Raw genomic sequence first — 219,606 nt, 5'->3', positions numbered from 1 at the left:
GTCGCTCGGTCGCGGGGGTCTTCGGTAGTCACGTGTGGGCTGACCGTAGGTGCGCTGAGAAAGGAGAGGGGGCACAGAATGTGCCCCCTCGTGTTCAGGCCGCCAACAGACCGATCTTTACGGCTAGTTCACTGGCTCTGCGTCGCTGCGCGGGACTCTTCGAGTCGGCCTCCTCTAGGACGATGCGACGGGCGTAGCCGTTGTAGCGGATGGTCTCCGGCGCTGCTTCATAGGCCTTGTCGAGGGCCGCGAGAGCAGCCTCAGCTTGGCCATCAAGCTGATAGCCGCGAGCTTCCTCGATACGGTGCCGAGCACGTCGAGGCCGTGACGGAATCGTCGATGCATCTGCTGCAGCGGCCTGCCGGACGCTCTCGCCACCGGCGTGTAGTTCGACCGCGACCGTCACGGCGTGCGCACCCATGACGGCCCGAGAGAATGAGGTGACGTGGTGGAAGTAGTCGGCGGGGAGCCGCTCGGCCATGGCCCGTGCTGTGTCCCAGTAACGCCATGCCGTGCCCGTGTCCCCGCGGCGTGCGGCCGTGTAGCCAGCTTCGAATTGAAGCGCTCCCGCCATCGCGAGGACGTCATGGTTCGCATCGGGGAGAAGCGGTTCCAGGTAGCGCAGAGTCTCCAGGTTCACTGCATTCGCAGCGTCGAAATGGGCGTGTCCACTGTCGCGGTGAGCCTGCGTGGCCAACCAGGAGGCGACACCTAGGGCATGCGGATCTTCTGACTCCTGCGCCGCGATCAGGCTGCGCTCGACCACGCGCCACAGCAGAGATGAGTCGGGCTGGTAGGCGAGGAAGAACTGACTCAGGCTGTAGACCTCGGCCAAGACGGCCTGGGCAGCTCGGCGTTCACCCATGGAATCGGCTTGCCAGGCGGCCTGCTGCGCATCGCGGATCAGATCTGGCAGCAGAGCGCCGATGACATCTCTGTGGTCAGGAGAGGAATGCCGAGCGCTCCACGCGCGGGACAGCCGCTCCCGGAGGTGCGCCGTAGGCGTGGCCTCACGTTGCGTGGTCATGGGATACGCGTTGATGGCGTCGCGGACTTGGGGCAGGCGGGCGTGTCCGGGGCCGATGAACAAGTCGACCGACATGGACTGGTCGCCGGTTAGGTCGGAGAGATCACGTACACGGAGGACCTCCGCGATCCGCAGAACCATGGGCAGCTTCGGCATGTGAAGGCGTCCACCTTCAACTTGCTTGACCCAGCTCGGGGATTTACCTACCAGCCCGGCCAGCACCGACCGGCTCATGCCGCGTCGGGTCCGCAGGATCTGCATGCGCTGGCCGAATGCGACCGGCTCCGTGAACGGGTCGGGGGTAGCGTCTGAAGACACGGGCTTGCCCCTCTCTATGCAGCTCGTCATCGACAGCGTACGGGGATCGGGCCGTGTCAGGTGATCGCTTGGGGGAGTGCGGAGCCTCGCGAAGATCAGTGCTGTGCCTGCTGAACTTCGCGATGTGCTCGGTGAGTTCGGCCTGTGCATCGATGCGCAAGGGTTCGTGCCCTGTGCCGCTCCACCGGGCGCTCGCCGACGTCGACGCACTGCGTGAATTAGCGAGCTCCCGGTGGTACGGGCGAGGAGACGCCTCCCTCACCCCCCATGACATTCCCCGTAAGAGACCCCCGACCCACACCAACACTCCCCCCTCGGCGGCCACTCAACAGCCCGTCCCCGCGCCGCCAGCGTCGTCGCGTACTGCGGTAGCAGCGAGGCGTCCTCCGGAGATGACGCCTCGGAGGCTGCGAAAGCCTCGTACGAAGGGACCGTTGCCGTGACGATGCCGAGGTTGGGGGTGCCGGAGTTCGCGAGCTCCCTCAGGGATGCCTCTATGGTCGCGAGGTGTTCCTCGTGGGAGGGGTACTCCGAGGCCAACGACGGGTACGCCGCGAGGAGTTCGGCGAGTTCCGTGCTCGGCCAGTGCAGGACCGCCACCGGGTACGGGCGGGAGAGGGCCGCGCGGTACGTGCCGAGTTCGGCGCGGAGGCGGGCGATCTCGGCGCGGAGTTCCGTGGGGTCCTCGGAGCCGAGGGACCAGATGCGCTTCGGGTCGTGCAGCTCGTCGAGGGGGACCGTGGCCGTGCTGGACTCGTCGGCCCTGATGTCCCACGTGTCGTGGTCCAGGCCGAGGAGGCGGCGGACGCGGTGGCGGCCGAGGAGGAGGGGGAGGGTGTCCGGAGGGGTCGGGCCCGTCTCCGGAATCAGGAGGGTCGCTGCCTCCGTGAACACCTCGTGCGCCTGGTGGAGTTCGTCGTGGGACTCGAGGGACTCCGCCGCGATGACCCACGGCTCCGGGTCGCGCGGGGCGGCGTTGCGGATGCCGTCGATGATCGCGCGGGCCTCGGCCTCGTGGCCGTACTCCCAGAGGTTGGACGCCTTCAGTGCGCGGACCAGGGACGGATGCTTGGGCGTGCGGGCGATCAGGTCGTCGTAGAGGGTCGTGGCCCGCTCGCGTTCGCCGGCGAGTTCCAGGTGGGCGGCGGCGTGCAGGAGCAGTTGTTCGGCGTCCTCGGGGTACTGCGCCGCAGTACGCAGCAGGCGTTCGGCTTCGGCGGTGTGATCCGTTTCGGGGCGCATGGTGGACACCGTACTGCCGTGGTCGGGGATCGGTGCAGGGCCGTTTCGGTTCCGTCCGGAGCGGGCCGTGTGCCGGTGTGGCTCTGGTGAGTTGCGGTCGTACGGCTTATCCTCCGGCCCTCCGAGGAGGGAGGCGCCGTGCGGGAGCGGGTTCCGGTGGTCGTGCAGGGGGCCCGGCGGTCCCGGTTCGCGCGGGCCGCCTGGTGCGGGGGCGAGATCGCCGTGACCGTCGGGGTCGTCCTGCTGCTGCTCGTCGTGCACCAGCTGTGGTGGACCAACCGGCAGGCCCGGGACGCGGCCGAGGCCAAGGTGGCGGCGTTGGAGGAGGAGTGGGGGGAGCGGGGGGAGCCCATGGACCCCGAGCCCACGGACCCCGCCCCCGCCGACGGCCTCGCTGAAGACGACCCCGACCCGAGCCCCGGCCCCACCGCGACCGAACAGCGCCGGACCCCACCCCGCTGGGACCAGGCCTACGCCGTCCTCTCCATCCCCGAGCTCGGCGTCCGCGTGCCCGTGGCCGAGGGGGTCGGCAAGGCGGGGGTGCTCGACAAGGGGTACGTGGGGCACTACCCGCGCACCGCGCAGCCCGGTCGGGCCGGGAACTTCGCCGTGGCCGGGCACCGCAACACCCACGGCGAGCCGTTCCGGTACGTGAACCGGCTGCGGTCCGGGGACCGGATCGAGGTGCTGACCGAGGACGCGGCCTATACGTACGTCGTGGACCGCACCCTCGCCCGGACCCTGCCGAGCGACGGCGGCGTCATCGACCCGGTGCCGCGCAGCTCGGTGCGGCCGGGGGCCGGGTACGGGGAGCGCGGGTACTACATCACCCTGACCACGTGCACGCCCGAGTTCACCTCCACGTACCGGCTCGTGGTGTGGGGAAAGCTGAAGTCCGTACAAGCCAGATGAACCCCACGGGCCCAACCAGATGAACCCCACGGGCTAGGCTCGCTGACCGTGATCAGACGCCGCCCCCACCTGCTCTGGCTCCTCGTGCCGTTCGTGCTCTACATCGGCGCGCTGCCGTTCGTGAACCGGGTCGAACCGGTCGTGCTCGGACTGCCGTTCTTCTTCGCCTGGCTGCTCGCCGCGACCGTGCTCACCCCGGTCGCCGCCTGGCTGACCTGGCGCGGCGACCGGAAGGCGAGGGGCGAGCTGTGAGCGCGGGGGCCGTCGCCACCTCGATCTTCGGCGTCTTCATGGTGGCCACCGTCGCGCTCGGACTGCTCGCCGTGCGCGGCCGCGGCGGGCAGGGCGGGCTCGCGGAGTGGTCCGTGGGCGGGCGCAGCCTCGGGGCCGTCTTCATCTGGGTCCTGATGGCCGGCGAGAGCTACACCAGCTTCAGCTATCTGGGCGCGGCGGGCTGGGGCTACAACTTCGGGGCGCCGGTGCTCTATGTCGTCGCGTACATGTCCTGCGGGTACGCGGTCGGCTATCTCGTCGGCCCGATGCTGTGGGCGTACGCGCGCGAGCACGGGCTCGTCGGGATCACCGACATGATCGCCCACCGGTACGGCAGGCCCTGGCTGGGCGCGGTCGTCGCGGTGCTCGCGACGGTGTTCCTGCTGCCGTACATCCAGCTGCAGATCACCGGCATGGGCGTCGTCGTCTCCACCATCTCGTACGGCTCGATCAGCCTGAACTGGGCCTATTTCCTGGCCTTCCTCGTGACCACCGGCTTCGTCGTGGTCAGCGGGCTGCGCGGCAGCGCCTGGGTGTCCGTGCTCAAGGACGTCCTCGTCATCGCGACGCTCGCCTTCCTCGCGATCTACGTCCCGCTGCACTACTTCGACGGGTACGGGGACTTCCTCGACCGGATCGTCGCCGAGAAGCGGGACTGGCTGACGCTGCCCGGCGCGGGCGACAGCGGCTACGGCACCGCCTGGTTCGCGACGACCTCGCTGCTCAACGCCCTCACCGTGGTGATCTTCCCGACCACCGTGGCGGGCTACCTCGGCGCCCGGAACGCCGACGCCCTGCGCCGCAACGCCATCTGGCTACCCGCGTACAACGTGCTGCTCTTCGTGCCGATGCTGCTCGGCATGGCGGCGCTCTTCGTGGTGCCGGGGCTGACCGGGGCGGACTCCAACCTGGCGCTGTTCAAGCTGGTCACGGACTCCCTTCCGGCCTGGGCCGTGGGCGTCATCGGGGTCGCGGCGGCGCTCTCCTCGATCGTGCCGATGGCGGTGTTCATGCTGGTCATCGGCACGATGTGGGGGCGCAGCGTGCTCTCTCTCGTGCCCCGGCTGCAGAGCCAGCAGCGGCAGAAGGCGGCCTCGCAAACGGTCGTCGTGATCGCCGGCACGCTCGCGCTGATCATGACGTACGCCGCCCCCAACACCCTCGTACGGCTCTCGCTCATCTCCTACGAGGGGATGGCGCAGCTCCTGCCGATGCTGCTGCTCGGCCTGGTGTGGCGGCGGCTCAGCATGGCCGGCGCGGTCAGCGGGCTCGTCGTCGGCGTGGGCGCCGTCTGCGCCCTGGTGTTCACCGGGAACGATCCGGTGTTCGGCGTGAACGCGGGGATCCTCGCCCTCGTCGTGAACCTCGCCGTGGCCCTGGCGGTGACCTGGGCGCGGCCGGCGGACGCCGACGCCCGGCCGGACGCGGAGGTCCTTGCCTCCTCGGACCCGGACACGGACAAGCGGCTTGAGGCTTCGGGAACTTCCGCGGCCGGTTCTGCGTGAGTACTGGTAGCCGATGAGCGCCAGTAGCATCGACTGACGCGTACGAGCTCGCGTACGCGGACGAGAGAGGAGGACGCCCGATGACCGACGGCTTCAAGGCCCTGCGGCCCGCCGGCGCGCTCCTCGTCCTCCTCGTGTCGGTGCTGCTCGTCGACAACGGCAGCCTCTCCGCCGCGCTCGCCCTCGCCGCCACCGCCGCGGCCGGTTCCGCGCTCGCCGTGTGCACGGTGCTCTCGGCGCGGGTCGCCCCCGCCGTGGCGCCGGCCCGGGTTCGTACGGCGATCAGGGACCGGGAGCAGAGAACCGCGTTCCTGCCGCAGCGCGACCCCGACGCCTCCGGGCGCACCCGTCCCCGAGCCCCGGGACTGCTCGTCCCGACGGCCGCGTAGGGGATCAGCTCCTTCTTCTCCGACCCCTCGCGGGCCGTCATGCCGACCTTTCCTGATACGGCACGACGAGACCCCCGGAGGGCTCCTCACCCATGTCCGACTTCTTCAGCGCCTTCGCCGACCTGGTCGCGCACCTCGCCGACGTCCTGCAGCCGCTCTTCCACGCCTCCGCGACGGCGGCGGCGATCGTCCTGTTCACCATGGCCGTACGGCTCGCCGTGCATCCGCTGTCGCGGGCGGCCGCGCGCGGGCAGAAGGCGCGCGCCAAGCTCCAACCGCAGCTGGCCGAGCTGCGGAAGAAGCACGCCAAGAACCCGGAGCGGATGCAGAAGGCGATCATGGAACTGCACCGGAAGGAGCAGGTGTCGCCGCTCTCCGGCTGCCTGCCGAGCCTGCTGCAGCTGCCCGCGTTCTTCCTGATGTACCACCTGTTCTCCACCGCCGAACTCGGCGGCGAGCCCAACGCGCTGCTCGGCCACAGCCTGCTCTCCGCACCGCTCGACGGCCGCTGGCACGACGCGCTCGCGGACGGCGGGGCGTTCGGCCCGGCGGGTCTTGTGTACGTGGCGCTGTTCGCCCTCGTCGCGGCCGTGGCGACGTTCAACTACCGGCGTACGAAGCGGCAGATGGCGGCCGATCCGCTGCCCGTGCCGGGCGGTGAGGAGGGGCAGAGCGTGCCCGGTATGGGGGCGGTGGTGAAGTTCATGCCGCTGATGTCGTTCATGACCCTGGTCACCGTCGCGGTCGTGCCGCTCGCCGCCGCGCTGTACGTGGTCACGTCCACGACGTGGAGCGCGGTCGAGCGGGCCTGGCTGTACCGGGACGTGCCGGGCGGTGCGGGGGCGGCCGTGCCCGCGATGTAGCCGCCGTCGCCCCGCCCGGCGTCCTGTGAGCGTGGTTACCAGTCCGTCATGTGAACGCGGTATTGCGGACTGGACGCATACCTTGGAGGATCGGCCAAGCTTCCGATGGCCGCACCCCATCGGCGCCCGCCAAGTGGACCACCCAGTGGACCAGGGGAGTGTGAAGATGAAGCTGCTGCGAGTCGGAACCGTCGGCGCGGAGCGTCCTGCGCTGCTCGACGAGGGCGGCGTCCTGCGTGACCTGTCCGGCCTCGTCACCGACGTGGACGGCGCCCTGCTCGCCGACGAGTCGGCCCTCGCCCGGGTCCGGGAGGCCGCCGAAGCCGGCACGCTGCCCGCGCTCGACGCCGAGGGGCTGCGCATCGGGGCACCGCTCGGCCGGATCGGCAAGGTCGTGTGCATCGGGCTGAACTACCACGACCACGCACGCGAGACCGGCGCCGCGATCCCCGAGGAGCCGATCGTCTTCTTCAAGGCGGCGGACACGGTGGTCGGCCCGAACGACACCGTGCTCGTACCGCGCAAGTCGGAGAAGACCGACTGGGAGGTCGAGCTCGCCGTCGTCATCGGGAAGACCGCGCGCTACGTCGACACCGCCGAGGAGGCCCTGACGCACGTCGCGGGGTACGCGGTGGCGAACGACGTGTCCGAGCGCGAGTTCCAGATCGAGCGCGGCGGCACCTGGGACAAGGGCAAGAACTGCGAGACGTTCAACCCGCTCGGCCCCTGGCTCGTCACCGCCGACGAGGTCGCCGACCCGCAGGCGCTGTCCCTGAAGCTCTGGGTCAACGGCGAGCTGAAGCAGGACGGCACGACGGCCGAGCAGATCTTCCCGGTCGGCGAAGTGGTCCGGTACGTCAGCCAGTTCATGACCCTGTACCCGGGCGACGTGATCAACACGGGCACCCCGGCGGGCGTCGCGATGGGCGCGGCCGAGCCGAAGCCGTACCTGCGCTCCGGCGACGTGGTCGAGCTGGAGATCGAGGGGCTCGGGCGGCAGCGGCAGGAGTTCACCGACGCGTAGGCTCGGTGCCCTGAAGAGGGGGCGCCGTGATGGTTCCGCAGGCCGAGGTGACGCTCGACGAGTTCGAGGTGATGGACGCGGCCGCGCCGGAGAGCCTGTACGTCGAGCTGATCGACGGGCGGCTGCTCATCACTCCGACGCCGGACGGTGATCACGGCGAGTGCCTCAGGTCCGTTGCGGACCAAGTGCGGGCGCGCCACTTCGCACTGCACCTGTACCAGGCGCGAGGTCTGGCCGTGCCCGCCCGCCGGGCCGGCCGGGCCCGCGTCGACGGCGCGGTCGCCCCTGTCGGCTACTTCCGGGGGCAACCGTCCTGGTCCGACCCCTCGGGCGTACTCCTCGTCGCCGAGGTGACGTCCGGACGCGAGCAGGACGCCGAGGTCGACCGAGTCGACAAGCGCGACGCCTACGCCCAGGCCGGGCTGCCCATCTACCTGCTCGTCGACCGCCACCGCGGTGAGGTCGTCGTGCACTGGGACCCCGAGGGCGGCCGGTACCGGCACAAGTCGGAGGCCGTCTTCGGGGCGAAGCTCGCCCTGCCCGAGCCTTTCGACTTCGACCTCGACACCACCGAGCTGGCCTGACGCTCAGGCGCCGGTGAACCGCTCCAGCGCCTCCACCACCAGCGCGTGGTCGTCGCGTTGCGGCAGGCCCGAGACTGTCACCGAGCCGACGACGCCCGCGCCCGTGACGGCGATCGGGAAGGAGCCGCCGTGCGCCGCGAAGCGGTCCGGGTCGAGCCGGGACGCGGCCTCGAAGGTCGTGCCCTTGGCCCGGAAACGGCTGCCGACCAGCAACGACGAGCAGCCGTACCGCTCCACGACGCGGCGCTTGCGGTCGATCCAGGCGTCGTTGTCGGCGCTGGAGCCGGGCAGCGCGGCGTGGAACAGCTGCTGAGCGCCGCGCCGGATGTCGATCGCGACCGGCGCCCCGCGCTCCCGGGCCAGCTCGACGAGGAGCGAACCGAGGGCCCAGGCGTCCTCGTACGTGAACTGTCCGAGGACGAGGCGGCGTTCCTGCTCCTCCAGGGCGGGGATGTCGTCGGCGCTCACAGCGTCACCGTCACACCGTCGCGCGCCGACGTCCGCGCCGCTTCGAGGACGTCCAGGGCGGCCGCCGCCTCGTGCGCGGTGACCGGGTTCGGGGCGTTCTCGCGGAGCGCGGCGGCGATCGCGGCGTAGTACGCGGGGTAGTCGCCCGGCAGGGTCGGCTCGGGGCGGCCGCCGCCGGTCAGCGGGGACTCCCCGGACCCGACGCGGCCCCACAGCGACTCGTCCTCCACGCCCCACGGCGCGTCCCCGCCGGGGCGCAGGCCCGCGCGGAGCGCCGCCTCCTGCGGGTCGAGGCCGTACTTCACATACCCGGCGCGGGCGCCCAACACCCGGAAGCGCGGGCCGAGTTGAGCGGTCGTCGCGGAGACGTAGAGGTGTGAGCGGACGCCGTCGGCGTGGGTGATCGCGATGAACGTGTCGTCGTCGGCCTCCGCGCCGGGGCGGCGCACGTCGGACTCCGCGTACACCGACGCCGCCGGGCCGAAGAGGACCAGGGCCTGGTCGACGACGTGGCTGCCCAGGTCGTAGAGGAGGCCGCCGATCTCCTCGGGGGCGCCGGACTCGCGCCAGCCGCCCTTGGGCCGTGGCCGCCAGCGCTCGAAGCGGGACTCGAAGCGCTGCACCTCGCCGAGCGCGTCCTCGGCGAGCAGCTTCCGCAGGGTGCGGAAGTCGTTGTCCCAGCGGCGGTTCTGGAAGACCGAGAGCAACAGGCCGCGCTCGTCCGCGAGTTCCGCGAGCGTACGGGCCTCGGCGGCCGTACCGGCCAGCGGCTTGTCCACGACGACCGGCAGGCCGGCCTTCAGGGCGGCGGTCGCGAGCGGCACATGGGTCTTGTTCGGCGACGCGATCACGATCAGGTCGAGCTCGCCGGCCCGCTCCCACAGCTCGTCCGCCGAGGCCGCGCAGCGCAGTCCGGGGCCGAACTCGGCGCGGGCCTGCGCCTGCCGCTCGGGGTTCGACGTGACGACGGTGTCGAGCGCGAGGCCCTCGGTCGCGGCGATCAGCGGGGCGTGGAAGACGGAGCCCGCGAGCCCGTACCCGACGAGGCCGACGCGGAGCGGGGCGTCTTGGCGGGAGCCCTGGTGGGAGTCCTGGGAGGTCATGGCGACCACTTTGGCAACGGTGTTGCCAAAGTGCAAGCGGAGGGGAGAATGGGCGGGTGAGCAGCACTGACAGTCCTCCCCCCGGCCCCTCTCCCGATCTCCCTCCCGATCTCTCCTCCGGTCTCTCGTCCGGTCTCTCCTCCGGGCTCTCCTCCCTCCGTACGCAGAACGCCGCCCGCGTCCTCGACCTGCTGCGCACCGCGGGCGCCGAGGGCATCAGCCGGCTCGAACTCGCCGAGCGCGCCGGGCTCACCCCGCAGGCCGTCAGCAAGATCACCGCACGCCTTCGGGCCGAGGGCCTCGTGGCCGAGGCGGGTCGGCGGGCCTCGACGGGCGGCAAGCCGCGCACCGTCCTGCGGCTCGTGCCCGGCGCGGGCAGCGCGGTCGGCCTGCACCTGGACCGGGACGCGCTGACCGCCGTGGCCGTCGACCTCGCGGGCGCCCCGCTCGCCGAGCGCCGCGCCCCGCTGGCCTTCGCGGCCGGCGCGGAGGCGGTGGTGGACACGGCGGTACGGGAGGTCTCGGCGCTGCTCGACGCGACCGGGGTCATGCCGTTCGGGGTAGGGGTCGCGCTGCCCGGCCCCCTCGACCACGCGACCGGCGTGCTGCACCGGGTCACCGGCTTCCCCGAGTGGGACGGCTTCCCGCTGCGCGACGTGCTCGCCCGCCGGCTCGGTCTGCCCGTCGTCGTCGACAAGGACACCAACGCGGCCGCCCTCGGCCTCGCCCTCGCCGGGGCGACCTGGTCGTTCGCCTATCTGCACGTGGGTACGGGGCTCGGCGCGGGACTCGTGCTCGGCGGTGAGGTGCATCGCGGGGCGCGTACGGGGGCGGGCGAATTCGGCCACCAGGTCGTGCAGTTGGACGGGCCGCTGTGCGGGTGCGGCAACCGGGGCTGCGTGGAGGCGCTCTGCCTCGCGGCGGTCGCTGCGGGGGCTCCGGTTGAGGCCGCGCGGGTGCTCGGGGAGGGGGCGGCGAACCTGGTGGGGCTGCTCGACGTCGACCTCGTGCTGGTGGGTGGGCGGACGGTGTCGGCCGATCCTGAGCTGTACGTACGGGGGGTGGATGCGGTCCTCGCGGCCCGCGCCCGGCGCGTGGGGGGACCTCCGGTCGAGGTGCGGGCGGTCGACGGGGACCGGGCCGTGCGGGAGGGGGCGGTGTGGTTGGTGCTTGCGCCGCTGTTCGGGCGGGGCTGATCTTTCCCCTCCCCGCCCCTTCCCGAAAGCCTCCGGCGGTGTTCGTTCCGCCTTCCCGCCGTCGTGGCTGGTCGCGCAGTTCCCCGCGCCCCTGACGGGGCCCGTATCGTCGCCCAAATTCAGCCCCTCCGGCGTTTGAGGAGCGGGGGGCCGGGGGCGGAGCCCCCGGGGCTGTCCGCAGGACTTTCGGGAAGGGGCGGGGAGGGGAAAGGAAAAAGCGCAAGCCGGAGTGCGCCGGGGGAGGGGGATCGGGGCCGCCGGTCGGGCGTACCGCGTCGTGGCTCAACGCCGGGCGGATGCCCGCATGGCAGGGTCTGGGCCGCCCCCGCCCAGCAACACCCCCCCCTCAGCAAAGGCCCCCATGCGACTGCGCAGCGCTCCCGCCCTCGGTGGCCTCGCCGCCGCCCTCGCCTTCGGCCCCGTGGCCGTGCCCGCCGCCGCGTACGAGAACCGTCCCGGCCCGGTCGCCGCCGCCCAGGGTGTGACCTGCGACGACGGGGAGGACAAGGACTTCCCGGTGACGAGCCGCCTGCACGGCGGGCCGGAGGCCTATGACCCCGGCGGCCCGCCGCAACGGCTCGGCCTGGACCTGGAGAACACCTCCGAGCGGACCTGCGGCAAGATCCACCCCGTCGTCGTGCTGCTCGACCGCGACCGGGATCTCCAACCCGCCCAGCTGCGCCTGCAGTTCCGCGACCCGGACGGGCGCTGGCGCGACGTCCCCTTCGAGCGGACCGAGGAGGACGAGAACGTGGGCGTCCTCGACGGCGGCGACGGCGGCTTCACCGGCTTCTCGCTCGCCCCCGGCACCTCCGTCACCGTCCCGCTGCGCCTCGCCTTCACCGCCGACGCCGGGTCCAACGAGGTCACCGTGCAGGTCGCCGTGGTCCAGCGCCGAGGTGAGGACGGGGACTGGGTCGGGGAGTCCGGCACGTACACGTTCACGGTCGGCGCGGAGCGGGCGTCGGACGGTACGACTGGCGGGGTGCGGTGGCCGGACCGGCTCGCCGAGACCGGTGCGCTGCGGGGGTGGGCGGCGGTGGGGTACGGGGCCGCCGCCGGGCTGCTGGTGGTCGCGGGCGCGGCCCTGGTCCTGGGTGCGCGGCGACTGCGGGGGCGCGGGGCGGGCGACTGACGTTCCCCCGCACGTACCCGTACGTACCGGATCTAGAGTTCCTCCGTGGACTACCCCAGCGAGCAGCAGCCCGGCGCCCCCGTCAAGGCCGGGGTTCCGGAGCACGGACGGATCCCCAAGTACTACGCGGTGAAGACGCAGATAGCGTCCCTGCTCGACGAGTTGGGGGAGGGCGGGCTGCTGCCCACCGAGCGGGAGCTGTCCGTGCGGTACGGCGTCGCGCGCGAGACCGTGCGGCAGGCGCTGCGGGAGCTACTGCTCGAAGGGCGGCTGCGCCGGGCCGGGCGCGGCACCGTCGTCGCCGGGCCGAAGCTGGAGCAGCCGCTCGCCCTGGCCAGTTACACCGAGGGCGTACGGCGCCAGGGCCGCACCCCCGGGCGGACGTTGATCTCCCTGGACCGCTTCCCGTGCCCGGACGCGCTCGCCGAGGAGATCGAGGCCGAGCGCGGCGAGCCCGTCTGGCACCTGGAGCGGGTGCTGCTCGCGGACGACGAGCGGGTGGGTCTGGAGAGCACGTACGTCAGCGTGGCCCGAGTGCCGCGGCTCGACGCCGACTTCGACCCCGACTCGTCCTTCTACGCCTATCTGCACGACGAGTTGGGCATCGGCTTCGGCGCCGCCGACGAGCGGATCGAGACCGTGCTCGCCACCCCGCGCGAGGCGCTGCTCATCGGCACGCCGCCCGCACTGCCGATGCTGCTCATCCACCGGGTCTCGCGGGACACCGGGGGGCGGCCCCTGGAGCGGGTGCGGACGCTGTTCCGGGGCGACCGCTTCAGCTTCACCGCTCATCTGCCCAGCAGGCACTGAGAGTTGGGGCTGTTCGGCCCGAAACGCCCGCTCCGTACCCACCCCTTATGATCACGGAAAGGTAACGGGTCTAGGCCAAGTTTGGGGGCTCGTTCACCTTCCCGTCGCCGGGTCGTACGGAGCGGGACACCGGTCGCCACGACCGTTTCCGGCATGAGAGTCGTAGTCGTAGGAGCCGGCGTGGTGGGCACCATGCACGCCTGGCAGGCAGTGGAACGCGGCCATGAGGTCGTGCACATCGAGCGCGAGACCGAGGCCCGCGGGGCGTCGCTGCGCAACTTCGGGCAGATCTGGGTCAGCGGACGCGCGGGCGGCGAGGAGCTCGACACCGCACTGCGCGCCCGCGAGCTGTGGGAGGGCATCGGCGCCCGCGTGCCGAGGCTCGGCTTCCGGGCCAACGGCTCGCTCACCCCCGTACGCACGGACGCCGAGATCGCCGTGGCGGAGGCCGCGCTCGCCCGGGACGACGCCCCGGCGCGCGGCTACAAGCTGCTCACGCCGACCGAGGCCCGCGCGCACAACCCGGCCCTGCGGGGCGGGTTCGAGGCCGCCCTGTACTGCGAGCGGGACGCCGCCGTCGAGCCGCGCACCGCCCAACTCGCCCTCAAGGAAGCCCTCCTGGCCTCCGGGCGCTACACCTTCCTCGGCGGCCGCGAGGTCCGCGAGATCATCGGCGAGCACGCCGTCCGCGACGACCACGGCGACGTGCACAGCGGCGACACCGTGGTCCTCTGCACCGGCGCCTGGCTCGGCGGCCTCGTCCGCGAGCTGGCCCCCGACCTGCCGGTGCGCCGCGTACGCCTGCAGATGATGCAGACCGACCCGCTCGGCGAGACCCTGCCCACCTCCGTGGCCGACGCGGACAGCTTCCGCTACTACCCGGCGTACCGGTCCGAGGCCCTCGACGCCCTCAACGCCGGCCAGGCCCAGACGCCGACCGCCGCCGCGCACAAGATGCAGCTGCTCATGGTGCAGCGCGCGGACGGCGGGCTGACCATCGGCGACACCCACGAGTACGAGCACCCCTTCGCCTTCGACCTCGTCGAGGAGCCGTACGAACACCTCAAGCAGGTCGTCGAGGGCTTCCTCGGCCGCCCGCTGCCCCGCATCCGGCGCCGCTGGGCCGGGGTGTACGCGCAGTGCACCGACACCTCCCGCGTCGTCCACCGCGAGCAGGTGCGGGGCGGGGTGTGGCTGGTCACCGGGCCCGGCGGGCGCGGCATGACCTGTTCCCCGGCGATCGCCGAAACCACCGCCAACGAACTGGGATGGTGAGCGAGTTGACCACGAAGAACCCCGAACCCCGCCTCGTCGTCCTCGACATGGCCGGCACCACCGTCGCCGACGGCGGCCTCGTCGAGCAGGCCTTCTCCCGCGCCGCCGAACGCCTCGGCGTCGAGCCCGGCTCCGCGGACCACGAGCAGAAGCTGCAGTACGTCCGAGACACGATGGGCGAGTCCAAGATCACCGTCTTCCGGGCGCTGTTCGGCGACGAGGACCTCGCGCAGCGCGCCAACACCGCCTTCGAGGCCGCGTACGGCGAACTCGTCGACGGCGGCCGCATCGCCCCGATCCCCGGCGCCCGCGAGGCGATCGAGGAGCTGCGCGCCGCGGGCCGCACCGTCGTCCTCACCACCGGCTTCGCCCGCGTCACCCAGGACGCCATCCTCGACGCCCTCGGCTGGCGCGACCTGGTCGAGCTCACCCTCTGCCCGGCCGACGCAGGGGGCCGCGGCCGCCCCTACCCGGACATGGTGCTCGCCGCGCTGCTGCGCACCGGCGCCGCCGACGACGTCCGCGAGATCGCCGTCGCCGGAGACACCGCGTACGACATGCGCTCCGGCGTCCGCTCCGGGGCCTCCGTCGTCGCGGGCGTCCTCACCGGCGCGCACGACAAGGACGCGCTGCGCGCCGCCGGGGCCACGCACGTCCTCGGCTCGGTCGCCGAACTGCCGTTGCTGCTCGGGGAGTTCGGGCGATGAGCGGCGTTGGTGGCGACGGTGTCGGCGGCGACATCGGCATTCGCTTCGACGGTGTGAGCGTCGCGTACGGCTCGAACACCGTGCTCGACTCCCTCGACCTGACCGTCGAGCGCGGCGAGGTCATGGCGCTGCTCGGGCCGTCCGGCTCCGGCAAGACCACCGCGCTGCGGGCGGTCGCCGGATTCGTGACGCCCGCGCGCGGCCGCGTCCACATCGGCGACCGGGACGTCACGCACCTGCCGCCGCACCGCCGCGGCGTCGGCATGGTCGTGCAGAGCTACGCGCTCTTCCCGCACCTGCGCGTCGAGGACAACGTCGCCTTCGGCCTCAAGGCGCAGAAGGCCGACAAGGCCGCGATACCCGGGCGGGTCGCCGAGGCCCTGGAGATGACCGGCATGGCCGCGTACGCCAAGCGCTACCCACGCGAGCTGTCCGGCGGGCAGCAGCAGCGCGTCGCCATCGCCCGCGCGCTCGCCATCCGGCCCGGCGTGCTGCTCCTCGACGAGCCGCTGTCCGCGCTCGACGCGCAGCTCAGGTCCGGCATGCTCGCCGAACTCGCCCGCCTGCACCGGGAGTTGCCGGACGTCTCGATCCTGTACGTCACCCACGACCAGGTCGAGGCGCTCACCCTGGCCGACCGGATCGCCGTCATGGACAAGGCCCGCCTGCAGGACTGCGGCACGCCGCAGGAGCTGTACCGGTCGCCTCGTACGGAGTTCACGGCCTCGTTCGTGGGCAACGCGAACCTGCTGCCGGTGCGGGTGGGTTCCGGTTCCGGGCAAGTGCGCCTGGGCGACGCCGAGTTGAAGGTCGACACGGCGGGTGTCGCGGCCGGGGCGACGGCCACCCTGTGCGTACGGCCGCACCTTGTCGGGCTCGGGGAGGGGGCGAACACCCTGCGGGGTGCGGTTGCCGAGGTTCAGTGGCGGGGGGCGACGCATCGGTTGTACGTGGATGTCGCTGGGCAGCGGGTCAAGGCGGATGTGCGGGAGTTGCGGACTCCGCCCGCGCTCGGTTCGCAGGTTGCCCTGCACTTTGCGCCGGAGGACGCGGTGTTGCTGTCTGCCGGGGTGGCTGCCGATGCGTAGTCCAGCTGGGCCCCTGACCGAATCGCACCCGGCACGTGGGGCTGTGCCCACCCGTTCCGCCCTGCGGAACATCTGCCCACAGCGGGCGGCGGCGGAGCAGTGGGGGCGGAAGCCGCAGCCGCAGCCGCAGCCGCTGAGGCAGCGGGCGACGTGGGTGTGGGCGTTGCCGCCCGTGCTCGCGCTCGGCGTTGTGTTTCTCTATCCGCTCGTCCTCCTCGTGCAGCAGTCGTTCACGCCGCTCGAAGGCGGGATGTCGGTCCAGCCGTACGCGGACGTGTTCGCCGACCCCGCGTTCCGCGAGGCGCTCGGGACGACCGTGTGGCTGGCGGTCGGGGCGACCGTCGGGTGTCTCGTGCTCGGGTTCGTGCTGGCGCTCGTCATCGCGTTCGTGCCGTTCCCCGGGGCGAAGGCCGTCGCCCGGTTCGTGGACGTCTTCCTCTCCTTCCCGTCGTTCCTGATCACGCTCGCGCTGCTCTTCGTGTACGGCACGGTCGGCATGGCCAACGGGATGTGGACGGACGTCACGGGCGCCGCGAGCGGTCCCTTCCAATTCCTGACGACGCCCTGGGGCGTGCTCCTCGCCGAGATCACGTACTTCACGCCGTTCGTGATGCGGCCGCTGCTCGCCGCGTTCTCGCAGATCGACACCGCGCAGATCGAGGCCGCCTCCTCGCTCGGCGCGAAGGCCCCGCGGATCGTGCGGCAGGTGATCCTGCCCGAGGCGCTGCCCGCGCTCGCCGCCGGCGGCAGCCTCGTACTCATCATGTGTCTCAACGAGTTCGGGATCGTCCTGTTCACCGGGGCGAAGGGCGTCACGACCCTGCCGACGCTCGTCTACAGCAAGGCGATCCTGGAGTCGGACTGGACCGCCGCCTGTGTCGTCGCCGTCGTCAACGTGGTGATCTCCGTGAGTCTCTACGGCCTGTACCGGGTGGTGAGCCGTCGTGTTGGTGCATAGCCGCAGCGGCAGGTGGGCGCTCTGGGCGCTGTTCCTGCTGCTCTTCGTGCCGCTGTTCGCGGTGCCGCTGCTCGTGATCGTCGCCGCGTCGTTCTCGACCAACTGGTCCGGCGCGTTCCCCTCCGGGCCGACCGTCGAGCACTACGCCGCCGCCACCCGCGGCGAGTCCCTGCAGGCGCTCACCACCAGCCTCGTCACCGCCCTGGTCGCCGGCCTGCTCGCGCTCCTCGTCGGCAGCTGGGCCGCGCTCGCCGCGCACGCCCTGCGCAAGAGGGGTAAACGGCTCATGGACACGCTGTTCATGCTGCCCGTCGCCGTGCCCTCGGTGGTCGTCGGCCTCGCCGTCCTCGTCGCGTTCTCGCAGCCGCCGTTCCTGCTCAACGGCACCCGCTGGATCGTGATCCTCGCCCACACCGTCCTCGTCACCGCGTTCGCCTACCAGTCGGTGTCCGCGGCGATCGTCCGCCTCGACCCGGCCTACGAGCAGGCCGCGGCGTCCCTCGGTGCCACGCCCTCGTACGTGCTGTGGCGGGTGAAGCTGCCGCTGCTCCTGCCGTCCCTGAACGCGGCCGCCGGGCTCTGCTTCGCCCTGTCCATGGGCGAGTTGAGCGCCACGATGATGCTCTACCCGCCGGACTGGCTGCCGCTGCCCGTCCGCATCTTCACGGCCACCGACCGCGGCTCCCTCTTCACCGGCTCCGCCGTCGCCGTGGTCCTCATGGGCGCGACGCTGCTCGTGCTGCTCGCGGTGTCCCGTATCCGCACCCGCGCCTCGTACCGCTGAATCCCGTGCTGAAACCCGTGCTGAATCTCGTGCTGAATCTCGTGCTGAATCCCCGTAGAGAGAGTCGAAACGTCATGCGCACCCAAGCCACAGCCAAGGCCATAGCGGCCGTCGTCGGCAGCCTCGTCCTCGCCGGTTCCCTCACCGCCTGCGGCGGCGCCGCGTCCGCCGACGAGAAGGTCGTCACCGTCTACAGCGCCGACGGCCTCAAGGGCGAGAACGGCGACGGCTGGTACGACCAGGTCTTCAAGGACTTCGAGAAGAAGACCGGCATCAAGGTCGAGTACGTCGAGGGCGGCTCGGGCGAGATGGTGCAGCGCGCCCTGCGCGAGAAGTCCAACACCCAGGCCGACGTCATGGTCACCCTGCCGCCGTTCATCCAACAGGCCCAGAGCAAGGGCCTGTTGGCCCCGTACAAGGCGGAGGGATCCGAGCAGGTCGCCGGCGCCGACAAGGCCGCCGACGGCAGCTGGACCGCCGTCGTCAACAACTACTTCTCCTTCATCCACAACAAGAAGGAGCTGAAGCAGCCCCCGGCCACCTGGGAGGAGCTGCTCGACGCCAAGTACAAGAACAAGCTGCAGTACTCCACGCCCGGCGTCGCCGGCGACGGCACCGCCGTCCTCATCAAGGCCATGCACGACTTCGGCTCGAAGGACAAGGCCATGGCCTACCTGAAGAAGCTGCAGGCCAACAACGTCGGCCCGTCCTCGTCCACGTCGAAGCTCGCGCCCAAGACAGACAAGGGCGAGCTGCTCGTGGCCAACGGCGACGTGCAGATGAACTTCGCCCAGTCCAAGTCCATGCCGAACCTGGGCATCTGGTTCCCGAAGACCTCCTCGAAGCCGGGCGCCAAGCCGACCACCTTCGCCCTGCCGTACGCCGCGGGCCTGGTCAAGGGCGCCCCGCACACCGAGAACGGCAAGAAGCTCCTCGACTTCATGCTCAGCGAGAAGGCGCAGCAGCAGGTCAGCTCCGTCGGCGGCGGCTTCGCGGCCCGCGGCGACATCAAGGCGACCGACGCCAACGCGACCGCCCTGACCGAGCTGATGGACGGCGTCGAGGTCTTCCAGCCGGACTGGTCGGACATCGAGAAGAACCTTCCGACGTACGTGGAGGACTGGAAGTCGGCGACGGGCAGCTGAGCGTGCGCACGGGGAAGCGTGCGCGGGAGTGTCCGCAGGGCGAACGGGGCGGGTCAGGGGCCGGGCCCGCCCCGTACGCTGACGGACGTACGGTCCACCCGGTGCAGAGCGGAGATCAGTCCCGTGGCAGAGCGCAAGCCGATCGAATCCTGGCTCACCGACATGGACGGAGTCCTCATCCATGAGGGCGTGCCCATCCCCGGCGCCGACGCCTTCATCAAGCGCCTGCAGGAGTCCGGCAAGCCCTTCCTCGTGCTCACCAACAACTCCATCTACACCGCCCGTGACCTGCACGCACGGCTGAAGCGGATGGGCCTCGAAGTGCCCGTCGAGAACATCTGGACGTCCGCGCTCGCCACCGCGAAGTTCCTCGACGACCAGCGGCCCGGCGGCACCGCGTACGTCATCGGCGAGGCCGGGCTCACCACGGCCCTGCACGACATCGGGTACGTACTGACGGATCACGCCCCGGATTACGTGGTGCTCGGCGAGACCCGTACGTACAGCTTCGAGGCCATGACGAAGGCCGTCCGGCTCATCAACAACGGTGCGCGGTTCATCTGCACCAACCCGGACGAGACCGGGCCCAGCCTGGAGGGGCCGCTGCCCGCGACCGGGGCGGTGGCGGCGCTGATCACCAAGGCGACCGGCAAGGACCCGTACTTCGCGGGCAAGCCGAATCCGTTGATGATGCGGACGGGGTTGAACGCGATCGGGGCGCACTCCGAGACCAGCGCGATGATCGGGGACCGGATGGACACGGATGTCCTGGCCGGACTGGAGGCGGGGATGGAGACCTTCCTGGTCCTGACGGGCCTCACGAAGGAGTCCGAGGTCGACCGCTATCCGTTCCGGCCGTCGAAGATCGTCAACTCGATCGCGGACCTGGTCGAACGCGTCTGACCCAACCCCGGGGCTCCGCCCCCGGCCCCCGGTCCCCGGTCGTCTTGCGCCCACCGCGCCGCGGCAGCCGCCCGCACGCGGTGGGAGTCGCCCATGTCACAGCCCCCACCCCGCCCCTTCCCGAAAGCCTGCGGCGCTGTGTTCTCCGGCTGCCGCGCCGTCGTGGCCGCTCGCGCCCACGCGGCGGAGCCCCCGCACTCCTGAAAACCGGGGCTTCGCCCCAGGTCCCGGCTGTCTTTCGGCTGCCTGCTTTGTTGTGGTTGCTCGCGCAGTTCCCCGCGCCCCTGTCGGGGCACTCACCCCAGCCCCAGTCCGCACAATCCAGCCCCTCCGGCGCAAATCCCGCCCCACCCCACCCGATCCCGCCTTCCCCACCCCGCCCAAATCCAGCCCTCCTCACCCCACCCGATCCCGCTCTCCCCACCCCGCCCAAATCCAGCCCCTCCGGCGCTTGAGGAGCGGGGGTCCGGGGGGGCGGGGGGGAGCCCCCGAAAGGGGGCGCGGGGAACTGCGCGGCCGGCCACGACGAAGCGGCAGCCAACGGACGACCGGGGCCCGGGGCGGCAGCCCCGAGGCGGGGTCCAGGGGCGGCAGCCCCGGGCAGGGTCCGGGGGCGGAGCCCCCTGCAGCCGACGGCAGTCTTTCGGGAAGGGGCGGGGAGGGGATCAGGAACGGGGTCCGGGGCGGAGCCCCGTGGCGGGGGTGCAGGGTCCGCAGCCCCAGGCGGGGGGTGCGGGGCGGAGCCCCGTGGCGGGGTGCAGGGGGGCAGCCCTGGGCGAGGCCGGGGCGGCGCCCTTCGGCGGTCCAGGGGCGGCAGCCCCGGGCGGGGTGCGGGTACGGAGCCCCGGTGCTGGGGGGGCCGGGGGCGGAGTCCTCGGGGCTGTCCGTAGGGCTTGGAGGGGGCACCCGAGTGGACCACCCCCGGAGGCCGAGCCGCGGACCCCGGCGGAGCCTCGAAGCATGCGCCGAATCGTGCCCACCCTCTGCGCCACCACCCTCCTCACCCTCGCCCCCGCGAGCCCCGCGTCGGCCGGCGATACCGGGGTGACCGTCGATCCGGCGAGTGCCGTGCCCGGTATGGAGGTGCGGCTGACCGTCACCGGCTGTGCGGGCCAGACCGGCGCCGCCAAGTCCGAGGCGTTCGTCGCCGACGGCTCCCTCGCCCTCCGGGACGGCAGACGCTCCCCGCTGGTCGGCGAGGCCATGATCCGGTCGACGGTCACGCCCGGCACGTACGACATCTCCGTGACCTGCGACGGCCAGGAGGGCAAGGCCAAGGGCAGCTTCAAGGTCGTACGCGAGAAGCCCGCGGAGAAGCCCGGCGAGAAGCCCGCCGAGAAAGGCAAGACGGCGTCCGCGTCGCCGACCGCACCGAGCCGGGCCGGAGGCGGCGGCACCGCCTCGATGGCCGCCGAAGCCGACGACGAGGGGCCGGGGCTGCGGCACGCGGTGATCGGCGGGGTCCTCGTGACCGCGGCCGCGCTCGCCGTGACCGGGCGGATACTGCGCCGACGCCGCCGCCCCGAGTAGCGGGGCGGACGAGGACGCCGTGTCCGAGGCGCGCACCCCCCGATCCGCCCGGCTGCTCACCGCGGCGGCCTGGCTGCTGCTCCTCGTCGCCCTGTGGCTCGGCGCGCGCGAGCTGGGCCTGCCGGGCCTGCCCGGCGCCGGTGACGTGTCGGCCGCGGGCGTTCAACTCCCGCCCGCGCACGACCCGTTGCCCGCCGCCCGCCCGCATCGCGTCGACATACCGGCGATAGGCGTGCGCGCCCCCGTCGTCCGGCGCGGCCTCGACCGGGACCGCGCCGTCGCCCCGCCGCCGTACGAGCAGCCGGGTGTCGTCGGCTGGTACGCGGGCGGCACCCAGCCGGGGGCCGAGGGCACCGCCCTGTTCGTCGGCCATGTCGACACCGAGTCCGACCCGGCCGTCTTCTACGACCTGAGCACTCTTGAGGAGGGGCAGAAGGTGCGGGTGGCCCGCGTCGACGGCTCGCTCGCCGAGTTCACCGTCGAGGACGTCCGGGTGATCCAGCGGGACGAGTTCGACGCGGCCGAGGCGTACGGCGAACGGCACGAGGGGCGGGCCGAGTTGCGGCTGATCACCTGCGGCGGGACCTTCGACGCCGCGAGCGGCAGCTATTCCTCGAATGTGGTGGTCTCCGCCTACTTGACGGGTACCGGGCCGTGACCCGCCTCGTATGCCAGGATTGGGAGCCCGAACAGCCCGAGGGGGAGTGGATGTACGGCAGCGAGGACCAGCACTACGACAGGTCTGCCGGGCGGGGGTGGAAGGCGTCGGCGGCGGCCGTGGGGGCGGTGCTGCTGATCGCGGGATGTTCGTCGGGCGAGAGCGGCAAGGACCCGGATCCGGGCGGTTCGCCGGTGCGGCAGCAGCCCAAGGCCAGTGACCCGTACTGGGTCGACCCGCAGGGGAACGCGGCCAAGCAGGTCGCCGAGTACCGGCACGACGGAAACGACAGGGACGCCGAGCAGATCGAGAAGATCGCGAGCCAGCCCGTCGCCGAGTGGATCACCGACCCCGACGCGGCCGCCGCCGAGACCCAGGTCCGCGAGCACACCGAGGCCGCGACGAAGGCCGACCGGGACGCGCTGCTCGCCCTCTACAACATCCCGCACCGCGACTGCGGCCAGTACTCCAAGGGCGGCGCCGCCGACGGCAACGCGTACCGGACGTGGATCGACGCGGTCGCCAAGGGCATCGGGGACCGGCGGGCCACGGTCGTCCTGGAGCCGGACGCGCTCCTGCACGTCGTCGACGGCTGCACGCCCGGCGAGTTCCACGGGGAGCGCTTCGACCTGCTCAAGGGCGCCATCGAGAAGCTCAAGTCGCTGCAGAACACCAAGGTCTATCTGGACGGCGGCAACCCCGGCGGCCCGAAGCCCAACGACCTCTACCAGCCGCTCAAGTCGGCGGGCATCGACCAGGCCGACGGCTTCGCGGTCAACGTGTCCAACTACTACGGCACGCAGGAGTCCACGGCTTTCGGCAAGGAGCTCTCGATGAAGTTCGGCAACAAGCCGTTCGTCATCGACACCAGCCGCAACGGCAACGGCCCCTACACCGAGGGCAATCCGGACGAGCGCTGGTGCAACCCGCCGGGGCGTGCCCTCGGTGAGGCCCCGACCACGAAGACCGCCGACGACGCCGTGGACGCGTACCTCTGGATCAAGCGCCCCGGCGAGTCCGACGGCGAGTGCAAGGGCGGCCCGCCGGCGGGCCAGTGGTGGCCGGAGTACGCCCTCGGCCTCGCGAAGGGCGCGAAGTGACCCCCTGAGAGCGACTACTCGGGAACCTCCACCCACACCGCCTCGCTCGGGCGGCCCTCGTCGTCGGTGACGAACAGCATGTACCAGCCGGGCTGCACCAGGTTCTTGTTCCTCGGCACGGTGACCGTCACCTTGTTCCCCGAGGTCTTCAGGCCCAGTTCGATCGAGCGCTGGTCGATGTCGGTGACGTGCGTGGACGCGCTCGGCTTGATCAGGCGGGCCGTCTTCAGGTCCTTCGCCTGCCGGGACTCGAACGTCGCGGAGCCGCCGCGCTCGATGCTCTCCTCGCCGCCGGTCAGGACCGGCTTCGCGCCGTTGTAGAGGTACGGCGGGGTGTAGATCTCGATGCGCTGCTCGAACTTGCCGGGCTTGGTGTCGGCGTCGTCGGAGAACAGCGAGTCCGAGCCGAAGACGACCACCCGCCCGTCGGGCAGGAGCAGCGAGCCCGAGTGGTAGTTGCGGCCCACCAGCGGGTCGGCCACGCGCCGCAGTCGCTCACCGCCCGGCGCGAGCATCCGCGCCTGCAGGATGTTCGAGCCGCCGCGGCCGCGGTAGTCCTCGGAGCCGCCGGTGATCAGGACGCTGTCGTCCGGGAGGATCGAGGACTGCGGGTAGCGGGTGCCCTTGTCGAGCGAAGGCCCGTCCCGGAAGGCGGGCTTGTCGTCCTTGAGGTCGATGATCCGGGTCTTCTCGCTGGACTTCTCGGACTCGCCGACACCGCCGCCGCCGATCACCATGAACCGCTCGTCCTGCGCGGGCGGCAGCATCACGGTGCCGGCGGTCTCCATCAGCTTCGGGTCGCTGAGGCCCTTGACCTTCGTGAACCTGTTGGTGTCGAAGTCCCAGATCCCGGGGTCGCGGCCCACGTCGTCGGGCCCGTACCCGGCGTTCGCCCCGGAGTAGAACAGCTTGCCGTTCGGCAGGATGAACACCGCCGGGTACGTCGGGAACTGCCGCTTCTGCGGGACGTACTCCCACTCCTTGGTGTCCGGGTCGTACACCTCGTTGCGGTCGCCCGGCACGATCTGGCCGATGTCGTCCAGGCCGGACAGGGCGAGGATCTTCCCGTCGGAGAGCGTGGTCAGCGTCGGGTACCAGCGGGCCTCGTTCATCGGGTCGACCTTGAGGTACTTCTCGGCGACCGGGTCGAACTCGTAGGCGTCCTTGATGCCTTGGAAGTCCTTCTTGTCCAGGGCGAGCTTCTGGGCGATGCCGTACGTGTTGCGCGCGTCGGCGCCCTTGAGGCCCTGCACCCGGTAGTTGTCCTCGGTGCCGGTCTCGTACTTCCTGCCGCTCCGCTGCGCCTCGACGTAGACGCGGCCGAGTCCCGGGTCGTTGCGTACGAACGCGCCCGTGGCCTTGTCGAAGACCTTCTTCGCGCGCTCCACGACCACCGGGTCCTTGGAGACGAAGGTCTTGCCGTTCTCCTTGCCGGTGAAGCGGGTGCCCGCGGGCAGTGTGATCGGCTCGTCCGGGTTCTCGTTGTGCACGATCATCAGGCCGCCGGCCTTGGTGACGTCGCCCTGGAGTTTCTCGTACCGCTTGGTGCCGCCCGCCACCAGGAGCTTGCCGTCCGGGAGTTGGGTGTGGCCGGTGCAGAACAGGTCGTTGGGCGTGGGGATCTTCTTGAAGGTCTCCTTGACCGGGTCCCACAGGACCGTGTCGAACTTCTTCGCGTCGAAGTTCTTCTCGTCGTTGCCCGAGCCCGCGACGAGCAGCACCTTGCCGGTGTGCAGGACGGCCGCGTGGATGGTGTTGAGCCGGTACTTCTCGGGGACGTCGACGAGGTCCCAGTGCCCGTTCTCGGCCTTGTACTCCGGTCTGTTGATCTTGTACTCGTGGTACTGCGCGGAGCCGAACCGCCAGAGCCACGGGCCGTTCATGCCGGCGAGGGCCACGACCACCGCTGTGCCTATCGCGAAGCGGCGGGCGCGGCGGCGGCTTGAGCGGTCTGTCATTTCTCAGGTCCCCCATGAGCTGTGTGCGGCGCCGGGTACGGCATCTGCACGGTCTGGTCGGCGGCGGCAGGGCCGGGCTGCCTCGGGTCGGCCGCCGCGGGCCGCGGCGCCGGTTCGGTCTCGGCCCAACTGGGCGTGCGCGCCGCGGGCGTGGCGGGCAGCCGCGGGTCAGGCGGCTGGGGCTGCGGCTCCGGTTGGGGCTGTTGCGTACGTGCCGGCACGGGCGGGGCGGCACCGGGCTGCACCAGCGGCAACACCTGCGTCCGCGCCCCCTCGGGCTCGGGCTGCGCCTGTCGTGCGGGCTGCGCCTGCGGTACGGGCTGTGCCTGCGGTACGGAGAGGGGCTGCCGGAGCGTGTCCCCGGGGCGCGGCTCGGGCGCGGTCGCAGAGGCCGTACGGGCCGCAGGGGCAGCAGGGGCCGAACTCCCGCCCTCCGCCGCCGACTTGCGGCGCTTCTTCTCCTGCCGCCACATGTACCGCCACGCGAAGATCGGCGCCGCCGTGATCAGCAGCGCGAACGAGGCCCAGGTGATCATCGCCGGGTGGGCGTGGCCGTACACGAACGCGGCGGCGATCGAACCGGCGAAGACCAGGATGAAGAAGAGGTGGATCCGGAACGTCCCGAACAGCGTGTCCGGGCTGGCCGACTCGCCCTTCGGGGTCACCACGAACTTGGACTTGCGGCGCAGGACCGCGTCCATCAGGGAGCGGGCGTAGATCGGCGCGGACAGCGCGGACATCACCATGCCGGCCACGCCGCCCGACCCCTCGGGCTCGTGCGGCGACACGTTGTGCCGCCGGTTCCACACGTACAGGCCGATCTGCAGCGCCGAGGCGTTGCCGTACAGCATCAGCCAGATCGTCGGGTCGATGTTCACACCCGAAGCGCCCAGGCCCAGGAACAGCGCACAACTCAGGGCCGCGAGGATCCAGTTGAGGGCGGACATCGGGTAGAAGATGATCATCATCGTGTAGTTGAAGAGCTTGCCCGGAGGCAGGGAGTACCAGCCCTTCCAGTACTGCTTGAGGATCGTCTCGTACGTCCCGCGCGACCAGCGCAGCTGCTGCGTGAAGAAGTCGGTCCAGGCGTTCGGGCCCTCGCCGACCGCGAGCACGTCGGGGGTGTAGACCGACCGCCACTTCTTGCCGGTCGCCGGGTTCTTGTGCCGGTGGATCTCGAACCCGGTCGCCATGTCCTCGGTGATCGAGTCGTAGAGCCCGCCGATCTGCTTGAGCGCCCTGATGCGTACGGCGTTGGAGGTGCCGACGAACATCGGCGCCCCGTAGGCGTTCCCGGCCCGCTGGATCAGCGCGTGGAACAGGAACTGCTGGGACTCGGCGGCCTTGGTGACGAACGTGTCGTAGTTGCCGTACACCTGTGGGCCGATGACGAAGCCGACGTTCTCGTCGCGGAAGAAGCCGAGCATCCGCTCCAGGTAGTTGGGGAGCGGCACATGGTCGGTGTCGACGGAGGCGAAGTACTCGTAGTCGTCGCCGTGCGCGTCCAGCCAGGCGTTGTAGTTGCCGTGCTTGGTCTTCGCGCGGTGCGGGCCCTTCGCCTGGTTCCACTTGGCGACGCCCTTGCGGGAGAAGTGGTGCACGCCCAGGCGCGCACAGACCTCCTTCACCTCCGGGTCGTCGCCCTCGTCGAGCAGCCAGACGTGCAGCAGACCCCGGTGCCGGATCTTGACCGCGGCCTCCAGGGTCTTGGTCACCATCTCGATCGGCTCCTTGCCGGGCACGAACGAGGTGAGGAACGCGACCCGGGTGCCGCTCTCCGGCACGACGGGGACCGGGTCGCGGGCGACGAGGGTGGCGTGCGCGTTGGACAGCACGTTCATGCAGCGGAAGAACTCGATCAGGCCGATCGAGACGAGCATGACGACGTCGAGGTGCTCCAGGTACGCGTTCGGTACGTAGTCCCGCTTCGTCCAGTGCTCGGGCTGCAGCAGCCAGGCCAGCAGCACGAGCGAGAGCAGCGGCGCGGCCCCGAGCATCAGAGCGGCGCGCACCCGGTGCGGCTCCTGGGAGAGCAGTGAGCGGTAGCGCACCTTGTACGGCTTGCCCGGCTCGGGCTGCGTGAGGGGACCGGCGAGGCGGCTGTAGTGCTCGTAGTCGTACCGCGGCAGCGACTTCTTGAGGCGCCGGAACCCGCCCGTCATGTGCGAGAGCACTCGCAACTGGGTCGTCCGGGACGCGTCGGAGTCGGGTCCGGCGCCCGTAGGCGTCGACGTCATGAGTCATCCCCCCGCACGCGGTCGGTCGCCGCGTGGTCGTCGGTCCTGTTCACCGCTCGGCCCCCCTGAACCCCGCGGTCGCGATCGGTGGCAGGCCACCGGTCGTTGAGACGCGCGGAACGCGCCGGTGGTTCGCTCCCGCTCAACTTCGGCACACCGGCCATCACATGGTGTTCACGATTCAGGCAAGGTTTCTACGTCATTGCGATGATCGCAAGGCGGAAATCCCCTGCTTGCTGATCATTTGCACGCTTTGTGGCGGGAGTTGAACGTTTTCGCTTCACGCCTGGTCAGGGCGCGGGCTCGGAGAGCCGAGCCGGGTGCGGAGGTTGCCGAAGTGCTCCCGCACGGCCTGCTCGGCCCGGAGCGTGTCGCCGGAGCGGACCGCGTCGAGGATCTCCCGGTGCTGGCGGCAGGTCACCTTCGGGTCCGGCGGAACGTCCACGAGGTCGGTGCGCACGCGGTGGAACGCGTCCCAGAATGCCTCCAGAACCTCGCCGAGGAGCGGGTTGCGCAGGCAGCGGTAGAGGGTCGAGTGGAAGGCGCGGTCGGTCTCGGCGGTCACCGCGCCGACGGCGGCCTCGCTCTCCATACGGTCCACGAGCGCGTCGAGTTCGGCGAGGTCGTTCGACGGAACCTCGCCGGCGAGCCGCGCGAGCAGTCCGGTCTCCATGGCCTCGCGCAGTTCGAGGAGTTGGAGCAGGCTGTCCTCGCCCCGGTAGTGGCCCGCGACGGTGCGGAAGGCGAGGCCCTCGATCATCGGCGCCATCGACATCGGTCCCACGTACGTGCCGAAGCCGTGCCGGATCTCGACGATGCCCATCGCCACCAGCGCCTTGAGCGCCTCCCGCACGGAGTTGCGGCTCACGCCGAGCAGCTCCATCAGTTCGGGCTCGGTGGGCAGCGGGGACCCGGAGGGCAGCCGCCGGTCGATGATGAGCTTCTTGATCCGCTCCTGTATGTCGTGCGCCATAGGCCAAAGGTATCCGGCGCGTGGTCGGGGCGTCCGTGCGCACGACGAAGGCCCCTCGCTTTCGCGAGGGGCCTTCGACTGTCTGTGCGCCGCCAGGGACTCGAACCCCGGACCCGCTGATTAAGAGTCAGCTGCTCTAACCAACTGAGCTAGCGGCGCCTGCTGACCTGGAGAACTCTACCGGATGTCGACCGGTGCTCCTGACCACCGGGCGACCGGCCCGTGCGCCGCGCGAGGCCTCCCGGCAGGGGGGGGCGCGTACAGCATTCGGACCGTCAGCATGCGATTCGGATGGACAGTTGAGAAACTGACCGGCGTGCAGCAAAGCGGACATTCAGGCCCTGAAAGTGAGCCGGGAATGGAGCCGGGATGTGAGGTGAATCGCACCCCGGCCGATTCCGGGGCCTCCCCGAGGCCCCTTCCTTTTCCCTTTCTCCTTTTCGGCGCGCGCTGTACGGCCTATCGGTACGAGAGCCTCCGGCCCGCCGCGCACCGCCCGGCCCCCGCTGAGGAAGCCCGGCGCTACCCGGGCCCCGCCGCGTTCGGCCCCGGCGCCCGCAGCCCGTACGTCACCCAGCTGGGGCGGCTGCTCGTCCAGCGCGGCGGCGGCCGCTTCTACCGCTCCGGGCCCTCGCCGGTCTGGGGCGAGGCGGACCGCAGGGCGACCCAGGCCTTCCAGCGCGCGCAGGGCTGGACGGGCGGCGCGGCGGACGGGCTGCCGGGGCCGCTGACCTGGGAGTACCTGGTCGAGGGGAAGGGGCGGGATATCCCGACACCGGGCGCGGGCGCGGGCGCGGGCGTGGGCGTGGGTGCGGGTGCGGGCGCGGGCGTGGGCGGGCCTGCCGGGGCGGCGCCCGCGTATCCGGGCCGGGGCGCGTTCCGGCCCGGGGAGTCGAACGTGCACGTGGAGCGGCTCGGCCGCCGGCTGGTGCAGAAAGGGTTCGGCAGGCACTACGCGCAGGGCGGCCCAGGTCAGGTCTGGGCCGAGAGCGACCGGCGCAACGTCGAGGAGTTCCAGCGCGCGCAGGGCTGGCTGGGCGGCGCGGCGGACGGCTACCCGGGTCCGGAGACCTGGCGGCGGCTCTTCCGCTGAACCGACACAGCAGTACGGGATCGCAGCAGTACGGCAGGACAGCGGTAGGCAGCACGGCGGAGGTGCGGAGGTACCGATGGGATCCACGACCGGCATGAGCGACAACGCCGACCCGACCGGCACGACCGACCTGACAGGAACGACCGGGGCGACCGGCGCGAGCGACGAGGCCGCTCAGCCGGAGGCCACGGGAGCGGCGCCGGCAGGGTCAGCGGCGGGATCGGCGGCGGGCGAAGGCGCAGGCGAAGGCACAGGCGCCGGCACAGTCGCCGGGGCGGCGGAGGCGTGGCGGGCTCGGGCGCAGCGGGGGGCCGCGTCCGCCGGTACCCGGACGCCCCGCCTCATCCAGACCGGGTCGACCACCGAGATCCCCCTCCACCTCCTCTTCCGCGACGAGTCCGGCCGTGCCGCCCCCGTACAGCTGCCGCCGCATCTGCCGCCGACCGTCGTCGGCCGCAGGCTGGGCACCGGGGAGCAGCCGCGGGCGGGGGCGCGGCGGCCGGTGCTCGGGCCGTCGCCCGCGCGGGCAGCGGTGCCGACGCGGGTGGCGGTGCCGGCCGAGGTCAGCGAGTGGCGCGGCCGGTCGTGGTCGGGCGCCGCCGCCGTGGCCGCAGGTGCCACCGGTCTCGCCGGATGCGCGGCGGGCTGCTGGTGGGCCGGGCTGCTGCCGACGTACGCGGTCCAGCTCGCGCGGCTCCCGGAGCAGCTCGGCGCGGGGCTCGGCCCGGCGCAGTGGGCGGTGCTCGCCGGGTCGGGCGCGCTGTCGCTCTTCGCGTTCGGCGGTCTGGGGCGGGGGCGGGTCGGCCGGGCGTGGGTGCTTTCGCTGTTCGGGCGGTACCGGGGGAGTGTGCGGCGGAACGGCCTGGTGTGGATCAACCCGCTGCTGAAGCGGCGCCGCGTCGACGTACGCCTTCGGCACTGGCGCAGTGAGCCCATGCCGGGTGTGGACGCGCACGGGGTGGCGCTGCGCGTGGTGCTGCTCGTCGTATGGCGGATCAAGGACACGGCGCGGGCGGCGCTCGGCGTCGACGACCATGTGACCTATCTGCGGGAGTGCGTGGAGGCCGCGCTCGCCGGGGTCCTCTCGCAGCTGCCGGTGGACGCGCCCCTGGGCGGTACGGGCGGGGCGACGCTGCGCAACGCGGAGTCGGTCGGCGACGCGCTCACCCGGCGGGTGGCCGTGGACGCGGAGGCGGCCGGCATCGAGGTGTTCGCGGTGCGGCCGACCCGGATCGACTACGCGCCCGAGGTGGCCGAGTCGGAGCGCCGCCGCAGGCTCGCCGCCCTGGAGGCACGGGACCGGGACACCGCCCTGACGCAGCTCGTCGACTCGGTCGAGGACACGGTCACCCGGCTCACCGTACGTGGCCTGGTCGAGCTCGACGACTGCGAACGCAAGGCGCTCGTGAAGGATCTGACGGTGGCGTTCTGCACGGGCCAGACCGAGCGCTGAGCCCCTGACGCGACGGCGGGTCCGTGGGCTGTCCGGAATCCGCCCTCATTGGTATGGACATGTCTTGTCTTCGATATGGACACCGTCAACTCCCGCCCATAATCTGTAACTTGGTCTAGACCGCAGCACTGTGCACGGCTCACAGAACCCCTCGTTCTCCAGGAGCACAGGAGCAGCAGCATGCGAAAACGGATGTACGCGGCAGCGGTGGGCATCGCCACCGTCGGGGCCTTCGTCTTCTCCACAGGCGGCGCCAGCGGCCACGGCTACACGGATTCCCCGATCAGCCGGCAGAAGCTCTGCGCCAACGGGACCGTCACCGGCTGTGGTTCGATCCAGTGGGAGCCGCAGAGCGTCGAGGGCCCCAAGGGCTTCCCGGCCGCTGGTCCCGCCGACGGTGAGATCTGCTCGGCGGGCCTCGGTCAGTTCGACGCGCTCAACTCGCCGACCAAGCCCGGCGGCGGCGCCTGGCCGACCACCAAGGTGACGAGCGGGGGCAGCCAGAGCTTCCGCTGGCAGTTCACCGCCCGGCACTCCACGACCGACTTCAAGTACTACGTCACCAAGGACGGCTGGGACGACAGCAAGCCGCTGACCAGGGCCGCCCTCGAAACGGCGCCGTTCTTCACCGTCCCGTACAACAACCAGCAGCCGCCCGCCACGCTCGAACACACCGGGCAGCTCCCGAGCGGCAAGTCGGGCCATCACGTCATCCTGTCGGTCTGGACGATCGCCGACACGGGCAACGCCTTCTACGCCTGCTCGGACGTCACGTTCTGACGCCGCCCAGGGGTGCCCTGCGATTTTCATGTCACAGTGAGACATAAAAAACTCGCGGCACCCTGCCCCCTCTCTGGTCCAGGCCCTTCCCCCGACGGCCCGGACCGCGAGCAGGCTGCGCGCACCGCACCCCCCACGCAAGGCGGTGCGCGCAGTCGCTCGCGCACACCTCTCCAATTCTGACGGCCAGTCAATTATGGTGCGGCGCCATGGGTATGACCGGTACGACCGTCGCAGACCTGGTCCACGCGCAGTGGGACGACCACCGTCCCGGGCTCCGCTGCGAGGACCGCGTACTCACCCACCACCAGGTCGCCGCCGGCGCCGCCGCACGGGCCGCGCTGCTCGTGGACCTGCTGCCGCCGGGGGCCGAGCCGCATGTCGGCGTGCTCCTCGACAACACCCCTGAATATCCGCTGTGGTTGAGCGCCGCCGCGCTCGCCGGCGCGGCCGTCGCCGGGATCAACCCGACGCGGCGCGGCGCCGAACTCGCCCGCGACATCCTGCACACCGAGTGCCGCCTCCTCCTCACCGAGCGGACCCACCTGCCGCTCCTGGACGGCCTCGAACTCCCCGGCGTACGCATCCTCGTGACCGATTCCGAGGAGTACGAGCAGCTCCTCGCCCCGTACGCGAACGCCGCCCCCGGCGACGCGGCGCTCGCCCCGCCCGACCCCTCGCGCCGCATGCTCCTCTACTTCACGTCCGGCTCGACCGGCGCGCCCAAGGCCGCGATCTGCAGCCAGGGCCGGCTCGCCGCGGCCGGCCGCTCCCTGGTCGAGCACTTCGGGGTCGGCCGGGACGACGTCCACTACGTCTGCATGCCGATGTTCCACGGCAACGCGGTGATCGCCGACTGGTCCCCGGCGCTCGCGGCGGGCGCGGCCGTGGCCCTGCGCCGCAGGTTCTCGGCCTCCGGGTTCCTGGACGACGTGCGGGCGTACGGGGCGACGTACTTCACGTACGTGGGCCGTGCCGTGCAGTACATCCTGGCCACGCCCGAGCGGCCGGACGACCGGGACAATCCGCTGCGCCTCGGCTTCGGCACGGAGGCGGGCGCGGTGGACGCGGCCCGGTTCGCGGAGCGGTTCGGGGTCCGCCTGGTGGAGGGGTACGGCTCGTCCGAGGGCGGCGCCGCCGTCCAGCGCACCCCGGACACCCCGCCCGGCGCGATCGGCCGTGCGACGCCGGGCGACGACCTGGCGGTGGTCGACCCGGCCACCGGCGAGGAGTGCCCGGCGGCGTGCCTCGACGAGGCGGGCCGGCTGCTCAACGGGGCTGATGCGATAGGGGAGTTGGTCAACCGGGGGCGCAGCCCCTTCGAGGGGTACTGGCGCAACCCGGAAGCGGACGCGGCCCGGGTGCGCGGGGGCTGGTACTGGACCGGCGACCTGTTCTTCCGCGACCCGAAGGGGTTCCTCTACTTCGCGGGCCGCAGCGACGACCGGCTCCGCGTCGACAGCGAGAACCTCGCCGCCGCCATGATCGAGAACATCCTCGCCCGCTACGAGCCGGCCGCTGCGGTCGCGGTCTACGCGGTGCCGGACCCGGTGGCCGGCGACCAGGTGATGGCGACGCTCGCCCTCGGCGATGCCCCCTTCGACCCGGGCGACTTCGGCCGGTTCCTCGCCGCGCAGGGCGACCTGGGCCCCAAGATGCTGCCCCGCTTCGTCCGCCCGGTGCGCCGGATGCCGGTGACGGCGACGAACAAGGTGCACCGTGTAGCCCTGCGCCGCGCGGGCTTCCGCTGCCCGGACCCGGTGTGGTGGCGCCCGGACACGGAGGTGTCGTACGAGCCGCTGACCCCGGCCGCCGAATCGGCGCTCCTCGACCGCTACCGAGAACAGGGGCGGGAGGAGCTGCTCGGCCGCCTGTGAGCCCGGTGCCGCGCACGACGAAGGCCCCCCGCTTTCGCGAGGGGCCTTCGACTGTCTGTGCGCCGCCAGGGACTCGAACCCCGGACCCGCTGATTAAGAGTCAGCTGCTCTAACCAACTGAGCTAGCGGCGCCTGCTGACTCGTAAATAATACCCAACCCCGAGGGGTGCTTCTGACCACCCGGGGTCGGACGGAGCGCGTGGGTTCAGATGGCGAGGGAGAGCAGGACCGGGGCCGCGCTGCGGTTCAGGCTCTCGGCTGCGGCGCGCAGGCGGTGGGCGCTCTCGACCGGCATGGACAGGGCCAGACAGCCGACCGAGGCGCCCGCGGTGATCGGGACGGCCGCGCAGACCGTGCCCACCGCGTACTCCTGCAGGTCGAGGATCGGGACCGTGGGCGGTTGGGAGTCCAGCCGGCTGAAGAGCAGCCGCTCGTTGGTGATCGTCTTCGAGGTGAACCGGGCCGGCTTGTGGCGGGAGAGGTGGTCCCGGCGGCCGTTGACGTCCAGCTGTGTGAGCAGGCTCTTGCCGACGGCGCTGGCGTGCGCGGCGGAGCGGAAGTCCACCCACTCGTTGACCGCGGGGGCGTCGGGGCCGGCCGCGTACTGCGTGATCTTCACTTCGCCGTCGATGTACCGGCTGATGTAGACGGCGGCGCCGACCGTGTCGCGCAGGCGGTCCAGGGTGGTCTGCAGCTGGCCCTTGATCGCCTCGTCGTGCGCCGCGCTGGAGCCGAGCTTCGCGAAGGACTCGCCCGTCGCGTACGCCCCGTCGCTGACCTGGCGTACGTACCCTTCGCGGCGCAGCATCAGGAGCAGCGCGGAGAGAGCCCGCGGGGGCAGCCCCGTGAGGCGTGCGATCTGCACGTCGGTGACGCCGGCGGGGTGCCGGGCCACGGTTTCGAGCACACGCAGGGCGTGCTGCACCGAGTGGTACGGCGCGGTCGACTCTGGCTTCAGCGCCACGGTTTTCCCCCTGCATGGACCGGTTCCGGACAGCTGGGCTCGGTACCACGATAGCCGCCAAGCGCCGCCAACGGAGGGGCTGTTGACAACTTTCGTGGCGTGATCCGGCCCTCGTGCGGCCCCACAAGCAGGAACGCGCCACACTGGCATATGCCAAGGTCAATGCCCTGGTGGAGAACGCCGGTTCTGATCGCCGACGGCCTTCGCGGCGGACTCACGGACCGCGTCCGCGGACGACGAAGGGCCCCGGCCGTACGCGAGGTTCGGCGGGGCCCTTCGACAGGGGGAGCGGCGGGCGGCTAGAGGACCGCGCTCAGGAATTCACGGGTCCGCTCGTGGTCCGGGTCGCCGAAGATCTTCTCCGGGGAGCCGGACTCGATGATGCGGCCCGAGTCGAACATCAGGACCTGGTCCGAGATGTCCCGGGCGAAGTTCATCTCGTGCGTGACGCAGAGCATGGTGATGTCCGTGGAGTGCGCGATGTCCCGCAGCACGTCCAGGACGCCGGCCACCAGCTCCGGGTCGAGCGCCGATGTGACCTCGTCGAGGAGGAGGACCTGCGGGCGCATCGCGAGCGCGCGGGCGATCGCGACGCGCTGCTGCTGGCCGCCGGAGAGCTGCGTTGGGTACGCGTCGCAGCGGTCGCCGAGGCCGACCAGGTCGAGGAGCTCGCGGGCCCGCTCGTCCGCCTCGTCCTTGGACAGGCCGAGGACGTGCACCGGGGCCTCGGTGATGTTCCGCAGCACCTTCATGTTCGGGAACAGGTTGAACTGCTGGAACACCATGCCGATGTTCTTGCGGACCTCGCGGATGTGCTTGTCGCCCGCCGGGACCAGCTTGCCGCCGCGCTCCTCGTGCGTGAGGTACTCGCCGCCGACCTTGATGGTGCCCTCGTCGGGCTTCATCAGGGTCATCAGGAGCCGCAGGATCGTCGTCTTGCCGGAGCCGGACGGGCCGATGAGGGTGACGTGCTTGCCGGAGTCGACCTTGAAGTCCAGCTCGTCGAGGACGGTGTTGCTGCCGAAGCGCTTGGTGACCTTGTCGAAGCGGATCAGCTCGCTGCCGTCGACCGTCGGGTTGGCGGTCTCCTTGGAGCCGCCGGCGTTCGGGTTGGTGGGAGTGCTGTCAGCGGACAAGGCGACGCTCCAGGGCTCGGAGAAGAAGGGAGGCCGGGTAGGCGATGACGATGAAGGCGATGCCGACGACGACGAGCGGCTCGACCATCTGGAAGGTGACGGAGCCGAACTGCCGTGCCTCGCCGAGCATTTCGAGGACGCCGATCGTGGCGATCAGCGGCGAGTCCTTGAGCATCGCGACGACGTAGTTGCCGAGAGCCGGGATCACTCGGCGGATGGCCTGCGGCAGGATCACCGCGAGCCAGGTGCGCGAGCGCGGCAGGTTGAGCGCGGTGGCGGCCTCCCACTGGCCCACCGGAACACCGTCTATGCCGGCGCGGTACACCTCGGCGGTGTACGTGGAGTAGTGCAGGCCGAGGCCGATCACGCCGGTGGTGAGCGCCGAGAAGGTGATGCCCCACTCGGGCAGCACGTAGTACAGGAAGAACAGCTGCACGAGCAGCGGGGTGTTGCGGATGAACTCGGTGACCACGGTCACCGGCCAGCTCACGGCCTTGAGGGTCGAGCGCTGGGCCATCGCCCAGACGAGACCGAGGGTGAACGCGACGATCACGCTGAGGACCAGCGCCTGGAGCGTGACGAGCACGCCGTCCCAGAACACCGGCATGAAGTCGCCTACTGAGGACCAGTCCCACTTCATGCTGCACCACCCGTTCCGCCGCTGACCCCGCTGGCCGCCAAGTCGTTCGTCTGTCGGAGGGAGAGCTTGCGCCGCTTCGGCGGGGCCTGCCCGATCCCGGCCTTGGCCTGCCGTTCGAGGAGGCGCATGCCGCGCGTCATGACGAAGGCGAGGACGAAGTACATGACGAGGATGACCGTGTAGATGGGGGCGCTCTCGCCGGTGGCGTTACGCACCAGCGAACCCGCGAAGGTGATGTCGTTGACGCCCAGGATCGACACCAGGGCGGTGCCCTTGAGCAGCTCGATCAGCAGGTTGTTCAGCGGCGGGACCATCTCGGGCCAGGCCTGCGGCAGGATGACCTTCCGCAGCGACTGGGCGGGCGTGAAGCTCAGCGCGATGCCCGCCTCGCGCTGCGCCGGCGACACCGCGGCCACGGCGCCGCGGACGATCTCGGAGCCGTACGCCCCGTAGGTGAGGCCCATCGCGAGCACCGCGGCCCACATGGGGACGAGCTGCCAGCCGAAGCCGAGGGGCAGCGCGAAGAACACCAGGAACATGAAGACGAGCGCGGACGTGCCGCGGAAGATCTCGAAGTAGGCGCCGGACAGGAAGCGCACGATCCAGAGTCGGTGGGTGCGGGCCAGGCCGATGACGAGGGCGACGACGGCGCCGAGCGCCGCGCTGAAGACCGTCAGCTGGACGGTGATCCACAGCCCCTTGAAGACGAGCTCCCAGAGCCCAGGAGTGATCTCGCTCATGGCTTGCACTTCTCCTCGGCGCGGATGGTGGTCATCTGGTCCTTGGTGAAGCCGAACGGCCGCATGATCTCCAGGAGTTCACCGCTGCGCTTCAACTTGTGCAGCTCGCGGTTGAACGCGTCCCGCAAGGTGGTCTCCGGGCTGCGGAAGGCGAAGCCGCCCACGTCGATGACGGGCTTCCCGTCGACGTACGGCTGCACCTCCTTGGTCGCCTCGACGCCCGAGCCGGGCCCCGCCTGCTTCACCGCGTTGAACACGGTCACCGCGGTGCCGACGAACACGTCGATACGGCCCTGCTTCACGGCGAGCAGACCGGCGAGCTGGTCGGGCAGGGTGCCGATGTCCTTGACGCCGGCCTCCTTCGCGTAGTCGATCTCCGCGTACCCGACGCCGGTCGCCATCTTGGCGCCCGTCTTCGCGATGTCCTTGTACGAGTGCAGGTTCTTCGGGTTGCCCTTGCGGACGATGAACGCGTCGAGCATCTGGTACTCGGGGTCCGCGAAGATGACCTGGTCGCAGCGTTCCGGGTTGATGTACATCCCGGCCGCGACCACGTCGAACTGCAGCGAGTTCAGGCCGGTGATCAGCGAACCGAACTCGATGGGGAACGGCTCGACCTTGTCGACGCCGAGCTCCTTGAAGATGCGCTTCGCGATCGCGGGCGAGGAACCGGTCATCTCGCCGTCGCTGCCGATGTAGCTGTACGGCTGCTCGCCCGCGAGCCCGAGACGCACGCTCCCCTTCGCTCGCAACTGCTCCAGTAGGTGTCCTCCGTCACCGGTGTCTGCGGTGGCCACACGGCTGCATCCGGCGGTCGCGCCGACGGCGCCCACCGCGCCCAACGCCGCCGCCCCCGCGAACAGTGAGCGACGGCGGAGCCCGCTTTTCCTTGTGCTTCCTGAGTTGTTCCCCTGTGGTGGAGCCATGGGCGCGCGGCTACCCGACTGGCGGGGAGATATGCCGATCGTTTTCAGTCCTTGACCCGGACGGACTGCTTCCGTTGCGCCGCCCGGCCGAACGGCGCTGCTCCGTCCGTGTTGCCCCGACTCCCGGCGTTTTCAGGTCAGTTCGGGACGCGGAATGTCCGTCGCTCCGGACATGTACAGCGCCTGCGCGGCCCGCAGCACGAGCCCGTCCGCATGCCGTGCCGCGACCAGCTGCACCCCGATCGGCAGCCCCGCCCCGTCCACCCCGCAGGGCACCGTCGCTGCGGGCTGCTGGGTGAGGTTGAAGGGGTACGTGAACGGGGTCCAGCCGGTCCACCGGCGGTGCCCGGAGCCCTTCGGCGCCTCGACTCCCGCCTCGAACGCGGTGATCGGCAGCGTCGGCGTGACGAGCAGGTCGTACGTCGTGTGGAACCGGCCCATCCGGCGCGCGAGTTCCAGCCGGGCGTCCACCGCCGCGAGGTAGTCGAGTGCGCTCAGCCGGGCCCCGCGGCCGGATATCTCCCGCAGTCCGGGGTCGAGGGCGGCCCGCTGCTCCTTGCCGAGGTGCTGGATGCGGCGAGCCATGCCGCTGCACCACAGCGTGTGGAAGGCCTCCACGGGGTCGCTGAAGTCGGGGTCGGTCTCCTCGACGTACGCGCCGAGCTCGGCGAGCTTCTCCACCGCGCGCCGCACCGCCGCCGCCACCTCGGGGTGCACGGCGACCTGCCCGCCGAGCGAGGGCGAGTACGCGACGCGCAGGCCGCGCACCCCGTCGTCCAGGCCCGCGCGGAAGCTGCCCGGGGCCGCGGGGAGCGCCGAGCCGTCGCGCGGGTCGGGCACGCCGATCGCGTCGAGGACGAGGGCGGCGTCCGCCGCGTCCCGGGTCATCGGGCCGACGTGCGAGAGCGTCCCGAGAGTGCTCGCCGGGTACAGCGGCACCCGCCCGTACGTCGGCTTCAGTGCGAAGATCCCGCAGAACGCACCGGGGATGCGCACGCTGCCCCCGCCGTCCGTGCCGAGCGAGACCGGGCCCGCGCCCAGCGCCACCGCCGCCGCGCTGCCGCCGCTGGAGCCGCCCGCGGTGCGCGCCGGGTCGTACGGGTTGCCGGTCGCGCCGTGCAGCGGGGAGTCGGTGACGCCCTTCCAGCCGAACTCGGGCGTCGTGGTCTTGCCGAGGAACACCGCGCCGTGCTCCCGCAGCCGGGCCACGCTCGGCGCGTCCTCGTCCCAACTCCCGTGCGGGTCAACGGTGGTGGAGCCGCGCAGGGTGGGGCCGCCGCGCTGCAGCAGCAGGTCCTTCACCGAGACCGGCACGCCGTCGAGCAGCCCGGCCGGCTCGCCGCGCCGCCACCGCCCGGCGGACTCCTCGGCCTGCCGCAGCGCCTCGTCGGCGTCGACCCGGACGAACGCGTTGACCTTGCCGTCCGTGCGCCCGATGCGGTCCAGGGCCGCTCGGGCGGCGTCCACCGGGCTCAACTCGCCCTTGCGGTATCGGTCGATGAGCTGCACCGCGGTGAGGTTGCCGAGCTCGGTCATCCGCCCTCCAGGACACTCAGTGGTCAGTGCCCGGGGACATACCCACGTTTCTTGTCGATCACGTTCGTGAGCGGCTTTCCGGCGGCCCAGTTCTCGTACAACTCCACGAACTGCTCGCCGAGTTCGTCCCGCCAGCCGACCACGTCGCCGCTCATGTGCGGTGAGACGAGGACGTCCGGCAGGTCCCAGAGCGGGCTGTCGGCGGGCAGCGGCTCCTCCTCGAAGACGTCGAGGGCGGCGCCCGCGATCCACCGCTTGCGGACCGCGTCCACCAAGTCTTCCTCTACGACGAGCTGGCCGCGGCCCACGTTGACGAAGCGGGCCGAGGGCTGCATCAGGCCGAAGCGGCGGGCGTCGAACATGCCGCGGGTGTCGTCGGTCAGGGGCGCGACGGACACCACCCAGTCGGCGCGGGTGAGCAGCCGGTCGAGCTCGTCCTGGCCGTGCACGCCCTCGCGCGCGGTCCGGCCGACGAGCGCCACGCGCAGGCCGAGCGCCTTGAGGGTCCTGGCGATGGCCTGCCCGATCGGCCCCGAGCCGACCACGCACGCGCGCGTGCCGCGGACCCGCTGCGTCTCCCGGTGCCGCCAGACCCGCTCGCGCTGCAGCTCCAGGGTGCGCGGCAGCTGCTTGGCGAAGGCGAGCACGAGCCCCGCCACGTACTCGGCGATGGGCTGGTCGAAGACGCCGCGCGCGTTGGTGACGACGGTGTCCGACTCGACAAGCTCGGGGCAGAGCAGGTGGTCGGCGCCCGCGCTCGCGGTGTGCACCCAGCGCGGCCGTGGCCCCGCGCCGGGCCAGGCGTGGCGTACGGCGTGGGAGCTGAAGTCCCAGACGAGCAGCACGTCGGCGAGGGGCAGCTGCTCGGCGAGGGTCGACTCGTCGGCGTGCAGGATGCGGGCGCGGCCGGTGAGGCGGCCGAGGCGGGGCAGCGGCTCGGCGTCGAGGACGAGGAGTGTGGGCTCGGGAGGAGGCGGTTCGGGGCGGGTGTCGGAGCGGGCTTCGGAGGGAGCGTCGGAAGGGGCGTCGGAACGGGCTTCGGAATGGGCCGGTTCGGACATCGCGGGGAAACCGTTCGGCAATGCGTTTCCGCTTCTCTTGAGGAGGTCGGCCGACACGCGGCCGGTGCGTCGGAGATGCGCGGATTGACCACGCTGGCACCGGAACCTACCTTCGTCAACAAGGGCAGTTATCCACGCCCCTCGTGACCCTCAGAGGTCTGCTCGTCATCTGTCCCGACGTCCCGGCGAGCGCCGGCACATTCGCTCCACCTTCCGGCCCCCGGCCGGCCCTTCCCTCACATTTGCCGCTTCGGCGCCTTCGCAGAATCAGGGCCTGTCATGGACGTCTCCTTCCTGGGTGGACCCCACCCGCAACGTGGCATCGGCATCGTCGCCCCTTTTGACTTCGCCCTCGACCGGGAACTCTGGCGCTGGGTTCCCGACGAGGTCTCCCTGCACCTGACCCGGACTCCGTACGTGCCGGTGGAGGTCAGCCTCGACCTGGCGCGCCTGGTGAGCGAGCATCAGACGCTGCGCTCCGCGGTACACGCGCTCAGTGCCGCCGAACCCGAGGTCCTCGCGTACGCCTGCACGTCCGGGAGCTTCGTCGACGGCATGGCCGGCGAGCGCACCATGAGCGCGGCGATGGAGGCGGCCGGCGAGGTCCCGGCGCTCACCACATCGGGCGCGATGCTCGAAGCCCTCGCCGAGCTGGGCGCGCAGCGCATCGCGCTCGTCACCCCGTACACGGCCTCCGTGACCGAGGCCCTGGAGGACTATCTGGCCGAGGCCGGCATCACGGTCGTCAGCCAGACCGGCCTCGGCCTCACCCGGCACATCTGGAAGGTGGCCTACCGCGAGGTCGTCGAGATGGCCCGGCACGCGGTGCCCCGCGATGTCGACGCCCTCTTCATCAGCTGCACCAACCTGCCCACGTACGACGTGATCCCGCAGTTGGAGGCCGAGCTGAGGATGCCGGTCGTCTCGGCCAACCAGGTCACGATGTGGGCCGCGCTGCGCCGACTGGGTACCAGTGCGGTGGGGCCGTACCAGACGCTGATCGACGAGTCGGCGCGGCGCAGCATGCTGCGGGCGGGCGGACCGCTCGCTCCGGCGCCGCGGCAGGACGCCGCCCCGGCGACCGCCGGTGCGGCCCCCGAGCAGCAGCTGTCGGAACAGCCGGGCTTCGCGGAGCCCCCGGTGTTCCCGGAGCCGCCGGTGTTCCCGGAGTTCCCGGGCGCCGAGTGACGCGCCGGGCGCCGGGTGGTCCGCACCCGGCGCCCGACCGCACCACTCGCAACACCGAGCAGCACGGAGGACGCAAGCGATGACCGCACTCGGATTCCTCTACCCGGGGCACTCCGCCGAGGACGACTACCCGCGCATGGAGCAGCTGCTCGGCAGCGACATCCGCCTCGCCGTGATCCACACGGACATCGGCGAGGACGCCCACCGGGTCGACGCGCTGCTGCGCATGGGCGCACCCGACCGGCTCGCGGCGGGCGTCGAGGAGTTGCGGCTCTCCGGCGCGGAGGCGGTGGTGTGGGCCTGTACGTCGGGCAGCTTCGTCTTCGGCTGGGAGGGCGCGCACGACCAGGTCAGGGACCTGGCCAAGGCGGCGGGGCTGCCCGCGTCGAGCACGTCGTTCGCCTTCGCGCACGCGGCCGGCGAGGTCGGCGCGGACCGGGTGGCGGTCGCGGCGACCTACCCCGAGGACGTGGCCGAGCACTTCGTCGCCTTCCTGCGGGCGGCGGGCATCGAGGTCGTCGCGATGCGCGGCAGCGGCATCATCACGGCGGCGGAGGTGGGCACTTGGGGGTACGAGGAGGTCCTCGCCCTCGCCCGCGCGGGCGACCACCCGGACGCGGCGGCGGTGCTCCTGCCGGACACGGCCCTGCACACCGCGGCCCACGTCCGCGACCTGGAACACGACCTCGGCAAGCCGGTCCTCACGGCCAACCAGGTCACGGTCTGGGAGGGCCTCCGCCTGGCGGGCCGCAGGGTGAACGCGCCGGCGCTGGGCGCGCTGTTCACCCGAGAGCCCATCGTGCAGGTCCCGAGCTAACCCTGCGGGGCCTGCTTTTCCCCTCCCCGCCCCTTCCCCAAAGACCTGCGGTCGGCCCCGGGGGCTCCGCCCCTGGACCCCGCTTCGGGGCTGCGCCCCGTTCCCCGGCCGTCGTTCGGCTGCCGCGCCGTCGTGGCTGCTCGCGCAGTTCCCCGCGCCCCTATCGGGGCACGTATCGCCGCCCAAATCCAGCCCCTCCGGCGTTTGAGGAGCGGGGTCTGGGGCGGAGCCCCAGTTCGGAAGGGGCGGGGTGGGGAATAAAGCGGAGGCCGTCTCCTGTTAGCGCCGGGTGCACACCCGAGTACGTACATCAGGAGGCACCCCGGTGAGCAACGGAATCCACGGCACCCCGCAGGGCGAGGCCCCCGTGCCTCTCTCCGTACTCGACCTGGCCACGGTCGGCGCAGGCCACACCGCCTCGGACGCCTTCCGCACCGGAGCGAGGATCGCCCAGCTCGCCGAGAGCCGCGGCTTCCACCGCTACTGGGTGGCCGAACACCACTCCATGCCCGGCGTCGCCTCCAGCAGCCCCGCCGTGATCCTCGCCCACCTCGCCGCCCACACCACCCGCATCCGCCTCGGCTCGGGCGGCGTCATGCTGCCCAACCACGCCCCGCTGGTGATCGCCGAGCAGTTCGGCACCCTGGAGGCGCTCGCCCCGGGCCGCGTCGACCTGGGCCTCGGCCGGGCGCCCGGCACCGACGGTGCCACCGCCGCCGCCCTGCGCCGCACCGACCGGCTGAACGAGGGCGCCGACGACTTCCCCGAGCAGCTCTCCGAGTTGACCCGCTTCCTGGACGACGACTTCCCCGACGGCCACCCGTACGCCCGTATCCACGCGGTCCCGGGACCCGTACAGGCCACCTCGCCCGGCGGGGTGCAGTCCCCGGACCGGCCCTCGATCTGGCTGCTCGGCTCCTCCGGTTTCAGCGCCCGGCTCGCCGGCCTGCTCGGCCTGCCCTTCGCCTTCGCCCACCACTTCTCGGCGCAGAACACGGTGCCCGCGCTCGACCTGTACCGCGAGTCGTTCCGGCCCTCCGCGGTCCTCTCCGCCCCGTACGCCCTGATCGGCGTCGCCGCGCTCGCCGCCGACGAGGAGCGGGAGGCCCGTCGGCAGGTGCTCACCGGTGCCCTGTCGATGGTCCGCCTGCGCACCGGCCGGCCCGGTCTGGTGTCGACCCCGGAGGAGGCGGAGGCGTACGAATTCAGCGCCATGGAGCGGGAGTTCGTCGACGGCTGGGTGAGGAACGTCGTGCACGGCACCCCGGACGAGGTCCGCGCCGGCCTCGACGACCTGCAGAAGCGCACCGGCGCCGACGAGTTGATGATCACCGCCAACGCCCACGGCAACGAGGCCCGCGTCCGCAGCTACGAACTGATCGCGGACGCCTACCGGTTGCCCACGCTCTAAGGAGCCGCCGCCCGCAGCGCCGCGATCCGCTCCGGCGGCACCGCCCGCGAGTAGAGCCAGCCCTGCCCGGTGTCGCAGCCGATCCGGCGGAGCCGCGTCGCCTGCTCGGCGGTCTCCACGCACTCCGCCGTGACGGTGAGCCCCAGCTTGTGGGCGAGCTGCACGAGCGCCTCGACGATGGTCTCGTCGGCGGGGTTCGCGTGCCCGCGCCCGTCGCCCGTCTCGTACTGGAAACCGCGGACGAACGAACCGTCCAGCTTCAGTACGGAGACGGGGAGCCGGCTCAGATAGGCGAGGTTGGAGTAGCCGGTGCCGAAGTCGTCGATGGCGATATGCACGCCCATGTCGCTGAGCTCCTGCAGGGCCTGCAGCGGCCGCCCCGCCGAGCCCATCACGGCGGACTCGGTGAGCTCCAACTGCAGGAGCTCCGGGGCGAGCCCGGTCTCGTCGAGGATCTCGGCGACGTCGGCGACCAGGTCGGAGTCCCACACCTGGCGCACCGCCACGTTGACGCTCACGAAGACCGGCGGCAGGTCCGGGCGCTCCAGCTGCCAGCGCCTGGCCTGCCGGCAGGCGGTGCGGAGCACCCACCGCCCGAGCTGCACGATCGAGCCGTCCTCCTCGGCCAGTGTGATGAACCGATTCGGCGGCAACATGCCGAATTGCGGGTGGTGCCAGCGCACCAGCGCCTCCACCCCGCGCAGCGCCCCGTCCGCGAGCCCCACCAACGGCTGGTACTCCAGGGCGAATTCACCCCGCTCGACGGCCGGCCGCAGCGTGGACGACAGGGCCTGGCGGGTCATCCGGTGCGCGTTGCGCTCCGGGTCGAAGAGCGTCCAGCGGGCCTTGCCGTCCTCCTTCGCCCAGTACAGCGTGGTGTCGGCGGCCTGCATCAGGGCCGTCGCCCCCGTGCCGGCCGCGCGCCGCTCCACCACCCCGATGGACGCGGAGAGCGAGAGCCGCTGGCCCGACAGGTCGAAGGGCTCCTGCAGCGCGTGCAGCACCTGCTCGGCGAGCTCGGCGAGCTGATCCGTGCCGGTGGAGTCCTCCACGAGCAGCGCGAACTCGTCCCCGCCGAGCCGCGCCACCAGCGGCGCACCGCTCCTGCCGTACGCGGACCGGTCCGCACAGCCCGTGAGCCGCCCGGCCACGGCCGCGAGCAGCCGGTCGCCGGTGCGGTGCCCGAGGGTGTCGTTGACGGCCTTGAACCCGTCGAGGTCCAGATAGCAGAGCCCGATCCGCCCGGTCCCGCTCCCCTCGTACGAGGCCGCTTCGAGGGCCGCGGAGAGCCGCTCGAAGAACAGCGTCCGGTTGGGCAGCCGCGTCACCGGGTCGTGCATCGTGACGTGCCGCAGCCGCGCCTGGAGTTCGCGGCGCGCGCTGATGTCGGCGACCGCGAGCAGCACCCCGCCGCAGTCCGGCATCGGCTCCACGGTCACCTGCGCCCACATGCTGTGCCCGGCGGGGTGCTTGAGCCGTCGCGTGCACCGCAGCGTTGCCTGCCGCCCACGCAGCACTTCGCGGTACGTGTGCCACGTACGGCTGTCGGAGGCGAGGTCGACGAGGTCGGCGGCGACCTGGCCGGTGAGCTCGGGCGCCGGGGTGCCGACGAGGGCGCCGAGCGCGTCGTTGGCCCGGCTGACCAGGCCGTCGCGGTCGACGACGGCCAGCGCGAGGTGGGCGGCGTTGAAGGCGGCGCGGTAGTCCCGCAGCTCGGCGTCGGCGCGCCGCTCGACGCCCGGCGGGGTGGCGGGGTGTCCGACGGCCGTCGGGGAGTGGTGCACGGTGATGTCCTGCGGCGCCGTCGTCGGCGGCGGGCTCGTCGGGCTGTGGTGTTCCGTGACGCTCTGAGGTGCTGTGCCGGTCGGCTGTGCGGCTCGCGTGGCCGCCGTCGCCGTGGGTGCCGGCCCTTCGGACGTTCCGCTCACCGCTCGCTCCCGCAGGGCAGTTGGTTCTCGTACAGGTCGGGCCGGGGTCGTGCCGTTCGGATCTGGCCGGATCTGGCCGGATCCGGTCGGGCGGTCACTGTCCGTTCGGAGCGTCGGCACCGACGGCAGCGCTGCGAGGTCCCCCCCTGTTCGACCGCAGCCGAGTGCGTGGGTTGCGTGCCGGCCCCGCGACCCCGGCAAGATCCGAACGGCACGGCCCGGGTCGGCCGGAAAGTGTGCCGATCATAGAGGCTGGTCGGAGCGCTGTTCCAGCTCCGCCACGGTATCCAGGCGTCCGGAGGGGGATGTTCCGGATTCCCTTGCGGGGTAGGCCTGTTGACGCCCGATCGCTTCTGCGCGAACCGGTCCGGTTCTGAGATCCACTGATGCGAACCGACCGCTCTCCGGCCCACTTGATCACGCACTGTGACGGCAAATGAGCGGGCTCCGGTGGGCCCGTCCACCCGACTGGGGCACCAGAACAGGGCGAACATCAACAAATCATCACAGTCTGGGTGGGGTGTTCCGCCGTCCCACCCGGAGGTCGACGTGCCGCGTCAGCGCCCCCTCGGAGATCACCCTCGTGAAGGGGGGCTGTCGCCCCGTGCGCGCAGCGTCGCGTCCGTCCTCACCTCGCTCGCCGCGCTGGCCGCGATGTCCCTGGTGGCGGGCCCGGCGAGCGCCGAGCCCCATGTGAATCCCTGCGCTCTGGAGCGCACGCCCGTGCACCACTCGGAGGGCCTGGACACCTGGAACACCGCCTATCCCAAGCCCGAGCGAGACCTCGACGCCGTCATGGTCTTCCTGTCCTTCCCGGACTCCCGGCCGGCGGTCGACCCGGAGGAGCTGGCCGCCGACCACTTCCCGGCCACCAGCCGCTTCTTCGAGCGCGCCTCCTACGGCCGCTTCACCCTGAACGCGCATCCGCAGCTCGAGTGGACCGAGATGCCCCGCAGTTCCGACGCGTACGCCATAGCGCGCGACTGGGCCCCGGCCGACCGGAGCGCCTACCTCCACGACGCCCTCGCGGCCGCCGACCCGAAGGTGGACTTCAGCCGGTACGACGTCGTCTACTTCGTGGCCGATCCGACCGCGCCCGGCGTCGACTCGGACGCCACGAAGGTCGTGAACTTCGACCGGCCGCTGCATGCCGACAACACCGACATCCGCCGGGTCGTCACGGTCTTCGAGCAGCACCCGCCGGACCGGCACGTCCTGGCCCACGAGACGGGCCATGTCTTCGACCTGCCGGACCTCTATCACCGGCCGTCGGAGGGCAAGGGAGACTGGGACACGCATGTCGGCGACTGGGACGTGATGGGCAGCCAGTTCGGCCTCGCGCCCGATCTGTTCGGCTGGCACAAGTGGAAGCTGGGCTGGCTCGACGAGAAGCAGGTGCGCTGCGTCCAGGGCGACGACGACCGCCTGGTCACCCTGGAGCCGCTGGCCTCCGCCGTCCCGAAGGGCCGCACCGGCGGCACCCGCCTCGCGGTCGTACGCACGGGGCGGGACTCGGCGATCGCCATCGAGGCCCGCAGCTCGACCGGCAACGACCGGACGACGTGCACCGAGGGCGTGCTCGTCTACCGGGTCCGCAACGAGCCGGCTTCCGGCGCGGGCCCGGTCGAGGTGATCGACGCCCACCCGGAGTCCGAGGCCTGCTGGGACGATTCGGTCTACCCGCCGCTGGCGGACGCCCCGGTCAAGCTGGGTGAGCGCTTCACGGTGCCGGGGGAGTCGCTGAGCGTGGAGGTCCTCGACCGGTCCCGCTCGGGGGCTTGGACGGTCCGGATCACGCCGTAGGCCTCCCGTCCGGTGGGTGCGTACGAAGAAAGCCCCTCGCTTTCGCGAGGGGCTTTCGATGTGGCGGGGGTGTGGGTGGCGGAGCCCCCACTCGCGCGGCGAAGCCGCGCAATAACGAAGTTGGCGGGTCATCTTCGCGCTTTCTGCGAAGGTGACCCGCCAACGACAACGTGCGCCGCCAGGGACTCGAACCCCGGACCCGCTGATTAAGAGTCAGCTGCTCTAACCAACTGAGCTAGCGGCGCCTGCTGACGTCGTAGACCTTAACATCACGATCCGCCGGAGGAAAAATCGATACGCGGACCGCCGCACCGGCCATCGCGCGGGCCACACGGACGCTCGCCCAGAGCAGTGCCTCGGGTCCCGGGAGCCACGGATCGCGGGTGTCGGGGGCGACCAGCCAGCGGGAGCCGAGCCGTTCCGCGGGGACGTCCTCGTCGGGTGCGACGAGCGGCGGGACGGTCACCGCGTCGCCGGCGCCGTGGCACAGCGGGGCCGGCACGGCCGGGCTCCACTCCTCCCAGGCGAGCAGGGACGGCAGGCGGTGGGCGGTGCCGGGGGCGGCGAAGATCAGCATCCGGCCGCGGTGGGCGGCGACCGGGCCGGAGCCGGGGCCCTCCTCCCACAGCCGGTCGAGGATGCGCCGGCCGAAGACGGCGTCCACGCTCACCACGTCGAAGGCGGAGCCGCAGGGCAGGACGAGGGGGGCCTGCGGGTGGGACTCCCAGAGCGCGAGGGTGCTGCGCGGGTGCGTGGACGCGGAGGCGAGCCAGCTCGCGCCGTCGGCGGTGACCACGGTGGCGTGGTCCAGGGCAGGCGGGTGGGCGGGGGCGGCCGTGGTCGCCGGGGGCTTCGGGCGGGAGGCGGGGGCGGGGGCGGGTTCGCTGGGGTGGGTCTGCCGTGCGCTCATGACGCACAGGTCTACCGGGAGCAACCGGTCAGATTCTGTGGGTTACCGGAAACGGGGACAGGTCGGGGCGGTATGGAGTATCTTGCCCGGCGGCATATGCCAGCCGGTCTTGTGCGGCGGCACATGAACTCCCCTGCCGCGGACCGGTGTTCAGCCGTCAGGCGGCCCAGAGACTCCGCTGGCTCCGGGGGCTCTGGCGGCTCCGGTGGCTCCGGCCGGTCACTGCTGGGAGCCGGAGCGCAGGAGCTCTCTGCCGAACTCGACCATCTTCTTCGCGTAGTCCTCGGTCCAGTCCGCGCGCTCGGCGATCGCCGCCGTCGTCAGCCGGTCGAATCGGCCGGGGTCGGCGAGCTGGGCCGCCGCGATCGCCTGGAACTCCACCGAGCGGTCGGTGGCCGTGCGGAACGCGAGCGTCAGCTCCGTGGCCCGCGACAGCAGCTCGCGCGGGTCCTCGATCGACTCCAGGTCGAAGAAGTGCTCCGGGTCTGCGGCGGCATCCGTCGGCTCGAACAGCAGCGGTGCCGGTCGCAGCCGCGCCTGTGTCCGCTCGGGCTCCGCCATGCCTGCCTCCTGTGCTTACGTGCGTGTGCTCACTGCGGGTATGTGCAGCGTGTGCTTCGGTCCCGGCTGGTCCACCGGGCCGTCTTCCATTGTCCAGCCGTCCGCAAGACCGCCTTGTTCGAGCGGCTCGCGCACCCGTTCACTGCGGGCGGTACGGCACCCGGTGCTCGGCCAGGTGGGAGAGGACCGCGTGGTTGGCCTCCCAGCCGTCCGGGAACTTCACCGTGACGCCCAGCTGCACCGGTTCGGTGGACGGGTGCTCGTCCAGGAGCTCGGCGACGCCCGCGCGGCACACCACGATGCACGCCTGCCGGTGCCGGGACGCGAGCACGCACAGGCGGCCCGTCTCCAGGTGGAACGCGGTGGCGTCGGGGCGCCCGGACAGCGGGTGAAGCACGACCGTCACGTCGTACTCCCGGCCCTGCAGCCGGTTGGCGGTGTCCACCGTGACGCCCGTGACCGCCAGCTCGGCGAGGGCGGCGCGGACCGCAGCCGCCTGGTCGCGGTGGGCGGTGCCGACGGCGATGCGGTCGGCGGTGAGCGGTGCCGGGTCGGGGGAGCGCTCGCTGACGGTGGCGCCGCCCCGGTCCAGGAGGCGGCGGACGACCTCGGCGACCGCCCGTACCGCTTCAGGGTCCGTGCGCGGAGTGTGCCGGGCGGGCAGTTCGAGCAGGCCCCAGCCGGAGGCCGCCGCCTCGTCCAGGACGCGGTCCGGTCCGCTTCCGTCCGAGGGCACGCCGAACGACAGGCTCCGGTCCCCGTGGTCCGTGCCGGAGCGGAACCGTGTGTACGGATAGAACGCGTCGCTGACCAGCGGCGCGGCCGAGGCGGGCAGCCGCCAGGACACCGGCAGGCGGTGCTGCGGCAGCGTCGGGTTGTGTGCGAGCAGCGTGGACACGGCGCTCGCCGACGGGTCGTACGAAAGCCCGGCCCACTGCTCGCTGCCGACGATCGAGAACGGGTCGAGCTGCCCCGGGTCGCCCACGAACAGGGCCCGCTCGAAGAGGCCGGCGACGGCGAGCAGCGCGTCCGAACGCATCTGGTACGCCTCGTCCACGATGGCGTGCCGCCAGGGCTCGACGTTCTTGACGTGCGCCCACTTCGCGGCCGTGGAGATCACCACGTCGAGCCCCGCCAGGTCGGCGGCCTTGGTCGACTTGCGGACGTGGTCCAGCTCGTCGAGCGCCTTGTCGTACGGGTCGGCGTCGCTGCTGTGCAGGCGGCCCACGGGGAGGTCGGGCTGCTTCTCGGCGAGGCGCAGGACCAGGTCGTCCACCTGCGCGTTGGTCTGCGCTACGACCATCAACGGGCGGCCGGCTGCGGCCAGTTCGAGCGCGGCGTTCACCACCAGCGTGGACTTGCCTGCGCCCGGGGGCGAGTCCACGACGACGCCGCGGGCCTCGCCGTGCAGCGTGTCGTGGAGGATCGCCGCGGTCGCGCGGGCGGCCTCGGCGGACGGGTCGAAAGGGGACCTGTCGGAAGGGGACCTTTCGGAGGGAGGCCCGTCGGACGGGGACCTGTCGTCGGGGGCGTCCGGCCGGTGCGTTCGCGTGGGGTCGGGGGTCACAGCACGTCCTCCGGGGTCACCGGGTCGGGGGCCTGCGCGCCCTCGCCCGGCGGGCCGCCATGGGTCCAGGGGGTGTCCTCGGGCTCGGGGAGCGACGGGCCGCCGCGCGGTGTGTGCTCGAAGAGCGTCCAGGTGATCCGGTCGCCCTTGACCGGCACGGAACCCTCCTCGGGCTCCTTGCCGCGCCCCATCTTGTCCAGGATGCGCAGGACCACACCGCCCTCCTCGTCGTACCCCACGAACTGGGCGCTCTGCGGTTTGCCGGCGAGGGAGCGGTAGACCTTCGCGCGCTCGGCCAGATGCGGGCTGTCGTCCGTGCGCAGCGTGACCAGGGGGCGGGGGCTCGGGCGCTTGCTCTCCGTGTACGCCATCACGACCTCGGTGACCTCGCCTCCGAAGGCCTCGCCGGAGAGCCTGCGCCCGGCCATCACCAGCGGGTCGTCGAGGGCCTCCTGGGCTTCGAGGCGGGCCTGGGCGGTCTCGCGCGTGGCCAGCTTGTTGGCCGCCGTGACCGCGTCGTCCAGGCGGGGCTGCGGGGGTTCGCCGGCGAGGACGCGGTCGCGGTGGCCGGTGTACGACCAGCGGTCGCGGGTCCAGCGCTCGGCGGCGCGCTCGCCCTCCGGCAGGGCGGCGAGCAGGTCGAGGCCGCGCCAGACGGCGTCCCAGGTGGGGCGCGTACGGCTCTCGACCAGGGCGGCGATCTCCCGCTCCGCGGCGGTGAGTTCGGCCAGGTGACGGTCCGCGGCCAGGCCGTCCTCGGCGGCGGCGACGGCGCTGCGCGCGCGGTCGTACCGCTCGATGGCCGGGGCGAGCAGCTTGTTGTCGAAGGCCGGGTCCGTGGCCGGGCCCGCCGGTGGGCAGAGCAGCTGCCCGGCCTCGTCCCGCGCGGTCTCGGCGCGCAGCGCGGCCGCTGCCCCCGAGCCCTCGCCGTCCCGACCCTCGCCCGGCGGGTCGATCCAGGCGAGCAGCGCGCCCAAGTGCTGGTCCTCCAGGCTCGACTGGCCCGTCGCCCAGTGCCGGGACAGGAGCTCCGTCATCGCGGCGATCAGGGCCGAGCCGGGCACTCGGGCTCGCTCCGCGAAGTGCGTCAGCCAGCGGCCGAGCAGCGGCACGCGCGGGGGCGCCGGATACGGGGTGTCCGGGTCCTGCTCGGCCGTGCGCCGGAACCGCATGGAGCGGCCCAGGAGCCGTACGAACTCGATGCCCGCGAGGCTCGGGACGATCAACTGCGGGGCGTCCGCGCACAGTTCGACCTCGACCTTGACACGCTTGCCGGTCTCCGGGTCGGTCTCCGCGCGCTCGGCGGGCTCCGTCTCGTCGGCGAACGACTCGACGTACGGCAGGAGTTCCTCGGCCAGGTCGGACAGGAACGCGAAGCGCAGGTCGCGGTCGCGGGGCTGCGGCACGAGGAGCAGCCGGGGCCGCTCGCGGTCCGCGCCGACCAGGGCGCCCAGCGGTGCGCCCGCCTCGCCCGCGGTGGTGAGCGGCACGAACACCAGGGGGCGGGCGGCCAGATGGCGGTGCCGCACGGTGGCGAGCGGCTGCGCGCGGCCCGACTCGACGGCCTCCAGGCGGGCCAGTGTGTGGATCAGCGACATGCGGCGCCCTCCAGGGCCTGGGCACGCAGCGCCGCAGCGCGACGCAGGGCGGCCACCACCGGATCGTCCGGGTCGCCCGCCTCGCCGCGCGCGGCCGCGAGGACGTCCTCGACCGTGGTGAGCGCGCCCAACTCACCGCGCACGGAACGCCCGAGCGAGGTCACCTCGCCCTCGGTGCGGGAGCGGTCGCGGCAGTGGAAGGCCAGCTCGCAGGCGGCCAGGCACTCCGGTGCGTACGCCGCGGGCACCGACTCGACGGCGCGGCCGAGCTCGTCCGGGGAGCGCTCGACGTCGAAGGTCGTGCCCTCGGGCAGGGCCGCCGCGATGTCCTCGATCCGGGTCAGGCGGCCCAACTGGCGGCGCGTCACCGAGAGTTGCTTACGGACGTCCACCACGGCCGCCGTCGGCTGGTTCGAGAAGTCCTTCGGGCAGACGAGCACCACCTCGTGGCCGACCGGGGGAGCGGGGTCGAGGCGGCCGGCGACCTGCTGGAGCGCCAGCGCGTACACCGCGGCCTGGCGGGCGGCGGAGCCCACCTTCCCCTCGTCCGCCGAACCGTCGATCATCGGGAAGGACTTGATCTCCACGACCGTCCAGCGGCCGTCCGGGTGCACCACCACCGCGTCCGGCTCCAGGAACGCGGGCGAGCCGGCCACGTCGAGCGCCAGCATCGGGTGGTCGAGCAGCGTCCACGCGCGCGTGGCGGCCGCATCGCGCAGGGCGAGCGCGGTGCGGGCGGAGCGGCCCTCGGGGCCGGCCGCGGTGAGGTCCGGGGTGTGCACCTCGGCCGTGTCCGCGCCGCCTTCCGGGCCGGGAGACGCGGGCGCCGGGCCGCCGCCGAGGCGGGCGTGGACCAGGCGGAGCAGCTCCGCGCCGCCGTCGGCCTTCACCTTCGCCTCGAAGGCGTTGCCCCGCACGAGCGCGAACTGCGACTGGCCGAAGCCGGAGGGTGAGCCGAGGGCCTGGGCGAGGGCCGACTTGTCCACCCCCGCGCCGTCGAGCAGGGCGCGGCGGCGGCAGCCGGGGTTGGCGGCGAGGGCGGCCAGCGCGCGTGCGTCGAGCGCCTTGGCGGGGACCGCCGGGCCGCGCAGCTCGGCAAGGCGCTGCCGCAGCGCCGTCGCCTGCGGGGCCGGCCGCGCCGCGTTGTCCGTCGGCGGTACCGCTGCCGTCGGCACCGCGCTGTCAGGGAATTCGCTCACCTGCCGAAGTCTCGCACCCGACACTGACAACCGGGGAACGCTTCGCGTCACGAGACGGTACGAGGCCGCACGAGGCCGTCCGGGAATGGGACTTGAGCTGGGCCGACGTGCCCGTTCGAGCAGAGTGCGGCGGGTGCGCGATGATGGACGGGGCCGGGTGACCTGTCGGAAAAGTCCGGCCCTGTGTACGTACGTCGAAATCTTGGAGAGTTCCTCATGGCCCCGCGCATCCTGCTGGCCCGCCACGGGCAGACCGAGTGGTCGCTGTCCGGGAAGCACACCGGCAGGACGGACATTCCGCTGCTCGACGAGGGCAGGCGCGGGGCGAAGCTGCTCGGTGAGCGACTGCGCCGCGCGCCCTGGAACGGCCTCCCCGACGTCGAGGTGCGCACGAGCCCGCTCGTACGCGCGCGTGAGACCTGCGACATCGCCGGATTCGGTGAGCGTGCGCAGGACTGGGACGCGCTCATGGAGATCGACTACGGGGCGTACGAGGGCATGACCCCCGCCGAGATCCACGCGATCCGGCCCGGCTGGCTGCTCTGGCGCGACGGCGTCCCCGAGGGCGAGACCCTCGACCAGGTCGCGGCTCGGGCCGACGAGGTCGTGGAGTGGGCGCGCTCGGCCGACCGTGACGTGCTGGTCTTCGCGCACGGGCACATCCTGCGCTCCATCGGGGCCCGCTGGCTCGGCCTGCCCATCGGCTTCGGCGCGCGTATCCGGCTCAATCCGACGTCCCTGTCCGTACTGGGGTGGGCTTACGGGGAGCCGGCGATCGAGGCATGGAACGAGACGGGGCACTTGGAGGGGTAGGGGCTTTTGGGAAGGGGCGGGGAGGGGGAGTGCTCAGGCCTGGCGGGGGACGTTTGCGTGGCGGTCGAGGAAGGCGGAGACCGACGCCTCCCGCCGGTGCGGGAGCAGCACGCGCGCGGTGGTGGCCAGTATCGACTGGATGCGGGAGGACTGGACCTCGTCCAGGAGGTCGAGGACTCGCCGCCCCGCCTCCGCCGCCTCGTCCGGCCGCCCCGCCCGCGCCAGGTCGTCGGCCGCCTCGGCGGTGTAGAGCGCGATGTTGCGCGTGAAGTGCGGGGTTCGCGCGGCGGCGACGTGGGCCGCGCGCTGCGCGTGCCGGGCCGCGCGCCCCCACTGGCCGAGCGCCGACCAGCACTGCGCCTCCAGGCCTTCGAGCTCGGCCTCCTGGTAGAAGCTCATCCACTCCGGGTCCGCGTCCGTGCCGCCCCGGCCGAACAGGGCCTGCGCGCGGGCGAGCGCCTGCTCGCACCCGGAGCGGTCACCGAGCAGCGCGTACGCCCCGGCCTCGCGCAGCGCGAGCAGCGACAGCAGCCGCGCGGAGCCGCACTCCCGCGCCGAGCGCTGCGCCGCCTGCGCCGCCCGTACCGCCTCGCGCGGGCGGCCCGCGTCGCGCGCCAGGAACGACATGTTGCAGAAGGCGTGCGCCTCCAGGGCCGGGTCGCCCGCCGTCCGGGCCGTCGCGAGCGCCTCCGCGTAGTGCGAGCGCGCGTCGTCGAACCGGCCCGAGTCGTGCGCCAACCAGCCGACGGAGATGGCCAGTTCACCCGCTCCCGCGTGCAGCCGGTCCGACGTGGCGCGGCGTGCGGCGCCCGCGTCGAGCAGGGCGAACGCGTTGCGCAGCGGCGCGGACGCCCGCCGGTACAGGCCGTCGGCGCCGTGCCGGTCGTCGAGCAGCCTGATGCGGCGTACGGCCTCCTCGACCGCGTCGGCCTCGGTCTCGCCGACCCTGCGGGGCGCGGCGGCGGCCTCGGTGTTGAGGGGGCCCGTGAGCCCCAGGGAGGCCGCGGCCACGGTGGCCGTGCTCCCGGTCATGAATGCGCGACGCAGCACGTCGCTCTCCTCGGTGCTCGGTTGCTCTGCGTTCAGCTGGTCGTACGGGTCCGGATACGGACGCGGGGCCGCACGGTGTCCGGCGCCCGGCCCGGTCCTGGCGCGCGCGGCCCGGCCCCGTACCGTCTCGCGTGGCGCGAACCCCAGGTCGGCCAGGGTCCGGCCCGGGAACAGGTGCAGGAACACGCGCTCGTACGCGTAGTTGGGGCAGCGGATCTCGCCTGCCTCGACCCGGCCGATGTAGCGCGCGTCGCACGCGACCCGCTCACCGATCTCCAGGCCGGCCCGGCGCACCGCGGCCGCGAACTCCCCCGGCGACAGCTGCCCGCGCAGCTGCCGGAAGGCGAGATTCGGCCGGGGAGACCCCGCTGACGATGTCATCGGTGACGACGCCATTGGCCAAACCCTCTCGTGCGGTTCATGCCGGAGCGCGCGGCCGTTGCGGCCCTGTAGGGGGCAGCGGCCCGGCTCCGACGGGGCACGAAAGTACCGGCTGTGACGGGACCGGTACGCAGTGTTTGGCTACAAACCGGAAATCTCACGCCGGATCTGCCATGAACTGCCATCCGATGAGGCGGAGTTGTGCCGTAGCCGTTGACAGGGGGCCGCGTTGAACCATGCGGAGAAGGGGCTGCACCGCGCCTTCCGGGACGAGGAGGGTTTCCTTGTTGGAGGTCGACATGGAGAACGGCAACTCCCCGATGCCGCGCCCGGCCCGCCCCTTCGCGCCGGACCGACCGCCCCTCGAACCGCCTGCCGTGTACGGCCGCAGCGCCCTGTACGGGCCGCCGCTCGGCTCGGAGTGCGACCTGGTGACCGTCCCCGCGCGCCAGGGCCTGGAGGCCGTGGACATTCTGCGCCGCGGCGCCGCCCCCGCCGTCGGCCCGGTCCTGCACGACAACAGCTGCGACACCCTCGGCTTCCTGGTCCCGCCCGGCACCGCCGACGGCTGGGACCTGCCGGGCAGCGCCTGTACGCAGACCTTCGGGCGCGGCGGCTCCGCGCGCGCGGGCGGCCGGGGCGCGCCCGCCGAGCCCGCGCCGCCGGTCGCCGGTACGGGCTGGCTGCTGCCGCCCGCCGACACCGGCCCCGTCACCGATCCGACGATGCTGCGGGCCGCGCTCGGCGAGGCCGCCCGGCTCATCGAGGCCGCCGACAGCTGCCGTTGAGGCCCCGGCCCGGGTGCGCGCAGAGGCCCGTACGGGAGCGCACCGGGGCCCGTACGGGGGCGCACCCGGGCCCGTACGGGGGTGGCGAGCCGGAATTCGTACGGGCGTCGATAATGGACGGATGGCCAGAAGGAAGCGCGACGCGGAAGCCGTCGTCGAAGAGGTGGACGGCGGACTGGCCGAACTCATCCCGGACCCGGACCGCACGCGCGCGTGGACGCTGCTCGTTGACGGCGCCCCGCAGTCGCACGTCGACCTCGACGAGCCCGCGTACCTCGACTTCGCGTACCAGCGCAGGCTCGGCCACATCGTCGATCTGATCGCCCCCGCGGGGAAGCCGGTGCGTGCCGTGCACCTCGGCGGCGGGGCCTTCACGCTGGCCCGCTACATCGCGGCGACCCGGCCGCGCTCCACCCAGCAGGTCGTCGAGCGGGACGCGGCGCTCGTCCAACTGGTCCGCCGCGAGCTGCCGTTGGACCCGCAGGCGCGGGTGCGGGTGCGGGCCGTCGACGCCCGCGAGGGGCTCGCGAAGATCCCCGACGGCTGGGCAGACCTGGTCATCGCCGACGTCTTCAGCGCCGCCCGCACGCCGGCGCACCTGACGAGCGCCGAGTTCCTCTCGGACGTACGCAGGGTTCTCGCGCCCGGCGGGCACTATGCGGCGAACCTCGCCGACGGGCCGCCGCTCACGCATCTGCGCCGGCAGATCGCCACCGCCGCGGGGCTCTTCGCGGAGCTTGCGCTGGCCGCGGATCCGGCGGTGCTGCGGGGGAAGCGGTTCGGGAACGCGGTGCTGCTCGCTTCTGATCGGGCCTTGCCCGTGGGCGAGTTGACGCGGCGGATTGCGGGGGATTCGCATCCGGGGCGGGTGGAGCATGGGGCTGCGCTCGTGGATTTCACCGGGGGTGCGGTGGGGGTGACCGACGCCACGGCGTCCGCGTCGCCGGCTCCGCCGCCGGGGGTTTTTCGGTAGGGCGTTCTTCTCCCCTCCCCGCCCCTTCCCGAAGTCCTCGCCGGACGGCCACCGTCGTCTGCCGCCCCCGGCCCCCCGGTCTCCGAGGTCTGCCGCCCTTGGACCCTGCTTCGGGGCTTCGCCCCGTACCCCGGCCGTCTTTTCGGCTGCTGCGCCGTTGTGGCTGGTCGCGCCCGCGCGGCGGAGCCGCAAATGTCACAGCCCCGCGCCCCTGAAGGCCGGGGCTGCGCCCCAGTCCCCGTGCCGACGGCGGCCACGCGGCGGCAGCCGCATATCGGACACAGCCGGGAAGGGGCGGGGTGGGGATCCGAAGCGCGGGTCGGGGCGTAGCCCCGTGGTGGGGTTCAGGGGCGGCAGCCCCGGGGCGAGGGCCCGAGGGTGCAACACCCGGAGCTGTCCGCTGAGGACTTCGGGGAGGGGCGGGGTGGGGAGAGTCAGCGCTCGTCGAGTTCCACCAGCGGCTTGTGGTCGTGCCAGGTGCAGAAGACCGAGACCTCGCGGTCGCCCTGCGTGAACGTCACGCGGATCCACTCCGGCTGCTTCCAGACCTGCATCTGCCAGCCCGCCTCCGGCGTAGCCGAGACCAGTTCGGCCGAGGAGGGACGCATCTCGAAGGCGACCCGGCCGCCCGAGACCGTGTAGCTCTTCACGTTGCCCTGGGGCTCGGGGGCGGGCGCGCTGCCCGAGGGGGAGTCCTTCGCGGGCGGAGTCCCGGTCGGCCCGGTCGGTTCGGTCGGCTTCTCGGACTGCTCGCCGGACCCCTCCAGCTTCGGCGTCTCGCGCGGCCGGTGCGTGGACGAGGCCTGCGGGGCGGCGCTCTCGGGCGAGGCCTGCGCGGCACCGGTGAGCGGCAGCGCCCGTGGGCGGTCGTACGCCGTGCCCGACATCACCGTGTGCACACCCCACCAGGACAGCGTGACCGCCGCCCCCGTGGCGAGCGTCCACGCCAGTCCGTGTACGAGTCCTCGTTGCCGCATCGCGGGCCATACTGCCCCATGCGCCGAGGGCCTGTCCCGGGCCCTTCGACCCGTGACCGCCGTCCCCCGTATGGCGTACGGTCCTGCACATGGCAAGTGTGCTCGTCGTCGAGGACGACCAGTTCGTGCGCTCCGCCCTGATCCGGCACCTGACCGATGCCTCCCACACCGTACGGAGCGTCGGCACGGCCCTGGAGGCGCTGCGCGAGGTCGCCCATGTCCGCTTCGACGTGGTGATCCTCGACCTGGGCCTGCCGGATCTCGACGGCTCCGAGGCGCTGAAGATGCTGCGCGGCATCACCGACGTACCCGTGATCATCGCCACGGCACGGGACGACGAGGCCGAGATCGTCCGGCTCCTCAACGACGGCGCCGACGACTACCTCACCAAGCCGTTCTCCGTCGAGCACCTCTCCGCCCGGATGGCGGCCGTCCTGCGCCGCTCGGGTTCCGGGGGCGGGGCGGAGGACCCGCTGGCAGGCGTCATCCGGGTCGGCGGGCTCGCCATCGACCCGCTGCGCCGCCAGGCCGAACTCGACGGCGCCGCGCTCGACCTGACCCGCCGCGAGTTCGACCTGCTGACGTTCCTCGCCGGCCGGCCCGGAGTCGTCGTACCCCGCAAGGAACTCCTCGCCGAGGTCTGGCAGCAGTCGTACGGGGACGACCAGACCATCGACGTCCATCTCTCCTGGCTGCGGCGGAAGTTGGGGGAGACGGCGGCCCGGCCGCGCTATCTGCACACGCTCCGCGGGGTGGGCGTCAAGCTGGAGCCGCCGGAGCCGGAGCCGGAGCCGGAGCCGGAGCGGCCGCAGTGAGGCCGCGGTGAGATGGGCCCTGGTCAAGGTGTGCCTGGCCGTCACCGCGATGGTCGTCGTCGCCTTCGCCGTGCCGCTCGGCCTCGTCATCAAGGAGATGGCCGCCGACCGGGCCTGGTCCAACGCCGAACGCCAGGCCGCCGCCATCGGCCCCACCCTCTCCATCACCACCGACCGCGACCAGCTGACCCGCGCCGTCGCCTCCACCCAGGCGGGCGCCGCCGGGCGGATGGCCGTGCACATCCCGGCCGTCGGCGACGACCCGGCCCTCGAAGTCGGGCGGCGGCGGGCGGCCCAGGCGGACCTGGACCGCACCCGCGAGATCGCCAGCCCCTCCATCGCGAACGCCCCCGACGGCATGGCCCTGTTGCAGCCCACCGCGCTCGGCTCGGGCGAGATCGCGATCGTCGAGGTCTTCGTGCCCGAGGGCGAGCTCAGCAACGGCGTCACCACGGCCTGGGTGGTCCTCGCGGGCGTCGGCATCGCCCTGATCATCGGCTCGGTGGCGGTCGCGGACCGGCTCGGCGTACGGCTGATCCAGCCCGCGAAGCGGCTCGCGGGCGCGGCGCACGACCTGGGCGAGGGCAAGCTCACCGCGCGCGTGCCCGAGGACGGGCCGACCGAGCTGAAGCAGGCCGCCGTCGCCTTCAACGCCATGGCCGACCAGGTCGTCCGACTCCTCGCCAACGAACGGGAGTTGGCCGCCGACCTGTCGCACCGGCTGCGCACCCCGCTGACCGTGCTCAGGCTGAACGCGGCATCCCTCGGCGAAGGGCCCGCCGCCGACCAGACCCGGGCCGCCGTCGAGCAGTTGGAGTCCGAGGTCGACACGATCATCCGCACCGCGCGCGCCGCCAAGCCGAGCACGGTGACGGGTGGGCCCGGCGCCGGGTGCGACGCGGCCGAGGTGATCCGGGAGCGGATGGCGTTCTGGTCGGCGCTCGCCGAGGACGAGGGGCGCGAGGTGCGGGTCGCGGGCGTGGAGCGGCCCGTGCGCGTTCCGGTCGGCCGGGCCGACCTGACCGCCGCCCTGGACGCGCTCCTCGGCAACGTGTTCCGGCACACCCGGGAGGGCACCGGCTTCGCCGTCGACGTGCACCGGGCCGAGGACGCGGTGATCGTCCTCGTCTCCGACGCGGGCCCCGGCATCCTCGACCCGGAGGCCGCGCTGGCCCGCGGCGGCAGCGGCACGGGCGACGCCGTCGGCTCAACCGGGCTCGGCCTGGACATCGTCCGGCAGTTGGCCGAGTCGACCGGCGGCGATGTCCGTATCGGCAGCTCTGTGCTCGGCGGTACGGAGATCCGGATCTGGATCCAGTTGGACGAGCGGAGTCCGGCTTCGGGGCGGCGCCGGCACGGGGGGCCGGTGCGGCGCAGGAAGCGGTCGGCCACCACGTCCGCCTAGCCGCTTCCCGGGGCCCCGCCCCCGGCCCCGCTTCGGGCTCCGCCCCGTCCCGGTTTCGGGGCTTCGCCCCGGACCCCGGTCGTCGTTCGGGTGCTGCGCCGTTGTGGCTGGTCGCGCAGTTCCCCGCGCCCCTAGCGGGGGCACTCATCCCAGCCCCTCCGGCGTAAATCCAGAGCACCTGAAAGCCAGCGGCGCTGTGTTTTCGGCTGCCCGCTTCGTCGTGGCTGGTCGCGCAGTTCCCCGCGCCCATGTCGGGGCACTCGACCCCACCCCTGTTTCGGGGCTCCGCCCCGTCCCCGGCCGTCGTTCGGGTGCTGCGCCGTCGTGGCTGGTCGCGCAGTTCCCCGCGCCCCTGTCGGGGCACTCGACCCAGCCCAGCCCGCAAGCTTCAGCCCCCCGCCCTGCAAAATCCAGCCCCGCGCCCCCAAAAAAAGCGAGCCCGCGACCCTGAAGAAACGCCCCGAGCCCCTAACAACGGAGCCCCGCGCCCCTGGAAATCCCGCCGACCTCGGCAAATCCCGCCCCACGCCCGCAAAATCCAGCCCCTCCGGCGTTTGAGGAGCGGGGGTTCGGGGGCGGAGCCCCCGATGCCGACGGCGGTCTTTCGGGAAGGGGCGGGGAGGGGAAGCAACAAGGGCTACGGCAGGCGTCCGCTCCTCGCGACCCCCGAGTACCACCGCCCACTCGACTTCACCGTCCGCCTCTGCGTGCCGTAGTCCACGTGCACCGCCCCGAACCGCTTGCTGTACCCGTACGCCCACTCGAAGTTGTCGAGGAGGGACCACAGGAAGTAGCCGCGTACGTCCGCGCCGGCGCGGATCGCCTCGTGCACCGCGGACAGGTGGGCGTGGAGGTAGCGGATCCGGTCCGGGTCGTGGACGTGGCCGTCGGCGTCCACGACGTCCTCGTACGCCGCGCCGTTCTCCGTGACGAGGAGCGGGACGCCGGGGGCCTCCGCCGTGTACCGGGCGAGCAGGTCGACCAGTCCTGAGGGGGCCACCGACCAGTCCATGGCGGTGAGTTCACCGGGCGGCCGGTGGAACGCCACCCCGTCCGCGCCGGGCCACGGCGACCGCGCGCTCGCGCGGTGGCCGTCGGGGGCCGCGGATACCACGGCGGGCGTGTAGTAGTTGATGCCGAGGAAGTCCAGCGGCTGCCGGATCGCCGCCGGGTCCTCGGGCCGTACGAAGGACCAGTCCGTGAGCCGCGCGGTGTCCGCGAGCAGGTCGGCCGGGTACGCGCCCTTCAGGAGCGGCCCCGTGAACACCCGGTTGGCGAGCGCGTCGACGCGCCGCCGCGCGTCCAGGTCCTCCGGCGCGTCGGTGAGCGCGCGCACCGGGCTCGGGTTGAGGCAGATCCCCACCTGCGCCCGCGCGGGCAGCGCCGCCCGCAGGGCCTGCGCGCCGAGCCCGTGCGCCAGGTTCAGGTGGTGGGCGGCGCGCAGCGCGGCGACCGGGTCGGTGCGCCCCGGCGCGTGCACCCCGGAGCCGTACCCCAGAAAGGCGCTGCACCACGGCTCGTTGAGCGTGGCCCACCGCTCGACCCGGTCGCCGATCGCCTCGGCCACGATCCCCGCGTACTCGGCGAAGCGGTACGCCGTGTCCCGCTCCGGCCAGCCGCCGCCGGCGGGCGAGCCGTCGGACGGCGCGGTCTCCAACTCCTGCGGCAGGTCCCAGTGGTAGAGCGTGACCAGCGGCTGGATGCCGTGCGCGAGCAGCTCGTCGACCAGCGCCCGGTAGAAGTCGAGGCCCTGCTGGGCGGCGGGGCCGCGCCCGGTGGGCTGGACGCGCGGCCAGGACACCGAGAACCGGTAGGCGCCCAGGCCGAGTTCGGCCATCAGGCGGACGTCCTCGCGCCGGCGGTGGAAGTGGTCGCAGGCGACATCCCCGGTGTCGCCGCCGAGCACCTTGCCCGGCGTACGGCTGAAGGTGTCCCAGATGGACGGCGTCCGGCCGCCCTCCCGGACGGCCCCCTCGATCTGGTACGCGGCGGTCGCGGCGCCCCACAGGAATTCCTCCGGAAACCGCAGCAGTTCATTCACGTATCGCTCCCAACGACGGTGTACGGGACGGGAGTCAGAGGTGTGCGGGAGCGGGGGCTCAGCCCTTGACCGCGCCCTGCATGATGCCCCCGACGATCTGTCTGCCGAAGACCACGAAGGCGAGCAGCAGCGGCAGCGTGCCGAGCAGCGCGCCCGCCATGATCACCGACTGGTCGGGGATGTAGCCGCGCCCGAGACCGGTCAGGGCGACCTGCACGGTCGGGCTGCCGTTCTGCGTCAGGGCGATGATCGGCCAGAAGAAGTCGTTCCAGGCCTGGACGAAGGTGAGCATCGCGAGCACGGCCATCGCGGGCCGGGCCGCGGGGAAGACGATGTGCCACACCACGCGCAGGCTGCTCGCCCCGTCCACCCGCGCGGCCTCGATCAGCTCGGTGGGCAGCGCCTGCAGCAGGTACTGGCGCATGAAGAACACCCCGAAGGCGCCGACGAGCGTCGGCAGAATCACGGCCTGCAGCCGGTCCGTCCACTGCAGCTCGGCGATCAGCATGTAGAGCGGTACGACGCCGAGTTGGGGCGGCACCATCATCGTGCCGACCACCAGGAGCATCAGCAGGTTCTTGAAGCGGAACCGCAGCTTGGCGAAGGCGAACCCGGCGAGCGTGGAGAACAGCACGGTGCCGACGGAGACCGAACCGGCCACGACCACCGTGTTGAGCAGCGCCGCGCCCATGTTGGCGTCGGTCCAGGCGATCTCCAGGTTCCTGAACAGGTTGCCGCCGAACCAGAACGGCGGCGGCGTCTGCGCGAGCCGGGTGTTGTTGCGGGACGCGGCGATCGCCGTCCACAGGAGCGGGAAGAGCGAGACGGCGGTGAACACGACGAGGACCGCGTACGTCCACCGCCCGCCGTGCAACTGCCGCCCCGCACCGGACGACTTCGGTGCCCTCATGCCGACGCCCCCTCGCTCTTGCGCAGCCGGCGGGCGAGCAGCCAGTTGACGGCGCCGATCAGGAGCAGGATCAGGAACATCGTCCACGCGATGGCCGAGGCCCTGCCGAGGTGCAGATTCACCCAGCCCTGCTCGTACAGGTACAGGCCGAGCGTCTGGAACTGGTGGTCCGAGCCGCCGCTCGCGCCCGCGCTGCCGTTGAAGAGCAGCGGCTCGCCGAAGAGCTGCATCGCGCCGATCGTCGACACCACACAGGTGAAGAGGATCGTCGGCCGCAGGCAGGGCAGCGTGACGTGCAGGAACTGCCGCCGGCGGGAGGCCCCGTCGAGCGCCGCCGACTCGTACAGCTCGGCGGGCACGGACTGCATCGCGGCCAGGTAGATCAGCGCGTTGTAGCCGGTCCAGCGCCAGACGACGATCGTGGAGACCGCGACCTTGGACGCGAAGCTCCCGTTCTGCCAGTCGACGCCGTCCCAACCGGCAAGCCCCAACGCCCAGTTGATCATCCCGTGGTCGCGCCCGAAGAGCAGCACGAAGACCAGCGTCGCCGCGGCCACCGAGGTCGCGTACGGGGTGAGGGCCGCGACCCGGAAGAACATCGAGCCGCGCAGCCGGTAGTGGAGGAGATGCGCGATGCCGAGGGCCATGAGGAGCTGCGGGACCGTCGACAGGAGGCCGATGGTCACCGTGTTGTGCAGCGCGTTCCAGAAGAAGTCGTCGTCGAGGAGACGCGCGAAGTTCCGCAGGCCCACCCACTCCATCTCCGTCGGGGCCGTCAGCTCCACCCGGTGCAGCGAGGCCCAGCCGGTGTAGAGCAGCGGGAAGAGCCCGAACGCGGCGAAGAAGACGAAGAACGGCGCGACGAACGCGTACGGACTGAATCGCATCTCCCGCCGGGAGCGTCGGCTCAGCCGTTCGCGGGCCCGCGCCTCGGCCGCGCCCTTGGACGGCGCCGCGCTCTCCTCCGTCCGGGAGGGCGCGGTCGCCCGGTATTCGCTCGCCATCGGTCACTCGTCCAGGGCGTTGTCGATCGCCTTCACGGCGGCCTTCCAGCCGGCCTCGGGCGAGGTGCCCTGCTGGTCGACCTGGAGCATGCCGACGTCCGCGAGGTTCTGCGCGATGATCAGGTCCTTCGGGCCGAGCGTCTGCACCGGCGCGCCCTCGGCGGCCTTCGCGAAGATCTTCCCGATCGGGGCGTCGCCGAAGTACGCGTTCTTCGAGTCGGCGACCGTCGGCAGGTCGTACGCGGCCGAGGCGCTCGGGAAGCTGCCCTGCGCGGCGAAGAGCTTCGCCTGCTGCTCGGGCGCGGTCAGCCAGGCCGCGAGTTTCGCCGCCTCCTCGCTGTGCTTGCCGGCCTTCGGCACGACCAGGAACGAGCCGCCCCAGTTGCCGGGCTTCGGCGCCTGCGCCACGTCCCACCGGCCCGCGCCCTTCTCGCCCGCCTTGGTCTTGATGTAGCCGAGCATCCAGGCGGGGCAGGACACCGTGGCGAAGCTGCCGTTGGCGAAGCCCTGGTCCCAAGTGGGCTGGAACTGCTGGAGTTTGGCGGTGAGCCCCTCGGTGGCGAAATCGGCGGCCAGGTTCCAGGCCTCCTTCACGCGCGGGTTCGACTTGTAGACGACCTTGCCGTCCTCGTCGTAGTAGCGCTCCGCGTAGCTGCCCGTGACGGCGGCCATCACACCGGCCGCCGAGTCGACGAACGCCTTGCCCTCGGGGGCCTTCTTCTCGAACTTCCGGCCGACCTGCAGGTACTTGTCCCAGTCCCCGGCCCACAGCCTGCCGACGGCCTCGCGGTCCGTGGGCAGCCCGGCCTTGGCGAACAGGTCCTTGCGGTAGCAGATCCCCTGCGGCCCGACGTCCGTGCCGAGCCCGACGGTCGCACCGCTCTTCGTCGTCCCCTGCCGCCACTTCCAGTCCAGATACGCGTCCTTCGAGACGCCGGGCGCCTTGCCGAGGTCGACGAGCTTGTCGGACTGGGTGGCGACGACCTCCGCGATGTTGTTGACCTCGACGGCCTGGATGTCGGCGAGCCCGCTGCCCGAGCCGAGGTGGGTGAGCAGCTGCGGGTAGTAGTTCTCGTTCCGCTCGATGGATGTCTGCTCGATGACGACGTCCGGGTGCTGCTTCATGTACGCGTCGTACAGCCCGGCCTCCTTCAGGCCGAACACCCCGAAGACCCCGACGGTCAGCGTGGTCTTCCCCGCGCCGTCGCCGCGGCCCGCGGGGCCGCCGGGTTCCTCGGGGTCCTCGGCGCAGCCGCCGAGCAGCGAGGCGCCGAGGGTGACGGCGGCGGCCAGAGCCACCGCCCGCGTACGGGTCGTGGTGCGCATGGCGTCCTCCAATGTGCCCAGCGAGCCGGGAAGCGTCCAACTTCTGTCCGCAGCAAGGCGGTTGGGGCGGCAGCTCGGGCGGGGAACGTGCGGGTCATGTATGCATCCGATACGTTGGGAGCGCTCCCACCGTGATGTGTTGAAGCGTTGCGGGCTCCCCAGGGGGTGTCAAGACGACGGACGTCGGGAGTTCGTTCGGTTACCCGGTGTTAGGTTCCGGTCGGCCGTGGGATTCCGGCCGGCACGGGCGCAGGGGAGGCAGTCATGGCGGTGCGGGAGCCGCGGGGCAGGGGCGGGCGTCGCCCCACCCTGGAGCAGGTGGCGGAGCGCGCGGGGGTGGGCCGCGGCACGGTGTCCCGGGTGATCAACGGCTCGCCCCGGGTGAGCGAGCACACCAGGGCCCTGGTCGAGGCGGCGGTGGCGGAGCTCGGGTACGTGCCGAACACGGCGGCGCGCGCCCTGGCCGCGAATCGCACGGACGCCATCGCCCTGGTCGTGCCCGAGCCGGAGCGGCGCTTCTTCGCCGAGCCGTACTTCTCCGACATCGTCCACGGCGTCGGCCTGGCCCTCGCCGAGACGGAGGTGCAGCTGCTGCTCACGTTCGCGGGCGGCGACCGGGAGCGCAGACGTCTGGCCCAGTACCTGGGCGCGCAGCGCGTGGACGGGGTGCTGCTCGTCTCGGTGCACGCGGGCGATCCGCTGCCCGACCTGGTGGACCAGCTGGGCGTCCCGGCGGTGCTCAGCGGCCGGCGCAGCGCGGACGAGCGACTGCCTTCGGTGGACTCGGACAACTTCGGCGGCGGCCGGGCGGCCGTCGGGCACCTCCTTGACCGTGGCCGCCGCACGATCGCGCTGATCACCGGCCCGCTCGACGTGTACGGGGCGCGCCGCCGGCACGAGGGCTGCCTGGCGGCCCTCGCGGCGGCGGGGCGTCCGGTCGACCCGGAGCTGGTCGCGGAGGGCGACTTCACGGAGGAGGGCGGCCGCCGCGCGATGGCGGAGCTTCTGGCCCGCCGCCCGGACCTGGACGCGGTCTTCGCGGGCTCGGACGTGATGGCGGGCGGCGCCCGGCTCGTGCTGCGGGGCGCGGGCCGCCGAATACCTCAGGACGTGGCGCTGGTCGGCTACGACGACTCGGTGATCGCCCGCCATCTGGAGCCGGCCCTGACGAGTGTGCGGCAGCCGATCGTGGAGATGGGCCGGGAGATGACGCGGCTGCTTCTGGAGGAGATCGCGGAGCGTGCGGGGGGCCGCCCGGCGCGGGGTGCGGGGGAGCGGCGCCGGCTGGTGCTTCCCACGGAGCTGGTGGTGCGGGACTCGTCCTGAGCTGTTCGGCACTCGCATCGGGTGCTCGTCGCGGAGGAGGGCCCGGAAACGCATCAAGGTCCGGGCCTTTCGGCCCGGACCTTGATCCTTGAGGGTGAGTGACGGGACTTGAACCCGCGGCCACCTGGACCACAACCAGGTGCTCTACCAACTGAGCTACACCCACCATGACCGGTCGTTTTTCCGACCGGCCGAGAAAAAGTGTACAGGGTCCGAAGGGGTGCTCGCGCCCGCCTTTTCCTCGGGCGCTGATCGGGGCCCGGATGAGCCCCGATCACCGCCCGCCGGGCGCGGGCCTCGGCTACTCCGCGGGCAGCACGTGCTTCGCGGCGATGGCCTTGGCCGTGTCCGAGTCGGGTCCCGGCTGCGGGACGAAGATCGCCTCGCGGTAGTACCGAAGCTCCGCGATGGACTCGCGGATGTCGGCGAGGGCCCGGTGGTTGCCGTTCTTCTCCGGGCTGTTGAAGTACGCCCGCGGGTACCAGCGCCGGGACAGCTCCTTGATGGAGGAGACGTCCACGATGCGGTAGTGCAGGTAGTCCTCCAGGGTCGGCATGTCCCGCAGCAGGAAGCCGCGGTCGGTGCCGACCGAGTTCCCGCAGAGCGGCGCCTTGCCCGGCTCCTTGACGTGCTCACGTACGTACGCGAGCACCTGCTCCTCGGCTTCGGCGAGGGTGGTGCCGGCCGCCAGCTCGTCGAGCAGGCCCGAGGCGGTGTGCATGTCGCGCACCACCTCGGGCATCGTCTCGAGGGCGGCGTCCGGCGGGCGGATCACGATGTCCACGCCTTCGCCGAGCACGTTGAGCTCCGAGTCGGTGACCAGCGCGGCCACCTCGATAAGTGCGTCGTCCGTCAGCGAGAGCCCGGTCATCTCGCAGTCGATCCACACCATGCGATCGTTCATGCGTCTCACCCTACGGGGCGTTCCCGCTGACCGGGGAGCGTCGCGCGAGCGGCGGCGTACAGTTCGGCGGCCGGTCTGCCGGTGTCGGCCGAGGCCGTCGCGCCCGGCAGGCCGAGCGAGCTGGCGGCGGCCGCACGCCGGGACTGCGCGGGCAGCGGACCCGGGCCTTCCAGGACCTCGGCGGGCTTCTCGCTCTGTGGCCTGCGGGCGCGGTAGGCGGCCCGGTAGGCGGCGGGCGAGGAGCCGAGCTGGCGGCGGAAGTGGCCGCGCAGCGCCACCGGGGAGCGGAACCCGCAGCGGCCCGCGACCTCGTCGACGGAGTAGTCGGAGGTCTCCAGGAGCCGCTGGGCCTGCAGGACCCGCTGGGTGATGAGCCACTGCAGGGGTGCGCTTCCGGTGAGCGAGCGGAACCTCCGGTCGAAGGTCCGCCGGCTCATGTACGCGCGCGCCGCGAGCGTCTCCACGTCGAACTGCTCGTGGAGGTGCTCGAGCGCCCAGGCGACGACCTCGGCGAGCGGGTCGGCGCCGATCTCCTCAGGTAAAGACCTGTCGAGGTAGCGCTCCTGGCCGCCGGTGCGCCGGGGCGGTACGACGAGCCGGCGGGCGAGCGCCCCCGCGGCCTCCGTGCCGTGGTCGGTGCGCACGATGTGCAGGCACAGGTCGATGCCCGCGGCCGTGCCCGCCGAGGTGAGCACGTCCCCGTCGTCCACGAAGAGTTCCCGCGGGTCGACGTGGACGGACGGGTAGCGCTTGGCGAGCGTCGGCGCGTACATCCAGTGGGTCGTGGCGGGGCGGCCGTCGAGGAGGCCCGCGGCCGCGAGGACGAACGCCCCGGTGCACAGGCCGACGATGCGCGCGCCCTCCTCGTGTGCGCGGCGCAGCGCGTCGAGCGCCTCTTCCGGCGGCGGCGAGGTGATCGAGCGCCAGGCGGGCACGACGACCGTGCCTGCGCGCGCGATGGCCTCCAGGCCGTGGGGCGCGGAGAGTTCGAGTCCTCCCGTGGTGCGCAGCGGGCCGTCCTCGCCCGCGCACACGAGAAGTCGGTATCGCGGCACGCCCGCGTCCTGGCGGTCGATGCCGAAAACGGAGAGCGGTATGGAGCTCTCGAAGATGGGTCCGCCGCTGAACAGCAGCACGGCGACGATTTCCCTGCGCCGGCGGCCGGAGAGCTTGCGTACTGAGCCCTCAGGTGCGGCTGCGGAGTCGTGGCTCACGGTGCTAAGCCCCCCTCTGTGGTCGCGGCGCCCCTCACTTGCCGGGCCTGTCGCTCTTGCACACTGCTTCTAGACTTCACAGCCCCTCGGTCCTGCACGAGTCCCCCGCCCACACGGTCATGATCGAATCTACTGTGTCCCGTACCGTCCTCGTGACCAGTTCAGCACCAGGCTCAATGTCGACAATGCGGCGTGGCGTGAAGTTTTCGATCACGAAGCGTGGCACGCAAGGCAGTTCAGGGGAAGTGCGCGAACGCCCCTTGGCCGGTCCCTGTGCGGGTGAGAGGGCCTGCGGGGGCCATCTGGCGCTGCTGGAAAGGGTGTTGGGGCCCGCCTGGACCACTGGGGGCCCGCCGCTGTCAGTTTGGCTGAAAAGAAGCGAAACGGCTCGGCTCATTCCCGTCCACGGTGCGTACGGTTCAGGCCGCACGCCGGTCGCCGCGTCGGGCGTGCGCGCCGCTCGCCCCGTCGGCCTCGCGCCGCTTCGCGTTCTGTTCCGCGAGCAAACTGGCCGCGCTCCGCTCGGACCTGCGGAGCAGTATGCGGCACACCCCGGTGACCGCCACGAGCCCGAGCGCCGCCCCGACCGCCCCGCCGAGCGAGGTGCCGTAGACGACGAGCACGACCGGTACGAGCACACAGCTGAACGCGGCCCAGCCGACGACGTCCGACGAGGAGCTCCGGCCGGGCGCCGGCGCGGGGGGCGGCGCGGGAGTCGGTGCCGCGGCGGTGGCTGCGGTGCCCTGCGGCGCCGGGCGCGAGGCCGGCAGGCAGGTGCGCGGTGGGGGTTGCGGGGTGCTGTGGGGCCGTGGTGGGCGTCGCGAGGCGGGGACGGGTGTGGACGCGGTGCGCGGCCTTGGCACGGAGTTGCTCCTGGGGCTCGGGTTCACGCCTTCAACGCGCGGCGAAGCGCCCAGGTCACTGGGGTGGTCGGGGTCGTCGGCCGGTCGGTGCGGCCCGCGGCGGCATATCTCGGGGAAGGGCGGGTAACGACCCGGTGCAGAAGCCTGTACGGGGCAGCGACCGTTGCGATACGGGGCGGGCTCGTGCATGCTCCCGGGGAACGCTGCGGATGCCGCTGCGGGACCTGGGCAGAGGAGGAGTGTCGCCGTACCCTCGGGGGTATGGGGTTGGGAAGATGTTTCCCGGCCACAGCTTCGCGCCGTGCGCCCCTCCTGCCCGATGCACCCGATGAAAAGTCGCCCCTCTCACCGAGGACTTCCTTCAGCCGAGACACCGATGGCCGGTCACGAATTCCCCGAACCCGCAGACCGCAAGCGGCAGGTCGCCGATCCGACGACGCCGCGGGCGGAGCCTCAGCCGCGCCATGCCTGCGATCCCGCCTTCAAGCACGGCGTCGTGGTCGGCTTCGACGGCTCCACGTCCAGTGAGCGCGCCCTCGCGTACGCGATCGGCATGGCCAGCCGCTCCGGCTCGGGCCTGATCATCGTGCACGTCGCCAACCGGCTGCCCACCACCGTCTGGGCGGGCTGCGAACCCCCGGTCTTCGTGGACGTCCCGGACCACCGCACCGAAGTGCTCGGGCTCGAACTCGCCTGCGCGGAGTACCTGTCCGAGGTCCCGTGGATCCTCGTCGAACGCGGCGGGGACATCTGCCACGAACTCGAAGAAGTCGGGCGGGAGTACGAGGCGGACGCGATCGTCGTCGGCTCCTCGCACGGCCTCGTGGGCCGCATCTTCGGCTCCGTCGCAGGCCGGCTCGCCCGCCGTGCGCAGCGCCCCGTGATCGTCATTCCGTAAGGCGCGCTTCCCTCAAGGTCCTTGCCCCGTCGAAGAGTTCGTCTCGTAGCCGGTGAAAATCCCTGTGCGCAGAGGTGCTTTGTGCCTTTGTGAAGGGTACGTATGTCACTGAGCGTGCTGCCGGGTCGGGGGGTGACGGCCACCGGCCGAGGCGGCTTCCCGGGCCGGGGTGATGGGCGACCCCGGCCGTCCGAAAAGAACGACCCCCTGTGTGCAAGGTGGCGCGCACAGGGGGTCGTTCGGGTTCGGGCCGCGGCGGCGGGGGCTACTCGACCGTGACGGACTTGGCCAGGTTGCGCGGCTTGTCGATGTCCCGGCCGAGGCTCAACGCCGTGTGGTAGGCGAGGAGTTGGAGCGGGATGCCCATGAGGATCGGGTCCAGCTCGGGCTCGTTCTTCGGGACGACGACGGTGTGGTCGGCCTTCTCCTGCTCCTGGTGCGCGACGGCGAGGATACGGCCGGAACGGGCCTTGATCTCCTCCAGAGCGGCGCGGTTCTTCTCCAGGAGGTCGTCGTCCGGGACGATCGCGACGGTCGGAAGGGCGGGCTCGATCAGGGCGAGCGGGCCGTGCTTCAACTCCGAGGCGGGGTACGCCTCGGCGTGGATGTACGAGATCTCCTTGAGCTTGAGCGAGGCCTCGAGGGCGACCGGGTAACCGCGCACGCGGCCGATGAACATCATCGACTTGGCGTCGGCGTAGTCGTCGGCGAGCTTCTTGATGTCCGCCTCGGACTCCAGGATCTGCTGGATCTGCTCGGGCAGCTTGCGCAGGCCCTCGATGATCCGCTTGCCGTCGGAGACGGACAGGTCGCGGATGCGGCCCAGGTGCAGGGCGAGCAGCGCGAACGCGACCACGGTGTTGGTGAAGCACTTGGTGGAGACGACGCACACCTCGGGCCCGGCGTGCACGTACATGCCGCCGTCGGCCTCGCGGGCGATGGCCGAGCCGACCACGTTGACCACGCCGAGGACGCGGGCGCCCTTGCGCTTCAGCTCCTGCACGGCGGCCAGCACGTCGTACGTCTCACCGGACTGGGAGACCGCCACGTACAGGGTGTCGGGGTCGACGACCGGGTTGCGGTAGCGGAACTCCGAGGCGGGCTCGGCGTCGGCGGGGATGCGGGCCAGGGACTCGATGAGCCCGGCGCCGATCAGGCCCGCGTGGTACGAGGTGCCGCAGCCGAGGATCTTGATGCGGCGGATGGTGCGGGCCTCGCGGGCGTCCAGGTTGAGGCCGCCGAGGTGCACGGTGGAGAAGCGGTCGTCGATCCGGCCGCGCAGGACGCGGTCCACGGCGTCGGGCTGCTCGCTGATCTCCTTGTGCATGTACGTGTCGTGGCCGCCCATGTCGTACGACTCGGCCTCCCACTCGACGGTGGTGGGCTCGGCGGTCGTGCGGGTGCCGGAGGTGGTGTACGTACGGAAGTCGTCGGCCTTGATCGTGGCCATCTCGCCGTCGTCCAGGGTGACGATCTGGCGGGTGTGGGAGACGAGCGCGGCGACGTCCGAGGCGACGAACATCTCCTTCTCGCCGATGCCGAGGACGACCGGGGAGCCGTTGCGGGCGACGACGATGCGGTCCGGGAAGTCGGCGTGCAGGACGGCGACGCCGTACGTGCCCTCGATCTGCTTGAGGGCGCCCCGGACCTTCTCCTCCAGGGTGTCCGCGTCGTTGCGGGAGATGAGGTGGGTGAGCACCTCGGTGTCGGTCTCGGAGAGGAACTCGACGCCCTCGGCGGTGAGCTTGGTCCGCAGGTCGGAGGCGTTGTCGATGATGCCGTTGTGGACGACGGCGACCTTGCCCTCGGCGTCCATGTGCGGGTGGGCGTTCTCGTCGGAGGGGGCGCCGTGGGTGGCCCAGCGGGTGTGGGCGATGCCCGTGGTGCCGGCGAAGCGCTTGGGGACGCGGGCCTCCAGGTCACGGACCCGGCCCTTGGCCTTGACCATCTTCAGGGCGGACGACTTGGGGCTGTTGACGACGACGCCGGCCGAGTCGTAGCCGCGGTACTCCAGGCGCTGCAGGCCTTCGAGCAGGAGGGGGGCCACGTCACGCTTGCCGATGTATCCGACGATTCCGCACATACCGGTTGGGTTCCTCTAGCCGTAGACGATGCGGCGCAGCTGTCGGAGCGAGAGCTCCGGCGGCGCGACCGCGCGGTAACGCAGATCCGTGGAGATCTGCTCGAAGATCGCCGCGTTCACCAGGCCCTGACTCTGGAGTTCGCGGTGGCGGCGACGGACGAACTGCTCGGTCGTCTCGTCGAAATAGGCGAGAACGTCCTGGACCACCCGCAGGGCCTCGCCCCGCTGGAGCGGGGTGCTGCGGGTCAGGTGGTCGATGAGGTCGTCGTGCACTCGGATGATCCTGGAGTACGAGGGGGTCGTTCGCAAGAATCCTGCCCGGTTTCGGGCAAGGGTGTGTCGTTCGGTGCAGGGTCGGCTCGGTCCGGTGGGCCGTAAGTGGTCTACACCCTTGACCCCGGTGGGGGCGCACGGTACCCATGAGCGACGTTCTTGCCCACAGTTGCGCAGCCCGTCCGAAGGGACCGCTAGTGACGCATGTGAGATCGCACAGAACAACTCCGCGCCTGCTCGGCGCACTCTTACTCGTCGCCGCCGCGGGGTTCTCCTGCCTCGCCGCGGCCCCGCAGAGCTCGGCGCAGCCCGCCGCCGAGCCCACCCCGCTCGGCCAGGTCGTGCCCGCGCCCGCGAAGGTCGAGGCGGGCGGCGCCCCGTACGAGATCGACGGGTCGACCCGGATCAGGGTCGAGGGTGACTCGCGGGCGGTGCAGCAGGTCGGGGAGCAGCTCGCCGCGCTGCTGCGGCCCGCGACCGGGCTCGGCCTGCCGGTCACCGACGACGCGGGGCAGGACGGCATCCGGCTCCGACTCTCGGACAGTGCAAGGGAGTTGGGCGGCGAGGGGTACCGCCTTGAGTCCGGGGCCCGTGCGGTGACCATCACGGCGCACAAGGCCGCCGGGCTGTTCCGCGGCGTGCAGACGCTGCGCCAGCAGCTGCCCGCGAGCGTGGAGAAGGGGACGCGGCAGCCGGGGCCCTGGCAGGTCGCCGGCGGCACCGTCGAGGACGAGCCGCGCTTCGAGCACCGGGGCGCGATGCTGGACGTGTCCCGGCACTTCTTCACCGTCGAACAGGTGAAGCGGTACATCGACCAGATGGCGATGTACAAGATCAACAAGCTGCATCTGCACCTCAGCGACGACCAGGGCTGGCGGATCGCGATCGACTCCTGGCCGAACCTCGCCAAGCACGGCGGCTCCACGCAGGTCGGCGGCGGGCCGGGCGGCTACTACACCAAGGAGCAGTACAAGGAGATCGTCGCCTACGCGGGCGAGCGGTATCTGGAGGTGATCCCGGAGATCGACATGCCGGGCCACACCAACGCCGCGCTCGCCTCGTACGCCGAGCTCAACTGCGACGGGGTCGCGCCGCCGCTCTACACCGGCACCGAGGTCGGCTTCAGCTCGCTGTGCGTGCCGAAGGAGGTCACGTACGACTTCGTGGACGACGTGATCCGGGAGATCGCCGAGCTGACGCCGGGCCGCTACATCCACATCGGCGGGGACGAGGCACACTCGACCAGCCACGAGGACTACGTGACGTTCATGGAGCGGGTCCAGCCGGTGGTCGCCAAGTACGGGAAGACGGTGATCGGTTGGCACCAGCTGACGGGTGCGAAGCCGGTTGACGGGGCCGTCGCGCAGTACTGGGGGTACGACAAGACCGGCCAGGCCGAGCGGGACCAGGTCGTGAACGCGGCGAGGAACGGCACGAAGCTGGTCCTCTCCCCGGCGGACCGGGCCTACCTCGACATGAAGTACACGCCGTCGACCCCGCTGGGGCTCGCGTGGGCGGGCTACGTGGAGGTGGACCGGTCGTACGACTGGGATCCGGGGGCCTATCTGGAGGGCGCGCCGGAGGAGTCGATCCTCGGGGTCGAGGCGCCGCTGTGGTCCGAGACGATCTCCGAGTCGGAGCACATCGAGTACATGGCGTTCCCGCGCCTGCCGGGCATCGCCGAGCTGGGCTGGTCACCGGCGTCCACGCACGACTGGGACGCGTACAAGGTGCGGCTCGCGCAGCAGGGGCCTCGGTGGGAGGCGCTGGGGATGAACTATTACCGGTCGCCGTTGGTGCCTTGGCCCAAGGGCTGACCGAGGTCGTTCTTCCCGTGCCGGGGTGCTGCTCTTGCGCCCCGGCACGGGCTTGGCCGACATACATCGATCTGGTACATGGGCTAGCATTGGTACATGTCCATGAAGCGAACCAACGTCTACGCCGACCCGGAAGACCTCGCCATCATCAAGGAGGCGGCGAAGCGGCGAGGGATCAGTGAGGCCGAGATCATCCGCCAGGGCATTCACCTCGCGGCCATGGCCAACCGTGTCTGGGACGAGCCCCTCTTCTCGCGCACTTTTGAAGGGTCCGGCCGCACCCCCACCAAGGCTGATGTGCGCGATGCCGTCGCCGACGCCGTAGGCCGCGAGGACGGGACTGCCGCGTGATCATCGTCATCGCGGACACCTCCGGGCTCCTGGCGGCGCTCGACTCGCGCCACCCTGAGCACCAGTCGTCGAACGAAGCGATCATGGCGGCGGGCCTGCTGGTGATGTCCCCCCTGCTGCTTGCCGAGATCGACCATGTGGCCACTCGCGAGATCGGCCGTGAAGCCGCGCTCAGCGCGGTCGACGACATCCGGCTCTGGATGCGCCGTGGTCGCGTCGCGGTCCCCGAGATCACGGAGGACCACCTGGGGGTCGCCCAGTCCGTGCGCGCCCGCTACCGCGGTCTCGACCTGGATCTGGCGGACGCCGTGAACGTGGCCCTCGCCGCTGACTACGACACCGACGCCGTCCTCACGCTCGACCGCCGCGATTTCCGGGCCGTGCGCCCGTTGGGCCGGCACAAGGCGTTCCGGGTGCTGCCCGACGACCTGCCGCTGTGAGACGCCGGCGCCCGGGAGGACCGTCTCCCGGGCGCCGGTTGCGTGTGGGGCGCGTGGTCTAGGCCGTACGCCTCCCGCGCCTCAACTGCCATACGAAATACGGCGTTCCGATCAGGGCCGCGAGCAGGCCCGAGGGGATTTCCGCGGGGGCTGTCGCCACGCGGCCGACCACGTCCGCCGTCACCATCAGCGTCGCGCCCAGGACCGCTGCCGTGGGCAGGAGGCGGTGGGTGCGGGAGCCGGTGAGCATGCGGGCCGCGTGCGGGGCGACCAGGCCGACGAAGGCGACCGTGCCGACCACCGCCACCGCGCACGCCGCGAGCGCCACCGCGAGGGTGAGGACCGCGAGGCGGGTGCGCTCCAGGGGGACGCCGAGGGTGCGCGGGGTGTCCTCGCCGAGGGCCAGGAGGTCCATGCGGCGGAAGGAGAGGAAGAGCAGCGGGATGCCTGCCGCCGCTACGACCGCCAGGAGCGAGAGGTCCGTCGTGTCTCTCGCGTACGTCGAGCCCGAGAGCCACGTCAGGGCCTGCGCGACCTGGAAACGGGCGCCCGAGACCAGGTAGTTGGTGGCCGCCGTCGTCAGCGCGAAGCAGCCGATGCCGACGAGGACCAGGCGCTCCGGGGCCACCGAGCCCTTGCGGCGGGACAGCCCGTAGGTGAGCGCGAACGCCGCCGTGCCGCCGATCAGCGCGGCGACCGGGAGCAGGGCGTACGGCACCGCGGGCAGGGCGACCAGGATGAGGGCCGCGCCGAAGCCCGCGCCGCCGCTGACGCCCATCACGGTCAGGTCGGCGAGCGGGTTGCGGGAGACCGTCTGCACGATGCCGCCCGCGACGGCGAGCAGCGCGCCCGCCAGTGCGGCCACCAGGAGGCGGGGCAGGCGGTACTCCAGGACGACCGGGCCGAGGAGTGCGTCCCCGCCGCCGGTGAGGATGCCGGGTATCTGCGACCACGGCACCGAGATGTCGCCCAGGACGAGCCCCGCGTACAGGACCGCGCACAGCAGCACGCCGCCCGCCGCGAGGACCGCAGGGAAGGGCAGGGGGCGGCGGGTGGGGGTCAACACCGTTCCGGGGGCGGCCGGTTCGGCGGGCAGGCGGCGGGCCAGCCACAGGAAGACCGGGGCGCCGAAGAGCGCGGTCACCACGCCGGCCGGGACCTCGTTGCCCGTGGGCGAGGTGACGCGGGCGAGCAGGTCGGCGGCGAGCAGCAGCGTCGCGCCCCACAGCATCGCCGCGGGCAGCAGCACCGCGTGTTTGCGGACGCCCGCGAAGCGGACCAGGTGCGGGGCGGCCAGGCCGATGAAGCCGATCGGGCCGGTCACCGAGACCGCGATGGCCGCCATGAAGACGGAGAGCAGCACGGTGAGCATGCGGGTGCGGCCCACATGCACGCCGAGCGCGCGGGCCGTCTCGTCGCCGGTGCCGAGGATGTCGAGGGAGCGGGCGAGCAGCAGTCCGGCGAGCAACCCCGCGCCGAGCAGCGGCAGTACGGCGAGGGAGCGGTCGCTGTCGGACACCGCGAGGGAGCCGTGGCCCCAGAAGAAGATCGCGCCGGTCTCCTCCTGGAAGAGCATGACGAGGACGGCCGTCACCGACGACAGGGCGAGGGTGACGGAGACGCCCGCGAGGACCAGGTGCGCGGGCCGTCCCCGGGAGCCGCCCGCGACCGTGTGGACGAGGGCCGCCGCGAGGAGTCCGCCGACGAAGGCGACCGCGCCGCGCGGCAGGTCGCCGAGGGACAGGCCGGTGATCGCTGCGACGGCCACCGCGAGATACGCGCCCGCGGTCACGCCGAGCGTGTCGGGCGCGGCCAGCGGATTGCGTACGGAGGACTGCAGGAGCGCGCCGGACAGGGCAAAGGCCGCGCCCGCCGCGAGGCCCGCGAGGGTGCGGGGGAGGCGGCCGCCGAGCAGCACGGACCGGGTGTCCGCGTCGCCCGCGCCGAAGAGCAGCCGGACGAGGTCGAACAGGCCGGTGTCGGAGCGGCCGTGGCCGAGGTGGAGCGCCGCGACGAGCAGCAGCGCGAGGACGCCGCCCAGAACGACCGCGACCGGTCCGGACAGCGCGCGGGCTGTCCGGACCGGGGCGGCAACGTCCACGGGCTTCTCAGGAGCTGTGGAGGTCATGGAACCTGTTCGGTCGAAAGGGGAGCGTCGAAAGGGGAGCCCTGTCAGATCACTTCAGGTCACTTGGTGAGGGCCGCGGCGATCTCGTCCGCCGCCTGGGCCGTCGAGTAGGGGCCGCCGAAGAACCAGGTGCCCGGGTCGAGGGCGTGCACGCGGTCCTTCTTCACGAAGTCCAGGTTCTTCCACAGGGCGTTCTTGGGAAGGGACTTGGCGAACACGTCGTCGTTCTTCGCGGCCACATAGGCGAGCGAGGACTTCTCGACCGGCTTGAAGCCCTCCACATCGACCTTGCTCATGCCGTACGCGTCGGCCTTGCCGTTCCAGCCGTTCTCCAGGCCGAGCTTGGGGAGCAGCGCGCCGGGGATGGTGGACTCGGTGAGGATCTCCACGGTGGCGGCGCCGTCGGTGGTGTAGCCGCGGGCGACGGTGACCTTCTCGCCGTCCTTGCCCGCGTCGGCCAGCTTCTTCTTCGCCGCGGCGATCTTGCCGTCGAGGTCCTTCAGCGCCTTGTCCGCCGCGGCCTCCTTGCCGGTGGCGGTGCCGAGGGTCTTCAGCGTCGTCTGCATCTCCTCGTACTCGCTGTCCGTGGAGTACGGGTCGAACATCAGCGTCGGCGCGATCTCCTTCAGCTGCTTGAGGTTGGCCTCGGAGCGGATCTTCGACGTGACGATCAGGTCCGGCTTGAGGGCCTTGATGGACTCCAGGCTCGGGGCCTGCCGGGTGCCGACGTCCTTGGTGGACTTGTCGAAGCGCGGGCCGGCCGTCACCCACTGGTCGTACTGCTTGATGTCGGCGACACCGGTGGGCTGCACGCCGAGCGCGAGCAGGTCCTCGGCGTACGTCCACTCCAGGGCGACGACCTTCTTCGCCGGGCCGTCGAGCTTCTGCTCGCCCTTGACGTCCTCGACGGTGATCGAGCCCTTGCCGGAGCCCGCTGAGTCCTTCTTGCCGTCGCCGCCGCCACCGGCCTGGTCGGCTGCGGAGCCGCAGGCGGAGGCGGTGAGGGCGAGGGCGGACGCGGCCACCAGGGCGGTGAGGGTTCTACGCATGGATGAGGTTCCTAGAGGAGTGAGGTGAGCGGATCAGGAAGCAGCCGCGGGCGCGGGCTCGCGCCACGTCGGCAGACAGGTGGGGACACCTGTGTGGGGGTCGAGGGAGACCGTCGTCTCGATGCCGAAGGCCGTACGGATCGTGTCGACGGTGAGCGCCTCGGCGGGCTCGCCGCGGGCCACGATCCGGCCGCCCGCGAGCACCGCCATGGAGTCGGCGTACGCGGCGGCCTGGTTCAGCTCGTGCAGCACGACGGCCACGGTGATGCCGTGCTCGTCCGCCAACTTCCGTACCAGGCGCAGGACTTCGATCTGGTAGCGGATGTCGAGGAACGTGGTCGGCTCGTCCAGGAGGAGCAGGCCGGTGCGCTGGGCCAGGGCCATCGCGATCCAGGCGCGCTGCCGCTCGCCGCCGGACAGCTGGTCCAGGGGGCGCTCGGCGAGCGGGTGCAGCTTGGTCGCATCGAGCGCCCAACTGATCGCCTCGCGGTCCTCGTCGCTGGTGGAGCGGGCCAGGACGCCCTGGTGCGGGTGGCGGCCGTAGGCGACCAGCTCCTGCACGGTGACGCCCGCCGGGATGAGCGGCGACTGGGTCAGGAAGCTGAGCTTGCGGGCCAGTTCGCGCGGCTTGTACGCGTCCAGGTCGCGCCCGTCCAGGACGATCGCGCCGGACTGCGGGGCGTGCAGCCGGGCCAGGGCGCGCAGCAGCGTGGACTTGCCCGAGCCGTTCGGGCCGACCAGGGCGGTCACCTCGCCCGGCGTCAGCTCCAGGTCGATGTCCCGGGCGACGGGCTCACCCCCGTGCCCGAGGGTGAGGCCCTTCGCGCTGATCTCGACGCTCATCAGGCCTGCTCCGCAAGGGGGTTGGGGACGGTGCCGTTGGGCCGCAGGGCGTGGCGCAGGGCGCGGTCGACGTACTTGGTGACGACGAGGCGGTCCGTGTTGAACGGGTAGCGCGGGAAGTCGTCGGCCAGCATGTCGAACTCCGCGAACCGGTCCGCCTTTTCCGGGAACTGCTTGTGGTACGCGACCACCGCGTCCCGCACCAGCTGCCAGAACTTGGCGTCCTCGACGCCCAGCTGCTCGGCGGCCAGCGGGGCGAGGTAGCGGAAGTGGCCGAGGAGCAGCTGGTCGACGACGTGCTGGCGGATGACGACCGGGTTCTTGCGCGGCAGCACGTGGTCGTAGCCGTCCGGCTCGGGGCCGCGCTCGGGGACCGGGGTGTGCGTGACGGACACGTCGTCCACGAAGTCCTTGAGGAACAGGCGCCGCGGTACGTCGTTCTCGTCGTATCCGATCAGGGTGTTCTGGCCGTGCGGATTGAACGTGATGCCGTAGGTGTACATCACGTGCAGCACCGGGTGCAGGACCGTCTCGAACAGCTTGCGCAGCCAGTCCTCGGCCGACAGGCCGGAGGCGCGGGCGAGTTGGGCGGCGAAGGCCGTGCCGTGCTCGTCGACGTGCAGCAGCGAGGCGAAGGTGCGGACCCGCTCGTTCTCGTCCTTGCGGGAGGAGACCGAGTCGCGCCAGATGCAGCCGAGGGCCTCCAGGTGCTGGTACGGCATGTCCGGGACGCGGTCCAGGTACGGGTGGCGCACGGTCACCGAGGCGATCTCGCCGAGGAACACGGTCCGCAGGTCGTCGCGGAGCACCGGGTCCTTGTCGAGCAGCCCGGTCAGCCACTGGGTGGTGACGGGGGCGCCCTGGGTGCAGTGCGGCGGGATGCCGCGCCAGATCAGGGTGTTGACGATCTTCAGCGGGAGCTTCACGTCGTACCGCTCGCGCGCCGCCATGTTCGTCATGGTGCGCACCGACTGCTGCGGCAGGTAGCCGTCCTTGGACGCGCCGAGCGGAATGATCCGGTCCTGCGCGACCTCGCCCGCGAAGAGCACCTGTACGGCGTGGTCCCACTGCCAGGGGTGCACGGGCATCCACACGTACGCGTCCGGGTCGCAGCCGCGCGCCTCGATCACCGTACGGAAGCTCTGGATCTCCCCGGGGCTCAACTCGTGTGCGGTGACGCCCTGTTCGCTCAGCTCCGAGGTGCCGCGGAACTCGGCGAGGCCGCGGTGCACGGCGATCCACTGCAGGTGGACGAGCTGCTGCGACTCGGGGGCGTACGCACGCACGTCGGACGCGGAGAAGCCGATGCGGCCCTTGTTCGCGGCGAGCGTGGGGTGGCCGGTCATGTGGGACTCCAGCTCGGCGTGGCCCAGCTTGGCCAGCTCGGCCGCGCTCGCACCGCCGTGCTCGATCCGGGCGGCGTCCACGGCGAGGGTCGCGGACAGCTCGGTGAGGTACATGCCGAGGGTCGGGGCGTCCGTGCCGATGGTGTCCGCGCAGTCGACCAGGAACTGCTGCGCGTCCCAGGCCGGGGTGGATATCTCGTTGCCGAGCAGACCGGCGGCGCCGCGCGTCACGGAGTCCTTGTCGGCTTGCCAGCCGCCCAGCGCGCCCTGCGTCGCGCCGAAGACGTACGACACGCCGCTGTCCAGGTCGACCCGGTAGCGGCCGTCCTCAAGCGCTTCGGGCTTGATCAGTTCCTCGAACGCGAACTCCGACAGGGTCTTGGCGAGCAGCCGACGATTCGCCTCGCGCCAGGACTCCGGCGACACGTCGTGGAGTTCGGGGACGGGGTGCGTGCTCATGCGGGTGGTGCCTTTCGGTCGGGGTGAGCAGGGCGAGGAGTGTGAGGAGGGCTGCGCCTGCGAGGAGAGGGCCGGTGAGGTCCGCTTTCGCGGTGAAGGTGGCGACGAGGGGGGCCAGGAGGAGACCTGCGGTCTGGGCTGTGGCGATCAGGCTGTACGTCTGGCTCTCGCCGGAGGTCTTCAACACGCGGTGGTCCAGGGCTACTTGGCTGAGGCCCAGGGCCGCGCCGAACAGGACTCGGGCTGCGCCCAGGACCAGGGGGTCGGTGGTTGCCGCCTGCCAGGCGAGGGTCGCTGCGCCGAGGGCCAGGGAAGTCGGCAGCAGGGCGCTGCCCAGCTTTGCCCGCAGGGCGGTTGCGGCGGGGAGCACTGCCAGTACGGCGATGTGGGGGAGTACGAAGAGGAACGCGGCCTCTTGCGTGCTGGTGCCGCCGGCTGTTGCGTACTCGGTGAAGTACGGGCGTACGGCGTATACGGCTACTGCGTACGTGAGGACGACTGCCGCCAGGTAGGCCAACCTGAACTTGTCGGGCGTCTGACCGCCGTCGTGGGGCTGTGCCCACCCTCCCCCAAGCTCTCGGCTTCGCTCGAGCAGGGGGGACCCCCATCGCCCTGCGGAACGCCTGCCCACAGCGGTGGAGGGGGAAGGGGTGGGGGTCCGCCGTGCGGAACGCCTGCCCACAGCGGTAGCGGGGGTGGGGGTGCGGTCTGCGGAACGCCTGCCCACAACGGACAGGAGACACAGCAGGCCCAGCTCTGCCACCGCCAGCAAGGGAAGTGCCGTGCGCGGGTTCGGGACTGTTACCACCACCGTGCCAAGGAGCGTCGCCGCGATCGATGCCGCATGCAGAACCGCTACGTACTGAAGTACGCCTGGGAACAGGCCTTTTGCATGGCTTCTGGCGATGGACGGGTAGGCGAGGAGGACCACCGACTTCGCCGCGATCAGGAGGACCGAAAGGGTCGTGAACGCAACGAAGTTCGGGGCGAGCGCAAGCGACGCCGCGAGGAGTACCGCCGCGCTCTGGCCGGCCGTGACCAGGCGGGCCAGGGGGTAGTGGCGGGTCGCGCGGCCCCACAGGGGCAGGGCCACGATCGCCGCCAGCTGGCACACCATCAGGAACCCGCCGGTCGCGCCGAACTCCCGTACGCCGAAGGCCTCACGGAACAGCTTCGGGTAGAACGGCGCGAGGGCCGACTGCGTGGCCATGTGCAGGCCGGCCGCGCACAGCAGCACTCCCCGGTTCACGCGCTGCGCTCGCGAACCATGAACGCGGCCCGCTTGTCCGGCAGGTCCAGCTCGCGGACTTTGCGGAACCCGGCACGCTCGAAGGCGCGCACCGAGCGGATGTTGCGGACGTCCGGTTCGGCGACGACCCGCTCCGCGTACGGCTCGACCGCGAGCTGCCAGTCGGAGACCGCGCGGAGCAGGCGTGCGCCGAGGCCGCGGCCGCGGAAGTCGGACGGGCCGAGGAGCAGGTGCACGCCGGCGTCGCGCGGCTTGGCGGCGTAGTGCGCGGCGAGCGGGTCGAGGTCCGCGCGGTACAGCTCCCAGTAGCTCATCGGCGTACCGTCGATGCAGCCCAGGTACGGGGTCGAGTGGGCGCTGGCGCGCTGCTCGCGCAGGTAGGCCTCGATCTGCTGCTCGGGCAGCGGCATCTCCCAGAAGCGCGCCACCTCAGGGTCGTTCATCCAGCCGTGCACGTCGGCCAGGTCGCCGACCGGGTCGACGGGGCGCAACGTGAACACGCCCTCGTCGAGCTCGGCCCGCAGCGGTGCGGTGAAGGAAGTCGGCGTCGTTGGCGTTGTTGTCATCGGGTCGCTCCGGCAAGGGGGTTGGCGAGGTCCACGTACACCGACTGGGCCTCGAGCGGGCCGGTCAGCTCGTCCATGCCCTGGACGCGCGTGAGCAGGTTCGCCTTGCAGCGCAGGGTCTCGGCGGTGCGCAGGGTGGTGGCGAGGCGCAGCCGGTCGCCGTGCTCGGCGGCCAGCTTGCCGAGGACCTCGGCGGCGCGGCGGAGCAGCGCGTGCTCGTCCGCGAGGCCCTGCGAGCCGAGCGCGCCGACCATGCCGAGCATGTTGTTGATGCCGACGTAGTAGGCGAGCCGCTCGTCGATCACCTCGTCGTCGACGTACGTGCCGAGGTCGCGGCCCACCTGAGGCACCCAGCCGTAGAGCTCGGCGGAGCGGGTGGGGGAGAAGTAGTAGCCCTGGTTGTCGCGGTAGCGGCCGCCGACGGGCCAGCCCTCCTCGTCGAGGACGACGAGGGTGTTCTGCTGGTGCGCCTCAAGACCCAGGCCGTACGTGGCGTACAGCCACAGGACCGGGGTGACGACCGTGTCGAGATAGCGGGCGAACCAGTCCTCGGCCACGTCGGCGACGCCGCGCCCGGTGCGCTCGGCGAGACCGCGTACGGCCGAGGCGAGCTGCGAGGGCGCGTCCGGGCCGAGGTCGGGGCGCGGTGCCACGAGGCCCGCGGCGCACACCGCCTGGACGGCGTCCGGGGCGGCGGGGAACGGGTTGTCGCGGACCACGACGTCCAGGCCGGTGGCGGAGCCGTCGGTCCCGTCCACGGCGATCCACGCCGGGTCCCGCACGATGTCGAAGCCCGGGTGCTCGGCGCGCAGCGTGTCGCCGAGGCCGGCCGCGAGGAGCCGGTCGATGGCGGCGCCGCGCTCCAGCTCCACGCGCATGTTCTCGCGCCGTGAGTTGGTGATGCGCAGGCCGAGCGAGAACTTCAGCATCACCGGGGCGTCGGCGCGGTAGAGCGTGCGTACGGAAGAGGTCGGCGACCACTCGGGGCCTGCCTGGCCCAGGTCGTGCAGCAGCCCGGCGTCGAGCAGGGCGCGCACGGCCGGGCGCGTCAGGATGTCCTTGGCCTGCCACGGGTGCGCCGGGACGAGGACGGTGCCCGCGGGCGCCTGCGCGGCCCCCCCGTCCAATGCCGCGAGCTCGACCATCAGGCCCTGCGCGGTACGGCCCGCGAGCGTCGAGTCGGCGCTGACCACCGACGGGTCGGCGGCGAACCAGTGCAGCGCGAACGAGCCCCGCAACTCCGGGGAGTACGCGGCGAGTTCGGCGTCCGTGAGGGTCTCGCGGCTCTTCGGCGTCGGGTGCAGCGGGTGCCCGGTGATCAGGGCCTGCTCGGCGGCGAGGAACGCCGTCGTGCCCTCGGGGTCGGCCGGGCTCTCGGCGCGCTGCCGCACGAACTCGGCGGTACGGCGCGTGGAGTCGGCGACCCGCGCCGTCAGGTCGGCCACCTGGGCCGGGTCCGCGGCGGCCGTCTCGACCGCGATGAGGGCGGCGAGCGCGGACGCGGCGAGCGGGGTGCCGGCGCCCTGGACGCGGGCGGGCCCGAAGCGGTGCCAGCCGACGGGCGACCAGTACCGGACGGGGGCCTCGACCGTGACGCCGGAGGCGGGCAGAGGCACCGTCAGAAGGTCGCCGGCGGGGCGCTCCACCGCGGTCTCGCGGATCCAGCAGCGCAGCAGGTTCTCGGTGGCGGCGGCGTCGGCGGCGTGCTCCGGGGTGGCCGCTGGCGAGCTGCTCATGGAAGGTCTCTTTCTGTTTGCGACCGGTCCGACGGCCGCGGGTACGGGACGGATCGGACGGCCGATGACTAACTTAGGTAAGGCTTACTTGGTTCGCAAGCCCTGGTGGCGGCTCTCCTCCGGCGCCGCCGAACCGGACGGCGCCAGGCCGAAGGTCGTGAAAGCGGTCCGCTGCGGCAGCGGGTAAACGTCCTCGCCCGTAAGGGAGTTGAGGATCACGGCGGAACGCCAGGCGGCGAGGCCCAGGTCGGGCGCGCCCACGCCGTGCGTGTGCCGCTCCGCGTTCTGCACGAACACCGAGCCGCCCACCTCGCCGTCGAACACGAGCCGGTGCCGGGCGTCGATCTCCGGGCGGCCCGAGCCGTCCCGCGCCAGATGGGCGAGCAGCGGCTCGATCAGGCCGTCCACGGGCCGCTCCGCGTACCCCGTCGCCGCCACCACCGCGTCCGTCACCAGATGCGCCTCGGCCTGCTGTTGGGCGTGGCTGAGGCCGAGCCGCAGCCGGTTGCCGCTGCGCTCCGCCGAGTCCACGGACACCCCGGGGGTGAGCGCGGCGTCCGGCCAGCCGCCGTCCAGGGTGCGCAGATACAGCTCGTCGTGGATCTCGCCGAGCGTGTCCCCGCTGACGCCCTTGTGCAACTGCCACTGGCGCGGCATGAGTTCGTCCCGAACGGGCTCGGTCAGTCCGTGGAAGTAGCGCGTGTAGTCGGGCGTGAACTGCTCCAGGCCCAGCTTGCTGTACTCCATCGGCGCGAACGCCTCCGTACGGGCGAGCCATGTCAGGCCCTCGTTGCCCTGCGGGCGGTGCCGGAGCAGGTCGAGGAAGACCTCCGCGCCCGACTGGCCCGAGCCGACCACCGTGATGTGCTCGGCGGCCAGCAACTCGGGCCGCCTGGCCAGGTATTCGGCCGAGTGCCACACCGGCGCGGCCGGGTCGTCGGCGAGCGCGCGCAGGGCCTGCGGCACCTTCGGCGCGGTGCCCACGCCGAGCGCCAGGTGCCGGGCGAAGTACCGGCCCACGCCCTCCGCGCCGCCGTCCTCGTCGAGCCGCGTGAAGCCCACCTCGAACGCGCCGCGCCCCTCGTCCCAGCGGACCGTGTCCACCTGGTGCCCGAACCGGCAGGACGCCAACTGCCCGCTGACCCAACGGCAGTACGCGTCGTACTCGGCGCGCTGGATGTGGAACTTCTCCGCGAAGTAGAACGGGAAGAGCCGCTCCTTGGTCTTGATCCAGTTCAGGAACGACCACGGGCTGGTCGGCTCCACCAGGCTCACCAGGTCGGCGAGGAACGGCACTTGGAGCGTGGCGCCCTCGATCAGCAGGCCCGGGTGCCAGTGGAACGCCGTGCGCTGTTCGAGGAAGGCGGTGCGCAGGCCCGGCACGCCGTCGGCGAGCGCGGCGAGCGACAGGTTGAAGGGGCCGATGCCCACGCCGACCAGGTCGAAGGTCTCCTCGTACGGCTCTTCGTACGCGTCTTCGACGAGGGCTTTGTCGGGTGCGGTGCTCACTGGGGGACTCCCTGGGTGCGGGTCCTGAGGTCTTCGGAGGCGGACTGCTGGGCGGGCTGCTGTACGGACTGCTGTACGGACTGCTGTTCTGGAATCGCGGCGCTCTCCTCGGCCGCGCAGTGGGCGACCAGCTTGAGCAGGGCGGCCAGGTCGACGGCTCCGGTGCGCGGGTGCAGAAGCGTGGCCTTCAGCCACAACTTCCTTTCCGGGCCTTCGGTTTCGGGGTCCTCGGCGACGGCGCGGCCGACCACGCCGCGCCCCTCGTCGAGCAGCCGCCGCCGTACCGCCGCGACCAGGGCGTCCCCTTCCGCGGCGGGCAGGGCGTCGGCCGCGCGCGGGCGGAACAGGACCGTGCTGATGCCCGGCTCGCCGGCCCGGACCCGCAGCTCCGGGTGCGCCTCGACGGCCGCGGCGAAGTCCCGCGCGGTCCGTACGCAGTGCTCGACCAGGTCGCCCAGGCCCTTGCGGCCGAGCGCGCGCAGCGTCACCGCGATCTTCAGGGCGTCCGGGCGGCGCGAGGTGCGGATGGACCGGCCGAGCCAGTCGGGCAGGCCCGCCTCGGTGTCGTCGTCCGCGTTCAAGTAGTCGGCCTGGAACGAGAGATGGTCGACCTGGCGCGCGTCCCGTACGGCGAGGATGCCGGCCGCGACCGGCTGCCAGCCCAGCTTGTGCAGGTCGAACGTGACCGACACGGCCCGGTCAAGGCCCGCGAGCCGCGGCGCGAGCGCGTCGCTGAACAGCAGCGGACCGCCGTACGCGGCGTCCACGTGCAGCTCCGCGCCGTGCGCCGAGGCGACGTCGGCGAGCTCGGGCAGCGGGTCGATCAGGCCCTCGTCCGTGGTGCCCGCGGTGGCGACCACGAGCACCGGCATCCCGGCGTACGCGCCGAGCACCCGGTCCAGGGAGCGCGGATCCATCCGGCCTGCCGGGCAGTCCACGACCGCCGGGGTCGGCAGGCCCAGCATCCAGGCGGCACGCTGTACGGAGTGGTGCGCGTTGGCCCCGCACACCACCTGCACGGTGCGCTCCCCGGCGGCCCGCGCCCGCTCCCGGGCGAGCAGCAGCGCCACCAGGTTGGACTCGGTGCCGCCGCTGGTGATCAGCGCGTCCGGCGTCCTGTCCGGCCCCGGATACACCAGCTCCGCAAGGGACTTGGTGACCTCTTCCTCGACGACGCCGGCCGCCGGCGCCTGGTCCCAGGAGTCCATCGACGGGTTCAGCGCCGACGCCGCGAGGTCGGCGGCCGCCGCCACGGCGAGCGGCGGGCAGTGCAGATGCGCCACACAGTGCGGGTCGGACGGGTCGGCGGCGCCGCGCGTCACGGCCTGCACGAGCCCGCGCAGCGCGTCCTCGGCCCCGACGCCCTCGGCGGGCAGCACGGGCGAGCAGTGCGCCCGTACGTCGGCGGCGACCGCGTCCGGGCCGCCGGCCGGCAGCGGGCCGCCGCGCTCCACCGCGCCGTCGGCGAGCGCGGTGAGCACGACGGCGGTCAACTGCCGCAGCGCGGCCGGGCCTTCGGTGGACCCGGCGACGCTCGCGGGGTGCACGGCCGCTGTGCTGTTCGTCTGGTCGTTCACGCGGCACGCTCCGCGTCCCGCACCGCCGCGGCGATCCGCTCCAGGAGCGAGTCGAGCTCGGCGTCCGTGAGGACCAGCGGCGGCAGCAGCCTCAGCACGCTGTCCGAGCGGCCGCCCAGCTCCAGCATCAGCCCCTGCCGCAGGCAGGCCGCGCGCAGGCGTCGGGCGAACACCGGGTCCGCGGGCCGGGACCCGAGCCGGTCGGGCGCGGCGTCCGGGTCGACCAGCTCCACGCCGTTCATCAGCCCACGCCCTCGTACGTCACCGAACTGCGGGTGTTCATCGGCGAGTTGACGCAGGCCGAGGCGGAGCCGTTCCCCGAGCTTCGCGGCCCGCTCGGGCAGCTGCTGCTCGGCGACGGTGCGCAGGGTGACCCGGCCGGCCGTCATCGCGAGGGTGTTGCCGCGGAACGTGCCGGTGTGGTCGCCGGGCAGCCACCGGTCGAGCTCGGGCCGGTAGGCGAGGACCGCGAGCGGAAGCCCGCCGCCGACCGCCTTCGACATGACGAGGACGTCCGGGGTGACCCCGGCCCGCTCGCAGGCCCAGAAGTTCCCGGTGCGGCCCACGCCGGTCTGCACCTCGTCGACGATCAGGACGATGCCGCGCTCCGCGGTGATCCGGCGGACCTCCCGCAGCCATGCGTCCGGGCCCTCGATGACGCCGCCCTCGCCCTGGACGACCTCCAGGATCACGGCAGCAGGCTCGGTCACGCCGCTGCTCGGGTCGGACAGGAAGCTCTCCAGGAGCCGCGCCGACAGCTCCCCGGACTGCGGTGCGCCGACCCCGAACGGGCAGCGGTACGCGTACGGGAAGGGGATCCGCGTCACCGGCAGCGCGTCCGCGCCCACCGTGGAGCGCATCCGCTCGGGCCCGGACACGGCCGAGGCGCCGACGGTCATGCCGTGGTACGCGCCGCTGAACGCCACGATCCCGCGCCGCCCGGTCGCCGCCTGCGCCAGCTTGATCGCGGCCTCGACGGCGTCCGTGCCGGCGGGGCCGCAGAAGTGCAGCCGGGCCTCGTCGCGCAGTCCGCCGGGCAGCCGGGTGAGCAGCTCCTCGGTGAAGGCGTCCTTCTGCGGCGTGATCATGTCGAGCGCGTGCAGCGGGACGCCGGAGTCCAGGTCGGCCCGGATCGCGGCGACCACGTCGGGGTGGTTGTGCCCGAGCGCGAGCGTGCCCGCGCCGGACAGGCAGTCGAGATACGTACGGCCGTCGGCGCCCGTGACCTGCGCGCCGAGCGCGCGCACCGGGGCGACCGGCAGCGTACGGGCGTAGGTGCGGGCGGCGGACTCGCGCCGCTCCTGGCGCGCGAGCAGCTGGTCGAGCAGCTCGGGCGAAGTGGGGTCGGTTACCTCGGGTGGGGTGTCGAGGCTCATGAGACGGTGCCCTTCGGTGCCGCGAACTCCTGGAAGGCGATGGCCTTCTCGACCGGGTAGGCCTCCCGGCCCAGGAGCTCGGCGATGATGTACGAGTTGCGGTAGGCGCCCATGCCCAGGTCGGGGCTGGTGATGGAGTGCGTGTGCACGCCGGCGTTCTGCAGGAACACGCCGCGCCCGGTGGTGTCGATGCTGTAGTTCCTGGCCACGTCGAAGCGGCCCTGGCCGTCGAAGCGCAGCCGTTCGCGTATCGGGTCGAGGAACTCCGGCACCTGGTAGCGATAGCCGGTCGCGAGGATCAGCCCGTCGGTGCGGAGCTGGAACTCCTCGCCCTGCTCCTCCTGGCGCAGGCCGAGCAGGTACTGGCCGCCGCCTTGGGGGCCGTCCTCGTGACTGGCGCTCTGGAGTGCGGTGTTGGTCATCAGGCGGGTCGGGACCGGGCCCTTGACGTTCTTCTCGTAGAGCAGGTCGAAGATCGTGTCGATCAGGTCCCCGTCGATGCCCTTGAACAGGCCCTTCTGGCTGCGCTCCAGGCGGTAGCGGGTCTCCTCGGGCAGCGCGCGGAAGTAGTCGATGTACTCCGGGGAGGTCATCTCCAGGGTCAGCTTCGTGTACTCCAGCGGGAAGAACCGCGGGGAGCGCGTGACCCAGTTGAGCCGGTAGCCGTACTCGTCGATGGAGCTGAGCAGGTCGAGGTAGATCTCGGCGGCGCTCTGCCCGCTGCCGACGAGGGTGATCGACTCCTTCTTCACCAGCTCCTGCTTGGCTTGCATGTAGCGGGAGTTGTGGATGAAGTCCCCGCCGAGCCCCTCACAGGCCTCCGGGACGTACGGCGGCGTGCCCGTGCCGAGCACGAGGTGCCGGGTGCGGTACGTGTCCCCTGCGGCGGTCGTCACCACGTACAGCCCGTCCTCGTGGCGGACCTCCGTGACCGTGGTGCCGAAGCGTACGGAGGTCAGCTGCGCGGCGGCCCAGCGGCAGTAGTCGTTGTACTCGGTGCGCAGCGGATAGAAGTTCTCGCGGATGTAGAACGAGTAGAGCCGCCCCGACTCCTTCAGGTACTTGAGGAAGGAGTACGGCGAGGTCGGATCGGCCAGGGTGACCAGGTCCGACATGAACGGCGTCTGCAGATGCGCGCCCTCCAGGAACATCCCGGAGTGCCAGTCGAAGTCCGGCTTGGAGTCGAGGAAGAGCGCGTTCAGCTCGTCGAGCGGCTCCGCCAGACAGGCCAGGCCCAGGTTGAAGGGCCCGAGCCCGATACCGATCAGGTCGTAGGTCTCACGAGGCTCGGACAAGGGAGTCTCCCAGGTACTGCTCGGCGTGGCCCGCGATCAGATCGAGGACTGCGGCGATGTCGGCGGTGGTGGTCTCGGGGTTGAGCAGGGTGAACTTCAGGTAGTGCCGCCCGCCCGCCTTCGTGCCGGCGACGATCGCGTCCCCGGAGGCGAACAGGGCTTTACGGGCATGCAGGTTGGCGCGGTCGATCTCGGCCGGGTCGGTGACGTCCTGCGGGATGTACCGGAAGACGAGCGTGGACAACTGCGGCTCCACGACCACGTCGTAGCGCGGGTCGAGGGCGAGCAGCCGCCAGCCGTCCGCGGCGAGCTCGCAGACCTCGTCGAAGAGCTCGCCGATCCCGTCGGCGCCGAGCACGCGCAGCGTCATCCACAGCTTCAGGGCGTCGAACCGGCGCGTGGTCTGCAGCGACTTGTCCACCTGGTTCGGTATCCGCTCGGCGACGGTGCGCCGCGGGTTGAGGTACTCCGCGTGGTACGTGGCGTGCCGCAGCGTCTCCCCGTCCCGGACGAGCACGGCGGACGAACTCACCGGCTGGAAGAACGACTTGTGGTAGTCGACGGTCACGGAGTCGGCCCGCTCGATCCCGTCGAGCAGCGCTCGGTTCTTGAGCGAGACGAGCAGCCCGCAGCCGTACGCCGCGTCCACGTGCAGCCACGTGTCGTGCCGGTCGGCCAGCTCGGCGATCTCGGGGAGCGGGTCGATGGAGCCGAAGTCGGTGGTGCCGGCGGTGGCCACGATCGCCATCGGCGTGAACCCGTCGCGTGCGCACTTCTCCAGCTCGTGGGCGAGGGCCACGGTCCGCATCCGCTTGTCGCGGTCGCACGGCACGGCCACCACGGAATCGGCGGGCAGGCCGAGCAGCTTCGCCGACTTCTGCACGCTGAAGTGGCTGCACTCGGAGGCGAACACCCGCAGCTTCGCCGGGTCGTCGGTCTTGCACTCCTCCCGGGCGAGCAGCAGCGCCTCCAGGTTGGACTGCGTACCGCCGCTGGTGAACACCCCGTCGGCGGCCGGGCCGAGGCCGATGCGCTGCGCGGTCCAGTCGATCAGGCGGCGCTCGATCAGCGTGGCCCCGGCGGACTGATCCCAGGTGTCGAGCGAGGAGTTGACCGCGCTGAGCACGGCCTCGCCGAGCACCGCGGGGATGACCACGGGGCAGTTGAGGTGGGCGAGGTAACGCGGGTGGTGGAAGTAGACCGCGTCGCGCAGGTAGGTCTCTTCGAGCTCGTCCAGCGCGGCGGACGGGTCGTGGAGCGGGTGGTCCAGGTCCACGGCGTCGATGGCAGGGGCGAGCCGCTCGGGCGTGATCCCGGTGAACGGGCCCTCGGCGGTGGCGAGTCGGGTGGCGACGCGCTCGGCGCCTTCGGCGATGCAGCGGCGGTAGGCCTCCGCGTTCAGGCCGTTGAGCAGATGAGACCTGGGCGCGAGGAGACTCATGAACGGTCCTCCCAAGAGGGGACGTTGGGCCATGCCCATACGGCGGGCACAGCTCCGAGGCAGTGGGCTTAGGTTAGCCTAACCTTAAGTCGCTTCTCCACGGCAGACCCATAGAGTCACTCCGGCACCGGGGGGCGCGCCAGGGGCGCTCGGGGGCACATCCGGACAGGACGATGCCCCCGCACGGACCGTCGTACGGGGGCATCGAGTTTGGGGAAGTTTTCGGTGGGGCTCGGGCCTTGGTGCTCGGGGTGGCGCCCCGTAGGGGCGCGGGGAACTGCGCGACAAGCCACGACGAACTCGCAGCCGGGCGACGGCAGTTGAGGCAGACGCTTAGCCGGAAGCCTCAGCCTCCGCACGCAGCCCGTCCTCGGTCACACCGAGCCGCCAGTACCCGGTAAAGCTCACGGACCGTCGGTCGAACTCCCGCTCACGCACGAGATGCCGACGCAACGCCTTGACGGTCCCCGCCTCCCCGGCAATCCAGGCATACGGCCGAGACTCGGGCAGGGAGGCGGCCCGAACCGCCTCAACGGTTCGCTCAGTCCGATGCGCCCCGGACGCCTCCGTGACTTCACGCACAAGCCACGTGACTTCCGCATCAGCGGCAGTCTTCAACTCCAACTGATCGCCCACGCAAGGCACTTCGAGCCAGGCCTTCACGCGCAGGCCCGGCGGCAACGACTCCAGAATCGCCGCCGCCGCGGGCAGTGCCGTCTCATCGGCCCACATCAGCAGCCACTCGGCGCTCTCGGGGAGCCGGAACCGTATGCCGCTGTTGTTCGGCCCGGTGGGGCCGAGCACCGCGACCCGGTCGCCCGGCTCGGCCCGCTCCGCCCATGCGCACGCCGGGCCGCCGTCCGGATGCACCGCGAAGTCGATGTCCAACTCCCCGGCGGGGCTGTGCCGTTGCTCACGCGCCGTGTACGAGCGCATCACGGCCCGCGTGTCGTCCGGCATCGCCCGATACGCCGCGTACCACCCCGCAGGGTCGTCCCGGTGCTCGTCGGCCGGCGGCAGCAGCGGTTCGGACTGGCCGGGCCGCGGCAGGAACAGCGACAGGCTCTGGTCGAGCCCGCCGGAGGCGAACGCGCCGAGCTCGGGCCCGGTGAACGTCACCCGTACGAGCGACGGCGACAGCCGCACCACCCGCTCGACCTCGATCCGGAACAGCCGGAACGGAGCCAACGACGCCTGGGGGCGGATCACTTGGCGTCCTTGCCCGAGACCTTCTTCGCATCCTCGATGGCCTTCGCCAGGTCCTCGAGGATCGGCGCGCACTTGTCGTACGAGTAGATGGGCTCGGTGACGCGGGGGATGACCTGGCCGGCCTGCACGGCGGGCAGCTTCTTCCAGGTCGGCTTGGACTTGTCGAGGTCGGCCGGCTGGATGGCCGAGGTGCGGTTGTCCATGATGATGACGTCCGCGTCGTACTTGTCGACGTTCTCCCAGCTGAGCTCCTCGAAGAAGCCCTGCGCGTTCACCTTCGGCTCGACGAACTTCACGCCGAGCTCCTGGAAGTACCGGGTGTCGGCGGACGTCTTCGCGAGCGAGACATAGAACAGGTCGGCGCTGGCCGAGCCGATCATGACCTTGATCTCCGGCCTGGCCTTGGCAGCCTGCCGCAGTCGCTCGGCGGCCTTCTCGAACCGGGCCTTCGCGTCGGTGACCTGCTTCGCCTTCAGGTCCGCGCCGAGCGACTCGGCGAGGTCGGCGCGGCGCTGCAGGGCCTTGGGCATCGTGGTCTCGGCGGCCCACAGCGCGACGCTCGGGGCGAGCTTCAGGATCTTGTCCTTGGACTCGTCCGGCACGTACCAGAGCGCGTCCTTCAGCCACATGTCCGTGATCAGCACCTCGGGCGCGAGCGCCGCGTACTTCTCGACGTTGAACTGGCCCCACTCGTTGCCGAGGATCTCCAGCTCGCTGATGTCCATGTCGCCGGCCTGGACGTCGGGCTTGCCGCCCTTGCCCTTGGTGGGGCCGAAGACGCCCTTGACCTTGATGCCGTAGTCGTACAGCGCGGCCGCGGTGCCGGTGAACGCGACGATGTTCGTCGGCACCGCGTCCGTCTTCACGGTCTTGCCCCGGTCGTCCTTGAAGGACCAGGGGCCCTTCTTTCCGCTCCCGGCCCCCGAGCCGCCCTCCGCCTTCTTGCCGCCGCAGGCGACGAGCAGAGCACCGAGGGAGACGGCGCCACCGGCGGCGAGGAGGCCGCGGCGGGGGAGGTGGGTGGCTCGGGACTGGGACATGTCGAGTCTGCTTTCGTGGACAGGACAACGCACCTGGCGCGAAGTCGGCGTTAGGTTAACCTAACCTAAGCTCCACGGAAGCGATTGGTCCACCCCTGGTTTCTGCTTTAAGGGGCGCGGGGAACTGCGCAATCTTTAAGGAGGGCGGGGCCGGCGCGCCAGGTAGGAAACGACCGGCCCGGTGGGGGCGTGGGCTCAACCAGTGAGCCCCAACTCCCGAGCGATCAGCATCCGCTGAACCTCACTCGTCCCCTCCCCGATCTCAAGAATCTTGGAGTCCCGCCACATCCGCGCCACCGGGAACTCGTTCATGAACCCGTACCCACCATGGATCTGCGTGGCCTCCCGCGCGTTGTCGACCGCGACCGTCGACGAGTACAGCTTCGCCAGCGCCGCCTCCTTCTTGAACGCCTCCCCGCTCGTCAGGCGCGAGGCCGCGTCCCGCCAGGCCAGTCGGGAGGTGTGCGCCTTCATCTCCATGTCGGCCAGCTTGAACTGGATCGCCTGGTTGTCCCCGATCGGCCGCCCGAAGGCCCGCCGCTCCTTCGCGTACCGCAGCGACTCGTCGACACAGCCCTGCGCGAGTCCCGTCGCCAGAGCCGAGATGGCGATCCGGCCCTCGTCCAGGATCCGCAGGAACTGCGCGTATCCGCGGCCCTCCGTGCCCAGCAGGTTCTCCACCGGAACCCGCACGTCCGCGAAGGACAACTCCCGGGTGTCCGAGGCGTTCCAGCCCACCTTCGAGTACGGCGCCGCGACCGTGAACCCGGGCGTGCCCGACGGCACGATGATCGACGAGATCAGCGGCTTGCCGCTCTCGGTCCGGCCGGTCACCGCGGTCACCGTCACCAAACCGGTGATGTCCGTACCCGAGTTGGTGATGAAGCACTTCGTGCCGTTGATCACCCACTGGTCGCCGTCCCGCACCGCCGTCGTCCGTGTGCCGCCCGCGTCCGAACCGCACTCCGGCTCCGTGAGCCCGAACGCGCCGAGGATCTCGCCGGAGCACATCCGCGGCAGCCACTCCCGCTTCTGTTCCTCCGTGCCGAAGCGGAACACCGGCATCGCACCGAGGGACACCCCGGCCTCCAGGGTGATCGCCACCGAGGAGTCGACCCGCGCCAGCTCCTCCAGGGCGATGCCGAGGGCGAGATAGTCCCCGCCCATGCCGCCGTACTCCTCGGGGAACGGCAGCCCGAAGAGGCCCATCCGCCCCATCTCACGGACGATCTCGTACGGGAACTCGTGCCGCTCGTAGTAGTCGCCGATCTTGGGGGCGACCACGTCATGGGCGAACTCCTCGACGGTGCGCCGCAGTTCTTCGTGCTCGGCGGAGAGCCGGTGGTCCAGGGACATGGTGGTCACTCCTCGGTTTTCTGTGCGGCCTTGTGGGCCTCGGTGTTCTGCGGCTGCTCCGCCCCGGCGAGGGCCCGGACGGTGCGGGACGGGCTGGGTCGGCCCAGGTGTCCGGCGAGCCACACGCTGGTGGCGGTGAGTGCGGCGAGGTCGACTCCGGTCTCGATGCCGAGGCCGTGCAGCATCCACACCAGGTCCTCGGTGGCGAGGTTCCCGGTGGCGCTCTTCGCGTACGGGCAGCCGCCGAGCCCGCCCGCGGAGGCGTCCACGGTGGTCACTCCGTACTGCAGGGCGGCCAGGGTGTTGGAGAGCGCCTGGCCGTAGGTGTCGTGGAAGTGCACGCCGATGGTCTCGGTGCCGACGCCCGCCTCGTTGAGCCCGGTCAGGAGGGCGCTCACATGGCCGGGGGTGGCCACGCCGATGGTGTCGCCGAGGCTCAGCTCGTCACAGCCGAGATCCATCAACTCCTTGGCCACACGCACCACTTGGCCGAGGGCGACGGGCCCCTCCCAGGGGTCGCCGAAGCACATCGACAGATAGCCGCGTACGTGCACCCCGGCGTCCTTGGCCCGCGCGACGACCGGCGCGAACATCGCCAGGGACTCCGCCACCGAGCGGTTGAGGTTGCGCCGCGCGAAGGACTCCGTGGCGGAACCGAAGACCGCGATCCGGCGCGCGCCCAGGTCCAGGGCTCGGTCGAGGCCGCGCTCGTTCGGTACGAGCACCGGCAGGTGAACGCCCTCGATGTCCTGCAGCTGCGGGAACAGCGCCTTGGCGTCGGCGAGTTGGGGCACCCACTTGGGGTGCACGAAGCTGGTCGCCTCGACCGTGCCGAGGCCGGCCGCGGCGAGCCGGTGCACGAACTCCGCCTTGACGGCCGTCGGCACCGTCGCCTTCTCGTTCTGCAGCCCGTCCCGCGCACCCACCTCGTGGATCCGCACCCGCGCGGGCAGCCCGGGGGCCGGGATCGACATGGGGAGCGCGGCGGGGCCCTCGCCGGCATGAGTCTCGGTGGTCATCGCGCGGCCTCCTCGTCCGTGGGGCGGGGCTCGCCCTTCGAGGCGTCCTCGGCCCTGTCTTCGGCCCCGTCCTCGTCCGGCGCGACCACCGCGAGGATCTGGTCCATGGCGACCGTCGTCCCGGGCGTCACGTCGAGTTCGGTGACCGTGCCCGCGTGCGGTGCGGAGATGACGTGCTCCATCTTCATCGCCTCGACCACCAACAGGCTCTGCCCGGCGGCCACTTGATCGCCCACGGCCACCTTCACCACCGTGACCGTGCCGGGCATCGGGGCCGTCATCGCGTCCACCCCGGCGTGCGCGGCGCCGGTGAGGGAGGCCGCGACTCTGTCGTACGACTGCACATGCCAGGCGTCGCCGTCCCGGCCCAGCCAGTCGCCCGCGCGGTGGAAGGTGTGCGCGACACCGTCGAGCGTGACCGTCACCCGGTCCTCGGTGACCCGGGCGCCCTCGTCGCTCACCGCGCGGGTGACCGGTTCCAGGCCCGGCACGCGCAGGTCGAAGCCGAGCGGTGCGGGTGTCCCGCCGAGCCGCCAGCCCGAGGGCACCGAGAACGGGTCGACCCAGCCGCCGCCCTCCGGCGCGAGCGACTCCCGGCGCACGGCGGCCGCCGCCTCGTACACCTCGTCGGGCACCGTCGCGTCGACCAGCTCGTCCGCCACCCGCTCGACCAGGCCCGTGTCCAACTCCCCGGCCACCACGGCCGGGTGGGCGAGCAGGCGGCGCAGGAAGCCCGCGTTGGTCGGCACGCCCAGGGTGACCGTGCGGGCGAGTGCGGCGCGCAGCCGGCGCAGGGCGGTCGCACGGTCCGGGCCGTGCGCGATCACCTTGGACAGCATCGGGTCGTAGAGGCTGCCGATCTCCGTGCCCTCGGTGAGACCGGAGTCCGTACGCACCCCGCCGCCCTGCGGCTCGTGCAGCGCGAGGACCGTGCCGCCGGAGGGGAGGAAGCCGCGGGCCGGGTCCTCGGCGCAGATCCGGGCCTCCACGGCGTGCCCGGAGAGGCTGATGTCGTCCTGCTTGTAGGGGAGTTGCTCACCGGCGGCGACGCGCAGCTGCCACTCGACCAGGTCGATCCCGGTGATCAGCTCGGTGACCGGGTGCTCCACCTGAAGGCGGGTGTTCATCTCCATGAAGTAGTACGCCGAGGGGTCGTCGCCCGGGACGATGAACTCCACCGTGCCCGCGCCGACATAGCCGCAGGAGCGGGCCGCCTGGACCGCGGCCTCGCCCATCGCCGCGCGCGTGGCCTCGTCGAGCAGGACGGACGGGGCCTCCTCGATGATCTTCTGGTGGCGGCGCTGCAGGGAGCACTCGCGCTCGCCGAGGTGGATCACGTTCCCGTGGCGGTCGGCGAGGACCTGGATCTCGATGTGCCGGGGGCGGTCGACCCAGCGCTCCACGAGCAGCGTGTCGTCCCCGAAGGAGGCCCGTGCCTCGCGCCGGGCGGCGGCGATCTCCTCCAGGAGCGCCGACTCCAGGCGCGTCAGCCGCATGCCCTTGCCGCCGCCGCCCGCCGAGGGCTTGAGGAGCACCGGCATGCCGATCTCCCGTGCCGCCGCGGCCAGTTCGGCGTCGCTCAGGCCGGAGCCGGAGGAACCGGGGACCACGGGGACGCCGGCGGTGCGCACGGTCTCCTTGGCACGGATCTTGTCGCCCATCAGGGAGATGGCGTCGGCGGGCGGGCCGATGAAGGTCAGCCCGGCCTCGGCGCAGGCCCGTGCGAAGGAGGCGTTCTCGGCGAGGAACCCGTACCCGGGGTGCACGGCCTGCGCCCCGGTCCTGAGGGCCGCTTCGAGGAGCCGCTCCACCGACAGGTAGCTCTCCGCTGCCGCGGGCGGGCCGATCCGCACGGCCGTGTCCGCCTCACGCACATGCCGGGCGTCGGCGTCCGCGTCGCTGAACACGGCGACCGAGCGCACCCCCAGCTCGCGCAGCGTGCGGATGACGCGCACCGCGATCTCGCCGCGGTTGGCGACGAGCACCGTGTCGAACATCGGCGCGGCGGACGCGGGCCCGGAGCCGAGGGGCGTGGACGTCGAAGTCGTGGAAGTCATGGTCCTCACATCCGGAAGACGCCGAAGCCGGGCGCCGCGTCGTCCTTCTCGGGCAGGGGGGCGTTGGCGCAGGCGGTCAGGGCGAGCCCGAGCACCTGGCGGGTCTCCAACGGGTCGATCACACCGTCGTCCCAGAGCCGGGCCGTCGCGTAGTAGGCGTTGCCCTGGGTCTCGTACTGCGCGCGGATCGGGGCCTTGAAGGACTCCTCGTCCTCGGCGGGCCAGGACTCGCCGCGCGCCTCCAGCTGGTCCCGCTTGACGGTCGCGAGCACCGAGGCGGCCTGCTCGCCGCCCATCACGGAGATCTTGGCGCTCGGCCACATCCACAGGAACCGCGGCGAATAGGCGCGGCCGCACATCGAGTAGTTGCCCGCGCCGTACGAACCGCCGATGACGACCGTCAGCTTCGGCACGCGCGTGGTGGCCACCGCCGTGACCATCTTGGCGCCGTGCTTGGCGATGCCGCCCGCTTCGTAGTCCCTGCCGACCATGAAGCCCGAGATGTTCTGCAGGAAGAGGAGCGGGATGCCGCGCTGGTCGCACAGCTCGATGAAGTGCGCGCCCTTCTGGGCGGATTCGGAGAACAGGATGCCGTTGTTGGCGACGATGCCGACCGGGTGGCCGTGGATCCGCGCGAAGCCGGTGACAAGCGTCGTGCCGTACTCCGCCTTGAACTCCTGGAAGCGGGAGCCGTCCACCACGCGCGCGATGACCTCCCGGACGTCGTACGGCGTGCGCGAGTCCACCGGCACCGCGCCGTACAGGCCGTACGGATCGACCTTCGGTTCCTCGGCCTGCGTCACGGTCCAGGGCAGAGGGCCGCGCGCGGGGAGCGTCGCCGCGATGTTCCGCACGATGCGCAGCGCGTGCGCGTCGTCCTCGGCGAGGTGGTCGGTCACTCCCGAGGTGCGCGAGTGCACCTCGCCGCCGCCCAGCTCCTCGGCGGTCACGACCTCGCCGGTGGCCGCCTTCACCAGGGGCGGGCCGCCCAGGAAGATCGTGCCCTGGTTGCGCACGATCACCGCTTCGTCGCTCATCGCCGGGACGTACGCCCCGCCGGCCGTGCAGGAGCCGAGGACGGCGGCGATCTGCGGGATGCCCCGGCCGGACATCTGCGCCTGGTTGTAGAAGATCCGCCCGAAGTGCTCGCGGTCGGGGAAGACCTCGTCCTGCATGGGCAGGAAGGCGCCGCCGGAGTCCACCAGGTAGACGCAGGGGAGGCGGTTCTCCAGGGCCACCGCCTGGGCGCGGAGGTGCTTCTTGACCGTCATCGGGTAGTACGTGCCGCCCTTGACCGTGGCGTCGTTGGCCACGATCACGCACTCGCGGCCCGAGACCCGGCCGATCCCGGCGATCACTCCGGCCGCCGGGGCGTCCCCGCCGTACATCCCGTCCGCCGCGAGCGGGGCCAGCTCCAGGAAGGGGGAGCCGGGGTCGAGCAGGGTGTCCACCCGGTCGCGGGGCAGCAGTTTGCCGCGCGCGACGTGCCGGGCGCGGGCCTTCTCGCCGCCGCCCGCCTCGGCCTGCGCGAGCTTTCCGCGCAACTCCTCGACGAGGGCGTGGTGCGCCGCCTCGTTGGCCCGCCAGGCCTCCGAGGCGGGATCCGCCGCGCTCGTCAGGACCGGTGCCTGCTGCATCGCCTGAGCTCCCTTGCTCGTACCGCTGCTTGCTTGCACGGCTGCTTTCCCCGTGCCGCCCTGCCCGCACTGCTTCGCTGCGCCGCGTCCCCTGCATGGCCTCGCGCGGCGTTAATGACCGTTAACTCGCACCACCAGGTTAACGACCGCTAACCGCCCTGTCTAGAATGAATTCATGAGCACCACCAGCGCGGCCCTGACTCGCCGCGAGCAGATCCTCAAGGAGGCCGCCCGCCTCTTCGCCGAGCGTGGCTTCCACGGCGTCGGCGTGGACGAGATAGGGGCCGCCGTGGGCATCAGCGGCCCGGGTCTCTACCGCCACTTCGCGGGCAAGGACGCGATGCTCGCCGAGCTCCTCGTGGGCATCAGCGGCCGGCTCCTGACGGGCGGCAAGCGGCGCGCGGCCGAGGCGCGGGACGGCGGGGCCGCCGCCGAGGCGCTCCTGGACTCGCTGATCGAGGGTCATATCGACTTCGCCCTCGACGACCGCCCGCTGATCACCCTGCACGACCGCGAGCTGGACCGGCTGCGCGACAGCGACCGCAAGTTGGTCCGCCAACTCCAGCGCCAGTACGTGGAGTTGTGGGTGGAGGTCGTGCGCGAGGTCTACCCGACCCTGATCGAGCCGGAGGCGCGCGCGACCGTGCACGCCGTCTTCGGTCTGCTCAACTCCACGCCGCACCTCAGCCGCCCCGGCCCGCTGCCCGGCCGCTCCGCGATGGCGACGCTGCTGCACCGCCTGGCCCGCGGCGCCTTCGCGGCCGCCGCGTCCAACGGCGCGGCCTGAAGCGCGCGGGCGCGCGGCCGCATGCGGTGCGCGCTGTGACCCATTCCGCAGATCGTCCACTCTGGACAGTCTTGGAGACTGCCGGGTAACTTCAGTCTGAGCAAGCGCTTAGCCAGCGTGCTGCGGGTGCGTGCCGATGCGCCGCCCCGAGCGACCCGAGCCAGACGACCAGGAGGCCCGACCGTGCGCCGTACCGTTTTCAATGAGGACCACGAGGCGTTCCGGGAGACCCTGCGCGCCTTCATCGAGACCGAGGTCGTCCCCGTCTACGACGAGTGGTTCGAGGCCGGTCAGGCGCCCCGCGACTTCTACTACAAGCTCGGCGAGCTGGGTGTCTTCGGCATCCGCGTGCCCGAGGAGTACGGCGGCGCGGGCATCGACTCGCACAAGTTCGAGGCCGTCATGTACGAGGAGACCGCCCGCGCGGGCGTCAACTTCGGCGGCTCCGGCGTGCACGTGCTGCTCGGCCTGCCGTACATCCAGATGCTGGCCACCGACGAGCAGAAGAAGCGCTACCTGCCGAAGTTCGTCACCGGCGAGGAGATGTGGGCGCTCGCGATGACCGAGCCGGGCACCGGCTCCGACCTCGCGGGCATGAAGACCACCGCGAAGCTCTCCGAGGACGGCACGCACTACGTCCTCAACGGCGCCAAGACGTTCATCACCGGCGGCGTGCACGCCGACAAGGTCATCGTCTGCGCCCGCACGTCCGCGCCGACCGCCGAGGACCGCCGCTTCGGCATCTCGCTGTTCGCCGTCGACACCAAGGCCGAGGGCTACTCGGTCGGCCGCAAGCTGGACAAGCTGGGCCTGAAGACCTCCGACACCGCCGAGCTGGCGTTCGTCGACGTGAAGGTGCCTGTCGAGGACCTGCTCGGCGAGGAGAACAAGGGCTTCTACTACCTGGGCCAGAACCTGCCCTCCGAGCGCTGGGGCATCGCCTTCGGCGCGTACGCGCAGGCCGCGGCCGCCGTCCGGTTCGCCAAGCAGTACGTGCAGGACCGCACGGTCTTCGGCAAGACCGTCGCGTCGTTCCAGAACACCAAGTTCGAACTGGCCGCCTGCCAGGCCGAGGTGGACGCCGCCGAGGCCGTCGCCGACCGCGCCCTCGAAGCGCTCGACCAGGGCGAGCTGACCCCGGCCGAGGCCGCCTCCGCGAAGCTGTTCTGCACCGAGGTCGCACACCGCGTCATCGACCGCTGCCTCCAGCTGCACGGCGGCTACGGCTTCATGAACGAGTACCCGATCGCCCGCCTCTACGCCGACAACCGCGTCAACCGCATCTACGGCGGCACCAACGAGGTCATGAAGATGATCATCGCGAAGGACATGGGTCTGTGACCTCGCCCCTCGACGACCTGCTCGATCTGCTCGACCTGGAGCGGATCGAGCAGGACATCTTCCGGGGCCGCTCGCGTTCGGCGATCGTGCCCCGGGTGTTCGGCGGACAGGTCGCGGCCCAGGCCCTGATCGCCGCCGGGCGCACGGTGCCGGAGGGCCGCGCGGCGCACTCGCTGCACGCCTACTTCCTGCGCCCCGGCGACCCGGGCGCCCCGATCGTCTACACGGTCGACCGCATCCGCGACGGCAGATCGTTCACCACGCGGCGCGTGGTGGCGGTCCAGCACGGGCAGCCGATCTTCCACCTCTCCTCGTCCTTCCAGGAGTACGAGGAGGGCCTGGAGCACCAGGTCGACATGCCCGCGGCCCCCGACCCGGAGTCGCTGCCGACCGCCGCCGAGATGCTGCCCCAGCACCTGCCCGCCGACGTGGCCGCCCGTCTCGTCGAGGCCCGCGCGGCCGTCGACCTGCGCTATGCGGAGACCCCGCCGTGGGGCAGCGTCGGCACGCCGCGCGCGCCGCGCTCCCAGGTGTGGTTCCGCACCAACGGCAAGCTCGCCGACGACCCTCCCCCAGACTCCGTCTGGGGGGACCCCCACCTGCACGTCTGCCTCGCCACGTACGTCTCCGACATGACGCTGCTCGACTCGGTGCTGCTCGCCCACGGGCGCGGCGGCTGGGCGGTCGGCGATGTGGTGGGCGCCTCGCTCGACCACGCCATGTGGTTCCACCGGCCGTTCCGCGCCGACGAATGGCTCCTGTACGACCAGGAGTCGCCCTCGGCCTCCGGCGGGCGCGGGCTCGGGCAGGCGGGGATCTACACGCAGGACGGACGGCTCGCGATCTCCGTCATCCAGGAGGGCGTGGTCCGGGTGCCGCGCGGTACCTGAGCGAACTGCCTTCCCCTGTACGGGATCTTGTGCGGGATCTGAAATCGGCCTCCACGCGCGCGTGGAGGCCGATCCGCGTTCACGCCCCCTGGGTGAGGCCCGCCGAGTCCAGCAGGTACGCCGTCATCGGGTCGTAGAAGCGCGGGTCGGTGACGTGGTCGTCGAGGGGCACCGTGACCTGCAGGGTGCCCTCGGCCTCGCCGAGGAACAGCGCCGGGTCGTTGCAGTCCGCGTACCCGACCGAGTCCAGGCCGCGCTGACCGGCGAAGCCCGCCCAGCCGTGGTCGGCGACGACCAGGTCGGGCTGCGGGCGGCCCTCGCGCTCCAGGCCGTCCAGGATCGCCTTCATCGGCTCGGGGGAGTGGGTGTGCCACAGCGTGGCGCCGCGCTCCAGGACCGCGACGTCGGCGAACTGGAAGACATAGCCCTCGTCGGCGGTGAGCCCGGCGGGGATCACCACGATCTCGCAGCCGGCGGCGCGCAGCGCCTGCGCCGTCGCGCGGTGCACGTCGAGCAGCCCGCCCGGGTGGCCGGTCGCGAGCAGCACGCGCTCCTTGCCCGCGGCCGCCTTGCGCAGCCGGGCCGCCATCCGCTCCAGGGCGTCGACCGTCAGCTCCGGGTCGATCGTGTCCTGGCCCGTGCGGTGCTCCGGGTCGTCGACCACGCCGCAGCGCTCGGCCATCACCGCGAGGACGTCCTGCTCGTCGGTCCAGCGGTCGCCGAGCTCCAGGCCCAGCCAGTAGTGGCGGTCGCCGTTCGCCAGCTTGCGGTAGTGCGACAGGTTGTTGTCGCGGGGTGTGGCGACGTCACCGGCGATACGGGTGCGGACAAGGTGGTCGACGAGTGCGGCACGGCTGGGTATCGGCATGCCCCCCATTGTGCCGTCGGCCCCGGCCGCCCGGACCCGCAGTCCCGAAGCCTGGACCACGGCCGCAGAGGGAAAACCGCCCCTCTGGAGACGGAAATCGACACCCAGTGGGCGGAATCAACAGTTCCGTAGGGCGAACCACAACTCCATGCGCACATCCGGATCGTCCAGATCCGTTTCAAGCAGTGCGGCGCAGCGCCCGATCCGCTGCCGGACCGTGTTCCGGTGCACGCCGAGCGCCGTGGCCGTACGGTCCCAACTCCCGTGCAGCGAGAGCCAGGTGCGCAGGGTCTCCACGAGGGCCGGGTTCGACGCGACCGGATCGAGCAGCACGCGCGCGTGCGCAGCCGCCTCGGCCGGCTCGACCAGCGCGGCGAACCCGGACTCCCGGTCCCGTACCAGCGGCGACCGTGTCACCTCCGCGCGCCGCAGCGCCCGCGCCGCGCGTGCGTCGGCCGCGACGAGATCCGCGACCGGGGCGGGCGCGGACACCCCGAGCGTCCAGCCGGGCGGCGGATCGAGCTCACGGTCGGCGGGGACGAGGAGCCGTACGACGCCGCTGTCGGGGTCGTCCTCGGCCGGGTCGACCAGGGGCGTGCCGAGGGACACCGCGAGCGCCGACGCGGACGGCGGGGTGCGCTCCGCGCGGGACGGCGCCACGCGCGCGTGCACCACGCGCCACGCCTCGCTCCCCAGGAGTGCCCCGGCCCGCTCCGGCTCGGCGCCGAGCAGCAGCCGGACGAGCGCCGCCGAACGGGCCGCCTCCGAGGCGCTCTGATGCTCACCGGCGAGCAGCGAGAGCAGCACCACCGCGGCCCCGGTGATGGTGTGATCGCCCGCCGCGCGGTGCTCGGTCGCGACGCCGAGCGCGAAGCCGCGCCCGCCGCCCAGGGCGTACGCGGTCAGGTGTACGGGACCCGCCGTGTCCGCGGCCGCGGTGGGCGCGCCCGGCGTCGCGCGGCGCACGACCGCGGTCAGCTCGCGCAGCGCCGCACGCGCCGCCCCGCCCGTGCGGCCCGCGGACTGCAGCTCCGTCCCCTCCGGCCCGTACAGGAACGCCGCACCGTTGAGGCGGGTGGCGAGCTGGCGGAGCACGGCGGGGACCGGGTCCGGCCGGGCCGCCGCGGTCGCCAGGCCCTGCTGCGCCTCGGCGACCCGGCGCAGCTCCGCGTGCCTGGCCTCGGCCATCAGCCGCCACACCGCGCGTGCCACCCCGCTGAACGTCGTCCGCGGCGGCACTTCGAGCAGGGGTAGTCCGTGCCGGTCGCAGGCCTCCTCAAGGGCGCGCGGCACGGTGTCGTGCACCGGTGCCACACCGAAGCCGAGCGCCGCGCAGCCCGCCGCCACGACCCGCGCCACATAGGCGTCCAGGTCGCCGTCGCCCGCCTCCCCGATGTGCACGCCGGCCGTCAGGAGCAGCTCGCCGCCGAGCAGGTACGGGGACGGGTCGGACAGCTCCGAGGTGTGCGCCCAGTGGACGACGGTGCCCGCCTCGCGCGCGTCGGGTCCCGCGATCTGGCGCAGGCCCAGCGAGTCGAGTGCGAGCAGCGCGGTGAGCGCCACCGGCGCGACGGGCGGGGCCGATGGTGTGGAGGAGGGGAGAGGTGCGGGTGTGGACATGGGCAGTGGACGTTCCCTCCATCCATGATGCGAGAAGTGGAGGAAACGTACACTTCAGCCGCTCTTTACGGCCACTTAAGGTCGTGCCGACCACTGGCTGCGGGTACGGGCGGATGTCCCCCTGGCCGGTCACCCCCCAACCCCCGTATCTGCACGACACGCCACTGAGGTGCGCGAAGGAGGGCCGTATGGCCGTCGACTACACAGTGATCGTCATCTATCTCGTCGGCATGCTCGCCATGGGCTGGTGGGGCATGCGCCGCGCCAAGTCCAAGAGCGAGTTCCTGGTCGCCGGGCGCCGCCTCGGACCGTGGTTCTACTCCGGGACGATGGCCGCCATCGTCCTCGGCGGCGCCTCCACCATCGGCGGCGTCGGCCTCGGCTACCAGTACGGCCTGTCCGGCGCCTGGATGGTGTTCACCATCGGCCTGGGCATCCTGGCTCTGTCGATCTTCTTCTCGGCCCGCATCGCGCGCCTGAAGGTCTACACCGTCTCCGAGATGCTCGACCTGCGCTACGGGGGCCGCGCGGGCGTCATCTCCGGCGTCGTCATGTGGGCGTACACGCTGATGCTCGCGGTCACCTCGACCATCGCGTACGCCACGATCTTCGACGTCCTCTTCGACGTGCACCGCACCGTCGCGATCATCCTGGGCGGCACCATCGTCGTCGCCTACTCCACGCTCGGCGGCATGTGGGCGATCACGCTCACCGACATGGTGCAGTTCGTCGTCAAGACGATCGGCGTGCTGCTCCTGCTGCTGCCCATCGCCGTGATCAAGGCCGGCGGCTTCAGCGAGATGAAGGCCAAGCTGCCCACCGAGTACTTCGACCCGCTGGGCATCGGCGGCGAGACGATCTTCACGTACGTGCTGATCTATACGTTCGGCATGCTCATCGGGCAGGACATCTGGCAGCGCGTCTTCACCGCCCGCAGCGACAAGGTCGCCCGCCTCGGCGGCGCCGCGGCCGGCACGTACTGCCTGGTCTACGCGATCGCCGGCGCCGTCATCGGCACCGCGGCCAAGGTCATGTACCCGAACCTGGAGAGCGCCGACGCCGCGTTCGCCACCATCGTCAAGGACGAACTCCCCATGGGCGTGCGGGGCCTGGTGCTCGCCGCCGCGCTCGCCGCCGTGATGTCCACGTCCTCCGGGGCGCTCATCGCCTGCGCCACCGTCGCCAACAACGACATCTGGTCGCGCCTGCGCGGCATCGTGAAGCCCTCGGGCCACGACGAGGGGCCGCACGACGAGGTCAAGGGCAACCGCCTGTTCATCCTGATCATGGGTGCCGCGGTCGTCGTCATCTCCATCGCGCTCAACGACGTGGTGGCGGCCCTGACAGTCGCCTACAACCTGCTCGTCGGCGGACTGCTCGTGCCGATCCTCGGCGGTCTGGTGTGGCGCCGCGGCACCGCGGCCGGAGCGCTCGCCTCCGTCGCCGCCGGCGGCATCTCCGTCGTCGCGCTCATGGCGTACTACGGCATCCTCGCCAACGAGGCCGTGTACGGCGGCCTGTTGGCCTCCCTCGCCGTGTACGTCGTCGTCTCCCTGGCCACCCCGCCGACCGACGCCGCCGTCCTCGCCGCCTGGCGCGAGCGCCTCGCGGGCCGCGCCGAGGAGCCGACCGAAACCCCGGCAACCGCCGTGACCAGCGCCTGAATTCACGTGCGGCCCGTTGTCAGTGGGCCGCGCAACACTTGGAACCGACCCAGCAAGCCAGGAGGAAGAACGACCATGAGCAGCGCCGAGACCCCGACCCCCCGCGGCCCCGTCGACTCCTCCCGCGTCCCGCGCTACGCCGGCCCGGCGACGTACGCCCGCCTGCCCCGCCTCGACGAGGTCGGCGGCAAGACGGACGTCGCGGTCGTGGGCGTGCCGTTCGACACGGGTGTCTCGTACCGCCCCGGCGCTCGCTTCGGCGGCAACGCCATCCGTGAGGCCTCCCGGCTGCTGCGTCCCTACAACCCGGCGCAGGACGCATCCCCGTTCGCCCTCGCCCAGGTCGCGGACGCGGGCGACATAGCCGCCAACCCCTTCAACATCAACGAAGCGGTGGAGACCATCGAGGCCGCCGCCGACGACATCCTGGGCAGCGGCGCCCGCATGATGACCCTCGGCGGCGACCACACCATCGCGCTGCCGCTGCTCCGCTCGGTCGCGAAGAAGCACGGCCCGGTCGCGCTGCTCCACTTCGACGCCCACCTGGACACCTGGGACACGTACTTCGGCGCGGAGTACACGCACGGCACCCCGTTCCGCCGCGCCGTCGAGGAGGGCATCCTCGACACCGAGGCGCTCTCCCACGTCGGCACCCGCGGCCCGCTCTACGGCAAGCAGGACCTGACCGACGACGAGAAGATGGGCTTCGGCATCGTCACCTCGGCGGACGTCTACCGCCGCGGCGCGGACGAGGTCGCGGACCAGCTCCGCCAGCGCATCGGCGACCGCCCGCTGTACATCTCCATCGACATCGACTGCCTCGACCCGGCCCACGCCCCGGGCACCGGCACCCCAGAGGCGGGCGGCATGACCTCCCGCGAGCTTCTGGAGATCCTGCGCGGCCTGTCGTCCTGCAACCTGGTCTCGGCGGACGTCGTGGAGGTCGCCCCGGCGTACGACCACGCGGAGATCACCGCCGTCGCCGCCTCCCACACGGCGTACGAACTGACCACGATCATGTCCCGTCAGATCGCAGCAAGCCGGGAGGCGACCACCGCGTGACCCACGACCACGACCTGGAACTGCGGCCCACCGCCGCGCAGACCGAGGCCGCCCTCAACCCGCCCGCCGGGCGGACCGGGGGGGACCTGGTCGTCGAGACCCTGCGCGGCCTCGGCGCGGCCACCGTGTTCGGCCTGCCGGGGCAGCACGCCCTCGGCATGTTCGACGCGCTGCGCCGCTCCGACCTCACGTATGTCGGCCTGCGCGTGGAGAACAACGCGGGCTTCGCCGCCGACGCGTACGGACGGGTCACCGGCGAGGCCGCCCCGCTGCTGCTCTCCACCGGGCCCGGTGCGCTGATGTCGCTCGCCGCGCTCCAGGAGGCCGCCGCCGCGAGCGCCCCGGTGCTCGCGATCGGCAGCCAGGTCCCGGCGGCCGGGCTCGGCGGCGGACGCCACGGCTATCTGCACGAACTCCGTGACCAGCAGGCCTCGTTCCGAGACGTGGTCAAGTCCGTCCACACGGTCCGTACGCAGTCCCAGATCCCCTCGGCGATCGCCGCGGCCTGGGAGTCGGCGCTGACCGCGCCGCACGGACCGGTGTGGGTGGAGATCCCGCAGGACGTCCTCCTCGCCGAGACGGCGCTGCCCGTCGTCACGGCGATGGACGCCACTCCGCACGAGCTCGTGCCCCGGCCCGAACTCACCGCCGTCGCGGCCGACTTGCTGTCCAAGGCCGAGCGGCCGGCGATCGTCGCGGGCGGCGGAGTGGTGCGTTCCGACGCGGTGGGGAAGCTGCTCGCGCTCGCCGAGAAGCTGAACGCCCCGGTGGTCACCACCTTCGGCGGCAAGGGCGCCTTCCCCTGGGAGCACCCGCTGTCGCTGCAGTCCTGGATGGAGGACCGGCACACCACGGACCTCCTGGAGGACGCCGACGTCCTGCTCGTCGTCGGCTCGGGCCTCGGCGAACTCTCCTCGAACTACCACACGTTCCAGCCCCGCGGCCGGGTCGTGCAGATCGAGGCGGACGCCGGGAAGCTGGAGTCCAACCACCCCGCCCTCGGCATCCACGCGGACGCCCGCCTCGCCCTCTCCGCACTCCTGGAGACGGTCGAGGAGCGGCCCGATCCGGAGGCCGCAGGCCGGGTCGCCGAACTGCTCGCCAAGGTCCAGGAGCGCCTGGACGGGCAGGAGTTGGTGCTGGAACGGCAGGTCCTGGCGGCCGTCCGCGAGGCGCTTCCCGACAGATCGCCGTCGTTCTGGGACATGACGATCCTCGCCTACTGGGCCTGGTCCGCCTGGCCCGGAGCGATGCACTCCGCCCAGGGCGCGGGCGGCCTCGGGTACGGCTTCCCGGCGGCGCTCGGCGCGGCCGTCGCCGACCCCACCCGGCCGGTGCTCGCGGTCTCCGGCGACGGCGGCGCGATGTACTCGATCGCGGAGCTCGCCACGGCCCGGCAGTACGACCTGAACGTCACCTGGCTGATCGTGGACGACGGCGGTTACGGCATCCTCCGCGAGTACATGACGGACGCGTTCGGAGAGGCCACGGCCACCGAGCTGTCCCGCCCTGACTTCGTGGCCCTCGCCGAGTCCTTCGGGGTGCCCGCTGTGCGGACGTCGGTGGATTCGCTCGCCGCGGACCTCGCCAAGTCCCTTGCGGCGCCCGGCCCTTCGGTCGTGGTGCTGCCGGCACTGTTGAAGATGTTCGCGCCTACGCATCTCTGAGGCGACAGCAAGACGCCGGGTGGGCCCAGTCATTGAGCCCACCCGGCGCTTGTTCTCTTCAGCTGCCCCTTAGGGGCGCAGCCCCTTCCGTACGTCCTGCTTGTCCAGTGTCGCGTCGTACGCGGCCAGCGGCTTCGCCTTCGACGGGTCGGACTTGACGGCCGCCGGGGCGACGCCCGCCCACTTCAGGATGTCGGCGGTGGCCTTGGCCTTCTCGTCGGCGACGAGACCGGCGACGTTCGCGCCGTGGTTGGCGCCCGGCGCCGTCACCACGTACGAGTCCTCGGTGCCCGCGCCGGGGCGGAACGGCTCGGAGCCCCACGGGTCGTTCTGGCCGTAGACGAAGAGCATCCGCTCCGCGTTCTGCCGCACCCAGCTGTCCACGTCGCGCATCGTCGACGGGTCGAAGGACATCGGGATGTCACGCGGCACGAAGTTGCGCGGCGGCTGGTAGCCGTAGCGCGTCAGGCCCTCCAGGTGCGGCTGCTGGATGGTGGGCGCGCCCAGCTGCGTACCCGCCTGGTAGTAGTACGGCGTGTAGTCGGCCAGGCTCTGGTCGGTGTAGGCGGACCAGCCGGCGATCGTGTCGATGTAGTCGAACAGCTCCTGGTCGCTGACCTTCGCCGCTTCGGGTACGTCGGCGCAGTCCGCCTCCAGGCTGTACTGCCAGAAGCCCCAGGCCGTGTCGAGGACGGTCGCCTCGAAGGCCTTGTCGAGGGTGCCCACGGTCTTCACGGTGTAGTCGCCCGCGGCCAGGTAGTCCGCGTACAGCTTCTCCATCGGCTCGCGCCGCACCAGTGCCTCGCGCTCGACGGCCTGCAGCGCCTCGCGGCACTCCTTCGGCCCGACGGTCTCGAAGAACCGGTCGTACGCCGAGTCCTCGTTGTTGACGACGTCGTTGGGCGCGACGTACGCGACGACGCCGTCCATGTCGTCCGGGTGGAAGCGCTCGTAGTACGTGGCGGTCATGCCGCCCTTCGAACCGCCCGTCGCCAGCCACTTCTTGGAGTAGATCGGCTTGAGGGCCTCGAAGAGGCGGTGCTGGTCGGCGGCGGCCTGCTGGATGTCGAGCTTCGACCAGTCGGCGGGGTCGGGGCGCGACGGCGAGAAGAAGCGGTACTCCAGGGAGACCTGGTTGCCGTCCACGATCTGCGTCGGCTCGCTGCGGCGCGGGTTCGTGGAGACGTGGTAGCCGGAGGTGAAGAACACCGTCGGCCGCGCGGTGTCCTTGTGCAGGACGGTCAGCCGCTGCTCGAACGTGCCCTTGCCGGGGTTCTTGTGGTCGACCGGCTGTGTGTAGCCGAGGACGAAGAAGCGGTAGCCGGGGTACGGCTTCTCCTCGATCAGGCGCATGCCGTCGATCGCGAGCAGCCGGTCCTTGATGTCGGCCTCGGCCCCGTCGTCCTGAGCCTGAGCCTGTGTCTGCGGCGCTGTCTGCGGCTGTGCGGCGGTGGCCGCACCCGCCGCGCTCACGGTGCCTATGAGCACCACGAGCGACAGCAGCCATCTGAGTGCCTTACGCATGCACCCTCCCCTGTGTCACGGATGTCCGCCGGAACCTATCGGAGCAACTCCTGTGGCACCAGAGGGGATTGGGGAACCAGAGGCGGTTCAGTGGCAGTTCAGTGGCGGTTCAGCACTGGATCCAACGGGGCGCGAGCGAGCCCCCGCCGACCGTGCCGCTGACCCGCACACAGCGGTGCGCGGCGCGCACCGACAGCGGGCCCGCGTACTCCCGGAACATGCCGGAACGGGTCACCGCGCGGTGCCCGCGGGCCTGCAGCGTCACGGACATCCTGCGGGTGCGGCCCGGGTCTTCGGCGTACGTGAGAGCGCAGACGAAACCGCTGGTCTTGAAGACGGTGACGTGGCCGGTGGAGAACCTGAACGTCTTGATCTTGTGGCCCTGGCAGGGGCCGGCCGCGGCCGCCTGCGCGGCGCCCGGACCCAGAAGGGCAAGCAGCAGGGCGGCGGCCGACGTCACGCAGCCGAGCAGCGTCCGTCGGGCCCGTCTCCGAGCTCGTATCCCACTGTGCACAGTCGCCCCTCCCATTGCCGTGCAGCGTACTGAAGTACGGACGATCGCCCTAGAGGGGGCGGTTGCAGGAACTGCCGGAGCTTTACCGGGGGGGTGGGGCAACCTCCGGGGGACGCCCGTCGTCGAACAGAACAGCCGCAGAACCGACAGAAAGGCGGAAGCCATGGCGAAGACGCCCAATCGTCCGCGTACGCCCGGCCGTTCAGGCCGGTTACTCCTCGTCGCCGCGACCTGCACCGCACTCGCAGCGGTCCCCGCGGCGGCCGCCGTACAACCGGAACAAGCGCAGCCCGTCCAACAGAGCAAGCAGCAGCGGTACGCCGGCAGCCCCGGGAACGTCGCCGAGCGCGTGGCGCACTTCTACGCCGCGTACGTCGACGTCGCCAGCGACCGGGGCGGTGCCGTCGGCGGTGAACTCCGCAAGTTCTACCTGACGTCCGAACTGCGCACCCGGCTCGCCGAGTGGGAGCAGCAGCACGAGGCCGACGGCGTCCTGCGGGCGCAGAACGTGCCGAGCGCGTGGAAGGTCACCCCCGGCGACAGCGGCATGGGCCACACCTGGTCCACGGTCCGGCTGACCTGGGGCAAGGGCCAGGACCGCATGTACACCTACCTCGCGGTGCAGTCGGACCTGGCCACCCGGAAGATCTCCGACATCAAGTCGAAGTACTGAACTACGGGGTGCTGACGCCGACCGGCGAGTCCGGCTCCGGCGACTCCTCCACCGGCTCCCCGATGAAAGTCCGCCACAGGCGCGCGTACTTGCCGTCCAGGGCGAGGAGTTCGTCGTGCGTGCCGTCCTCCGCGACCCGGCCGCGGTCCATCACCACGACCCGGTCGGCGCGGGCTGCCGTCGTCAGCCGGTGCGCCACGACGAGCGTGGTGCGACGGCCGGCGAGCCGGTCCGCGGCTGCGTTGACCTGCGCCTCGGTGGCCAGGTCGAGCGCGGCCGTGGCCTCGTCGAGGAGCAGGATGTCCGGGTCGACCAGCTCGGCGCGGGCCAGGGCGATCAACTGCCGCTGCCCCGCGGAGAGGTTGCGGCCGCGCTCGGTCACGGCGTGCAGATAGCCGCCGTCGAGCCGGGCGATCATCTCGTGCGCCCCGACGCTGCGCGCGGCCGCTTCCACCTCGGCGTCGGACGCGTCCGGGCGCCCGTACGCGATCGCGTCCCGCACCGTGCCCTCGAAGAGGTACGCCTCCTGCGGCACGACGCCGAGGCGGTGGCGGTACGAGGCGAGGCCCAGGTCGCGCAGGTCCGTGCCGTCGACGGTGACCCGGCCCGCCGTCGGGTCGTAGAACCGGGCGACGAGCTTCACCAGCGTCGACTTGCCCGCACCGGTCTCGCCGACGAACGCGACGGTCTGCCCGGCCGGAATGCGCAGGTTGACGTCGGACAGGGCGGTCTCCTCCGCGGCGTCCGGGGAGACAGCCGCCCCGTACCCGAACTGCACGTCCTCGAAGGCGATCTCGCCGCGCAGCGAGGGCACGTCGAGCGGCTCGGCGGCGCTCTTCGTGGACGTCGGCTCGCGCAGCAGTTCCTGGATGCGGCCGAGCGAGACCGTCGCCTGCTGGTACCCGTCGAAGACCTGCGAAAGCTGCTGCACGGGCGCGAAGAACAGGTCGATGTAGAGCAGATACGCCACCAGGGCACCCGTCGTCAGCGTGCCCCCGTCGACCCGGTGCGCACCCACGATCAGCACCGCGGCCGCGGCGACGGACGACAGGAGCTGCACGAACGGGAAGTACACGGAGATCAGCCACTGGCCGCGGATACGGGCCCTGCGGTAGCTGTCGCTGCGCTCCCGGAACCGCGCGGCGCCGGACTGCTCGCGGCGGAAGGCCTGCACGATCCGAAGCCCGGACACGGACTCCTGGAGGTCGGCGTTCACCACCGAGACGCGCTCACGGGCGAGTTCGTACGCCTTCACGCTGGACTTGCGGAAGAAGTACGTGCCCACGATCAGGACCGGCAGCGTCGCGAACACCACAAGGGCGAGCTGGAGGTCGATCACCAGGAGGGCGCCCATGATGCCGAAGAACGTCACGACCGACACGAACGCGGTGACCAGGCCGGTCTGCAGGAACGTGGACAGGGCGTCCACGTCGGTCGTCATCCGGGTCATGATGCGCCCGGTCAACTCCCGCTCGTAGTAGTCGAGTCCGAGCCGCTGCAGCTGCGAGAAGATCTTCAGGCGCAACGCGTACAGGACGCGCTCGCCGGTGCGCCCCGTCATCCGGGTCTCGCCGATCTGCGCCGCCCACTGCACGAGGACCGTGACGAGGCCGAGCGCCGCCGCCGCCCACACCGCGCCGAGCGCGAGCTGCTCCACGCCCTCGTCGATGCCGTGCCGGATCAGCACCGGGAGCAGCAGCCCCATCCCCGCGTCCACGGCGACCAGCAGCAGCGCGAAGAGGAGCGGCTTCCCGAACCCGCGCAGCAGGCGCCGCAGCCCGTACGACTCCTCCGGAGTGACCGCACGCGCCTCGTCGACCTGCGGGGTGTCCGTGGCCGGCGGCAGCGCGTCGACCTGCGCGAGCAGCTCGGGCGTCGCCGGAGTGCCCGCAAGCGCCAGATCTCTCGGCTCCCGGTCCCCGCTCCACAGCCTCGGCGTGATGCCCCGCTCGGCGTCGAACTCGGCGTCCAGCTCGGCCCGTACGGAGGTGTCCTCCTCGTCGGCGATCGCGGCCCGCGCGACATGGCCGGGGGAGACCCCGCCCAGCTCGTCCGGGTCGGTGAGCAGCCGCCGGTAGAGCGCCGAGCGCTCTTCGAGCTCCTCGTGCGTGCCGATGTCGGCGAGGCGGCCTTCGTCGAGCACGGCGATGCGGTCGGCGAGGCCGAGGGTGGAGCGGCGGTGTGCGATGAGCAGCGTCGTACGGCCCGCCATGACGCCGCGCAGCGCCTCGTGGATCTCGTGCTCCACGCGCGCGTCGACCGCCGATGTGGCGTCGTCGAGGACGAGGAGGCGCGGGTCGGTGAGGATCGCGCGGGCCAGGGCGAGGCGCTGGCGCTGGCCGCCGGAGAGCGTGAGGCCGTGCTCGCCGACCTTCGTGTCGTACCCCTCGGGCAGATCCGCGATGAAGCCCTCGGCCTGCGCCGCGCGTGCGGCCGCCTCGATCTGCTCCTGCGTCGCCTCCGGCAGGCCGTACGCGATGTTGGCGCGGACCGTGTCGGAGAACAGGAACGAGTCCTCGGGGACCAGGCCGATCGCGGCGCGCAGCGACTGCAGGGTCAGCTCGCGCACGTCGTGCCCGCCGACCAGGACCGCGCCGTGCGTCACGTCGTAGTAGCGGGGCAGCAGCAGCGACACCGTCGACTTGCCGCTGCCGGAGGCGCCGACGACGGCGACGGTCTCACCGGGCCGGATGGACAGCGAGAACCCTTCCAGCACCGGGCGCCCGTCCTCGTACCCGAACGACACGTCGTCGAACTCGACCGTCGCGGGCGCGTCCGCCGGGAGCTCCTTCGTGCCGTCCTGCAGCGAGGGCTCGGTGTCGACCAGCTCCAGGACGCGCTCCACGCCCGCGCGTGCCTGCTGCCCCACGGTCAGCACCATGGCGAGCATCCGCACCGGGCCCACCAGCTGCGCCAGATACGTCGAGAACGCCACGAACGTGCCGAGCGTGATCTGCCCGCGCACCGCAAGCCAGCCGCCGAGGGCCAGCATCGCGACCTGCCCGAGCGCGGGCACGGCCTGCAGCGCCGGGGTGTACCGCGCGTTCAGGCGGATCGTGCGAAGGCGGCCCGCGAACAGCTTCCGGCCGACTTCGCGCAGCTTCCCCGTCTCCTGCTCCTCCTGCCCGAAGCCCTTCACCACGCGTACGCCCGACACCGCGCCGTCGACCACGCCCGCGACGGCGGCGGCCTGCGCCTGCGCGTACCAGGTGGCCGGGTGCAGACGGCTCTTGCTGCGCTTGGCGATGAACCACAGGGCGGGGGCCACGGCGAGCGCGACGAGCGTCAGCGGCAGCGACAGCCAGGCCATGATCACCAGGGAGATCAGGAACAGCAGGATGTTGCCGATGGTCATCGGCAGCATGAAGAGCAGGCCCTGGATCAGCTGCAGGTCGCTGGTGGCGCGGCCGATGACCTGCCCGGTGGACAGCTCGTCCTGCCGCCGCCCGTCCAGCTTCGTGATCGTGTCGTACATGTCCGTGCGCAGGTCGTGCTGCACGTCCAGGGCCAGCCGGCCGCCGTAGTAGCGGCGGATGTACGTCAGTCCGTACACGATGACGGCCGCGGCTATCAGCAGGCCCGTCCACACGGCCAGGGAGCGTTTGGGGGTGTCGATGACGTCGTCGATCACCACCTTGGTGATCAGCGGGACGAGGGCCATCACGGCCATGCCCGCGAGGGAGGCGCCGAGCGCGAGCACCACGTCCTTCGGGTACCGCCAGGCGTAGCCCGCGAGCCGCCGAGCCCACCCCTGCTGCTGCTCTGCCCCGGTCACGTATGGCCTCCCGCCGCTCTGCACTGACGGACATCACCAACGCCCCCGGCCGGTCATTTCATCCCGCCGCAACAAACTGGGGGCTGGGGGAGGAGGGGGGTGGGCCTGTGGTCCTAGGCCCGGCGGTCTTCTCCCCTCCCCGCCCCTACCCGAAGTCCTCGCCGGACGGCTCTCGGGGCTGCCGCCCCGGACCCCGGCTTGTTCGTCGGCTGCTGCGCCGTCGTGGCTGGTCGCGCAGTTCCCCGCGCCCCTAAAGACCAGCCCCTGTCGGGGCTAAATCCAGCCGCAGCCGCAAAATCCAGCCCCTCCGGCGTTTGAGGAGCGGGGGGTCCGGGGGCTGGTCCCCGAAACGGGGTCCGGGGCGGAGCCCCGAGGCGGGGTCCAGGGGCGGCAGCCCCGGGCAGGGGGTCCGGGGGCGGAGTCCCTGGAGCTGTCCGCAGGACTTTCGGGAAGGGGCGGGGTGGGGGAAAAAGCCCGACGGGGCCCGGGTCGACGGTGCGGTGCGGGCCCCGTGGAACCGCTCAGTACGACAACCCGTACCCGACCGGATACAGCACGCTCCCCGGATCCTCGGCCCGCTGCACCGGCACCGGCAGCCGCCCCTCCGGCGAGACCTCCCCGGCGATCACCCGCGCAGCGGCCCGCAGCTCCGTGTCGGTCCAGGAGTACGCCGCCAGGTACGCCGCGACGCCCGGCAGCTGGGCGACGTCGTACGGGTTGCGGATCGCGACCGCGACCACCGGGGTCCCGGTGGCGCGCAGCCGCTCCACGAGGGTGCGCTGCGAGCTGCTCGCCGTCACGTTGTACGTCCCGACGACCACCGCGTCCTTGCCCGCCGCCGCGGCCACCGCCTCGTCGATCTTCGCGTCGGTCGGGGCCGTACCGGTGGACAGCGCGGTGGCCGCGAAACCGAGCTCCGTGAGGGCCTTGGCCAGCACTGTGGTGGGCGGGCCCGTCGTGCCGGACGGCGATGCCGGGTCGGCGCCGACCACCAGGACGTCGTGCTGCCTGCGGGGCGACAGGGGCAGCAGCCCGCCCTCGTTGACCAGGAGCGTCGTCGTACGGTCGGCGATCCGGTCGGCCGCGGCGAGGTGCGAGCGCGTACCGACTTCGCTGTCCACGCGCGCGTGCGTGACGTACGGATCCTCGAACAGGCCGCGACGGGCCTTGAGCTCGAGGATGCGCAGGATCGATGCGTCGAGCCGTTCCTCGGTCAGTTCGCCGTCCTTGACCGCCTGGAGCACCGCGTTCCACGCGACCTCCGGCTGCGGCGGGTTGAGCAGCTGGTCCACGCCCGCCTTCAGGGCGAGCACCGGCACCCGGTCGTCGCCGTACTTGGTGCGTACGCCCTGCATGCCGAGCGAGTCCGTCACGACGACGCCGTCGTAGCCGAGCTGCTCGCGCAGGATGCCGGTGAGGATGGGCGCGGAGAGCGTCGCCGGGTCCTCGGCGGGGTCGAGCGCGGGGACCACGATGTGCGCCGTCATGATCGAGTCGATCCCGGCCGCGATCGCCGCCTCGAACGGCGGCGCGTCCAGCTCCTGCCACTCCTCGCGGGTGTGGTGGATCGTCGGCAGCGCGTAGTGGCTGTCGTCCTTGGTGTCGCCGTGCCCCGGGAAGTGCTTGGAGGTCGCCGCGACCCCGCCGCTCTGGTAGCCCTCGACCTGCGCCGAGACCAGGCGGGCCACGGCCTCGGGGTCGGAGCCGAAGGAGCGCACCCCGATCACGGGGTTGGCCGGGTTCACGTTCACGTCCGCGACCGGCGCATAGTTCTGCCGGATGCCCATCGCGGCCAGTTCGACGCCCGCGATCCGGGCCGCCCTGCGGGCCTCCGTGGGCGACCCGGCGGCGCCGAGGGCCATCGCGCCGGGCAGGAGAGTGGCCGGCTTGCCGACCCGGGCGACGATGCCGTGCTCCTGGTCGGTGGATATCAACACCGGTATTCGGTGCGGCTGTTGGAGGGCGGCGCGCTGGATGCCGTTGGACAGGTCGGCGATCTGGTGCGGCTCGCGGGTGTTGTGCGCCCAGCCGAAGTAGATGATGCCGCCGACGCGGTACTTGGCGATCAGCTCGGCGGCGTTGCGCACGCCCGCCTCTTCCAGGTTCTTGTCGACGTCGCCCTGGTCGGGCTCGGTCGCGGAGTGGCCGTAGACCCGCATCACGAAGAGCTGGCCGACCTTCTCCTCCAGGCTCATGCGGTTGATGAGGGCGCGCAGGGCGGTGCGGTTCACGGTGCTCTTCTCCGCCGCGCGTGCGGAGTTCGCACCCACCGCGAGGGCGGCGGCGGAACCCGCGGTGGCGGCGAGCAGGGTACGTCTTGAGGTGCGGAGGCGATCGGACATGTCGCTCCCGAGACTCGGAGCCCGGACCGCACAAGCCCGACATCCGTGGACCGTTGCCTGTGCGGTCCCGGACTGGTGAAGGAAACTTCCGGGAGGCTACGGATAGTCGGAAAGTTTCTTACGGTCAAGAGAGCGTGCTGTTGCGGGAGTCGGGCCTGTGCGTTTGGCGTTGGAGACTCAGCTCAGCCTGCACGCGCGCGTAGAGGCGGTTTTCAAAGCGGCACTCTTCAAGCGATGCCTTAAGCCGACTCGTTGAGGAGCTGCCCCAAGTGCGCCCGCCCCGCCGCGAGTTGTCCCGGAAGCGGGGCCGCCTCCGGGTGCCAGCGGGCCTCGTACTCCCAGCACAGCCACCCGTCCCAGCCCTTGCGGCTGAGCAGCTCCACGCACTCCGTGAGCGGCAGCACCCCGGAGCCCAGGGCGAGCGGGACGGTGTCGTCGGCGGAGGCGATGTCCTTCACCTGGACGTAGCCGAGATACGGGGCGAGCGCGGCGTACGACGCCGAGGGCTGCTCGCCGCCCAGCCAGGTGTGCATGACGTCCCACAGGGCCCCCACGTGGAGGTGTCCGACCGTGCCGAGCACGCGCGTGGCGGCGGCGCCCGTGCGGTGCGAGTCGTGCGTCTCCAGGAGGACCCGCACCCCGGCGTCGGCCGCGTACTCGGCTGCGGCCCCCAGGCGGCGCACGGCCGTCGCGTCCGCCTCGTCCGGGCTCTGCTCGCCGCCGCCGGGGAAGACCCGGACGTACGGGGCGCCCAGGTCGCGGGCCAGGTCGCACAGGGCGCGCAGCTCGGCGAGGACCGGCTCGTCCGCGCCGGGCGCTGCCACGCGCGCGTACCCGGCGATTCCCAGGACCTCCACGCCGGACGCCTTGAACTCGGCGGCGGCGTCCGCCCGTTCGGCCCCGCTGAGCCCGAGGTGCACCGGCTCCTCGGGGTGCGCGCGCAGCTCGACGCCGTGGTACCCGTGCGCGGTGGCGAGCCGCACCACGTCGGACAGCGGCATCCCGGGCACGCCGAGGGTGGAGAAGGCCAGCTTCACGGCGGGCTCCTGAGGGGTGCGGGGGCGACTAGGGGCGGACTTGGGGCGGACCCTAGAAACCCCGGGCCCGACAGGCAAGCCCTGGTGGCCACCGGCGCGGCGAGCGAGCGCTGAAATACCCGGCGGGCAGGCCTGGGGCACTGGCCCGGTGAGCAGGAGCTGAATCCCCCGGTCTGGCGGGCGGGCCCTGGAAGCCCCCCCAGGGAGCCGGGTGCGGCCCGTCGTGGGCTGGTCGCGCAGTTCCCCGCGCCCCTGACGGGGCACCCCACCGTGCCCCACAGAGGCGGGAGTTGCCGGGCTCCTGAAGCCTCTAGTCGGTTGAGCAGCCCCTGGACCCCCGGCCCGGCAGGCGAGCCCTGGAATCCCGGCCCCGCAAGCAACCCCCGCCGAGCGCTCACGCCTTGCCCGTGGAGCCCCGTACGACGAGTTCCCCGTGGATCGTGGCCGTGCCGCCCGGTGGCTCCTGCTCGCGGCCCATGGCGATGCGCCCCGCGCGGGCGGCGGCCTCGGCGAGCGGCAGCCGTACGGTCGTCAGGGCGGGCACCGCGTCCACGCTGAACGGCAGGTCGTCGAAGCCGGCCACCGAGACGTCGTCCGGGATGCGCCGCCCCGCCTCGCGCAGCGCCGCACACGCGCCGAGCGCCACCGTGTCGTTGGCCGCGACGATCGCCGTCAACGCGGGCTCCCGGCGCAGCAGTTCGACGGTGGCGGCATGGCCCGTGGCGCGGTCGTACGGGCCGTGCAGGGTGAGCTCCGCGCCGCGCGGCAGGCCCGTGTCCGCGAGGGCGTCACGGTGGCCCTCCAGGCGGTGCCGGGTGGTCGTGCGCTCCTCGGGGCCCGCGATGTAGCCGATCCTGCGGTGGCCGAGGGCGAGCAGGTGCTCGGTGAGGGCGCGGCCGCCGCCGCGGTTGTCGAAGCTGAGCGCGACGGCGCCGGTCTCGGGCGCGGGCGGGCGGCCGCAGAGCACCACGCGCGTGCCGGCGTCCGTGAGCCGCTGCAGCTTCGCGGTGAGCGCCGCCGCGTGCTCGGCGTCCTCGACGGCGCCGCCGGTGATGACGACGGCCGCGGCGCGCTGGCGCTGCAGCAGGGTCAGATACGTGAGTTCGCGCTCGGGGGAGCCGCCGGTGTTGCACACCACCGCGAGCCGCTCCCCGCCCGCGCGCCCCCCGGGGCCGCCGATCTCCGACTGCACCGCGCCGGCCATGATCCCGAAGAACGGGTCGGCGATGTCGTTGACGAGGATGCCGACCAGGTCGGAAGCGGCCGCGGCGAGGGAGCTCGCGGGCCCGTTCAGGACGTAGTCCAGCTCGTCCACCGCGCGCAGCACCCGTTCCCTGGTGGCCGCCGCCACCGGGTAGTTGCCGTTGAGGACGCGGGAGACGGTGGCGGGGGACACCTGTGCGCGGGCCGCCACGTCCGCCAGGGTCACGGTCATCTGCACGCCTTCCGTGGGCTCTCTTCGGTTCGACAGCCGAGCGGCTCTTCGGTCCACCGCCGAGCGGCTCCCGTCAGCGACCGGAAAACCGTCACCACGCGCGCGTGCCGCCCGCCTTCGGCGACGGTCCGGCGCTCCCCGTGGGGCACTTCGCCCGGCCCTCTTGTACGGGGCTTGTCACGCAGGCTAGCTTTTCCCCGTATAGAAAGCGCTTGCTATGGCACTTTCCGCGGCGCTTTCCATGCCACTCGCTTCAACGGGGAACGGCGTACGGAGGGACTCACGTGACACGTAAGACGGTGCGTATCGCCATGAACGGCGTGACCGGGCGGATGGGCCACCGCCAGCACCTGGTCCGCTCGATTCTCGCGCTGCGCGAGCAGGGCGGCCTCGACCTCGGCGACGGCACCGTGCTGTGGCCCGAGCCGGTCCTCGTGGGCCGCCGCGCCCACGCCCTCCGGGCGCTCGCCGCCGAGCACGGCCTCGAGCACTGGACGACCGACCTGGACGCGGTGCTCGCCGACGACACGATCGACGTCTACTTCGACGCCCAGGTCACCTCGGCCCGCGAGGAGGCCGTCAAGAAGGCCGTCGCCGCCGGAAAACACCTCTATATAGAGAAGCCGAGCGCCACCTCCCTCCAGGGCGCCCTCGAACTGGCCCGCCTGGCGAACGACGCCGGGATCAAGCACGGCGTCGTCCAGGACAAGATCTTCCTGCCGGGCCTGCTGAAGCTGAAGCGCCTCGTCGACGGCGGCTTCTTCGGCCGCATCCTGTCCGTGCGCGGCGAGTTCGGCTACTGGGTCTTCGAGGGCGACTGGCAGGAGGCTCAGCGCCCCTCGTGGAACTACCGCGCGGAGGACGGCGGCGGCATTATCGTCGACATGTTCCCGCACTGGGAGTACGTGCTGCACGAGCTGTTCGGCCGCGTGAAGTCCGTACAGGCGCTGGCCGCCACGCATGTGCCGCAGCGCTGGGACGAACAGCGCAAGCCCTACGCCGCGACCGCCGACGACGCCGCGTACGGCATCTTCGAGCTGGAGGGCGGCGCGGTCGCACAGATCAACTCCTCCTGGGCGGTACGGGTCAACCGCGACGAACTGGTCGAGTTCCAGGTCGACGGAACCGAGGGGTCCGCCGTCGCGGGCCTGCGCAACTGCCGCGCCCAGCACCGCTCCGCGACCCCCAAGCCGGTGTGGAACCCGGACGTCCCGGCGGCCGAGCCGTTCCGTGACCAGTGGCAGGAGGTGCCGGACAACGGCGAGTTCGACAACGGCTTCAAGGTGCAGTGGGAGCTGTTCCTGCGCCATGTGGTGCTCGACGAGCCGTACCAGTGGGACCTGCTCGCGGCCGCGCGCGGAGTGCAGCTGGCGGAGCTGGGCCTCAAGTCCTCGGCCGAGGGCCGCCGTTACGACGTGCCGGAGCTGACCCTGTGACCGTTCTGCTGCCCACGAAAAACGGCGGCACGCGCGCGTACGTCCCGCGGAGCGAGCCGTTCCGCCCCTCGGGCTCGGCCCCGCTCGCGTCCCGCACCGTGTTCTCGGCGGCTCATGTGGTGGCCGACCCGTACGCCGACACCTCGCCGGACGGGCCGGCCGCCGTCGACTGGGACGCGACGCTCGCCTTCCGCCGCCACCTGTGGTCCCACGGCCTGGGCGTGGCCGAGGCGATGGACACCGCGCAGCGCGGCATGGGCCTGGACTGGACGGGCGCGGCCGAGCTGATCCGGCGCTCGGCGGCCGAGGCGAAGGCGGTCGGCGGCCGCATCGCCTGCGGCGTCGGCACCGACCAACTGACCGGCGGGACCGGCCGCTTCAAGGAGGCGGGCCCCGCCGCCCTGGGCGAGGTCCTGGGCGCCTACGAGGAGCAGCTCGCGCTCGTGGAGGGGACGGGCGCGCAGGCGGTCCTCATGGCGTCCAGGGCCCTCGCCGCCGCGGCCCGCGGCCCCGAGGACTACCTCACGCTCTACGGCCGTCTCCTCGGCCAGTCCGCGGAGCCGGTGATCCTGCACTGGCTGGGCCCCATGTTCGACCCGGCGCTGACCGGCTACTGGGGCTCGACCGACCTGGACGCGGCCACGGAGACCTTCCTTGAGGTCATCGCCGCGCACCCGGACAAGGTCGACGGCGTCAAGATCTCGCTGCTCGACGCGGACCGCGAGGTCGCCCTGCGCCGCCGCCTCCCGCAGGGCGTGCGCTGCTACACCGGCGACGACTTCAACTACCCGGAGCTGATCGCGGGCGACGCGCACGGCTTCAGCCACGCCCTGCTCGGCGTCTTCGACCCCCTCGCCCCGCTGGCGGCGGACGCGGTGCGCGTTCTCGACACCGGCGACACGGAAGGCTTCCGCAAACTCCTCGACCCGACCGTCGAGTTGGCCCGCCACCTCTTCGAGGCGCCCACCCGCTTCTACAAGACGGGTGTCGTGTTCCTCGCCTGGCTCGCGGGCCACCAGCGCCACTTCACGATGGTCGGCGGCCTCCAGTCGGCCCGCTCCCTGCCGCACCTGGCCAGGGCGTACGAACTCGCCGACGGCCTGGGCCTGTTCCCCGACCCTGACCTCGCCGAGGCCCGGATGAGGTCCCTCCTGGACGTGTACGGAGCCGCCCGATGACCGTCGACGCGACCCGCTTCAGCATCAACCAGATGACGGTCAAGCAACTCGCCCTTCCAGAACTGGCATCGGCCTGCGGCGAGTTGGGCATCACAGGCGTCGGCCTGTGGCGCGAGCCGGTCGCGGAGTACGGCCTCGAAGCCACCGCCAAGCTGATGCGCGACTCCGGCCTGACGGTGACGACGCTGTGCCGCGGCGGCTTCCTCACGGCGATCGACCCGCACGCGCGCGTGCGGGCGCTCGACGACAACCGCCGAGCCGTCGACGAGGCCGCGATCCTCGGCACCGACACCCTGGTCCTGGTCTCCGGCGGCCTGCCGCCCGGCAGCCGCGACCTGCACGGCGCCCGCGAACGCATCGCGGAGGCCCTGTCCGAACTCGGCCCGTACGCGCGCGAGCGCGGCGTACGCCTGGCCGTGGAACCCCTGCACCCGATGTTCGCGGCCGACCGCTGCGTGGTCTCGACGCTCACCCAGGCCCTCGACCTGGCGGAGCGGTTCCCCGCCGACGAAGTGGGCGTCTGCGTGGACACGTACCACCTGTGGTGGGACGACCGCGCCCCCGCGGAGGTGGCACGCGCGGGGGTGGGCGGGCGGCTGTACGCGTACCAACTCGCCGACTGGACGACGCCGTTGCCTGCAGGCGTGCTGAATGGGCGTGGCCAACTCGGTGACGGTGCCGTCGACTTCGGGCAGTGGCACGAGTGCGTGACCGCCGCGGGTTATACGGGGCCGGTCGAGGTGGAGCTGTTCAACGAGGAGTTGTGGGCGAGGGGCGGCAGGGAGGTCTTGGCGGAGACGCTGCGACGCTTCAACTCGCTCGCGTAACTGGCCAGCCAGCCAGCCAGCCAGCCAGGCGGTCGGTCAGGCCTATCCTGGCCTGCCTTGCCTCTCCTTTCCCCACCCCGCCCCTTCCCGAAAGTCCTCAGCGGACAGCATCCGGGCTCCGCCCCGGACCCGCGCGTCGCCGTTCGGGGCTTCGCCCCCAGCCCCGGTCGCTTTTCGGCTGCCTGCTTCGTCGTGGCTGATCGCGCAGTTCTCCGCGCCCCTGAAAGCCAGCCCCTGCCAGGGCTAAATCCCGTCCCTAGCCTGCAAGTTCAGCCCTTTGGGATTTGGGAGGGGAGGGCAAGTCGGTCCTGCGGGATTTGAGGGGGAGGGGGCAAGTTTGGCCCGGCGGGATTCGATGGGGTGGGGGCAAGTCAGCCCTGCGGGACTTGCGGGGCGGGGGCAAAATCAGCCCTGCGGGATTTGGGGAGTGGCAAGTCCAGCCCTGCGGGAGCCGAGGGGCGGGGGAAGTTCAGCCCAGCGGGATCCGAGGGGGAAAAGTCGGACCTGCGGGACCTGCGGGGCGGGGGTCAAATTCAGTCTTGAGGGATTCCGAGGGAGAGAGGGCAAGTTCAGCCCTGCGGGGTCCGAGAGGTGGGGGAAAGTTCAGCCCTGCGGGATTTAAGGGTCGAGGGTAAATTCAGCCCCTCCGGCGTTTGAGGAGCGGGGGTTCCGGGGGCTGGCCCCCGAGCGGGGTCCGGGGCGGCAGCCCCGAAAAAACGAGGTCCGGGGGCGGCAGCCCCGTGGTGGGGTCCTCCAGGGGCGGCAGCCCCGGCGGGGTCTGGGGCGGAGCCCCGGGGTGCAGGGGCATGGGGGCGCAGCCCCCGAAGCTGACCGCAGGTCTTTCGGGAAGGGGCGGGGTGGGGAAGGAAAAAACAACCCACCCACCCCCGCACAACCCTTCCGCCCCCGCGCGGGTCGTACCGGATGTCAGGGCCCGGAAGGGATCGGGGGGATCCGGGAGATGGGGGATCGGGCCCTGGACCGAGGGGGAGCCGAGGGGGTCCGGCGGGGTGCCGGACCCCCTCGAAGTCCCGTCGACGCGAAGTTATCCACAGGCTCGGCCGACTGTCCGAGCCCGGCGGTAGCGTCGAGACATGTCGAAAGCGGCGGGGAGCCCGACAGCGGGCACGGCAAGGGGTCTGACGGCGATCGAGGGCGTCCTGGAACGCATCACGTACGCCAACGAGGAGAGCGGTTACACGGTCGCGAGAGTCGACACGGGCCGAGGCGCGGGCGACCTGCTCACGGTCGTGGGCGCGCTGCTCGGCGCGCAGGTCGGCGAGTCTTTGCGCATGGAGGGGCGCTGGGGCTCCCACCCGCAGTACGGCAAGCAGTTCACGGTGGAGAACTACACGACGGTCCTGCCCGCCACGATCCAGGGCATCCGCCGCTATCTCGGCTCGGGCCTGGTCAAGGGCATCGGCCCGATCTTCGCCGACCGCATCACGCGGCACTTCGGCCTGGACACGCTCGACGTCATCGAGCAGGAGCCCAAGCGCCTCATCGAGGTCCCCGGCCTGGGCCCGAAGCGGACGGAGAAGATCGCCGCGGCCTGGGAGGAGCAGAAGGCCATCAAGGAGGTGATGGTCTTCCTGCAGAGCGTCGAGGTCTCCACATCGATCGCGGTGCGGATCTACAAGAAGTACGGCGACGCTTCGATCTCCGTCGTCAAGAACCAGCCCTACCGCCTCGCGGCCGACGTGTGGGGCATCGGCTTCCTCACCGCCGACCGCATCGCCCAGGCCGTCGGCATCCCGCACGACAGCCCGGAGCGCGTCAAGGCCGGCTTGCAGTACGCGCTGTCCCAGTCCACCGACCAGGGCCACTGCTTCCTGCCCGAGGAACAGTTGATCGGTGACGCGGTGAAGCTCCTCCAGGTGGACACGGGCCTGGTCATCGACTGCCTGGCCGAACTCGCCGGCGAGGAGGAGGGCGTGGTCCGCGAGCAGGTGCCGGGCCCGGCGGGCGACGAACCGGTCACGGCCGTCTATCTGGTCCCCTTCCACCGGGCCGAACTCTCCCTGTCCGCCCAGGTGTTGCGGCTGCTACGCACGGAGGAGGACCGGATGCCCGCGTTCCAGGACGTCGACTGGGACAAGGCCCTGGCCTGGCTGCGGCAACGCACGGGCGCCGAACTCGCCCCGGAGCAGGAGGAGGCGGTGCGCCTCGCCCTCACCCGCAAGGTCGCCGTCCTCACCGGAGGCCCCGGCTGCGGCAAGTCCTTCACGGTCCGCTCGGTCGTCGAACTGGCCCGCGCCAAACAGGCCAAGGTCGTCCTCGCCGCCCCCACGGGCCGCGCCGCCAAACGTCTCGCCGAGCTCACCGGCGCCGAAGCGTCCACGGTGCACCGCCTGTTGGAGCTGAAGCCGGGCGGGGACGCCGCGTACGACAGGGACCGCCCGCTGGACGCCGACCTGGTGGTGGTGGACGAGGCGTCGATGCTCGACCTGCTGCTCGCCAACAAGCTGGTGAAGGCCGTTCCGCCGGGCGCCCATCTGCTCTTCGTGGGCGATGTCGACCAGCTGCCCAGCGTCGGCGCGGGCGAGGTGCTCAGAGACCTGCTCGACGAGGCGGGCCCGGTGCCCGCGGTGCGCCTCACCCGGATCTTCCGGCAGGCGCAGCAGTCCGGCGTCGTCACCAACGCCCACCGCATCAACTCCGGTGCCCCGCCGCTCACTCAGGGCCTGAAGGACTTCTTCCTCTTCGTCGCGGAGGAGACGGAGGAGGCGGGACGGCTCACGGTGGACGTCGCGTCCAGACGCATCCCCGCCAAGTTCGGCCTGGACCCGCGGCGGGACGTCCAGGTGCTCGCGCCCATGCACCGCGGCCCGGCCGGCGCGGGCGCGCTCAACGGCCTGCTCCAGCAGGCGGTCACGCCGGCGCGCCCCGACCTGCCGGAGAAGAGATTCGGCGGCCGCACATTCCGCGTCGGCGACAAGGTCACGCAGATCCGCAACAACTACGAGAAGGGCAGGAACGGCGTCTTCAACGGCACCGTCGGCGTCGTCACCGCACTGGACCAGGACGAGCAGCGCCTCACGGTCCTGACGGACGAGGACGAGGAGGTGCCGTACGACTTCGACGAACTGGACGAGCTGGCGCATGCGTACGCGGTCACCATCCACCGCTCGCAGGGCAGCGAGTATCCAGCGGTGGTGATTCCGGTCACCACCGGGGCCTGGATGATGCTCCAGCGGAACCTGCTCTACACCGCTGTGACCAGGGCCAAGAAGCTGGTTGTCCTGGTTGGTTCACGCAAGGCGCTGGGCCAGGCGGTGCGCACGGTATCGGCAGGGCGCAGGTGTACGGCGCTTGACCACCGGCTTCGTGGGAAATGACGATGCGCAGGGCCTGGTTGATCGATCATTTCGGTGGCAAAGCTCACGAGGGGGTTCCGGAACCGGGGCGAAGGGGGCAGGATGTGCAGGCTGGCGGCACTGAGTGCCGCCAATAGGCCCAATGGTCGACCCCGAGTGCACTCTCCAGGGCCAAATGGGGGATGGTAGAGACAGTCAGGGCACCTCGAAGAAGAGGCACTACGTCGGTGAGGGATGACGTGAGCGACAACTCTGTAGTACTGCGGTACGGCGATGGCGAGTACACCTACCCGGTGATCGACAGCACCGTCGGCGACAAGGGCTTCGACATCGGGAAGCTCCGCGCCCAGACCGGTCTGGTGACCCTGGACAGTGGGTATGGCAACACCGCCGCCTATAAATCCGGCATCACTTATCTGGACGGCGAGCAGGGCATCCTGCGGTACCGCGGCTACCCGATCGAGCAGCTGGCGGAGCGCTCCACCTTCCTCGAGGTGGCCTACCTGCTGATCAACGGCGAGCTGCCGACGGTGGACGAGCTGTCCGTCTTCCGCACCGAGATCACCCAGCACACGCTGCTGCACGAGGACGTCAAGCGGTTCTACGACGGCTTCCCGCGGGACGCGCACCCGATGGCCATGCTGTCCTCGGTCGTCTCCGCGCTGTCCACGTTCTACCAGGACAGCCACAACCCGTTCGACGAGAAGCAGCGTCACCTGTCGACGATCCGCCTGCTCGCCAAGCTCCCGACGATCGCGGCGTACGCGTACAAGAAGTCGGTCGGCCACCCGGTGGTCTACCCGCGCAACGACCTCGGCTACGTCGAGAACTTCCTGCGCATGACGTTCTCGGTGCCGGCCGCCGAGTACGACCTGGACCCGGTCGTCGTCTCCGCGCTCGACAAGCTGCTGATCCTGCACGCGGACCACGAGCAGAACTGTTCGACGTCCACCGTGCGCCTGGTCGGCTCGTCGCAGGCGAACATGTTCGCGTCGATCTCCGCCGGCATCTCCGCCCTCTGGGGCCCGCTGCACGGCGGCGCCAACCAGTCCGTCCTGGAGATGCTGGAGCAGATCCAGGCCGACGGCGGCGACGTCGACTCCTTCATCCGCAAGGTGAAGAACAAGGAGGACGGCGTCCGCCTGATGGGCTTCGGCCACCGGGTGTACAAGTCCTTCGACCCGCGCGCGAAGATCATCAAGGCTGCCGCGCACGACGTCCTCTCGGCCCTCGGCAAGTCCGACGAGCTGCTGGACATCGCGCTGAAGCTGGAGGAGCACGCGCTCTCCGACGACTACTTCGTCTCGCGCAACCTCTACCCGAACGTGGACTTCTACACGGGCCTCATCTACCGCGCGATGGGCTTCCCGACCGAGATGTTCACCGTGCTCTTCGCCCTCGGCCGCCTGCCCGGCTGGATCGCCCAGTGGCACGAGATGATCAAGGAGCCGGGCTCCCGCATCGGCCGCCCGCGCCAGATCTACACCGGCGTCGTCGAGCGCGACTTCGTCCCGGTGGAGTCCCGCTGATCCGTCCCGGTCGAGACTCCCGCTGACCCCGGAGCCTCACCGACCCCCAGGGCCTGGAATCCGCGTCCCGCACAGGCGCGGCGGCCAGGCGCAGAGAAGCGCCCCGCGACCGGTCCCCCCACGGGCCGGCCTGCGGGGCGCTTCCCTTTGTCCCCGGTTCGGATTCCCCCCACGGGATCCGGCCGGGCGTCCAAGAGTGCTGCGCCGAGCACACGTCGCGGTCCGCCGGGACGCGTACGCACGGGAGGGCCGCTCAAAGCTCCCCGGTGCACGTGCCCCGGCCAACGCTCTCCCCAGCGCCCTGGAGCGCGGGGATACCTCTGCTGGAGACGTCCCCCAAGACATCCCCAAGACGGCGGGAACGCCCCCCAAGACGTTCAAGCCATCGCACTCTTAGACCTGCGAACCCCCTAAATGGTTACGTGCGATTCTCTGTGATCTACGTCTCTCGCATATGTCCAGCTACATACACAAGGGCCCCGATTGGGTGATCGGGGCCCCAGAGTAAGACGGTTGTGGGGGGTACGTGAAGGTCTCAGCGGGGCCTTCTCGCACCCCGAGACGGAACCGTCCCCTCAGCGGGACCAGCCCCTGGCGGGACCAGCCCCTGGCGGGAGCGGCCCCAAGGCGGCGGCTTCAGCGGAACGTCTTGAGCCGCAGGCTGTTCGTCACCACGAAGACCGACGAGAACGCCATGGCGGCGCCCGCGATCATCGGGTTGAGCAGCCCGGCGGCGGCGAGCGGCAGCGCCGCCACGTTGTAGCCGAAGGCCCAGAAGAGGTTGCCCTTGATCGTGGCGAGGGTCCGCCGGGAGAGCCGGATCGCGTCGGCGGCCACCCGCAGATCACCGCGTACGAGCGTCAGGTCGCCCGCCTCGATGGCCGCGTCCGTGCCGGTGCCCATGGCCAGGCCCAGGTCGGCGGCGGCCAGGGCGGCCGCGTCGTTGACTCCGTCGCCGACCATGGCGACCGTGCGCCCGGCGGCCTGGAGCTCGCGGACCGCGGCCACCTTGTCCTGCGGCAGCACCTCCGCGCGCACCTCGTCGATGCCCACCTCGGCCGCCACCGCCTCGGCCACGGCCCGGTGGTCGCCGGTGAGCAGCACCGGGGTGAGGCCGAGGGCGCGCAGCTCGCGCACCGCCTCGGCGCTGCTCTCCTTGACCGCGTCGGCGACGCCGAGGACACCGCGTGCCACCCCGTCCCAGGCGACGGCCACGGCGGTACGGCCCCGGGCCTGCGCCTCGGCGAGGGCGGCGGAGAGCTCGCCGGGCAGGTCGATCCCGGCCTCGGTGAGCAGCTGCTCGCGCCCGACCAGGACGGCACGCCCCCCGACGAGGCCGCGCACGCCGAGCCCCGGGGCGTTCTCGAACGATTCCGGTACGGGCAGGGGCGCACCGGTCGCGGCCTCGGCGCCGCTCGCGACGGCGCGGGCGACCGGGTGCTCGGAGGCGTGCTCCACGGCGCCCGCGTACCGCAGCAGCTCCTTCTCGTCGACGCCCTCGGCCGCGTGCACGTCGTGGAGTTCCATGCGGCCGGTGGTGACGGTGCCGGTCTTGTCCAGGACGACCGTGTCGATCCGGTGGGTGGACTCCAGGACTTCGGGGCCCTTGATGAGGATGCCGAGTTGGGCGCCGCGACCGGTGCCGACGAGCAGGGCCGTGGGCGTGGCCAGGCCGAGCGCGCACGGGCAGGCGATGATCAGGACCGCGACGGCGGCGGTGAACGCGGCGGCCGCGTCGCCCGTGTTGCCGAGCCAGGCGCCGAGGGTGGCGGCGGCGATCAGCAGGACGACGGGCACGAAGACGGCGGCGATCCGGTCGGCGAGGCGCTGCACGGCGGCCTTGCCGCTCTGTGCGTCCTCCACGAGCCGTGCCATCCGGGCGAGTTGAGTGTCGGCGCCGACCCGGGTCGCCTCGACGACGAGCCGGCCCGAGGTGTTCACGGTCGCGCCGGTCACCGCGTCGCCGACGGTCACGTCGACCGGCACGGACTCGCCGGTGAGCATGGACGCGTCCACCGCGGAGGAGCCTTCGACGACGGCGCCGTCGGTGGCGACCTTCTCCCCGGGGCGTACGACGAAACGGTCGCCGACGCGCAACTGCCCGGCGGGGACGTGTACTTCGCGGCCGTCGCGCAGCACGGTGGCGTCCTTCGCGCCGAGTTCGAGCAGGGCGCGCAGCGCGGCGCCGGCTTTGCGCTTGGCGCGCGCCTCCAGATAGCGGCCGAGCAGGATGAACGTGACGACGCCTGCGGCGACTTCGAGATAGATCGTGCCGGAGCCGTCGGTGCGGGACACGGTGAGGTCGAAGCCGTGCTGCATGCCGGGCATCCCGGCTGTGCCGAAGAACAGCGCCCACAGCGACCAGCCGAAGGCGGCGAGGGTGCCGACGGAGACCAGGGTGTCCATGGTGGCCGCGCCGTGCCGGGCGTTGGTCCAGGAGGCGCGGTGGAACGGGAGCCCGCCCCAGATCACGACAGGTGCGGCGAGGGTCAGCGAGAGCCACTGCCAGTTGTCGAACTGCAGGGCCGGGACCATCGCCATCAGGACGACGGGCAGCGCGAGCGCGGCGCTGACGAGCAGCCGCCTGCGCAGCCCCTCGGCCTCCTCGCCCCCGTCGCCCGCCGCGGCCTCTGCGGCCGAGGGTTCCGCCCCCGGCTCAGGCTCCGGTTCCGGCTTCGGCGGGACGATCTCCGCGGCGCTGTAGCCGAGCTTCTCGACCGTCGCGATCAGGGCGCTGACCTCGACCCCGTCCCCGTAGGCCACCTTCGCCTTCTCGGTGGCGAGGTTCACGGAGGCGGTCACGCCGTCCAGGCGGTTGAGCTTCCGCTCGATCCGGGCCGAGCAGGAGGCGCAGGTCATCCCGCCGATGGCGAGCTCGACCTCGGAGCTCGCTGCGGCCCCGGACTGCGGGGTCTCGGAGTGCTGGGTCGCCGTGTGGGTCATGGCGTTCTCTTCGTCTGGTCGCTGCTGGGGCCGGCGCTCGCAGCGTACGAGGCGTTCGCCGGCCGGGGTTCGCGGGGTGTACGACGGGGGTCCGGAGCTGCGTCCGGACCCCCCGGGGCGACCGGTCAGGCGCGGCCGGTCAGCTCGTACCCGGCCTCGTCGACGGCGGCGCGCACCGCGGCCTCGTCGAGCTCCGCGGCGGAGACCACGGTGACCTCGCCGGTGGCGGCGACGGCCTTGACGGAGGTGACGCCGGGCAGCTCGGAGATCTCGGCGGTGACGGCGCCCTCGCAGTGGCCGCAGGTCATGCCCGTGACCGTGTAGACCGTGGTCACGCCGGACTGCGGGGCCGCGGCGGCGCCGTCGTCGTGGCAGGAGCCGGAGGGGGAGCAGCAGGAGCCGGTCGTCTGGGTCTCGGTCTGGGCGCTCATGTCGTTCTCCTCGTCGAGGGCGTCGGGTCGGTCCGCGGCCGGCGTGCGCAGCGTACGAGCGCGGCGTCGGGCAGGTCGCGGCGGCAGGAGGGGCGGGTGCCGTGGCGGCCCCTCCTGACACTCCCGACTGTATACCCCTAGGGGGTACTTCTCCAAGTGGGGTCTCGGCGCGCGAGCGAACGCGCCCAGGCGAGGGCGAGCAGGGTGATCACGACGAGGCCGGCATGGCTGGTGGTGAGCATCACGACGAGCCACAGGGTGATCCCGTGCATCGAGTCCCGCAGCGCGTGCAGCAGGGCCACGCCGAGGTGCGCGCCGATCACCGGCCCCGCGAACCGGAAGCGCCCGTCGGTCCGGGTCCGTAAGTAGCCGAGCAGCGTGCCCGACCCCGAGGTCGGCGCCGTGCCGCACGTACGCCCGGAGCGCGAACACGGAGGGCGCGAGGAAGCTGCCGAGCAGAGTCGCGCAGCCGCGGATGCGGCTGCCTCCGCGGAGGCCGCGCGGAGGCAGCGGGAAGGCCCCCGCGCGCCGTCACGCGGGGGCCGGTCAAGGGGGAGTGCCCGCCGAAGGGGGCTACTCTCTGCGCCCCCGGTTCCTTGGCCTGTTGGCCACCCAGGCGCGGATCGTGTCCGCGTACCAGTAGGGCTTTCCGCTCTCCACGTGGTCGGGCGAGGGCAGCAGTCCGTGCTTCCGGTAGGAGCGCACCGTGTCGGGCTGGACCCGGATGTGCGCGGCGATCTCCTTGTACGACCAGAGCTTGCGGTCGGTCATCAGTGGTACCTCCCTGTCCGCGCGCAGTGGCGGCCCGGGGGAGCCGTCGGGGGAGCTGAGCGCGAACCGGCATGCAGCCAGCCTGTGCCCGGCGAACGACACTGCGTGACCGGCGGGGAGGGCTTGTTGAACGGGTGTGACGGGAAACCCGCGTTCCTGAGACATGTGTGACGGAAGGCGAACTTCGGTTACGTGAGTGATGCATTGGGAGGGCGGGGCATCCGTGCGTAAAGGCCGTGTATGTGGTGAAGGCGCGCGCCGCCGGCGTGCGGTGGCGCGCGGTTGCATCACGCGCGCCCCGCCCGGCCGTGCGCGTCGCCGAACGGGGGTTTCCGCCCAGGGAATCCGGACGCGTGTACGGAGTCGGGCGCGCGCGTACGCATGCCTCGCGGGGTGTGGCCTCCGGTCAGGCGCCGCAGCCGCGGAGGTAGCGCCGGGTGCGGCGGGCGATCGGCAGCGGCTCGTCGGGCGCGCAGGGGTACATGTCCTGCTCGACGATCGCGAACAGCTCGACGCCGAGCCGCTGCGCCGCGTCCAGGACCGGTTCGAGCGCGGGCGTCCCGGCAGGCGGCTCGCACATCACCCCGCGCGCCACGGCCGGCCCGAACGGCAGCTCCTCGGCGCGCACCGCCGCGAGGATCTTGGGGTCGACCTGCTTGAGGTGCAGATAGCCGATGCGCGCCCCGTACGTCTCGATCAGCTTGACGCTGTCGCCGCCGCAGTACGCGTAGTGCCCGGTGTCCAGGCACAGAGAGACGAGGTCGGGGTCGGTGGCGTCGAGGAACCGGGCGACGTTCTCCTCGGTGTCGACATGGGTGTCCGCGTGCGGGTGCACGACGATCCGCAGGCCGTGGCGGTCGCGGAGCTCGCGGCCCAACCGCTCGGTGCCCTCGGCGAGATGGCGCCACTGCTCGGCGGTCAGCTCGCGGTCCTCCAGGACCTCGCCGGTCTTGTCGTCGCGCCAGAAGGACGGGATGACGACCAGGTGTTCCGCGCCCATCGCACGGGTCAGCCCGGCCACCCCGGAGACGTGCTCCCAGGTCTCGTCCCAGACGGCGGGGCCGCGGTGCAGTCCGGTGAAGACGGTGCCCGCGGAGACGGCGAGGCCGCGCCGCTCGGTCTCGGCGCGCAGCACGTCCGGGTCGGTGGGCAGATAGCCGTACGGGCCCAGCTCGATCCAGTCGTAGCCGGACTCGGAGACCTCGTCGAGGAAGCGCCTCCAGGGGACCTGACGAGGGTCGTCGGGGAACCACACGCCCCAGGAGTCGGGGGCCGAGCCGATGCGGATACGCGACATGCGCGACAACGTCATGTCCGTCAGCGTCAAGGCCTCCTGAGAGGGCTGTCAAGGCGACTGCCACGGCATGTCCGAGCGTCGTCCGAATGTAAGGACAAAGTGTTGACAGGGGTGGGGGCCGGGGCTAGACCTAGGGACATCGACGGAAGGGGCATCGAGGGTGACCGGTCCGAGCGAAGCGAGACAGCGGCACCAGGCCGATCCCGATCCGTACGCCCCGTACGACCTGATCACCATGGGGCGGATCGGCGTCGACCTCTATCCGCTGCAGACCGGGGTGCCGCTGCCCGACGTCGAGGCGTTCGGGAAGTTCCTCGGCGGCTCGCCGACCAACGTCGCGGTGGCCGCGGCCCGGCTCGGCCGGCGCACGGCCGTCGTCACCCGCACCGGGCGGGACCCCTTCGGCACGTATCTGCGCCGCGAACTGCGGCAGTTCGGGGTCGACGACCGCTGGGCCACGGCGGTGGACGGGCTGCCGACGCCCGTCACGTTCTGCGAGATCTTCCCGCCCGACGACTTCCCGCTCCACTTCTACCGGCAGCCCAAGGCGCCCGATCTCGCCCTGCGCGCCGAGGAGTTGGACCTCGACGCGATCGGCGGCGCGCGGATCTTCTGGATGACCGGGACCGGCCTGTGCGAGGAGCCGAGCCGGACGGCCACGCTCACCGCACTCACCCACCGCGCGGCGGCGGAAGAGCCGGGCACGGCCACCGTCTTCGACCTCGACTGGCGCCCCATGTTCTGGGCGGAGGGCCCCGAGGCGGCCCGCCCGCACTACGCCGCGGCGCTCGCCCACGCCACCGTCGCCGTCGGCAACCTCGACGAGTGCGAGGTGGCCACCGGCGAGCGCGAACCCGAGGCCGCCGCCCGCGCCCTGCTCGCCGCGGGCGTCGAGCTCGCCGTCGTCAAACAGGGACCGAAGGGCGTGCTCGCCCTCGACCGCACGGGCGCGCGCGTCGAGGTCCCGCCCGTGCCCGTCGAGATCGTCAACGGCCTCGGCGCGGGCGACGCGTTCGGCGGCGCGCTCTGCCACGGCCTGCTCGCCGGCTGGCCGCCCGAGCACACGATGCGGTACGCCAACGCCGCCGGCGCGATCGTCGCCGGGCGGCTCGCCTGCTCCCCCGCGATGCCGTACGCGCACGAGGTGGAGGCCGTCCTCGAAGGCGGCGCGGGATGACTGCCGGGAGGCAGCTCGTCGACCCCGCCGAGCTGGCCAGGACCCGCGCCCGGCACCCCGAGGCCGTCGCCGAGGCCGCCGCACGGCGGGTGCGCAGGCCGCTGCTCGGCGCGCGCGGAAAGCTGCTCATCGTCGCCGCCGACCACCCCGCGCGCGGCGCGCTCGCCGTGGGGGAGCGCCGCTTCGCCATGGCCAACCGGCTCGACCTCCTGATGCGGCTCCGCCTCGCCCTGTCCCGGCCGGGCGTCGACGGCGTGCTCGCCAGCGCCGACGTCCTGGACGACCTGCTGCTGCTCGGCGCGCTCGACGGCAAGGTCGTGATGGGCTCCATGAACCGCGGCGGACTCGCCGGTTCGGCCTTCGAGCTGGACGACCGCTTCACCGGCTACCGCCCCGAGGACCTCAGCCGCCGCCGCTTCGACGCGGGCAAGCTGCTGCTCCGCATCGACCGCGACGACCCCGCCTCGCTCACCACCCTCGACGCGGCCGCACACACCGTGGCCGCGATGGCGGAGCTGCAGCTCCCGGTGTTCGTCGAGCCGTTCCTGTGCCGCCGGGTCGACGGGCGGCTGCGCAACGACCTCTCCACCGAGGCGGTCACCACGGCCGTCGCCGTCGCCTCCGGCCTCGCCGGCAGCTCCGCGTACACCTGGCTGAAGGTCCCCGTCGCCGACGAGCCGTACGGGACCGCCCGCGCCCTGGAGGCCTCGACGCTGCCCGCGGTGCTGCTCGGCGGCGACGTGCACGGGCGGCGGCCGCAGGAGACGTACGAACGCTGGCGCAAGGCGCTCGAACTGCCCACCGTGCAGGGCCTCGTCGTGGGACGGTCGTTGCTCTACCCGGCGGACGACGACGTGGCGGCCGCCGTCGACACCGCGGCCGCGCTGCTTCAGTGAAGGCCCGCAGCACACCGAGAGGGAGGACCGATGCACCTACCGGCGGGCAGCGCCGCGAACGGCCCGTACGCCCTGGACATCGACCCGGAGCGGGCCGGATGGGTGTACGCGTCCCTGCGGATCCTGGAGCTCGCACCCGGCGGCTCGCACTCCTTCGACACCGGGGACAGCGAATGGGTCGTGCTTCCGCTGAGCGGCGGCTGTACGGTGCAGGCGGACGGTGAGAAGCTCCAACTCACCGGCAGGGAAAGCGTGTTCGGCGAGCCGAGCGACTTCGGCTATCTGCCACGCGACGCCCAGGCACAGATCGCCTCCGGCGCGGGAGGCCGCTTCGCCCTGGCAGGAGCGAAGTGCGAGCGTCGACTCCCCGCTCGCCACGGCCTCGCGCCGGAGGTCCCCGTGGAGGCGCGCGGCAGCGGCCGATGCGCGCGCCGGGTACGGAACTTCGCCGCCGCGGGGGTCTTCGAGTGCGACCGGCTCATCGCCGTCGAGGTGATCACGCCCGGCGGGAACTGGTCCTCGTACCCGCCGCACAAGCACGACGAGCACCGGCCGGGCGTCGAGTCCCAGCTGGAGGAGATCTACTACTTCGAGATCGACGGGCCGCACGGCCTCGGCTACCAGCGCGTCTCCCCGTCCCGCCCCGGCGGCACCGACCTGCTCGCCGAAGTCCGGGGCGGCGACGCCGTGTTGGTGCCCGACGGCTGGCACGGGCCGTCCATCGCCCAGCCGGGCCACGACATGTACTACCTGAACGTGATGGCGGGCCCCGGCGCCGAACGAGAGTGGAACATCTGCTTCCACCCGGATCACCAGGAGGGCTACCGATGAGCGACACCCTGCGTCTCACCGTCGCCCAGGCGCTCGTCCGCTTCCTCGCCGCCCAGCACACCGAGCGCGACGGCGTACGACAGCGCCTGATCGGCGCGACCTGGGGCATCTTCGGGCACGGCAACGTCGCCGGGATCGGCCAGGCGCTCGTCGAGCACCGCGACCTCATGCCCTTCCACCAGGGGCGCAACGAACAGGCCATGGTGCACGCCGCCGTCGGCTACGCCCGGCAGGCCCGCCGCCTGTCCGCGCACGCGGTCACCACGTCCATCGGGCCCGGCGCCACCAACCTCACCACCGGGGCCGCGCTCGCCACGATCAACCGGCTCCCGGTGCTGCTCCTGCCCGGCGACACCTTCGCGACCCGGCCCGCGGACCCGGTGCTCCAGCAGCTCGAAGTGCCGTACGCGGGCGACGTGTCCGTGAACGACTGCCTGCGGCCCGTCTCCCGGTACTTCGACCGGGTCACCCGCCCCGAGGCGCTGATCCCGGCCGCGCTCGCCGCGATGCGCGTCCTCACCGACCCGGCCGACACCGGCGCGGTCACCCTCGCGCTGCCCCAGGACGTGCAGGCGGAGGCGTACGACTGGCCCGCGGAGTTCTTCGCCGAGCGGGTCTGGACCGTCCGCCGCCCGCACCCCGACCCCCGCGAACTGGCCGATGCTGTACGGGAGTTGCGCGCCGCGCGCCGCCCGCTGATCGTCGCCGGGGGCGGGGTGCGGCACAGCGGGGCGGAGCGCGCGCTGCGGGCCCTCGCCGACGCCACCGGCATCCCGGTCGCCGCCACCCAGGCAGGCAAGGGCTCCCTCGCCCACGACCACCCCGCGGACGTCGGCGGCATCGGCCACACCGGCACCGCGACCGCCGACGCCCTCGCCCGCACCGCCGACCTGGTGCTCGGGGTCGGCACCCGCTGGTCCGACTTCACCACCGCCTCGCACACCCTCTTCGCGGCGCCCGACGTGCGCTTCCTCAACCTCAACATCGCGCCGTTCGACGGTCACAAGATGGCGGGCCGCACCCTGATCGCCGACGCCCGCGCCGGACTCGAAGCGCTCACGGCAGGCCTCCACGGCCACCGGGTGGACCCCGCCCACGAATCCGCGTACACCCACGCCAAGGCCGACTGGGAGGCCCGCGTCTCCGCCGCCTACGCCGCCCCCGACCCGGCCGCCCGCCCCACCCAGGCCCAAGTCCTCGGCGCTCTGGACGAGTTGGCCGACGGCGACGACGTGCTGATCAACGCCGCCGGCTCCCTCCCCGGCGACCTGCACAAACTCTGGCGGGCCCGCTCACCGCACCAGTACCACGTCGAGTACGGCTACTCCTGCATGGGATATGAGATCCCCGCCGCGCTCGGCGTGCAGCTCGCGGACCCCGCCCTGCGGGTGTGGGCGCTCGTCGGCGACGGCACGTATCTGATGATGCCCACCGAGATCGTCACCGCCGTGCAGGAGCATCTGCCGATCAAGGTCGTGATCCTGCAGAACCACGGGTACGCGTCCATCGGCGGCCTCTCCGAGTCCGTCGGCGCCGAGCGCTTCGGCACCGCCTACCGGTTCCGGGCGCCCGACGGCTCGTACACCGGCGAGCCCCTGCCCGTGGACCTCGGCGCCAACGCGGCCTCGCTCGGGATGCGGGTGCTGCGCCCGAAAACAGTGCGTGACCTGCGCGAAGCGCTGGCCGACGCACGACTGTCCGACGTACCCACATGTGTCTACGTGGAGACGGAAACGCCCGACACTGTGTCGGGCGTGCCGCCCGCGCAGGCGTGGTGGGATGTTCCCGTGGCAGAGACCGCGAGCCGCCCGGCCGTGGCCCCGGCCCGTGAGGAGTACGAGCGGCAGGCACGCCTGCGCCGCCGTCACCTGTAGGCGCGCACGCCCGCGCCGCCGCCCTCGTTAAGGAACCGCAAGGGAGCTGTACGCCATGACGAAGACCGTTCACCACTGGATCGGCGGCAAGATCGTGGAGGGCGCCTCGGGCCACTCCGGCCCCGTCACCGATCCGGCGACCGGCGAGGTGACCACCCGCGTCGACTTCGCCTCGGTCGCCGAGGTGGACGCCGCGGTCGCCGCCGCCAAGGCCGCCTACGCGAACTGGGGCCAGTCCTCGCTCGCACAGCGCACCGCCGTGCTGTTCAAGTTCCGCGCGCTGCTCGACGCCAACCGGGACGCGATCGCCGAGCTGATCACCGCCGAGCACGGCAAGGTGCACTCGGACGCGCTCGGCGAGGTCGCGCGCGGCCTGGAGATCGTCGACCTGGCCTGCGGGATCACCGTCCAGCTGAAGGGCGAGCTGTCCACCTCGGTGTCCAGCCGCGTCGACGTCGCCTCGATCCGGCAGCCGCTCGGCGTGGTCGCGGGCATCACGCCGTTCAACTTCCCGGCCATGGTGCCGATGTGGATGTTCCCGATCGCCATCGCGTGCGGCAACACCTTCGTGCTCAAGCCCTCCGAGAAGGACCCGTCGGCCTCCCTGAAGATCGCCGAACTCCTCGCGGAGGCAGGGCTTCCGGAGGGTGTCTTCAACGTCGTGCACGGTGACAAGGTCGCCGTCGACCGCCTCCTTGAGCACCCGGACGTCGCGGCTGTCTCGTTCGTCGGCTCCACCCCGATCGCCCGCTACATCCACACCACGGCCTCCGCCAACGGCAAGCGCGTGCAGGCGCTCGGCGGCGCCAAGAACCACATGCTGGTGCTTCCCGACGCCGACCTCGACGCGGCCGCCGACGCCGCCGTGTCCGCCGCGTACGGCTCGGCCGGTGAGCGCTGCATGGCGATCTCCGCGGTCGTCGCGGTCGGCGACATCGCCGACGAGCTGGTCGCCAAGATCCGGGAGCGCGCCGAGAAGATCAAGATCGGCCCCGGCAACGACCCGACGTCCGAGATGGGCCCGCTGATCACCGCCGCCCACCGCGACAAGGTCGCCTCGTACGTGCACGGCGCGAAGGAGCAGGGCTGCGAGGTCGTCCTCGACGGCACCGGCCACTCGGTCGAGGGCTTCGAGAACGGCCACTGGATCGGCCTGTCCCTGCTCGACCGCGTCCCGGTCACCGCCGACGCGTACAAGGACGAGATCTTCGGCCCCGTCCTGTGCGTCCTGCGCGCCGAGACCTACGAGGAGGGCCTGGCCGTCATCAACGCCTCGCCGTTCGGCAACGGCACCGCGATCTTCACCCGGGACGGCGGCGCCGCCCGCCGCTTCCAGCTGGAGGTCGAGGCCGGCATGGTCGGCGTGAACGTGCCGATCCCGGTGCCCGTCGGCTACCACTCCTTCGGCGGCTGGAAGGACTCGCTCTTCGGCGACCACCACATCTACGGCAACGACGGCACGCACTTCTACACGCGCGGCAAGGTCGTCACCACCCGCTGGCCCGACCCGGCCGACGCCCCGTCCGGCGTCGACCTCGGGTTCCCGCGCAACCACTGAGGTTCCGGGACGAACGGCTCAGGGTGCGCGGAACTCCCAGGTGAGGACCGCGCACCCGCCCGCGCCCACCGCGCCCGTCGCGCGGTACGTGGCGAGGGCGCCCATGTTGTCCAGGTCCACGCCGACCCACATGTCGTAGCAGCCGAGCTCCTCGCAGAGCGCGGCCAGCGTGCCGATGAGGGCGCTCGCGATGCCGCGGCGCCGGTACGGCTCGGCCACCGCCAGCTCGTACAGGCACATCTCGACGCCCTTGTCCGGGTGCAGCATCTCGATGCCCGTGACGAATCCCACCGGCCGCCCGTCCGCGTACGCGAGGAACAGGTGGTGGCCCGCCGCGGACAGGAAGCGCTCGGCCCACTCCGCGCGCGTGGGGGAGTCGAACAGCGGCCCAGCGGCGACGAGTTGGTCCACGGTCGTGGCGCGGCGGATGTCGTGCCGCGTCGGAACGGGCGTCGGCTCGGGCGTCGGTTCCGGAGTCGGCTTCGGCATAGCGGGATTCGTACCACGCCTGCGGTATGCGCGTCCGCCGCGTACGACCGGGGGAGGTGACGAGGTTCCGCCTGGCGGCTGCTCCGGCTGTCAGACCTCGCCCGTACGGTGGAACGCATGCAACGAGACACGTCAGGGCCCAGGCGGTGGTGGGCCCGGCTGCGCGGACGGGCCCTGGCCGTGGTGGCCGTCGTCGCCGTGCTCGCCGGGACCGGCGCCGCGACGGCCGTCGCCGCAGGTGACGACGGACCGGCGGTGCACCGTGAGGACCGGGCGCTGCCCATGGGCGGCGGAGTGCGCGTCGACACGTCGTACTTCACGGCGGGCGACGCGGACGCGAAGCGGCCCGCGGTGCTCATCGGGCACGGCTTCGGCGGCAGCAAGAACGACACCCGCGCGCAGGCCGAGAAACTCGCCGCCGAGGGGTACGCGGTCCTCACCTGGTCCGCGCGCGGCTTCGGCGCCTCCGGCGGGAAGATCGGCCTCAACGACCCGAAGGCCGAGGTGGCCGACGCCTCCCGGCTCATCGACTGGCTGGCGAAGCGCCCCGAGGTCCAGCTGCAGGCCGAGGGCGACCCGCTCGTCGGCATGACCGGCGCCTCGTACGGCGGCGCGGTGTCGCTCCTGACGGCCGGGCACGACGACCGGGTGGACGCCATCGCCCCCGCGATCACGTACTGGAACCTGGCCGACGCCCTGTTCCCGCAAGGCGTGTTCAAGAAGCTGTGGGCCGGGATGTTCCTGTCCACCGGCGGCGGCTGCGACCGCTTCGAGCCGCAGCTGTGCGCCATGTACAACCGCGTCGCCGAATCCGGAAAGCCGGACGAGAAGGCACGCGAACTCCTGGAGGCCCGCAGCCCCTCCGCCGTCGGCGACAAGATCGACGTACCCGCCCTGATCATGCAGGGCCAGACCGACTCGCTCTTCCCGCTCTCGCACGCCGACGCCATGGCCAGAACCATCGGGGACAACGGCGCGCCCGTCGCCGTCGACTGGATCGCGGGCGGACACGACGGCGGGGACATGGAGCTCGGCCGCATCGAGTCCCGCGTCACCGCCTGGTTCGACCGCTATCTGAAGGACGAGAAGTCCGCCGACACCGGCAGCCCGTTCCGCGTCACCCGCTCCGGCGGCGTCGACTCCACCGACGGCCGCACGCAACTGCGCGGCGCCACCGACGCCGAGTACCCGGGCCTCGACAGCGGCCGCCGGGACATCGCCCTGCGCGGCGGCACCCGGTCCTTCGAGAACCCGGCAGGCGCGAGCCCGCCCGCGATCTCCAACGTGCCAGGCCTCACCGGCAACTTCACCCAGCTCTCCTCGCTCGGCCTCGGCGGCCTCTCCACCGACTTCCCCGGCCAGTACGCCGCCTTCGACTCGGCCCCGCTCAAGAGCGACCTGACCGTCACCGGCTCACCCACGGTCGACCTGCGCATCGCCTCCTCCCGGGACGACGCGGTCCTCTTCGGCAAGGTCTACGACGTCAGCCCGGACGGACGACAGCGCGTCCTGCCCTCCCAGCTCGTCGCCCCGATCCGGGTCGAGGACGCCGAGCGCGGCAAGGACGTGGAGCTCACGCTGCCCGCGATCGACCACGAGATCCGCGCGGGCCACCGGCTCCGCCTCGTCCTCTCCTCCACCGACCTGGGGTACGCCTCACCGGCCGCCCCCGCCACGTACACGGTGACGGCCGAGAGCGACCTGCACGTGCCCGTGGTGCCCGAACTCACCACCGAGGCCACGCCGCTGCCCGCCTGGGTGTGGTGGCTGCCGCTCGGCGCACTCGCCCTCGCGGCCGGACTGCTCCTCACCGCCCGCCGCCGCACCACCCCGCCGGCCCCGGACCCTGCGCTCGCCGAAGTGCCGCTGCAGATCACGGAGTTGAGCAAGAAGTACGGCAAGTCCGACCGGTACTCGGTCCGGGAGCTCTCCTTCCGCGTGGAGAAGGGCCAGGTCCTCGGGCTGCTCGGGCCCAACGGCGCGGGCAAGACCACCACGCTGCGGATGCTGATGGGCCTGATCGCCCCGGACGAGGGCGAGATCCGGCTCTTCGGGCACGCCGTGCGGCCCGGCGCCCCGGTGCTCTCCCGGGTCGGCGCGTTCGTCGAGGGCGCGGGCTTCCTGCCGCACCTCTCGGGCCGCGAGAACCTGCGCCTGTACTGGGCGGCGACCGGCCGCCCGGAGGAGGACGCGCACATCGAGGAGGCCCTGGAGATCGCCGGGCTCGGCGACGCCCTCGCCCGCGCGGTGCGCACGTACTCGCAGGGCATGCGGCAGCGCCTCGCCATCGCCCAGGCCATGCTCGGCCTGCCGGACCTGCTGATCCTCGACGAGCCCACCAACGGCCTCGACCCGCCGCAGATCCGCGAGATGCGCGAGGTGCTGATCCGGTACGCGGAGCAGGGGCGCACCGTCATCGTCTCCAGCCATCTCCTCGCCGAGGTCGAGCAGTCCTGCACGCACCTCGTCGTCATGGACCGCGGCCGGCTCGTCCAGGCCGGTCCCGTCGCCGAGATCGTCGGCTCGGGCCAGACCCTTCTGGTCGGCACGGAGCGGGAGTTGGAGCCCGTGCTCGTCGAGAAGATCGACGCCCTGGAGGGCGTGCAGTCGGCCGTGGCCGCGGACGGCGGCGTCCTGGTCCGGCTCGACGGCGCCACGGTCGCCGAGCTCCTCGCCGAACTCGTCCGGCTCGACGTCCCGGTCACGAGCGTCGGACCGCACCGAAGGCTGGAGGACGCCTTCCTGACCCTGATCGGAGGAACGGCATGAGCGCGGCTGTGGATGCGGCGCCCGGCTACCGCGCCGGGCGGACCCTGCCCCTGCGGGTGGAGCTGCAGCGCCAACTCGGCCGCCGCCGCACGCTGGTGATGGGCGCGGTCCTGGCGGTGCTTCCGCTGATCCTGGTCGCCGCGTTCGCCATCGGCGGCACCCCGGAGGCCAACGCGCGGCGCGGGGCGACGCTCATGCAGGTCGCCACCGAGTCCGGTGCGAACTTCGCCGCGACCTGCCTGTTCGTCTCGGCCGGGTTCCTGCTCGTGGTGCCCGTCGCCCTGTTCTGCGGGGACACGGTCGCCTCCGAGGCCAGCTGGTCCTCGCTGCGCTATCTGCTCGCCGCGCCCGTGCCGCGCGCCCGGCTGCTCTGGTCCAAGCTCGCGGTCGCCCTCGGGCTGAGCGCCGCCGCGATGCTCCTGATGCCGCTGATCGCCCTGGCGGTGGGCACGGTCGCGTACGGCTGGGGGCCTTTGGAGCTCCCGACCGGCGGGGGGCTCGCCGCGGGCGACTCGGCGCTGCGGCTCCTGGTGGTCGTGGCGTACATCTTCGCGTCCCAACTGGTCACCGCAGGGCTCGCGTTCTGGCTCTCCACCAAGACGGACGCACCGCTCGGCGCGGTCGGCGGGGCGGTCGGCCTGACCATCGTCGGCAACGTCCTGGACGCGGTCACCGCCCTCGGCGACTGGCGGGACGTCCTGCCCGCGCACTGGCAGTTCGCCTGGATAGACGCCCTCCAGCCCACCCCGGAGTGGGGCGGCATGATCCAGGGCACGGCGGTGTCGCTGACGTACGCGGTGGTGCTGGTCGCTCTCGCGTTCCGGGGGTTCGCCCGGAAGGACGTGGTGAGCTGAGGCCCCCCTCGGGGCTTCGCCCCCGGCCCCGGCAGTCGTTCGGCTGCCGGGGCCGTCGTGGCTGGTCGCGCAGTTCCCCGCGCCCCTGAAGAGCAGTCCCTGCCGGGGCCCGCATCAGCCCGAATTCAGCCCCTCCGGCGTTTGAGGAGCGGGGGTCCGGGGGCGGAGCCCCCGCAGCCGACGGCAGTCTTTCGGGAAGGGGCGGGGTGGGGAAAAGAACCCGGTTACGTCCGCAGCGCCGCCGCCTGCCGGACCGCCGTGGACAGGCGCTGTACGTCCACGTCGTCCGGTTCGGAACTCCCCGCCAACCGGCTTGCGTGGTCGGACAGTTGGGACAGCGACATCCGACCGGGCAGCGGCGTGAACCGATCCTCACCCGAACCCGAACCCGAACCCGAACCCGAACCGGACCCCGAACCGGAACCGGAACCCGAACCGGACCCCGAATCGCCCGACCCGGCCAACTCGTCCTCCGCCCCCCTGTCAGGGCAGGAAGCCGTCGGGTCGTCGTAAGGGCACCCGGAGGGCTGGGGCCGGTACGCCGCCGCCCGCAACGCATCCGCGAAGTACGCCGCGACCACGCTCACCTGGAACCCCCGGTCCGCCCCGTCCCACAGCGGCCGCCGCAGCTGCTCGGCGCTGATCCGCTGCGAACGCTCGTGCGCCTCCCGGGACTTGGGGTCCTGCCAACGCACCCGCGCCGTCGCCACATGCGCGTCACCGGAACCCGCGCCCTCCTTCAGCCGTACCGCGTAGAGCGCCGTCACCGAGTGACCGGGACCGACCTCGCCGCCGTCGACCCGGTCGTCCCGGAAGTCCTCGTCGGCGACCTGCCGGTTGTCGTAGCCGATGAGCCGGAACTTCTCCACCGTCTCCGGGTCGAACGAGACCTGCGCCTTGGCGTCCCGCGCACGCAGCTCGATGTGCGCGGGCAGGTCCTCGGAGAACACCTTGCGGGCCTCGGCCTGATCGGAGACGTACGTGGTGTGGCCGTCGCCCTTGTCGGCGAGCCGCTCCATCAGCGCGTCGCCGTATTCGCTGCCGACGCCGACGCCGAAGAGCGTGATGCCGTGCTCCCGGCGGGCGTCCGAGATCCGCTCCAGGATGCCGTCGGCGCTGGTCTGGCCGGTGTTGGCGAGCGCGTCGGAGAGCAGCACGACCCGGTTGGTGGCGCCCTTCGTGAGGCCCTCGACGGCGGTGTCGTACCCGGTGGTGATGCCCGCCTCCAGGTTGGTGGAGTCGGTGGGCTCCAGGTCGTCGATCGCCTCGTGCACCTCCTCCCGGTCGCCGTCCTCGGCGAGGCGCGTCATCGGCAGCACCGTCTCGGCCTCGTCGCTGAACGTCACGATCGCCACGGAGTCGTCGGGGCGCAGCCGGTCCGTCATGATGCCCAGCGATTCCTTGACCAGGTCGAGCCGGCCGGGCTCGGCCATCGAGCCGGAGACGTCGATGACGAAGGTCAGCGCCGCGGGCGGCCGCTTCTCCGCGTCGGCCGACTTGGTGGCGAGCCCGACCCGCAGCAGCGACCAGTCGTCGCCCCCCGCGCCCGGCGCCTTCGCACCGTCGACGTTCACGGCGATGCCGTTGCCCTTCGGCTGCGGATAGTCCTGCCGGAAGCTGTTCACGAACTCCTCGGGCCGCACCGTCGAAGGTTCGGGCATCCGCCCCTCGCCGAGGGCGCGCCGCGCATAGCCGTACGAGGCGGTGTCCACGTCCAGGGCGAAAGTGGACCGGTAGTCCGGCGGCACCGCCTCCTTCTCGCCGTCCTCCGGCTGCGCACCGTCGGGCACCACGCCGCCCGCGCCCGGACGCGGCGCCGCCCCCTTGGCGGAGTCCGGGGCCGTCGTGGTGTTGCCGCCCCCCGTACACCCGGTGAGCAGCACGCTCCCGAGGGCGAGCCCCAACACCCCCTTGCGCACCCAGCCATCCCCACGAGCCATGTTCGGCCGCCCCCTCAAGTCGTCCAGTTCCTGTGACTGTGACGTGGAAGGGCGGGTATCGGACCGGCCTGGGCGATTGCGGAACGATCACGGTTATGTCTCCGCTTCGTCCGCGTCGGTCGGTGGAGTCGAGCCGTGTCCAGCCCATTGATTTCTCCTTACGCGCGGGTAAGTTGACGTACGCGTAAAGAACTTGCACCGAACGCACTCGCACGCACCAAACGCACCCGCACGCATCCAACGCACCGAACGCACCGCAGCACGGCATGGCAGAGAACGCGCCGACAACGGAGCCGACCCATGGGCGTACGCAAGGATCTGAAACGGGCGAAGCGGCGCAGCGATCTCGCGGCCCGCGTCCACACGGAGCTGATCAGGGAGGGCGGCGTCGTCCGCGAGGTGCGCACGGCCGCCCTCGACTCCGCGCCCGCCCCCGGCACCACCGCGGACATCCCCTTCGTCAACGCCGCCGAGGACCCTGAAGCGGTGGTCCTGCGCCGCAAGGAGGCCGGCGTGTGGCGGCCGGTGACGGCGGCGACGTTCGCCCGTGAAGTCACCGCCGCAGCCAAGGGGTTGATCGCGGCGGGCCTCGAACCGGGCGGCCGCGTCGCCCTGATGTCCCGTACCCGCTACGAGTGGGCCGTGCTCGACTTCGCGATCTGGGCGGCCGGCGGCCAGACCGTGCCGGTCTACGCCACCTCGTCCGCCGAGCAGATCACCTGGATCGTCAAGGACTCCGGGGCCCGCTTCGTGATCACGGAGACGGAGGAGAACTCCCGTACCGTACGGGCCGCCTGTGCCGCACTGCCGGAGTCGGAGAGCGAGCAGCCGCGGCTGTGGGAGCTGGACGCCGGGGCGGTGCTCGAACTCGCCAGGCTCGGCCGGGACGTCACCGACGAGGAGGCGGAGAAGCGGCGGGCCGCGCTCACCCCCGACTCCATCGCGACCGTCTGCTACACCTCCGGCACCACGGGCCGCCCCAAGGGCTGCGTCCTCACGCACGGCAATCTGCACGCCGAGGCCGCCAGCACCGTCGACCTGCTGCACCCGATCTTCAAGGAGGTCACGGGCCAGGTCGCCACCACGCTGCTCTTCCTGCCGCTCGCGCACATCCTGGGCCGCGTCATCCAGGTCGCCTGCATGCTCGCGCGGATCGAGGTCGGCCACTGCCCGAGTATCAAGCCCGAGGAACTCCGGCCCGAACTGCGGTCGTTCAGGCCGACGTTCGTCGTCGGCGTCCCGTACCTCTTCGAGAAGATCCACGACACCGGGCGCGCGACCGCCGAGAAGATCGGCCGCGGCGCCTCCTTCGAGCGCGCCGACCGGATCGCCGTCCGCTTCGGCGAGGCCTACCTCGACAAATTCCTGGACCGCGGCAAGGGCCCCTCGCTCGGCCTCTACCTCGCCTGGGCGCTCTACGACCTGCTCGTCTACCGCCGCGTCCGCAAGGAGGTCGGCGGCAGGCTCCGCTACGCGATCAGCGGCGGCTCCCCGCTCGACCGCCGCCTCAACCTCTTCTTCCACGCCGCCGGAATCATCGTCTACGAGGGCTACGGCCTGACCGAGACGACCGCCGCCGCCACGATCATCCCGCCGCTCAGCCCCCGCCCCGGCACCGTCGGCCTGCCCGTGCCCGGCACGTCGGTGCGGATCGCGGACGACGGGGAGGTGCTGATCAAGGGCCCGATCGTCTTCGGCTCGTACTGGAACAACCCGGACGCGACCGAACAGGTCCTGGACGGCGGCTGGTTCGCGAGCGGGGACCTCGGGGAGTTCGACGAGGACGGCTACCTGCGGATCACCGGGCGCAAGAAGGACATCCTCGTCACCAGCGGCGGCAAGAACGTCTCGCCCGCCGTCCTGGAGGACCGCCTGCGCAGCCGCCCGCCGATCGGCCAGTGCATCGTCGTCGGCGACAACCGGCCCTTCGTCGGCGCGGTCATCACCCTCGAACCCGACGCCGTCGAGCACTGGCTCGCCGTCCGCAAGGCCCCCGCGGACACCCCCATGTCCGAGGTGATCAAGGACCCGCGGATGCTCGCCGACGTGCAGAAGGCCGTCGACTACGCCAACGAGGCCGTCTCCCGGGCCGAGTCCATCCGTAAGTTCGTCGTCGTGGAGGGCGAGTTCACCGAGGACAACGGCCTGCTCACGCCATCGCTGAAGATCAAACGGCATGCGGTGGCGCGCGCGTACGAGCAGCAGATCGGGGCGCTCTATGAGTCCTGAGACCGCCTCCGCGACAGAGGCGTACGACTACGACGTCATCGTCGTCGGATCCGGGTTCGGCGGGTCCGTCTCCGCCCTGCGTCTGACCGAGAAGGGGTACCGGGTCGGCGTCCTGGAGGCCGGCCGCCGCTTCGACCGGCAGACCCTGCCCCCCCAGTTCGTGGAAGCTCCGCGACTACCTGTGGGCGCCCCGCCTCGGCCTCTACGGCATCCAGCGCATCCATCTGCTCCGCAAGGTCATGGTGCTCGCCGGCGCGGGCGTCGGCGGCGGCTCCCTCAACTACGCCAACACCCTCTACGTACCGCCCAAGGCGTTCTTCGACGACCCGCAGTGGCGGGACATCACCGACTGGCAGCGGGAGTTGGCCCCGTACTACGACCAGGCGCGGCGGATGCTCGGCGTGCGCCGGAACCCCACCCTGACCGAGGCCGACGAGCTGTTGCGGGACACCGCGGAGGCGATGGGCGCGGGCGGCACCTTCACCCTCGCCCCGGTCGGCGTGTTCTTCGGCGACGGCGAGGACGCCGACGGGGAGACGAGGGCCGCCCCCGGCGAGGCCGCCCCCGACCCGTACTTCGGCGGGGCCGGGCCCGAGCGGACGGCGTGCGTGGAGTGCGGCTCGTGCATGACGGGCTGCCGGGTCGGCGCGAAGAACACCCTCACCGAGAACTACCTGTACCTCGCCGAACGGGCGGGCGCCGAGGTGCACCCCCTCACCACCGTCGAGGCCGTACGGGAGCACGGCGACGGCTTCGAGGTCACCGTCCGACCCACCGGCCGCCGCGGAAAACGCCGACAGCGCACCCTCACCGCCCGCCACGTGGTCCTCGCCGCCGGCACCTACGGCACCCAGACCCTCCTGCACACCATGCGCGAGCGCGGACAGCTGCCCCGCCTTTCCGGCGCGCTCGGCCGCCTCACCCGCACCAACTCCGAAGCGCTGGTGGGGGCGTTGACGTTCCCGCGCCGCTACCGCAAGGCCCGCGGCACCAGCGCCGAACCCGACTTCACGCGCGGCGTCGCCATCACCTCGTCCGTCCACCCCAACCCCACCACGCACATCGAGAACGTCCGCTACGGCAAGGGCTCCAACCTGATGGCCCTGCTCTGCGTGCCGCAGTACGCGCAGCACCTGCCCAAGCCGATCGCCGCCGCCCTCGCCTTCGCCCGCCACCCGATCCTGGTCGCCCGCACCCTCACCACGTACCGCTGGTCGGAGCGGACCGTCATCGGCCTCGTCATGCAGACCCACGACAACTCCCTCACCACCGGCCTCACCAGGCGCGGGCTCCTCACCGCCGAACAGGGCCACGGCAGCCCCAACCCCGTGCACATCCCGGAGGGTTGGGAGGCGGCCGGGCTGCTCGCCGAGCGCATCGGCGGCTTCGCCGGCACCAACCTGGGGGAGCTGACGGGCCGCCCCCTGACCGCGCACTTCCTCGGCGGCTGCCCGATCGGCGCCTCTTCGGATGCGGGCGTCGTCGATCCGTATCACCGCCTGTACGGGCATCCCGGCATCTCCGTCGTCGACGGTTCCGCGGTCTCGGCGAACCTCGGCGTCAACCCGTCCCTGACGATCACCGCGCAGGCCGAGCGCGCCATGTCCCTGTGGCCCAACAAGGGCGAGCCGGACCCGCGCCCGGCCCAGGGGGCCCCTTACGCGCGCGTGGCCCCGGTCGCCCCGGTGTCGCCGACGGTGCCGGAGGGGGCGTACGGGGCGCTGCGCCTCTCGAACTCCCCTCCGGGAAGCGTGACTTGATGTCTTGTGACTTGAGGTCCTGGTCGGCTACTTGGTGCCCGTAAGGCGGGCGTACACGACAGTGTTGCCCTGGTACGTGCCGGTGCTCCTGGAGTACGCCCCGCCGCAGGTGATCACCCGCAGCTCGGGCCGCTCCGACTGCCCGTACACCCGCGCGTCCGGGAACGCCTCGCCCGGCACCAGCTCCACCCGGTCGACGGTGAACACCGCGGTACGCCCGTCCTCCCGGTCCACCTCGACCTTGTGCCCGGTGCGCAGCGCGCCCAGCTTGTAGAACACGGCGGGCCCGGTCGCCGAGTCCAGGTGGCCCGCGGTGACGGCCGTGCCCGCCGCACCCGGCGACGTACCGTCCTGGAACCAGCCCGCCAGCTGCGGCAGATCCCCCGGCGGCACGTCGAGACTGCCGTCGGGCAGCAGCCCGAGCCCGATGATCGGGGCCTCCACCTGGATCGCCGGAATCCTGATCCGCACCGGCCGGGACGCGGGCATTGCCTCGATCGTCCCGCCGGCCGCGTCCGCCCGCTCCGACGCGGCGGGCGGCCGGGGCGGCTGCGCCTGCGCCCGTACGCCGTCGGCCATCAGCCAGGCGCCGACCAGCACACCGAGCGTGGTGAGCCCCGCGAGCGGAGCCTTGATCCGGGGCAGAGGACGGTACGAGGAGGCCACGGGCGCTCACATCCGTAACTGAGAGGTGGACGGTGGGCTGGGCGAGGGACGGGGGCCCGGGAGGGGGGGCTCAGCCGTGGGTGCCGCGGTTGCGGCGTCGGCGGATCAGCCATGTGCCGCCCACGCCCACGGTCAGCGCGAGCGCCGCGCCTGCGGCGATCTGAGTGCCCGCGTCTTCTGGTGCGCCGCCGCCCAGACCGCCTCTGACCTGGCCGGTGGGGGAGGTGGGGCGCGCGCTGGGGCTGGTGGACGCGCTGGAGGAGCTCACGGTGACGCGCTGGGCTCCGGCGGAGTCTCCGCCCTGGCAGACGACCTGCACGACGTAGGTGCCGGGGCTGACGCCCTGCCATGAGGCGCTCTTGGTGGTGCCGCCCGCGAGGGAGACCTTCTCGCCGTCGAGGAAGTTGGTGTTCCCGCTGGCCATCAGATAGGCGTCGCCGCCGTCGGGGCAGGAAGTGGTGGTGACCTGGACCGACGTACCGGTCGCCGTCACATTGATCTGGGTGGGCACTACGAGCGGGCCGGAAGCCGCGAAGGCGGGGCTCGCGACGAGGGCGAGCGGCGCGGCGACGGCGGCAGCGGCGACGAACAGACCGGAACGCGGGGATATTCGACTCGTACGCATGCGCATGTCCTCCACCGAAGCCCGGGAGGCGGCACCCCCAAGGTGCCACCGGATCAGGGGAGGTCCCGTGCTCCGTGCCACCGAGCCAAGGTGCTCGACGCCCCTCGCGCACGCGGGGGACGCCGAGCGGTGGCTGTGCGGGTGACGCGCTCAGCCAGATGGCGGCACGCGGACTCCGGAGGTCCGGCCCTCACGAGCCGGGGCCGTGCCGAATCCGGCCTTATGAGGCGGTTTCTTGCTCGGCGGGAAAGGTGTACGGCGCGGAGATGACCTCCATGCCGTGGCCCACGGGGTCCTTGAAGTAGACGCCGCGGCCGCCGTGGTTGTGGTTGATCTCGCCCGGCTGCTTACCGTGCGGATCGGCCCAGTACTCGATCCCGGCCTTCTCGATCCGCGCGAAGACGCCGTCGAACTCCTCCTCGCTGACGAGGAACGCGTAGTGCTGGATCGTGATCGACTCGGCGGGGACGGATGCGAAGTCCAGAGTGACGCCGTTGCTCGTGGTGGCGGGGACGAACGGCCCCCATTCCGTCCCGACCTCGAGACCGAGGATCCGGGCGAGGAACTCGGCGGAAGCCCGGTTGTCACGGGCGTGAACGATGGTGTGGTTGAACTCGACTGCCATGCGGGGAATGCCTCCACGGGCACTCACGGGCACCTCCACGCTCACCCGGCCGGTGACCAACGCGCGATGCCGTGCCGGGGAGCTTAGGGCGGCGCGGCTCCGCCCGTCCAGCGTTTTATGTCCCGGCCGGCCACGCGCGGGGCGGTCTCGCGCATCGCCCCGCCACGCCGCCGCGGACGCTCACACTCGCGTGTACGTCAGCGTCGAGCCGTCCGTGAACTCCCGTATCAACTGGCCGTTCTCCGCCCGCAGTTGAGAGGAGGCGCCGGTGACGCACGCCCCCGAGGAGGCGGCGCGGTCGACGGCGGGCGGGGCGAGGCGGACCGTGGCGTCCCGGCCGCCGGCGGAGACCAGGTCCATGCCGGCCTCGCAGTGCTCACCGCCGCCCTCGGAGATCATTCTGGCCGCGGGGCTGCCGACCGCTTCCTGCGTGACGGTCATCCGCTGCGTGCCGCCGTTCGCCAACTGCCGCTGCCAGGTGCCGAGCAGCGCCTGCGGCAGCCGCTCGGGCCCGGTGATCCGGTGCAGTACGGCCGAGCGGCCCGCGGCCTCCCAGCGCAGCGCGTCCTTGCTCTCGGCGATCAGGGTGTGCGAGCCGAGGGCCGAGCAGCTGCCCTCGGGCACGCTGCCGACCACCTTCGTGTCGAGCCGCAGCGAACTGCCGCCCGAGGCGCGGCCGGCGAGCTTGCCGTCGCTCTTGCACTCGTAGTTCCGGCCGAGGCTGATGCTGTTCGCCACGACCTCGCCGTACTGGCCCTCGCTGATCTCGAACCGCCGGAACTGGCCGCTCGGCTGCCCGTCCCGCAGCACCTCGCCCGCCCAGGTGCCGACGAAGCCGCGCGGCACGTCGGAGGCCGTGCCGCCACCCGCCGGCCCACCGGAAGGCTTCCCTCCGCCGAGGGGCGGCCACCCGGCGGCGGACGCGGCGAACACCGCACCGGCCACGACGGCCACCCCGGCGACCGCGAGGACGAGCTTGCGGGCGGCGCGCTTCTTCGGCCGCTCCGGCGCGGGCCTGCCGGTGCCCTCCAGCTCGGGCTTCGGCACCGACTCCGACTCCGACTCCTGCTCGGGCCCCGGCTCCGGTGGCCTGGCCACGGTCGGCTGCGGCAACTTCAGCGTCCCCGCCTCGACGGGAGCGGGAGCAGGGGCGGGAGTGTGCGGAGGCGTGGGCGTGGCTTGCGTGGGGGCATGCGTCCGGGCCGGGGACGCCATCGCCGTCGCGCGCGGCGGGGTGTCCGTGTCCAGCAACTGCACCGCGCGGCGGCCGAGTTCGGCGATGAGCTGGGCGGGCAGCCAGGGCGGCGTCGACGTACCGGTCGCGACCGGCTGCACCTGGCCGATGACGTCCTCCGGCCGGGCCCGCGCCGTCGGGTCCTTGACGAGACAGCCCTCGATCAGCGACCGCAGCGGTTCCTCGATCCCCGCCAGATCGGGCGCCTCCTCCGCGATCTTGAACATCACCGCGTGCACCCCGCCGGACCCGCCGCCGCCGAACGGCGCCCGCCCTGTCGCCGCGTATGCGAGCAGCGCGCCCATGCAGAACACGTCGCTGGCCGGGGTGAGTTGCTCGCCCCTGATCTGCTCCGGCGACATGAAGCTGGGCGAGCCCACCACCATCCCGGCGCTGGTGAGCGTGGACTCGGGCAGGGAGTCCAGGGCCCGCGCGATGCCGAAGTCGATGACCCGCGGCCCGTCGATCGTCACGAGCACGTTGGACGGCTTGAGGTCACGGTGCACAAGGCCCGCGCCGTGGATGTCGAGCAGCGCGCTGGAGAGCCCGTACGCCAAGGTCCGCACGGACAGCTCGGGCAGCGGTCCGTGGCCGCGCGGGGAGACGACGTGCTCAAGGGACGGCCCCGCGATGTACCCCGTCGCCACCCAGGGCGTGTCCGCCTCCGTGTCGGCGTCGAGCACCGGGGCCGTCCACCGGTCGCCCACCCGGCGGGCCGCCTCGACCTCCAGGCGGAACCGCTCCCGGAACTCCGGCTCCGCGGCGAGCTCGGGCTTGATCAGCTTCACGGCGACGGTCCGGCCGCCCTCGGAACGCGCCAGGTGGACCCGGCCCATGCCGCCCGTGCCGAGGACGTGGAGCAGCCGGTACGGGCCGATCCTGTCGTCGTGCTCGGGCGCGGCCTCGCCCGGGAACCCCGCCGCGTGTCCTGCCATGTGCTCCCCCTCAGTTCGTCCTGCCACCCCACTCTCTGCCACGAAGGTCACGAGTCGGCTGCCGAGTGGCGTCTGTTTGACGGGCGTCTCGGCCCGCAGGGCTCAGGTTCTACTGCGCAGCGCCGTCCAGGTGTTGGGCCCGACCACGCCGTCGACCTCAAGGCCCTTGGCGCCCTGGAACTTCTTCACGGCGGCTCTGGTGTCCTCCCCGAACTGCCCGTCCACTCCGGCGCCCCCGATGCCGTACCCGCGCTTGCTGAGGATGCACTGCACCTGCACCACGCGCTGCCCCTTGTCGCCGAAGCGGGTCAGGGCGGTGCCCGAGTAGTACGTGCACTGCGTGATCCACGGGGGCTTCGGTCTGGTCGGCTTCGGCGTGGCGGTCGGCGGCCGGGGCTGCTGGCTCTCCTCGCCGCCGGGCTTCCCCGATGCCGTACGGGTCGGGCTCGCGGGGCGGGTGCTGGACGCGGTGGCGCTCGGCGAAGCGTCCCGGCCGCCCCCGTCCGCGCTCGGCGAACTGCCGCCCCGCGCGGTGTCGGTGGGGGGCGGCGAGACCAGTCCGGACTCGCCCCCGGGCCCTGGAGAGTCCGGGGCGCTCACCGAACCGGCGGGCTCGGGACCCGCCTCGGTCTCCGGATCGCCCTGCCGGGTCAGCAGGAACGCGGTCAGGGCTACGGCGACGACGGCGAGCGAGGCGACCACCGCGAGATACATCCGCCGCTTCCGTCCCCGCCCGGCCGGCACGTCGTGCACGTCCGTCTCCCGCGGCAGCGTGCCGCCCGGCGCGGGCCCCGGCGTGGGCTCCTGCGGGGGAGCGGCCGGCGGCGACGCAGGCCCGGACGCGGCCACGGCAGCCGAACCGAAGCCCCCGGCACTCGCCCCAGGTCCGGCGGCCCCCGTACCGGCTGCCGAAATCCGCAGCTGCACGGTCTCGTCCACCGGCACCTGGCTGAGCACTTCGCACGCGCGGCGGCGCTCCGTCACCTGGGAGTGCAGCGGCTCGTGCCACCGCCCCGGCCAGGGGCGAGCGGCCGCGGCCTCGCTCAGCCCGCCCGGCGTGGGCCGCAGTCCGGCCTCCTTCGACAGGCAGGCGGAGAGTAGATCCGCCAAGTCCGGGTCCACGGCGACGAGTTCCCCTATGACGTCCGCGTACGGCTCCTCGAACGCGACGCGGTGCATGACGTCCACGCCGGTGCCGTCGCCGAACGGGGCGCGGCCGGTCGCCGCGAACACCAGCGTGCAGGCCAGCGAGAACACGTCCGACACGACATCGGCCCGCCCGTCCCGCAGCCGCTCGGGCGACATGTACGCGGGCGTGCCGACGGCTTTGCCCGTGGTGGTGATCGAGCTGGCGTCGGCGGCCTGCGAGATCCCGAAGTCGATGACGTACGCGCCGTCCGCGCCCAGGATCACGTTGGACGGCTTGAGGTCCCGGTGCACGACCTGGGCGGCGGTCAACTCGTCCAGGGCCCGGCCCAGTTCGCCGACGAGCCGCCACACCGCGCTCGCCGGGAGCGGCCCGAACTCGTGCACGGCCTCCGACAGGTTCGGCCCCGGCAGGTACTCGGTGGCCATCCACAACAGGTCGGAGTCGAAGCCGGTGTCGAGCAGCCGCGGCGCGTGCGGACTGCGCACCCGGGCGAGCACGGCCGCCTCCCGCTCGAACCGCCGCCGGAACTCGACGCTCTCCGCGTACTCCGGGCGGATCACCTTGACCGCGGCCAGCCGCTCCGGGCCCTGCCTCGTGGGCCGCGCGAGATAGACCCGCCCCATGCCGCCGCTGCCGAGCAGCCCCAACGGCACGTACGCCCCGATCCGCACCGGGTCCCCGCTGCGGAGCCGTCCGGCCCCGGCCATCCCAAGCGCCGCGTCCACGTCCCGCCCCGGCATGACACCCCCCGCGCCCTCGGCCCTCACCCTCTTCGCGAGGCTATCGCAGCCGACTGACAGCTCTGGTTGCGTCGGCGCAGGGGTCGCCGGGGGAGGGTCCGGCTCCGCTTCGCACCGGTCCGTACGCGCCCCGCCCAGCAAAAAGCCCCTCCCGAAGGAGAGGCGATGGAAAGCGCCCCCGGCAGGACTCGAACCTGCGGCCAAGCGCTTAGAAGGCGCCTGCTCTATCCACTGAGCTACGGGGGCCGGATTGCGGCCGTGGCCTGGAGCCCGGATGTGGGGGTGATCCGTGACCTTGCCGGGGACAAGGATAGGGCTCCGGTGTCCTAGTCCCGGTTGCTTCGCCTCCGCGGCGCGATGTGGAGGTTCGGTGAAGCGGTCCCGATAATCGCAGGCGAGTACGAATTTTGCAGCGGTTTTGGCGTCTCGCGCCCCGGGTGTTGTGCACTCGTTATGCCTGTGCCCCCTCTCGTCCCCTCTGTCTCAAGTGTCCGACCGGCGCGCAGGGGCTCATATCCTTCAGAAAGCCTCCAAAATTGGGCATTCTTCGCATGTGGTGACCTTGGACGTACGGCCTCAGCTGCTCGATGCACTCTCCGCCCTGCGCGACCGTGTCGCCTCCGCACGCTTTCCGCTCCCATTGACAGGCGCACCACGCGCGCGTGCCAACCGGGACGAGCTTCTCGCGCAACTCGACGACTATCTCGTGCCCCGACTGCGGCAGCCCGAAGCTCCGCTCCTCGCGGTCATCGGCGGATCGACGGGGGCCGGCAAGTCGACGCTCGTCAACTCCCTCGTCGGGCGGCAGGTCAGCGAAGCGGGGGTGCTGCGGCCCACGACCCGCACGCCGGTCCTCGTCTGCAACCCGGAGGACCACCACTGGTTCGCCGGACTACGCGTACTGCCCGAGCTCACCCGCGTATGGAAGCCGCAGGAGGACGAGCGGCGCGGCGGCCGCCGGGAGCCGCACCAGGGCGGCCGGCCCGGCGAGCGCGTGCTGCGCGTGGAGACCGCCGCCACCCTGCCGCGCGGCCTCGCCCTCCTCGACGCCCCCGACATCGACTCCCTCATCGCCGGAAACCGCGCACTCGCCGCCGAGCTGATGTGCGCCGCCGACGTCTGGGTCATGGTCACGACCGCCGCCCGCTACGCCGACGCCGTGCCCTGGCACCTGCTGCGCACCGCCAAGGAGTACGACGCGACCCTCGTCTCCGTACTCGACCGCGTGCCGCACCAGGTCCTCGCCGACGTGTCACGGCAGTACGGGGCGCTGCTCACCAAGGCCGGACTCGGCGAGGTGCCGCGCTTCACGATCCCCGAGCTGCCCGAGTCCGCGGGCGGCGGCGGCCTGCTGCCCGCCACGGCAGTGGCGCCGCTGCGGGAGTGGCTCACGCACCGCGCCCAGGACCCCGTCGCCCGCCTCCAGGTCATGAGCCGCACCGCAGCCGGTCTCCTCGCCTCCCTCGACTCCCGGATGCCGGAGCTCGCCGGCGCCGTCTCCGCCCAGTACGCGGCCGCGCTGCGCCTCACGGCCGCCGTCGACGGGGCGTACGACCGTGAGCACGCGCGCGTGAAGGGGCGTCTGCAGGCCGGTGGCGTCCTCGCGGGCACCGCGCTCAGCCGGTGGCGGAGCTACCCCCTGGACTGCAGCTCCGGCGAACTGCTCGACGCCATCGTGGACAGCCTCGCCGCGCTCCTGCAGTGCTCGGTCTCGGCGGCCGACCAGCGCATCGACGAGCAGTGGTCCCGCGAGCCAGCGGCGAGCGCGCGCGAGCTCGCCGTGCGCGAGGCGGACACCGAGGGCGCCGAGCACCGCATCGGCCTGGAGGCGCGCAGATGGCGCCGGGTCCTCGAGGAGTACGTCGAGGAGGAGGTGCGCGGCCAGGAGAACCCGCCCGACCCCGAAGCGGTCACCGCGCTCCTCGCCACGGCCCTGCTCGGCGGCCGCAGGGCCCGTACCGCGGGGGAGACGCTGGCCGAGCGGATCGGCGCGCACGGGGCGCTGAAGCTGCGCGACCGGGGCGGGCGGCTGCTCACCGAATGCGTGGAGAAAGTGCTGCGCGCCGAACGCAACCGCAGGGCCGCCCCGCTCGATGCCCTCGACATCCAACCGGAATCGCAGGCCGAGCTGATCGCCGCGCTGTCCGTACTGAAGAAGGAGAGGTGACCGCGGTGACTGCCGTCACTGATCACACCAGCGGCCAGGAGCCCGCCGAGCCGACGGGGAAGGGCGCCTCTTCCAAGCGTTCCGGGGCGAGTTCAGGCACTGACGCGGCGGGCGATTCGGGCGTTACACGCTCCAGGGCGGGCTCCTCGGGCGGTTCCGCGACGCACGACGACTCCGCCGCGCCGGCCGGCTCGAAGCGCGCTCGCAGGTCACGAGCGGGACGACGCGCCGCTGCCGAGGACGCACCGGAAGCGGACGACAAGGGCAAGGGCAGCGAGGACGGGGGCGACAGGGACGCGCGCGGCAAGGAGAAGCCCGGCAAAAACCGCACTACAAAGGAAGCGAAGGAAGTGCAGGGAGCGTCGGATCGGCGCCACGCGCGCGTGACGAGGCCCGGCGGCGACGGAGCCGAAGGGCGCGCCTGGGACGACGGCCTGATCGCCCGCCGCGTCGGCGACGCACCGGACAGCGCCGAAAGGCGCGACGGAAACAACGGCCACGCGCGCGAGGAGTTCTTCGACCAGCACGGGCAGGACGCACACAGCGGCAACACCGCGCACGGCACCCCGAACAGCACCGCGTACGAGCCGGAACTGCGGGCGCGCCTCGACGCGCTGCGGGAGCTGGTCGGCCTGTCCCGCACCCGGCTCGACGGGCAGACGCTCGCCGAGGCCGGCCGGGTCCTCGACCAGGCCGCCGCGCGGCGCGGGCTCTCCGACCGGCACACCGTGGTCGCCATCGCGGGCGCCACCGGCAGCGGAAAGTCGACGCTGTTCAACGCCCTTGCCGGGGTGGCCATTTCGGACACCGGAGTGCGGCGTCCCACCACCGCGGCCCCCATCGCGTGCAGCTGGACGGACGGCGCCGCAGGCCTGCTCGACCGGCTCGCCATCCCGGGCCGCCTGCGCCGCAGGCCCCTCCAGCACACCTCCCAGGGGCCGGGCCTCGACGGCCTGGTCCTGGTCGACCTGCCGGACCACGACTCGGCGGCCGTCGAACACCGCGAGCACGTGGACCGGATCCTCACCCTCGTCGACGCCGTGATCTGGGTCGTCGACCCGGAGAAGTACGCGGACGCCGTGCTGCACGAGCGCTACCTGCGCCCGATGGCCGGTCATGCAGAGGTCAGTTTCGTGGTCCTCAACCAGACCGACCGCCTGCCCGGCGACGCCGCCGACCAGGTCCTCGACGACCTGCGCCGGCTCCTCGACGAGGACGGCATCGCCCTGGGGGAGCACGGCGAACCGGGCGCCACCGTGCTCTCGCTCTCCGCACTCACCGGCGACGGGATCGGCGAACTCCGGGAAGTGCTCGGCCAGTTCGTGGCCGAGCGCGGCGCGGCCGCCCGCCGTATCTCCGCCGACCTGGACGCCGCAGCGGCCCGGCTGCGCCCCGTCTACGCGGCGGGGCGGCGCATCGGGCTCAGCGAGCGGGCGCGCGAGGAGTTCTCCGACCGGCTCGCGGACGCGGTCGGCGCGACCGCCGCAGGGCAGGCCGCCGAGCGCGCGTGGCGGCGCAACGCGGGCAAGGCCTGCGGCACCCCGTGGCTGCGCCTCTGGCGCTGGTACGAGGACCAGCGCTTCCCGCTGCTGCGCGCGAAGCCGGCGCCCGCACCTCCGGCCGACGAGGAGGCCACGGCACGCCAGCGCGTCGAGCAGGCGGTGCGCACCGTCGGCGACGAAGCGGCGGCCGGCCTTCCGGCGCCCTGGGCGCAGTCCGTCAAGGAGGCCGCCGCGCGCGGCTCCCAGGGGCTCCCGGAAGCCCTCGACGAGCTGGCGCTGACGGCCGCGAACCCGGCTCGCCGCCCCCCGCGCCCCGGCTGGTGGCCGCTCGCGGTGTTCGCCCAGGCCTTGATGACGCTGCTCCAGATCGTCGGCGGAGCCTGGCTGTTGGGGCAGGTCATCGGCGTTTTCCCGCCCAACCTCGGCTCGCCCGTGCTGCTCATGATCGCCGGCATCGTCGGTGGACCGGGCGTCGAGTGGGCCTGCCGGATGGCGGCGCGCGGCCCTGCCAGGCGGTACGGGATCGAAGCGGAACGCAAGCTGCGCGAGGCCGCTGCCGCGTGCGGGCGCGCGCAGGTGCTCGACCCGGTCGCGGCGGAGCTGCTGCGCTATCGCGAGGTGCGTGAGCAGTATGTACGGGTCACCGGGGCGGTGGCCGCGGGGCCGTCGGTGGCGCTGGGGTCGCTGGGCGCGGCCGGGGCGCTGGGCTCGGCTCGGCCGGCGGGTTCCGGCGGCTCGGGCGGGGGCCGGGGAGCGGAGGCTCACGATCGGGTGACGGAGTTGTCCACAACCGGCCGGTAGTCCACAGGTCGGAGCGGGCTCGGCCCGCAGGTTGCAGTCTGAGGTCGCGGCGGATCGCCGGTCGACCTCCGCGAAACCTGCGGTCCGGGCCCGCAGTCGTGTCCGGACGCGAGCACCTCCGAGAAGCGAGCACGTGCGGGACACGGACACCTGCCGGACAGGGACACCTGCGAGACACGAACACCTGCGAGACACGAACACCGAGAAGCAGCCGGGCCCTTGGCGGGCGCGGCGAGGGAGCCGGCCTGCGGGCGCGGTTCAGGGAGGGGACGAGAGAGATGAACGAGACGATGGTGACGCTCGTGGGGAACGTCGCGACGAAGCCGGTCTTCCGGGAGACGCCGAACGGCCCGGTGGTGCGCTTCCGCCTGGCCATGACCTCCCGGTTCTTCGACCGCGCGACACAGGGGTGGAAGGACGGGCACACCAACTTCTTCACCGTGTGGGCCTGGCGGACGCTCGCGGCCAACGTGGCCTCGTCGGTCTCGGTCGGCGAACCGCTGCTGGTGCGTGGCCGGTTGAAGGTGCGCAGCGAGGAGCGCGGCGGGCAGGCGTGGACGTCGGCGGACATCGAGGCGTCCGCCGTCGGGCACGACCTGTCCCGAGGAACGTCCGCGTTCCGGCGTACGGGCAGGGTCGTGACCGAGTCGCCTGCGCGTGCGGCACAGGCCGGGGGTGCGGGCACGGAGGGTTCGCCGGACTGGTCGGGAGCCGTCGTGGCCGGCGCTGCGTCAGACCCGATGACGGAGCATCAGGATCCTCTCGGTCAGCCTGTTTCTGGAGCTCAACTGGCAGATCAGGAGCCCAAGTTCGAGCTTCCGGCGCCCGGGGCGACACGGGAGCCGGAGCCTGCCGGCTAGGGCGGTCTGGGGGGTGATTTGTCGATTGGAGCAGGTCACAGTCGTATCCGGCGATAACGATTCCGAGTCGGAACGGTTATCTGATGGCATGACAGGGATAAGGGGTGCGCGCGCCTCCATAGGATGCCGGGCGTAACTCACGGGGCAGTTGATGCTGCTGGCGGGACCGAACCCCCCATGCGAACGGGTCCCGCCCGGAGGGGAATTCAGTGTTTTCTTCGTTCTCAGTACGCCGGCGAGGCGCCGCCGGCCTCGCCGTCGCGGCACTCGTGTCCGGTCTCGTCGCCGCGGGCGCGACCGTGGGTGCGAGCCCGGCGGCCGCCGACGACGCCCCGCAGCACCAGGGCGGCGCGACCGCCACCCTGGGCGGACTGAAGACCTACGGCCAGGCCGTCATACGAGAAGGCGGCGAGCGGCAGCGCATAGCCGCGGGCCTCTTCGAGATGGCCGTGGACGACGGCGGCATGCTGCAGACGTACTGCATCGACGTCCATAACCCGACCCAGAAGGACGCGAAGTACCAGGAGACCCCCTGGAGCGCGACCTCTCTGAACAGCAACTCGCATGCGGGCAAGATCCGTTGGATCCTGCAGAACTCCTACCCGCAGGTGAACGACCTGGCGGCGCTCGCCAAGAAGGCCGGCGCCCGCGGGCTTACTGAGGAGGCCGCGGCGTCCGGCACCCAGGTCGCCATCTGGCGCTACTCCGACGAGGCCGACGTCGAGGCCCTCGACCCGCAGGCCGAGAAGCTCGCCGACTACCTGGAGAAGAACGCCCGCGACCTGCCCGAGCCCAAGGCGTCCCTCAGCCTGGACCCGCCGGCCGTGTCGGGCAGGTCCGGCGAGCGGATCGGCCCGGTGACCGTGCGCACCAACGCGCAGAGCGTCACCGTGGCCCCGCCCGCCGACGCCGCCGCCAGCGGCGTGAAGATCGTGGGCAAGGACGGCGAGCCCCGCACCACGGCGGCCAACGGGCACCAGCTCTTCTTCGACGTGCCCGAGGACGCCGAGGCCGGCACCGCCGCACTGACCCTGCAGGCCTCGACCACCGTCCCCGTCGGCCGGGCCTTCGCGTCCGAGACCAAGAGCCAGACGCAGATCCTGGCCGGGTCCAGCGAGTCCACCGTGTCCGCCACGGCCACGGCGCACTGGGCGGAGAAGGGCCCGATACCCGCGCTGTCCGCACAGCGGAACTGTGCCAAGGGCGGCGTGGACATCACCGCGGCGAACAAGGGCGACGAGCCGTTCACGTTCCAGCTCATGGGCGCCAAGCACACCATCGCGGCCGGTGACGCGCAGACGGTCACGATCCCGCTGCAGGAGGACCAGGCCTACGACTTCACGATCACCGGTCCGAACGGCTACGAGAAGCGCTTCAAGGGCGTCCTCGACTGCCGGACCGCAGGCAGCTCCGGCGGCGACAGCTCATCGCCGGCCCCGCAGCCCAGCCCGGCCTCCGCGGGCGGCACGGGCGCGAACGACGGCCCGGACCTCGCCGAGACCGGCAGCTCCAACGCCACCCCGATGATCGCGGGCATAGCCATCGTGCTCGTCGTCGTCGGCGGCGCCGCGGTGTTCCTGCTGCGCAAGAAGAAGGACGAGGCGGGCGAGGGCGAGTAGTGCCTGTGTGACTCTCCGAGCACATCGGCCCCGTCGCTCACGCGCACGGGGCCGATCCGTGTCCCGGCCCCCGCCACGGACCGCCCCACACCCCAGGGCGGTCCGGTTGCTCCCGGTTCGCCCGCCGGCCGGTGTGAGACCGGTTTCCGCCTGACGGCAGCCGTCAGGCAAGATGGGGTGTATCTGCCCACTTCCAGTTCTGCCGGACGGTTTCTCTTGGCTGAGTACATCTACACGATGCGCAAGACGCGCAAGGCGCACGGCGACAAGGTGATCCTTGACGACGTCACGCTGAGCTTCCTCCCCGGCGCGAAGATCGGTGTGGTCGGTCCGAACGGTGCCGGTAAGTCGACCGTTCTGAAGATCATGGCCGGTCTGGAGCAGCCGTCGAACGGTGACGCGTTCCTCTCGCCCGGTTACAGCGTCGGCATCCTGCTGCAGGAGCCGCCGCTGAACGAGGAGAAGACCGTCCTCGAGAACGTTCAGGAGGGCGTCGCCGAGACCAAGGGCAAGCTCGACCGGTTCAACGAGATCGCCGAGCAGATGGCGACCGAGTACACCGACGAGCTGATGGAGGAGATGGGCAAGCTCCAGGAGGAGCTCGACCACGCCAACGCCTGGGACCTCGACGCCCAGCTCGAGCAGGCCATGGACGCCCTCGGCTGCCCGCCCGGCGACTGGCCGGTCACCAACCTCTCCGGTGGTGAGAAGCGCCGCGTCGCCCTCTGCAAGCTGCTGCTCGAGGCGCCCGACCTGCTCCTCCTCGACGAGCCCACCAACCACCTGGACGCCGAGTCCGTGCAGTGGCTGGAGGCGCACCTCGCCAAGTACGCCGGCACCGTCGTCGCCATCACCCACGACCGGTACTTCCTGGACAACGTCGCGGGCTGGATCCTGGAGCTCGACCGCGGCCGCGCCATCGGCTACGAGGGCAACTACTCCACGTACCTGGAGACCAAGCAGACCCGTCTCAAGGTCGAGGGTCAGAAGGACGCCAAGCGCGCCAAGCGGCTCAAGGAAGAGCTGGAGTGGGTGCGGTCCAACGCCAAGGGGCGGCAGGCCAAGTCCAAGGCGCGTCTTGCGCGTTACGAGGAGATGGCCGCCGAGGCGGACAAGATGCGGAAGCTGGACTTCGAGGAGATCCAGATCCCGCCGGGCCCGCGCCTGGGCAACGTCGTCGTGGAGGTCAACAACCTCACCAAGGGCTTCGGCGAGAAGCTCCTCATCGACGACCTCAGCTTCACCCTGCCGCGCAACGGCATCGTCGGCGTCATCGGCCCGAACGGCGCCGGCAAGACCACGCTGTTCAAGATGATCCAGGGCCTGGAGACCCCCGACTCCGGCCAGATCAAGGTCGGCGACACGGTCAAGATCTCCTACGTCGACCAGTCCCGCGCGAACATCGACCCCAAGAAGACGCTGTGGGCCGTCGTCTCGGACGAGCTGGACTACATCAACGTCGGCCAGGTCGAGATGCCGTCGCGGGCGTATGTCTCCGCGTTCGGCTTCAAGGGCCCGGACCAGCAGAAGCCGGCCGGTGTGCTCTCCGGTGGTGAGCGCAACCGTCTGAACCTCGCGCTCACCCTCAAGCAGGGCGGCAACCTGCTGCTCCTCGACGAGCCGACGAACGACCTGGACGTCGAGACCCTGTCCTCCCTGGAGAACGCGCTCCTCGAGTTCCCGGGCGCCGCGGTGGTCGTCTCCCACGACCGCTGGTTCCTGGACCGCGTCGCGACGCACATCCTGGCGTACGAGGGCGACTCCAAGTGGTTCTGGTTCGAGGGCAACTTCGAGTCGTACGAGAAGAACAAGATCGAGCGGCTCGGTCCGGACGCGGCCCGTCCGCACCGTGCCACGTACAAGAAGCTCACGCGAGGCTGAGGTCGACTCGGTGACCAGGCACATCTACTCCTGCCCGCTGCGCTGGTCGGACATGGACGCCTTCGGGCACGTCAACAATGTGGTGTTCCTCCGGTACTTGGAGGAAGCCCGCATCGACTTCATGTTCCGGCTGGCGCCGGGCGACGGATCGCCCTCGTTCTCCGGGGGCTCCGTCGTGGCGCGGCACGAGATCGACTACGTACGGCCGTTGGTGCACCGGCACGAGCCGGTGACCATCGAGTCGTGGGTGACGAAGATCAGCGCGGCCTCGCTCACGATCGCGTACGAGGTGAAGGACCCCGATCAGGTCTACGTCCGGGCCTCGACGGTCGTCGTGCCCTTCGACCTGGAGGCGCAGCGGCCGCGGCGGATCAGCGCCGAGGAGAAGTCCTTCCTGCAGGAGTACACGGACGACTCGGAGCCGGGGGCGCTTGCCGCATGACGGCTTCGCCGTTGCGTTTCGCCGACGCCGGGGAGGCGGCCGACCTGGCCGCCTTCCTGGCCCGGCTGATCCACTACGACAAGGCGGCGGCCGTACGGCTGCAGGCCGGTGGCGGGGCGCTCGCCGTGTTCGGGCGGCCCCCGTCCTTCGAGGTGCTCGCCATCCGCGCGGCCCGGCTCGCCGAGCCCGCCGAGTTCGATGTGACTGTCTCCGCGGGTGAACTCCTCGAAGGGATCGACGAGTCGGCGGGTACGGCAGCCGTGCCCGCGGCCGTCACCGGACCGCCGTGGACCGGGGTGCTGCCCCCGCGCGGCGGCTGGCAGCAGGTTCCCGGACTGCCGGGGCTCGAAGCGGTGCGCCGGGCCGTCGGCGTCGCGGTCGGTGAATTCCGGGCGCGTACCGAGGAGTTGGACCCGGAGAAGCGCACCCGCGCCGAACTGGACCGCATCGGCCGGGAGATCTGGTCGCGGCCGGTCGGCGACACCGAACTGACGGTACGGGCCGCGCACGCCGCGCAGGCGCTCGGCTTCCTGCGTCCCGCGAGTGGTTCCGGGCCGGGGAGCGAGCCGGCGTTGTTCGCCTCGGGCGCGTGGCTGCGGCTGCGGACGCCGTACGGGTCGATCGCCGTGCGCAGGGCGGGACTTGGGGCGTTGAGCGTTTCGCCGGTCTAGGTCGGCGTTGTCCGTACCTTGCTCTGGTACGAGGCTCGGGACCTGGGGCTAGCCGCCCCAGACCCCGCCTCCATCGCCCTTCGGGCTCGTCCTCAAACTCCCCCAGCCTTCGGCCGGGAGGTGCCCCAGACGGGCTGGATTTTCAGCCCGCCGTGTTCACCATCGACGCAGCCGCGTACGTCAGGTAGTTCCAGAGCGTGTGCTCGTGCTCCTCGGAGAGGTTCAGCTCTTCGACGGCCACTCGCATGTGCTTCAGCCATGCGTCGTGCGCGGCCTGGTCGACCGTGAACGGGGCGTGCCGCATGCGCAGCCGGGGGTGGCCGCGGTTGTCGCTGTAGGTGCGGGGGCCGCCCCAGTACTGCATCAGGAAGAGGGCGAGCCGCTCTTCCGCCGGGCCCAGGTCCTCCTCCGGGTACATCGGCCGAAGCAGCGGGTCCTCGGCGACGCCCTGGTAGAAGCGGTGCACCAGGCGCCGGAAGGTCTCCTCGCCGCCGACCTGCTCGTAAAACGTCTGTTCCTGAAGCGTGCCGCGCGGAATCTCCATCACCGGTCCATCGTCTCAGACGCGGCGGCCGAGGACCCCGGCCCTAGGACTTCCCCTTTCAGATCCCTGCGAGCGGCAGGTCCCCGCAACGGGTCTCGCCTCCCAGGGGATATCGCAGGACAGTGGGGATATGGGATCCGAGCTGCCGCAGGAGACGCCTGCCCGACAGGCCGAGGGCCCCGAGGGCCCCGTGGGCCCCGTGGGCGCCGTGGAGTCCGTCGACGTCGTGCGGGCGGCGGCTGCGGCGCGGGCCGGGCTTGTGCATGTGATCGAGGCGAGCGGCGCCTTCGCGCACGACCCGGCCTGGCGGGAGGCGTTCGCGGAGGTGCCGCGGCATCTGTTCGTGCCGTACTACTTCGTCGGCACGGAGGACGGCTACGAGCGGCTGTGGGGCGAGGATCCCGGTCCGCGGCGGCGGGCGCGCTGGCTGCGCGGGGCGTACGCGGACGAGCCGCTCGCCACGCGGGTGCGCGACGGGGAGTTGATCTCGTCCAGCAGCCAGCCGTCGCTGATGGCACAGATGCTCGCGGAGCTGGACGTACGGGACGGGGACGCGGTTCTGGAGATCGGCGCGGGCACCGGGTACAACGCGGCGCTGCTCGCCCACCGGCTCGGCGACGAGCTGGTCACCACGGTCGATCTGGACCCGGAGATCACGGAGTCCGCGCGCCGGCACCTCGCGGCGGCGGGCCGGCGGCCGACGGTGGTCACCGGCGACGGGGCGCGGGGCTGCCCCGAGCGCGCGCCGTACGACCGGATCATCGCGACTTGCACCCTGGAGACGGTGCCGCCGGAGTGGCTCGGGCAGTGTCGGCCGGGGGCGCGGATCCTGGCGCCGATGGCCACGGGTCTGATCCTGCTCGACGTACAGGATCGGGAGCGGGCGGAGGGGCGGTTCCTGCACACGCCGGCGTACTTCGTGCCGCTGCGCGGCGGTGGCCGGAGCGGGGAGCGGGGCGGGGAGCGGTGGCAGCCCGGCGGCGGGCCGTTCACCGGCGGGCTGCCGCGGCGGGCCCTGCACAGTGAGCTGTTCCGCTTCCTCCTTGAGCTGACCCGGGACGTGCTCGACCCGCACGAGGCGCTCGCGCTCTGGCAGCGTGAGGGACGGCCGGCCAGGGAACGGTTCGGGGTCACGGTGAGCGGTTCGGACGTATGGGCCTGGCTGGATGATCCAACCGGCCCGTACGCCTGGCCGCTGCCGTGACCCCGAACTGACCTTGCGTCACTGCCTGTTCAGCGCTGTTCTCGTTCAGCGCTGGTTCTTTTCCAGCGTCGGCTTTCGTTCAGCCGCGCCGGACGGTGATCGTCGTCCAGGCGCCGACGTGCACACGGTCGCCGTCCTGCAGCGGTACGGGGACGAACGGCTGGATGGGCTCCTCGCCGCCGTTGACCGTGGTGCCGTTGGTGGAGTTCTGGTCGACGACCGCCCAGCTGCCGTCCGGCTGCTGGACCAGGACCGCGTGCTGGTGCGAGACGCCCGGGTCCTCCGGCGGCACCGACAGGTCGATGTCGGGGGTGTCACCGGTGGAGTGGCGGCGGCGGCCGATCGTGATCTGGTTGCCGACCAGCTGGCGCTGCTGCTCCGGGGAGTACGCGGGCAGGTTGAGGCTGGAGGCCTCGGGGCCGCTGCGGTGCATCATCGCCATGAAGTACTCACGGTCGGGGCCGATCGTCGCCGTCCAGCCCGCGGGCGGCGGGGCCTGCCCCGGGAAGCCGGGGCCCTGGCCGGGACCGGGACCCTGGCCCTGCTGACCCGGCATCCCCTGGTCGGGGAAGCCCGCGTCCGGGAAACCCGGGCCGGGCGGCATGCCCTGCTGCGGGAATCCCTGGCTGGGAGTGCCGGGACCGCCGGGCGCGCCAGGTCCGCCCGGTGCACCCGGACCGCCCTGGGGCTGGTCGGGGAAGCCGGGCTGCGGCGGGGCCGGGGCGGGAGCCGGAGGGGCCGGGGGCGCCATGGACTCCTGCGGGGACGGCGGGGCCTGGCCCGACGGCGGCGGGATCATCCAGTCGTCGTTGCCGCCGAAGCTGGGGCCGGGCGGGGAAGCGGGGGTCGGGCCCTGCTGAGGACCGCCCGGGGGACCGCCCTGGGGGCCGCCCATGGAACCCGGGCCGCCCTGCATTCCGGGTCCGCCCTGGGGTGCGTCGGGGAATCCGGGCGGGGTCGGGCCCTGCTGCGGACCGTCCTGCGGGAAGCCGGGAGGCGGACCCTGCTGGGGGCCGCCCTGCGGGCCGGGGCCGCCCATGGAACCCGGGCCGCCCTGCATTCCGGGTCCGCCCTGGGGTGCGTCGGGGAATCCGGGCGGGGGCGGGCCCTGCTGCGGACCGTCCTGCGGGAAGCCGGGAGGCGGGCCCTGCTGAGGACCGCCCTGCGGACCGGGGCCGCCCATCGAACCAGGACCGCCCTGCGACATGTCGGGGAACCCGGGCGGCGGCGGACCCTGCATGCCCTGCATGCCCTGCGGGGCCTGGGTCTGCTGCGGGCCGCCCGGCATCGGCGGAGGCGGCGGGGCCTGCATCGACGGGTCCGGCTGCAGCGGCTCCGCGGGGCGGTTCACCTGCGAGGGACGCGAGCTCGTGTAGTCATCGGCGCCGGAGGGCGGACCGGCGGCCTGGGCGAAGCCGGGCGGCAGGTTCAGACCGGGCGCGGGCGGGGCCGGCGGCGCGGGTGCGAACGAGGTCGCCGTGTTGGTGAGGAAGTTCCACCGGCACTCCTCGCAGAACGGGGCGTTCGCCTCGCGCGGGGTGTTGCACTGCGGGCAGTTCTCCTGCGGGGCTCCGGCGCCGGGCTGCGGGTAGCCGTACCCACCGCCCGGGGCGGGCGGCGGTCCGGACTGCTGCTGCGGGTAGCCGTAACCACCGCCGCCCGGCGGCGGGGGCGGAGGCATCGCACCGGCCGGCGCGCCTGCTCCGGCCATGCGCTGGCCGCAGACCTCGCACCAGTCGTCGGAACCCGACTGGTGTCCGTTCGGGCAGGTCGGCATGTCGGCGCTCCCCCTCTCCTTCTTTCTGATTCCGCTGTCGGTGACAGCCGTGCTGCGCTGCGTCCGCTTCGCCGAGCGGTCCGTCAGGCAATGCGTTCAGTTCTGGTGTTCTGTGCTGTTCGTGCGCTGTTCTCTGCGTGCCGCACGGTCACTGCTCGGTGTGCTGCACGTCCTGCACGTTCTTGACGCGAACCGTCTTGGTCGACCTGGTTTCGAGAGTCATCTCGTCGGCGTCCTCGACCTTCGCTTTCAGTCGCACAGTACCTGTCGCGGCGTCGACGACGTCGACCACCTTCGCAAGGAGTCTGGCCGTATCCGCGTTGCCGGAGCCCGCGGCCAGCTGAACTGCACGGCCGAGCTTGGCCGTTGCTCCGTCCATGTCGCCGGATTTGCGAGCATCGAGCCCTTGTTGGATTACTTGTGCCAGTTCGGCCTGGCCTGTGTAGTGCGCGACCTGGGGGTTGATCGCCGTGGAGGCCGCCATGTCGTCCGTCCACACCGCCCGTACCAGGCCCTGCGAGAGGTTCTGGGTCTCGCCGTCGCCGCGGTCGATCACCAGGGAGACGCGGGCGGCGAGCATCTCGTGGCCGATTCCGGCGGCCGGGACCTCGACGCATACGTGGTAGTCGCGGGACTCGTCGCCCCAGGAGCCGGTGGGGTAGTCGCCCGCGCGAGGGCCGACGGGGGTGCGGCGGTCGGTCAAGTCCTCGACGGTGGGCGCGACTTGCTTCACGTACCGGATCTCCGCGCCCATCGGTGTCCACAGGCGCAGGGCGACGTCGGCGATCTCCTTGCCCATCGCCGTCTCCATCATGTGCGTGAAGTCGGCGGTGAGGCCGGCCGGGTCGGCCACGATGTCGGCCGAGCCGAGCAGGGCCGAGGCGATGCCCGTGACTTCTTTCACTTCCCAGTCGGTGCCGACGCCGCGGGCGTCGCAGGTGAAGCGGCCGGCGCAGGAGTCCAGGGCGGCCTGCAGGTCCTCGGGCGACTCGTGCTCGTTGCGCCCGTCGGTGAGCAGGATGCCGTGGCGTACGGCGGTGTCCGGGACCTCGTCGGAGTTCAGGAGCCGGTCGGCCAGGCGCAGCCAGCTGCCGATGGCGGTACCGCCGCCCGCGGAGAGCCGGCGCAGCACCTGCTTGGCGTCCTCGCGGGTGCCGGCGTCGGCGACGGCGAGGCGGCCGTACCCCGGGTAGACCTCCTTGGCGACGTGGGTGCCGGCGATCACCGAGAAGCGGACGCCGTCGCGCAGCGCGTCGATCGCGGCGGCCGTGGCCTCGCGGGCGCCGCGCATCTTCGTCGGCGGGTAGTCCATCGAGCCGGAGCAGTCCACCATGATCGCCACGGCGGCGTCCGGGCCCGCGGCGCTCGCTGTACGGCCGCCGGTGGTGCCGCCGCCGGTCGACGTCACCGTCACGATGGCGTTGACCTCGCGCCCGCCCTCCGGCAGGTACTCGTTCGAGTAGACCTCTACGTCGAACCGCGGACCCTTCGGCTTCGCGAAATTGGCCATGGAAATGCCTCCCCCTTGCTGATGCCTGGTCGCCCTCGTCAGCCCTGCCGACCCGTGGCCGTGCCGACCCTTGCTTCCCCCCGGTCCCGCGGACGCGGACGCGGCGAGGCGGCGGCACGGAGGCCGCCGCCCGGTCCGCACACGGGACCCGTCAGGCCGAGCCTGCCCCCTGCGGCGCGACCGGGAACGGCAGCACCGCCACTGTTACGTTGTCGTGCCCGCCGCCGTCCAGGGCGTGGCCGACGAGGACCTGGGCGCTGTGCAGCGGGCGGCTGCAGGCGTCGGCGGGCACGGCGGAGGCCATCTCATCGACGCCCTCCGCGTAGTTCCACAGGCCGTCCGTGCACACGACCACCACGCCGGGCCGGTCGGGCTTGAACGACGCGGTGTGCGGCTCCAGTTCGTACGCGTCCGCGCCGAGCCAGCCCGTGATGGCGTGGGCCCGCTCGTCCGCGTACGCCTCCGCCTCGTTCATCAGGCCCGCGGCGACCATCTGCGCCGCCCACGAGTCGTCCTCGGTGAGGCGGGCGGCGGGGACGGAGCGGTCGGCCGGGACCCAGTAGGCCCGCGAGTCGCCGACCCAGCCGACGACGAGCAGGCCGCCCGCGACGACCGAGGCGACGATCGTGCAGGCCGGGGCGTTCTGGTGGTGGGCGTGGTCCGGAACCGGATCGGGCTGATCCGCGAGGGAGTTGACGGCCTCGGACGCGGCGATGATCGCGTCGTGCATGGCCTGCTGCGGGTGGACCTCGCGGGGCAGCGCGGCGAGCAGCGACTCGTTGGCGGCCTGGGCTGCGGCGATCGAGGCCTCGTCGGGGCGGGTCGCGGACGACACCCCGTCGCAGACCACGGCGACGACCGCGGGCGAGCCGTCGGGCAGGGCGGTGGCCGAGACGGCGAACGCGTCCTCGTTGCGGTGGTGGCGCAGGCCGCGGTCGCTCACGGCGGCCACGGCGTCCAACTCCTGCTCCATGTGGTCGCGTTCACGAGGCTGGGCGTGGCCGCAACGCTCGCAGTAGCCGTCCCGGTCGACGCGGCCCGCGCGGCAGGCCACGCAGAGCTTGATGCCGGCCGGGGGAGTGGGGGTGGGCGTGGCCGTGCGCGGGTCGGCCGTGGGGCGGGACGGGGTGGAGGGCTCGTCGAAGTCGCCGAGCTCGTCCGTGCCGTCCGCGCCAGGCCCAGCGGGACCGTCGGACTCGCCGACCGGCGTCTGCGGCATGGGCGCGGCGGAGGCGTCCGAGCTGAACGGGCGCTCTGCGGCCGGGAGTTCGGAGCCGCCCGAGTCGGTGCCCGCGAGGTCGCTCGGCAGATGCACCGGGGCCGGTACGTCCGAACTGTCCACCTCCCGGGCCTCCGGCCACTCGACGGCGTCACCCGGGGCGGCCGGAGCGGCCAGGGCGGCCGGGTCGGTCGGGTCGGCGGCGGGCGGCGTGGACCCGCGGCCGATCGCGATCGTGGGGTGGTCCTGCTGTGCGCGCACGGCCGACAGGTCGTACCCACAGGCTCCGCAGAACAGGTCACCCGACTCCAGCGGCTCGGCGCAGCTGGGGCACGTCGCCCCGGCGACCCCGTCGGTCAGCTGGTGCATCTGCGACATCAATCACACCCACGTCCGGGGGCGGAAACGGTTGGCCCGCTCCACCAGTTCGATCCTTTCGGCGCCGCCTTTGGCGAGCCTGGCGAGCGTCCGGTACGAGCGTTCGAGCCCGAAGCGCAGGCCACGCTCGTCCAGACTGCTGCCGAGCAGCACCGTCCCGCCGGGGCCCTGCGGCGGCGCAGTCGCGCCCCGGCTCCCGGAGAGCACCCAGTCGAGGGCGGTCCCCAGGACCTCGGTCGACAGCTGTTCGCGGCGGACCGCGTCCAGACCGAAGTGCTGCAGCGCCTCGACCTGCCCGGCGGCGGCGGTCAGGTCGTCGAGCAGCGGTTCGTGCACCGCCTGGTCCCGAAGTCGGGCGCGTACGGCGGCGATCCGGGCCGCCGTGAAGTGGATCGACGCCTCCGGAACTGCTTCCAGGGTACGCACCGCCGCGCGCCGGTCGCCCGCGGCCAGCTGCACCCGTGCGAGGCCGAACGCGGCGCTGACATAGCCCGGGTCGGCGGTCCACACCAGGCGGTAGTACTCGGCGGCGTTGTCCAGCTGGTCGAGGACCTCGGCGCAGACGCCCAGGGCCAGCTTGGGCGCGGGCTCGCCGGGGAACGCGTCGTAGACCGCGTCGAAGGAGAGCGCCGCCGTCTCGAAGTCGCCCGTGGTCAGGGCGACCAGGCCGCGGTACCAGATCACCCGCCAGTCGTCCGGGTGACTGTGTTCGAGCTCGTCCAGACAGCGCACCGCGGCGTGCAGCTCGCCCGTCTCCAGGCGGGCCCGCAGCTCGCGCAGGCGCAGCTCGACCGAGGGCGTGGGCGCCGTGTCCAGGGCGGCGATCAGCTCGGCGGGGGCGGAGGCCATCAGGCCCGCGAGGAACCCGGCGTTGGGATCGCCCGCGTCGACCAGGGGAACGGGCAGGGCGAGCGCGGTGGCGGCGGTGTCGAGGGGCCGGACGAGGCGCTCGGGCGCGGGCACGCTCGCAGGGGTCGCGCGACCGGGCACCGCGCGATCCGGCACCGTACGCCCCGGCACCGTGCGCGCCCCGAGCCGTGAGACCTCACCCTCCCGCTCCGCGAACAACTCCGTGTCCGTGACCCGCACTTCGGGCCCGAACAGCGTGGACAGGGCGGGGCGCGGGCGGCCCGACTGGAGCGCGACGACCTCGCGAAGCACGCCCGTGAGCTGCTCGGCCATCTCCTGCGCGGAGGCGAACCGGCGGGCCGGGTCGGGGTCGGTGGCGCGGACCAGGAGGCGGTAGAACGACTCGTACCGCTGGAAGACCTCGATGTTGGCGGGGTCGGGCAGGGAGTCCACGAAGAAGTTCGTGTACCCCTGGAAGTCGAAGGTGAGGACCGCGAGCGTACGCGCGACGGTGTAGAGGTCGGACGCGACGGACGGGCCGAGCTCGGCGACCTCGGGGGCCTGGTACCCGACCGTGCCGTAGATCGCCGACTCGTGGTCGTCGAGGCGGCGCACGGCCCCCATGTCGATCAGCTTCAGCTGGTCCTGCTGCTGGATCGCGTTGTCGACCTTGAAGTCGCAGTACAGGAGATTGCGGCTGTGCAGGTGGCCGAGCGCCTCCAGGGCCTCGATGCCGTACGCGCAGGCCTGCTCGACCGGGAGCGGATCGCGCCGCCCCTGCGGTGTGCGGCGCTCGTTGGCGATCTCCTTGAGGGACTTGCCGCCGACGTACTCCATCACTATGTATCCGTCGAGGGAGCCCGTGCGCTGGTCCAGGTGCTCGACGAAGTTGTAGATCCGGACGATGTTGGAGTGCTCGATCTCGGCCAGGAAGCGGCGCTCGGAGATCGCGGCGGCCATCGCGTCCTGGTCGCCCGTGTCGAGCAGGCCCTTCAGGACCACCCAACGGTCGGACACCGCACGGTCGATGGCCAGATAGATCCAGCCGAGCCCGCCGTGCGCGAGGCAGCCCACCACCTCGTACTGCCCGTGCACGATGTCGCCGGAGCGGAGCTTCGGCACGAACGAGTACGGGTGGCCGCACTTGGTGCAGAAGCCTTCCGTACGACCGGGGCGTTCGCCGCGCGAGCGGCCCACCGGGGCCCCGCAGTCCGAGCGGGAGCAGAACCGCTTCCGCTCGGGGACCTCCGGGCGCTCCTGCACCATCGCGCGCGGGTCGGGCCGCGGCACCTGCGGCACCTCGACCAGGCCCACGCCGAGCCGGCCGCGGCCCGAGGACCCGGACTGGGCGCCCGAACTGCGCACGGACACCGAGCGGTTGGTGGCGGGCCCGGACAGGGAGCGGCTCAGCCGGCCCGACACCGAGCGGCGCGAGGTGGACGACCGGGACGAGCGGGTGGAGCGCGTGGACGTGCTGCCGCGCGCGGCCGTGGTCAGGCCCGTCGGCGCGGACGCCACCATGCCGTTGGGGGCAACGACGGGAGCCAGCCCGCAGACGTCGCAGTACAGCTCGCCGCCGCCCATGTCCTCGTAGGCGCCCTCGCAGTCGGGGCGTTGGCAGGCTCTGCGCTCCGTGCTCACCGGTTCCTCTTCACTGCCGGTCATCGGTCCCCCCTGCCGTCCTCGGGCGTGTGCTGCTGCGGTACGCGGCCGGAGAGGACCTCCGCCACCGCGTGCTGGTAGCGCAGCACCGCGTCCCCGGCGACGCGCAGGTCGCAGGGCGCGCTCCACAGCATGCGGCGGGCCGCGTCGTACCGCTCGATGAGCAGCGGGTCCTCGGCCGCGCCGTGCCGGGCGACCTTCGCCTTGTACGCGTCGAGGCGGCCGCGCAGCTCCGCGCGGACCGCCAGCGGGGCGGTGACCGCCGTCAACGACTCGCGGGCGCGCAGGAGTTCGTCCTCCGCCTGCTGCTCCAGGGCCTCCAGGAGCGGGGAGAGGCGGTGCCACTGGCCGTGTCTGCGGTAGTCGGCGGCGGCCGCGAGCTGTTCGTGCAGGGCCGTGGGCGGGCCGCTGACGGCGGGCACCTCCGTCGCGGCGATCTTGGCGAGCACCTCACCGCGGGCCGTCCGCGCCTCGGCCAGGGTGCGGTCGGCGCGGGACAGCACGTCCCGCAGCCGCCCGAGGCGCGCCTCGGCGTCCTGGCGGACGGTGAGCACCGCGTCGATCTCGCGGCGCACGTCCTCCAGGGCGCGCGCCTCGCAGTCGTACCGCTCGGTGTCCGGGCGGCCGCCGCCGGGGGCCGAACTGCCGCTCGCGGCGCGCCAGAAGGCCAGCGGGTCGGAGATCACCTGGGCGCGCAGCTCCGTCAACTCCCGGGTGATCCGCTCCAGATCGTCACCCGCCGGGTGCTCCCCGGGGCGTACGCCGACGGAGGCGGCGAGCGTGCGCGTGCGGTGCAGCTCGGCGGCGAGGAGGTCTATCCGGGCGGGCAGCGCGGACCAGACGGCGTCGGCGGCGACGACCACGTCCAGGGACGAGGCGTACAACTCGTTCATCCGCTCGACCAGTTCGGCGAGCGTGAACTCCTCGGTGAGCCGGGCAGGGCCGGTCAGGGACTCCGGGGCGCCGGTGGCGGGCGGCCCCGCGGAGACGGTGACGGAGCGGCCACGGAGGAGTTCGGTGAGCTCGACCAGGTCCTCGCGGCTCGACCAGCGTCTGCGGGCGCGCAGCTCACGGGCGTGCGTCAGCGTCGCGGTGTACGCGTCGAAGTACGCCCACAGGCGGGTGACGGCCGCGTCGGCGGCGGCCCAGCGGTCCGCGGTGACGCCGGTCAGCTCGGCGCCCTCCAGGAGTCTGCGGCCCGCGTGGTCCTGCAGGGCGAGCAGGGAGGTCTCCACGGCCTCGTGCTCGGTGCCGAGCCGGGCCAGGGCGCGGTCCACCTCGTCCCTGTCCATGGCGGGTACGGGTACGGGTCCGGGTCCTGCTGGTCCCGCGACGCCCATCGATCACCTCTCGCTGTGCCGGTTCCTGCCGGTTCGGTCCGCTGCTCTTACGTTTCCTACGTTGCCAGGCTCGCCGTGTTCAGTCCTCGCGGTACTTCGGCTTCGGTGGTCCGTCGACGTTCTTCAGGTCGTCCGCGAGCCACTTCTCGTACGCCTTGCCCCAGTCGCTCTCGCGGTAGTCGACGAGGACCTGGTTGACCCGGCGGACCAGGTCCGGCGACTCCTTGCTCATCGCCACGCCGTAGTACTCGGTGGTGAAGGGCTCGCCGACCAGCTTCACCGTGGGGTCCTGCGCGGCCTGGCCGGCCGCGAGCGCGCTGTCGGTCACCACCGCGTCCACCTCGCCCAGCTGCAGCCGTACCAGGCAGTCGAGTTGGTTGGGCACCTTGGTGGAGACATCGGCCCCGAAGGACTGCCGCTCAAGCTCGCTCTCGGCCGTCGAACCCGTGGCCGTGCACAGGCGCTTGCCCTTCAGCGAGGCGTCGTAGCCCTTGATCTCCGAGTCGTTGGGGACGAGGAGCTGCTGCCCGGTCTCGAAGTACGCCGTGGAGAACGCGACCTCCTTGAGGCGCTCGCAGGTGATCGTCATCGTCCGCACCACCATGTCGACCTGGCCGGACTCGATCGCCTGCACCCGCTGGTTGGTGGGCACCGCGCGGTACACCACCGCGTCCGGGTCGCCGAGCAAGGCGTCCGCGATGGCCCGCACCAGGTCGATGTCGAAGCCCTCCAGATCGCCGGTGGAGGGGTTGCGGTACCCCCAGCGGTAGCTGTTCTGGTCGACGCCGACGATCAGTTTGTTCGGCTTGTCCTTGCGCTCCTTGATCTCCTTGACCGTGGCGCCCTCGTCCTTGCTGGGGCGCAGGCTGCGCACCGCCGACTCGGGCGTGCAGTTGTCGGCCGCGGCGGGCCGGGTCACACCGAGTCCCGGGCCGCCCGTGCCGATGGGGCCCTCCGGGCCCGAGCGGGACAGCGGGAGCAGCGTGAACAGGGCCGTCAGGACGCAGGCGAGCGCCATCGTGGCCACTCCGCCCCAACCGCGCAGCGCGCTGCGCTGCTTGCGGGTCATGTCGCCTCCTCGCCTCGGTCGCGTCCCGCTCGGCGGGGGCGTCGCCCTCGTCTGTCTCATCGGTACTCCGAAAGCCTGCGGCCGATGCCGAGGACCGCGCCCGCGGCGCCGAGCACCGCGACCGCCGCCGCCCCGACGGGGAGTCCCGTCATCGCGCCGCGGCCGTCCTCGGCGGCTCCCCTGAAGTCCTGCTGTTCATGCTCGACGGCCTCCTCCAGGGCCTTGTCGGCCCGGTCGAAGGACTCGCCGGTCGCGTCGTCGTCGCCTATCACGCGGTCGAGCGCCTTCTCGTAGTCCCCCTGCGTGTCCGCTTCGCGGGCGGCCTCGTGGCGCTGCTGCCACTCCTCGACGGCCGCCATCGCCTTCTCGACGGGCGCCCGGCCGGTCTCGTCGTCGGCGTGGTGCAGGGCCTCCCCGAGCGTGCCCATGCCGGCGCGGTCCACGCCGCCGTCGCCCAACTCCCGCATTCTCGCGCGGTAGTCCACGTCGTACTTGTCCTGCCCGGCGTTCGGGCGGCCGTCGTCCGGGACCGTGACCGCGCCGCGCGCCACCAGCGTCAGGTTCTCGTTGCTGCGGGCCTGGAGGGTGCTGATCCGGGCGTCGTTGAGGACGTTGAGCGAGCGGATGCCGTGGTCGTACGAGTCGCCGAGCGCGGTGAAGGCGAGGGTGTGCCCGGCGAGCAGCCACAGCAGGACGGCGGCGGCCGTGCCGGTCGCGGTGACCAGGCCCAGGTTGAACACCCGGTTCGTCCTGCGGTAGTTGCGGCGCTGGGCCCACACCAGGGCGGCGAGGGCGAGCAGGCCGAGGGCTATCGCCGCCCACGGGTACGACTTCGCCGCGTCGTAGTCGGCGCCCAGGCGTTCCTTCTCCGCGTCGTAGAGCTCCTTCGCAGCGGGGAGCATCTCCGTCTGCATCAGGTCGTTCGCATTGCGCAGGTATGCCCCGCCGAGCGGGAGGCCCTGGCGGTTGTACGTACGCGCCGTCTCTATGCGCTCGGCGTACTCGGGGAGGAGGGCGTTGAGCTTCGCTATCTCGGCGCTCGCGGTGCCGGAGCCCTTGCTGTTGGCGGCGGCGGTGGTGAGTTTGCGGGCCGCCGTCGCGATGTCGTCCTCGTACCGATCGCGGACGGCCGGGGGCTCCTGGCCCTCGGCGAGGAAGCCGCTCGCTGCGGCCGTGTTGGCGTCGGCCAGCGAGACGTAGATCGCGGCGGCGTCGGAGGTGAGGGGCTGGCTGCGCTCGATGACGTCGTCGGCGGCGGCCGCGCGCTCGGAGGTCTGCCAGGCGGTGACGGCGCCGAACGCGACGACCAGCAGGGCGAGTAAGGCGCCGATGATGCGGAGCCTGCCGGGCTCGGTCGTCGCCGCGGCGCGCAGCTGCTCCGCGCCTTCGGCGAAGGCGGTGCGGCGGCGTGGTGCGGCGCTGCCGCTGTGTGGGTCTGTCACCTCTCGACCTCCCCCGTGGTCATCCGACGGTCACCGCTCCCCAGGCCGTCCAGTATGACCGCAGGCACTGACAACGGCGCGAGTCTTTCTTGGATCTTGTTCGTACGGGTGGGGTTGGTGGGGCCTCGGCTTGTCCTTGTACACGTGTGGGGGGATTGTTCGGTTCCCGGGGGCCGCCAACTCCGGGTGGGGGTTGGTGAGTTCGGGTTGCGGCGCCTTGTTCCTCTTCCCCACCCCGCCCCTTCCCGAAGTCCTCGCCGGACGGCTACGGGGCCTGCACCCCCGCCCCCACTCCGGGGCTGCCGCCCCTGGTCCCCGCCGTCGATCGACTGCCCCGCCGTCGTGGCCGATCGCGCAGTTCCCCGCGCCCCTGACGGGGCCCGTGTCGCCGACCGAATTCAGCCCCTCCGGCGTTTGAGATGAGGGAGGGGGCCGGGGCGGAGCCCCGGAATAGGGGCGCGGGGAACTGCGCGACCAGCCACAGCGGCGCGGCAGCCGAAAGACAAGCCGGGGTACGGGGCGGAGCCCCGAAGCGGGGTTCAGGGGCGGGAGCCCCGGGAGCGGGGGGCTGGGGGCGGGAGCCCCCGGAGCTGGCCGCTGAGGACTTCAGGGGAGGGGCGGGGTGGGGGAAGCGTAGTGGGCTCGCAGGCGGGCGTGGGCCGGGCCCTCCGTACCCGCTCGGTCGAGGCCCAGGAGCGCCGCGCCGAGGACCGGGCGGGCGGTCACGACCAGGGGTGCCGCCCTGGGGGCGCGGGACGCGAGGCGGGCACGGATGCCCGCGTCCAGGTCGGCGTGGGTCGCTGCCAGGACCGAGCCGCCGAGCAGGACCGGGACCTCCGCGTCAAGCAGGTCGAGTCGGTCCAGGGCGACCGCGGCCATCGCCACGACCTCGTCCGCGAGCCGGTCGACCAGGGACCGGGCCACCCCGTCCCCGCCCGCCGCCGTGGCGAAGAGCACGGGGGCCAGCTCGTGCCGCCGCACCGCCTCGATCCGGCCCAGGTGCAGGGCCTCGATCAGCGCGGCCATGTCGGGCAGACCGAAGTGCCGGGGCAGGGTGCGGGCCAGTTCCGTGGGCCCGCCCCGCCCGTCCGCCGCGCGGGCCGCGTGCCACAGGGCCTCCTCCGCCAGGCCCCAACCCCCGCCCCAGTCCCCGGAGATGCGCCCGATCGCGGGGAAGCGGGCGGTGCGGCCGTCCGGGGTGAGGCCCACGCAGTTGATGCCCGCCCCGCACACCACGGCCACCCCGAGCGGCGGCGCCCCGGCGGGCAGTCCGGCGCGCAGGATCGCGAAGGTGTCGTTGCGCACGTCGACCGTGCGCCCCCACCCCCGTGCCCGCAGCGCCTCCGCCAACTCCTGCTCCTCGACCGGCAGATCGGCGTTGGCCAGGCAGGCCGACACATGGGCCACCCGGTCGAGTCCCGCCTCGGCGAGCGCCCGTACGACAGTGTCCGCGAGCGTGTCGACGGCCTGCCGCACGCCGACGCGCGGCGGCTGGAAGCCCGCGCCGCGCGCCGTGCCCGCCACCCGGCCGTCGGCCGCGACCACCGCCACGTCGGTCTTGCTGTTGCCCGCGTCGATCGCGAGCACGGCCCCGCTGGTGTCCGCCACGGTCACGCCCACGCGAGGTGCTCCCGGTTGTGGGCGAGCAGCCGGTCGGTGAGCGTGTCGGCGTACGCGTACTGCCCGATCAGCGGGTGGGCGAGGAGCGCCTTGAAGACGCGGTCGCGGCCGCCGCGCAGGGCCGCTTCGAGGGCGAGTTCCTCGTACGCGAAGACGCTCGCGATCAACCCCCGTTGCAGCGGGTCGAGTTCGGGCACGGGCAGCGGGTCGGCGCCGTGCGCGTCGACGCGGGCCTGCACCTCGATCACCGCGTCGTCCGGCAGGAACGGCAGCGTGCCGCCGTTGCGCACGTTGACCACCTGGTACGGGCTTCCCCCGGTGCCGATGAGCGAGGCGGTGAGGTCGACGGCGGCCTCGGAGTAGAACGCGCCGCCCCGCTTCGCGAGCAGCGCGGGCTTCTCGTCGAGCGCCGGGTCGGCGTAGAGGCCGAGCAATTCGCGTTCCATGGCGGCTACTTCGGCGGCCCTGGACGGTTTGGTGGTCATTTCGCGTACGACCTCGTCGTGCGCGTAGTAGTAGCGCAGGTAGTACGAGGGGATGACGCCCAGGCGGTCCAGGGCGGCGCGGGGGAGGCGGAGGGAGTCGGCGATCTCGTCGCCGCTCTCGGCGAGCAGGCGCGGCAGCACGTCCGCACCCTCGGGGCCGCCGAGGCGTACGCCGTTCTCCCAGGTGAGGTGGTTGAGGCCGACGTGGTTCAGGAAGACCTGCGACGGGTCGACGTCGAGCGTCGCGGCGAAGCGGCGCTGGAAGCCGATCGCGACGTTGCACAGGCCGACCGCCTTGTGCCCGGCCTGGAGCAGGGCGCGGGTGACGATGCCGACGGGGTTGGTGAAGTCGACGATCCACGCGTCCGGGTTGGCGCGGCGGACCCGTTCGGCGATGTCGAGGACCACGGGCACGGTGCGCAGCGCCTTGGCGAGCCCGCCCGCGCCGGTGGTCTCCTGGCCGACGCAGCCGCAGTCCAGGGGCCAGGTCTCGTCCTGTTCGCGGGCCGCCTGGCCGCCGACGCGCAGCTGGAGCAGCACGGCGTCGGCGCCGTCGACGGCCGCGTCCAGGTCGGCGGTGGTGGTGACGCGGCCGTCGTGGCCCTGCTTGGCGAAGATCCGGCGGGCAAGGGGGCCGACCAGGTCGAGGCGGTCGGCGGCCGGGTCGACGAGGACGAGTTCCTCGACGGGCAGCACGTCCCTGAGCCGGGCGAAGCCGTCGACGAGTTCGGGCGTATAGGTGGAACCGCCGCCGACTACTGCGAGTTTCATGGGAGTTGACCTTTCTCGTACGGGATTGAGGCCCGTCCGCTCAGCCTTTGACGCCGGTCAGGGTGACGCCCTCGACGAAAGCCTTCTGGGCGAAGAAGAACAGGACGATGACGGGGGCCATGACGAGGACGGTCGCGGCCATGGTGAGATTCCAGTCGGTGTGGTGGGCGCCCTTGAACGATTCGAGTCCGTAACTCAGCGTCCAGGCCGCGGGGTTCTCGGAGGCGTAGATCTGCGGTCCGAAGTAGTCGTTCCAGCAGTAGAAGAACTGGAAGAGGGCCACGGCCGCGATGCCCGGCTTCGCCATCGGCAGGACGACCTTGAGGAGCGTACGGAGTTCGCCGCAGCCGTCCACGCGCGCCGCGTCCAGGTATTCGTCCGGGATGGTCAGCAGGAACTGCCGGAGCAGGAAGATGGAGAACGCGTCCCCGAAGGCCATCGGGATGATCAGCGGCCAGAGCGTCCCGCCGAGGTCCAGCTGTTTCACCCAGAACAGGTACATCGGAATGATCACGACCTGCGGCGGCAGCATCATCATCGAGACGACGAGCATCAGGGAGAGCCGCCGGCCGCGGAAGCGGAACCTGGCGAGGGCGTACGCCACGGGAATCGAGCTGAGCACGGTGAGCAGCGTGCCGAGGCCCGCGTAAAGGAGCGAGTTCTTCCACCAGGTGAGGAATCCGGGGGTGTCGAAGACCTTGGCGTAATTGCCGAACTCCCAGGTGTCCGGGGTGAGATCGCGGGTCAGGGCCTGCTGGTCGCTCATCAGCGAGGTGAGCAGCACGAAGACGAACGGAAGCAGGAAGAACAGGGCCGCGGCGACCCCGAGCGCATGCACGCCGACCCAGCGGAGCAGTGCGGTCCGGTTCATCGCTCACCTGCCCCGACGAGTCCGCCGCTGCGCCGCATGAGGAGGGCGGTGCAGGCCATGGCGAGGGCGAAGAGGACCAGGGCGACGACACAGGCGGAGCCGTAGTCGAAGCGCTGGAAGCCGAGGTTGTAGACGACCTGGGGAAGGGTGAGCGTGGATTTCTCCGGATATCCCGGCTCGAACTGCTGGCCGCTGCCGCCGATGATCCCGGAGGCCACTTTGGAGGCGACGATCGGCTGTGTGTAGTACTGCATCGTCTGGATCACTCCGGTGACGACGGCGAAAAGCACGATCGGCGAGATGTTCGGCAGCGTCACGAAGCGGAACCGCTGCCAGGAGTTCGCCCCGTCCAGTTCGGCCGCCTCGTACTGCTCTTTCGGTACGTCGAGGAGCGCGGCCATGAAGATGACCATCAGGTCGCCCACACCCCAGACGGCGAGCATGGTCAGGGCGGGTTTCGACCAGCCCGGTTCGGTGAACCAGCCGGGCGCCGTGAGGCCCATTCCCTCCAGGGCGCTGTTGACCGGTCCGGTGCCCGGATTGAGCAGGAAGACGAAGGCCAGGGTGGCGGCGACCGGCGGTGCGAGATACGGCAGATAGAAGAGGGTGCGGAACACGCCCGCACCGGTTCTGATCTTCGTGATGAGCAGCCCGACGCCGAGCCCGAACGCCACCCGGCAGGTCACCATCACCAGGACCAGCCACAGCGTGTTCCGCAGGGCCGGCCAGAACATGGTGTAACTGCCGAGGACATAACGCCAGTTGGCGGTCGAGTTCCAGGTGGGCGCCCCGAAGCCGTCGTACTTCATGAACGAGAAATAGACGGTCGACACCAGCGGATAGGCGAAGAAGACGGCGAAGCCGATCAGCCAGGGCGAGAGGAACGCCGCCGTGCGCAGCGCCGACCTCCTGCGCTTCGCGCGCAGCGTGTATGCGGTCATGTGCCGTGTTCCCCGGGCTACTTGGCCTGTGCGATATCGGTGTCGATCTCCCGGGCGGTCCGCTCAAGGCCCGCCTGAATGTCCCGCACGGCGCCCTTCTCGACCTCGTATCCGAAGTTCTGCAGCGACATCTGGTAGGTGATGCCGTTGATCGCGCCGTCACTGGTGTTGGAGTCCGGGTGCCGGGCGATGTCCAGGAAGGTCTTGAAGCGCGGGTCGAACTTCAGCTTCGGAGAATCGAGGGCGGCTCTGGTGGACGGCACGTTCTTGATGGCGTTGGCGAACTGCACGACCGCCTCGGTGTCCGTGGTCATGTACTTCAGCAGCTCCCAGGCGGCGTTCTGCTTCTCGCTCGCCGGGGCGATCCCCATGATGGTCCCCGAGAGATAGCCCTTCCCGTAGCTGTCGATCTGGTCCTTCGGAACGGGCAGCGGGGCGACGCCGATCTCGAATCCGGGCTTCGTCGCCTCGGCCATGCCGAGCCGCCATTCGCCGTCCAGCTGCATCGCCACCTGGCCGGTGTGGAAGGGGTGCTTGGCGCCCCATTCGTCGCCGAAGGTCTTCTGGTACTTCTCCAACGCGGCGTACCCGCCGAGCTTCTTCACCAGGTTCCGCTGCCAGGTGTACATCGCCCTGAAGGACGGGTCCTTCGCGATGTTCGACTTTCCGTCCTTCGTGAAGTACGTGGGGCTCCACTGCGAGAGGTAGTGCGAGGGCACGGTCTCGTAGCCGTGGTAGTTCGGCATGAACCCGAGCTGTTCGTAGCCGTCGCCCTTGCGCTCGGTCAGTTTCACGGCGACCTCGTCGAACTCCTCCCAGGTCCTGGGCGGTTCCTCGATTCCGGCCTTGTGGAAAGCGTCCTTGTTGTAGTAGAGGCCGTACGCATCGCTGAGCAGCGGAAGAGCGCAGCGCTTGCCCTCGAACCGGGTGTAGTCGAGAAGCGGTTTCGAGAAGGTCTTCTTCAGATTCAGGCCCGACTTCTCGATGAACGGGCCCAGGTCGGCGAAGGCGCCGGACGAGCAGAACTTCCCGACGTTGGCCGTGGTGAACGACGACACCACGTCCGGGCCCTTCGAACCGCCCGCGCGCAAAGCCTGGTTGAGCTTTTCGTCATTGATCCCGCCGACCGCTTTCACGGTGATGTTCGGGTGCTTTTCCTCGAACCGCGCGATGTTCTCCTCGATGGCCTTCACCTCGGACGGCGCGGTCCAGCCGTGCCAGAACGTGAGGGTGGCCCTCGCCTTCGGATCGTCGCTCGCACCTGTTTCCGTGGAACCCACGCAGGCGGTCGCGAGGACCGATATCGCGAGGACGGGCACGGCGAGACGGAACCTGTTTCTGCGCATGACGATGTCTCCCTCGGCGGGGGCAGGGGCGGACCTTGCTGATGTCGTGCGAGTGGAACGGGTCGTACCGGTGCTGCGGGGCTCAGCGGGCCGAGGTGTCGAAGACCTCGTCGCGGGTGACGGCGAGCGCGCTCTCCAACGCGCCGCGCAGCACGGGCTGTTCGGTCACCTCGCCGAGGACGAGCCGGGGCCGGGACGCGGCAAGGTCGGCGAGCTCGGACTGGATCAGGGCGCGCAGCGGTTCCCCGCCCGCGCAGGCCACGCCGCCGGAGAGGACCACGAGCCCGGGGTCGAGCACCGCGACGACGGCCGCGAGACCGGTGGCGGTCCGCTGCGCGGTCTGCCGCAGCAGGTCGAGAAGGGCCTCGTCACCGGCCTCCGCCTCGCCGGCCTCGGCCCGCTCGGCGGCCGCCGCGGCGCGCGTGAGGAGTGCGGCGGCGGTCTCCGCGTACGGCTGCTCCGCGGTGTCGATGCCGAGGGACTTGGCGATCCTGGGCACCGCCTGTGCGCCGGCCAGCTCCTGGAAGCCGCCGCTGTTGGCCTTCGCGACCTGCCGTACGAGCGGGGTGCCCGGCACCGGCAGGAAGCCGATCTCGCCCGCGCCGCCGGTCCAACCCCGGTGCAGCCGGCCGCCGATGACGAGGGCGGCGCCGATGCCCTCCTGGTTCCAGAGCAGCACGAAGTCCCGGTCCTCGCGGGCGGCGCCGACGCGCTGCTCGGCGACGGCGGCGAGGTTCACGTCGTTCTCGTACTCGACGGGCATCGGCAGGGCCGCGGCCAGCTCGTCGAGGAGCGCGGGGGAGTGCCAGCCCGGCAGGTGGCTCGCGTACCGGAGCCGGCCGGTGTTCGGGTCGAAGGCGCCCGGCGTGCCGATCACCACGCGGTGCAGCTCGGCGCGGGTCAGTCCGGCGTCCTTCGCGGCGCCGTCGACCGAGGCGAGGACCTGGCGCGCGACCTCGTCGGGGGTGCCGCCGCGGCCCGGGGTGCGCAGCTCGAAGCGGCCGGCCTCGGCGCCGGTGATGTCGGCGACGGCGGCGAGGATGCGCTCGGGCGTGACGTCGAGGGCGGCGACGTGCGCGGCGGCGGCGTTCACCGCGTACAGCTGGGCGTTGGGGCCCGGACGGCCCTCGCTCGTGCCGGTCGCGACGACCAGGCCTGCGGCTTCGAGGCGGGCGAGCAGTTGGGAGGCGGTGGGTTTGGAGAGGCCGGTCAGCTTGCCGATGCGGGTGCGGGAGAGGGGGCCGTGGGCGAGCAGCAGGTCGAGCGCCGCCCGGTCGTTCATCGCCCGCAGCACCCGCGGTGTTCCCGGTGTGCCGGGGGGCGTGCCGGGTGTCGTGGGGGGAGTCCCCGCCATGCCGTGCTCCTCCGTACGCAGGACCCGTACCGGCCCCGTACTGTTAGGAATGTTTCCTATTGGGTGTGAGGAACCTAGCAGCGGGCGTCGGGGGGACGTCAAGGGGGCGGGCGCGGGTGAGCCGGCTGTTCTTTCCCCACCCCGCCCCTTCCCGAAAGTCCTGCCGGACGGGCCTCCTCAAACGCCGGAGGGGCTGGATTTGGGCGGCGATACGGGCCCCGACAGGGGCGCGGGGCGCGGGGAACTGCGCGATCAGCCACGGTGGTGGAGCAGCCGAAAGACAGCCGGGGTACGGGGCGAAGCCCCGAAGCGGGGTCCGGGGCGGCAACGCCCCGAAGCCGACCGCAGGTCTTTCGGGAAGGGGCGGGGAGGGGGCGAAGCAGTCCCTCCGGGGATTGACGAGCGGGGCGCCGGGGCGGAGGCTCGGTTTGCGGGGCTACTTGCTCAGGCTCGGCGGGGCGATCGGGGATGCCGCGATGGACTGCGGGGACGTGGCCGAGGAGTATGCCGACGGGGCCGCGACCGCCGGGGCCGGGTTGCCGTCCTCGTCCTCCTCCGCGGCGAGCACCATGCGGCCCACGATGCGGATGCCGGCGGCGTCGAAGGCCTCCTTGATCCGCCAGCGCAGCTCCCGCTCCACGCCGAGCGCCTTGCCCGGCATCGTCTTGGCGCTGATCTTGATGATCATCTGGTCCAGGTAGACCGCGTCGAGGCCGAGCACCTCGACCGGGCCCCAGAGCCGCTCGTTCCACGGCTCCGCCTTGCTCATCTCGGCGCCCACCTCGGCGAGCACCTCGCGCACCTTCGTCAGGTTCTCGTCCGAGCGCACCGTGACGTCCACGCCGGCCGTGGCCCAGCCCTGCGAGAGGTTGCCGATGCGCTTCACCTCGCCGTTGCGCACGTACCAGATCTCGCCGTTGTCGCCGCGCAGCTTGGTGACGCGCAGGCCCACCTCTATGACCTCGCCGGAGGCGACGCCCGCGTCGATCGAGTCACCGACGCCGTACTGGTCCTCCAGAATCATGAAGACGCCGGAGAGGAAGTCCGTGACGAGGTTGCGGGCGCCGAAGCCGAGCGCCACACCGGCCACACCGGCGCTGGCGAGCAGCGGCGCCAGGTTGATCTCGAAGATGCCGAGGATCATCAGGGCGGCCGTGCCCAGGATCAGGAACGAGGCCACCGAGCGGAGCACCGAGCCGATCGCCTCGGAGCGCTGCCTGCGCCGCTCCGCGTTGACGAGCAGACCGCCGAGCGCGGTGCCGTCGACGGCCTGGGCGCCGCGGTTCATCCGCTCTATGAGCTTGGTGATCGTGCGCCGGATCACCGTGCGGAGGACCGTGGCGATCACGATGATCAGCACCACCCGCAGCCCGATGCCGAGCCACGCGGACCAGTTCTCCTCGATCCAGCCCGCGGCGTTCGTCGCCGACCGCTGGGCCTCGTCGAGCTGGTTCACGGGGTCCTTCGCGGACCCGGCGGCCGGCAACGTCGACAACGTCGACACGGCGGACAGAAACACGGCGGGCACCTCCGGGTGTAGCGGTCTGCCCACAAAAGGGAGAGGAGCGGGCAGACCCACCACACTAACGGGGCATCCTGTGTGGATCGTTGTGATGTTCGAAGGAGAGACGGTGCTCACTCTGAGGAGGGCCGTTCACCGTCGGCTCGCCGTCGACTTCCAGCCGACTCCTGGCCGAGTCCCGGCCGACCCGCCCCCGGCCGGGCCCCGATGTGGTCGAAAACACTGCAAGCCCGTTACCGGCGCATGGTGGCGCTACGACCAGGCATGAGGGGAAACTGAGTACAGATCGTCCCGGCGCGAGCCACGCGCCGCCGGCGTACAAGGAGGCATCCGTGCCGCATGTCCTGGTCCTCAACGCGTCGTACGAGCCGCTCGGCGTCGTACCGCTCCGCCGCGCGCTCGTCCTCGTCCTCGAGAACAAAGCTCAGTGCCTCGAGGAGTCCGGCGCCTTCATGCACAGCGCTACCCGCACCATCCCCGCACCCAGCGTGGTCCGGCTGAAGCGCTTCGTGCGGGTCCCCTACCGGGGACCCGTTCCGCTGACCCGGCGAGCCCTCTTCGCCCGTGACGGGGGCCGCTGCATGTACTGCGGTGGCGTCGCAACCAGCGTCGACCACGTCATCCCCAAGAGCCGGGGAGGTCAGCACGCCTGGGAGAACGTGGTGGCGTCATGCCGCCGCTGCAACCACGTGAAGGCCGACCGTCATCTGTTGGAGCTGGGCTGGCGGCTGCGTCACAAACCCGCCCCGCCGACCGGGCTCGCCTGGCGCATCATCGGCACGGGGCATAGGGACCCGCGCTGGCTGCCGTACCTGCAGCCGTTCGGCGCGGACGACGCGATGGCCCGGATCGACGGCATCTCTGCCTGAATGATCCGGACTTTTTGTTTCCCCTCCCCGCCCCTTCCCGAAAGACTGCCGTCGGCACGGGGGCCAGCCCCCGGACCCCCTCCCCCAAGCTCTCGGCTTCGCTCGAGCAGGGGGGACCCCCATCTCAAACGCCGGAGGGGCTGATTTTTCAGCCCCTCCGGCGATTGAGGAGGCCTGTCCGGCAGGCCACGCGGCGGCAGCCGCATATCGGACACAGCCGGGAAGGGGCGGGGAGGGGAAAGCACGCCCCCGCCGGGGTCAGTCGCGGACCGCGTACGCCTGCACGTCCCACAGGGAGTAGCCGAACCGCGTGCCCCGCTTCTCGCCCTCGATGCGGACGAAGCGGACGTCGGGCTCGTCCATGTGGACCGTCTCGCGGCCGCCGCGCCCGTCGCGGACCTCGGCCGCCGTACGCCACTCCTCGCCGTCCTCCGAGACCCGCACGCGGTACGCCGAGGCGTACGCGTCCTGCCAGCGCAGCGCGACCTTGCCGAGGCGCACCGGGCGTTCGAACTCGGCCTGCCACCACGCGTCGTCCTCGGCCGGCGAGGACCAGCGGGTCTCCGGGTCGCCGTCGGCCGCGGCCCGCGCCGGGAAGTCCCGGGTCTCGTCGCCCGACGAGGACGCCTTCGCGCCGCGCACCAGGTCGGGCCCGCCGGTGCGCGGATGCGCGCGGACGGTCAGGATCCGGGTCTCGCCGCCGTACGAGACGGGCACCGCGTAGCTGCCCGCCGGGGTGCCCGCGGGCACGGTGATCTCGACGGGCACCGTGACGTCCGTGCCGCGCGGCACCTTCGCCTCGCGCGGCACCCGCACCTCGACGCCCCTCGGCGCCCGCGCCGTGAGCCGCGCCTGCACGTCGGCCGGGCGGCGGGCGGTGAGTTCGGCGGTGACGCGCTGCGCCGGGCCGCCGATCTCCGCGTCGGCCTCGCTGCGGCTCAGCTCGAACGCGGCTTCCGCGCCGTCGGCGAACCAGGGCACGACGTGCCGCGCGGCCGACGTCACCCGCACCGCGTCCGCCTTCAGGCCCTTCGCGGCGGTCTCCGTCCAGCCCTCGTCGGTGAGCCGGCCGAGGGTGCGCCAGCCCTCGCCGGGCACATGCGCCTGCACCGTGCCGCGCGCGCCGGGCTCCGTCACCGCCGTCACCGCCTCGATGGGGCGCGGGCGCGGCAGCCGCACGGTGTACGAGGTGTCGTCCTCGGAGACCTCGCCGCGCTCCTCGGCCGTGCCCGTCCAGCGCTCCGACTCGCTCGCGGCCTTGTCGAGGAACGGCCCGAGCACGCCCTTGCCGACGGTGGCACGGCCCGCCCGCACGTCCTCGCGGGCCGCGTCGAGGTCCCTGCGGTGCTGCCAGGCCCGCGCGCCGTCGCTGCGCACCTGGGCGAGCAGCATGTCGACGGCGGCCTCGCCCGCGGCGCCGTACCGCCCCAACTGCTCGGCCCACGGCCCGACTTCGGCGCCGAGATCGGTGTCCCGCAGCCGCTGCGGGGTCTCACGCAGCACCGTGAACGCGTCCCTGAGGCGCTGCCCCGCGGCCTCGGTGCGCCGCCGGTCGCCGCCGGCGCGCTCCCGCCAGAAGGCGTCCATCAGGGGCCGCAGGTACGCCGACTCGTCCGCGCCGAGCACCGACGAGGCCGTGTTGCCCGCGAGGGCCCGTACCGCCGCGCGGCGTTTCGCGTCGCCGCCCGCGGACTCGGCGGCGTCGGCGACGGCGGCGCGCCAGGACTCCTGCGGGCGGTACGCCTTCGGGTTCCAGGCGAAGTCGGCGGCCGTGAACAGCGGGATGCGGGAGGCGACCGGCTGCTCCATGGCGTTGGCGAGCAGCGCCGCCGAACCGGTGGCGACGCCCGGCTCGCGGCCCATGTAGGGGCCGAGGAAGATACGGTCCTGCGCGTAGTCGTTGACCGGGTAGTTGTCCATCGTGACCAGCGGATGCCCGAACGCCTCGCGCGCACCGGCCAGTTCACGCCCGGTGATGGTCTTCGGCACGACGCCGACGCCGGTCCACGCCACCTGCACCTGGTCGTCCAGCTTCCCGGCGAGCGCCTCGCGGTACTCGGTCGCGCCGTCCTGGAAGTACTCGGTGGGCATCAGGGTCAGCGGCGCCGCGCGCTCGTGCCGCTTCCGCAGATGCGCGGCGAGCGCCCCCGCCACCTTTGCCTGCGCGGTCGCGGCCGCCTCGGGCCCGGAGCCGTACGTCTCGGCGTCCGCGTCGCAGTGCCACTCGCTGTACGAGACGTCCTGGAACTGGAGTTGGAAGGCGCGCACGCCGAGCGCCCACATCGAGTCGACCTTGCGCAGCAGCGCCTTCAGGTCGTCCTCCGACGACAGGCACATGGCCTGGCCGGGGGAGACCGCCCAGGTCAGCGTCACGTGATTGCGCTCAGCCCGCTCGGCGAGCGCGCGGAAGTCGGCGCGCTGCCCGGCGGGGTAGGGCTCACGCCAGCGCGCCTGGCGGTACGGGTCGTCGCCGGGGGCGTAGACGTACCGGTTGAGCTTGGTCCGGCCCATGAAGTCCAGCTGTTCCAGACGCTGTTCACGGGTCCAGGGCGTGCCGTAGAAGCTCTCGGCGAGGCCGCGCACGCCGGTGCCGGGCCAGTCGCGGACGCGTACGCCGGGGACGGTGCTTGTCCTGGTGCTGGTGCTGGTGCTGGTGCTTGTGCCGGTCTTGGTCTCGGCTTCGCGGATCAGCTGGCGCAGGGTCTGCACGCCGTGGAACAGGCCGTCCTCGCCTACGCCTTCGAGGGCGACGGTGGGCCGGCCCGCGACCTCGCCGACCGCGAGGCGGTACCCGCCCTGCGGCAGGTCGGCGCGGTCCGCGGAGCGCAGGGCGCGCAGTGCGACGGCCGCGCCGGAGCGTCCGCCCCCGCCGGCCTCGCCCGCGCGCACGACGAACGCGCCCGCGGGCAGCTTCGCGCCGGCGTCGACCTCGGTGACGCGGCGGGCGCCGGCGTCCCGCAGGAGGGTGCGCAGCACGTCCACGGCGTACCGGTCGGCGCGCTCGTCCGTGACGACGTACACCTGCTCGCCGATGCGCACCGGGGGGCCGCCCACCCGGGCCTGCTGCGGGCGCGGCCACACCTGGGGCAGGGCGCCGTCGCTCTCGCGGTCGGTGGTGGGGGTGTCGGGTTCGGTGACGGCCTGCTGCGGCGTCGCCGCGAGGGCGCCGGGTGCGCCGCCGATGAGTCCGCCGATCACCGCGGCCGCGATGGCTGCCGCCCGCTTCCTGCGCCGCACCTGCACGGCTGTTCCCGCCCTTCTTCTGCACAACTCGCACACACAGCGTCGGACGTCAGCTTAGGACGCTGCTGCGCGGGGAGTTCCTCCCCTCCCCGCCCCTTCCCGAAAGTCCTGCCGGACAGCCCCGAGAGCTGCGCCCCCAGCCCCCCACTCCGGGGCTGCGCCCCAGGCCCCCGCTTCGGGGCTGCGCCCCAGGCCCCCGGTCGCTCTTCGGCTGCCGCGCCGTCGTGGTTGCTCGCGCAGTTCCCCGCGCCCCTATCGGGGCCCCAGCCGCCTTTCGGCTGCCGCGCCCACGCGGCGGAGCCGTCAATGTCATCGCCCCGCGCCCCTGAATGCGGGGCTTCGCCCCGATCTTGGTCGTCGTTCGGCTGCCCGCGCCGTCGTGGTTGCTCGCGCAGTTCCCCGCGCCCCTATCGGGGCCCGCATCGCCGCCCGAATTCAGCCCCTCCGGCGTTTGAGGAGCGGGGGCCCGGGGGCTGGCCCCCGTGGTGGGGTCTGGGGCGGCAGCCCCGAGGCGGGGGTCCGGGGGCTGGCCCCCGGAACCGACGGCAGTCTTTCGGGGAGGGGTGGGGTGGGGAGAAAAATGGGCTGTACCGGTCGCCGCGCGGCGCATAATCGTCGGTAGAACCCCCGTCCAAGGCGTGATGTGCGTCACGAAGGCCGAATGCGAACGCCTCCTCTGGGTAGGGAAGCCCATCCGACCCTGCTGTCCAGTGAAGGAGCCCCTCGTGGCCGCTCAGCTTCTGCTCGACGCCCTCTCCAAACGTTCGGAGCTGCGCGACCTGCCGGACATCTCGCTGGTGTCCGACCCCGACTCCGGGTTGCTCGGCTCCTGCGCCTGCTGCGTCGAACCGCCCCTGACGAGCGAGCCGCCGCTCGCCGACGCCGCCCCCCTCACCAGCGAACCCCCGCTCGCCGACGCCGCCCCCCTCACGAGCGAGTCCACGGCCATCGAGACGTCCGCGGGCGCGGACCCCTCCCTGTACTGAACCGTGCTGAACCGCCGCCCCCGGGCCCGTACGGGCACCCCGGGCGCGCGGCCCGTTCGGGCACCCGCTAGTTTGGCACCGTGGACAAGAAGAACGCCCTGCGCGCCGGCGCCGTAGCAGCCGGTACGACGCTGATGATGCTGCTCATGTCGTCCCCCGCGCTCGCGCTGACCCGCGACGACGGCGACGACCCCGGTCCCGGCCTGAACGTGATGGAGACTCTCGGCCTGTATGTCGTGGCGCCGATCGTCCTCTTCCTCGTCATCGCCGGCCTGGTGATGGTCGGAGACAAGTCCCGCAAGGGCCAGAAGCAGGGCTGACGCCCGCACTCTTCACGAGGGCGCGTCCCACCGGATCGGTGGGGCGCGCCCTCGTCGTATGCCCAGCCCCCTTCGTTGTTCAGTTTTGCTGAACGGATACGTCGAAAGTTTTCGATGGACCTAAGTAAGCGGGTGTGCGACGGTAGCTCCGTCACGTCGCAGAGCCGCCCGTGTGGGCAGAGGGGCAAGGGGTATCGGAATGGCAGTTCTGGAGCGGGTCCAGGGCCGGGTAGACGCGCAGGCGGCCGAGCCGGGCGGAGCGGGCGGGGCCCGCAGGGCCGCGGTGCTCGGCCTGCTGTTCGCCGGACTCGCGACGGTGGTGTGGTCCGGCAGCTTCGTCACCGCGCGGGCGCTCGCCGACTCCGTACCGCCGATCCAGCACGCCTTCTGGCGCTGGATCGTCGCGCTCGTCGCCGTCGCACCGTTCGCCGCGCGCGCGGCCTGGCGGCAGCGGGCCCTGCTGCGCGAGCACATCCGCTTCCTGCTGCTCGCGTCGCTGCTCGGCGTGACCGTCTACAACACCCTCGTGAACCAGGCCGGGATCTCCACCACCGCCGGGAACATGGGCATGATCATGGCCGCGTCGCCGGTCGTCATGGCGCTCTACGAACGCCTCGGCGGCGTCCGGCTCGGCGCCCGCAGGGTCGTCGGCATGCTCATCGCCTGCGCCGGGGTGCTGCTGCTCGTCAGCAAGGGCTCGCTCGCCATGGACTTCACCACGGGCGACCTGTGGATGCTGGCGGCCGCCCTCTCCTTCGCCTCGTACAGCGCGCTGCTCCGCCGCAAGCCCGCGGAGATCGAGGGGCTCGCGTTCCTGTTCACGACGTTCGTGCTCGGCGCGCTGATGCTGTCGCCGGTGTACGTCGCGAGCCTTGTGGTCCAGGGCGGCTTCGAGGCGACGCCTGCGACGGTCTCGCCGCTGCTCTACGTCGGTGTGCTCTCCTCGGCCCTCGCGTTCTTCGCCTGGAACAAGGCGATCTCGCTGATCGGGGCCGCCCGCGCCGGGGTCGTCTACTACCTGCAGCCGGTGTGTGTGGCGCTGCTCTCCTTCCTCGTGCTCGGCGAGCCGACCGGGCCGATGCAACTGTTGTGCATGACGCTGATCCTCGGCGGCGTGGTGCTCGGCGCGGCCCGCGCGTCCAAGTGAGCGCGGCGCCGGGCGCGGCAGGCCCGGATAGGTTGCCGGGTATGACCGAGTGGGACATCAAGAAGCTGCAGATCCTGCGCACCCTCAGCGAGCGCGGCACCGTCACGGCCACCGCGCAGGCGCTGCTCATGACCCCCTCGGCGGTCTCGCAGCAACTCTCCAACCTCGCCAAGCAGTTGGGCGTGCCGCTCCTGGAGGCGCACGGCCGCCGGGTCCGCCTGACCGACGCCGCCCACCTCGTCCTGCGGCACGCCGAGGCCGTCTTCGCGCAACTGGAGCGGGCCGACGCCGAGTTGGCCGGGTACGCGCGCGGCGAGGCCGGCGAGGTGCGGGTCGGCGCGTTCTCCACGGCAGTGCCCGCGCTCGTCGTCCCGGCCGTACGGCAGCTGCGCGCCGCGGCCCCCGGCATCGAGGTGCGGGTACGGGAGGCGGAGGCGGCCGAGGCGTACGAGCTGCTCGCCGGGGGAGAGGTCGACCTCGCGCTGTCCCTCGCCGCGCACGCGCCGACCCCGCGCGACCCCAAGTTCACGCGGGTGCCGCTGCTCGCCGACCCGCTGGACGTGGCCCTGCCGGTCGGGCATCCGCTGGCGGGCCGGGCCCGGCTGCGGCTTGCCGAACTCTCCGAGGAAGCCTGGATCTTCGGCGGCAGCGGGCCCTGGTCGGAGATCACGCTCGCGGCCTGCGAGGCGGCCGGCTTCGTACCGGAGCAGGCGCACAGCGCGGCCGGCTGGACGGCGATCATGGCGATGGTCGAGGCGGGCATGGGCGTCGCCCTCGTCCCGCGGATGGCGGCGGTGCGCAGGGCCGGGGTCGCGATGTGCACCCTGGGCCCCGACCAGCCGCGCCGCCATGTGGTGGCCGCGCTGCGCAGGGGGGCGGAGGAGGGCCCGGCGCTCGCGCGCGTGGTGGAGGCGCTGCGCGAGACGGCGAACGCGCTCGGACGCGACTCAAACCTCAGCTGAGGAGACGTCAATCACGGTTGGTACGGGCTTACTTCGGGTAGCGCGGGCCGTACGCAAGTCACTCGCTCACTTCTTCACAACTTGATCATATTCCGCTTTCGAACAGTGGATACGATGCGAGCCGCCTTGATCAACATGGGGTGTGGGTCATGCCCCGAGAAGAGAGTGAGTGCTCAGTGGGGTCCGACCTGGCTGTTCCGCCCATCTATTCGCCGTTCAGCGAAGCGATACACCCGCTGTACCGGGACATAGACCAACAGACCGCGCTCTGGGCCGAGAAGTTCCGAATCGGCTCCGACGAACTCCGCGGCCGGCTCGTCCGGCATGACATCGGCGGGTTCTCGGCGCGCATCCTGCCCGAGGGCCGCGAGGAGGTCGTCTCGCTCCTCGCCGACTTCGTCCTGTGGCTGTTCGGCGTCGACGACGGGCACTGCGAGGAGGGCGAACTCGGCCGCAAGCCCGGCGAGTTGTCCGGCTACCTCTCCCGGCTGCTGCGCATCGCGCAGAACCCCGAGACCCCGATGCTGCTCGACGACCCGCTCGCCGACGGCCTGCGCGACCTGCGCCGCCGCGTCGACCGCTACGGCACCGCGGGACAGGCCGCCCGCTGGGTGGACGCGCTGCGCGAGTACTTCTTCTCCGTCGTCTGGGAGGCCTCGCACCGCACCGCCGGCACCGTCCCCGACCTGAACGACTACACCCTGATGCGGCTCTACGACGGCGCCACCTCGGTCGTCCTGCCGCTCCTGGAGATGGGGCACGGCTACGAACTGCAGCCCCACGAGCGGGACAACACCCGCGTACGGGCCGCCGCCGAGCTGGCCTCGTTCATCATCACCTGGGACAACGACATCTTCTCGTACCACAAGGAAGCGGGCGGGAAGGACGAGTTCTGGCTGAACGCGCTGCGGGTCCTCGAACTGGAGCAGGGGCTCACGCCCGAGGGCGCCCTCGACCTCGCGATCTCCCAGCGGGACCGGGCCACCAACCTCTTCCTGGTCCTCTGCGACCAGCTGCGCGCCGACGCCAGCCCGCAGCTGCGGCAGTACCTGGCCGGGCTCGCCAGCTTCATCCGCGGCGCGCAGGACTGGGGCATCACCTCGGTCCGCTACACCACCCCGCACGACCCGGCCAGCTTCCCGGATGCGTTCCGGAAGACGCCGGTCGACGCGAGCCTGCTGCCGCTGGGGATCCCCGCGGTGGACTGGTGGTGGCAGCTGGTGCCCGGCGACGCAGCCGATACGGCATCGGCGAAGGAGACCCTCGGTGTCTGAGTTCCGGTCCGTCCCGCGGGCGCGCGGCGCGCTGCCCGTTCTCGGCCACGCCCTCAAGCTGTGGCGCGACCCCCTCGGCTTCCTCAAGTCGCTGCGCGCACAAGGGGAGTTGGTGCGCGTCGACCTCGGCACCATGCCGATGTACGTGGCCACCTCGGCACGGTTGATCAACGAGGTCACCGTCAAGAAGGCCCGCAGCTTCGAGAAGGGCCGGCTCTACGACCGCGTACGCCCCCTGGTCGGCAACGGCCTCGCGACGGCGAGCGGCGAGGTCCACCGCAGCCACCGCCGGCTGATGCAGCCGATGTTCCACAAGGAGCGGATCTCCGGCTACGCCGAGGTGATGAGCGGCCGGGCCATGGCGCTCGCCGAGTCCTGGACCGACGGCCAGGAGCTCGCCGTCGAGCAGGTGATGGGCGAGTACGCCATCGAGACCCTCGCGGCCACCATGTTCTCCACGGACATCGGCCGGCCCGCCGTGGAGTCCGTACGCCGGAACCTTCCGGTGATCCTCAAGAACATGCTGATCCGCGCGGCATCGCCCAAGCTCTTCGACCGGCTGCCGATCCGGCCCAACCGTGACTTCGACGCCGCGTCCGCGAGCATGCGCAAGGTCATCGACGAGGTCGTCGCCGGACAGCGCCGCTCTGGCGACACCGACCAGGCGGATCTGCTCTCCGTGCTGCTCGCCGCGCGGGACGCCGACACCGGCGAGGCGCTCACCGACGAGGAGGTCAGGGACGAACTGGTCACGATCCTCTTCGCCGGCACGGAGACCACGGCCTCGGCGCTCTCCTGGACCTTCCACGAGCTGGCCCGCCACCCCGACGTGGAGAAGCAGCTCGTCGCGGAGATCGACGAGGTGGTCGGCGACCGCCAGGTCACCATCGAGGACATTCCGCGACTGCCCGGCATCCGACGGGTCCTCGACGAGGTCATCCGCCTCTACGGCGTGACCCTGCTGATGCGCCGGACCACCGAGGAGGTGGAACTCGGCGGCGTCCCGGTCCCGCCGGGCACCGAGATCGCCTTCAGCCTGTACGCGATGCACCGGGACCCCGAGCTGTACGCGAACCCCGACGCATTCGACCCCGACCGGTGGCTGCCCGAGCGGCGGTCGGAGATCGGCCGTGAGGAGTTCGTCCCGTTCGGCTCGGGCAACCGCAAGTGCATCGGCGACGTCTTCGCCTGGACCGAGGCGACCATCGTCCTGGCGACGGTCCTGCGCCGCTGGCAGCTGAGGCCGCTTCCCGGCCACACGCCCAAGGAGTCGGCGTCGGCGATGACGCACCCCGATCACGTACCGATGAAGGTCGTGGCGCGGCCCTGACTCGGGGGAACGTACGCATGTGGGGGCGGCGCCCGGTGAAGGGTGCCGCCCCCACGTAGTGGTGCGGGGGTGGGTCAGCCGCCGAGGATCCGGGACCACCAGGAGCGGTTGGCGGCCGGGGCGCCGGACGTCGTGCCCTCGGCCCGGCCCTCCGGTGAGACGGCGGGCAGCGGGACCGACTTGGGGACGGCCGTGACGGTGACGGTGCCGGTGGTCTCACTGCGTCGCGGCGTGAAGGCCACGGGCATCGACACCATCTGCTGCGACATCATGGACGCCTTGCGCGGGACCTGGTCGGCGGGCACCGCGAGTTCGATGTCGGGCAGCCGCGTGAGCAGCGTGTCGATACCGGTCTCGGCGATGGCGCGCCCGATGTCCTGACCGGGGCACTCGTGCGGCCCGCCGCTGAAGGCCAGATGGGAGCGGTTGCCGCGGACCGGCTTCGCCAGGTCGGGGCGGACCTCCGGGTCCGCGTTGCCCGCCGCGAGGCCGAGCAGGACCGCGTCGCCCTCCTTGATCTGCTGCCCGCCGAGCTCGGTGTCGCCGGTGGCCCAGCGGCCGAGTACGGCGGTCATCGGCGGCTCGTCCCACAGCACCTGGTCGAGCGCGTCGGGCAGGGTCATGTGACCGCCCGAGAGGCTCGCACGGAACCGCTGGTCGGTGAGGACCGAGCGGAGCGTGCTGGCGATCAGGTTGGCCGTGGTCTCGAAGGCCGCCACAAGCACCAGACGGACGTGCTCGACGATCTCGTCGTCGCTGAGGTTCGACTGGTGCTCGAGCAGCCAGGACGTCAGGTCCCGGCCCGGCGTCTCGCGCTTGCGGTCGAGGAGCTGACGCAGCGAGTCGAGGATGTACTCGTTGCTCTCGACCGCCGTCCCGGTGCCCTGGAGCATGTCCCGGGCGGCCTCCACGATCCGGGGGCCGAACTCCTCGGGCATGCCGACGAGTTGGGTCATCACCAGCATCGGCAGCTGCTCGGCGAAGTCGGTGGCCAGGTCGGCCCGGCCGCGCTCCGCGAAGCGGTCGATCAGCTGGTGGGAGAAGCGCGTGACGTAGCGGCGCACGCCCCGCCGGTCGAGGCGTTCCAGGGACTCGGTCACCGCGCCGCGCAGCCGCTGGTGCTCCGCGCCGTCGGTGAAGATGCAGCTGGGCTGCCAGAGTGTGATGGGGGCGAGCGGGTGGTCGGCGGTCAACCGGCCCTCGCGCATGGCGCTCCAGCGACGCGAGTCGCGGGAGAAGCGCGACGGGGTGCGGGCGACGTCGAGGTTCTCGCGGTGCCCGAGGACCAGCCAGGCCTTCAGGTCGCCGGGCAGCAACACCGGGGCCACGGGGCCGTGTTCGGTGCGCAGCGTCTCGTACAGTGCGCGCGGGTCGGCCTCCGCCTCCTCTCCGTACAGGCGTCGCAGGCCCTCGGCGTCCAGGCCGTGCGCCGGGCAGCCGGGCGGCGGGGCGGCGCCGTCGGAGGGGATGGGGGACGTGCTCACGATGCCTCCGTCGTCACAGCGAGGGTCTGCAGGTACCGCATCAGCGCCATCAGCACGTCGCGGCTCGACGTGCGCAGGCGGGCGTCGCACTCCACGATCGGCACGTCGGCGGGCAGGTCAAGCGCGCCGCGCAGCTCGTCGAGCGGGTAACTCGGCGCGTCCGGGAAGGAGTTGACCGCGACGACGAACGGCACGGAGCGCTCCTCCAGGCGGCCGATCACGTCGAAGCTGACTTCGAGGCGGCGGGTGTCGACCAGGACGACCGCGCCGAGCGCGCCCTCGAACAGGCCGCGCCACAGGAACCAGAACCGCTCCTGGCCCGGGGTGCCGAACAGGTACAGGACCAGCTCGTCGTTGATGCTGATGCGGCCGAAGTCCATGGCGACCGTGGTCGTGGACTTGCGTTCCACGCCGGCCGTGTCGTCGACGCCGACGCCGGCCTGCGTCATCGTCTCCTCGGTGGTCAGCGGCCTGATCTCGCTGACCGAGCCGACCAGGGTGGTCTTGCCGACGCCGAAGCCGCCGACGATGACGACCTTGACGGCGGCGGTCGCCGACTCGGGCAGCGCGTCCTCGCTCCGCGGCCCGGCTGTTTCGACCGAGCCGGGGCTCTCAGAGCTTCTGAAGTCCATCGATCACTGCCTCAATCAACGCGATGTCGGGGAGTTTGGCGGGCGGTACGGGCGGTCGGGAGAACACCCGGTTGTCGGCGATGAGATCGCTGAGCAGCACCGTGACGACGCTGACCGGCAGGCTCAGGTGCGCGGAGATCTCCGCCACGGACAGCGGCCGTTGGCAGATGCGGACGATCGCCGCCTGCTCGGGCTGCATCCCGGGCCGCGGCCCTGACCTGGCCACGATCAGGGTGACCAGGTCGAGCGTCGTCTTCGCGGACGAACCGCTGCGGCCACCGGTGATCACGTAGAGCCGTTCGGGGCCGCCGCCCCCGTCCCAGTGCGGTTCGTCCGAGTTCACCTCGCGGCCACGTCCTGGCGCGGCGGGGTGCTCAGGTGCTCGCCGATGCGCAGGACCAGGTCCCGCATGCGCTGGCCCATCAGGCCGGCGTCCACGCCCTCGTCGGCGAGCACAGCGAGGAACGCGCCCTGCCCGGCCGCCATCAGGTAGAAGAACCCGCCGTCCATCTCGATCACGACGAGCCGCATCCGGCCCTCGCTGTACGGGAGTTCGGCCGCGACCGCGCCGGCCAGGCTCTGCAGTCCCGCGCAGGCGGCGGCGAGCCGGTCGGCGGAGTCGGTGTCGGCGCCGTACTGGGCCATGCGCAGTCCGTCGGCGGAGAGGACCACGACCTGCCGGGTCTGCGGGACGCCTTCGGCGAGGTCCTTGAGCATCCAGTCCATGTTGGCGGCCTGGCCCGAGTGTCCCTGCTGCTGAATCACTGCTCGTTCCCCTTGCTAGCCGACGCCGAAGGGGCGTCTGGTTCGTGATCGGCCCGGGGGCCGTTGCCGGTCGCCGCGGGGGCGGCGCCGCTGGTCTCGCCGGACAGGCCGCTCTGGAAGGCGGCCAGCCACATGCCCGGCTGGACCCCGTCCGAGGCCTCCTCGGCGGCGGGGCGCTCCGGTTCGGGGGCCGGGGCGGCGGGGGCCTTGCGACGCCGCTGCGGCAGGCCGTTCGCGGTGCGTTCGGTGACCACGGGCACGTCGTCGTCCACCGGGTTGATGGGCCCTGTCACCGGGCGCTCCGTTCGGGGTGCGGTGGGCGGCTGTGCGGGCGCGGCGGGCGCGGCGGGGGCGGCAGCGGCGGCCGGCTCGAAGGCAGCGGCGGCGGGCGCGGCCGGGGTCGACTCGGCGCGCGGGCCCGGGACCTGCGCCGCCGGCTGCGGCGCCGGCGACTCGGCCCGCTGCGCGGGCACGGACGGGGTGGTGCGTGGCCCGGAGGAGGCGCCGATGCCGTGCGCGAGGCCGGTCGGCTGCGCGGCCGTGGTGATCAGCTCCTGCGGCACGATCAGCACCGCGCGGACACCGCCGTACGCGGACGGCCGCAGCGACACCTGGAAGCCGTACGCCTGCGAGAGCCGGCCGACCACGGCGAGGCCGAGGCGGGGGCTCTCGCCCAGGTCGTTGACGTCGATGCCCTGCTGGGCCTGCTTCAGCATGCGCTCGGCGCGGCCGCGGGCCTCCTCGCTCATCGAGACGCCGCCGTCCTCGATCTCCACGGCGATGCCCGACTGCACGTCGACGGCGGTGAGATGGACCTTGGTCTGCGGCGGCGAGTAGCGGGTGGCGTTGTCGAGGAGCTCGGCGAGCGCGTGGATCAGCGGCTCGACGGCGGTGCCGACGACGGCGATGTCGGAGACGGAGTGCAGTTCGACGCGCTGGTAGTCGATGATCCGCGACATGGCGCCGCGCATCACGGAGTACAGCGGCACGGCCCGCGACCACTGGCGGCCGGGGCGGGCGCCGCCGAGCACGGCGATGGAGTCGGCGAGGCGGCCGATCAGGGCGGTGCCGTGGTCGATCCGGAGGAGGTCGCCGAAGACGTCCGGGGCGTGGCCGTGCCGGTCCTCCATCTCCCGGAGTTCCTGGGCCTGTTGGTGGACGATCGCCTGCACGCGGCGGGCGATGTTCACGAAGGCGCGCTGCGCCGAGTCGCGCAGGTCCTCCTCGGCGGTCACCGCGTCGATGACGGAGCGCAGCACCTCCAGGTGCGCCTCCGGGGCGTGCAGCGAGGCGAGCACGTCCTCGGCGAAGTCACCGCGCCGCAGCCGGGCCACGACCTCGGGCAGCAGGGTGTCGGCGAGGTGCAGGGTCTCCGCCTCCTGCCGGCGCAGGGCGGCCTGCCAGGCGGCGGACTCGTCGCTCAGGGCGGCGATGCGCCGGCCGCGGCGGGCGGCCTCGCCGCAGGCGATCGCCACGACGACGGTGGCGACGGGGCCCGCGATGAGGACCGGGAGCAGCGCGGTCGAAGGGACCACGAGGGCGGTGATCGTGGTGGCGATCGCGAGTGCCAGCGGGGGCAGCAGCCACAGCGGGACGGGAGACTTGGAACTTCGTGGGGATGCCCCCGCGCGAACCCTCTGCACTGCGTTACTCCCGTACGTACGCGAAGATCATCAGACGGGTCGGTAGCGTAGCGCCTTCGAGTGAATTCGCATGACCAGGGGTCAAGTCATCGGCCATCTCAGCGTGTCGGGGGACGGAGAGGGTGTGAAGAGGGCCCGGACCGGGTGCGTCGCTGTGTGCGGCACCCCGGAACCGGGCCCTCCATATGGCTTCTGAGTGAGCGTCAGAAGACGCTCGTCGAACCGGTGGTTCAGCCCGCCGCAGCGTCCGCGGCCTGCGCCTTCAGTGCCCGCTCGACGCCCGCGCGGGACTCCGAGACGAGCCGGCGCAGTGCGGCGTTCGGCTCCTCGACGGCGAGCCAGGCGTCCGTCGTGTCGAGCGTGGCCTGGGCGACCTGAAGCGACGGGTAGAGGCCGACGGCGATCTGCTGCGCCATCTCATGTGAACGGGATGCCCACACATCCTTCACAGCGGCGAAGTACTTCTCCGTGTACGGGGCGAGAAGTTCACGCTGGTCCACCTGGACGAAGCCCGCGATCACCGCCTCCTGCACGGCGTTCGGCAGCTTGTCGGCCGCCACGACCGAAGCCCATGCCTCCGCCTTGGCCTCGGCGGTCGGCCGGGCCGCGCGCGCGGTGGCCGCGTGCCGCTCGCCCGCGGCGGTCCTGTCCCGCTCGTACTCGGCGGCGATCTCCTTCTCGCCGGCCCGGCCGGTCGAGGCGAGCCGCTCCAGGAAGGCCCAGCGCAGCTCGGTGTCGACGGCGAGGCCTTCGACGGTCTCGGTGCCGTCCAACAGGGCGGCGAGCAGGTCGAGTTGCTCGGTCGTACGCGCCGCGGCGGCGAACGCGCGGGCCCAGGCCAGCTGGTGGTCGCTGCCCGGCTCGGCGGCCTTCAGATGCGTGAGGGCGGCCTCGGTCCAGCGGGTGAGGCCGGTCTCGCGCCAGTCCGGGGCCGCGTACAGCTCAAGGGCCAGCTTGACCTGGCGGTGCAGGGACTGCACGACGCCGATGTCCGACTCCTTGCCGATGCTGGACAGGACGAGCGAGAGGTAGTCGCGGGCGGCCAGCTCGCCGTCCCGCGTCATGTCCCAGGCGGAGGCCCAGGACAGGGCGCGCGGCAGCGACTCGGTGAAGTCGCCGAGGTGCTCGGTGACGACCTTCAGGGACTCCTCGTCGAGCCGGACCTTCGCGTACGACAGGTCGTCGTCGTTGAGCAGGATCACCGCGGGCCGCTGCTTGCCCACGAGGGCGGGCACGGCGGTGAGTTCGCCGTCGACGTCCAGCTCGACCCGCTCGGTGCGGACCAGCTTGCCGTCCTGCAGCTCGTACAGGCCGATCGCGATGCGGTGCGGGCGCAGCGTCGGCTCGCCCTTCGCGCCGACGGGCAGCGCGGGGGCCTCCTGGCGGACGGCGAACGAGCTGATGACGCCGGCGGCGTCCGTCTCGATCTCCGGCCGCAGCACGTTGATGCCCGCTGTCTGCAGCCACTTCCGTGACCAGGTCTGCAGATCGCGCCCGCTGGTCTCCTCCAGGGCGCCGAGCAGGTCGCTCAGCCGGGTGTTCCCGTACGCGTGCCGCTTGAAGTAGGCCTGCACGCCGCGGAAGAACTCGTCCATGCCGACGTACGCCACGAGCTGCTTGAGGACGCTCGCGCCCTTGGCGTAGGTGATCCCGTCGAAGTTCACGAGGACGTCGTCGAGGTCGTTGATCTCGGCCATGATCGGGTGCGTGGACGGCAGTTGGTCCTGCCGGTACGCCCAGGTCTTCATGGAGTTGGCGAACGTCGTCCAGGAGCGCGGCCACTTCGAGCCGGGCGCGTAGGCCTGGCAGGCGATGGACGTGTACGTGGCGAACGACTCGTTGAGCCAGAGGTCGTTCCACCACTCCATGGTCACGAGGTCGCCGAACCACATGTGCGCCAGCTCGTGCAGGATCGTCTCGGCCCGCACCTCGTACGCGGCGTCCGTCACCTTCGACCGGAACACATACTGGTCGCGGATGGTGACCGCGCCCGCGTTCTCCATCGCGCCCGCGTTGAACTCCGGCACGAACAGCTGGTCGTACTTGGCGAACGGGTACGCGTAGTCGAACTTCTCCTGGAACCAGTCGAAGCCCTGCCGGGTCACGTCGAAGATCGCGTCGGCGTCCAGGAACTCGGCGAGCGAGGGCCGGCAGTAGATGCCGAGCGGCACGCTCTGCCCGTCCTTCTCGTAGCTGGAGTGCACCGAGTGGTACGGGCCGACGATCAGCGCGGTGATGTACGTGGAGATCCGCGGCGTCGCCTCGAAGACCCACAGGTTGTCGCTGGGCTCGGGCGTCGGGGAGTTGGAGATCACCGTCCAGCCCTCGGGCGCGCGCACGGTGAACTGGAAGGTCGCCTTCAGGTCCGGCTGCTCGAAGCTGGCGAACACCCGGCGGGCGTCCGGCACCTCGAACTGCGTGTAGAGATAGGCCTGGTCGTCGACCGGGTCGACGAACCGGTGCAGACCCTCACCGGTGTTCGTGTACGCGCAGTCGGCGACGACCTTCAGCTCGTTGCGGCCCGCGAGCAGTCCGCTCAGGGCGATCCGGGAGTCGGCGAAGACGGCGGCCGGGTCGAGCGGCGCGCCGTTCAGGACGACCTCGTGCACGGTCGGCGCGACCAGGTCGATGAAGGTCTCGGCGCCCGCCTCGGCACTGTCGAAACGCACCGTGGTCACCGAGCGGTACGTGCCGCCCTCCTGTGCGCCGCCGAGATCCAGGTCGATCTCGTACGCGTCCACGGTGAGCAGGCGCGCCCGCTCCTGTGCCTCTTCGCGGGTCAGATTTGTGCCAGGCACGCGGTCATCTCCTCGGGGTGGGGCTCGGCTGGGACTCGGCTGCGTCCCGGTCTGGACTTTTCGGCAATCCTTGCACGTCCTTTGGGCATGCTGGGGTGGGTACGGGATGCCGTGGGGAAAGGGCGGGGACACGTGCTGGAGATCAAGGGCCTGGGCCACACGTACGACGACGGACACCGGGCCGTCGACGGCATCGACCTGGAGGTGGACCGCGGCGAGCTGGTCTCCCTGGTCGGCCCCTCCGGCTGCGGCAAGTCGACGCTGCTGCGCTGCGTGGCGGGCCTGGTGCGGCCGACGGAGGGCGTTGTGTCGGTGGACGGCACGCCGGTCTCGTCGGTCCCGGAGGGCCTCGCCGTCGTCTTCCAGGACTACACCCGCTCCCTCTTCCCCTGGCTGACGGTCCGCGACAACGTGGCCCTGCCGCTGCGGAGGCGGGGCCTGGGGCGAGCGGAACGGAGGGCGGCGGCTCTCGACGCGCTGGACGAGGTGGGGCTTGCGGACTCGGCCCGCAAGTACCCCTGGCAGCTGTCGGGCGGCATGCAGCAACGGGCGGCGATCGCCAGGGCGTTGGCGTACCGCCCGTCGCTCCTCCTGATGGACGAACCCTTCGGCTCGGTCGACGCCCAGACCAGAGAGGACCTGGAGGACCTGGTCCTACGGGTCCGCGCGGGCACGGGCATGACGATCCTGCTCGTCACACACGACATCGACGAGAGCGTGTACGTCGCCGACCGCGTGGTCGTCCTCACGGGCACACCGGGGCATGTCCACTCCGACCTACGGGTCGACCTTCCGTCCCCACGGCAGCAGATCACCACCCGGGAGTTGGCGGAGTTCGTATCCCTCCGGGCTGTGGTGGGGCGGGCGGTTCGGCGAGAATGAGGTAAATGTCTTGCCGGGGCGGGGAGTTGAGGCGTGGGCACTACGTACGGTGACTGGGTCAGGGAGCGCCGAGAGGCCGCCGGTATGACCCAGCAGGAACTGGCCGACGCGGCGGTGATGACGCGGTCGCACATCGCGCACATCGAGGCGGGCAGGAGGATTCCGTCCCCGGAGGACGCGCGGCGTTTGGACCGGGCGTTGGGGACGGGCGATGTGCTGCAGCGGTTTCGGCCTGGGGGTGATGAGCGGCCCGTAAAGGAGTACTTCGAGTCTGCCCGCCAGCTGAAGCAACAGGCCACGGTGCTACGGGAGTTCGGGCTGTCTTACGTTCCCGGGATTCTCCAGACGGAGGGCTATGTTCATGCGTTGCTGCGCCAGACCTTCCCGCCGCTGAGCGAGGCAGAACGGGAAAAGTCCGTCGCCACCCGGCTGAAGCGGAGCCAGATCCTCAAGGACCCGGTCAAGCCTGTGGTGTGGACGCTGCTCGACGAGGCAGTGATCCGGCGTCCTATCGGCGGGCCGCGGGTAATGGCGGAACAGCTCACGCACGTTGCCGACCTGGCGGACAACGGGCGCATCCGGCTCCACGTCCTGCCGCTGTCGGTGGAAGGTCATGTCCTCATGGCGAGCATGCTGAAGCTCATGTGGTTCGAGGATCAGCCGCCGGCGGCGTACACGGAAGCGACGTTCAGCGGCATGCTCCACGATGAGCCTGCCCAGGTCGAACGCCTGCAGAGCGCCTACCAGCAGGCGCTGGGCGATGCGCTGCCCATGAAGGAGTCGGTAGCCGTCTTGAGGGCAACTGCGAAAGACTATGCGAACCATGACAGTTGACGATCAGACCTGGCGTAAGTCCAGCTACAGCAATGGTGACGAGGGCGACTGCCTCGAAGTCCTCGACACGCATCCCACCGCCATCCCCGTCCGCGACTCCAAGAACCCCCACGGCCCCGCCCTGCTCATCCCCAAGCACAGCTGGGCCTCGTTCATCGCGGCGCTCAACGAAGACCGCGTCTGAGCGAGTAGCCGGGGCGCAGCTCGACGGTGAACGGCTCGTCGATGCCCGCGTCTGCGTGGACGGTGTGCACGAGGTCCTCGGCCATCTCCTGAGCCTCGGTCCAGGTGGCGCCCTGGGTGAAGGTCACGTAGTTGTCGGGAAGGCCCTTGACCTGGACCGCCCACCACTTTCCGTTTCGCGTGGCCTGTGCGGTGTACGTCTTCATGCCCACGTCTCCTCTTCGGTGCAGGCGGCGGCCACAACGTACGGCACCAACGCCGAGCGCCGGGCAGGCTGAGAATCCAGCCCACCCGGCGCTCACGGTGCCAAATCCAGCCCGTCCGGCGTTTGAGGACGAGCCCGGAGGGCGATCGACGGGGCGCGGGCCGTCCCGCGCCTCACGTCGACCTGAGCCGAGGTCAGCCCTTGAGCTCCGCCGCCACCAGCTCCGCGATCTGCACGGCGTTCAGCGCAGCGCCCTTGCGGAGGTTGTCGCCGGACAGGAACAGCGAGAGGCCGTTCTCCGCCGTCTCGTCGGCGCGGATGCGGCCCACGTACGACACGTCCCTGCCCGCGGCCTGCAGCGGCGTCGGGACGTCGGACAGCTCCACGCCCTCCGCGGAGGCGAGCAGCTCGGTGGCGCGCTCGGGGGGCAGGGGGCGCTCGAAGCGGGCGTTGACCTGCAGCGAGTGGCCGGAGAAGACCGGGACACGGACGCAGGTGCCGGAGACCTTCAGCTCGGGGATCTCCAGGATCTTGCGGGACTCGTTGCGGAGCTTCTGCTCCTCGTCGGTCTCGTTCAGGCCGTCGTCCACGATCGAGCCGGCCATCGGCAGCACGTTGTACGCGATCGGCGCGACGTACTTGTCGGGCTTCGGGAACTCGACCGCCGAGCCGTCGTGCGTGAGCTTCGGGGCGTCCGCGCCGACCTTCTCGACCTGCGAGTACAGCTCGTCCACACCGGCGAGACCCGAACCGGACACGGCCTGGTACGTGGCGACGACCAGGGCGGTGAGGCCGGCCTCGGCGTGCAGCGGCTTCAGGACCGGCATCGCGGCCATCGTCGTGCAGTTCGGGTTGGCGATGATGCCCTTCGGGCGGTCCTTGATCGCGTGCGGGTTGACCTCGGACACGACGAGCGGGACCTCGGGGTCGCGGCGCCAGGCCGAGGAGTTGTCGATCACCACGGCGCCCTGCGAGGCGACCTTCTCGGCGAGGGCCTTGGAGGTGGCGCCGCCGGCCGAGAACAGCACGATGTCCAGGCCCGTGTAGTCCGCGGTGGAGGCGTCCTCGACGGTCACGCCGTCCAGAACCGACCCGGCGCTGCGGGCCGAGGCGAACAGGCGCAGCTCGTCGATCGGGAACTTCCGCTCGACGAGGATCTTGCGCATGACCGTGCCGACCTGACCGGTGGCTCCGACGATTCCGACCTTCACTGGGATTCCTCCGCAATTCCGTACATGACGTCATCCGTACATGCCGTCTGGCATCCATGATGCGTCTGTCCAGGTCCGGCTTGTCCAATCCATTGTCCGACGTGCAAGACGACACACCGAGGGGCGGGCACCCGACCGGGCGCCCACCCCTCGACATCACTCAGAGCCACACAGGAACTACGGAACGACCTTCTCGATGCGGACCGAGCCCGCCCCGGCGACCGAGCCCCGGGCGTTCAGGATCTGCACCTCGCCGAAGAACTGCCGCCCCTCGGGCGCCGCGCCGGCCGCCACGACCTCGGCGTCGATCTGCGCGCTCGCCCCGTTGTCCAGCTTCAGCGGCTTGTCGGAGTCGACCTTCACCTCGCCGAGCGACGGCGCGAAGTACACGTCGAGGTAGTCGTAGGCCGTGGACCCGGACGGGACCGAGTAGCCGTCGACGACGATCGTGTACGTGCCGGGTGCGGGCTTGGCGATCCGCACGGCCTCCTCGGAGTCGCCGTCCGCCGCCGAGCCGACGACCTTGCCGTCCCTGAGCACGGTGAGGTCCAGGTCGGCGGTCTTGTCGGCCGGGTTGCCGATGACGACGTCCAGCTTCTCGGCGCCCTCGGGCACGACCACGGTGGTCTCCTGCGAGGCGCCGTGCGCGATCGTGGGCCGCGCCGCCTTGGACGAGCCGAGCGAGCCGCCCTTCAGCGTGCCGTCGACCGCCGCGTACCCGTTGGTGACCTGCCACTCGACGGGCGTCGCGGTGCCCACCTTCGCCTCGGGCACGACCTGCACGGCCGGGTCGAAGGCCACGCCGAGCACGGCGACGTCCAGCTTGTACGGGTTGTCGAGCAGCGGCGACGTACGCCGGGACTCGACCTCCAGCTCCCACACGCCGGGCTGCGGGTCTGCGTAGGAGCGCAGGTCGGGGCGGCAGGTGTTGGCCGGGTTGGGGTAGTTGGCGTAGCAGTTGACGGTGGAGGTCGGGTCGACCGGGACGCCGTACGGGTGCAGCGAGACGAAGCGGGTCTGGCTGCCCTTCGCCAGGCCGCCGAGCGCGACCTCAAGGGACTTGGCGCCCTCGGGCACGGTCACGAAGTACGACGTGGTGCTGTTGCGCTGCACCGTGCCGCTCGCGGCGTACGTGAACGCGGGCTTCTTCAGATCGTGCGCGACGACGACGGTCGACATGACCTGCTTGTCGGTGCCCTCGGTGCGCGGGTCGTCCAGCTCCACGATCGCCGAGTGCACACCGGCGGTGCGCGGCTTCGCCGTGACCTTCAGGGTGACCGGCTTGTTCAGCGGCAGCGACACCCACTCGGGGCTCGCGAGCCTGAACGTGCCGTCGTTGCGGGCGAGTTCCACCTCGTGGGCGACGGCGCGGTCCGGGCCGCTGGTGCGGGTGACGGTGACCTCGTACGTCTTCGACTCGCCGGCCTTCAGGCCGCCCTCACGGTCGTAGACGCCGGTGCCGGGCTTCTTCAGCTCCTGTTCCAGGGCCGTGTCGACGGGGGCCTGCACCCCGTACGAGTGGGCCGTGGCGCCGTCCTCGATGGACTCCCAGGCGTCCACGACGTCCATCAGGCCCGCGCCCTCCTGGTGCGGCTGGAAGCCGCGGATGTGGTGCGCGGTGGAGGTGAGCGCGGTGCGCAGCTCGTTCGGGGTGAGCTCGTCGCCCCGCTGCTTGGCCGCCGAGATCAGCAGTGCCGAGGCGCCCGCGGCCTGCGGTGAGGCCATCGAGGTGCCCTGCAACATCGAGTAGCCGGCGGGCAGTTCGTAGCCCGCCTCGGCGACCGGGCCGCCGGGCAGCCAGGTCTGCGTGGTGTTGATGGACGCGCCGGGCGCGGCGATCGTCGGCGTGAACCCGCCGTCCTCGCGCGGGCCGCGCGAGGAGAACGGCAGCATCGCGTACGGCTGCTCCACGGCCGAGCCGTAGTTGGACGCCCAGGTCTCGCGCGAGATCGACGCGCCGACGGAGATCACCTTGTCGGCGAGCGACGGGTCGCCGATGGTGTTCGTCCCCGGGCCGCTGTTGCCCGCCGAGATGACCAGCTGCACGCCGTACGTGTCGATGAGCCGGTTGTAGAGCTCCGCGCGGGCGTTGTTGCCGTCGTTGAGCGCCGGCAGGCCGCCGATGGACATGTTGACGATGTCGACGCCGCGCTTCGTGACGAGGTCGATCATGCCCTCGGTGAGCGCGACGTTGGTGCAGCCGCCGCTCCAGGTGCAGGCCCGCGAGGAGACCAGCTTCGCGCCGGGCGCGGCGCCGTTCATCCGGCCGCCGAACAGGGAGTTGGCGGCGGTGATGCCCGCGACGTGCGTGCCGTGCTCGGACTCGATGATGCCGACGTTGACGTAATCGGCCTTGGCGCCCGCCGAGTTGTACGTGACGTCCTTGCGGATCTCGACCACGAACGGCACGCGCTCGACGACGTCGGTGTCCGGCTTGTCCGTACCGAAGTACCCGACCTGGAAGCCGTCCTTGTACGGCTTCATGGCCTCGTCGTTCGTGAAGTCCGCGTCGTCGTTCAGGTCGACGCGGACGGTGCCCGCCTTGGCGTCGTACAGGACACCCCACTTGTCGGTGGTGTCGCCGTCCCGGTTCAGGTCGCCGTTCGCGTCGCCGCCCGTGGAGGCGGACTCGCGGAACCAGTTGACCTGGTACGAGCCCTCCGGCGCGGTCCAGGTCCGCCCGTCGAAGGTGAACGTGGGCCCGGCCGCGGGGGTGTTCATCCGGCGCCAGGTGGTGTCGCCGTCGATGACCGGGTCGGTGGCGGTGACCCAGTCGACGATCTTCCGCTCGCCGGTGGTGGTCTTCTGCAGCGCCGGGTGCCCGAGGTCCACGCCGGAGTCCAGGATGCCGATGGTGACGCCGCGCCCGTCCGCCTTCGGGTGCTCCTTCACGAACTCGACGGCGCCGGTCTCGAACGACGGGTTGTACGGGTTCTTCGCCGGGGTGTCCTTGCCGGGGGCGGGGTAAGTGCCCTGCCCCGCAGCGGTCTTGGCGCCCTTCGCCCGGTCGGCGGCCGGCGTCGGGTCGTCCAGCTTCACCTCGTGCCGCAGGTCGATCCCGTGCACGGAGGACAGCTTCGCGGCCTTCTCGATCGCGGCGTCGGCTTTGCCGGTGGGCACCGTGGCGCGTACGTACCCGAGCTTGTCGTAGGTACGTCCCACCGAGCCGCCCTCGACCGAGTCGAGCTGCTCGGCGACCTGTTCGGTGGCGCCGGGCGCGGTGGCGACCATCATGGTGACGGTCCTGTCCCCGTCGGCCTCGGCCTCGTCGAGCAGCCGGGCGTCGGCGGCGCCGAGCTTGTCGCCGGGCGAGGGGTCCGACTTGGCGGCGGGCGCGGGCCCGTCGGCGGCGAAGGCGGGCATCGGCGTGGCCGTGGTCAGCGCGGCCGCGAGTCCGGCGGCCATCGCTATCCGCGCCGCACGTCTCGCACCTGGTCTGGAGGTCATCTGCATCCCTGTGGTGAAGGAGCGGTCCGCAATTCGGGACCGGATGACCGCATAGCTTTACGCAACTGACTGGCTTTTGGGGAGAGTTAGCCGAACAGTGACCATTGCGGGAACGGTTTCGCCGCCGGGCCGTAACGTTCAAGGATGAGAGCGGAACTCCGGGTGGCGGCCTACGCCGTGTGCGTACGAGACGGACAGCTGCTCCTCGCCCGCCTCTCCGGCGGCAGCGTCGCGGGCCGCTGGACGCTGCCCGGCGGCGGCATGGAGCACGGCGAGGACCCCTACGACACGGTGATCCGGGAGGCCGAGGAGGAGACCGGCTACGACGTCGAGCCCGTCGCCCTCCTCGGCGTCGACTCGATCCGCCGCCGCTACCCGCGCGGGCTCGGCACGTTCGCCGACTTCCACGGCCTGCGCCTCGTCTACGAGGCCCGCGTCACGGGCGGAACCCTCCGCCACGAACAGAACGGCTCGACGAACCTGGCGGCCTGGCACGACCTGGAGACGGTGGGGGAGTTGCCGAAGGTGGGGCTGGTGGACGTGGGGCTGAGGCTGTGGCGCGCGGGCGGTGCCTCCAGCGATTCCAGCCCGTCCGGCGCTTGAGGAGAGCGCGAAGCGCGAAATCCCACCCCACCCCCGCAGAACCCCCGTACCCCGATAGGTCACCCCCGTTGCACCCGCGTTCACGCACAAGCCACCCCCGCTGCCAAGCATCCAGAGGACCGCAGCCGCGAACGCACCGCACCCGGGGAGACCGCGCCATGCCGCGCATCCGCTCTGTCGCCGCCAGCCTCGACCGCCGTTCCTTCCTCGCCGCCGCGGGCGCCGTCTCGGCCTCCACGGGGATCGGCCTCGCCGTCGGCCTCAGCGGCGGCGAGGCGAACGCCGCCCGTCCGGCCGCCGCCCGCCCGGACGCCGCCACCGCGCTCAGCTCCCGCAAGGCGCCCGCCGCGCCCCTCGCCCCGTACACCGAGGGCACCACCCTGCACACCACCTCCGCGCCCCACCCCGGCCAGGGCTACGTACGGCTCGGCGAGGGCCCCGCCTGGGAGCGGGTCGTGCGCTCCGACCTCGCCGCGCCCAAGGCGGGCCGCACCGACCGGCGCACCGCCCTCGCCGCGTTCGTGCAGTTCACCGACCTGCACATCGTGGACACCCAGCACCCGCTGCGGTACGAGTACGTGCGCGGCGAGACGTCCAGCGCCTGGCGGCCGCAGGAGACCCTGTCCGTGGCGGGCGCGGTGGCGCTCGTGGAGCGCGTGAACGCCCTGCGCGGCGCGCCCGCGACCGGTGCGCCCCTCGGCTTCGTCATGACGACGGGCGACAACACCGACAACAACTCGCGCGCCGAACTCGACTGGTTCCTGCGGACGATGAGCGGCGGCAGCATCACGCCTAACACCGGCGACCCGCGCCGCTACGAGGGCGTCCAGGACAGCGGACTCAAGGAGTACTGGCACCCGGACCGCGCCGACTTCCGCGACGCCGACAAGCAGCTCGGCTTCCCCGCGATCCCCGGCTTCCTTCAGGCCGCGACCCGCGAGGTCCGCAGCCCCGGCCTGAACCTGCCCTGGTACTCGACCGTCGGCAACCACGACTCCCTGCCCGGCGGCTGCTACGCCTCCGGCGACAGCTGGTTCCACGAGTTCGCGGTCGGCGGCAAGAAGCTGATGTCGCTGCCCGAGGACCGCGCCGCCGCGTTCTGGAAGTCCGTGAAGAAGGGCCTCGACCCGAAGGGCGACCGGTTCCGCGAGCTGATGCGCACCGAGCGCAAGCGCCTGAGCTCCATCACCCCGGACGCCTCCCGCGCCCCGTTCACGCCCACCGAGTACGTGCGCGCCCACCTCGACCCGGCGTACGCGGGCCTGGGACCCGCGGGCCACGGCTACACGCAGGACAACGTGGACGCGGGCACGCAGCACTACGCGTTCCGCATCGCCGACGACGTGCTCGGCATCAGCCTCGACACCACGGACCCGGCGGGCCACTACGAGGGTTCGCTCGGCACGGCCCAACTCGACTGGCTCAAGGGTCAGTTGAAGCAGGCCGAGCAGGACGGCTCGTACGTCATCGTCTTCAGCCACCACACCAGCACGAGCATGCGGAACCTGCGCCCCGACCCGGACCGGCCGAACGAGGCCCGGCACGGCGGCGAGGAGGTCCTGGAACTCCTCGGCCGGCACAGCAGGGTCCTCGCCTGGATCAACGGCCACAGCCACCGCAACAAGATCACCCCGCACGGCTCGTTCTGGGAGATCACCACGGCCTCGCACATCGACCACCCGCAGCTCGCCCGGGTCGTCGAGCTGGTCGACAACCGCGACGGCACGCTGTCCGTGCTCACCACGCTCATCGAGTCGTCCGCCCCGCACCGCACGGATTTCGCCGATCTCTCCCAGCCCGGACTCGGCGCGCTCTACCGCGAGTTGGCCTTCAACGCCCCCGGCCGCAAGCCCGACCTCGGCGGCGACCGGGACGACCGCAACACCGAACTGGTCCTCCGGAAGGGCTGATTCCCACCCAACCGGCGCACGGCCGGTCAACCCCGCGACCGCCCCCGGAGTCCTGCCCCGCACACAGCAGCACGTACCACGTACGAGGGAGAGGGACGCTCATGGCAGCACGGACGGTGCGGACCGGCCTGGTGGGACTCGCGGCGGCGGCGCTCACGGCGACCGCGTTCACGACGCCCGCCCAGGCCGACTCCGGCAGGGGACACCGGGCGACGCAGGAGGCGATGGACGCGGCCGTCGAGGCGGGCGTGCCAGGGGTGGCGGGGCAGGCGCGGGACGCGGACGGCGTCTGGAAGGGCACGTCGGGCGTCGGCGACCGCGAGACCGGCGCACCGCGCAGCGCCCACGACCGCTACCGGATCGGCTCGCTCACCAAGACCTTCGTGTCGACGGTGCTGCTCCAACTCCAGGCCGAGGGCCGCATCGACCTGGACGACCCGGTGGACAAGTGGCTGCCGGGCGTCGTCGACGGCAACGGCCACGACGGCACGAAGATCTCCGTACGCCGACTCCTCAACCACACCAGCGGAATCTTCAACTACACGTCCGACCCCGACGTCGCCCGCAAGTCCTTCACCACGGACTTCCTGAAGCACCGCTACGACACGTACACCGCCGAGCAGGTCGTCGACATCGCGATGAGCCACGAGCCGACCTTCGAGCCGGGCACGGACTGGAGTTACTCCAACACGAACTACGCGCTCGCCGGGATGGTGATCGAGAAGGTCACGGGCCGGGCGTACGCGGACGAGATCGAGGCCCGCATCATCGACCCCCTCGACCTCGACGCCACGACGCTGCCCGGCACGGACCCGAAGGTCCCAGCTCCCAGCAGCCGCGCCTACTCGAAGCTGGCCCCGCCGGACGACCAGGACGCCCCGATCCACGACGTCACGGAGATGAACCCGTCGGTGGCGGGCGCGGCCGGCGCGATGATCTCCGACTCGGCCGACGTCAACCGCTTCTACACCTCGCTCCTGCGCGGAAAGCTGCTGCCCGAGCGGGAGTTGAAGGAGATGAAGACGACGGTGCCGACCGGCGAGGACTCCCCGAAGCTGGAGTACGGCCTCGGCCTGATGAAGCTCGGCGGCCTCACCTGCGGCACGGAACTCTGGGGCCACAGCGGCGGCATCAACGGCTCGTCCACGTACGGAGTGACCACGGAGAACGGCGACCACTCCCTCGCCTTCAACTTCAACGGCGACTGGACGGGGGACGCGGGCCCGGTGATCGAGGGCGAGTTCTGCGGCGGCTAACGGCTGCGCCGGGCCTCTTCCCCACCCCGCCCCTTCCCGAAAGCCTGCGGCGCTGTGTTTCCGGCTGCCCCGCCGTCGTGGCTGGTCGCGCAGTTCCCCGCGCCCCTGTCGGGGCACTCTCAGCCCCTCCGGCGTTTGAGGTGGGGGTCCCCCCTGCTCGAGCGTAGCCGAGAGCTTGGGGGAGGGGGTCCGGGGGCTGGCCCCCGTGCCGACGGCAGCCACGCGGCGGCAGCCGCATATCGGACACAGCCGGGAAGGGGCGGGGAGGGGATCAAAAACCAGCCCGTCCGGCGTTTGAGGACGAGCCCGGAGGGCGATCGACGGCGACCGAGTCGACGGTGCGGGACGTGCCACGTAAGCGCCGCCCTACCGCGGCAGCACCACCACGTACGCCGCCGGCTCCCGATCCACCGCCGCCATCAGCGCCGTACGCACCACCGTCGCCTGCTGATCAGCCCCCTCCCGCAGCTTCCGCGGCGTGACGTGGACGACCGTGATCCCCAACTGCTCCAGGTGCTCGCGCCGGCGCACATACTCCGACCACCCCGCCTCCGGCACCGTCCGCATGTCCAGCTCGACCGCCACCGCCTGGTCCGGCCAGTACGCATCGACCCCGCCCAGGTGCGGCCCGCCCGGCAGCCGCAGTTCCACGTTCCACACCGGGTCGGGCAGCCCGAACTCCCGCACCATCCGGAACAGCCGGTCCTCCGCGACCGCCCGCCCCTCGGCGACCAGCGACTCCACGGCGTCCGCCACGTACGGCCGGGTGAGGAGCCGCGCCTGCTCCAACTCCCGTACGACAGCGACGGGTTCGCAGTGCCCGCCCTGCACCGCCTCGGTGAGCAGACGCCGGACCGTACCGGCGTCGGAGAGCTGCTCGGCCGCGTCGGCGAGCGCGCGCGGCACGGGCGCCACATGCACCCCGGTGCGTTCCTGCGGCCGCGGCAGCGCCGCGCTCCGCACGATCCGGGCGAAGCCGGTGGACCGCAGCCGCCGGGTGCGCGGCACGAGCACGTCGATCCGGTCGAGGGAGAGCAGCGAGGGAGCGGAGGCGAACCCGTGCAGGGTCAGCGCCGCGAGCCCCGTGATCATGGCTTCCTCGTACGGCAGCACGGTCTCGCCGCCGACCGCCCGAGGCGCCTGCTGCGGCACGGTGCCGGGGCCCGGCGGGCGGCGTGCGTACAGCAGTGCGGCGTGCAGCCGTTCCTCGCTGGTCGGGGGCCCTGCGTGCGGCAGGTAGACCCCGGGCAGCAGCTCCTGCTGGGGCGAAGTGCGGTGCGACACGGGGGAGTTGTGGTTCATGACAGGCAGGTTCCCGGCTCGGTCGGCCGCTCTAACCGTTGTTACAGCCCTGTCGACAAACGCGGACAAGCCCGCCCTAAAGCCTGCGGCCCCTCGAACCGAAAGGCCCAGGTCCATTCGGGGGTTACGGGCGGGCGTTCACCTGACTTGTCACAAGTTAGCGCGGTCGACTTGTCACAAGTCAGCCCGTCGACTTGTCACAAGGTCCCCCTGGCGCACAAACGGGGGTGGGGGGGCGCCCCCCCCCCCCCCCCCCCCCCAAACCCCCCACACCCCCCCCCCCCCCCCGGGCCCCC

The 219,606-nt window shown here is 72.1% G+C and carries 173 protein-coding genes, 5 tRNA genes and 2 pseudogenes; 80 read left to right on the top strand and 100 right to left on the bottom strand.

Annotated elements, in window-relative coordinates; genetic code table 11:
- Nucleotides 1-94: 94 nt before the first annotated feature.
- Entirely contained in the window at nt 95-1,345 is a 1,251-nt protein-coding gene (locus QIS96_RS11340; protein WP_282542346.1) for a helix-turn-helix domain-containing protein, read from the bottom strand.
- 258 nt (nt 1,346-1,603) lie between these two features.
- Nucleotides 1,604-2,587, bottom strand: coding sequence for a hypothetical protein (locus QIS96_RS11335; RefSeq protein WP_282542345.1), 984 nt, complete (start codon nt 2,585-2,587; stop codon nt 1,604-1,606).
- Nucleotides 2,588-2,725: 138 nt separating this feature from the next.
- On the opposite strand from QIS96_RS11335, the gene QIS96_RS11330 reads away from it, so the two are divergent.
- The 7 genes from QIS96_RS11330 (at nt 2,726) to QIS96_RS11300 (ending at nt 8,137) form a co-directional block, all read left to right on the top strand.
- Entirely contained in the window at nt 2,726-3,499 is a 774-nt protein-coding gene (locus tag QIS96_RS11330; RefSeq protein WP_408907162.1) for a class E sortase, read from the top strand.
- 48 nt (nt 3,500-3,547) lie between these two features.
- Nucleotides 3,548-3,751: a DUF3311 domain-containing protein gene (locus tag QIS96_RS11325; protein ID WP_282542344.1), complete on the top strand. Its 204-nt coding sequence runs from the start codon at nt 3,548-3,550 to the stop codon at nt 3,749-3,751.
- Nucleotides 3,752-3,789: 38 nt separating this feature from the next.
- Nucleotides 3,790-5,277 (top strand): sodium:solute symporter family protein, encoded by a 1,488-nt coding sequence (locus tag QIS96_RS11320; RefSeq protein ID WP_282542363.1) that lies wholly within the window; start codon nt 3,790-3,792, stop codon nt 5,275-5,277.
- A gap of 80 nt (nt 5,278-5,357) precedes the next feature.
- Nucleotides 5,358-5,666, top strand: a complete 309-nt coding sequence (locus QIS96_RS11315) for a DUF6412 domain-containing protein (protein ID WP_282542343.1) — start codon at nt 5,358-5,360, stop codon at nt 5,664-5,666.
- A 92-nt stretch (nt 5,667-5,758) separates the two neighbouring features.
- Nucleotides 5,759-6,529, top strand: coding sequence for a YidC/Oxa1 family membrane protein insertase (locus tag QIS96_RS11310; protein ID WP_282542342.1), 771 nt, complete (start codon nt 5,759-5,761; stop codon nt 6,527-6,529).
- A 166-nt stretch (nt 6,530-6,695) separates the two neighbouring features.
- Nucleotides 6,696-7,553 carry a fumarylacetoacetate hydrolase family protein gene (locus QIS96_RS11305; RefSeq protein ID WP_282542341.1) on the top strand — a complete coding sequence of 286 codons (858 nt, stop codon included), beginning with the start codon at nt 6,696-6,698 and terminating at the stop codon, nt 7,551-7,553.
- A gap of 29 nt (nt 7,554-7,582) precedes the next feature.
- Nucleotides 7,583-8,137: a Uma2 family endonuclease gene (locus tag QIS96_RS11300; protein WP_282542362.1), complete on the top strand. Its 555-nt coding sequence runs from the start codon at nt 7,583-7,585 to the stop codon at nt 8,135-8,137.
- Between the two features lie 3 nt (nt 8,138-8,140).
- On the opposite strand, the gene QIS96_RS11295 is transcribed toward QIS96_RS11300, so the two are convergent.
- On the bottom strand, nt 8,141-8,605 hold the full coding sequence (locus QIS96_RS11295) for a heme-degrading domain-containing protein (protein ID WP_282542340.1): 465 nt from the start codon (nt 8,603-8,605) through the stop codon (nt 8,141-8,143).
- On the bottom strand, nt 8,602-9,708 hold the full coding sequence (locus QIS96_RS11290) for a Gfo/Idh/MocA family oxidoreductase (protein WP_282542339.1): 1,107 nt from the start codon (nt 9,706-9,708) through the stop codon (nt 8,602-8,604). Before QIS96_RS11290 ends, QIS96_RS11295 begins: the two co-directional genes overlap by 4 nt.
- Nucleotides 9,709-9,764: 56 nt before the next feature.
- On the opposite strand from QIS96_RS11290, the gene QIS96_RS11285 reads away from it, so the two are divergent.
- The 13 genes from QIS96_RS11285 (at nt 9,765) to QIS96_RS11225 (ending at nt 22,997) form a co-directional block, all read left to right on the top strand.
- Nucleotides 9,765-10,904, top strand: a complete 1,140-nt coding sequence (locus QIS96_RS11285; RefSeq protein ID WP_282542338.1) for an ROK family transcriptional regulator — start codon at nt 9,765-9,767, stop codon at nt 10,902-10,904.
- Nucleotides 10,905-11,265: 361 nt separating this feature from the next.
- The gene (locus tag QIS96_RS11280) at nt 11,266-12,039 is read left to right on the top strand and encodes a hypothetical protein (protein WP_282542337.1); all 774 of its coding nucleotides are present in this window, start codon (nt 11,266-11,268) and stop codon (nt 12,037-12,039) included.
- Nucleotides 12,040-12,084: 45 nt separating this feature from the next.
- Nucleotides 12,085-12,849, top strand: coding sequence for a GntR family transcriptional regulator (locus tag QIS96_RS11275; RefSeq protein ID WP_282542336.1), 765 nt, complete (start codon nt 12,085-12,087; stop codon nt 12,847-12,849).
- Nucleotides 12,850-13,002: 153 nt separating this feature from the next.
- Nucleotides 13,003-14,124: a TIGR03364 family FAD-dependent oxidoreductase gene (locus tag QIS96_RS11270; RefSeq protein ID WP_282542335.1), complete on the top strand. Its 1,122-nt coding sequence runs from the start codon at nt 13,003-13,005 to the stop codon at nt 14,122-14,124.
- A gap of 5 nt (nt 14,125-14,129) precedes the next feature.
- Nucleotides 14,130-14,831, top strand: a complete 702-nt coding sequence (locus tag QIS96_RS11265; RefSeq protein WP_408907161.1) for a phosphonatase-like hydrolase — start codon at nt 14,130-14,132, stop codon at nt 14,829-14,831.
- Nucleotides 14,828-15,919, top strand: coding sequence for an ABC transporter ATP-binding protein (locus QIS96_RS11260; protein WP_282542333.1), 1,092 nt, complete (start codon nt 14,828-14,830; stop codon nt 15,917-15,919). The genes QIS96_RS11265 and QIS96_RS11260 overlap by 4 nt, the downstream gene beginning before the upstream one ends.
- 43 nt (nt 15,920-15,962) lie before the next feature.
- Nucleotides 15,963-16,877, top strand: a complete 915-nt coding sequence (locus QIS96_RS11255) for a 2-aminoethylphosphonate ABC transporter permease subunit (protein WP_408907160.1) — start codon at nt 15,963-15,965, stop codon at nt 16,875-16,877.
- Entirely contained in the window at nt 16,864-17,661 is a 798-nt protein-coding gene (locus QIS96_RS11250) for an ABC transporter permease (protein WP_282542332.1), read from the top strand. The genes QIS96_RS11255 and QIS96_RS11250 overlap by 14 nt, the downstream gene beginning before the upstream one ends.
- A 74-nt stretch (nt 17,662-17,735) precedes the next feature.
- Nucleotides 17,736-18,806, top strand: coding sequence for a 2-aminoethylphosphonate ABC transporter substrate-binding protein (locus tag QIS96_RS11245; RefSeq protein ID WP_282542331.1), 1,071 nt, complete (start codon nt 17,736-17,738; stop codon nt 18,804-18,806).
- A gap of 123 nt (nt 18,807-18,929) precedes the next feature.
- Entirely contained in the window at nt 18,930-19,709 is a 780-nt protein-coding gene (locus QIS96_RS11240) for an HAD-IIA family hydrolase (RefSeq protein WP_282542330.1), read from the top strand.
- 960 nt (nt 19,710-20,669) lie between these two features.
- Complete coding sequence (locus QIS96_RS11235) at nt 20,670-21,239, top strand: hypothetical protein (RefSeq protein ID WP_282542329.1); 570 nt, start codon at nt 20,670-20,672, stop codon at nt 21,237-21,239.
- Between the two features lie 19 nt (nt 21,240-21,258).
- The gene (locus QIS96_RS11230) at nt 21,259-21,897 is read left to right on the top strand and encodes a class F sortase (protein WP_282542328.1); all 639 of its coding nucleotides are present in this window, start codon (nt 21,259-21,261) and stop codon (nt 21,895-21,897) included.
- A 50-nt stretch (nt 21,898-21,947) separates the two neighbouring features.
- Complete coding sequence (locus QIS96_RS11225) at nt 21,948-22,997, top strand: glycoside hydrolase family 6 protein (RefSeq protein ID WP_282542360.1); 1,050 nt, start codon at nt 21,948-21,950, stop codon at nt 22,995-22,997.
- A gap of 14 nt (nt 22,998-23,011) precedes the next feature.
- Here QIS96_RS11225 and glxA read toward each other — a convergent pair whose 3' ends face one another.
- The 4 genes from glxA to QIS96_RS11205 all read right to left on the bottom strand — a co-directional run bounded on the left by glxA (nt 23,012) and on the right by QIS96_RS11205 (nt 28,324).
- Entirely contained in the window at nt 23,012-24,955 is a 1,944-nt protein-coding gene (gene glxA, locus QIS96_RS11220; RefSeq protein WP_282542327.1) for a radical copper oxidase GlxA, read from the bottom strand.
- A complete protein-coding gene (locus QIS96_RS11215) occupies nt 24,952-27,192 on the bottom strand; it encodes a glycosyltransferase family 2 protein (protein WP_282542326.1) in 2,241 nt (746 codons plus the stop codon). Before QIS96_RS11215 ends, glxA begins: the two co-directional genes overlap by 4 nt.
- A 280-nt stretch (nt 27,193-27,472) precedes the next feature.
- Complete coding sequence (locus QIS96_RS11210) at nt 27,473-28,165, bottom strand: FadR/GntR family transcriptional regulator (RefSeq protein WP_282542325.1); 693 nt, start codon at nt 28,163-28,165, stop codon at nt 27,473-27,475.
- Between the two features lie 85 nt (nt 28,166-28,250).
- Nucleotides 28,251-28,324 (bottom strand) — tRNA-Lys (locus QIS96_RS11205).
- Between the two features lie 289 nt (nt 28,325-28,613).
- Here QIS96_RS11205 and QIS96_RS11200 point away from each other — a divergent pair.
- The 4 genes and pseudogenes from QIS96_RS11200 to QIS96_RS11185 all read left to right on the top strand — a co-directional run.
- A pseudogene (locus QIS96_RS11200) lies at nt 28,614-29,258 on the top strand (peptidoglycan-binding protein); the annotation flags it as partial.
- 76 nt (nt 29,259-29,334) lie between these two features.
- Nucleotides 29,335-30,711, top strand: a complete 1,377-nt coding sequence (locus tag QIS96_RS11195) for an SPFH domain-containing protein (RefSeq protein ID WP_282542324.1) — start codon at nt 29,335-29,337, stop codon at nt 30,709-30,711.
- Between the two features lie 180 nt (nt 30,712-30,891).
- Complete coding sequence (locus QIS96_RS11190) at nt 30,892-31,491, top strand: lytic polysaccharide monooxygenase auxiliary activity family 9 protein (RefSeq protein ID WP_282542323.1); 600 nt, start codon at nt 30,892-30,894, stop codon at nt 31,489-31,491.
- Between the two features lie 209 nt (nt 31,492-31,700).
- Nucleotides 31,701-33,368 (top strand): AMP-binding protein, encoded by a 1,668-nt coding sequence (locus tag QIS96_RS11185; protein WP_282542322.1) that lies wholly within the window; start codon nt 31,701-31,703, stop codon nt 33,366-33,368.
- A gap of 58 nt (nt 33,369-33,426) precedes the next feature.
- Here QIS96_RS11185 and QIS96_RS11180 read toward each other — a convergent pair.
- The 8 genes from QIS96_RS11180 to QIS96_RS11145 form a co-directional block, all read right to left on the bottom strand.
- Nucleotides 33,427-33,500 (bottom strand) — tRNA-Lys (locus QIS96_RS11180).
- Nucleotides 33,501-33,573: 73 nt separating this feature from the next.
- On the bottom strand, nt 33,574-34,332 hold the full coding sequence (locus tag QIS96_RS11175; protein ID WP_282542321.1) for an IclR family transcriptional regulator: 759 nt from the start codon (nt 34,330-34,332) through the stop codon (nt 33,574-33,576).
- A gap of 299 nt (nt 34,333-34,631) precedes the next feature.
- Entirely contained in the window at nt 34,632-35,468 is an 837-nt protein-coding gene (gene ehuA, locus QIS96_RS11170) for an ectoine/hydroxyectoine ABC transporter ATP-binding protein EhuA (protein WP_282542320.1), read from the bottom strand.
- Nucleotides 35,458-36,108 carry an ectoine/hydroxyectoine ABC transporter permease subunit EhuD gene (ehuD, locus tag QIS96_RS11165; protein WP_282542319.1) on the bottom strand — a complete coding sequence of 217 codons (651 nt, stop codon included), beginning with the start codon at nt 36,106-36,108 and terminating at the stop codon, nt 35,458-35,460. Before ehuD ends, ehuA begins: the two co-directional genes overlap by 11 nt.
- A complete protein-coding gene (ehuC, locus tag QIS96_RS11160) occupies nt 36,105-36,848 on the bottom strand; it encodes an ectoine/hydroxyectoine ABC transporter permease subunit EhuC (RefSeq protein ID WP_282542318.1) in 744 nt (247 codons plus the stop codon). The genes ehuD and ehuC overlap by 4 nt, the downstream gene beginning before the upstream one ends.
- Complete coding sequence (ehuB, locus tag QIS96_RS11155; RefSeq protein ID WP_282542317.1) at nt 36,845-37,774, bottom strand: ectoine/hydroxyectoine ABC transporter substrate-binding protein EhuB; 930 nt, start codon at nt 37,772-37,774, stop codon at nt 36,845-36,847. Before ehuB ends, ehuC begins: the two co-directional genes overlap by 4 nt.
- A 132-nt stretch (nt 37,775-37,906) precedes the next feature.
- A complete protein-coding gene (locus tag QIS96_RS11150; RefSeq protein WP_282542316.1) occupies nt 37,907-39,310 on the bottom strand; it encodes an amidase in 1,404 nt (467 codons plus the stop codon).
- 23 nt (nt 39,311-39,333) lie between these two features.
- Complete coding sequence (locus QIS96_RS11145; protein WP_282542315.1) at nt 39,334-40,371, bottom strand: D-2-hydroxyacid dehydrogenase; 1,038 nt, start codon at nt 40,369-40,371, stop codon at nt 39,334-39,336.
- 279 nt (nt 40,372-40,650) lie between these two features.
- Here QIS96_RS11145 and QIS96_RS11140 point away from each other — a divergent pair, with 279 nt between their 5' ends.
- The 3 genes from QIS96_RS11140 to QIS96_RS11130 all read left to right on the top strand — a co-directional run bounded on the left by QIS96_RS11140 (nt 40,651) and on the right by QIS96_RS11130 (nt 43,787).
- Nucleotides 40,651-41,559 carry a maleate cis-trans isomerase family protein gene (locus QIS96_RS11140; protein WP_282542314.1) on the top strand — a complete coding sequence of 303 codons (909 nt, stop codon included), beginning with the start codon at nt 40,651-40,653 and terminating at the stop codon, nt 41,557-41,559.
- A 79-nt stretch (nt 41,560-41,638) separates the two neighbouring features.
- Nucleotides 41,639-42,376 carry a maleate cis-trans isomerase family protein gene (locus tag QIS96_RS11135; RefSeq protein WP_282542313.1) on the top strand — a complete coding sequence of 246 codons (738 nt, stop codon included), beginning with the start codon at nt 41,639-41,641 and terminating at the stop codon, nt 42,374-42,376.
- A gap of 325 nt (nt 42,377-42,701) precedes the next feature.
- A complete protein-coding gene (locus QIS96_RS11130) occupies nt 42,702-43,787 on the top strand; it encodes an LLM class flavin-dependent oxidoreductase (protein WP_282542312.1) in 1,086 nt (361 codons plus the stop codon).
- Here QIS96_RS11130 and QIS96_RS11125 read toward each other — a convergent pair.
- A complete protein-coding gene (locus QIS96_RS11125; protein ID WP_282542311.1) occupies nt 43,784-45,715 on the bottom strand; it encodes a putative bifunctional diguanylate cyclase/phosphodiesterase in 1,932 nt (643 codons plus the stop codon). The two genes, QIS96_RS11130 and QIS96_RS11125, sit on opposite strands and share 4 nt — an antisense overlap.
- 549 nt (nt 45,716-46,264) lie before the next feature.
- On the opposite strand from QIS96_RS11125, the gene QIS96_RS11120 reads away from it, so the two are divergent.
- Nucleotides 46,265-47,518, top strand: a complete 1,254-nt coding sequence (locus QIS96_RS11120) for a M6 family metalloprotease domain-containing protein (protein ID WP_282542310.1) — start codon at nt 46,265-46,267, stop codon at nt 47,516-47,518.
- A gap of 171 nt (nt 47,519-47,689) precedes the next feature.
- Here the strand turns inward: QIS96_RS11120 and QIS96_RS11115 are convergent.
- The 6 genes from QIS96_RS11115 to QIS96_RS11090 form a co-directional block, all read right to left on the bottom strand.
- Nucleotides 47,690-47,763, bottom strand: a tRNA-Lys gene (locus QIS96_RS11115).
- Nucleotides 47,754-48,428, bottom strand: a complete 675-nt coding sequence (locus tag QIS96_RS11110) for a bifunctional DNA primase/polymerase (RefSeq protein WP_282542309.1) — start codon at nt 48,426-48,428, stop codon at nt 47,754-47,756. Before QIS96_RS11110 ends, QIS96_RS11115 begins: the two co-directional genes overlap by 10 nt.
- A gap of 219 nt (nt 48,429-48,647) precedes the next feature.
- On the bottom strand, nt 48,648-48,989 hold the full coding sequence (locus QIS96_RS11105; RefSeq protein WP_282542308.1) for a hypothetical protein: 342 nt from the start codon (nt 48,987-48,989) through the stop codon (nt 48,648-48,650).
- A 139-nt stretch (nt 48,990-49,128) separates the two neighbouring features.
- The gene (locus QIS96_RS11100; protein WP_282542359.1) at nt 49,129-50,415 is read right to left on the bottom strand and encodes an AAA domain-containing protein; all 1,287 of its coding nucleotides are present in this window, start codon (nt 50,413-50,415) and stop codon (nt 49,129-49,131) included.
- Nucleotides 50,416-50,552: 137 nt separating this feature from the next.
- Entirely contained in the window at nt 50,553-52,154 is a 1,602-nt protein-coding gene (locus QIS96_RS11095) for a hypothetical protein (RefSeq protein WP_282542307.1), read from the bottom strand.
- Nucleotides 52,145-53,353, bottom strand: coding sequence for a hypothetical protein (locus QIS96_RS11090; RefSeq protein ID WP_408907159.1), 1,209 nt, complete (start codon nt 53,351-53,353; stop codon nt 52,145-52,147). Before QIS96_RS11090 ends, QIS96_RS11095 begins: the two co-directional genes overlap by 10 nt.
- Nucleotides 53,354-53,569: 216 nt before the next feature.
- Between QIS96_RS11090 and QIS96_RS11085 the strand changes: the two genes are divergently transcribed.
- Nucleotides 53,570-54,166, top strand: coding sequence for a histidine phosphatase family protein (locus QIS96_RS11085; RefSeq protein ID WP_282542306.1), 597 nt, complete (start codon nt 53,570-53,572; stop codon nt 54,164-54,166).
- A gap of 33 nt (nt 54,167-54,199) precedes the next feature.
- Here QIS96_RS11085 and QIS96_RS11080 read toward each other — a convergent pair whose 3' ends face one another.
- Nucleotides 54,200-55,612 carry a hypothetical protein gene (locus QIS96_RS11080; RefSeq protein WP_282542305.1) on the bottom strand — a complete coding sequence of 471 codons (1,413 nt, stop codon included), beginning with the start codon at nt 55,610-55,612 and terminating at the stop codon, nt 54,200-54,202.
- 269 nt (nt 55,613-55,881) lie between these two features.
- Between QIS96_RS11080 and QIS96_RS11075 the strand changes: the two genes are divergently transcribed.
- Both QIS96_RS11075 and QIS96_RS11070 read left to right on the top strand, forming a co-directional pair.
- Nucleotides 55,882-56,385 carry a hypothetical protein gene (locus QIS96_RS11075; RefSeq protein ID WP_282542304.1) on the top strand — a complete coding sequence of 168 codons (504 nt, stop codon included), beginning with the start codon at nt 55,882-55,884 and terminating at the stop codon, nt 56,383-56,385.
- A 121-nt stretch (nt 56,386-56,506) separates the two neighbouring features.
- Nucleotides 56,507-57,358, top strand: a complete 852-nt coding sequence (locus tag QIS96_RS11070) for a spermidine synthase (protein ID WP_282542303.1) — start codon at nt 56,507-56,509, stop codon at nt 57,356-57,358.
- Nucleotides 57,359-57,792: 434 nt separating this feature from the next.
- On the opposite strand, the gene QIS96_RS11065 is transcribed toward QIS96_RS11070, so the two are convergent.
- Nucleotides 57,793-58,335 (bottom strand): hypothetical protein, encoded by a 543-nt coding sequence (locus QIS96_RS11065; RefSeq protein ID WP_282542302.1) that lies wholly within the window; start codon nt 58,333-58,335, stop codon nt 57,793-57,795.
- Between the two features lie 89 nt (nt 58,336-58,424).
- Here QIS96_RS11065 and QIS96_RS11060 point away from each other — a divergent pair, with 89 nt between their 5' ends.
- Both QIS96_RS11060 and QIS96_RS11055 read left to right on the top strand, forming a co-directional pair.
- Nucleotides 58,425-59,150: a response regulator transcription factor gene (locus QIS96_RS11060; RefSeq protein ID WP_282542301.1), complete on the top strand. Its 726-nt coding sequence runs from the start codon at nt 58,425-58,427 to the stop codon at nt 59,148-59,150.
- Between the two features lie 7 nt (nt 59,151-59,157).
- Nucleotides 59,158-60,555: a HAMP domain-containing sensor histidine kinase gene (locus QIS96_RS11055; protein WP_282542300.1), complete on the top strand. Its 1,398-nt coding sequence runs from the start codon at nt 59,158-59,160 to the stop codon at nt 60,553-60,555.
- Nucleotides 60,556-61,192: 637 nt separating this feature from the next.
- Here QIS96_RS11055 and QIS96_RS11050 read toward each other — a convergent pair.
- From QIS96_RS11050 to QIS96_RS11035, 4 genes are read right to left on the bottom strand one after another with little or no spacing between them, the layout of a single operon-like run.
- The gene (locus QIS96_RS11050; protein ID WP_282542299.1) at nt 61,193-62,596 is read right to left on the bottom strand and encodes a GH1 family beta-glucosidase; all 1,404 of its coding nucleotides are present in this window, start codon (nt 62,594-62,596) and stop codon (nt 61,193-61,195) included.
- Nucleotides 62,597-62,654: 58 nt separating this feature from the next.
- The gene (locus QIS96_RS11045) at nt 62,655-63,593 is read right to left on the bottom strand and encodes a carbohydrate ABC transporter permease (protein ID WP_408907158.1); all 939 of its coding nucleotides are present in this window, start codon (nt 63,591-63,593) and stop codon (nt 62,655-62,657) included.
- Nucleotides 63,503-64,510 (bottom strand): carbohydrate ABC transporter permease, encoded by a 1,008-nt coding sequence (locus QIS96_RS11040; RefSeq protein ID WP_282542297.1) that lies wholly within the window; start codon nt 64,508-64,510, stop codon nt 63,503-63,505. Before QIS96_RS11040 ends, QIS96_RS11045 begins: the two co-directional genes overlap by 91 nt.
- 3 nt (nt 64,511-64,513) lie before the next feature.
- Nucleotides 64,514-65,836: an ABC transporter substrate-binding protein gene (locus tag QIS96_RS11035; RefSeq protein ID WP_282542296.1), complete on the bottom strand. Its 1,323-nt coding sequence runs from the start codon at nt 65,834-65,836 to the stop codon at nt 64,514-64,516.
- Between the two features lie 264 nt (nt 65,837-66,100).
- Here QIS96_RS11035 and QIS96_RS11030 point away from each other — a divergent pair, with 264 nt between their 5' ends.
- Complete coding sequence (locus tag QIS96_RS11030; protein ID WP_282542295.1) at nt 66,101-67,162, top strand: LacI family DNA-binding transcriptional regulator; 1,062 nt, start codon at nt 66,101-66,103, stop codon at nt 67,160-67,162.
- Nucleotides 67,163-67,255: 93 nt separating this feature from the next.
- Here QIS96_RS11030 and QIS96_RS11025 read toward each other — a convergent pair.
- From QIS96_RS11025 to QIS96_RS11010, 4 genes are all read right to left on the bottom strand, one after another.
- A tRNA-His gene (locus QIS96_RS11025) sits at nt 67,256-67,328 on the bottom strand.
- 135 nt (nt 67,329-67,463) lie between these two features.
- Nucleotides 67,464-68,066 (bottom strand): oligoribonuclease, encoded by a 603-nt coding sequence (gene orn, locus QIS96_RS11020; RefSeq protein WP_282542294.1) that lies wholly within the window; start codon nt 68,064-68,066, stop codon nt 67,464-67,466.
- A 5-nt stretch (nt 68,067-68,071) separates the two neighbouring features.
- Entirely contained in the window at nt 68,072-69,280 is a 1,209-nt protein-coding gene (locus tag QIS96_RS11015; protein WP_282542293.1) for a helix-turn-helix domain-containing protein, read from the bottom strand.
- Nucleotides 69,281-69,699: 419 nt separating this feature from the next.
- Entirely contained in the window at nt 69,700-70,143 is a 444-nt protein-coding gene (locus QIS96_RS11010) for a hypothetical protein (protein ID WP_349017377.1), read from the bottom strand.
- A 376-nt stretch (nt 70,144-70,519) separates the two neighbouring features.
- Between QIS96_RS11010 and QIS96_RS11005 the strand changes: the two genes are divergently transcribed.
- A complete protein-coding gene (locus tag QIS96_RS11005) occupies nt 70,520-71,041 on the top strand; it encodes a universal stress protein (RefSeq protein ID WP_282542292.1) in 522 nt (173 codons plus the stop codon).
- 265 nt (nt 71,042-71,306) lie between these two features.
- Here the strand turns inward: QIS96_RS11005 and glmS are convergent, their stop codons facing one another.
- Both glmS and QIS96_RS10995 read right to left on the bottom strand, forming a co-directional pair.
- Complete coding sequence (gene glmS, locus QIS96_RS11000) at nt 71,307-73,124, bottom strand: glutamine--fructose-6-phosphate transaminase (isomerizing) (RefSeq protein ID WP_282542291.1); 1,818 nt, start codon at nt 73,122-73,124, stop codon at nt 71,307-71,309.
- A gap of 15 nt (nt 73,125-73,139) precedes the next feature.
- On the bottom strand, nt 73,140-73,397 hold the full coding sequence (locus QIS96_RS10995; protein WP_282542290.1) for a hypothetical protein: 258 nt from the start codon (nt 73,395-73,397) through the stop codon (nt 73,140-73,142).
- A 206-nt stretch (nt 73,398-73,603) separates the two neighbouring features.
- Here QIS96_RS10995 and QIS96_RS10990 point away from each other — a divergent pair, with 206 nt between their 5' ends.
- From QIS96_RS10990 to QIS96_RS10980, 3 genes are all read left to right on the top strand, one after another.
- Complete coding sequence (locus QIS96_RS10990; protein ID WP_282542356.1) at nt 73,604-75,214, top strand: beta-N-acetylhexosaminidase; 1,611 nt, start codon at nt 73,604-73,606, stop codon at nt 75,212-75,214.
- Between the two features lie 96 nt (nt 75,215-75,310).
- Nucleotides 75,311-75,565 (top strand): ribbon-helix-helix domain-containing protein, encoded by a 255-nt coding sequence (locus QIS96_RS10985; protein ID WP_282542289.1) that lies wholly within the window; start codon nt 75,311-75,313, stop codon nt 75,563-75,565.
- Entirely contained in the window at nt 75,562-76,005 is a 444-nt protein-coding gene (locus tag QIS96_RS10980) for a PIN domain-containing protein (RefSeq protein WP_282542288.1), read from the top strand. The genes QIS96_RS10985 and QIS96_RS10980 overlap by 4 nt, the downstream gene beginning before the upstream one ends.
- 58 nt (nt 76,006-76,063) lie before the next feature.
- Here the strand turns inward: QIS96_RS10980 and QIS96_RS10975 are convergent, their stop codons facing one another.
- The 18 genes from QIS96_RS10975 to QIS96_RS10890 form a co-directional block, all read right to left on the bottom strand.
- The gene (locus QIS96_RS10975) at nt 76,064-78,133 is read right to left on the bottom strand and encodes an iron ABC transporter permease (protein ID WP_282542287.1); all 2,070 of its coding nucleotides are present in this window, start codon (nt 78,131-78,133) and stop codon (nt 76,064-76,066) included.
- Nucleotides 78,134-78,192: 59 nt separating this feature from the next.
- Nucleotides 78,193-79,182 carry an ABC transporter substrate-binding protein gene (locus QIS96_RS10970; RefSeq protein ID WP_282542286.1) on the bottom strand — a complete coding sequence of 330 codons (990 nt, stop codon included), beginning with the start codon at nt 79,180-79,182 and terminating at the stop codon, nt 78,193-78,195.
- A 33-nt stretch (nt 79,183-79,215) separates the two neighbouring features.
- Nucleotides 79,216-80,025 (bottom strand): ABC transporter ATP-binding protein, encoded by an 810-nt coding sequence (locus QIS96_RS10965; RefSeq protein ID WP_282542285.1) that lies wholly within the window; start codon nt 80,023-80,025, stop codon nt 79,216-79,218.
- The gene (locus QIS96_RS10960; RefSeq protein WP_282542355.1) at nt 80,025-81,797 is read right to left on the bottom strand and encodes an IucA/IucC family protein; all 1,773 of its coding nucleotides are present in this window, start codon (nt 81,795-81,797) and stop codon (nt 80,025-80,027) included. The genes QIS96_RS10965 and QIS96_RS10960 overlap by 1 nt, the downstream gene beginning before the upstream one ends.
- Nucleotides 81,700-83,079, bottom strand: coding sequence for an MFS transporter (locus QIS96_RS10955; protein WP_282542284.1), 1,380 nt, complete (start codon nt 83,077-83,079; stop codon nt 81,700-81,702). Before QIS96_RS10955 ends, QIS96_RS10960 begins: the two co-directional genes overlap by 98 nt.
- Nucleotides 83,076-83,645 (bottom strand): GNAT family N-acetyltransferase, encoded by a 570-nt coding sequence (locus tag QIS96_RS10950; protein WP_282542283.1) that lies wholly within the window; start codon nt 83,643-83,645, stop codon nt 83,076-83,078. Before QIS96_RS10950 ends, QIS96_RS10955 begins: the two co-directional genes overlap by 4 nt.
- Nucleotides 83,642-85,381: an IucA/IucC family protein gene (locus tag QIS96_RS10945; RefSeq protein ID WP_282542282.1), complete on the bottom strand. Its 1,740-nt coding sequence runs from the start codon at nt 85,379-85,381 to the stop codon at nt 83,642-83,644. Before QIS96_RS10945 ends, QIS96_RS10950 begins: the two co-directional genes overlap by 4 nt.
- A gap of 84 nt (nt 85,382-85,465) precedes the next feature.
- Nucleotides 85,466-86,890, bottom strand: a complete 1,425-nt coding sequence (locus QIS96_RS10940) for a lysine N(6)-hydroxylase/L-ornithine N(5)-oxygenase family protein (RefSeq protein WP_408907157.1) — start codon at nt 86,888-86,890, stop codon at nt 85,466-85,468.
- Nucleotides 86,887-88,467 carry a pyridoxal phosphate-dependent decarboxylase family protein gene (locus QIS96_RS10935; RefSeq protein ID WP_282542281.1) on the bottom strand — a complete coding sequence of 527 codons (1,581 nt, stop codon included), beginning with the start codon at nt 88,465-88,467 and terminating at the stop codon, nt 86,887-86,889. The genes QIS96_RS10940 and QIS96_RS10935 overlap by 4 nt, the downstream gene beginning before the upstream one ends.
- Entirely contained in the window at nt 88,464-89,843 is a 1,380-nt protein-coding gene (locus QIS96_RS10930; RefSeq protein ID WP_282542280.1) for a diaminobutyrate--2-oxoglutarate transaminase family protein, read from the bottom strand. Before QIS96_RS10930 ends, QIS96_RS10935 begins: the two co-directional genes overlap by 4 nt.
- Complete coding sequence (locus QIS96_RS10925; protein ID WP_282542279.1) at nt 89,840-91,138, bottom strand: lysine N(6)-hydroxylase/L-ornithine N(5)-oxygenase family protein; 1,299 nt, start codon at nt 91,136-91,138, stop codon at nt 89,840-89,842. The genes QIS96_RS10930 and QIS96_RS10925 overlap by 4 nt, the downstream gene beginning before the upstream one ends.
- On the bottom strand, nt 91,122-92,579 hold the full coding sequence (locus QIS96_RS10920; protein WP_282542278.1) for a pyridoxal phosphate-dependent decarboxylase family protein: 1,458 nt from the start codon (nt 92,577-92,579) through the stop codon (nt 91,122-91,124). The genes QIS96_RS10925 and QIS96_RS10920 overlap by 17 nt, the downstream gene beginning before the upstream one ends.
- Before the next feature lie 333 nt (nt 92,580-92,912).
- Nucleotides 92,913-93,785, bottom strand: coding sequence for a siderophore-interacting protein (locus QIS96_RS10915; RefSeq protein ID WP_282542353.1), 873 nt, complete (start codon nt 93,783-93,785; stop codon nt 92,913-92,915).
- Nucleotides 93,785-94,828: an ABC transporter substrate-binding protein gene (locus QIS96_RS10910; protein WP_282542277.1), complete on the bottom strand. Its 1,044-nt coding sequence runs from the start codon at nt 94,826-94,828 to the stop codon at nt 93,785-93,787. Before QIS96_RS10910 ends, QIS96_RS10915 begins: the two co-directional genes overlap by 1 nt.
- A gap of 195 nt (nt 94,829-95,023) precedes the next feature.
- Nucleotides 95,024-96,184 carry an acyl-CoA dehydrogenase family protein gene (locus QIS96_RS10905; protein WP_282542276.1) on the bottom strand — a complete coding sequence of 387 codons (1,161 nt, stop codon included), beginning with the start codon at nt 96,182-96,184 and terminating at the stop codon, nt 95,024-95,026.
- A 5-nt stretch (nt 96,185-96,189) separates the two neighbouring features.
- On the bottom strand, nt 96,190-97,203 hold the full coding sequence (locus QIS96_RS10900; protein ID WP_282542275.1) for a hydroxymethylglutaryl-CoA lyase: 1,014 nt from the start codon (nt 97,201-97,203) through the stop codon (nt 96,190-96,192).
- Entirely contained in the window at nt 97,200-99,200 is a 2,001-nt protein-coding gene (locus tag QIS96_RS10895) for an acetyl-CoA carboxylase biotin carboxylase subunit (RefSeq protein WP_282542352.1), read from the bottom strand. The genes QIS96_RS10900 and QIS96_RS10895 overlap by 4 nt, the downstream gene beginning before the upstream one ends.
- 65 nt (nt 99,201-99,265) lie before the next feature.
- The gene (locus tag QIS96_RS10890) at nt 99,266-100,897 is read right to left on the bottom strand and encodes a carboxyl transferase domain-containing protein (protein ID WP_282542274.1); all 1,632 of its coding nucleotides are present in this window, start codon (nt 100,895-100,897) and stop codon (nt 99,266-99,268) included.
- Nucleotides 100,898-101,072: 175 nt separating this feature from the next.
- Between QIS96_RS10890 and QIS96_RS10885 the strand changes: the two genes are divergently transcribed.
- From QIS96_RS10885 to QIS96_RS10875, 3 genes are all read left to right on the top strand, one after another.
- Nucleotides 101,073-101,684, top strand: a complete 612-nt coding sequence (locus QIS96_RS10885; protein ID WP_282542273.1) for an SACE_7040 family transcriptional regulator — start codon at nt 101,073-101,075, stop codon at nt 101,682-101,684.
- 183 nt (nt 101,685-101,867) lie between these two features.
- Nucleotides 101,868-103,025, top strand: a complete 1,158-nt coding sequence (locus QIS96_RS10880; RefSeq protein ID WP_282542272.1) for an acyl-CoA dehydrogenase family protein — start codon at nt 101,868-101,870, stop codon at nt 103,023-103,025.
- Nucleotides 103,022-103,915, top strand: coding sequence for an acyl-CoA thioesterase (locus QIS96_RS10875; RefSeq protein ID WP_282542271.1), 894 nt, complete (start codon nt 103,022-103,024; stop codon nt 103,913-103,915). Before QIS96_RS10880 ends, QIS96_RS10875 begins: the two co-directional genes overlap by 4 nt.
- Nucleotides 103,916-103,994: 79 nt before the next feature.
- On the opposite strand, the gene QIS96_RS10870 is transcribed toward QIS96_RS10875, so the two are convergent.
- Together QIS96_RS10870 and QIS96_RS10865 are read right to left on the bottom strand one after the other, a co-directional pair.
- Nucleotides 103,995-104,783, bottom strand: coding sequence for a phosphatase (locus QIS96_RS10870; protein ID WP_282542270.1), 789 nt, complete (start codon nt 104,781-104,783; stop codon nt 103,995-103,997).
- Between the two features lie 117 nt (nt 104,784-104,900).
- Nucleotides 104,901-106,403 carry a PucR family transcriptional regulator gene (locus QIS96_RS10865; RefSeq protein WP_282542269.1) on the bottom strand — a complete coding sequence of 501 codons (1,503 nt, stop codon included), beginning with the start codon at nt 106,401-106,403 and terminating at the stop codon, nt 104,901-104,903.
- A 188-nt stretch (nt 106,404-106,591) separates the two neighbouring features.
- On the opposite strand from QIS96_RS10865, the gene QIS96_RS10860 reads away from it, so the two are divergent.
- From QIS96_RS10860 to QIS96_RS10850, 3 genes are all read left to right on the top strand, one after another.
- Nucleotides 106,592-108,067: a sodium:solute symporter gene (locus QIS96_RS10860; RefSeq protein ID WP_282542268.1), complete on the top strand. Its 1,476-nt coding sequence runs from the start codon at nt 106,592-106,594 to the stop codon at nt 108,065-108,067.
- A 75-nt stretch (nt 108,068-108,142) separates the two neighbouring features.
- Nucleotides 108,143-109,129 carry an agmatinase gene (gene speB / locus QIS96_RS10855; RefSeq protein WP_282542267.1) on the top strand — a complete coding sequence of 329 codons (987 nt, stop codon included), beginning with the start codon at nt 108,143-108,145 and terminating at the stop codon, nt 109,127-109,129.
- Entirely contained in the window at nt 109,126-110,796 is a 1,671-nt protein-coding gene (locus QIS96_RS10850; RefSeq protein WP_282542266.1) for a thiamine pyrophosphate-binding protein, read from the top strand. Before speB ends, QIS96_RS10850 begins: the two co-directional genes overlap by 4 nt.
- Before the next feature lie 69 nt (nt 110,797-110,865).
- Here the strand turns inward: QIS96_RS10850 and QIS96_RS10845 are convergent, their stop codons facing one another.
- Both QIS96_RS10845 and QIS96_RS10840 read right to left on the bottom strand, forming a co-directional pair.
- The gene (locus QIS96_RS10845) at nt 110,866-112,320 is read right to left on the bottom strand and encodes a S28 family serine protease (RefSeq protein WP_282542265.1); all 1,455 of its coding nucleotides are present in this window, start codon (nt 112,318-112,320) and stop codon (nt 110,866-110,868) included.
- A 109-nt stretch (nt 112,321-112,429) separates the two neighbouring features.
- The gene (locus QIS96_RS10840) at nt 112,430-112,780 is read right to left on the bottom strand and encodes a hypothetical protein (RefSeq protein WP_282542264.1); all 351 of its coding nucleotides are present in this window, start codon (nt 112,778-112,780) and stop codon (nt 112,430-112,432) included.
- Between the two features lie 217 nt (nt 112,781-112,997).
- Between QIS96_RS10840 and QIS96_RS10835 the strand changes: the two genes are divergently transcribed.
- The gene (locus QIS96_RS10835; protein ID WP_282542263.1) at nt 112,998-113,507 is read left to right on the top strand and encodes a hypothetical protein; all 510 of its coding nucleotides are present in this window, start codon (nt 112,998-113,000) and stop codon (nt 113,505-113,507) included.
- Between the two features lies 1 nt (nt 113,508).
- On the opposite strand, the gene QIS96_RS10830 is transcribed toward QIS96_RS10835, so the two are convergent.
- The 4 genes from QIS96_RS10830 to QIS96_RS10815 form a co-directional block, all read right to left on the bottom strand.
- The gene (locus tag QIS96_RS10830; RefSeq protein ID WP_282542262.1) at nt 113,509-117,282 is read right to left on the bottom strand and encodes an ABC transporter ATP-binding protein; all 3,774 of its coding nucleotides are present in this window, start codon (nt 117,280-117,282) and stop codon (nt 113,509-113,511) included.
- 521 nt (nt 117,283-117,803) lie between these two features.
- Nucleotides 117,804-119,624, bottom strand: a complete 1,821-nt coding sequence (locus tag QIS96_RS10825) for a glycoside hydrolase family 3 protein (RefSeq protein ID WP_282542261.1) — start codon at nt 119,622-119,624, stop codon at nt 117,804-117,806.
- Between the two features lie 239 nt (nt 119,625-119,863).
- A complete protein-coding gene (locus QIS96_RS10820) occupies nt 119,864-120,661 on the bottom strand; it encodes a sugar phosphate isomerase/epimerase family protein (protein WP_282542260.1) in 798 nt (265 codons plus the stop codon).
- A gap of 394 nt (nt 120,662-121,055) precedes the next feature.
- Entirely contained in the window at nt 121,056-122,096 is a 1,041-nt protein-coding gene (locus QIS96_RS10815) for a LacI family DNA-binding transcriptional regulator (protein ID WP_282542259.1), read from the bottom strand.
- Between the two features lie 284 nt (nt 122,097-122,380).
- On the opposite strand from QIS96_RS10815, the gene QIS96_RS10810 reads away from it, so the two are divergent.
- From QIS96_RS10810 to QIS96_RS10790, 5 genes are all read left to right on the top strand, one after another.
- On the top strand, nt 122,381-123,532 hold the full coding sequence (locus QIS96_RS10810) for a Gfo/Idh/MocA family protein (protein ID WP_282542258.1): 1,152 nt from the start codon (nt 122,381-122,383) through the stop codon (nt 123,530-123,532).
- Nucleotides 123,529-124,710: a dihydrodipicolinate synthase family protein gene (locus tag QIS96_RS10805; protein ID WP_282542257.1), complete on the top strand. Its 1,182-nt coding sequence runs from the start codon at nt 123,529-123,531 to the stop codon at nt 124,708-124,710. The genes QIS96_RS10810 and QIS96_RS10805 overlap by 4 nt, the downstream gene beginning before the upstream one ends.
- The gene (locus QIS96_RS10800) at nt 124,707-125,537 is read left to right on the top strand and encodes a sugar phosphate isomerase/epimerase family protein (protein WP_282542256.1); all 831 of its coding nucleotides are present in this window, start codon (nt 124,707-124,709) and stop codon (nt 125,535-125,537) included. Before QIS96_RS10805 ends, QIS96_RS10800 begins: the two co-directional genes overlap by 4 nt.
- Before the next feature lie 1,094 nt (nt 125,538-126,631).
- Entirely contained in the window at nt 126,632-128,875 is a 2,244-nt protein-coding gene (recD2, locus tag QIS96_RS10795) for an SF1B family DNA helicase RecD2 (RefSeq protein ID WP_282542255.1), read from the top strand.
- Nucleotides 128,876-129,093: 218 nt separating this feature from the next.
- Nucleotides 129,094-130,383, top strand: a complete 1,290-nt coding sequence (locus QIS96_RS10790) for a citrate synthase (protein WP_282542254.1) — start codon at nt 129,094-129,096, stop codon at nt 130,381-130,383.
- Nucleotides 130,384-131,019: 636 nt separating this feature from the next.
- Here QIS96_RS10790 and QIS96_RS10785 read toward each other — a convergent pair.
- The 5 genes from QIS96_RS10785 to QIS96_RS10765 form a co-directional block, all read right to left on the bottom strand.
- Nucleotides 131,020-133,326 (bottom strand): heavy metal translocating P-type ATPase, encoded by a 2,307-nt coding sequence (locus QIS96_RS10785; protein ID WP_282542253.1) that lies wholly within the window; start codon nt 133,324-133,326, stop codon nt 131,020-131,022.
- 125 nt (nt 133,327-133,451) lie between these two features.
- Entirely contained in the window at nt 133,452-133,757 is a 306-nt protein-coding gene (locus QIS96_RS10780; RefSeq protein ID WP_282542252.1) for a heavy-metal-associated domain-containing protein, read from the bottom strand.
- 137 nt (nt 133,758-133,894) lie between these two features.
- A complete protein-coding gene (locus QIS96_RS10775; protein ID WP_282542251.1) occupies nt 133,895-134,080 on the bottom strand; it encodes a hypothetical protein in 186 nt (61 codons plus the stop codon).
- Nucleotides 134,081-134,330: 250 nt separating this feature from the next.
- Nucleotides 134,331-134,528, bottom strand: coding sequence for a helix-turn-helix transcriptional regulator (locus tag QIS96_RS10770; RefSeq protein WP_282542250.1), 198 nt, complete (start codon nt 134,526-134,528; stop codon nt 134,331-134,333).
- A gap of 406 nt (nt 134,529-134,934) precedes the next feature.
- A complete protein-coding gene (locus QIS96_RS10765) occupies nt 134,935-135,840 on the bottom strand; it encodes a sugar phosphate isomerase/epimerase family protein (RefSeq protein WP_282542249.1) in 906 nt (301 codons plus the stop codon).
- Nucleotides 135,841-135,985: 145 nt separating this feature from the next.
- On the opposite strand from QIS96_RS10765, the gene iolC reads away from it, so the two are divergent.
- Genes iolC through mmsA form a run of 5 tightly spaced genes read left to right on the top strand, consistent with a single transcriptional unit; the run spans nt 135,986 to nt 142,161 of the window.
- Nucleotides 135,986-137,002, top strand: a complete 1,017-nt coding sequence (gene iolC, locus QIS96_RS10760) for a 5-dehydro-2-deoxygluconokinase (protein ID WP_456316841.1) — start codon at nt 135,986-135,988, stop codon at nt 137,000-137,002.
- Nucleotides 136,999-137,898 (top strand): Cgl0159 family (beta/alpha)8-fold protein, encoded by a 900-nt coding sequence (locus tag QIS96_RS10755; protein ID WP_282542248.1) that lies wholly within the window; start codon nt 136,999-137,001, stop codon nt 137,896-137,898. Before iolC ends, QIS96_RS10755 begins: the two co-directional genes overlap by 4 nt.
- A gap of 30 nt (nt 137,899-137,928) precedes the next feature.
- Nucleotides 137,929-138,729, top strand: coding sequence for a 5-deoxy-glucuronate isomerase (gene iolB, locus QIS96_RS10750; protein ID WP_282542247.1), 801 nt, complete (start codon nt 137,929-137,931; stop codon nt 138,727-138,729).
- Nucleotides 138,726-140,603, top strand: coding sequence for a 3D-(3,5/4)-trihydroxycyclohexane-1,2-dione acylhydrolase (decyclizing) (gene iolD, locus QIS96_RS10745; protein WP_282542246.1), 1,878 nt, complete (start codon nt 138,726-138,728; stop codon nt 140,601-140,603). The genes iolB and iolD overlap by 4 nt, the downstream gene beginning before the upstream one ends.
- A 55-nt stretch (nt 140,604-140,658) precedes the next feature.
- The gene (mmsA, locus tag QIS96_RS10740; RefSeq protein WP_282542245.1) at nt 140,659-142,161 is read left to right on the top strand and encodes a CoA-acylating methylmalonate-semialdehyde dehydrogenase; all 1,503 of its coding nucleotides are present in this window, start codon (nt 140,659-140,661) and stop codon (nt 142,159-142,161) included.
- 18 nt (nt 142,162-142,179) lie between these two features.
- Here mmsA and QIS96_RS10735 read toward each other — a convergent pair whose 3' ends face one another.
- Nucleotides 142,180-142,650 (bottom strand): GNAT family N-acetyltransferase, encoded by a 471-nt coding sequence (locus QIS96_RS10735; protein WP_282542244.1) that lies wholly within the window; start codon nt 142,648-142,650, stop codon nt 142,180-142,182.
- A gap of 117 nt (nt 142,651-142,767) precedes the next feature.
- Between QIS96_RS10735 and QIS96_RS10730 the strand changes: the two genes are divergently transcribed.
- Both QIS96_RS10730 and QIS96_RS10725 read left to right on the top strand, forming a co-directional pair.
- Nucleotides 142,768-145,419: an alpha/beta fold hydrolase gene (locus QIS96_RS10730; protein WP_282542243.1), complete on the top strand. Its 2,652-nt coding sequence runs from the start codon at nt 142,768-142,770 to the stop codon at nt 145,417-145,419.
- Complete coding sequence (locus tag QIS96_RS10725; protein WP_282542242.1) at nt 145,416-146,273, top strand: ABC transporter permease; 858 nt, start codon at nt 145,416-145,418, stop codon at nt 146,271-146,273. The genes QIS96_RS10730 and QIS96_RS10725 overlap by 4 nt, the downstream gene beginning before the upstream one ends.
- Before the next feature lie 224 nt (nt 146,274-146,497).
- Here QIS96_RS10725 and QIS96_RS10720 read toward each other — a convergent pair whose 3' ends face one another.
- Complete coding sequence (locus QIS96_RS10720) at nt 146,498-148,213, bottom strand: vWA domain-containing protein (RefSeq protein WP_282542241.1); 1,716 nt, start codon at nt 148,211-148,213, stop codon at nt 146,498-146,500.
- A gap of 300 nt (nt 148,214-148,513) precedes the next feature.
- On the opposite strand from QIS96_RS10720, the gene QIS96_RS10715 reads away from it, so the two are divergent.
- On the top strand, nt 148,514-150,442 hold the full coding sequence (locus tag QIS96_RS10715) for an AMP-dependent synthetase/ligase (protein WP_282542240.1): 1,929 nt from the start codon (nt 148,514-148,516) through the stop codon (nt 150,440-150,442).
- A pseudogene (locus QIS96_RS10710) lies at nt 150,432-152,202 on the top strand (FAD-dependent oxidoreductase). The gene QIS96_RS10715 and the pseudogene QIS96_RS10710 overlap by 11 nt, the downstream one beginning before the upstream one ends.
- 27 nt (nt 152,203-152,229) lie before the next feature.
- On the opposite strand, the gene QIS96_RS10705 reads toward QIS96_RS10710, so the two are convergent.
- From QIS96_RS10705 to QIS96_RS10680, 6 genes are all read right to left on the bottom strand, one after another.
- Nucleotides 152,230-152,868 (bottom strand): class F sortase, encoded by a 639-nt coding sequence (locus QIS96_RS10705; RefSeq protein WP_282542239.1) that lies wholly within the window; start codon nt 152,866-152,868, stop codon nt 152,230-152,232.
- A 70-nt stretch (nt 152,869-152,938) separates the two neighbouring features.
- Nucleotides 152,939-153,493: a hypothetical protein gene (locus QIS96_RS10700; RefSeq protein ID WP_282542238.1), complete on the bottom strand. Its 555-nt coding sequence runs from the start codon at nt 153,491-153,493 to the stop codon at nt 152,939-152,941.
- A gap of 220 nt (nt 153,494-153,713) precedes the next feature.
- Nucleotides 153,714-154,118 carry a VOC family protein gene (locus QIS96_RS10695; protein ID WP_282542237.1) on the bottom strand — a complete coding sequence of 135 codons (405 nt, stop codon included), beginning with the start codon at nt 154,116-154,118 and terminating at the stop codon, nt 153,714-153,716.
- Between the two features lie 180 nt (nt 154,119-154,298).
- A complete protein-coding gene (locus QIS96_RS10690; protein ID WP_282542236.1) occupies nt 154,299-156,287 on the bottom strand; it encodes a serine/threonine-protein kinase in 1,989 nt (662 codons plus the stop codon).
- A gap of 102 nt (nt 156,288-156,389) precedes the next feature.
- Nucleotides 156,390-158,177, bottom strand: coding sequence for a protein kinase domain-containing protein (locus QIS96_RS10685; protein ID WP_282542235.1), 1,788 nt, complete (start codon nt 158,175-158,177; stop codon nt 156,390-156,392).
- 173 nt (nt 158,178-158,350) lie between these two features.
- Nucleotides 158,351-158,423 (bottom strand) — tRNA-Arg (locus tag QIS96_RS10680).
- A 307-nt stretch (nt 158,424-158,730) separates the two neighbouring features.
- Here QIS96_RS10680 and QIS96_RS10675 point away from each other — a divergent pair.
- From QIS96_RS10675 to QIS96_RS10645, 7 genes are all read left to right on the top strand, one after another.
- Nucleotides 158,731-160,344: a dynamin family protein gene (locus QIS96_RS10675; RefSeq protein WP_282542234.1), complete on the top strand. Its 1,614-nt coding sequence runs from the start codon at nt 158,731-158,733 to the stop codon at nt 160,342-160,344.
- A gap of 350 nt (nt 160,345-160,694) precedes the next feature.
- Complete coding sequence (locus QIS96_RS10670) at nt 160,695-162,647, top strand: GTPase (RefSeq protein WP_349017378.1); 1,953 nt, start codon at nt 160,695-160,697, stop codon at nt 162,645-162,647.
- A 278-nt stretch (nt 162,648-162,925) separates the two neighbouring features.
- Nucleotides 162,926-163,507, top strand: coding sequence for a single-stranded DNA-binding protein (locus QIS96_RS10665; protein ID WP_282542233.1), 582 nt, complete (start codon nt 162,926-162,928; stop codon nt 163,505-163,507).
- A 209-nt stretch (nt 163,508-163,716) separates the two neighbouring features.
- Nucleotides 163,717-165,126 (top strand): Cys-Gln thioester bond-forming surface protein, encoded by a 1,410-nt coding sequence (locus tag QIS96_RS10660; protein ID WP_282542232.1) that lies wholly within the window; start codon nt 163,717-163,719, stop codon nt 165,124-165,126.
- A 216-nt stretch (nt 165,127-165,342) separates the two neighbouring features.
- Nucleotides 165,343-167,007, top strand: coding sequence for an energy-dependent translational throttle protein EttA (ettA, locus tag QIS96_RS10655; protein ID WP_282542231.1), 1,665 nt, complete (start codon nt 165,343-165,345; stop codon nt 167,005-167,007).
- A 10-nt stretch (nt 167,008-167,017) separates the two neighbouring features.
- Nucleotides 167,018-167,449, top strand: coding sequence for an acyl-CoA thioesterase (locus tag QIS96_RS10650; RefSeq protein ID WP_282542230.1), 432 nt, complete (start codon nt 167,018-167,020; stop codon nt 167,447-167,449).
- Nucleotides 167,446-168,120 (top strand): serine/threonine-protein kinase, encoded by a 675-nt coding sequence (locus QIS96_RS10645; RefSeq protein ID WP_282542229.1) that lies wholly within the window; start codon nt 167,446-167,448, stop codon nt 168,118-168,120. Before QIS96_RS10650 ends, QIS96_RS10645 begins: the two co-directional genes overlap by 4 nt.
- Before the next feature lie 142 nt (nt 168,121-168,262).
- Here the strand turns inward: QIS96_RS10645 and QIS96_RS10640 are convergent, their stop codons facing one another.
- Complete coding sequence (locus tag QIS96_RS10640; RefSeq protein ID WP_282513338.1) at nt 168,263-168,667, bottom strand: globin; 405 nt, start codon at nt 168,665-168,667, stop codon at nt 168,263-168,265.
- Between the two features lie 127 nt (nt 168,668-168,794).
- Between QIS96_RS10640 and QIS96_RS10635 the strand changes: the two genes are divergently transcribed.
- Nucleotides 168,795-169,868, top strand: coding sequence for a methyltransferase domain-containing protein (locus tag QIS96_RS10635; RefSeq protein WP_408907156.1), 1,074 nt, complete (start codon nt 168,795-168,797; stop codon nt 169,866-169,868).
- Between the two features lie 79 nt (nt 169,869-169,947).
- On the opposite strand, the gene QIS96_RS10630 is transcribed toward QIS96_RS10635, so the two are convergent.
- The 14 genes from QIS96_RS10630 to QIS96_RS10565 form a co-directional block, all read right to left on the bottom strand.
- Entirely contained in the window at nt 169,948-171,645 is a 1,698-nt protein-coding gene (locus QIS96_RS10630; protein WP_282542228.1) for an FHA domain-containing protein, read from the bottom strand.
- Between the two features lie 148 nt (nt 171,646-171,793).
- On the bottom strand, nt 171,794-173,155 hold the full coding sequence (locus QIS96_RS10625; protein ID WP_282542227.1) for a vWA domain-containing protein: 1,362 nt from the start codon (nt 173,153-173,155) through the stop codon (nt 171,794-171,796).
- A 151-nt stretch (nt 173,156-173,306) separates the two neighbouring features.
- Entirely contained in the window at nt 173,307-174,752 is a 1,446-nt protein-coding gene (locus QIS96_RS10620) for a PP2C family serine/threonine-protein phosphatase (RefSeq protein WP_282542226.1), read from the bottom strand.
- A gap of 3 nt (nt 174,753-174,755) precedes the next feature.
- Nucleotides 174,756-177,266 (bottom strand): serine/threonine-protein kinase, encoded by a 2,511-nt coding sequence (locus QIS96_RS10615; protein WP_282542225.1) that lies wholly within the window; start codon nt 177,264-177,266, stop codon nt 174,756-174,758.
- On the bottom strand, nt 177,263-178,603 hold the full coding sequence (locus QIS96_RS10610; protein WP_282542224.1) for a coiled-coil domain-containing protein: 1,341 nt from the start codon (nt 178,601-178,603) through the stop codon (nt 177,263-177,265). The genes QIS96_RS10615 and QIS96_RS10610 overlap by 4 nt, the downstream gene beginning before the upstream one ends.
- Before the next feature lie 79 nt (nt 178,604-178,682).
- Entirely contained in the window at nt 178,683-179,672 is a 990-nt protein-coding gene (locus QIS96_RS10605; protein WP_282542223.1) for a glutamate ABC transporter substrate-binding protein, read from the bottom strand.
- Nucleotides 179,673-179,728: 56 nt separating this feature from the next.
- Nucleotides 179,729-181,114, bottom strand: a complete 1,386-nt coding sequence (locus tag QIS96_RS10600; protein ID WP_282542222.1) for a hypothetical protein — start codon at nt 181,112-181,114, stop codon at nt 179,729-179,731.
- A 606-nt stretch (nt 181,115-181,720) separates the two neighbouring features.
- Nucleotides 181,721-182,734: an N-acetylglucosamine kinase gene (locus QIS96_RS10595; RefSeq protein ID WP_282542221.1), complete on the bottom strand. Its 1,014-nt coding sequence runs from the start codon at nt 182,732-182,734 to the stop codon at nt 181,721-181,723.
- Nucleotides 182,725-183,990: a 6-phospho-beta-glucosidase gene (locus QIS96_RS10590; RefSeq protein ID WP_282542220.1), complete on the bottom strand. Its 1,266-nt coding sequence runs from the start codon at nt 183,988-183,990 to the stop codon at nt 182,725-182,727. Before QIS96_RS10590 ends, QIS96_RS10595 begins: the two co-directional genes overlap by 10 nt.
- A 40-nt stretch (nt 183,991-184,030) precedes the next feature.
- Nucleotides 184,031-184,861, bottom strand: coding sequence for a carbohydrate ABC transporter permease (locus QIS96_RS10585; RefSeq protein ID WP_282542219.1), 831 nt, complete (start codon nt 184,859-184,861; stop codon nt 184,031-184,033).
- Nucleotides 184,858-185,802, bottom strand: coding sequence for a carbohydrate ABC transporter permease (locus QIS96_RS10580; RefSeq protein WP_282542218.1), 945 nt, complete (start codon nt 185,800-185,802; stop codon nt 184,858-184,860). The genes QIS96_RS10585 and QIS96_RS10580 overlap by 4 nt, the downstream gene beginning before the upstream one ends.
- Nucleotides 185,803-185,819: 17 nt before the next feature.
- A complete protein-coding gene (locus QIS96_RS10575; protein WP_282542217.1) occupies nt 185,820-187,148 on the bottom strand; it encodes an ABC transporter substrate-binding protein in 1,329 nt (442 codons plus the stop codon).
- A gap of 82 nt (nt 187,149-187,230) precedes the next feature.
- Nucleotides 187,231-188,502: an ROK family transcriptional regulator gene (locus QIS96_RS10570; RefSeq protein ID WP_282542216.1), complete on the bottom strand. Its 1,272-nt coding sequence runs from the start codon at nt 188,500-188,502 to the stop codon at nt 187,231-187,233.
- A 436-nt stretch (nt 188,503-188,938) separates the two neighbouring features.
- Nucleotides 188,939-190,015, bottom strand: coding sequence for a mechanosensitive ion channel family protein (locus tag QIS96_RS10565; protein WP_282542348.1), 1,077 nt, complete (start codon nt 190,013-190,015; stop codon nt 188,939-188,941).
- Nucleotides 190,016-190,356: 341 nt separating this feature from the next.
- Between QIS96_RS10565 and QIS96_RS10560 the strand changes: the two genes are divergently transcribed.
- Entirely contained in the window at nt 190,357-190,893 is a 537-nt protein-coding gene (locus tag QIS96_RS10560) for an HNH endonuclease (RefSeq protein WP_282542215.1), read from the top strand.
- 258 nt (nt 190,894-191,151) lie between these two features.
- On the opposite strand, the gene QIS96_RS10555 is transcribed toward QIS96_RS10560, so the two are convergent.
- The gene (locus tag QIS96_RS10555; RefSeq protein WP_282542214.1) at nt 191,152-194,136 is read right to left on the bottom strand and encodes a beta-N-acetylglucosaminidase domain-containing protein; all 2,985 of its coding nucleotides are present in this window, start codon (nt 194,134-194,136) and stop codon (nt 191,152-191,154) included.
- Nucleotides 194,137-194,861: 725 nt separating this feature from the next.
- On the opposite strand from QIS96_RS10555, the gene QIS96_RS10550 reads away from it, so the two are divergent.
- From QIS96_RS10550 to QIS96_RS10525, 6 genes are all read left to right on the top strand, one after another.
- Nucleotides 194,862-195,122: a hypothetical protein gene (locus QIS96_RS10550; protein WP_282542213.1), complete on the top strand. Its 261-nt coding sequence runs from the start codon at nt 194,862-194,864 to the stop codon at nt 195,120-195,122.
- A gap of 80 nt (nt 195,123-195,202) precedes the next feature.
- A complete protein-coding gene (locus QIS96_RS10545; protein WP_282542212.1) occupies nt 195,203-195,442 on the top strand; it encodes a hypothetical protein in 240 nt (79 codons plus the stop codon).
- A 199-nt stretch (nt 195,443-195,641) separates the two neighbouring features.
- On the top strand, nt 195,642-196,589 hold the full coding sequence (locus QIS96_RS10540; protein ID WP_282542211.1) for a DMT family transporter: 948 nt from the start codon (nt 195,642-195,644) through the stop codon (nt 196,587-196,589).
- Between the two features lie 41 nt (nt 196,590-196,630).
- Nucleotides 196,631-197,551, top strand: coding sequence for a LysR family transcriptional regulator (locus QIS96_RS10535; protein WP_282542210.1), 921 nt, complete (start codon nt 196,631-196,633; stop codon nt 197,549-197,551).
- Nucleotides 197,552-197,727: 176 nt separating this feature from the next.
- Nucleotides 197,728-198,825 carry a selina-4(15),7(11)-diene synthase gene (locus tag QIS96_RS10530; RefSeq protein WP_282542209.1) on the top strand — a complete coding sequence of 366 codons (1,098 nt, stop codon included), beginning with the start codon at nt 197,728-197,730 and terminating at the stop codon, nt 198,823-198,825.
- Entirely contained in the window at nt 198,818-200,155 is a 1,338-nt protein-coding gene (locus QIS96_RS10525) for a cytochrome P450 (protein WP_282542208.1), read from the top strand. The genes QIS96_RS10530 and QIS96_RS10525 overlap by 8 nt, the downstream gene beginning before the upstream one ends.
- 74 nt (nt 200,156-200,229) lie before the next feature.
- On the opposite strand, the gene QIS96_RS10520 is transcribed toward QIS96_RS10525, so the two are convergent.
- The 6 genes from QIS96_RS10520 to pepN form a co-directional block, all read right to left on the bottom strand.
- A complete protein-coding gene (locus tag QIS96_RS10520; RefSeq protein ID WP_282542207.1) occupies nt 200,230-201,639 on the bottom strand; it encodes a cytochrome P450 in 1,410 nt (469 codons plus the stop codon).
- Nucleotides 201,636-202,271, bottom strand: a complete 636-nt coding sequence (locus QIS96_RS10515; RefSeq protein ID WP_282542206.1) for a GTP-binding protein — start codon at nt 202,269-202,271, stop codon at nt 201,636-201,638. The genes QIS96_RS10520 and QIS96_RS10515 overlap by 4 nt, the downstream gene beginning before the upstream one ends.
- Nucleotides 202,252-202,614, bottom strand: a complete 363-nt coding sequence (locus tag QIS96_RS10510; RefSeq protein WP_282542205.1) for a DUF742 domain-containing protein — start codon at nt 202,612-202,614, stop codon at nt 202,252-202,254. The genes QIS96_RS10515 and QIS96_RS10510 overlap by 20 nt, the downstream gene beginning before the upstream one ends.
- Complete coding sequence (locus QIS96_RS10505; RefSeq protein ID WP_282542347.1) at nt 202,611-202,997, bottom strand: roadblock/LC7 domain-containing protein; 387 nt, start codon at nt 202,995-202,997, stop codon at nt 202,611-202,613. The genes QIS96_RS10510 and QIS96_RS10505 overlap by 4 nt, the downstream gene beginning before the upstream one ends.
- A gap of 35 nt (nt 202,998-203,032) precedes the next feature.
- Nucleotides 203,033-204,679: a sensor histidine kinase gene (locus tag QIS96_RS10500; protein WP_282542204.1), complete on the bottom strand. Its 1,647-nt coding sequence runs from the start codon at nt 204,677-204,679 to the stop codon at nt 203,033-203,035.
- Between the two features lie 230 nt (nt 204,680-204,909).
- Nucleotides 204,910-207,477 carry an aminopeptidase N gene (pepN, locus tag QIS96_RS10495; RefSeq protein WP_282542203.1) on the bottom strand — a complete coding sequence of 856 codons (2,568 nt, stop codon included), beginning with the start codon at nt 207,475-207,477 and terminating at the stop codon, nt 204,910-204,912.
- A 132-nt stretch (nt 207,478-207,609) separates the two neighbouring features.
- Here pepN and QIS96_RS10490 point away from each other — a divergent pair, with 132 nt between their 5' ends.
- From QIS96_RS10490 to QIS96_RS10480, 3 genes are read left to right on the top strand one after another with little or no spacing between them, the layout of a single operon-like run.
- Nucleotides 207,610-208,359 carry an ABC transporter ATP-binding protein gene (locus tag QIS96_RS10490; RefSeq protein ID WP_282542202.1) on the top strand — a complete coding sequence of 250 codons (750 nt, stop codon included), beginning with the start codon at nt 207,610-207,612 and terminating at the stop codon, nt 208,357-208,359.
- A 33-nt stretch (nt 208,360-208,392) separates the two neighbouring features.
- Nucleotides 208,393-209,193, top strand: coding sequence for a helix-turn-helix domain-containing protein (locus QIS96_RS10485; protein ID WP_282542201.1), 801 nt, complete (start codon nt 208,393-208,395; stop codon nt 209,191-209,193).
- Nucleotides 209,183-209,377: a DUF397 domain-containing protein gene (locus QIS96_RS10480; protein ID WP_282542200.1), complete on the top strand. Its 195-nt coding sequence runs from the start codon at nt 209,183-209,185 to the stop codon at nt 209,375-209,377. Before QIS96_RS10485 ends, QIS96_RS10480 begins: the two co-directional genes overlap by 11 nt.
- On the opposite strand, the gene QIS96_RS10475 is transcribed toward QIS96_RS10480, so the two are convergent.
- The 3 genes from QIS96_RS10475 to QIS96_RS10465 all read right to left on the bottom strand — a co-directional run bounded on the left by QIS96_RS10475 (nt 209,358) and on the right by QIS96_RS10465 (nt 214,239).
- A complete protein-coding gene (locus QIS96_RS10475; protein WP_282542199.1) occupies nt 209,358-209,582 on the bottom strand; it encodes a hypothetical protein in 225 nt (74 codons plus the stop codon). The genes QIS96_RS10480 and QIS96_RS10475 overlap by 20 nt on opposite strands.
- Before the next feature lie 193 nt (nt 209,583-209,775).
- Nucleotides 209,776-210,792: an aspartate-semialdehyde dehydrogenase gene (locus QIS96_RS10470; protein ID WP_282542198.1), complete on the bottom strand. Its 1,017-nt coding sequence runs from the start codon at nt 210,790-210,792 to the stop codon at nt 209,776-209,778.
- Between the two features lie 177 nt (nt 210,793-210,969).
- Nucleotides 210,970-214,239 carry a S8 family serine peptidase gene (locus QIS96_RS10465; protein ID WP_282542197.1) on the bottom strand — a complete coding sequence of 1,090 codons (3,270 nt, stop codon included), beginning with the start codon at nt 214,237-214,239 and terminating at the stop codon, nt 210,970-210,972.
- A 144-nt stretch (nt 214,240-214,383) separates the two neighbouring features.
- Here QIS96_RS10465 and QIS96_RS10460 point away from each other — a divergent pair, with 144 nt between their 5' ends.
- The 3 genes from QIS96_RS10460 (at nt 214,384) to QIS96_RS10450 (ending at nt 218,008) form a co-directional block, all read left to right on the top strand.
- On the top strand, nt 214,384-214,842 hold the full coding sequence (locus QIS96_RS10460; protein ID WP_282542196.1) for an NUDIX hydrolase: 459 nt from the start codon (nt 214,384-214,386) through the stop codon (nt 214,840-214,842).
- Between the two features lie 158 nt (nt 214,843-215,000).
- A complete protein-coding gene (locus QIS96_RS10455) occupies nt 215,001-216,752 on the top strand; it encodes a TIGR03767 family metallophosphoesterase (RefSeq protein ID WP_282542195.1) in 1,752 nt (583 codons plus the stop codon).
- Between the two features lie 101 nt (nt 216,753-216,853).
- Nucleotides 216,854-218,008 (top strand): serine hydrolase domain-containing protein, encoded by a 1,155-nt coding sequence (locus QIS96_RS10450; RefSeq protein WP_282542194.1) that lies wholly within the window; start codon nt 216,854-216,856, stop codon nt 218,006-218,008.
- Between the two features lie 366 nt (nt 218,009-218,374).
- Here QIS96_RS10450 and QIS96_RS10445 read toward each other — a convergent pair whose 3' ends face one another.
- Nucleotides 218,375-219,310, bottom strand: coding sequence for a hypothetical protein (locus QIS96_RS10445; RefSeq protein WP_282542193.1), 936 nt, complete (start codon nt 219,308-219,310; stop codon nt 218,375-218,377).
- Nucleotides 219,311-219,606 lie beyond the last annotated feature (296 nt).

The sequence above is a fragment of the Streptomyces cavernicola genome, assembly GCF_029968035.1.
GTDB lineage: Bacteria > Actinomycetota > Actinomycetes > Streptomycetales > Streptomycetaceae > Streptomyces > Streptomyces cavernicola.
Note: the sequence above shows the minus strand (reverse complement) of the source record. Positions and strands in the feature narration are given on the sequence as shown.

What these genes read in the sequence shown, in the direction of transcription:
- QIS96_RS11335 (WP_282542345.1), bottom strand. Translation starts at nt 2,587, where the DNA reads ATGCGCCCCGAAACGGATCACACCGCCGAAGCCGAACGCCTGCTGCGT.
- QIS96_RS11320 (WP_282542363.1), top strand. Translation starts at nt 3,790, where the DNA reads ATGGTGGCCACCGTCGCGCTCGGACTGCTCGCCGTGCGCGGCCGCGGC.
- QIS96_RS11315 (WP_282542343.1), top strand. Translation starts at nt 5,358, where the DNA reads ATGACCGACGGCTTCAAGGCCCTGCGGCCCGCCGGCGCGCTCCTCGTC.
- QIS96_RS11310 (WP_282542342.1), top strand. Translation starts at nt 5,759, where the DNA reads ATGTCCGACTTCTTCAGCGCCTTCGCCGACCTGGTCGCGCACCTCGCC.
- QIS96_RS11305 (WP_282542341.1), top strand. Translation starts at nt 6,696, where the DNA reads ATGAAGCTGCTGCGAGTCGGAACCGTCGGCGCGGAGCGTCCTGCGCTG.
- QIS96_RS11300 (WP_282542362.1), top strand. Translation starts at nt 7,583, where the DNA reads ATGGTTCCGCAGGCCGAGGTGACGCTCGACGAGTTCGAGGTGATGGAC.
- QIS96_RS11290 (WP_282542339.1), bottom strand. Translation starts at nt 9,708, where the DNA reads ATGACCTCCCAGGACTCCCACCAGGGCTCCCGCCAAGACGCCCCGCTC.
- QIS96_RS11280 (WP_282542337.1), top strand. Translation starts at nt 11,266, where the DNA reads ATGCGACTGCGCAGCGCTCCCGCCCTCGGTGGCCTCGCCGCCGCCCTC.
- QIS96_RS11270 (WP_282542335.1), top strand. Translation starts at nt 13,003, where the DNA reads ATGAGAGTCGTAGTCGTAGGAGCCGGCGTGGTGGGCACCATGCACGCC.
- QIS96_RS11260 (WP_282542333.1), top strand. Translation starts at nt 14,828, where the DNA reads ATGAGCGGCGTTGGTGGCGACGGTGTCGGCGGCGACATCGGCATTCGC.
- QIS96_RS11245 (WP_282542331.1), top strand. Translation starts at nt 17,736, where the DNA reads ATGCGCACCCAAGCCACAGCCAAGGCCATAGCGGCCGTCGTCGGCAGC.
- QIS96_RS11235 (WP_282542329.1), top strand. Translation starts at nt 20,670, where the DNA reads ATGCGCCGAATCGTGCCCACCCTCTGCGCCACCACCCTCCTCACCCTC.
- QIS96_RS11225 (WP_282542360.1), top strand. Translation starts at nt 21,948, where the DNA reads ATGTACGGCAGCGAGGACCAGCACTACGACAGGTCTGCCGGGCGGGGG.
- glxA (WP_282542327.1), bottom strand. Translation starts at nt 24,955, where the DNA reads ATGACAGACCGCTCAAGCCGCCGCCGCGCCCGCCGCTTCGCGATAGGC.
- QIS96_RS11215 (WP_282542326.1), bottom strand. Translation starts at nt 27,192, where the DNA reads ATGACGTCGACGCCTACGGGCGCCGGACCCGACTCCGACGCGTCCCGG.
- QIS96_RS11210 (WP_282542325.1), bottom strand. Translation starts at nt 28,165, where the DNA reads ATGGCGCACGACATACAGGAGCGGATCAAGAAGCTCATCATCGACCGG.
- QIS96_RS11195 (WP_282542324.1), top strand. Translation starts at nt 29,335, where the DNA reads ATGGGATCCACGACCGGCATGAGCGACAACGCCGACCCGACCGGCACG.
- QIS96_RS11190 (WP_282542323.1), top strand. Translation starts at nt 30,892, where the DNA reads ATGCGAAAACGGATGTACGCGGCAGCGGTGGGCATCGCCACCGTCGGG.
- QIS96_RS11185 (WP_282542322.1), top strand. Translation starts at nt 31,701, where the DNA reads ATGGGTATGACCGGTACGACCGTCGCAGACCTGGTCCACGCGCAGTGG.
- ehuD (WP_282542319.1), bottom strand. Translation starts at nt 36,108, where the DNA reads ATGAAGTGGGACTGGTCCTCAGTAGGCGACTTCATGCCGGTGTTCTGG.
- ehuC (WP_282542318.1), bottom strand. Translation starts at nt 36,848, where the DNA reads ATGAGCGAGATCACTCCTGGGCTCTGGGAGCTCGTCTTCAAGGGGCTG.
- ehuB (WP_282542317.1), bottom strand. Translation starts at nt 37,774, where the DNA reads ATGGCTCCACCACAGGGGAACAACTCAGGAAGCACAAGGAAAAGCGGG.
- QIS96_RS11150 (WP_282542316.1), bottom strand. Translation starts at nt 39,310, where the DNA reads ATGACCGAGCTCGGCAACCTCACCGCGGTGCAGCTCATCGACCGATAC.
- QIS96_RS11145 (WP_282542315.1), bottom strand. Translation starts at nt 40,371, where the DNA reads ATGTCCGAACCGGCCCATTCCGAAGCCCGTTCCGACGCCCCTTCCGAC.
- QIS96_RS11140 (WP_282542314.1), top strand. Translation starts at nt 40,651, where the DNA reads ATGGACGTCTCCTTCCTGGGTGGACCCCACCCGCAACGTGGCATCGGC.
- QIS96_RS11135 (WP_282542313.1), top strand. Translation starts at nt 41,639, where the DNA reads ATGACCGCACTCGGATTCCTCTACCCGGGGCACTCCGCCGAGGACGAC.
- QIS96_RS11110 (WP_282542309.1), bottom strand. Translation starts at nt 48,428, where the DNA reads ATGAGCGCACGGCAGACCCACCCCAGCGAACCCGCCCCCGCCCCCGCC.
- QIS96_RS11105 (WP_282542308.1), bottom strand. Translation starts at nt 48,989, where the DNA reads ATGGCGGAGCCCGAGCGGACACAGGCGCGGCTGCGACCGGCACCGCTG.
- QIS96_RS11095 (WP_282542307.1), bottom strand. Translation starts at nt 52,154, where the DNA reads ATGTCGCTGATCCACACACTGGCCCGCCTGGAGGCCGTCGAGTCGGGC.
- QIS96_RS11085 (WP_282542306.1), top strand. Translation starts at nt 53,570, where the DNA reads ATGGCCCCGCGCATCCTGCTGGCCCGCCACGGGCAGACCGAGTGGTCG.
- QIS96_RS11080 (WP_282542305.1), bottom strand. Translation starts at nt 55,612, where the DNA reads ATGGCGTCGTCACCGATGACATCGTCAGCGGGGTCTCCCCGGCCGAAT.
- QIS96_RS11070 (WP_282542303.1), top strand. Translation starts at nt 56,507, where the DNA reads ATGGCCAGAAGGAAGCGCGACGCGGAAGCCGTCGTCGAAGAGGTGGAC.
- QIS96_RS11065 (WP_282542302.1), bottom strand. Translation starts at nt 58,335, where the DNA reads ATGCGGCAACGAGGACTCGTACACGGACTGGCGTGGACGCTCGCCACG.
- QIS96_RS11060 (WP_282542301.1), top strand. Translation starts at nt 58,425, where the DNA reads ATGGCAAGTGTGCTCGTCGTCGAGGACGACCAGTTCGTGCGCTCCGCC.
- QIS96_RS11040 (WP_282542297.1), bottom strand. Translation starts at nt 64,510, where the DNA reads ATGGCGAGCGAATACCGGGCGACCGCGCCCTCCCGGACGGAGGAGAGC.
- QIS96_RS11035 (WP_282542296.1), bottom strand. Translation starts at nt 65,836, where the DNA reads ATGCGCACCACGACCCGTACGCGGGCGGTGGCTCTGGCCGCCGCCGTC.
- QIS96_RS11030 (WP_282542295.1), top strand. Translation starts at nt 66,101, where the DNA reads ATGGCGGTGCGGGAGCCGCGGGGCAGGGGCGGGCGTCGCCCCACCCTG.
- orn (WP_282542294.1), bottom strand. Translation starts at nt 68,066, where the DNA reads ATGAACGATCGCATGGTGTGGATCGACTGCGAGATGACCGGGCTCTCG.
- QIS96_RS11005 (WP_282542292.1), top strand. Translation starts at nt 70,520, where the DNA reads ATGGCCGGTCACGAATTCCCCGAACCCGCAGACCGCAAGCGGCAGGTC.
- glmS (WP_282542291.1), bottom strand. Translation starts at nt 73,124, where the DNA reads ATGTGCGGAATCGTCGGATACATCGGCAAGCGTGACGTGGCCCCCCTC.
- QIS96_RS10985 (WP_282542289.1), top strand. Translation starts at nt 75,311, where the DNA reads ATGTCCATGAAGCGAACCAACGTCTACGCCGACCCGGAAGACCTCGCC.
- QIS96_RS10975 (WP_282542287.1), bottom strand. Translation starts at nt 78,133, where the DNA reads ATGACCTCCACAGCTCCTGAGAAGCCCGTGGACGTTGCCGCCCCGGTC.
- QIS96_RS10970 (WP_282542286.1), bottom strand. Translation starts at nt 79,182, where the DNA reads ATGCGTAGAACCCTCACCGCCCTGGTGGCCGCGTCCGCCCTCGCCCTC.
- QIS96_RS10965 (WP_282542285.1), bottom strand. Translation starts at nt 80,025, where the DNA reads ATGAGCGTCGAGATCAGCGCGAAGGGCCTCACCCTCGGGCACGGGGGT.
- QIS96_RS10950 (WP_282542283.1), bottom strand. Translation starts at nt 83,645, where the DNA reads ATGACAACAACGCCAACGACGCCGACTTCCTTCACCGCACCGCTGCGG.
- QIS96_RS10945 (WP_282542282.1), bottom strand. Translation starts at nt 85,381, where the DNA reads ATGAGCAGCTCGCCAGCGGCCACCCCGGAGCACGCCGCCGACGCCGCC.
- QIS96_RS10930 (WP_282542280.1), bottom strand. Translation starts at nt 89,843, where the DNA reads ATGAGCCTCGACACCCCACCCGAGGTAACCGACCCCACTTCGCCCGAG.
- QIS96_RS10920 (WP_282542278.1), bottom strand. Translation starts at nt 92,579, where the DNA reads ATGAGTCTCCTCGCGCCCAGGTCTCATCTGCTCAACGGCCTGAACGCG.
- QIS96_RS10910 (WP_282542277.1), bottom strand. Translation starts at nt 94,828, where the DNA reads ATGTCCCAGTCCCGAGCCACCCACCTCCCCCGCCGCGGCCTCCTCGCC.
- QIS96_RS10905 (WP_282542276.1), bottom strand. Translation starts at nt 96,184, where the DNA reads ATGTCCCTGGACCACCGGCTCTCCGCCGAGCACGAAGAACTGCGGCGC.
- QIS96_RS10900 (WP_282542275.1), bottom strand. Translation starts at nt 97,203, where the DNA reads ATGACCACCGAGACTCATGCCGGCGAGGGCCCCGCCGCGCTCCCCATG.
- QIS96_RS10895 (WP_282542352.1), bottom strand. Translation starts at nt 99,200, where the DNA reads ATGTTCGACACGGTGCTCGTCGCCAACCGCGGCGAGATCGCGGTGCGC.
- QIS96_RS10890 (WP_282542274.1), bottom strand. Translation starts at nt 100,897, where the DNA reads ATGCAGCAGGCACCGGTCCTGACGAGCGCGGCGGATCCCGCCTCGGAG.
- QIS96_RS10885 (WP_282542273.1), top strand. Translation starts at nt 101,073, where the DNA reads ATGAGCACCACCAGCGCGGCCCTGACTCGCCGCGAGCAGATCCTCAAG.
- QIS96_RS10870 (WP_282542270.1), bottom strand. Translation starts at nt 104,783, where the DNA reads ATGCCGATACCCAGCCGTGCCGCACTCGTCGACCACCTTGTCCGCACC.
- QIS96_RS10865 (WP_282542269.1), bottom strand. Translation starts at nt 106,403, where the DNA reads ATGTCCACACCCGCACCTCTCCCCTCCTCCACACCATCGGCCCCGCCC.
- QIS96_RS10860 (WP_282542268.1), top strand. Translation starts at nt 106,592, where the DNA reads ATGGCCGTCGACTACACAGTGATCGTCATCTATCTCGTCGGCATGCTC.
- speB (WP_282542267.1), top strand. Translation starts at nt 108,143, where the DNA reads ATGAGCAGCGCCGAGACCCCGACCCCCCGCGGCCCCGTCGACTCCTCC.
- QIS96_RS10845 (WP_282542265.1), bottom strand. Translation starts at nt 112,320, where the DNA reads ATGCGTAAGGCACTCAGATGGCTGCTGTCGCTCGTGGTGCTCATAGGC.
- QIS96_RS10835 (WP_282542263.1), top strand. Translation starts at nt 112,998, where the DNA reads ATGGCGAAGACGCCCAATCGTCCGCGTACGCCCGGCCGTTCAGGCCGG.
- QIS96_RS10825 (WP_282542261.1), bottom strand. Translation starts at nt 119,624, where the DNA reads ATGTCCGATCGCCTCCGCACCTCAAGACGTACCCTGCTCGCCGCCACC.
- QIS96_RS10815 (WP_282542259.1), bottom strand. Translation starts at nt 122,096, where the DNA reads ATGACCGTGACCCTGGCGGACGTGGCGGCCCGCGCACAGGTGTCCCCC.
- QIS96_RS10800 (WP_282542256.1), top strand. Translation starts at nt 124,707, where the DNA reads ATGACCGTCGACGCGACCCGCTTCAGCATCAACCAGATGACGGTCAAG.
- recD2 (WP_282542255.1), top strand. Translation starts at nt 126,632, where the DNA reads ATGTCGAAAGCGGCGGGGAGCCCGACAGCGGGCACGGCAAGGGGTCTG.
- QIS96_RS10785 (WP_282542253.1), bottom strand. Translation starts at nt 133,326, where the DNA reads ATGACCCACACGGCGACCCAGCACTCCGAGACCCCGCAGTCCGGGGCC.
- QIS96_RS10780 (WP_282542252.1), bottom strand. Translation starts at nt 133,757, where the DNA reads ATGAGCGCCCAGACCGAGACCCAGACGACCGGCTCCTGCTGCTCCCCC.
- QIS96_RS10770 (WP_282542250.1), bottom strand. Translation starts at nt 134,528, where the DNA reads ATGACCGACCGCAAGCTCTGGTCGTACAAGGAGATCGCCGCGCACATC.
- QIS96_RS10765 (WP_282542249.1), bottom strand. Translation starts at nt 135,840, where the DNA reads ATGACGTTGTCGCGCATGTCGCGTATCCGCATCGGCTCGGCCCCCGAC.
- QIS96_RS10755 (WP_282542248.1), top strand. Translation starts at nt 136,999, where the DNA reads ATGACTGCCGGGAGGCAGCTCGTCGACCCCGCCGAGCTGGCCAGGACC.
- iolB (WP_282542247.1), top strand. Translation starts at nt 137,929, where the DNA reads ATGCACCTACCGGCGGGCAGCGCCGCGAACGGCCCGTACGCCCTGGAC.
- iolD (WP_282542246.1), top strand. Translation starts at nt 138,726, where the DNA reads ATGAGCGACACCCTGCGTCTCACCGTCGCCCAGGCGCTCGTCCGCTTC.
- mmsA (WP_282542245.1), top strand. Translation starts at nt 140,659, where the DNA reads ATGACGAAGACCGTTCACCACTGGATCGGCGGCAAGATCGTGGAGGGC.
- QIS96_RS10735 (WP_282542244.1), bottom strand. Translation starts at nt 142,650, where the DNA reads ATGCCGAAGCCGACTCCGGAACCGACGCCCGAGCCGACGCCCGTTCCG.
- QIS96_RS10730 (WP_282542243.1), top strand. Translation starts at nt 142,768, where the DNA reads ATGCAACGAGACACGTCAGGGCCCAGGCGGTGGTGGGCCCGGCTGCGC.
- QIS96_RS10725 (WP_282542242.1), top strand. Translation starts at nt 145,416, where the DNA reads ATGAGCGCGGCTGTGGATGCGGCGCCCGGCTACCGCGCCGGGCGGACC.
- QIS96_RS10720 (WP_282542241.1), bottom strand. Translation starts at nt 148,213, where the DNA reads ATGGCTCGTGGGGATGGCTGGGTGCGCAAGGGGGTGTTGGGGCTCGCC.
- QIS96_RS10715 (WP_282542240.1), top strand. Translation starts at nt 148,514, where the DNA reads ATGGGCGTACGCAAGGATCTGAAACGGGCGAAGCGGCGCAGCGATCTC.
- QIS96_RS10700 (WP_282542238.1), bottom strand. Translation starts at nt 153,493, where the DNA reads ATGCGTACGAGTCGAATATCCCCGCGTTCCGGTCTGTTCGTCGCCGCT.
- QIS96_RS10695 (WP_282542237.1), bottom strand. Translation starts at nt 154,118, where the DNA reads ATGGCAGTCGAGTTCAACCACACCATCGTTCACGCCCGTGACAACCGG.
- QIS96_RS10690 (WP_282542236.1), bottom strand. Translation starts at nt 156,287, where the DNA reads ATGGCAGGACACGCGGCGGGGTTCCCGGGCGAGGCCGCGCCCGAGCAC.
- QIS96_RS10685 (WP_282542235.1), bottom strand. Translation starts at nt 158,177, where the DNA reads ATGCCGGGGCGGGACGTGGACGCGGCGCTTGGGATGGCCGGGGCCGGA.
- QIS96_RS10665 (WP_282542233.1), top strand. Translation starts at nt 162,926, where the DNA reads ATGAACGAGACGATGGTGACGCTCGTGGGGAACGTCGCGACGAAGCCG.
- QIS96_RS10645 (WP_282542229.1), top strand. Translation starts at nt 167,446, where the DNA reads ATGACGGCTTCGCCGTTGCGTTTCGCCGACGCCGGGGAGGCGGCCGAC.
- QIS96_RS10635 (WP_408907156.1), top strand. Translation starts at nt 168,795, where the DNA reads ATGGGATCCGAGCTGCCGCAGGAGACGCCTGCCCGACAGGCCGAGGGC.
- QIS96_RS10630 (WP_282542228.1), bottom strand. Translation starts at nt 171,645, where the DNA reads ATGCCGACCTGCCCGAACGGACACCAGTCGGGTTCCGACGACTGGTGC.
- QIS96_RS10625 (WP_282542227.1), bottom strand. Translation starts at nt 173,155, where the DNA reads ATGGCCAATTTCGCGAAGCCGAAGGGTCCGCGGTTCGACGTAGAGGTC.
- QIS96_RS10620 (WP_282542226.1), bottom strand. Translation starts at nt 174,752, where the DNA reads ATGTCGCAGATGCACCAGCTGACCGACGGGGTCGCCGGGGCGACGTGC.
- QIS96_RS10615 (WP_282542225.1), bottom strand. Translation starts at nt 177,266, where the DNA reads ATGACCGGCAGTGAAGAGGAACCGGTGAGCACGGAGCGCAGAGCCTGC.
- QIS96_RS10610 (WP_282542224.1), bottom strand. Translation starts at nt 178,603, where the DNA reads ATGGGCGTCGCGGGACCAGCAGGACCCGGACCCGTACCCGTACCCGCC.
- QIS96_RS10605 (WP_282542223.1), bottom strand. Translation starts at nt 179,672, where the DNA reads ATGACCCGCAAGCAGCGCAGCGCGCTGCGCGGTTGGGGCGGAGTGGCC.
- QIS96_RS10590 (WP_282542220.1), bottom strand. Translation starts at nt 183,990, where the DNA reads ATGAAACTCGCAGTAGTCGGCGGCGGTTCCACCTATACGCCCGAACTC.
- QIS96_RS10585 (WP_282542219.1), bottom strand. Translation starts at nt 184,861, where the DNA reads ATGAACCGGACCGCACTGCTCCGCTGGGTCGGCGTGCATGCGCTCGGG.
- QIS96_RS10580 (WP_282542218.1), bottom strand. Translation starts at nt 185,802, where the DNA reads ATGACCGCATACACGCTGCGCGCGAAGCGCAGGAGGTCGGCGCTGCGC.
- QIS96_RS10575 (WP_282542217.1), bottom strand. Translation starts at nt 187,148, where the DNA reads ATGCGCAGAAACAGGTTCCGTCTCGCCGTGCCCGTCCTCGCGATATCG.
- QIS96_RS10570 (WP_282542216.1), bottom strand. Translation starts at nt 188,502, where the DNA reads ATGGCGGGGACTCCCCCCACGACACCCGGCACGCCCCCCGGCACACCG.
- QIS96_RS10540 (WP_282542211.1), top strand. Translation starts at nt 195,642, where the DNA reads ATGGCAGTTCTGGAGCGGGTCCAGGGCCGGGTAGACGCGCAGGCGGCC.
- QIS96_RS10535 (WP_282542210.1), top strand. Translation starts at nt 196,631, where the DNA reads ATGACCGAGTGGGACATCAAGAAGCTGCAGATCCTGCGCACCCTCAGC.
- QIS96_RS10515 (WP_282542206.1), bottom strand. Translation starts at nt 202,271, where the DNA reads ATGGACTTCAGAAGCTCTGAGAGCCCCGGCTCGGTCGAAACAGCCGGG.
- QIS96_RS10505 (WP_282542347.1), bottom strand. Translation starts at nt 202,997, where the DNA reads ATGGACTGGATGCTCAAGGACCTCGCCGAAGGCGTCCCGCAGACCCGG.
- QIS96_RS10480 (WP_282542200.1), top strand. Translation starts at nt 209,183, where the DNA reads ATGACAGTTGACGATCAGACCTGGCGTAAGTCCAGCTACAGCAATGGT.
- QIS96_RS10475 (WP_282542199.1), bottom strand. Translation starts at nt 209,582, where the DNA reads ATGAAGACGTACACCGCACAGGCCACGCGAAACGGAAAGTGGTGGGCG.
- QIS96_RS10465 (WP_282542197.1), bottom strand. Translation starts at nt 214,239, where the DNA reads ATGACCTCCAGACCAGGTGCGAGACGTGCGGCGCGGATAGCGATGGCC.
- QIS96_RS10460 (WP_282542196.1), top strand. Translation starts at nt 214,384, where the DNA reads ATGAGAGCGGAACTCCGGGTGGCGGCCTACGCCGTGTGCGTACGAGAC.
- QIS96_RS10455 (WP_282542195.1), top strand. Translation starts at nt 215,001, where the DNA reads ATGCCGCGCATCCGCTCTGTCGCCGCCAGCCTCGACCGCCGTTCCTTC.
- QIS96_RS10450 (WP_282542194.1), top strand. Translation starts at nt 216,854, where the DNA reads ATGGCAGCACGGACGGTGCGGACCGGCCTGGTGGGACTCGCGGCGGCG.
- QIS96_RS10445 (WP_282542193.1), bottom strand. Translation starts at nt 219,310, where the DNA reads ATGAACCACAACTCCCCCGTGTCGCACCGCACTTCGCCCCAGCAGGAG.